Source organism: Chromohalobacter canadensis, assembly GCF_029544075.1.
Taxonomy (GTDB): Bacteria; Pseudomonadota; Gammaproteobacteria; order Pseudomonadales; family Halomonadaceae; genus Chromohalobacter; species Chromohalobacter canadensis_A.
On sequence record NZ_JAJQJH010000001.1, the window covers coordinates 56472 to 282513 of the forward strand.

At 62.1% G+C, this 226042-nt stretch carries 227 protein-coding genes and 1 tRNA gene (2 of these 228 only partly in view); 100 read left to right on the forward strand and 128 right to left on the reverse strand.

The window, feature by feature from the left end:
* Positions 1 to 455 carry the 3' portion of an RNA polymerase sigma factor RpoH gene (rpoH, locus tag LUN51_RS00290; protein WP_097022199.1) on the forward strand. 412 nt of this gene lie to the left of the window's left edge, so only the last 455 of its 867 coding nucleotides appear in the window; its start codon lies beyond the left edge, outside the window; it ends in the stop codon at positions 453 to 455.
* A gap of 92 nt (positions 456 to 547) precedes the next feature.
* Here the strand turns inward: rpoH and slmA are convergent, their stop codons facing one another.
* The 13 genes from slmA to LUN51_RS00355 form a co-directional block, all read right to left on the reverse strand.
* On the reverse strand, positions 548 to 1165 hold the full coding sequence (gene slmA, locus LUN51_RS00295; RefSeq protein ID WP_246919171.1) for a nucleoid occlusion factor SlmA: 618 nt from the start codon (positions 1163 to 1165) through the stop codon (positions 548 to 550).
* A 104-nt stretch (positions 1166 to 1269) separates the two neighbouring features.
* Entirely contained in the window at positions 1270 to 2187 is a 918-nt protein-coding gene (gene argB, locus LUN51_RS00300; RefSeq protein WP_277809645.1) for an acetylglutamate kinase, read from the reverse strand.
* 51 nt (positions 2188 to 2238) lie between these two features.
* The gene (locus tag LUN51_RS00305; protein ID WP_277809646.1) at positions 2239 to 3651 is read right to left on the reverse strand and encodes a phosphomannomutase/phosphoglucomutase; all 1413 of its coding nucleotides are present in this window, start codon (positions 3649 to 3651) and stop codon (positions 2239 to 2241) included.
* A gap of 72 nt (positions 3652 to 3723) precedes the next feature.
* A complete protein-coding gene (gene dut, locus LUN51_RS00310) occupies positions 3724 to 4200 on the reverse strand; it encodes a dUTP diphosphatase (RefSeq protein ID WP_075367744.1) in 477 nt (158 codons plus the stop codon).
* Between the two features lie 13 nt (positions 4201 to 4213).
* Complete coding sequence (gene coaBC / locus LUN51_RS00315) at positions 4214 to 5488, reverse strand: bifunctional phosphopantothenoylcysteine decarboxylase/phosphopantothenate--cysteine ligase CoaBC (RefSeq protein WP_277809647.1); 1275 nt, start codon at positions 5486 to 5488, stop codon at positions 4214 to 4216.
* Positions 5489 to 5561: 73 nt separating this feature from the next.
* Entirely contained in the window at positions 5562 to 6737 is a 1176-nt protein-coding gene (uxuA, locus tag LUN51_RS00320; RefSeq protein ID WP_277809648.1) for a mannonate dehydratase, read from the reverse strand.
* A gap of 9 nt (positions 6738 to 6746) precedes the next feature.
* A complete protein-coding gene (locus tag LUN51_RS00325) occupies positions 6747 to 8204 on the reverse strand; it encodes a mannitol dehydrogenase family protein (protein WP_277809649.1) in 1458 nt (485 codons plus the stop codon).
* Positions 8205 to 8210: 6 nt separating this feature from the next.
* Positions 8211 to 9491, reverse strand: a complete 1281-nt coding sequence (locus tag LUN51_RS00330) for a TRAP transporter large permease (protein WP_040243079.1) — start codon at positions 9489 to 9491, stop codon at positions 8211 to 8213.
* Positions 9491 to 10063 carry a TRAP transporter small permease gene (locus LUN51_RS00335; RefSeq protein ID WP_277809650.1) on the reverse strand — a complete coding sequence of 191 codons (573 nt, stop codon included), beginning with the start codon at positions 10061 to 10063 and terminating at the stop codon, positions 9491 to 9493. The genes LUN51_RS00330 and LUN51_RS00335 overlap by 1 nt, the downstream gene beginning before the upstream one ends.
* Positions 10064 to 10137: 74 nt before the next feature.
* A complete protein-coding gene (locus LUN51_RS00340; protein ID WP_277809651.1) occupies positions 10138 to 11106 on the reverse strand; it encodes a TRAP transporter substrate-binding protein in 969 nt (322 codons plus the stop codon).
* A gap of 102 nt (positions 11107 to 11208) precedes the next feature.
* Positions 11209 to 12231, reverse strand: coding sequence for a Zn-dependent oxidoreductase (locus LUN51_RS00345; protein ID WP_277809652.1), 1023 nt, complete (start codon positions 12229 to 12231; stop codon positions 11209 to 11211).
* A gap of 32 nt (positions 12232 to 12263) precedes the next feature.
* Positions 12264 to 13475 (reverse strand): D-mannonate dehydratase ManD, encoded by a 1212-nt coding sequence (gene manD, locus LUN51_RS00350; protein WP_040243073.1) that lies wholly within the window; start codon positions 13473 to 13475, stop codon positions 12264 to 12266.
* Complete coding sequence (locus LUN51_RS00355; RefSeq protein WP_040243072.1) at positions 13472 to 14218, reverse strand: GntR family transcriptional regulator; 747 nt, start codon at positions 14216 to 14218, stop codon at positions 13472 to 13474. The genes manD and LUN51_RS00355 overlap by 4 nt, the downstream gene beginning before the upstream one ends.
* A gap of 171 nt (positions 14219 to 14389) precedes the next feature.
* Between LUN51_RS00355 and radC the strand changes: the two genes are divergently transcribed.
* The 10 genes from radC (at position 14390) to LUN51_RS00405 (ending at position 23794) form a co-directional block, all read left to right on the forward strand.
* The gene (gene radC / locus LUN51_RS00360) at positions 14390 to 15064 is read left to right on the forward strand and encodes a RadC family protein (protein ID WP_277809653.1); all 675 of its coding nucleotides are present in this window, start codon (positions 14390 to 14392) and stop codon (positions 15062 to 15064) included.
* Between the two features lie 170 nt (positions 15065 to 15234).
* Positions 15235 to 15471, forward strand: coding sequence for a 50S ribosomal protein L28 (gene rpmB / locus LUN51_RS00365; protein ID WP_040243069.1), 237 nt, complete (start codon positions 15235 to 15237; stop codon positions 15469 to 15471).
* 30 nt (positions 15472 to 15501) lie between these two features.
* On the forward strand, positions 15502 to 15657 hold the full coding sequence (rpmG, locus tag LUN51_RS00370) for a 50S ribosomal protein L33 (RefSeq protein ID WP_011508261.1): 156 nt from the start codon (positions 15502 to 15504) through the stop codon (positions 15655 to 15657).
* A gap of 99 nt (positions 15658 to 15756) precedes the next feature.
* Positions 15757 to 16572: a bifunctional DNA-formamidopyrimidine glycosylase/DNA-(apurinic or apyrimidinic site) lyase gene (gene mutM, locus LUN51_RS00375; RefSeq protein WP_277809654.1), complete on the forward strand. Its 816-nt coding sequence runs from the start codon at positions 15757 to 15759 to the stop codon at positions 16570 to 16572.
* A gap of 40 nt (positions 16573 to 16612) precedes the next feature.
* Positions 16613 to 17803, forward strand: coding sequence for a class I SAM-dependent rRNA methyltransferase (locus LUN51_RS00380; RefSeq protein WP_277809655.1), 1191 nt, complete (start codon positions 16613 to 16615; stop codon positions 17801 to 17803).
* Positions 17804 to 17805: 2 nt separating this feature from the next.
* A complete protein-coding gene (locus LUN51_RS00385) occupies positions 17806 to 18129 on the forward strand; it encodes a DUF2007 domain-containing protein (protein WP_277809656.1) in 324 nt (107 codons plus the stop codon).
* A 197-nt stretch (positions 18130 to 18326) separates the two neighbouring features.
* Complete coding sequence (ald, locus tag LUN51_RS00390) at positions 18327 to 19442, forward strand: alanine dehydrogenase (protein ID WP_277809657.1); 1116 nt, start codon at positions 18327 to 18329, stop codon at positions 19440 to 19442.
* Positions 19443 to 19541: 99 nt separating this feature from the next.
* Positions 19542 to 20555 (forward strand): tryptophan--tRNA ligase, encoded by a 1014-nt coding sequence (locus tag LUN51_RS00395; RefSeq protein ID WP_277809658.1) that lies wholly within the window; start codon positions 19542 to 19544, stop codon positions 20553 to 20555.
* Positions 20556 to 20730: 175 nt separating this feature from the next.
* Positions 20731 to 21954 (forward strand): YeeE/YedE family protein, encoded by a 1224-nt coding sequence (locus tag LUN51_RS00400; RefSeq protein WP_277809659.1) that lies wholly within the window; start codon positions 20731 to 20733, stop codon positions 21952 to 21954.
* 154 nt (positions 21955 to 22108) lie between these two features.
* On the forward strand, positions 22109 to 23794 hold the full coding sequence (locus tag LUN51_RS00405; RefSeq protein ID WP_277809660.1) for an NAD-dependent malic enzyme: 1686 nt from the start codon (positions 22109 to 22111) through the stop codon (positions 23792 to 23794).
* Between the two features lie 89 nt (positions 23795 to 23883).
* Here the strand turns inward: LUN51_RS00405 and acnA are convergent, their stop codons facing one another.
* On the reverse strand, positions 23884 to 26616 hold the full coding sequence (acnA, locus tag LUN51_RS00410) for an aconitate hydratase AcnA (protein ID WP_277809661.1): 2733 nt from the start codon (positions 26614 to 26616) through the stop codon (positions 23884 to 23886).
* Between the two features lie 339 nt (positions 26617 to 26955).
* Between acnA and LUN51_RS00415 the strand changes: the two genes are divergently transcribed.
* The 5 genes from LUN51_RS00415 to LUN51_RS00435 all read left to right on the forward strand — a co-directional run bounded on the left by LUN51_RS00415 (position 26956) and on the right by LUN51_RS00435 (position 33002).
* Positions 26956 to 27165, forward strand: coding sequence for a CPXCG motif-containing cysteine-rich protein (locus LUN51_RS00415; protein ID WP_246941262.1), 210 nt, complete (start codon positions 26956 to 26958; stop codon positions 27163 to 27165).
* Between the two features lie 165 nt (positions 27166 to 27330).
* Positions 27331 to 27933: a peroxiredoxin gene (locus LUN51_RS00420; protein ID WP_246941260.1), complete on the forward strand. Its 603-nt coding sequence runs from the start codon at positions 27331 to 27333 to the stop codon at positions 27931 to 27933.
* A gap of 162 nt (positions 27934 to 28095) precedes the next feature.
* Positions 28096 to 29049 carry a thioredoxin-disulfide reductase gene (gene trxB / locus LUN51_RS00425; RefSeq protein WP_277809662.1) on the forward strand — a complete coding sequence of 318 codons (954 nt, stop codon included), beginning with the start codon at positions 28096 to 28098 and terminating at the stop codon, positions 29047 to 29049.
* A gap of 117 nt (positions 29050 to 29166) precedes the next feature.
* Positions 29167 to 31389, forward strand: coding sequence for a tRNA(Met) cytidine acetyltransferase TmcA (locus LUN51_RS00430; RefSeq protein WP_277809663.1), 2223 nt, complete (start codon positions 29167 to 29169; stop codon positions 31387 to 31389).
* A gap of 149 nt (positions 31390 to 31538) precedes the next feature.
* Positions 31539 to 33002 (forward strand): aminoacyl-histidine dipeptidase, encoded by a 1464-nt coding sequence (locus tag LUN51_RS00435; RefSeq protein WP_277809664.1) that lies wholly within the window; start codon positions 31539 to 31541, stop codon positions 33000 to 33002.
* Position 33003: 1 nt separating this feature from the next.
* On the opposite strand, the gene LUN51_RS00440 is transcribed toward LUN51_RS00435, so the two are convergent.
* Positions 33004 to 34098 (reverse strand): App1 family protein, encoded by a 1095-nt coding sequence (locus LUN51_RS00440; protein WP_277809665.1) that lies wholly within the window; start codon positions 34096 to 34098, stop codon positions 33004 to 33006.
* 92 nt (positions 34099 to 34190) lie between these two features.
* Positions 34191 to 34754: a type 1 glutamine amidotransferase domain-containing protein gene (locus tag LUN51_RS00445; RefSeq protein ID WP_277809666.1), complete on the reverse strand. Its 564-nt coding sequence runs from the start codon at positions 34752 to 34754 to the stop codon at positions 34191 to 34193.
* A 251-nt stretch (positions 34755 to 35005) separates the two neighbouring features.
* On the opposite strand from LUN51_RS00445, the gene rmuC reads away from it, so the two are divergent.
* On the forward strand, positions 35006 to 36484 hold the full coding sequence (gene rmuC, locus LUN51_RS00450; RefSeq protein ID WP_277809667.1) for a DNA recombination protein RmuC: 1479 nt from the start codon (positions 35006 to 35008) through the stop codon (positions 36482 to 36484).
* 57 nt (positions 36485 to 36541) lie between these two features.
* Here rmuC and LUN51_RS00455 read toward each other — a convergent pair whose 3' ends face one another.
* Together LUN51_RS00455 and LUN51_RS00460 are read right to left on the reverse strand one after the other, a co-directional pair.
* Positions 36542 to 37015, reverse strand: coding sequence for a Dps family protein (locus LUN51_RS00455; RefSeq protein WP_178999181.1), 474 nt, complete (start codon positions 37013 to 37015; stop codon positions 36542 to 36544).
* Positions 37016 to 37232: 217 nt separating this feature from the next.
* The gene (locus LUN51_RS00460) at positions 37233 to 38381 is read right to left on the reverse strand and encodes a glycerate kinase (protein ID WP_277809668.1); all 1149 of its coding nucleotides are present in this window, start codon (positions 38379 to 38381) and stop codon (positions 37233 to 37235) included.
* 178 nt (positions 38382 to 38559) lie between these two features.
* Between LUN51_RS00460 and LUN51_RS00465 the strand changes: the two genes are divergently transcribed.
* Both LUN51_RS00465 and LUN51_RS00470 read left to right on the forward strand, forming a co-directional pair.
* Positions 38560 to 39105, forward strand: a complete 546-nt coding sequence (locus LUN51_RS00465; RefSeq protein WP_277809669.1) for a hypothetical protein — start codon at positions 38560 to 38562, stop codon at positions 39103 to 39105.
* On the forward strand, positions 39102 to 39473 hold the full coding sequence (locus tag LUN51_RS00470) for a hypothetical protein (protein ID WP_277809670.1): 372 nt from the start codon (positions 39102 to 39104) through the stop codon (positions 39471 to 39473). The genes LUN51_RS00465 and LUN51_RS00470 overlap by 4 nt, the downstream gene beginning before the upstream one ends.
* Before the next feature lie 8 nt (positions 39474 to 39481).
* On the opposite strand, the gene LUN51_RS00475 is transcribed toward LUN51_RS00470, so the two are convergent.
* A complete protein-coding gene (locus LUN51_RS00475; RefSeq protein ID WP_277809671.1) occupies positions 39482 to 39892 on the reverse strand; it encodes an HIT domain-containing protein in 411 nt (136 codons plus the stop codon).
* Positions 39893 to 40002: 110 nt separating this feature from the next.
* On the opposite strand from LUN51_RS00475, the gene LUN51_RS00480 reads away from it, so the two are divergent.
* Both LUN51_RS00480 and LUN51_RS00485 read left to right on the forward strand, forming a co-directional pair.
* Positions 40003 to 40134, forward strand: a complete 132-nt coding sequence (locus tag LUN51_RS00480; protein ID WP_247639881.1) for an entericidin A/B family lipoprotein — start codon at positions 40003 to 40005, stop codon at positions 40132 to 40134.
* Between the two features lie 137 nt (positions 40135 to 40271).
* Positions 40272 to 40403 carry an entericidin A/B family lipoprotein gene (locus tag LUN51_RS00485; RefSeq protein WP_040243041.1) on the forward strand — a complete coding sequence of 44 codons (132 nt, stop codon included), beginning with the start codon at positions 40272 to 40274 and terminating at the stop codon, positions 40401 to 40403.
* 138 nt (positions 40404 to 40541) lie between these two features.
* Here the strand turns inward: LUN51_RS00485 and LUN51_RS00490 are convergent, their stop codons facing one another.
* The 4 genes from LUN51_RS00490 to osmF are packed head-to-tail and all read right to left on the reverse strand — an operon-like array spanning position 40542 to position 44518.
* Positions 40542 to 41309 (reverse strand): ABC transporter permease, encoded by a 768-nt coding sequence (locus LUN51_RS00490; protein ID WP_347276503.1) that lies wholly within the window; start codon positions 41307 to 41309, stop codon positions 40542 to 40544.
* Positions 41306 to 42355, reverse strand: coding sequence for an ABC transporter ATP-binding protein (locus LUN51_RS00495; RefSeq protein ID WP_075367715.1), 1050 nt, complete (start codon positions 42353 to 42355; stop codon positions 41306 to 41308). Before LUN51_RS00495 ends, LUN51_RS00490 begins: the two co-directional genes overlap by 4 nt.
* 9 nt (positions 42356 to 42364) lie before the next feature.
* On the reverse strand, positions 42365 to 43576 hold the full coding sequence (locus LUN51_RS00500) for an ABC transporter permease (RefSeq protein ID WP_277809672.1): 1212 nt from the start codon (positions 43574 to 43576) through the stop codon (positions 42365 to 42367).
* A gap of 9 nt (positions 43577 to 43585) precedes the next feature.
* The gene (gene osmF / locus LUN51_RS00505; protein ID WP_277809673.1) at positions 43586 to 44518 is read right to left on the reverse strand and encodes a glycine betaine ABC transporter substrate-binding protein OsmF; all 933 of its coding nucleotides are present in this window, start codon (positions 44516 to 44518) and stop codon (positions 43586 to 43588) included.
* A 152-nt stretch (positions 44519 to 44670) separates the two neighbouring features.
* Between osmF and LUN51_RS00510 the strand changes: the two genes are divergently transcribed.
* The gene (locus tag LUN51_RS00510; RefSeq protein WP_277809674.1) at positions 44671 to 44982 is read left to right on the forward strand and encodes an I78 family peptidase inhibitor; all 312 of its coding nucleotides are present in this window, start codon (positions 44671 to 44673) and stop codon (positions 44980 to 44982) included.
* A 13-nt stretch (positions 44983 to 44995) separates the two neighbouring features.
* Here LUN51_RS00510 and LUN51_RS00515 read toward each other — a convergent pair whose 3' ends face one another.
* Positions 44996 to 45601, reverse strand: coding sequence for a LysE family translocator (locus LUN51_RS00515; protein ID WP_277809675.1), 606 nt, complete (start codon positions 45599 to 45601; stop codon positions 44996 to 44998).
* Between the two features lie 164 nt (positions 45602 to 45765).
* On the opposite strand from LUN51_RS00515, the gene LUN51_RS00520 reads away from it, so the two are divergent.
* Positions 45766 to 46803: a hypothetical protein gene (locus LUN51_RS00520; RefSeq protein WP_277809676.1), complete on the forward strand. Its 1038-nt coding sequence runs from the start codon at positions 45766 to 45768 to the stop codon at positions 46801 to 46803.
* On the opposite strand, the gene LUN51_RS00525 is transcribed toward LUN51_RS00520, so the two are convergent.
* The 7 genes from LUN51_RS00525 to LUN51_RS00555 form a co-directional block, all read right to left on the reverse strand.
* Positions 46796 to 47800 (reverse strand): ion transporter, encoded by a 1005-nt coding sequence (locus LUN51_RS00525; RefSeq protein WP_277809677.1) that lies wholly within the window; start codon positions 47798 to 47800, stop codon positions 46796 to 46798. The two genes, LUN51_RS00520 and LUN51_RS00525, sit on opposite strands and share 8 nt — an antisense overlap.
* 82 nt (positions 47801 to 47882) lie before the next feature.
* Positions 47883 to 48398, reverse strand: coding sequence for an acyl-CoA thioesterase (locus tag LUN51_RS00530; RefSeq protein WP_277809678.1), 516 nt, complete (start codon positions 48396 to 48398; stop codon positions 47883 to 47885).
* A 109-nt stretch (positions 48399 to 48507) separates the two neighbouring features.
* Positions 48508 to 49818, reverse strand: coding sequence for a short-chain fatty acid transporter (locus LUN51_RS00535; protein WP_277809679.1), 1311 nt, complete (start codon positions 49816 to 49818; stop codon positions 48508 to 48510).
* A gap of 66 nt (positions 49819 to 49884) precedes the next feature.
* Complete coding sequence (locus LUN51_RS00540; RefSeq protein ID WP_277809680.1) at positions 49885 to 51240, reverse strand: MATE family efflux transporter; 1356 nt, start codon at positions 51238 to 51240, stop codon at positions 49885 to 49887.
* Positions 51241 to 51364: 124 nt separating this feature from the next.
* A complete protein-coding gene (locus LUN51_RS00545) occupies positions 51365 to 51613 on the reverse strand; it encodes a YfhL family 4Fe-4S dicluster ferredoxin (protein ID WP_011508227.1) in 249 nt (82 codons plus the stop codon).
* Positions 51614 to 51624: 11 nt separating this feature from the next.
* Positions 51625 to 52128, reverse strand: a complete 504-nt coding sequence (gene coaD, locus LUN51_RS00550) for a pantetheine-phosphate adenylyltransferase (protein ID WP_277809681.1) — start codon at positions 52126 to 52128, stop codon at positions 51625 to 51627.
* Between the two features lie 79 nt (positions 52129 to 52207).
* Positions 52208 to 54151: a beta-ketoacyl synthase gene (locus LUN51_RS00555; protein ID WP_277809682.1), complete on the reverse strand. Its 1944-nt coding sequence runs from the start codon at positions 54149 to 54151 to the stop codon at positions 52208 to 52210.
* Positions 54152 to 54411: 260 nt separating this feature from the next.
* Between LUN51_RS00555 and trmB the strand changes: the two genes are divergently transcribed.
* From trmB to dacB, 3 genes are all read left to right on the forward strand, one after another.
* Complete coding sequence (gene trmB / locus LUN51_RS00560) at positions 54412 to 55095, forward strand: tRNA (guanine(46)-N(7))-methyltransferase TrmB (protein WP_277809683.1); 684 nt, start codon at positions 54412 to 54414, stop codon at positions 55093 to 55095.
* A 31-nt stretch (positions 55096 to 55126) separates the two neighbouring features.
* On the forward strand, positions 55127 to 55459 hold the full coding sequence (locus LUN51_RS00565; protein WP_431355558.1) for a DMT family transporter: 333 nt from the start codon (positions 55127 to 55129) through the stop codon (positions 55457 to 55459).
* Between the two features lie 109 nt (positions 55460 to 55568).
* Positions 55569 to 57047 carry a D-alanyl-D-alanine carboxypeptidase/D-alanyl-D-alanine endopeptidase gene (gene dacB, locus LUN51_RS00570; protein WP_277809685.1) on the forward strand — a complete coding sequence of 493 codons (1479 nt, stop codon included), beginning with the start codon at positions 55569 to 55571 and terminating at the stop codon, positions 57045 to 57047.
* A 25-nt stretch (positions 57048 to 57072) separates the two neighbouring features.
* On the opposite strand, the gene LUN51_RS00575 is transcribed toward dacB, so the two are convergent.
* On the reverse strand, positions 57073 to 58050 hold the full coding sequence (locus tag LUN51_RS00575) for an MDR family oxidoreductase (RefSeq protein ID WP_277809686.1): 978 nt from the start codon (positions 58048 to 58050) through the stop codon (positions 57073 to 57075).
* A 223-nt stretch (positions 58051 to 58273) separates the two neighbouring features.
* Here LUN51_RS00575 and LUN51_RS00580 point away from each other — a divergent pair, with 223 nt between their 5' ends.
* From LUN51_RS00580 to LUN51_RS00610, 7 genes are all read left to right on the forward strand, one after another.
* Positions 58274 to 58645 carry a diacylglycerol kinase gene (locus tag LUN51_RS00580; RefSeq protein ID WP_246919257.1) on the forward strand — a complete coding sequence of 124 codons (372 nt, stop codon included), beginning with the start codon at positions 58274 to 58276 and terminating at the stop codon, positions 58643 to 58645.
* A gap of 56 nt (positions 58646 to 58701) precedes the next feature.
* Positions 58702 to 58881, forward strand: a complete 180-nt coding sequence (locus LUN51_RS00585) for a hypothetical protein (protein ID WP_075367702.1) — start codon at positions 58702 to 58704, stop codon at positions 58879 to 58881.
* A 2-nt stretch (positions 58882 to 58883) separates the two neighbouring features.
* Positions 58884 to 60362, forward strand: coding sequence for a sodium:solute symporter family protein (locus LUN51_RS00590; RefSeq protein WP_277809687.1), 1479 nt, complete (start codon positions 58884 to 58886; stop codon positions 60360 to 60362).
* Positions 60363 to 60459: 97 nt separating this feature from the next.
* Positions 60460 to 63492 carry a bifunctional [glutamate--ammonia ligase]-adenylyl-L-tyrosine phosphorylase/[glutamate--ammonia-ligase] adenylyltransferase gene (gene glnE, locus LUN51_RS00595; protein WP_277809688.1) on the forward strand — a complete coding sequence of 1011 codons (3033 nt, stop codon included), beginning with the start codon at positions 60460 to 60462 and terminating at the stop codon, positions 63490 to 63492.
* 214 nt (positions 63493 to 63706) lie between these two features.
* Positions 63707 to 65290, forward strand: a complete 1584-nt coding sequence (locus LUN51_RS00600) for a peptide MFS transporter (protein ID WP_277809689.1) — start codon at positions 63707 to 63709, stop codon at positions 65288 to 65290.
* A 3-nt stretch (positions 65291 to 65293) separates the two neighbouring features.
* Complete coding sequence (locus LUN51_RS00605; RefSeq protein ID WP_277809690.1) at positions 65294 to 67111, forward strand: aminopeptidase P family protein; 1818 nt, start codon at positions 65294 to 65296, stop codon at positions 67109 to 67111.
* Between the two features lie 142 nt (positions 67112 to 67253).
* Entirely contained in the window at positions 67254 to 68060 is an 807-nt protein-coding gene (locus LUN51_RS00610) for a potassium channel family protein (RefSeq protein WP_277809691.1), read from the forward strand.
* A 266-nt stretch (positions 68061 to 68326) separates the two neighbouring features.
* Here the strand turns inward: LUN51_RS00610 and LUN51_RS00615 are convergent, their stop codons facing one another.
* From LUN51_RS00615 to LUN51_RS00630, 4 genes are all read right to left on the reverse strand, one after another.
* Complete coding sequence (locus tag LUN51_RS00615; RefSeq protein ID WP_277809692.1) at positions 68327 to 71170, reverse strand: valine--tRNA ligase; 2844 nt, start codon at positions 71168 to 71170, stop codon at positions 68327 to 68329.
* A 102-nt stretch (positions 71171 to 71272) separates the two neighbouring features.
* On the reverse strand, positions 71273 to 71725 hold the full coding sequence (locus LUN51_RS00620; protein ID WP_277809693.1) for a DNA polymerase III subunit chi: 453 nt from the start codon (positions 71723 to 71725) through the stop codon (positions 71273 to 71275).
* Positions 71726 to 72167: 442 nt separating this feature from the next.
* Positions 72168 to 73268, reverse strand: coding sequence for a branched-chain amino acid aminotransferase (locus LUN51_RS00625; RefSeq protein WP_277809694.1), 1101 nt, complete (start codon positions 73266 to 73268; stop codon positions 72168 to 72170).
* A gap of 121 nt (positions 73269 to 73389) precedes the next feature.
* Positions 73390 to 74913, reverse strand: a complete 1524-nt coding sequence (locus tag LUN51_RS00630; RefSeq protein ID WP_277809695.1) for a leucyl aminopeptidase — start codon at positions 74911 to 74913, stop codon at positions 73390 to 73392.
* Between the two features lie 209 nt (positions 74914 to 75122).
* Here LUN51_RS00630 and lptF point away from each other — a divergent pair, with 209 nt between their 5' ends.
* Together lptF and lptG are read left to right on the forward strand one after the other, a co-directional pair.
* The gene (gene lptF / locus LUN51_RS00635; RefSeq protein ID WP_277809696.1) at positions 75123 to 76205 is read left to right on the forward strand and encodes an LPS export ABC transporter permease LptF; all 1083 of its coding nucleotides are present in this window, start codon (positions 75123 to 75125) and stop codon (positions 76203 to 76205) included.
* Entirely contained in the window at positions 76202 to 77266 is a 1065-nt protein-coding gene (lptG, locus tag LUN51_RS00640; RefSeq protein ID WP_277809697.1) for an LPS export ABC transporter permease LptG, read from the forward strand. Before lptF ends, lptG begins: the two co-directional genes overlap by 4 nt.
* A gap of 112 nt (positions 77267 to 77378) precedes the next feature.
* On the opposite strand, the gene LUN51_RS00645 is transcribed toward lptG, so the two are convergent.
* Complete coding sequence (locus LUN51_RS00645; protein ID WP_277809698.1) at positions 77379 to 78185, reverse strand: hypothetical protein; 807 nt, start codon at positions 78183 to 78185, stop codon at positions 77379 to 77381.
* A gap of 261 nt (positions 78186 to 78446) precedes the next feature.
* Positions 78447 to 79409, reverse strand: a complete 963-nt coding sequence (locus LUN51_RS00650) for an AraC family transcriptional regulator (protein WP_178999208.1) — start codon at positions 79407 to 79409, stop codon at positions 78447 to 78449.
* A 225-nt stretch (positions 79410 to 79634) separates the two neighbouring features.
* On the opposite strand from LUN51_RS00650, the gene exaC reads away from it, so the two are divergent.
* The 3 genes from exaC to LUN51_RS00665 all read left to right on the forward strand — a co-directional run bounded on the left by exaC (position 79635) and on the right by LUN51_RS00665 (position 83108).
* Positions 79635 to 81155, forward strand: a complete 1521-nt coding sequence (gene exaC / locus LUN51_RS00655) for an acetaldehyde dehydrogenase ExaC (RefSeq protein WP_040242999.1) — start codon at positions 79635 to 79637, stop codon at positions 81153 to 81155.
* Positions 81156 to 81288: 133 nt separating this feature from the next.
* Positions 81289 to 82317 carry an alcohol dehydrogenase AdhP gene (gene adhP / locus LUN51_RS00660; RefSeq protein WP_277809699.1) on the forward strand — a complete coding sequence of 343 codons (1029 nt, stop codon included), beginning with the start codon at positions 81289 to 81291 and terminating at the stop codon, positions 82315 to 82317.
* Positions 82318 to 82496: 179 nt separating this feature from the next.
* On the forward strand, positions 82497 to 83108 hold the full coding sequence (locus LUN51_RS00665) for a LysE family translocator (RefSeq protein WP_277809700.1): 612 nt from the start codon (positions 82497 to 82499) through the stop codon (positions 83106 to 83108).
* A gap of 154 nt (positions 83109 to 83262) precedes the next feature.
* On the opposite strand, the gene fabF is transcribed toward LUN51_RS00665, so the two are convergent.
* The gene (gene fabF, locus LUN51_RS00670; protein ID WP_277809701.1) at positions 83263 to 84528 is read right to left on the reverse strand and encodes a beta-ketoacyl-ACP synthase II; all 1266 of its coding nucleotides are present in this window, start codon (positions 84526 to 84528) and stop codon (positions 83263 to 83265) included.
* A gap of 147 nt (positions 84529 to 84675) precedes the next feature.
* On the opposite strand from fabF, the gene LUN51_RS00675 reads away from it, so the two are divergent.
* Positions 84676 to 85833, forward strand: a complete 1158-nt coding sequence (locus tag LUN51_RS00675) for an RNA-guided endonuclease TnpB family protein (RefSeq protein WP_277809702.1) — start codon at positions 84676 to 84678, stop codon at positions 85831 to 85833.
* Between the two features lie 174 nt (positions 85834 to 86007).
* A complete protein-coding gene (locus LUN51_RS00680) occupies positions 86008 to 86655 on the forward strand; it encodes a TetR/AcrR family transcriptional regulator (protein ID WP_277809703.1) in 648 nt (215 codons plus the stop codon).
* Between the two features lie 205 nt (positions 86656 to 86860).
* Here LUN51_RS00680 and LUN51_RS00685 read toward each other — a convergent pair whose 3' ends face one another.
* Both LUN51_RS00685 and LUN51_RS00690 read right to left on the reverse strand, forming a co-directional pair.
* Positions 86861 to 87055 (reverse strand): tyrosine-type recombinase/integrase, encoded by a 195-nt coding sequence (locus tag LUN51_RS00685; protein ID WP_277809704.1) that lies wholly within the window; start codon positions 87053 to 87055, stop codon positions 86861 to 86863.
* A complete protein-coding gene (locus tag LUN51_RS00690) occupies positions 87052 to 87825 on the reverse strand; it encodes a phage integrase N-terminal SAM-like domain-containing protein (RefSeq protein ID WP_277809705.1) in 774 nt (257 codons plus the stop codon). Before LUN51_RS00690 ends, LUN51_RS00685 begins: the two co-directional genes overlap by 4 nt.
* Before the next feature lie 226 nt (positions 87826 to 88051).
* Between LUN51_RS00690 and LUN51_RS00695 the strand changes: the two genes are divergently transcribed.
* The 14 genes from LUN51_RS00695 (at position 88052) to bfr (ending at position 97512) form a co-directional block, all read left to right on the forward strand.
* Positions 88052 to 88828, forward strand: a complete 777-nt coding sequence (locus LUN51_RS00695; RefSeq protein WP_277809706.1) for a hypothetical protein — start codon at positions 88052 to 88054, stop codon at positions 88826 to 88828.
* Between the two features lie 55 nt (positions 88829 to 88883).
* Complete coding sequence (locus LUN51_RS00700; protein ID WP_277809707.1) at positions 88884 to 89216, forward strand: hypothetical protein; 333 nt, start codon at positions 88884 to 88886, stop codon at positions 89214 to 89216.
* A gap of 102 nt (positions 89217 to 89318) precedes the next feature.
* Positions 89319 to 89915: a glutathione S-transferase family protein gene (locus LUN51_RS00705; RefSeq protein ID WP_277809708.1), complete on the forward strand. Its 597-nt coding sequence runs from the start codon at positions 89319 to 89321 to the stop codon at positions 89913 to 89915.
* Positions 89916 to 90598: 683 nt separating this feature from the next.
* On the forward strand, positions 90599 to 91366 hold the full coding sequence (locus LUN51_RS00710) for a DUF1883 domain-containing protein (protein WP_277809709.1): 768 nt from the start codon (positions 90599 to 90601) through the stop codon (positions 91364 to 91366).
* Positions 91367 to 91456: 90 nt separating this feature from the next.
* Positions 91457 to 91915 (forward strand): hypothetical protein, encoded by a 459-nt coding sequence (locus tag LUN51_RS00715; RefSeq protein ID WP_277809710.1) that lies wholly within the window; start codon positions 91457 to 91459, stop codon positions 91913 to 91915.
* A 545-nt stretch (positions 91916 to 92460) separates the two neighbouring features.
* Positions 92461 to 92691 (forward strand): hypothetical protein, encoded by a 231-nt coding sequence (locus tag LUN51_RS00720; protein WP_277809711.1) that lies wholly within the window; start codon positions 92461 to 92463, stop codon positions 92689 to 92691.
* Between the two features lie 412 nt (positions 92692 to 93103).
* Positions 93104 to 93544, forward strand: coding sequence for a transposase (locus LUN51_RS00725; RefSeq protein ID WP_277809712.1), 441 nt, complete (start codon positions 93104 to 93106; stop codon positions 93542 to 93544).
* 4 nt (positions 93545 to 93548) lie between these two features.
* Positions 93549 to 93752, forward strand: a complete 204-nt coding sequence (locus LUN51_RS00730; protein ID WP_277809713.1) for an IS3 family transposase — start codon at positions 93549 to 93551, stop codon at positions 93750 to 93752.
* Between the two features lie 106 nt (positions 93753 to 93858).
* A complete protein-coding gene (locus LUN51_RS00735) occupies positions 93859 to 94311 on the forward strand; it encodes a GNAT family N-acetyltransferase (protein ID WP_277809714.1) in 453 nt (150 codons plus the stop codon).
* A 143-nt stretch (positions 94312 to 94454) separates the two neighbouring features.
* On the forward strand, positions 94455 to 95075 hold the full coding sequence (locus tag LUN51_RS00740) for a LysE family translocator (RefSeq protein WP_277809715.1): 621 nt from the start codon (positions 94455 to 94457) through the stop codon (positions 95073 to 95075).
* An 84-nt stretch (positions 95076 to 95159) separates the two neighbouring features.
* Positions 95160 to 95603, forward strand: a complete 444-nt coding sequence (locus tag LUN51_RS00745) for a hypothetical protein (RefSeq protein WP_277809716.1) — start codon at positions 95160 to 95162, stop codon at positions 95601 to 95603.
* A gap of 82 nt (positions 95604 to 95685) precedes the next feature.
* Entirely contained in the window at positions 95686 to 96264 is a 579-nt protein-coding gene (locus tag LUN51_RS00750; RefSeq protein WP_277809717.1) for a GNAT family N-acetyltransferase, read from the forward strand.
* A 250-nt stretch (positions 96265 to 96514) separates the two neighbouring features.
* Positions 96515 to 96718 (forward strand): (2Fe-2S)-binding protein, encoded by a 204-nt coding sequence (locus LUN51_RS00755; protein ID WP_040243348.1) that lies wholly within the window; start codon positions 96515 to 96517, stop codon positions 96716 to 96718.
* A gap of 314 nt (positions 96719 to 97032) precedes the next feature.
* Positions 97033 to 97512, forward strand: a complete 480-nt coding sequence (gene bfr / locus LUN51_RS00760) for a bacterioferritin (protein ID WP_040242989.1) — start codon at positions 97033 to 97035, stop codon at positions 97510 to 97512.
* A gap of 81 nt (positions 97513 to 97593) precedes the next feature.
* On the opposite strand, the gene LUN51_RS00765 is transcribed toward bfr, so the two are convergent.
* From LUN51_RS00765 to LUN51_RS00785, 5 genes are all read right to left on the reverse strand, one after another.
* Positions 97594 to 98688 carry a 5-(carboxyamino)imidazole ribonucleotide synthase gene (locus LUN51_RS00765; protein ID WP_277809718.1) on the reverse strand — a complete coding sequence of 365 codons (1095 nt, stop codon included), beginning with the start codon at positions 98686 to 98688 and terminating at the stop codon, positions 97594 to 97596.
* Positions 98689 to 99198, reverse strand: coding sequence for a 5-(carboxyamino)imidazole ribonucleotide mutase (purE, locus tag LUN51_RS00770; protein WP_246939954.1), 510 nt, complete (start codon positions 99196 to 99198; stop codon positions 98689 to 98691).
* A gap of 102 nt (positions 99199 to 99300) precedes the next feature.
* A complete protein-coding gene (locus tag LUN51_RS00775) occupies positions 99301 to 99531 on the reverse strand; it encodes a DUF1653 domain-containing protein (protein ID WP_247620281.1) in 231 nt (76 codons plus the stop codon).
* Positions 99528 to 100352: a tRNA cyclic N6-threonylcarbamoyladenosine(37) synthase TcdA gene (gene tcdA / locus LUN51_RS00780; RefSeq protein ID WP_246939959.1), complete on the reverse strand. Its 825-nt coding sequence runs from the start codon at positions 100350 to 100352 to the stop codon at positions 99528 to 99530. Before tcdA ends, LUN51_RS00775 begins: the two co-directional genes overlap by 4 nt.
* A gap of 14 nt (positions 100353 to 100366) precedes the next feature.
* Positions 100367 to 101152: a pseudouridine synthase gene (locus LUN51_RS00785; protein ID WP_040242982.1), complete on the reverse strand. Its 786-nt coding sequence runs from the start codon at positions 101150 to 101152 to the stop codon at positions 100367 to 100369.
* A gap of 65 nt (positions 101153 to 101217) precedes the next feature.
* Between LUN51_RS00785 and LUN51_RS00790 the strand changes: the two genes are divergently transcribed.
* The 7 genes from LUN51_RS00790 to LUN51_RS00820 all read left to right on the forward strand — a co-directional run bounded on the left by LUN51_RS00790 (position 101218) and on the right by LUN51_RS00820 (position 109228).
* Positions 101218 to 102105 carry an EamA family transporter gene (locus LUN51_RS00790; protein WP_277809719.1) on the forward strand — a complete coding sequence of 296 codons (888 nt, stop codon included), beginning with the start codon at positions 101218 to 101220 and terminating at the stop codon, positions 102103 to 102105.
* A 58-nt stretch (positions 102106 to 102163) separates the two neighbouring features.
* A complete protein-coding gene (locus LUN51_RS00795; RefSeq protein ID WP_040242979.1) occupies positions 102164 to 102892 on the forward strand; it encodes an SIR2 family NAD-dependent protein deacylase in 729 nt (242 codons plus the stop codon).
* A 100-nt stretch (positions 102893 to 102992) separates the two neighbouring features.
* Positions 102993 to 103943, forward strand: coding sequence for a bile acid:sodium symporter family protein (locus LUN51_RS00800; RefSeq protein WP_277809720.1), 951 nt, complete (start codon positions 102993 to 102995; stop codon positions 103941 to 103943).
* Between the two features lie 55 nt (positions 103944 to 103998).
* On the forward strand, positions 103999 to 104745 hold the full coding sequence (locus LUN51_RS00805; protein WP_277809721.1) for a tRNA-uridine aminocarboxypropyltransferase: 747 nt from the start codon (positions 103999 to 104001) through the stop codon (positions 104743 to 104745).
* An 84-nt stretch (positions 104746 to 104829) separates the two neighbouring features.
* The gene (locus LUN51_RS00810) at positions 104830 to 105726 is read left to right on the forward strand and encodes a CHAD domain-containing protein (protein ID WP_277809722.1); all 897 of its coding nucleotides are present in this window, start codon (positions 104830 to 104832) and stop codon (positions 105724 to 105726) included.
* 123 nt (positions 105727 to 105849) lie between these two features.
* Positions 105850 to 107403, forward strand: coding sequence for a BCCT family transporter (locus LUN51_RS00815; protein WP_277809723.1), 1554 nt, complete (start codon positions 105850 to 105852; stop codon positions 107401 to 107403).
* Between the two features lie 271 nt (positions 107404 to 107674).
* Positions 107675 to 109228, forward strand: a complete 1554-nt coding sequence (locus LUN51_RS00820; RefSeq protein ID WP_277809724.1) for a BCCT family transporter — start codon at positions 107675 to 107677, stop codon at positions 109226 to 109228.
* A gap of 119 nt (positions 109229 to 109347) precedes the next feature.
* Here LUN51_RS00820 and LUN51_RS00825 read toward each other — a convergent pair whose 3' ends face one another.
* From LUN51_RS00825 to LUN51_RS00840, 4 genes are all read right to left on the reverse strand, one after another.
* On the reverse strand, positions 109348 to 110208 hold the full coding sequence (locus LUN51_RS00825; protein ID WP_277809725.1) for a glycine betaine ABC transporter substrate-binding protein: 861 nt from the start codon (positions 110206 to 110208) through the stop codon (positions 109348 to 109350).
* A gap of 122 nt (positions 110209 to 110330) precedes the next feature.
* A complete protein-coding gene (locus tag LUN51_RS00830) occupies positions 110331 to 111332 on the reverse strand; it encodes a 2OG-Fe(II) oxygenase family protein (RefSeq protein ID WP_277809726.1) in 1002 nt (333 codons plus the stop codon).
* A gap of 57 nt (positions 111333 to 111389) precedes the next feature.
* Entirely contained in the window at positions 111390 to 112667 is a 1278-nt protein-coding gene (locus LUN51_RS00835) for a M24 family metallopeptidase (protein WP_277809727.1), read from the reverse strand.
* A 42-nt stretch (positions 112668 to 112709) separates the two neighbouring features.
* Positions 112710 to 113642, reverse strand: a complete 933-nt coding sequence (locus LUN51_RS00840) for a HalD/BesD family halogenase (RefSeq protein WP_277809728.1) — start codon at positions 113640 to 113642, stop codon at positions 112710 to 112712.
* A gap of 124 nt (positions 113643 to 113766) precedes the next feature.
* Here LUN51_RS00840 and LUN51_RS00845 point away from each other — a divergent pair, with 124 nt between their 5' ends.
* Positions 113767 to 114654, forward strand: a complete 888-nt coding sequence (locus tag LUN51_RS00845; protein WP_277809729.1) for a LysR substrate-binding domain-containing protein — start codon at positions 113767 to 113769, stop codon at positions 114652 to 114654.
* A 13-nt stretch (positions 114655 to 114667) separates the two neighbouring features.
* Here the strand turns inward: LUN51_RS00845 and LUN51_RS00850 are convergent, their stop codons facing one another.
* The 14 genes from LUN51_RS00850 to LUN51_RS00915 form a co-directional block, all read right to left on the reverse strand.
* Positions 114668 to 115195 (reverse strand): DUF2795 domain-containing protein, encoded by a 528-nt coding sequence (locus LUN51_RS00850; protein ID WP_277809730.1) that lies wholly within the window; start codon positions 115193 to 115195, stop codon positions 114668 to 114670.
* Positions 115195 to 116190, reverse strand: a complete 996-nt coding sequence (locus LUN51_RS00855; protein ID WP_277809731.1) for a DUF2795 domain-containing protein — start codon at positions 116188 to 116190, stop codon at positions 115195 to 115197. Before LUN51_RS00855 ends, LUN51_RS00850 begins: the two co-directional genes overlap by 1 nt.
* A 117-nt stretch (positions 116191 to 116307) precedes the next feature.
* Entirely contained in the window at positions 116308 to 116598 is a 291-nt protein-coding gene (locus LUN51_RS00860; protein WP_110061146.1) for a HigA family addiction module antitoxin, read from the reverse strand.
* Positions 116599 to 116756: 158 nt separating this feature from the next.
* Positions 116757 to 117449 (reverse strand): DJ-1/PfpI family protein, encoded by a 693-nt coding sequence (locus tag LUN51_RS00865; RefSeq protein WP_277809732.1) that lies wholly within the window; start codon positions 117447 to 117449, stop codon positions 116757 to 116759.
* A 95-nt stretch (positions 117450 to 117544) separates the two neighbouring features.
* Positions 117545 to 117793 (reverse strand): hypothetical protein, encoded by a 249-nt coding sequence (locus LUN51_RS00870; protein WP_277809733.1) that lies wholly within the window; start codon positions 117791 to 117793, stop codon positions 117545 to 117547.
* A gap of 50 nt (positions 117794 to 117843) precedes the next feature.
* Entirely contained in the window at positions 117844 to 118434 is a 591-nt protein-coding gene (locus LUN51_RS00875) for a SagB/ThcOx family dehydrogenase (protein ID WP_277809734.1), read from the reverse strand.
* A gap of 91 nt (positions 118435 to 118525) precedes the next feature.
* Positions 118526 to 119668 (reverse strand): N-methyl-L-tryptophan oxidase, encoded by a 1143-nt coding sequence (gene solA / locus LUN51_RS00880; protein ID WP_277809735.1) that lies wholly within the window; start codon positions 119666 to 119668, stop codon positions 118526 to 118528.
* A gap of 58 nt (positions 119669 to 119726) precedes the next feature.
* On the reverse strand, positions 119727 to 120941 hold the full coding sequence (locus tag LUN51_RS00885; protein WP_277809736.1) for a TraB/GumN family protein: 1215 nt from the start codon (positions 120939 to 120941) through the stop codon (positions 119727 to 119729).
* Between the two features lie 109 nt (positions 120942 to 121050).
* Positions 121051 to 122262 carry a serine/threonine transporter SstT gene (sstT, locus tag LUN51_RS00890; RefSeq protein WP_277809737.1) on the reverse strand — a complete coding sequence of 404 codons (1212 nt, stop codon included), beginning with the start codon at positions 122260 to 122262 and terminating at the stop codon, positions 121051 to 121053.
* A 203-nt stretch (positions 122263 to 122465) separates the two neighbouring features.
* Positions 122466 to 123908 (reverse strand): TrkH family potassium uptake protein, encoded by a 1443-nt coding sequence (locus tag LUN51_RS00895; RefSeq protein ID WP_277809738.1) that lies wholly within the window; start codon positions 123906 to 123908, stop codon positions 122466 to 122468.
* Between the two features lie 46 nt (positions 123909 to 123954).
* Positions 123955 to 125328, reverse strand: a complete 1374-nt coding sequence (gene trkA / locus LUN51_RS00900) for a Trk system potassium transporter TrkA (RefSeq protein WP_035413403.1) — start codon at positions 125326 to 125328, stop codon at positions 123955 to 123957.
* 99 nt (positions 125329 to 125427) lie between these two features.
* The gene (locus LUN51_RS00905; protein WP_277809739.1) at positions 125428 to 125634 is read right to left on the reverse strand and encodes a dodecin; all 207 of its coding nucleotides are present in this window, start codon (positions 125632 to 125634) and stop codon (positions 125428 to 125430) included.
* A gap of 35 nt (positions 125635 to 125669) precedes the next feature.
* Positions 125670 to 126317, reverse strand: a complete 648-nt coding sequence (gene pncA, locus LUN51_RS00910) for a bifunctional nicotinamidase/pyrazinamidase (RefSeq protein ID WP_277809740.1) — start codon at positions 126315 to 126317, stop codon at positions 125670 to 125672.
* 78 nt (positions 126318 to 126395) lie between these two features.
* Positions 126396 to 127298, reverse strand: a complete 903-nt coding sequence (locus LUN51_RS00915; RefSeq protein WP_277809741.1) for a LysR family transcriptional regulator — start codon at positions 127296 to 127298, stop codon at positions 126396 to 126398.
* Between the two features lie 101 nt (positions 127299 to 127399).
* Between LUN51_RS00915 and LUN51_RS00920 the strand changes: the two genes are divergently transcribed.
* Positions 127400 to 128647, forward strand: coding sequence for an MFS transporter (locus LUN51_RS00920; RefSeq protein ID WP_277809742.1), 1248 nt, complete (start codon positions 127400 to 127402; stop codon positions 128645 to 128647).
* A gap of 90 nt (positions 128648 to 128737) precedes the next feature.
* Here LUN51_RS00920 and rsmB read toward each other — a convergent pair whose 3' ends face one another.
* The 3 genes from rsmB to def form a co-directional block, all read right to left on the reverse strand.
* Positions 128738 to 130054, reverse strand: coding sequence for a 16S rRNA (cytosine(967)-C(5))-methyltransferase RsmB (rsmB, locus tag LUN51_RS00925; RefSeq protein WP_277809743.1), 1317 nt, complete (start codon positions 130052 to 130054; stop codon positions 128738 to 128740).
* Positions 130051 to 131025, reverse strand: a complete 975-nt coding sequence (fmt, locus tag LUN51_RS00930; RefSeq protein WP_277809744.1) for a methionyl-tRNA formyltransferase — start codon at positions 131023 to 131025, stop codon at positions 130051 to 130053. The genes rsmB and fmt overlap by 4 nt, the downstream gene beginning before the upstream one ends.
* A 98-nt stretch (positions 131026 to 131123) precedes the next feature.
* On the reverse strand, positions 131124 to 131636 hold the full coding sequence (gene def / locus LUN51_RS00935) for a peptide deformylase (protein WP_040242959.1): 513 nt from the start codon (positions 131634 to 131636) through the stop codon (positions 131124 to 131126).
* A 250-nt stretch (positions 131637 to 131886) separates the two neighbouring features.
* Here def and LUN51_RS00940 point away from each other — a divergent pair, with 250 nt between their 5' ends.
* From LUN51_RS00940 to aroE, 5 genes are all read left to right on the forward strand, one after another.
* On the forward strand, positions 131887 to 132798 hold the full coding sequence (locus LUN51_RS00940) for a peptidoglycan-binding protein (protein WP_277809745.1): 912 nt from the start codon (positions 131887 to 131889) through the stop codon (positions 132796 to 132798).
* A gap of 11 nt (positions 132799 to 132809) precedes the next feature.
* A complete protein-coding gene (gene dprA, locus LUN51_RS00945; protein ID WP_277809746.1) occupies positions 132810 to 133949 on the forward strand; it encodes a DNA-processing protein DprA in 1140 nt (379 codons plus the stop codon).
* Between the two features lie 113 nt (positions 133950 to 134062).
* On the forward strand, positions 134063 to 134620 hold the full coding sequence (locus LUN51_RS00950) for a Sua5/YciO/YrdC/YwlC family protein (RefSeq protein WP_277809747.1): 558 nt from the start codon (positions 134063 to 134065) through the stop codon (positions 134618 to 134620).
* A gap of 82 nt (positions 134621 to 134702) precedes the next feature.
* A complete protein-coding gene (gene hemF / locus LUN51_RS00955; RefSeq protein WP_277809748.1) occupies positions 134703 to 135623 on the forward strand; it encodes an oxygen-dependent coproporphyrinogen oxidase in 921 nt (306 codons plus the stop codon).
* Positions 135620 to 136450 (forward strand): shikimate dehydrogenase, encoded by an 831-nt coding sequence (gene aroE / locus LUN51_RS00960; protein WP_277809749.1) that lies wholly within the window; start codon positions 135620 to 135622, stop codon positions 136448 to 136450. Before hemF ends, aroE begins: the two co-directional genes overlap by 4 nt.
* 56 nt (positions 136451 to 136506) lie before the next feature.
* Here aroE and LUN51_RS00965 read toward each other — a convergent pair whose 3' ends face one another.
* On the reverse strand, positions 136507 to 137322 hold the full coding sequence (locus tag LUN51_RS00965) for a M48 family metallopeptidase (RefSeq protein ID WP_277809750.1): 816 nt from the start codon (positions 137320 to 137322) through the stop codon (positions 136507 to 136509).
* A 123-nt stretch (positions 137323 to 137445) separates the two neighbouring features.
* Here LUN51_RS00965 and LUN51_RS00970 point away from each other — a divergent pair, with 123 nt between their 5' ends.
* Positions 137446 to 138306 (forward strand): ATP-binding protein, encoded by an 861-nt coding sequence (locus LUN51_RS00970; RefSeq protein ID WP_277809751.1) that lies wholly within the window; start codon positions 137446 to 137448, stop codon positions 138304 to 138306.
* A gap of 44 nt (positions 138307 to 138350) precedes the next feature.
* The gene (locus LUN51_RS00975) at positions 138351 to 139961 is read left to right on the forward strand and encodes a diguanylate cyclase (protein WP_277809752.1); all 1611 of its coding nucleotides are present in this window, start codon (positions 138351 to 138353) and stop codon (positions 139959 to 139961) included.
* 6 nt (positions 139962 to 139967) lie between these two features.
* Here the strand turns inward: LUN51_RS00975 and der are convergent, their stop codons facing one another.
* The 13 genes from der to LUN51_RS01040 form a co-directional block, all read right to left on the reverse strand.
* Positions 139968 to 141371, reverse strand: a complete 1404-nt coding sequence (gene der, locus LUN51_RS00980) for a ribosome biogenesis GTPase Der (RefSeq protein WP_246895086.1) — start codon at positions 141369 to 141371, stop codon at positions 139968 to 139970.
* 190 nt (positions 141372 to 141561) lie between these two features.
* Complete coding sequence (bamB, locus tag LUN51_RS00985; RefSeq protein WP_277809753.1) at positions 141562 to 142725, reverse strand: outer membrane protein assembly factor BamB; 1164 nt, start codon at positions 142723 to 142725, stop codon at positions 141562 to 141564.
* Positions 142725 to 143381 (reverse strand): YfgM family protein, encoded by a 657-nt coding sequence (locus LUN51_RS00990; RefSeq protein WP_277809754.1) that lies wholly within the window; start codon positions 143379 to 143381, stop codon positions 142725 to 142727. Before LUN51_RS00990 ends, bamB begins: the two co-directional genes overlap by 1 nt.
* Positions 143382 to 143455: 74 nt before the next feature.
* Complete coding sequence (gene hisS / locus LUN51_RS00995; protein WP_040242946.1) at positions 143456 to 144742, reverse strand: histidine--tRNA ligase; 1287 nt, start codon at positions 144740 to 144742, stop codon at positions 143456 to 143458.
* 40 nt (positions 144743 to 144782) lie between these two features.
* Positions 144783 to 145898, reverse strand: a complete 1116-nt coding sequence (gene ispG, locus LUN51_RS01000; protein WP_040242945.1) for a flavodoxin-dependent (E)-4-hydroxy-3-methylbut-2-enyl-diphosphate synthase — start codon at positions 145896 to 145898, stop codon at positions 144783 to 144785.
* 7 nt (positions 145899 to 145905) lie between these two features.
* Positions 145906 to 147009, reverse strand: a complete 1104-nt coding sequence (locus LUN51_RS01005; protein ID WP_040242944.1) for a RodZ domain-containing protein — start codon at positions 147007 to 147009, stop codon at positions 145906 to 145908.
* Positions 147010 to 147050: 41 nt separating this feature from the next.
* A complete protein-coding gene (pilW, locus tag LUN51_RS01010; protein WP_277809755.1) occupies positions 147051 to 147791 on the reverse strand; it encodes a type IV pilus biogenesis/stability protein PilW in 741 nt (246 codons plus the stop codon).
* Positions 147792 to 147895: 104 nt separating this feature from the next.
* A complete protein-coding gene (rlmN, locus tag LUN51_RS01015) occupies positions 147896 to 149020 on the reverse strand; it encodes a 23S rRNA (adenine(2503)-C(2))-methyltransferase RlmN (RefSeq protein WP_277809756.1) in 1125 nt (374 codons plus the stop codon).
* A gap of 60 nt (positions 149021 to 149080) precedes the next feature.
* Positions 149081 to 149506, reverse strand: coding sequence for a nucleoside-diphosphate kinase (gene ndk / locus LUN51_RS01020; RefSeq protein ID WP_277809757.1), 426 nt, complete (start codon positions 149504 to 149506; stop codon positions 149081 to 149083).
* 155 nt (positions 149507 to 149661) lie between these two features.
* Positions 149662 to 149988: a HesB/IscA family protein gene (locus LUN51_RS01025; RefSeq protein ID WP_277809758.1), complete on the reverse strand. Its 327-nt coding sequence runs from the start codon at positions 149986 to 149988 to the stop codon at positions 149662 to 149664.
* A gap of 47 nt (positions 149989 to 150035) precedes the next feature.
* A complete protein-coding gene (locus LUN51_RS01030) occupies positions 150036 to 151184 on the reverse strand; it encodes an aminotransferase class V-fold PLP-dependent enzyme (protein ID WP_277809759.1) in 1149 nt (382 codons plus the stop codon).
* Between the two features lie 46 nt (positions 151185 to 151230).
* Entirely contained in the window at positions 151231 to 151713 is a 483-nt protein-coding gene (gene iscR, locus LUN51_RS01035; RefSeq protein WP_277809760.1) for a Fe-S cluster assembly transcriptional regulator IscR, read from the reverse strand.
* A 113-nt stretch (positions 151714 to 151826) separates the two neighbouring features.
* The gene (locus LUN51_RS01040; RefSeq protein WP_277809761.1) at positions 151827 to 152603 is read right to left on the reverse strand and encodes an RNA methyltransferase; all 777 of its coding nucleotides are present in this window, start codon (positions 152601 to 152603) and stop codon (positions 151827 to 151829) included.
* Positions 152604 to 152736: 133 nt separating this feature from the next.
* On the opposite strand from LUN51_RS01040, the gene LUN51_RS01045 reads away from it, so the two are divergent.
* A complete protein-coding gene (locus LUN51_RS01045) occupies positions 152737 to 153531 on the forward strand; it encodes an inositol monophosphatase family protein (protein ID WP_040242933.1) in 795 nt (264 codons plus the stop codon).
* An 80-nt stretch (positions 153532 to 153611) separates the two neighbouring features.
* On the opposite strand, the gene LUN51_RS01050 is transcribed toward LUN51_RS01045, so the two are convergent.
* The 7 genes from LUN51_RS01050 to speB form a co-directional block, all read right to left on the reverse strand.
* Positions 153612 to 155060 carry an aldehyde dehydrogenase family protein gene (locus LUN51_RS01050; RefSeq protein WP_277809762.1) on the reverse strand — a complete coding sequence of 483 codons (1449 nt, stop codon included), beginning with the start codon at positions 155058 to 155060 and terminating at the stop codon, positions 153612 to 153614.
* 10 nt (positions 155061 to 155070) lie between these two features.
* Positions 155071 to 155814, reverse strand: coding sequence for an MBL fold metallo-hydrolase (locus LUN51_RS01055; RefSeq protein WP_277809763.1), 744 nt, complete (start codon positions 155812 to 155814; stop codon positions 155071 to 155073).
* Positions 155811 to 156593, reverse strand: coding sequence for a carbon-nitrogen hydrolase family protein (locus LUN51_RS01060; RefSeq protein ID WP_277810175.1), 783 nt, complete (start codon positions 156591 to 156593; stop codon positions 155811 to 155813). The genes LUN51_RS01055 and LUN51_RS01060 overlap by 4 nt, the downstream gene beginning before the upstream one ends.
* Positions 156594 to 156598: 5 nt before the next feature.
* The gene (locus LUN51_RS01065; protein ID WP_178999606.1) at positions 156599 to 157933 is read right to left on the reverse strand and encodes a purine-cytosine permease family protein; all 1335 of its coding nucleotides are present in this window, start codon (positions 157931 to 157933) and stop codon (positions 156599 to 156601) included.
* Between the two features lie 68 nt (positions 157934 to 158001).
* Complete coding sequence (locus LUN51_RS01070; RefSeq protein WP_277809764.1) at positions 158002 to 159639, reverse strand: 5-guanidino-2-oxopentanoate decarboxylase; 1638 nt, start codon at positions 159637 to 159639, stop codon at positions 158002 to 158004.
* 10 nt (positions 159640 to 159649) lie between these two features.
* Positions 159650 to 161041: a YjiH family protein gene (locus tag LUN51_RS01075; RefSeq protein ID WP_277809765.1), complete on the reverse strand. Its 1392-nt coding sequence runs from the start codon at positions 161039 to 161041 to the stop codon at positions 159650 to 159652.
* Positions 161042 to 161090: 49 nt separating this feature from the next.
* Positions 161091 to 162053 (reverse strand): agmatinase, encoded by a 963-nt coding sequence (speB, locus tag LUN51_RS01080; protein WP_277809766.1) that lies wholly within the window; start codon positions 162051 to 162053, stop codon positions 161091 to 161093.
* A 187-nt stretch (positions 162054 to 162240) separates the two neighbouring features.
* On the opposite strand from speB, the gene LUN51_RS01085 reads away from it, so the two are divergent.
* Positions 162241 to 163656 carry a sigma-54 interaction domain-containing protein gene (locus tag LUN51_RS01085; RefSeq protein WP_277809767.1) on the forward strand — a complete coding sequence of 472 codons (1416 nt, stop codon included), beginning with the start codon at positions 162241 to 162243 and terminating at the stop codon, positions 163654 to 163656.
* Positions 163657 to 163716: 60 nt separating this feature from the next.
* On the opposite strand, the gene secF is transcribed toward LUN51_RS01085, so the two are convergent.
* The 5 genes from secF to queA all read right to left on the reverse strand — a co-directional run bounded on the left by secF (position 163717) and on the right by queA (position 169206).
* Positions 163717 to 164625, reverse strand: a complete 909-nt coding sequence (gene secF / locus LUN51_RS01090; RefSeq protein ID WP_277809768.1) for a protein translocase subunit SecF — start codon at positions 164623 to 164625, stop codon at positions 163717 to 163719.
* A gap of 12 nt (positions 164626 to 164637) precedes the next feature.
* Positions 164638 to 166488 carry a protein translocase subunit SecD gene (secD, locus tag LUN51_RS01095; RefSeq protein WP_277809769.1) on the reverse strand — a complete coding sequence of 617 codons (1851 nt, stop codon included), beginning with the start codon at positions 166486 to 166488 and terminating at the stop codon, positions 164638 to 164640.
* 100 nt (positions 166489 to 166588) lie between these two features.
* The gene (gene yajC, locus LUN51_RS01100) at positions 166589 to 166918 is read right to left on the reverse strand and encodes a preprotein translocase subunit YajC (RefSeq protein WP_040242920.1); all 330 of its coding nucleotides are present in this window, start codon (positions 166916 to 166918) and stop codon (positions 166589 to 166591) included.
* 69 nt (positions 166919 to 166987) lie between these two features.
* The gene (gene tgt / locus LUN51_RS01105) at positions 166988 to 168106 is read right to left on the reverse strand and encodes a tRNA guanosine(34) transglycosylase Tgt (RefSeq protein ID WP_277810176.1); all 1119 of its coding nucleotides are present in this window, start codon (positions 168104 to 168106) and stop codon (positions 166988 to 166990) included.
* 29 nt (positions 168107 to 168135) lie between these two features.
* Positions 168136 to 169206: a tRNA preQ1(34) S-adenosylmethionine ribosyltransferase-isomerase QueA gene (queA, locus tag LUN51_RS01110; RefSeq protein ID WP_277809770.1), complete on the reverse strand. Its 1071-nt coding sequence runs from the start codon at positions 169204 to 169206 to the stop codon at positions 168136 to 168138.
* A 158-nt stretch (positions 169207 to 169364) separates the two neighbouring features.
* Here queA and LUN51_RS01115 point away from each other — a divergent pair.
* Both LUN51_RS01115 and LUN51_RS01120 read left to right on the forward strand, forming a co-directional pair.
* A tRNA-Leu gene (locus LUN51_RS01115) sits at positions 169365 to 169451 on the forward strand.
* 289 nt (positions 169452 to 169740) lie between these two features.
* Positions 169741 to 172188 (forward strand): membrane-bound PQQ-dependent dehydrogenase, glucose/quinate/shikimate family, encoded by a 2448-nt coding sequence (locus LUN51_RS01120; protein WP_347276504.1) that lies wholly within the window; start codon positions 169741 to 169743, stop codon positions 172186 to 172188.
* 58 nt (positions 172189 to 172246) lie between these two features.
* Here LUN51_RS01120 and LUN51_RS01125 read toward each other — a convergent pair whose 3' ends face one another.
* Positions 172247 to 173008, reverse strand: coding sequence for an EAL domain-containing protein (locus tag LUN51_RS01125; RefSeq protein WP_277809772.1), 762 nt, complete (start codon positions 173006 to 173008; stop codon positions 172247 to 172249).
* 207 nt (positions 173009 to 173215) lie between these two features.
* Here LUN51_RS01125 and LUN51_RS01130 point away from each other — a divergent pair, with 207 nt between their 5' ends.
* Positions 173216 to 173590: an MliC family protein gene (locus LUN51_RS01130; RefSeq protein ID WP_277809773.1), complete on the forward strand. Its 375-nt coding sequence runs from the start codon at positions 173216 to 173218 to the stop codon at positions 173588 to 173590.
* Positions 173591 to 173641: 51 nt separating this feature from the next.
* On the forward strand, positions 173642 to 174250 hold the full coding sequence (locus tag LUN51_RS01135; RefSeq protein ID WP_277809774.1) for a LysE family translocator: 609 nt from the start codon (positions 173642 to 173644) through the stop codon (positions 174248 to 174250).
* Between the two features lie 20 nt (positions 174251 to 174270).
* Here the strand turns inward: LUN51_RS01135 and LUN51_RS01140 are convergent, their stop codons facing one another.
* Positions 174271 to 175923 (reverse strand): acyl-CoA dehydrogenase family protein, encoded by a 1653-nt coding sequence (locus tag LUN51_RS01140; RefSeq protein WP_277809775.1) that lies wholly within the window; start codon positions 175921 to 175923, stop codon positions 174271 to 174273.
* An 88-nt stretch (positions 175924 to 176011) separates the two neighbouring features.
* Positions 176012 to 176581 carry a TetR/AcrR family transcriptional regulator gene (locus LUN51_RS01145; protein ID WP_277809776.1) on the reverse strand — a complete coding sequence of 190 codons (570 nt, stop codon included), beginning with the start codon at positions 176579 to 176581 and terminating at the stop codon, positions 176012 to 176014.
* An 87-nt stretch (positions 176582 to 176668) separates the two neighbouring features.
* On the opposite strand from LUN51_RS01145, the gene LUN51_RS01150 reads away from it, so the two are divergent.
* The 3 genes from LUN51_RS01150 (at position 176669) to LUN51_RS01160 (ending at position 179140) form a co-directional block, all read left to right on the forward strand.
* Positions 176669 to 177901, forward strand: coding sequence for an MFS transporter (locus LUN51_RS01150; RefSeq protein ID WP_277809777.1), 1233 nt, complete (start codon positions 176669 to 176671; stop codon positions 177899 to 177901).
* 121 nt (positions 177902 to 178022) lie between these two features.
* The gene (locus tag LUN51_RS01155; protein ID WP_277809778.1) at positions 178023 to 178580 is read left to right on the forward strand and encodes an NUDIX hydrolase; all 558 of its coding nucleotides are present in this window, start codon (positions 178023 to 178025) and stop codon (positions 178578 to 178580) included.
* Positions 178581 to 178645: 65 nt separating this feature from the next.
* A complete protein-coding gene (locus tag LUN51_RS01160) occupies positions 178646 to 179140 on the forward strand; it encodes a glutathione peroxidase (RefSeq protein WP_075368303.1) in 495 nt (164 codons plus the stop codon).
* A 12-nt stretch (positions 179141 to 179152) separates the two neighbouring features.
* On the opposite strand, the gene LUN51_RS01165 is transcribed toward LUN51_RS01160, so the two are convergent.
* On the reverse strand, positions 179153 to 179542 hold the full coding sequence (locus tag LUN51_RS01165; RefSeq protein ID WP_246940108.1) for a DUF7079 family protein: 390 nt from the start codon (positions 179540 to 179542) through the stop codon (positions 179153 to 179155).
* Between the two features lie 185 nt (positions 179543 to 179727).
* Between LUN51_RS01165 and fabV the strand changes: the two genes are divergently transcribed.
* The 3 genes from fabV to LUN51_RS01180 are packed head-to-tail and all read left to right on the forward strand — an operon-like array spanning position 179728 to position 182571.
* The gene (gene fabV, locus LUN51_RS01170) at positions 179728 to 180933 is read left to right on the forward strand and encodes an enoyl-ACP reductase FabV (protein WP_277809779.1); all 1206 of its coding nucleotides are present in this window, start codon (positions 179728 to 179730) and stop codon (positions 180931 to 180933) included.
* A complete protein-coding gene (locus LUN51_RS01175) occupies positions 180930 to 181610 on the forward strand; it encodes a DUF2959 family protein (protein ID WP_277809780.1) in 681 nt (226 codons plus the stop codon). The genes fabV and LUN51_RS01175 overlap by 4 nt, the downstream gene beginning before the upstream one ends.
* On the forward strand, positions 181597 to 182571 hold the full coding sequence (locus LUN51_RS01180) for a GlxA family transcriptional regulator (RefSeq protein ID WP_246919550.1): 975 nt from the start codon (positions 181597 to 181599) through the stop codon (positions 182569 to 182571). The genes LUN51_RS01175 and LUN51_RS01180 overlap by 14 nt, the downstream gene beginning before the upstream one ends.
* Before the next feature lie 159 nt (positions 182572 to 182730).
* Here the strand turns inward: LUN51_RS01180 and LUN51_RS01185 are convergent, their stop codons facing one another.
* Positions 182731 to 184176, reverse strand: coding sequence for a M48 family metalloprotease (locus tag LUN51_RS01185; protein WP_246919553.1), 1446 nt, complete (start codon positions 184174 to 184176; stop codon positions 182731 to 182733).
* A gap of 143 nt (positions 184177 to 184319) precedes the next feature.
* Between LUN51_RS01185 and LUN51_RS01190 the strand changes: the two genes are divergently transcribed.
* Both LUN51_RS01190 and LUN51_RS01195 read left to right on the forward strand, forming a co-directional pair.
* Positions 184320 to 184571: a sulfurtransferase TusA family protein gene (locus LUN51_RS01190; RefSeq protein WP_246919556.1), complete on the forward strand. Its 252-nt coding sequence runs from the start codon at positions 184320 to 184322 to the stop codon at positions 184569 to 184571.
* Positions 184568 to 185659 (forward strand): AI-2E family transporter, encoded by a 1092-nt coding sequence (locus LUN51_RS01195; RefSeq protein WP_246919558.1) that lies wholly within the window; start codon positions 184568 to 184570, stop codon positions 185657 to 185659. Before LUN51_RS01190 ends, LUN51_RS01195 begins: the two co-directional genes overlap by 4 nt.
* Here LUN51_RS01195 and LUN51_RS01200 read toward each other — a convergent pair whose 3' ends face one another.
* Entirely contained in the window at positions 185660 to 186136 is a 477-nt protein-coding gene (locus tag LUN51_RS01200) for a peroxiredoxin (protein WP_277809781.1), read from the reverse strand.
* A gap of 259 nt (positions 186137 to 186395) precedes the next feature.
* Between LUN51_RS01200 and dapA the strand changes: the two genes are divergently transcribed.
* From dapA to purC, 4 genes are all read left to right on the forward strand, one after another.
* The gene (gene dapA / locus LUN51_RS01205; protein WP_277809782.1) at positions 186396 to 187280 is read left to right on the forward strand and encodes a 4-hydroxy-tetrahydrodipicolinate synthase; all 885 of its coding nucleotides are present in this window, start codon (positions 186396 to 186398) and stop codon (positions 187278 to 187280) included.
* A gap of 89 nt (positions 187281 to 187369) precedes the next feature.
* Positions 187370 to 188329, forward strand: a complete 960-nt coding sequence (locus LUN51_RS01210; protein ID WP_277809783.1) for an outer membrane protein assembly factor BamC — start codon at positions 187370 to 187372, stop codon at positions 188327 to 188329.
* Positions 188330 to 188342: 13 nt separating this feature from the next.
* Positions 188343 to 189134 (forward strand): MBL fold metallo-hydrolase, encoded by a 792-nt coding sequence (locus LUN51_RS01215; RefSeq protein WP_277809784.1) that lies wholly within the window; start codon positions 188343 to 188345, stop codon positions 189132 to 189134.
* Between the two features lie 124 nt (positions 189135 to 189258).
* Positions 189259 to 189969 carry a phosphoribosylaminoimidazolesuccinocarboxamide synthase gene (purC, locus tag LUN51_RS01220; RefSeq protein ID WP_277809785.1) on the forward strand — a complete coding sequence of 237 codons (711 nt, stop codon included), beginning with the start codon at positions 189259 to 189261 and terminating at the stop codon, positions 189967 to 189969.
* A 56-nt stretch (positions 189970 to 190025) separates the two neighbouring features.
* On the opposite strand, the gene tsaA is transcribed toward purC, so the two are convergent.
* Positions 190026 to 190784, reverse strand: coding sequence for a tRNA (N6-threonylcarbamoyladenosine(37)-N6)-methyltransferase TrmO (gene tsaA / locus LUN51_RS01225; protein ID WP_277809786.1), 759 nt, complete (start codon positions 190782 to 190784; stop codon positions 190026 to 190028).
* A 146-nt stretch (positions 190785 to 190930) separates the two neighbouring features.
* On the opposite strand from tsaA, the gene LUN51_RS01230 reads away from it, so the two are divergent.
* Positions 190931 to 191410 carry an N-acetyltransferase family protein gene (locus tag LUN51_RS01230; protein ID WP_431355555.1) on the forward strand — a complete coding sequence of 160 codons (480 nt, stop codon included), beginning with the start codon at positions 190931 to 190933 and terminating at the stop codon, positions 191408 to 191410.
* Positions 191411 to 191446: 36 nt separating this feature from the next.
* Here the strand turns inward: LUN51_RS01230 and LUN51_RS01235 are convergent, their stop codons facing one another.
* Positions 191447 to 192064 (reverse strand): class I SAM-dependent methyltransferase, encoded by a 618-nt coding sequence (locus LUN51_RS01235; RefSeq protein ID WP_277809787.1) that lies wholly within the window; start codon positions 192062 to 192064, stop codon positions 191447 to 191449.
* 123 nt (positions 192065 to 192187) lie between these two features.
* On the reverse strand, positions 192188 to 192982 hold the full coding sequence (locus LUN51_RS01240) for an SDR family NAD(P)-dependent oxidoreductase (RefSeq protein WP_277809788.1): 795 nt from the start codon (positions 192980 to 192982) through the stop codon (positions 192188 to 192190).
* Between the two features lie 219 nt (positions 192983 to 193201).
* Here LUN51_RS01240 and LUN51_RS01245 point away from each other — a divergent pair, with 219 nt between their 5' ends.
* The 6 genes from LUN51_RS01245 to LUN51_RS01270 all read left to right on the forward strand — a co-directional run bounded on the left by LUN51_RS01245 (position 193202) and on the right by LUN51_RS01270 (position 200048).
* Positions 193202 to 194416, forward strand: coding sequence for an aspartate aminotransferase family protein (locus LUN51_RS01245; RefSeq protein ID WP_277809789.1), 1215 nt, complete (start codon positions 193202 to 193204; stop codon positions 194414 to 194416).
* Positions 194417 to 194439: 23 nt separating this feature from the next.
* Complete coding sequence (locus LUN51_RS01250) at positions 194440 to 195504, forward strand: arginine N-succinyltransferase (protein WP_277809790.1); 1065 nt, start codon at positions 194440 to 194442, stop codon at positions 195502 to 195504.
* Positions 195504 to 196520 carry an arginine N-succinyltransferase gene (astA, locus tag LUN51_RS01255; RefSeq protein ID WP_277809791.1) on the forward strand — a complete coding sequence of 339 codons (1017 nt, stop codon included), beginning with the start codon at positions 195504 to 195506 and terminating at the stop codon, positions 196518 to 196520. The genes LUN51_RS01250 and astA overlap by 1 nt, the downstream gene beginning before the upstream one ends.
* A gap of 172 nt (positions 196521 to 196692) precedes the next feature.
* On the forward strand, positions 196693 to 198162 hold the full coding sequence (gene astD / locus LUN51_RS01260; RefSeq protein ID WP_277809792.1) for a succinylglutamate-semialdehyde dehydrogenase: 1470 nt from the start codon (positions 196693 to 196695) through the stop codon (positions 198160 to 198162).
* On the forward strand, positions 198159 to 199502 hold the full coding sequence (astB, locus tag LUN51_RS01265) for an N-succinylarginine dihydrolase (RefSeq protein WP_277809793.1): 1344 nt from the start codon (positions 198159 to 198161) through the stop codon (positions 199500 to 199502). The genes astD and astB overlap by 4 nt, the downstream gene beginning before the upstream one ends.
* A 60-nt stretch (positions 199503 to 199562) precedes the next feature.
* Positions 199563 to 200048: a GNAT family N-acetyltransferase gene (locus LUN51_RS01270; RefSeq protein ID WP_277809794.1), complete on the forward strand. Its 486-nt coding sequence runs from the start codon at positions 199563 to 199565 to the stop codon at positions 200046 to 200048.
* Positions 200049 to 200103: 55 nt separating this feature from the next.
* Here the strand turns inward: LUN51_RS01270 and LUN51_RS01275 are convergent, their stop codons facing one another.
* From LUN51_RS01275 to LUN51_RS01300, 6 genes are all read right to left on the reverse strand, one after another.
* Positions 200104 to 200445, reverse strand: a complete 342-nt coding sequence (locus tag LUN51_RS01275; protein WP_277809795.1) for a HepT-like ribonuclease domain-containing protein — start codon at positions 200443 to 200445, stop codon at positions 200104 to 200106.
* A complete protein-coding gene (locus LUN51_RS01280) occupies positions 200442 to 200732 on the reverse strand; it encodes a nucleotidyltransferase family protein (protein WP_277809796.1) in 291 nt (96 codons plus the stop codon). The genes LUN51_RS01275 and LUN51_RS01280 overlap by 4 nt, the downstream gene beginning before the upstream one ends.
* Positions 200733 to 200838: 106 nt before the next feature.
* Entirely contained in the window at positions 200839 to 202038 is a 1200-nt protein-coding gene (locus LUN51_RS01285; protein ID WP_277809797.1) for a CynX/NimT family MFS transporter, read from the reverse strand.
* 158 nt (positions 202039 to 202196) lie between these two features.
* Entirely contained in the window at positions 202197 to 202781 is a 585-nt protein-coding gene (locus LUN51_RS01290) for an NAD(P)H-dependent oxidoreductase (RefSeq protein WP_075368258.1), read from the reverse strand.
* A gap of 145 nt (positions 202782 to 202926) precedes the next feature.
* A complete protein-coding gene (locus tag LUN51_RS01295) occupies positions 202927 to 203802 on the reverse strand; it encodes a LysR family transcriptional regulator (RefSeq protein ID WP_277809798.1) in 876 nt (291 codons plus the stop codon).
* A gap of 57 nt (positions 203803 to 203859) precedes the next feature.
* Positions 203860 to 204207, reverse strand: coding sequence for a putative quinol monooxygenase (locus LUN51_RS01300; protein ID WP_075368256.1), 348 nt, complete (start codon positions 204205 to 204207; stop codon positions 203860 to 203862).
* Between the two features lie 356 nt (positions 204208 to 204563).
* On the opposite strand from LUN51_RS01300, the gene LUN51_RS01305 reads away from it, so the two are divergent.
* Positions 204564 to 205415: a hypothetical protein gene (locus LUN51_RS01305; protein ID WP_277809799.1), complete on the forward strand. Its 852-nt coding sequence runs from the start codon at positions 204564 to 204566 to the stop codon at positions 205413 to 205415.
* A 23-nt stretch (positions 205416 to 205438) separates the two neighbouring features.
* On the opposite strand, the gene LUN51_RS01310 is transcribed toward LUN51_RS01305, so the two are convergent.
* Genes LUN51_RS01310 through LUN51_RS01320 form a run of 3 tightly spaced genes read right to left on the reverse strand, consistent with a single transcriptional unit; the run spans position 205439 to position 207882 of the window.
* A complete protein-coding gene (locus tag LUN51_RS01310) occupies positions 205439 to 205993 on the reverse strand; it encodes a DUF924 family protein (protein ID WP_277809800.1) in 555 nt (184 codons plus the stop codon).
* Positions 205994 to 206018: 25 nt separating this feature from the next.
* On the reverse strand, positions 206019 to 206519 hold the full coding sequence (locus tag LUN51_RS01315; RefSeq protein WP_277809801.1) for a methylated-DNA--[protein]-cysteine S-methyltransferase: 501 nt from the start codon (positions 206517 to 206519) through the stop codon (positions 206019 to 206021).
* A gap of 1 nt (position 206520) precedes the next feature.
* Positions 206521 to 207882, reverse strand: a complete 1362-nt coding sequence (locus LUN51_RS01320; RefSeq protein WP_277809802.1) for a DNA-3-methyladenine glycosylase 2 family protein — start codon at positions 207880 to 207882, stop codon at positions 206521 to 206523.
* Between the two features lie 169 nt (positions 207883 to 208051).
* Between LUN51_RS01320 and LUN51_RS01325 the strand changes: the two genes are divergently transcribed.
* Positions 208052 to 209158: an AbrB family transcriptional regulator gene (locus LUN51_RS01325; protein ID WP_277809803.1), complete on the forward strand. Its 1107-nt coding sequence runs from the start codon at positions 208052 to 208054 to the stop codon at positions 209156 to 209158.
* Between the two features lie 72 nt (positions 209159 to 209230).
* On the opposite strand, the gene LUN51_RS01330 is transcribed toward LUN51_RS01325, so the two are convergent.
* From LUN51_RS01330 to LUN51_RS01360, 7 genes are all read right to left on the reverse strand, one after another.
* The gene (locus tag LUN51_RS01330; protein ID WP_277809804.1) at positions 209231 to 209998 is read right to left on the reverse strand and encodes an ABC transporter substrate-binding protein; all 768 of its coding nucleotides are present in this window, start codon (positions 209996 to 209998) and stop codon (positions 209231 to 209233) included.
* Between the two features lie 202 nt (positions 209999 to 210200).
* Positions 210201 to 210503, reverse strand: a complete 303-nt coding sequence (locus tag LUN51_RS01335; RefSeq protein ID WP_277809805.1) for a type II toxin-antitoxin system RelE/ParE family toxin — start codon at positions 210501 to 210503, stop codon at positions 210201 to 210203.
* Complete coding sequence (locus LUN51_RS01340; RefSeq protein WP_277809806.1) at positions 210503 to 210781, reverse strand: type II toxin-antitoxin system Phd/YefM family antitoxin; 279 nt, start codon at positions 210779 to 210781, stop codon at positions 210503 to 210505. Before LUN51_RS01340 ends, LUN51_RS01335 begins: the two co-directional genes overlap by 1 nt.
* Before the next feature lie 129 nt (positions 210782 to 210910).
* Complete coding sequence (locus LUN51_RS01345) at positions 210911 to 211288, reverse strand: hypothetical protein (RefSeq protein WP_277809807.1); 378 nt, start codon at positions 211286 to 211288, stop codon at positions 210911 to 210913.
* 14 nt (positions 211289 to 211302) lie between these two features.
* The gene (locus tag LUN51_RS01350) at positions 211303 to 211719 is read right to left on the reverse strand and encodes a hypothetical protein (RefSeq protein ID WP_277809808.1); all 417 of its coding nucleotides are present in this window, start codon (positions 211717 to 211719) and stop codon (positions 211303 to 211305) included.
* A 67-nt stretch (positions 211720 to 211786) separates the two neighbouring features.
* Entirely contained in the window at positions 211787 to 212284 is a 498-nt protein-coding gene (locus LUN51_RS01355; protein WP_277809809.1) for a hypothetical protein, read from the reverse strand.
* A gap of 741 nt (positions 212285 to 213025) precedes the next feature.
* Complete coding sequence (locus LUN51_RS01360; protein WP_277809810.1) at positions 213026 to 213601, reverse strand: bactofilin family protein; 576 nt, start codon at positions 213599 to 213601, stop codon at positions 213026 to 213028.
* Between the two features lie 196 nt (positions 213602 to 213797).
* Here LUN51_RS01360 and LUN51_RS01365 point away from each other — a divergent pair, with 196 nt between their 5' ends.
* Positions 213798 to 214319: a bactofilin family protein gene (locus tag LUN51_RS01365; protein WP_277809811.1), complete on the forward strand. Its 522-nt coding sequence runs from the start codon at positions 213798 to 213800 to the stop codon at positions 214317 to 214319.
* Positions 214320 to 214396: 77 nt separating this feature from the next.
* On the opposite strand, the gene LUN51_RS01370 is transcribed toward LUN51_RS01365, so the two are convergent.
* The 7 genes from LUN51_RS01370 to LUN51_RS01400 all read right to left on the reverse strand — a co-directional run bounded on the left by LUN51_RS01370 (position 214397) and on the right by LUN51_RS01400 (position 220069).
* Positions 214397 to 215515 carry a succinylglutamate desuccinylase/aspartoacylase family protein gene (locus LUN51_RS01370; protein ID WP_277809812.1) on the reverse strand — a complete coding sequence of 373 codons (1119 nt, stop codon included), beginning with the start codon at positions 215513 to 215515 and terminating at the stop codon, positions 214397 to 214399.
* A 46-nt stretch (positions 215516 to 215561) separates the two neighbouring features.
* Positions 215562 to 216356: a transporter substrate-binding domain-containing protein gene (locus LUN51_RS01375; RefSeq protein WP_277809813.1), complete on the reverse strand. Its 795-nt coding sequence runs from the start codon at positions 216354 to 216356 to the stop codon at positions 215562 to 215564.
* Between the two features lie 76 nt (positions 216357 to 216432).
* Positions 216433 to 217164, reverse strand: coding sequence for an ABC transporter permease (locus tag LUN51_RS01380; protein WP_277809814.1), 732 nt, complete (start codon positions 217162 to 217164; stop codon positions 216433 to 216435).
* The gene (locus tag LUN51_RS01385; protein WP_277809815.1) at positions 217152 to 217868 is read right to left on the reverse strand and encodes an ABC transporter permease; all 717 of its coding nucleotides are present in this window, start codon (positions 217866 to 217868) and stop codon (positions 217152 to 217154) included. Before LUN51_RS01385 ends, LUN51_RS01380 begins: the two co-directional genes overlap by 13 nt.
* 21 nt (positions 217869 to 217889) lie before the next feature.
* Complete coding sequence (locus tag LUN51_RS01390) at positions 217890 to 218660, reverse strand: ABC transporter ATP-binding protein (RefSeq protein WP_246895451.1); 771 nt, start codon at positions 218658 to 218660, stop codon at positions 217890 to 217892.
* A gap of 291 nt (positions 218661 to 218951) precedes the next feature.
* A complete protein-coding gene (locus tag LUN51_RS01395) occupies positions 218952 to 219935 on the reverse strand; it encodes a succinylglutamate desuccinylase (protein WP_277809816.1) in 984 nt (327 codons plus the stop codon).
* A gap of 2 nt (positions 219936 to 219937) precedes the next feature.
* A complete protein-coding gene (locus LUN51_RS01400) occupies positions 219938 to 220069 on the reverse strand; it encodes a hypothetical protein (protein WP_257467369.1) in 132 nt (43 codons plus the stop codon).
* Between the two features lie 316 nt (positions 220070 to 220385).
* Between LUN51_RS01400 and LUN51_RS01405 the strand changes: the two genes are divergently transcribed.
* On the forward strand, positions 220386 to 221696 hold the full coding sequence (locus tag LUN51_RS01405; RefSeq protein WP_277809817.1) for a carbohydrate porin: 1311 nt from the start codon (positions 220386 to 220388) through the stop codon (positions 221694 to 221696).
* A 97-nt stretch (positions 221697 to 221793) separates the two neighbouring features.
* On the opposite strand, the gene LUN51_RS01410 is transcribed toward LUN51_RS01405, so the two are convergent.
* Positions 221794 to 222825 (reverse strand): SMP-30/gluconolactonase/LRE family protein, encoded by a 1032-nt coding sequence (locus LUN51_RS01410; RefSeq protein WP_277809818.1) that lies wholly within the window; start codon positions 222823 to 222825, stop codon positions 221794 to 221796.
* Between the two features lie 250 nt (positions 222826 to 223075).
* On the opposite strand from LUN51_RS01410, the gene LUN51_RS01415 reads away from it, so the two are divergent.
* A complete protein-coding gene (locus LUN51_RS01415) occupies positions 223076 to 224710 on the forward strand; it encodes a methyl-accepting chemotaxis protein (protein WP_277809819.1) in 1635 nt (544 codons plus the stop codon).
* Positions 224711 to 224820: 110 nt separating this feature from the next.
* On the opposite strand, the gene LUN51_RS01420 is transcribed toward LUN51_RS01415, so the two are convergent.
* Entirely contained in the window at positions 224821 to 225258 is a 438-nt protein-coding gene (locus tag LUN51_RS01420) for a hemerythrin domain-containing protein (RefSeq protein WP_246895446.1), read from the reverse strand.
* 100 nt (positions 225259 to 225358) lie between these two features.
* A protein-coding gene (locus tag LUN51_RS01425) for a tartrate dehydrogenase (protein ID WP_277809820.1) crosses the window boundary here: on the reverse strand, positions 225359 to 226042 show its 3' portion. Its footprint extends 387 nt past the window's final position; the window shows 684 of its 1071 coding nt (coding positions 388-1071); the start codon falls outside the window, past its right edge; its stop codon occupies positions 225359 to 225361.

Below are 226042 nucleotides of genomic sequence, written 5' to 3' on the forward strand. Positions count from 1 at the left end.
TCAATCTGCGTGGTGCCAAGAAGCGCTTGGCCTGGCTCAATAACGATGAAGTCGATGCCATCGCCAAGGATCTCGACGTCAAGCCGCAGGTAGTGCGCGAGATGGAAGGCCGTCTCTCGGCGTTTGATGCTGGCTACGATGCCTCGCCCTCCGAAGATGAAGATCAGGGCTATCAGGCGCCGGTCCATTACCTCGACGACGAGCGCTACGACCCGGCGGCACAGCTTGAAGCCGCGGATTGGGAAGAGGACTCTTCGCATCGCCTGCAGTCTGCGCTGGGTGAGCTCGATGAGCGCTCGCAGGATATCCTGAAGCGTCGCTGGCTTTCCGAGTCCAAGTCCACGCTGCATGAGCTGGCCGATGTGTACGGCGTCTCTGCCGAGCGTATTCGTCAGCTCGAGAAGAACGCCATGAAGAAGATCAAGCAGCAGCTCGGCGACGCCTTCGCCGCCTGAGTTGGCGCGCTAACGCGAAGATTGGCGCGAGACAATCCGCAAGCGAAATCAACAATGCCCGGCCATGCGCCGGGCATTGTTGTATGCAGCGTCTACACGTGGGCGGGGTGTGGCGTGGCGACCAGCAGGCGGGCGGAGAGCATCTGCCACTGATCTTCCCAGTGCTCGGTGGGCAGGCGACGGAAGTCACTGCGCACGTATTGCGTAATGCGCCCATCGGCGGTGGCCAGCAGCAGGTTAGCGGCGGCCGAGACCTGTAGCGTGGTGCGCAATCCTTCGTGAATCTCGGCTTCGCGCAGTATCTGTTTGAGCTGGGTTTCCAGGCGGTCGAAGAGCTGCGTCATGCGCACGCGCAAGCGCGCTGTCTCGCCGGTCAAGGCATCGCCACCGAGCAGTCGACACAGGCCGGGGTTCTTTTCGGCGAAGCCCAGCAGCAGTGTCAGGATATGATGGCAGCGCGCCTGTGCCTGCGGCTCCTCATCGAGAATGCGACGGATGCGTTCGAACAATGTCTCCTCTATGAATTCGATCAGCCCTTCGAACATCCGCGCTTTGCTGGGGAAATGCCGGTAGAGGGCGGCTTCGCTGACGCCGACCTGGCGGGCTAGCGCGGCGGTCGTGATCCGTTTGCCGCTGTCCTCCTGCAACATCAGCGCCAGCGCCTGGAGGATCTGCTCCCGACGAGTTTGCTTAGGTGTTTCCTGCGTCATCGATATTCTTCTATTGGAATCGTGTTAGCCCATCCTAATGGGCTGCCGGGGTGCCGACAAATCGTCGCGCATCACGGCGCACCGTCCCGGGTGCGAGGAGAGTGTCAGTCTGTGCTGCCTTCGCTTTCGGTGTCGGTGATCAGTGTGCCGACACCGGCGTTGGTGAAAATCTCCAGTAGCGTGGCATGCGGTACGCGGCCGTCGATGATATGCGAACTGGCCACGCCGCCTTTGACGGCATCCAGCGCGCAGCGGATCTTGGGAAGCATGCCGCCATGGATGGTGCCATCGCCGATCATGGCGTCCACCTGGGCGGTGGAGAGGCCGGTCATGACCTCGCCCTCGGCATTCATTAGTCCGGCGACGTTGGTCAGCAGCATTAGCTTCTCGGCACTCAGCGCTTCGGCGACCTTGCCGGCGACCAGGTCGGCGTTGATGTTGTAGCTATGGCCTTCCGCGTCGACGCCGATCGGGGCGATCACGGGGATGAAGTCACGCGCGGTGAGCATCTCGATGAGGTCGGTGGCGATGTGCTCAACCTCACCGACATGGCCGATATCGATGATTTCCGGCGCGGTCATCTCCGGGCTCTGATGCTCGACGCGCAACTGGCGTGCGGTGATTTGTGCGCCGTCCTTGCCGGTCAAGCCGATGGCCTTGCCGCCGCTGCGGTTGATTAGGTTGACGATGCTCTTGTTGACCAGCCCACCGAGCACCATCTCGACTACGTCCATGGTCTCGGCATCGGTGACACGCATCCCGCCGACGAAGCGCGACTCTATGTTCAGACGCTTGAGAAGATCGCCGATCTGCGGGCCGCCGCCATGCACTACCACCGGATTGATGCCGACTTCCTTCATCAGCACCATGTCACGGGCGAAGGAGTCGATCAGGGTGTCCTCGGTCATGGCGTTGCCGCCGTACTTCACTACCACTGTCTTGCCGGAGAAGCGCTGAATATAAGGCAGTGCTTCCGACAGGATTTCGACCACTAGACGCGGGTCGCGTGCGTGTTCATTCATGAAGGTTGTCTCCTTGGAAGCGGCCGGTGCTCGGACACCGGCCGCCGAGCATCAGAAGGGTAGATCGGCCTCGGGAGCGACCTGCTTGAGAGCGTCGCGGAACTGGCCCTGAATGCGTGTCAGGGCTTCCTCGCTCTTGCCCTCGAAGCGCAGCACCAGCATTGGCGTGGTATTGGACGCGCGGCACAGGCCCCAGCCGTCGGCATAGTCGACCCGGATGCCGTCGAGAGTGGTCTTTACACCATCCTCGCCGAAGTCGCCTTCCCGGGCGAGCTTGTCGACGATGGCAAACTTGTTCTCATCGCTGACCTTGGCATTGAGCTCCGGCGTGCTGAGGTCCTGCGGGAAGCGCTCAAAGAAGGCGTCGGCGTCCAGACCCTGCGTGGCGCGTTGTTTGGCAAGGATTTCCAGCAGCCGCGCGGCGCCGTACAAGCCGTCGTCGAAGCCGTACCAGCGTTCCTTGAAGAAGATATGGCCGCTCATTTCACCGGCCAGCGCCGCGCCGGTTTCCTTCATGCGCGCCTTGATCAGCGAGTGCCCGGTGCGCCACATCTCCGGTGTGCCGCCGGCATTCTCGACCACCTGGGCCAGGTTGCCGGTGCACTTGACGTCGAAGATGATACGCGCACCGGGACTGCGTTGGAGCAGGTCCTCGGCGAATGCCATCATTAGGCGGTCGGGATAGATCACTTCGCCCTTGGGCGTGACCACGCCGAGACGGTCGCCGTCACCGTCGAAGGCCAGGCCGACGTCCGCGCCGGTTTCCTTGACGGTGCGGATCAAGTCCTCGAGGTTTTCCAGCTTACCGGGATCGGGGTGGTGATTGGGGAAATCGCCGTCGATTTCGGCGAACAGCGGTATCATTTCCGCTCCCAGGCGCTCGATCAGTTGCGGGCCGAGTTCGCCAGCCACGCCGTTGCCGCAGTCGACCACGGCCTTGATTTTCCCGCTCAAACTGACATCGCCGAGAATGCGTTCGAGATATGCTTCGCGCACATCCATTTCACGCAGGCTACCTTCGCCCTCGCCGATCGCATCGTCCTGGATGCGCTGATAAAGCGCGGTAATGGCGTCGCCGGAGAGCGTTTCGCCGCCCAGCACGATCTTGAAGCCGTTGTAGTCGGGCGGGTTGTGGCTGCCCGTGACCATGACGCCGGAGCTGGTGCCCTCCAGCGTGTGTGTGGCGAAGTAGAGTACCGGCGTGGGTACCATGCCGATGTCTACCACGTCGCGCCCTGCGCCGCGTAGACCGCGAATCAGGGCTGCCTGCAGGCGCTTACCCGAGTGGCGGCCGTCGCGGGCGACGACTACGGTGGTTTCGTCGCGGCTGGCGGCTTCGGCCCCGATGGCACGACCGATCAGTTCGACGCCGTCCTCGGTCAGGCTGTCGTCGACGATGCCGCGAATGTCATAGGCGCGGAAAATGGACGCACTGATGGATGTATTGGGAGCTTGTTGGCTCATGGTGAATCCCTTCGAGTCGATGGCCATGTGGCCGTGAACGTCGGGGCGACCGTCAGCGTCGCCCGCCCGAACTCAATGGCGTCCGGAGTGACCGAAGCCACCTCCGGCGCGCTCGCTGGCGGCGAAGTCCTCGACGATGTCGAGCTTGGCCTGTACCACGGGCACAAGCACATATTGTGCCAGGCGCTCGCCCGGTTCCAGAACGAACGTCTGGTTGCCGCGGTTCCAGACCGAGATCATCAGCTCGCCTTGATAGTCGGAGTCGATCAGGCCGACGAGATTGCCCAGCACGATGCCATGCTTATGCCCCAGGCCGGAGCGCGGCAGGATCATACCGGCAAGTCCCGGGTCGCCGATGTGAACGGCCAAGCCGGTGCGCACCAGCTCGCAGTCACCCGGTGCCAGCGTCAGCGGGCCATCGAGCAAGGCGCGCAGGTCCATGCCGGCGCTGCCTGTGGTGGCGTAACCGGGAAGCGGGAAGTCGTGTACGCGTTCGTCCAGAATCTTCACCGACAAGGTGGTGTCGGAAGACAACGAGGCATCTGACATGAGAATGGGTCCGTCAGTCGTGCGCCGTGGGGGCGCGGTGGGCGTAAAGCGTCAATACCCGGTCGACGATAGCATCGGCCAGGGTGGTCTTGGGCTGCGGCGGCAGTGCTTGGCTGTCAGTGTCATCGCTGACACGCCACAGCAGCAGGGCGGCGTTGTCGTCGGCGCCGAAGCCGAGCCCGGCCTGGGAAACATCGTTGGCGACGATCATATCCATGCCCTTGCGGGTCAGCTTATCGCGTGCATAGCGTTCCACGTCACGGGTCTCGGCGGCAAAGCCTACTACCAGCGGGCGCGGTGAATGCGCGGCGATCTCGGCCACGATATCGGGGTTCTTGACCAGGGTGAGCGTCAGCGTCTCGCTAGCGTCGGTCTTCTTGAGCTTGTGCTCGGCCACTGTTTCGGCGCGGTAGTCGGCGACCGCCGCGCAGCCGATGAAAATATCGCTCTCGGTGACGGCGTGCTCGGCGGCGGCAAGCATTTCGCTTGCCGATGTCACATCGACGCGCTCGACATCCGTAGGCGTCGCCAGAGCGACCGGCCCGCTGATCAAGCGCACCTGGGCGCCACGCCGGGCCCAGGCACCCGCCAGGGCGTAGCCCATCTTGCCGGAACTGTGATTGGAGAGATAACGCACCGGATCGAGCGCCTCATGGGTCGGCCCGGCGGTGATCGTCACCCGCAACGCCTCGGCATCGCGCACAGCCGGCGCGACGTCGGGCGCCGTGGAGCTAGGCGCATCCTCGGGCGCCATCGAAAGCTCGGCGACCAGCGCTTCCGGCTCGCGCATGCGGCCGGGGCCGACATCGCCACATGCCTGCTCGCCTCCATCCGGGCCCAGCAGGCGCCAACCCTGGGTGCGCAACGTCGCGGCATTGGCTTGGGTCGCGGGATGGCGCCACATGGCCTGATTCATCGCCGGTGCCATGACGCATTGCGCCTCACTGGCCAGGCACAGCGTGGTGAGCAGGTCGTCGGCATGGCCATGCGCCAGGCGCGCCATGAGATCGGCGGTAGCCGGCGCGACGAGGATCACGTCCGCCCAGCGCGCCAGCTCGATATGCCCCATGCCAGCTTCCGCCTCGGGGTCGAGCAGTGACGTGCGCACCGCTTCGCCGGTGAGTGCCTGAAGCGTCAGCGGGGTAATGAACGTCTGCGCGCCTTCGGTCATGACCACGCGCACATCGCAGCCCGCCTTCTTCAATAGACGGGCGAGCTGGGCGCTTTTGTAAGCGGCGATACCGGCACTGATGCCGAGTAACACGCGCTTGCCGAAGAGTGTTGGCATGGCGGGAATCCTGACCGTTTTGCAGGCCTTCCACCTTACCATCGTGCCCCGGCTTTGCGTAGCGGACGCCGCTTCAAGCGCATAGCTGTTTGATGGCGGTCTCTATTCCTCGCAATTCTGCCAGCCCCTTGAGACGCCCGATCAGCGGATAACCCGGGCGTGTTTCGCGCGAGAGATCATCCAGCAGGTGATGGCCATGATCGGGGCGTAGCGGCAGTCGTGGACCGCCGTCACACTCGCGGCGACGTTCCTCGTCGAGCAGGGTCTTGATCACGCCGACCATGTCGACATCACCATCGAGATGAGCCGCCTCATGGAAAGTTCGCGGGTCGGCCTCGCGCTTTGTGGCGCGCAGGTGGGTGAAGTAGATGCGCGAGGCGAAACGCTCGCCCATTGCCACCAGATCGATGGCTTCGCTGACACCATAGGAACCCGTGCAGAAGGTCAGACCGTTGGCTGGGCTGGGGGCGACATCGAGGATCCACTCAACGTCGTCGGGCGTCGAGACCACGCGTGGTAGGCCGAACAGTGAACGGGGCGGGTCGTCGGGATGAATCGCCAGGCGAATGCCGACCTCCTCGGCCACCGGCACGATGGCGCTCAGGAAATGGCCGAGATTGGCGCGCAAGCGGGCGGCGTCGATCTCGGCATACTCGGCGATCACCTGGCGAAAGCGTGCCAGGGTGTAGTGCTCCTCGGCGCCGGGCAACCCGGCGATGATGGTATCGATCAGTCGCTGGCGCGCCGTTTCGTCGAGCGCTTCGAGATGGCGACGCGCGGCCTCGCGCTCGGCGTCGCTGTAGTCGCGTTCGGCGCCGGGGCGCTCGAGCAGGTACAGGTCGAAGGCGGCGAAGGCGGTCTGCTCGAAGCGCAGCGCGGTGCCGCCGCTGGGCAGCGGCCAGGCCAAGTCGGTGCGTGTCCAGTCGAGCACCGGCATGAAGTTGTAGCAGACCACATCGATGCCGCAGGCCGCCAGATTGCGCAGCGTCTGCTGGTAGTTGGCGATGTAGGTATCGCAGTCGCCGCGTCCCTTCTTGATGTCCTCGTGGACCGGCACGCTTTCGACCACCGACCAGGTGAGCCCCGAGGCTTCGATCAATGCCTTGCGCTCGGCGATTGCCTCGCGAGGCCAGGTTTCGCCGTTGGGGATCTCGTGCAGGGCGGTGACGATGCCGGTAGCTCCGGTCTGGCGGATGTCGTCGAGGGTGATCGGGTCGTCGGGCCCGAACCAGCGCCAGGTGTGTTCCATGGTCGTATCCTATCGTATCGGTACGTCGAGAATGGTCAGGGCCTCCTCGACGCCACATTCGTTCAGCGTGTGGTAGGCGTCGAGCACCGCGCGAGAGAAGCGCGCGTCGTCGGCCAGCTCGCTTGGAAAAACGCTGTCGAGGGCGAGAAAGGCGGCGATCAGTGGCTCGGGCTTGTCGTGGTTGGCATGCAACGCGGCGAAGATTTCGGCCATTGGGTCGTCGACCGGGTGGCTCTCGCCTGCCAGATTGTTGCCAGCGGTATAGCGGATCCAGGCCGCTACGCCGAGCGCCGTGCAAGCGATCTCGCCCCCGACCTCGAGCCGTACCTGCGCTCCGGCGTGCCAGCGTTGGGGGAGCTTCTGAGATCCATCCATGGCGATCTGTTGCAGGCGATGATGCAGGCTATCGTTGGCAAAGCGAGCGATCAGACGATCGGCGTAGGCCTCGAGGTCGATGTCTGCCGGCATGGCCAACGTCGGTGCGGCTTCGCGGCGCATGTAGCCGCGCAGCAGGGCGGCGAATTCCGGACGATCGACGGCTTCTGCCACTGTCTCGATGCCCGCCAGCACGCCGAGATAGGCGAGCAGCGAATGGCTGCCGTTGAGCATACGTAGCTTCATGGCCTCGAAGGGCGCGACATCGGCGACCATCTGCACGCCGTCGTGCTGCCAGTCGGGGCGACCCTGCGGGAAGTCGTCTTCGATCACCCATTGGCTGAAAGACTCGCAGGCCACTGCGGCGGGGTCGTCGATACCGAGTGTGCGTAGGCGCTCGAACTCGGCCTCGCTCATCGCCGGGACGATGCGGTCGACCATGCTCGAGGGAAAGGCCACGGCATCGGCGATCCATTCGGCGAGCTTCTCGTCGCGCCGACGGGCCAGCTCGACCACTACGCGGCGAGTGCGCTTGCCATTATCGGGCATGTTGTCGCAGCACAGCACCGTGAACGCTGGGGTGCCGGCCGTGAATCGCCGAGCTAGCGCTTCGACCAGCATGCCTGGTGCGGTCCGCGGTTGCGTGGGATTGGTGATGTCGTGGCGAATCGGCTCGGCGTCGAGCAGCAGCCGTCCGTCCGCCGGGTCGAGGTGGTAGCCTTTCTCGGTCACGGTTAGCGTGACGATACGCACGCCTGGTTCGCTCATGCGGGCCAGCAGGGCCTCGAGATCTTCGCCGCCGGGGCCGGCATAGAGCGTCTCACGGATCGCCGCGATCTCGCGCAGGGTCAGGGTGTCGCTGTCGGTGTATTCGGCGACGTGATAGCGCTGATCGCGTTCGCGCATCAGTTCGACGAGCTGGCGGTTGGAACGCAGGTTGGCGCTGGCGATACCCCACGGGCCGCCATCATGGCGGGCCAGGTTACGCTCCAGATAGACCGCCTGGTGGGCGCGGTGAAAGGCGCCCAGGCCGAGATGGACGATGCCCACCGGGGCCGGCGCGTGCGTGCTGGGTATCGATGTCGGGGTCATGGTCGATCAGTCTCCCATCAGCAGGTTGGGCAGCCACAGCGAAAGGGCCGGCACATAGGACACCAGTAGCAGCACCACCAGGTTGCAGATAAGAAACGGCACGATGGCTCGAGCCACACGCAGCATCGGCAGCTTGCCGATACCCGAGACAACGAAAAGGCAGACCCCGAGGGGTGGTGTGGTCAGTCCGATCATCAGGTTAAGCACCGCCATCAGGCCGAAATGCACGGGGTCCATGCCCACGCCGGTGGCTACTCCCAGTAGCGCGGGGAACAGAATGATCAGTGCGGCGATGGTCTCCATGAAGGTGCCGACCACCAGCAGGATCAGGTTGAGTATCAGGATGACTACGATGGGATTCGCGCTAAAGCCTAGGATCTGGTCGGCGATCATCTGTGGGATCTGCTGGCTGGTGAGAATCCAGCCGAACAGGTTGGCCAAGCCCACCAGCAGCATCAGCGAGCCGGAGGTCAGTACCGTATCGACGACGATCTGCGGCAGGTTGCGCCAGGTGATGCCCTTATAGACGAACATGCCGATCACCAAGGCGTACAGGCTGGCGACGATGGACGCCTCGGTGGGCGTAAAGAAGCCGCCGATGATGCCGTAGAGAATGATGAAGGTCATCATCAGTGCCCAGAATGCACTGCGTCCTTCCTTGATCAGTTCCTTGAAGGTCGAACGCTTCTCGCGCGGGTAGCCGCGCTTCACGGCCAGGATGTACACGGTGATCATCATCGCCAGACCCAGCAACAAGCCCGGAATGGCGCCGGCCAGAAACATCCGGCCGACCGAAACGCCGGATAGCGAGCCGGCGATGATCATCGGCACGCTGGGGGGAATGATCGGCCCCACTGTCGACGAGGCGGCGGTCACTGCGGCGGCGAAGGGCTTGTCGTAGCCGGCGCGGGACATGCCGGGGATCATCACTGAACCGATGCTTGCCGCATCGGCCACGGCGGTACCGGAGATGCCGCCGAAGATCATCGAACCACCCACGTTGGCGAGCCCCAGTCCACCGCGGATATGCCCCATCAGGGCGTTCGCGAAACGCACGATGTGATCGGTGATGTTGCCGACATTCATCAGGTTGCCGGCAAGCACGAAACCGGGAATGCATAGCAGCACGAAGGTGTCGATCCCCCCGTACATGCGCTGCGGGACGATGGTCAGTGAGATGTCCGATAGCAGTAGGTAAGAAAGCGAAGCGATGCCCAGCGAGAAGGCAATAGGGATACCCACTAGCAGCAGGACCAGAAATACGCAGAACAGGACAGCGACTTCCATTACGGCGTCTCCCCGGTATGGGTCGATCCGCTGCGAGCAATGGCCACGCTGGCCTCGATCAGGCCGATCGCCGCATACAGGGCGGATAAGCCGAACAGGGCGACGGTCGAGAAGAAGATATAGTGCATGTGAACCTCGAGAGTCGGCGAGGTCTGGAAGGCCCCCACCTGCGCGAATTGCATGGCGTAGGGGATCATCCACGCGGAGAAGACACCCACGACCAAACAACATAGTGCTCGGTAGACCAACTGGCTGCGCCGGCCCAGCAGATGCTGGAAAAGTTCGACGTTGACGTGGCGGTTGCGGCGAAGGACGAGGCCGGACGACAGCGCCACCATGTAGATGAATAGGTAGCGCGACAGCTCCTCGGTCCAGGCCGGGGAGCTAGGCAGCGCCACTCGGGAGACGATTTGCAGGATCACCACGGCGGCGATGGCTAGCAGTGCCAGCGATGCGAGTAGGGCAAACAGGCGGTCGAACCCGCTGACCAACCGCCCCCAGATACCGCCGAGGGGTGGGATCACGGCGATGTCGTGCAGCGGATCGCTCGATATGGAATCGGAATCGCTCATCAGGAATGTTCCTCGGCGAGTCGGCAGAGTGCCGGGGCCGTCATGCCCAGCCCCGGCGTGGGGGATGTGCCCGATCAGAGATCCTGGATCGCCTCATAGAGCTTTTGTTGTTCGTCGTTGAGCGACGCTTTGACAGCCGGTTCGGCCTCGTCGGCGAAGGCTTTTTGATCGACTTCGACGAACTCCATGCCGGCTTCTTCGAGCGCATTACGCAGACGCTTCTGGTCCTCGCTGAAGAGCTTCGCCTCATAGGACTGCATCTGCTGAGCCGCATCGAGGACTACCTCTTGCAGGTCCTCCGGCATTGACTCGAGTTTGTTCTTGCCAATCACCACGTAGATCCAGCTACGCACGTGATCGGTCATGTTTACGTAGTCCTGAACCTCGTTGAAGCTGGCGCTCTCGATCAGCGAAAGCGGGTTCTCCTGGGCATCGATGGTGCCCTGCTGCAGCGATGTGAACACCTCGCTGAAGGCCATTGGCGTGGGTTTGGCGCCGAGTGCCTGCCAGGTGTCGACGAACAGCGGCACGTTGGGAACGCGCAGGCGCAGACCGTTGAGGTCGGAAGGCTTCTTGATTGGCCGGTTCGAGGTCAGTTCCCTCGGCCCACGTTCGAACCAAGCGATCGGTACCAGGCCGGCTTTCTCCTCGATCTGTTGTTCGATCTGCTTGCCGATATCGCCCTCGACCGCCTTGCGTAGATGTTCGGAATCGCGGAAGGCGTAGGGCACGGCCATCATCGCCGCCTTGGGGGCCCAGTTCTGCAAGCTTTCCCCGGTGATGGTCATATCAGCGGTGCCGAGTTGAATGCTGTTGATGACTTCCATCTCGGTGCCCAACTGCTCGTTGGGAAATATCTGTACGTCGATGCGGCCGTCGGATTCCTCTTCGACGACTTTCTTGAAGCGCTCGGCGGCTTTGTTCCAGATGTTTTCTTCGTTGGCCAGGTGGCCGAACTTGAGGGTGTAATCCGCGGCTGTGGCGAACGGGGCGGCGAGTATGCTTGAGCCGATGACGGCGCTGGCGAGTAGCTGTTTGAGCATGACGTTCACTCCTGACTCTGTTGATGGCTGTTGTTGTTGAGCGTTGAGTAGTGGTTTGCAGTCGATCGTTGGCGCGTGCGAGGGATCGAATCGCTTAACGCTTCAGGCATCGAGTTCGATGAGTACCTTGCACACGCGTTCCGGGTGATGGTCGATCATGTGGATCGCTTCACCCATCTCGGCGAAGGGCAGCCGGTGGCTGACCAGCGCCGTGGCATCGAGCCGCCCGCTGGCGAGCATCTCGATTACTTCGGGGAACTTGCGATTGTTGAGTCGTGAGCCGACGATCGTCAGCTCCTTCTTGATCACCTCGAGCTGGACCAGGTCGCTGGGCGTCGTGTTGAAACCCAGTAAGCCAATACGTCCGGCCGGCGAGGCGATCCGTGCGAGCTGAGGGAACAGCGCCGGTACGCAGGCGGCATCGGCGATCAACGGCACGCCCTCGCCGCTAGTGCGCTCGGCCATCACGGCTTCGAGATCTTCCCGCTGACCGTTCACCGTGTGGCTGGCGCCCAGTGAGCGGGCGACGTCCAACCGGTCGTCGATGACGTCGCAAACGGTGATGTCAGTGAGCCCTTGGGCTCGAGCGACCTGGAGGATCGTCAGGCCGATGACGCCGGCGCCGAGGATCAACAGGGCATCGCCGTCGTGAGGCTGCATGCGCTCCAGCACGTTGGCCGCGATGGTGTAGGGCTCGACCAGCGCGGCCTGATCGAGAGCGATGTTCTCGGGCAGCCGATGAGCGTTAGCGGCGGGAACGCTGACTTGGTTGGCGAAGCCGCCGTTGCGGTGCACGCCGATCACCTGCATGGCGCTGCAGACGTTGGGCCGACCGATACGGCACGGGTAGCATTCGCCACAGTTGATGACCGGGTCGATGCATACTCGGTCACCCACCGAAACGTTTTCGACGCCTTTGCCTACTGCTTCGACGACGCCGGCGAACTCATGGCCGGTGATCCGCGGGAAGCGCACGAAGGCGTTGTCGCCGTGAATGATGTGCATATCCGAGCCGCAGATACCGGCGAAGGCGACGCCGACGCTCACTTCGCCAGCGGCGGCTTGAGGGGCATCGATGTCAACGATGCTGAAATCGTGAGGGGCGCGAACCTCAAAGGCTTTCATGACGGACTCCGCTCTATGAAAGGGAAACGGGATTACCAGTGCCAGAGCGTGCCGTCTTCAAGACGGTTGACCGGCAGGCTGGCGCGTTTGTAGGGGTACTTGGCCGCGAGCTCCTCGTCGATATCGACACCGTGTCCCGGAGATTCGCCCACCAGGAAATGGCCATCCTCGAAGCGATAGTCGTGGGGAAAGACCTCATCGGTGAGTGGGTCGTGGGGCATGTGTTCCTGAATGCCGAAATTGGGTACCCAGGTGTCGAAGTGAATCGCCGCACCCAGACATACCGGCGACAGGTCGGTAGGGCCGTGGAAACCGGTGCGCACATGATAAAGCGCAGCCAGATCGGCGACGCGGCGCATCGCGGTGATGCCGCCGCCGTGGGTCAGCGGCATGCGGATGTAGTCGATCCACTGGTTCTGGATCATCTCGCGGCAGTCGTGGATCGAGTTGAACACCTCACCGATCGCCAGCGGCGTGGTGGTGTGTTCGCGGATCAGGCGCAGGCTCTCCTGGTTCTCGGCCGGCACGCAGTCTTCCAACCAGAACAGGTGGTAAGGCTCTACCGCCTTGCCCAGCCGTGCGGCTTCGATCGGCGTCAGCCGGTGGTGGACGTCGTGCAAGACGTGCAGCTCGTCGCCGAAGCGCTCGCGTACTGCGGCGAACAGCTTGGGCGCATGGTTAAGGTACTTTTCGGTGCTCCAGACGTGTTCGGCAGGCAGTGAGGAGTCGGCCGGCTCGTAGCGCTCGCCGGGGTTCTTGGCCACGCCGTAGGTGGTCTCGATCCCTGGCACGCCGGCCTGGACGCGCACTGCGCGATAACCCATCTCGACATGACGGGCGACTTCCTCGAGGCAGTCATCGATTTCCTGGCCGGTGCAGTGGGCGTAGGTCATTACGCGCTCACGGCTTTTGCCGCCGAGTAACTGATAAAGCGGCATGCCCGCGGCCTTGGCCTTGATGTCCCATAGTGCCATGTCGACGGCGGCAATGGCGGTCATGGTCACTGGGCCACGCCGCCAGTAGGCACCGCGATATAGATACTGCCAGGTATCTTCGATGCGGCTGGCGTCGCGGCCGATCAATGTCGGCACGACGTGTTCGTCGAGATAGGCCGCCACCGCCATCTCGCGGCCGTTCAGGGTGGCATCGCCGATGCCGTAGGTGCCGGACTCGGTGACGATCTTGAGCGTCACGAAGTTGCGCCCGGGGCAGGTGACGATGGTATAGGCGTCTTGAATCTTCATGCACTGGCTCCAGAAAGCAGCGAGGTTCGACGACCCCCCGTCGAGGTGGACGTGAAGAGTTCGGGAAAGCGTTCGACCAGGTCCGGTAGCGAGCTGAGTATTTCGCGTAGGTGTTCCCTCACGGCCTTTTCAGCAGCCTCGGGGTCGCGCGCAATGATGCTTTCGAGAATGTGGGTGTGCTGATCGATCAGTTTCTTGATCGGCGTGGCGTCCGGCACGCTCAGGTAGCGCACGCGGTCGAGTTGTGCCTTGACCTCTTGTGTCACGCGCCAAGCGGCGTCGTGTCCGGTCTCTAGCGCGAGGGTACGGTGGAATGCTTCGTCGAGACGGTAGAAACGGTCATGGTCCTGTGTCTCGATGCAGCGTTGCTGGCGGTCGATGAGTTCATGAAGTTCATCGCGTACCACTGGAGCGAGCCCTTGTTCGGCGGCGTCTCGTGCGACCGCGATCTCGATGGCTTCGCGCACGAAACGTGCCTCCATGACATCGGCTTGAGAAATGTGCACGACGTAAGTACCGCGCTGGGGACGTACCTCGATCAGACCCGACTCCGAGAGTCGAATAAAAGCTTCACGTACGGGTTGCCGGCTGACCGCGAAGGTCTCGGCGATTTCTTTCTCCGACAGTGCCTGGCCGGGCGCCAACGTCATGCGAATGATCGATTGGCGCAGGACCGCATAGAGGCGTTGACGGACATTACCGTCGGGTTGTTCGTCCCAGAGCGCGAGCAGCGATGGCGTCATGTGAAGATCCTGCCTCGTTTCGTTGTCTGACTAGTATGGTAGTAAGGTTAGATAATCATGCGATGCAACTTTGGTTGGGGGTGATCGGTGTGCGATATTGCTCTTTAATGAGATATTACTGATATTGTGTCTGGGTATGCCGTGACATCCGCAATCTGAGGGGAACTGGCGATGGGAATACGCGATTGGCCGGAAGGCGAACGCCCGCGTGAAAAGTTGCTCACTCTGGGGGCGCCGGTGCTGTCGGATGCCGAGTTGCTGGCGATTTTTCTACGTGTGGGCGTGAAGGGGCGTTCGGCGGTGGACCTTGCACGTGACCTGCTGGTCGCTTTCGGAGGGCTGCGGCCGTTGTTGGAGGCCGATCAGGCGCACTTTTGCGCGGAGCATGGTTTGGGCGAGGCCAAGTATGTGCAGCTTCAGGCCTCGCTGGAACTTTCTCGGCGGCACTTGGGGAGCTTGCTGGAACGTGGCGGTGCCCTGACCTCGCCGGCCTTGGTGCGTCAGTTCTTGACCTCGCAGTTGCGTCACTTGCCCCATGAGGCGTTCGCGGCATTGTTTCTGGATACGCAGCACCGCGTGATTCGCTTCGAGACGCTCTCGGAAGGCACGCTCGACAGTGCATCTGTCTACCCGCGTGAGGTGTCGCGCCGGGCGCTGGCGCTCAATGCCGGGGCGTTGATCTTTGCTCATAACCACCCCTCGGGCGTGGCCGAGCCGAGCGACGCCGATCGTCGAATCACCCAGCGGCTCAAGGAGGCGTTGGGGCTGTTCGATATCCGTGTGCTGGATCATTTCGTCGTCGGCGATGGTGAGGTAATATCGTTTGCCGAACGCGGATGGCTTTGAGGCCGTGTCCGCGATGCCAGGCTGGCCGTCCGTCGAGCCTCCGCGAGCTTGCGGCAAGGCTTGACGTCTGGTATAAAGTACGCCCTTTGAATCAGGGCAGAAGGCGGTAGCCTGCCATTCCCGGTTTGCCCGACAGGTTTTGAACAACTCGCCAGTGGTTGGAGGCTTCCATGTCCCAAGTATGTCAGGTTACCGGCAAGCGCCCGGTGACTGGTAACAATGTTTCTCACTCCCAGCGGAGAACACGTCGTCGCTTCTTGCCGAACTTGCACACCCATCGTTTCTGGGTGGAAGCCGAAAAGCGCTTCGTCAAGCTGCGCGTTTCCTCCAAGGGCATGCGCATCATCGACAAGAAGGGCATTGAAGAAGTGCTCAGCGATATCCGCAAGCGTGGTGATCGCGTCTAAACAGCGCGTCCAAACAGGGAGTAACGAGTCATGCGTGACAAGATCAAGATGGTGTCCAGCGCCGGAACCGGCCATTTCTACACCACCGACAAGAACAAGCGGAACACACCGGACAAGCTCGAAATGAAAAAATTCGACCCGGTCGTCCGCAAGCACGTGATGTACAAGGAAGCCAAGATCAAGTGATTTTGGCCCTCCTTCGCCTCAGGTGACGTTCACCTGTCAGAAAAACCCGGGTCGCTCCGGGTTTTTTTATGCCAGCAAGAAAGGTGGCGGGAGGCCAGTATGCCCGAACTCCCCGAAGTCGAAACGACGCGTCGTGGTATTGCGCCCTATATAGAGGGGCGCGAGATTCGCGAGGTCATCGTGCGTCAGCCGCGCCTGCGCACCCCGGTGCCGGACGATCTGGCGGATATGCTCGTCGGTCAACGAGTTGGTACGTTAGGACGGCGAGCCAAGTATCTGCTCATGCCCGTCGGCACGCGTACCTTGTTATGGCATCTGGGAATGTCCGGTAGCCTGCGCGTGGCGCGTCTCGGCGATATGCCCAGAAAACACGATCATGTCGATCTGGTCGTGGAGGATGGCGCGATCTTGCGTTATCACGACCCTCGGCGTTTCGGCTTCGTCGATTGGCTGCAGGGCTCGCCTCTCGATGACTCGCGTTTGGCGCGTCTGGGCCCCGAGCCGTTGTCGCCGGATTTCGACGGCGATCGCCTCTATCGGCTTTCACGCAAGCGGCGCATTGCCGTCAAGCCGTTTCTGATGGATAACACCGTGGTGGTGGGGGTTGGCAATATCTACGCCAGCGAAGCGTTGTTCCTGGCTGGGATCGACCCTCGGCGTGCGGCGGGACGGATCTCTCGCGAGCGCTATGAGCGCCTGGCCGAGGCGGCACGCGAGGTGCTGGCGGCAGCGATCACGCAGGGCGGCACGACGCTTCGCGACTTCGTCAGCGGCACCGGCGAGCCCGGTTATTTCGCTCAGCGCCTCAACGTTTATGGGCGGCAAGAAGCGCCCTGCCGGCGTTGCGGCGAGCTTCTACGCTTGGCTACGCTGGGGCAGCGGGCCAGCGTTTTTTGTCCCCACTGTCAGCGCTGAGCGCTTCGCGCCGCGCGATATCTTTGCCAAGAGGTTTTCCGTGACCGAACGTCTACGCCTCAAGAAAAACGCCGATCGTCGTCTCAAGGCGGGCCATTTATGGCTCTATTCCAATGAGATCGACATCGCGACCACGCCGCTGAAGGATTTCGAGCAGGGCGCCCAGGCGGTCATCGAGGCCGCCAATGGCAAGCCGATGGGCATCGCTTACGTCAATCCGCACTCACTGATCTGCGCGCGTATCGTCTCGCGGGACGTCGATGTGCGTCTTGATCGTTCACTATTTGTCCACCGCTTCAAACAGGCGTTGAGCCTGCGCGAACGGATGTTCGCCAAGCCGTTCTATCGCCTGGTGTATGGCGAGGGCGATCTATTACCGGGACTCATCGTTGATCGTTTCGATGACGTGTTGGTCGTGCAACTCAATACCGTGGGCATGGACCGGTTGCGTGACGAGATTGTCGCCGCGCTCGAGAAGGTGCTAGCGCCGCGCGCCATCGTGTTCAAGAACGATTCCTCCGGGCGCCGCCAGGAAAAGCTCGGTGACGAGGTCGAGGTGGCCTACGGGGAGTTGCCTGACCAAGTGCTGCTCGAGGAAAACGGCGTGCGCTTCGTGGTGCCGGTGCTGGATGGCCAGAAAACCGGTTGGTTCTTTGATCACCGCGCCAACCGGGCATGGCTCAATGGCCTGGTCGCCGGCAAGCGCGTGCTGGACGTGTTCAGCTATGTCGGTGGCTGGGGTGTTCAGGCGGCCGCGCATGGCGCTAGCGAGGTGCTGTGCGTGGACAGCTCCGCCCAGGCCTTGGAGCGTGTGGCCGAGAACGCCGCACTCAACGGCCTGGCCGAACAAGTGGCCGTCGGGGAGGGCGAGGCCTTTGAGGCATTGGCAGCCCTCAAGGCGGAAGGCGAGCAGTTCGATGTGATCGTGCTCGACCCGCCGGCTTTCATCAAGAAGCGCAAGGACATCCCCAACGGTGAGCGCGCCTATTCGCGGCTCAATCGTGAGGCGATTCGGCTACTGGGGCGCGACGGTATGCTGCTCTCGGCGTCGTGCTCGATGCACTTGGCGCCAGAGCGATTGATGGAGTGCGTGCGAGGTGCGGTGCGCCATCAGGACCGTCACGGGCAGGTCATCTATCAAGGCCACCAGGGGCCGGATCATCCCGTGCATCCCGCGATTCCCGAAACCGCTTACCTCAAGGCAATGGGGGTGCGGGTTTTCCGCAACTGAGCATGACGTTGGATAGCGTTCTCGTCTTTCGCCATCCCAACGCGTTGCTGGTCAATCACGTGCACAACGTGCTGGCCAGCGCCGGGTTGGTGCCCGTGCTGCGCAACATGACGCTTGGTGGTGGCGCCGGTGAACTGCCGCCCGGTGAATGCGAACCGGAGGTTTGGGTACCGGTGGGGCATCGTCAACGCGCCGAGGCATTGGTTGATGAGGCCCTCAATGGCCCCGTCGAAGATTGCCCGAACTGGCGTTGCCCTGCTTGTGGTGAATGGCTGGAAGGCGTCTTCGATACCTGCTGGCAGTGTGGCCAGGCACGCCCCGTCTGAGGCGATCAGGGTATGTATGGTATGGCCGGCGTAAATCGTCCGGTCATAGGTGCTGAAAGCGTAAAGTTTTCTATAAAAGCGTTGCTTTATAGCACGTCATCCCGTTTTGTCTTCTCCCTCCCTCCGATTCCTGTGCGTGTGCTGTAATGAATAGTTGTTGAGCCTATTTTGTAGACATTCGCGGAAGTGGAGGCGCCATGAAGATCGCCATACCCAAGGAAATCAAGAATCATGAGTATCGTGTCGCCTTGACGCCAAGTGTGGTGCGCGAGCTTGTGGTACGCGGGCATCGCGTGGCAGTACAGGCATCGGCAGGCGAAGGGGCCGGCTTCCCTGATGCGGAGTATGAGGCGTCAGGGGCGCGTATCGAGCAAGATCTTGACGCGCTCTGGGACAACGCCGAGTTGATCGTCAAGGTGAAGGAGCCACAGCCGGAGGAGGTCAAGCGCCTCAAGCCGAGCCATACGCTTTTTACCTACCTGCATTTGGCCGCCGAGGAGTCGCTGACACGGGGGCTGATGGACAGCGAAGCTACCTGCATCGCTTACGAGACGATCACCGACGAAGAAGGCGGTTTGCCGCTTTTGGCACCGATGAGTCGCGTCGCCGGCCGCATGGCCATCCAGGCCGGTGCGCATAGCCTGGAAAAGGCGCAAGGCGGTGCTGGTATTCTGATTCCCGGGGTGCCCGGTGTGCCGCCGGCCAAGGTCACCGTGATTGGCGGTGGCGTGGTCGGGGAGAACGCCGCGCGCATGGCGCTGGGGCTGGGTGCGGATGTCACCGTGCTCGACAAGTCGCTGGAGCGGCTGGAAGTGCTCGACCATCGCTATCAAGGGCGTTTGAATACCGTGTACTCGACGGCGGATGCCTTGGAAACGGCGGCCCGCGAGTCGGATATCGTCGTCGGAGCGGTGCTAGTGCCAGGTGCGCAGGCGCCCAAATTGATCACCCGCAAGATGCTTGGTGATATGCGTCCGGGTAGTGTGCTGGTGGACGTGGCCATCGATCAGGGCGGCTGCTTCGAGACGAGTCGCGCGACGACCCATGCCGATCCTACCTATGTCGTGGATGGTGTGGTGCACTACTGCGTCGCCAACATGCCGGGCGCCGTGGCGCGCACCTCCACCCAAGCGTTGACCAATGCCACCTTGCCGTTCGTGCTGGCATTGGCCGACAAAGGGTGGCAAGGCGCCCTGGCGGAGGATCCTCACTTCCTCGAGGGGCTCAACGTGCATGCCGGTCACATCACGCATTCGGCGGTAGCCCGGGCATTTGGCCTGGATGCGGTCGACCCCAAGAGCCTGATGGCATAGCGATGGACCACGACGTTCCGGCTGGGCCCGGTCGCCTTGGCCGGGACGTCGTTGTACACTGGGCGGATTCTCATATTTCGTTGCGATCAGCCCAATTTCATGACCAAGACACGCGTTCTGACCGGCATTACCACCACCGGTACCCCGCATCTCGGCAACTATGTCGGGGCCATCAAACCGGCCATCGAGGCCAGCCAGCGTCCCGATGTGGACTCCTTCTATTTCCTCGCTGACCTGCATGCGTTGATCAAGTGTCAGGATCCTAAGCGCGTGCAGCAATCGCGCCTGGAAATCGCCGCCACTTGGCTTGCGCTGGGTCTGGATACCGACAACGCCGTTTTCTACCGCCAGTCGGACATTCCCGAGATCCCCGAGCTGACCTGGATGCTGTCCTGCATCTGTGCCAAGGGGCTGATGAACCGTGCCCATGCCTACAAGGCGGCGGTGGCCGAGAACGAAGAGCTCGGTCATCAGGATATGGATAAGGGCGTGAGCATGGGGCTGTTCGGCTATCCGGTGCTGATGGCGGCGGACATCCTGATGTTCAATGCCAATAAAGTGCCAGTGGGGCGCGACCAGATCCAGCATATCGAGATGGCGCGCGACATGGGCGGGCGTTTCAACCATCTCTACAAGGGCCAGTATTTCACGCTGCCCGAGGCGGTAGTCGACGACAAGGTCGAAGTACTCAATGGGCTCGACGGCCGTAAGATGTCCAAGAGCTACAACAACACCATCCCGCTGTTCGTCTCGGAAAAAAAGCTCCAGAAGCTGGTGCGCAAGATCAAGACCAACTCCCTGGAGCCCGGCGAGCCTAAGGATCCCGATAGCTGCACGCTGTTCCAGATCTTCTCGGCGTTTGCCTCTGCAGAAGAGACCGCCACCATGCGGATTGACTACGAGAACGGCATCGGCTGGGGCGAGGCCAAGGACCGGGTCTTCGAATACCTCAACGCACACCTGCGTGAACCCCGCGAGCGGTATAACGCCCTGCTTGAAGATCCCGGGCATATCGAGAGCGTGCTCAAGCAGGGCGCCGAAAAGGCACGCGCCGAGGCGCAACCCCTCATGGAGCGCGTGCGCGAGGTCGTTGGCTTGGGGCGTTTCGTATAACACCTGATTTGCTCTTCTTCTCGGCGCATTCTGCCAAGGCCCGTGTCTCACGACACGGGCCTTGTTTTATATTGCTAAACGCTATAGCGGGAATGTGTTTTATGAATTTTTAAAAGGGTTGGGCAGGCACTAAGATAGGCAACAGTTTCCATTCGAACGATGACAGGAGGTTGCGATGCCTGACGCATCCAGTGTTTCGTCCGCTTCGCCGATGCCTCGTCGCGGCGTACCGCCGTTGGCATTGGCGGCGGCGATAGTCTTGCTCCTGGGCGCCCTGGCCGTGGGCACGGCCTTCGGGGCCGCCACGGGATTGCTCATGATTGTCGGGGGTGCCTTTGGTATGGTGCTTTATCACGCCGCCTTTGGTTTCACCTCGGCATGGCGTGTGTTCATTACCGAGCGTCGCGGACGTGGCCTGCGTGCACAGATGGTTATGTTGGCCTTGGCGGTGGTGCTGTTCTTCCCTGCGTTGGGGGCGGGCACCTTGTTTGGCACGCCGGTGTCCGGCTATATCGCACCCATTGGGGTATCGGTCCTGGTCGGTGCGTTCCTGTTCGGGTTGGGCATGCAACTCGGCGGTGGCTGCGCCTCGGGAACCCTATTCACGGTGGGCGGCGGTAACGCGCGCATGGTGATTACCCTGGTGTTCTTCATCGTCGGCTCTTTGGTCGGCACGGCGCATTTTGCCTGGTGGCAGACATGGCCGGCGTTCCAGCCGACATCACTGCATGGCGTGTTCGGCGTGGGCGGCGGTATCGTCATGAGCCTAGCGTTGTTCGCCGGGATCGCGGCGTTGACGGTGGCCATGGAGAAGCGCCGGCACGGTCAGCTCGAGCGTGCGCCGCAGGTCGAGGCCGGTCGCTCGCGTTGGCTGCAAGGTCCCTGGCCGTTATTAGCCGGTGCGGTGGGGTTGGCGGTGCTCAATTTCATCACGCTGGCGCTCGCCGGACGCCCATGGGGCATTACCTCGGCATTCGCGCTGTGGGGCGCCAAGGGCTTCGAAGCCTTGGGCGGCGATGTCAGCGGTTGGGGGTATTGGCAGGCGGCCGGCAATGAGGCGTCCTTGAACGCCAATGTCTGGAGCGATATCACCACGGTCATGAACGTGGGGATTATCTTGGGGGCGATGGCCGCCGCGGCGCTGGCAGGCCGTTTCGCGCCGAAGTTTCGCATTCCGCTACGTTCCGTGGTGGCGGCGGCCATCGGTGGGTTCCTGCTGGGTTATGGGGCGCGCCTCGCGTTTGGCTGCAACATCGGCGCCTATTTCGGCGGTATTGCCTCGGGTAGTTTGCATGGCTGGCTATGGCTGATCGCGGCCTTCGCCGGGAATATGCTGGGCGTGCGGCTACGCCCGTGGTTCTTCTCGGGACCGGCCCGCCCCGTGTCCCGCAGTGGCTGAGCCATATAAACGACACACGCAAAGATGCACGGCGTCCCTCGGGGCGCCGTACGTCGTTGTGGCGTGCGCGGGTGGCAAGGTGGCGTGATATAGTGAAGCTCGAGCCGTGCGGAGTCTCTGGGCTCCGAGTTCCGTCACCTGCGTGAGGCAAACGATGAGCGAAACATCCAAGCGTCCCCTTTATATTCCTTATGCCGGCCCCTCACTGCTGGAGATGCCGCTACTCAATAAGGGCAGCGCCTTTACCAGCGAAGAGCGTGTCGAGTTCAATTTGGTGGGCTTGTTGCCGCAGAATGTCGAGAGCATCGAAGAGCAACTCGAGCGCGCTTATCACCAGTACACTCTGTGTCAGAACAACCTCGACAAACACATTTATCTGCGGGCGATTCAGGACGACAACGAGACGCTGTTCTTCCGTCTACTGGAAGAGCATCTCGAGGAAATGCTGCCGATCATTTATACCCCCACGGTGGGGGAGGCATGCGAAGAGTTCTCCAATATCTACCGCAACCACCGCGGACTCTTCATTTCGTATCCGGATCGTCACCGCATGGACGATATCCTGCGTAGTGCCACCAAGGACAAGGTGCGCGTGATCGTGGCCACCGACGGTGAGCGTATCCTGGGGCTGGGCGATCAGGGTATTGGCGGCATGGGTATTCCCATCGGCAAGCTGTCGCTTTATACCGCTTGTGGCGGCATCAGCCCGGCTTACACATTGCCTATAGTGCTCGATGTGGGCACCAACAATCAGAAACTGCTCGACGACCCCATGTACATGGGCTGGCGCCACCCGCGGGTCAGTCAGGAAGAGTACGACGAGTTCATCGGCATGTTCATGGAGGCGCTGCAACGTCGCTGGCCTAACGTGCTGTTGCAATTTGAGGATTTCGCCCAGACCAACGCCATGCCGTTGCTCGAGCGTTATCGCGATCAGCTGTGTTGCTTCAACGACGATATCCAGGGCACGGCGGCGGTGTGTGTGGGCACGCTGCTGGCGGCCTGCAAGACCAAGGGCGAGGCGCTCAAGGATCAGACCATCGCGTTTCTCGGGGCCGGCTCGGCGGGCTGCGGTATCGCCGAGCAGATCGTCGTGGCGATGACCATGGAAGGGCTGAGCGAGGCCGAAGCGCGCCGCCGTGTCTATATGGTCGACCGTTTCGGATTGCTGACGAGTGACATGGAAGGGCTCTACGATTTCCAGCAGCGCCTGGCGCATGAGACCGCCACCTTGAGCGATTGGGATACCCAGGCACGCGACCTGCTCGACGTGGTGCGCAATGCCAAGCCAAGCGTGTTGATCGGGGTCTCCGGTCAGAGCGGCTTGTTCACCGAGGAGGTGATCAAGACGCTGCACGCTGGCTGTGCCCAGCCGCTGGTAATGCCGCTTTCCAACCCGACATCCAAGGTTGAGGCTGTCCCCCAAGATCTTCTCGACTGGACCCAAGGCGAAGCGCTGGTGGCGACGGGCAGCCCCTTCCCGCCGGTACGCGTCGGCGAGCGTGACGTGGCGATCGCCCAGTGCAACAACGCCTATATCTTCCCAGGCATTGGCCTTGGGGTCGTGGCAACCAACGCCTCCCGTGTTACCGACAAGATGCTGATGGCGGCTTCCAATGCGTTGGCCCAGGGCGCGCCTATCGTCAAGACCGGCAAGGGCGCTCTTTTGCCGTCATTGGGTGACATCCGCGAGATCAGCAAGGATATCGCCTTCGCCGTCGCCAAGCAGGCGCAGGAGGAGAACGTCGCGCTGTCTTCCAGTGATGAAGCGCTGTGGGACGCCATCGAGCGTCACTTCTGGTATCCGCGCTATCGCACCTATCGGCGCCGCGCCTTCTAAAGGCACGCCTCTCGACCCATCGACAAAAAAACACCCCGCCGGCCATGCCGACGGGGTGTTTCTCATAGCGCTAGTTCAGCGTGGAACGATTACAGCATGCTACGCAGCACATAGTGCAGGATGCCGCCGTGGCGGTAGTAAGCCATCTCGTTAGCGGTATCGATGCGGCATAGCGCCTCGATCTTCTTCTCGCCTTTGCTTGATGCGATGGTCACCTTGACCTTGGCGCCGGGCTCGATGTTGGCGATGCCTTCGATGGAAATCGTTTCGTCGCCGGTCATGCCCAGTGACTTGCGATCCTCGCCCTCGGGGAACTGCAGCGGCAACACGCCCATACCGATCAGGTTGGAGCGGTGGATGCGCTCGTAAGATTCGGCGAGTACGGCGCGCACGCCCAGCAGGCGCGTGCCCTTGGCTGCCCAGTCACGGCTCGAGCCAGTGCCGTATTCCTTACCGGCGACCACCACCAGAGGTGTGTCCTTCTCGACATATTTCATCGCCGCATCGTAGATCGCCATCTGCTCGCCGCTGGGCACGTGGCGGGTATAGCCGCCGACGACGTCATCGAGCATCTCGTTTTTGATGCGTACGTTAGCGAAGGTGCCGCGCATCATCACTTCGTGATTGCCGCGCCGCGAGCCGTAGGAGTTGAAGTCCATAGGCTTGACGCCGTTTTCTTGCAGATAACGGCCGGCAGGGCTGTCCGGCTTGATCGCGCCGGCGGGCGAGATATGGTCGGTGGTCACCGAGTCGCCGAACATGGCCAATACGTTGGCATCCTTGACGTCTTCCAGCGGCGCGGGCTCCTTGCCCATGCCTTCGAAGAACGGCGGATGCTGGATGTAGGTGGACTTGTTGTTCCACGCATAGACATCGCTTTCCGGTACCTCGAGCGATTTCCAGATCTCGTCACCCTCGAAGACCTCGCTGTACTCCTTGCGATACATCTCGGTCCGGACCTGTTCGACGGCTTCGGCGATCTCCGCCTGGCTGGGCCAGACATCCTTGAGGTACACCGGGTTACCATCCTGGTCCTTGCCCAGCGGATCCTTGGAAAGGTCGATGCGCATGTTGCCAGCCAGGGCATAAGCCACGACCAGGGGTGGTGACGCCAGCCAGTTGGTGGGCACCAGCGGATGGATGCGGCCTTCGAAGTTGCGGTTGCCGGAGAGCACTGAGGCCACCGTCAGGTCGCCTTCATCGATGGCTTTCTCGATCGGCTCGTGCAAGGGGCCGGAGTTGCCAATGCAGGTGGTGCAGCCATAGCCGACCAGATTGAAGCCCAGTTCGTTGAGGTCACTCTGGGTACCGCTGGCGTCGAGGTAGTCAGTGACCACCTTGGAGCCCGGTGCCAGTGACGTCTTGACCCAAGGCTTGGTGGTGAGGCCCTTCTCGACGGCCTTGCGCGCCAGCAAACCGGCGGCCAGCATCACGCTGGGGTTGGAAGTGTTGGTGCACGAGGTAATGGCAGCGATGACCACGGCGCCGTGGTTAAGCTTGAAGTTTTCGCCATCGACCTCGCAGTCTTGGCTATCTTCATTCTCCACGCTTTCGTCGGTACCCACGGCGGTCTGGCCGCCTTCGGAGAGCCACTTGCCTTGTTCGGTAGGCGCGGCGTCCGGCTTGCGGTCGCTGAGAATCTTCTCGAAGGTAGACTTCATGTCGGTCAGAGCGACACGGTCCTGCGGACGCTTGGGCCCGGCCAAGCTGGACTCGACTTCGTTCATGTCGAGGTGCAGGACGTCAGTGAAGATCGGCTCGGCACCGGGTTCGCGCCACAGCCCCTGCGCCTTGGTATACGCCTCGACGAGCTCGATCTGATGTTCGTCACGGCCGGTGAGACGCATGTAGTTGAGGGTTTCCGCGTCGACCGGGAAGAAACCGCAGGTGGCACCGTATTCGGGGGCCATGTTGGCGATGGTGGCGCGATCCGCCAGCGGCAGGTCTTTGAGGCCATCGCCATAGAATTCGACGAATTTACCTACCACCCCTTTTTGGCGCAGCATCTGAGTGACCGTCAGCACCAGGTCGGTGGCGGTGATGCCTTCGCGCAGCTTGCCGGTAAGCTTGAAGCCGATGACCTCGGGAATCAGCATCGAGACCGGCTGGCCAAGCATGGCGGCCTCGGCCTCGATGCCGCCCACGCCCCAGCCGAGCACGCCCAGGCCGTTGATCATGGTGGTGTGGGAGTCGGTGCCCACGAGTGTGTCCGGATAGGCGAACGTCTTGCCGTTTTCTTCCTTCGTCCACACCGTTTTGCCCAAATACTCCAGGTTGACCTGGTGGCAGATGCCGGTACCCGGCGGCACGACGCGGAAATTATCGAACGCCTGCTGGCCCCAGCGCAGGAATTCGTAACGTTCGCGGTTGCGCTCCATCTCGATGGCGACGTTGTCCTTGAACGATGACGGATCGCCGTAGTGATCGACCATGACTGAGTGATCGATGACCAGATCCACAGGGGAAAGCGGATTGATGCGGTCGGCCGATTCGCCAAGACGCTTGACGGCGTCGCGCATGGCGGCCAAGTCCACGACCCCGGGAACACCGGTGAAGTCTTGCATCAACACGCGTGCCGGACGGTAGCCGATTTCGCGAGTGGAGCGCCCCTCCTTTTGCCAGTCGACGAGTGCCTGCATGTCGTCGGAGGAGACGCTTTCATCGTCGCCATAGCGTAGTTGGTTCTCGAGCAATACCTTGAGTGTCATGGGCAGGCGCGAAGCGTCGCCAAACGCTTGGGCAGCCTTGTCCAGACTATAGTAGTGATAGGTATGATCGCCGACATCGAGTGTCGATAACGTATTCTGTGGAGCTTCGGACATGGGGCCCCCTCCTCATCAATGCTGGACGATTTTTCATGGCGAACGCCGAACCACGTTGCCCTTGGCATGCTGGAAAGGTCTGAAGACCATTCGATGGTTCGGTTCGCCGCGAGTCAGGTTCCTTCGACAATGTCTACAATATCATCGATACCGGAGACATTGTCATGATAAGCCTTTATTTCAAGCGCGCCCATGTCACCAAGGTGGCAAGTTGGATAATGCCTGAAGCTTGGCATGCCAGTCTTGTGCGAGAATTTCGACGCCTTGGCTTGAAAGAGGGCAAGGGCGACCCGACATTCAGTCGGTAATGCGCCGTACTCAAGGACGGCAGGAGTCGGTATGAACGAAGAGATGTTGTTGTCATGGCCGGCGAAGTGCCCTTATTGCGACGCATCTTTCGAGATGTTGATCGATAGCAGTGTGGGTAGCCACGCTACTTGGGAGGATTGCCCTCAGTGCTGTGCGCCGATTCAAGTGCGTGTGACGGTTTCGCCGTTCAGCGGCGAACTTGAAGACGTCATGCTAGGGCAAGACGACGACGTATTCTGAGCGCTTCTTGGGCTGGATATGCGGCTATGTTGGACGTGGCATATCGACCCGATAGGGAGCGCCTATATTGCCCATTGGGGCAATCAAATTGGCATAAAAGAAGCCCGCCGGTAACCTTGGCAGGGTTTCAGTATAGTCATCCACCCGACTTTTCAGGAGAAATGAATGAGCGTATTGGTTGGACGTCAGGTACCCGATTTCGAAGCGGCAGCTGTTCTGGGCGATGGCACCATCGTCGAAGACTTCAAGCTGTCCGAAACCAACGGCAAGCTGCGTGTCGTCTTCTTCTGGCCGCTGGATTTCACCTTCGTTTGCCCGTCCGAGATCATCGCGCATGACAATCGTCTGGCGCAGTTCCGTGATCTTGGCGTCGAAGTGATTGGGGTATCCATCGACTCACAGTTCACTCACCACGCATGGCGCAAGACCTCTCCCGAGAAGGGCGGCATTGGTGAAGTCGGCTTCCCGATGGTGGCTGACGTCAAGCACGAGATCACGCAAGCTTTCGGCATTGAGCATCCGGAAGCCGGCGTCGCTCTGCGCGCGTCCTTCCTGATCGACGAAGACGGCGTCGTTCAGCACCAGACCATCAACAACCTGCCGCTGGGCCGCAACGTCGATGAGATGCTGCGCATGGTCAAGGCCCTCAAATTCCACCAGAAGAACGGCGAAGTCTGCCCGGCTGGCTGGGACGAAGGCCAGGAAGGCATGAAAGACACCGCCGAAGGCGTCGCCAAGTATCTGGGCACGCACTCCGACGAACTGTAAGCGTTGACACGTTTACAACGAAGGGCGGCCAATCGGCCGCCCTTTGCCGTGTCGACAAGCATTTACAGCGAATGGTGTGTGGCCTGCGCGTGACGCGTGCATGCCACACAGCATTTTTTGGTCCAGCTGCCGGCCAGCGTATCCCGTAAGCGAGGTTTCCCCATGAGCGACGTGCGTCACGAACGACTGATTATTCTCGGCTCCGGCCCTGCCGGTTACACGGCGGCTGTCTATGCGGCACGCGCCAATCTCAAGCCGCTGCTGATTACCGGTATGCAGGCCGGCGGTCAGTTGACGACCACCACTGACGTGGACAACTGGCCGGGCGACGCCGAAGGCGTTCAAGGACCGGAACTGATGGAGCGCATGCGTAGCCATGCCGAGCGTTTCGATACCGAGGTGCTGTTCGACCATATCAACGAAGTCGAGCTACGTGAGCGTCCGTTCGTGCTCAAGGGCGAAAATGGCACCTACACCTGCGATTCCTTGATCATCTCCACCGGTGCCAGCGCCCGTTACCTGGGGCTGCCGTCGGAAGAGAGATTCATGGGGCAGGGCGTGTCCGCCTGCGCGACCTGCGATGGTTTCTTCTATCGCGGTCAGGAAGTCGTGGTCATCGGCGGGGGTAACACCGCTGTCGAGGAAGCGCTGTATCTTTCCAATATCGCCACCAAGGTCACGCTGGTGCATCGTCGCGATAGCCTGCGTGCCGAGAAGATCCTGCAGGACAAGCTGTTCGACAAGGTCGCAAACGGCAACATGGAGATCGTCTGGAACCACACACTCGAGGAAGTGCTGGGTGACAATACTGGCGTCACCGGGGTGCGTTTGATCTCTACCGTCGATGGCGCTTCGCGTGAGATTCAGGCGCCGGGGCTGTTCGTCGCCATCGGCCATTCGCCGAACACGGGTATCTTCGAAGGCCAACTGGACATGAATAGCGGCTATATTCGGGTCAAGTCCGGCCTCGACGGCAATGCCACCATGACCAGCGTGCCGGGCGTCTTTGCCGCCGGCGACGTGATGGATCACGTCTACCGTCAGGCGGTGACCTCTGCGGGTACCGGGTGCATGGCGGCGCTCGATGCCGAGCGCTACCTCGACGGCCTGGAGTAAGACCGCTTCGCCGTGCCGTGCGGTGACAGTCTGATGCCGATCACGCCCGCGCCACCATGCGCGGGCGTGAGTGTTTGTGAGAAGCTGTCGAAGGCGATACCACAAGGGAGATGACGCATGAGTGCCCCCTCGGAGGACATGACGTCCTCTAGCGCATGGTTGGATGCCCTGGTCGACGCCTGCCGTGAACGTCGGCATCGCGGCGTGATCTGGATACCCGCGTCGTCCGAATTGGCCCGGGCGCGTGCGCTTTCCCTCTGGCAGGCTCGGGCGTGGCATGCTCCCTTGTGGGTCGGCGAGGCCGCCCCCGAGGCCGATATCGATGCGCTGTCCCCGCGCCAGGCGCGCACTCGCTTGGGGCGCGAGCATGATCTGATCATCTTCGATGCCAATGCCGCGTTGGGTTTCGATCCGGATGCTTTCGGGGCGCTGAGCGGTACGTTGCGTGCCGGAGGACTGCTGGTCGTGTTGACGCCTGCCGAATGGGCCCACGGCCAGGTTAGCCCGGATGCCGACTATGCGCGTCTGGCGCATTGGCCTCACGCACCGGCGACGCTGACCGCCCATTACCTGGCGCGTCTGGCGCGGCGCTTGCTCCGTGAGCCCAGCGTCTGTCGTTGGTCTGATGAGCACGCCACGCCGTGCCCCGGTCGCCTGCCCGAGGCGAACGCGCCTGCAGAGTCTTCTCCTGACGACGCCTGTATTACTCATGATCAGCAAGAGGCCGTGCATCGACTGACGCGCTTGCGCCGTCGGCGCCCTGTGGTCCTGAGTGCCGATCGAGGGCGAGGCAAGTCGGCTGCGTTGGGCATCGCCGCCGCACGACGGCTGGCGGCGGGGGAGACAACGTTGTGGGTCACCGCACCGCGTCGAGCGGCGGTGGAGCCGCTTTTCGAGCGCTTGGCGGCGCTGTATCCCCAAGGGCATCGTGCCGAGATGCGTTTTCACGTCACGCTTGAGGCAGGGAGATGCGAGGTTCGTTTTCTCGCCCCGGATGCCGTAATGGCAGCTCTGAGCGAGCCGGGTGTGGATCGTCACGCGCCGCCGACGCTGTTCGTCGACGAAGCAGCGGCCATTCCTACGCCACTGTTGGCACGTTGGCTGGACGCCTTCCCGCGTCTCGCTTTTGCCACCACCGTGCATGGTTACGAAGGCACCGGACGTGGCTTCCAGGTTCGTTTTTACGCCCGCCTGTCCCGTCGCACGCCCGACTGGCGCGAGATCCATCTACGCGAGCCGGTGCGCTGGGCCGACGGTGATCCCCTCGAACGTCTTACCCGCGATATGCTGCTGCTCGATGCCATGCCGGCTGGCGATGGCGAGGTCGAATCGGCGCTGGCCGCCGGGCCACTGCGCATTCGCTGGCTCGACCGCGAGGCACTGGCTCATGACGAGCACGCCCTCAAGACGTTGTTCGGCCTGCTGGTGCAGGCTCATTACCGCACCACGCCTGGCGATTTGCGCCAACTGCTCGACGGCCCCGATGTGCGACTCGCGGTGGCCTATGCTGGCGATACCTGCCTCGGGGTATGCCAGGTGCAGGCGGAGGGCGGTTTTCCTGTCGACCTTGCCGAGCGTGTCGTGCTCGGCGAGCGCCGCCCGCGTGGTCATCTGCTGGCGCAGTCGTTAGCTGCGCACGGTGGCTGGCAGACGGCGCTGACATCGCACTGGTGGCGCATCATGCGCATCGCCGTGCATCCCGCCGTGCGGCGGCATGGTATAGGGCGGGCACTGGTCGAAGCCGTAGCCACGGCGGCCCGCACGCACGACGTCGCGCATCTGGGCGTGAGCTTCGGCGCCGAGGCGATGCTGATCGCCTTCTGGCGGCGTTTGGGGTTCATCTCGTTGCGCCTGGGGCTGACCCGCGAAGCGGCGAGCGGTGAGCACGCCTTGATGATGGGGCAGTCGCTGACGTCCCCGGCGGGAGTGTCGTTGGCGACCTGGTCGGATGACTTCCAGCATCTGCTGCCGAGCCTGTTGGCCTTCGAGTTGGCGCATTTGGAAACCGATGTCGTCACGGCGTTGCTGCACGAGGGAACGACGCCCGAGGTGAATGCCGATGTATGTGCACGCCTGGAGCGCTTCGCGCAGGGCGGCGGTGAGCTGGCGCTCGTGCGGCCTTGGCTGTGTCGGGCCTGGCTGGCCTGGTGGCGCCGTCAGCCGCAGGAAGCCGCCGACGAGGCACCGGGCGAGGACACAAGAGCATTGCACGATTGGGCCGCGACATTGTTCCAGGGGCGTGATGACGAGGCGACGCGCGCGATGGGGCGCCAAGCCCGAATCGCCCACTGGCGCCGCCTAGCGGGTCTCTTGCGTTGTCGCCTGAGGCCGACGCCATGACTGTCGCCGTCGGTGGACTTGCGTTGCGCGATGCAGCGCGTAAGGTGTCATGATGCCCGACACGTGCTGCGTCGCCATTCCTTGATCGTTTGTCGTTACCGGGAGACGTAGCGCGCGATGTCGGCGGCTCCCAATAGGAACGATTTCCCATGAACGATCACCTTCTGCAACTCTCTCCCGAACCGCTGTGGCGCCATTTCCGCACGTTGTGCAATACGCCGCGCCCCTCCGGTCATGAACAGCGCCTAGTCGAGACGCTCACCGCCTGGGCCGACGAACGCGGGTTGGCACATGAGCGCGACGCCGCCGGTAACCTCAAGATTCGTAAGCCGGCCTCGCCGGGGTGCGAGGAGCTTCCCGGTGTCATCCTGCAGGGGCACCTGGATATGGTCGCCCAGGCCAATGCCGATCACCCGCATGATTTTACCCGTGATGCGCTCGACACTTATGTCGAAGACGGCTGGCTGCATGCTCGCGAGACCACTCTGGGCGCCGATAACGGTATGGGTGTGGCCGCCGCGTTGGCGATTCTCGAGGACGACACTCTGCGCCACGGTCCGCTCGAGGCGTTGTTTACGCTGGAGGAAGAAGCCTCCATGCGTGGCGCGCTGGAACTCGACGAGGGCTGGTTGCAGGGGCGCTATTTGCTCAACCTCGACTCCGAGGATCGCGGCCAGGTCTATATCGGCTGCGCTGGCGGAGCCGATGTGGTTGTCGGCGCGCGGCTGCCCACGCGGGATCTCGGCGAGGACGAAATCGTGCGTCGCGTCGCCCTGACCGGGCTGGTGGGCGGCCACTCGGGCATCGATATCCACAAGGGGCGAGGTAACGCCAATCGCTTGTTGGTGCGGGTGCTGCGTGCCTTGGAACCGTTCGGCGCCTGCCTCGTCGCCTATCATGGCGGCACGCTGCGCAATGCGCTGCCGCGCGAGGCCTTCGCCAGCATCGCGCTGCCCGCCGAAGAAGAGGACGCGGTTACGCAGCGGCTGGCCGAACTGGAGGCTGAACTTGCCAGCGAACTGGCGGGGATCGACGAAGACGTGGAGCTCGCCCTCGAGTCTGCCGAGACCGATGCGCCACTCACCGAGGCCGCCAGTCGCCTGCTGATCGCAGCCTTGCATGTGGCGCCGTGCGGCGTCGAGCGTATGAGCGTTGAAGTACCGGGCGTGGTGGAAACCTCCAACAACCTGGGCGTGGTCAAGCTCGAGGCCGGGCGCTTTCATCTATGCGCCCTGGTACGCTCGTTGCGCGATAGCGCCACACGGGATCTCGCCGACCGCTTCCGGGCATTGTTCTCACTGATCGGCGCCGAGACACGGGTCGAGAATGCCTACCCCGGCTGGACGCCAGATCCCGAAAGCACGCTGCTGGCGCGTTTTCGTCGTCTACACCTCGAGCAGACAGGGGTCGACCCGGACGTGAAAGTTATCCACGCCGGGCTGGAATGCGGCATTCTCGGGGGCAAGTATCCGCACCTGGAGATGATTTCCTTCGGCCCCTTGATCCGCGGTGCCCACTCGCCCGCAGAGCGCGTCGAACTCGACTCTGTGGGCGAGTTCTGGCAAGTGCTGCGAGCCGTGATCGAAGACTTGGCCACGGCACGAGCGGCGTGAATCAGCGCGACGCCTGACGCACTGCTTCCAGCCCCGTCTCGGAGATATAGCCTCGGTCGCGCGCATGCGCGGCCATGGCGGCGCTGTCATCGCTCAGCAGAAGCTCGCAGTCGGTATGCTCGATCTCCTCGCGCAGCCGGGCGATGGCCGCTTCGCGGTCGGGCTTGCGGTCGACGCGACGAATGTAGATCGTCTTCACGCGGTCCGGGTTTTCCTTGACGATACGCGTGTAGATTTCGGGATCGTGTTGGCCGCTGTCCCCGATCAGCACGCAGGGCAGCGTGTCGAACAGCGTGATCATCTGCGTGATCAAGTCGTACTTGTGATCCTCGGCACGGCGCGGCCAGGGATGACGCCAGGAAATACCCCATTCGCGCAGGAACAGGATCGGCCCGACGGGGATGTGATTGAGCTGGAAGAACGCCTCGAGCACCTCGTAGATGCTCCACGGGCCGCGTGAGACGTAGAGAATTGGCCGCCGTGAGTCGCCCGCTGTGCCCGCGTGCAGGGCCTGATAGAGCTCGGCAACGCCGGGAAAGGCGGTGCGTCGATGGGCCTTCTCAACGAATAGGCGATACAGCATGCGAAGCTTGTCGGCGACGCCGGTGTACATCACCGTGTCGTCGATGTCGCTGATCACCATCAGGTCGGTATGCGGTGGTGGAATATAGACATCGGCGCGCGAGAGAACATTGTCGCGGTCGGCCGTAATGACCTCGAGTTCGGCGCGGTGCCAGGAAACGTGTTCGTCGAGCGGCAGGTCGAGCGGCAGGCGGACATCGAAATAGCCGTCGTGGTCCGTGGTGACGGTGGCGCTGTTGTCGCCTAGGCGAATGCGCACCTCGGCGTCGGCAAAGCCGCGCCGTGCGAGCCGGCGGGTCACGTCTGCGGCGTCGCGTAGCGCCCCGCGTCTGGGGATGACGCGTGCCAACCCCACCTGACGGAAGACCCGCCCCATCAGGAACGCCTCGCGATGCGTGCCGTAACCACGGTAGGGATGGACGACCGGGCCGCCTTGGCCGCTATCCGACTTCATCGGCCGCGCGAAGATCCGCAGCAGGCTCTTGACGGCGAAATGCAGACGTCGTGAAAGCATTCGAATGCCGCGTCGCGGGCCCACGCTCTCGGCGGTACGCAAAACGTCCGCCTCAGGAGAGGCGGACGTCGATTGTGGTCGGTGGGGCGTCATCAGGCGTGTTGTCCGCTGTGGCGACCTTCGGCCAGTTCCTCGATCAGTTTGGCGTTGAAGGCGTCCATGTCCTTGGGTGTGCGGCTGGTGACCAGGCCGTTATCGACGACGACCGGCTCATCGACCCATTGAGCGCCAGCGTTCTTGAGATCTTGCCCCACAGAGGCGACCGAGGTCATCTTGCGTCCGTCGACGACACCGGCGTTAATCAGTATCCACGGCGCATGGCAGATCGCGGCGACCGGCTTGCCTGCCTCGAAGAAGCCGCGCACGAAGGCGAGCGCTTTTTCGTTTAGGCGTAGTTCGTCGGGATTGAAGAGCCCGCCGGGCAGCACGAGCGCGTGATAATCGCTGACGTCGACATCGCTCAAGGCTTTGTCGGCCTCGTAGGTGTCGCCCCAGTCGGTTTCGGCCCAAGCACGGATGCCTTTGCCTTCGGGAGTAACCACCTGCACTTCGACGCCCTGACTTTTCAAGGCGGCACGCGGCGCGGAAAGCTCGGATTCCTCGAACCCATCGGTGGCGAGGATGGCGACACGTTTACCTGACTGTGCTTGACTCATCGTGACCTCCTGGTCGTGATGCTTCATGGATGACAGCAGCCGCCACCGGGCGATCCTAGTCCGGTATCAGGCGGCTTCACTAACTGATTTTGGGCCATGGGCGCAGGACTTCAAGCCCCGGGGCGCTTGCGTCGTGACGCACAGTGGGGGAAGGTGACGCGCGCGGAGTGTTTAATCGAGATCGAGACGTTTAATCGAGACGCTTCACCGAAAGTTTTAATCGCAAGTCTTCAATCGCCGGTATCACGCCCATGTCCAGCATGCCCCCCGCCGCTTATCTGCTCGCCCTTGCGGCCGTCCTGGTGCTCGCCACGTTGATGCTTGGCATGGCGTGGCGACGTGAACGCACGCGTCGCGAGGCAGCCGAGCACGATGTCGAGCGCATACAGCGGCACCGTGTCGAGGCCGAGGAGACACGTGCTCGGCTGGAGCGCGAGCTGGCCCAGAGCGATGCCCAACTGGACGCCGTGCGCGAGCAGAGCCTCGAGACCCAGCGCCTACTGGGGCAACGCGAACGCGAGCTCGACGATCGCCAGGAACGACTCGCAACGCTACGCGAACGCCACGGTCGCCTGGAAACCCAACTCGAACAGGAGCGCTCCCATCATGCCGAGAAGCTCGCCCTGCTCGAGGAGGCGCGGACACGCCTTACCCAGGATTTCGAGGCGTTGGCGGGGCGGATCTTCGAGGAGCGACAGCAAACGTTCAATACCCAAAGCCGGGAGAATCTCGAGGCCATGCTGGCGCCGTTTCGCGAGCAGGTCGGCGACTTCCGGGCGCGCCTGGAGGAAATTCACGGGCAATCGTTGCGCGAGCGCTCGACCCTCAAGACGCAGATCGAGCATCTGGCCACACTGAACCGCCAGATCACCGAGGAAGCCGCCAACCTGACGCGGGCGCTCAAGGGCGACAAGAAGATGCAGGGCGATTGGGGCGAGGTAATACTCGAATCGGTGCTCGAGCGCTCGGGACTGCGCCGCGATATCGAGTACAAGCGCGAGGTTTCGGTGGAAGGCGAGTTTGGACGTCAGCGTCCCGACGCGGTCATCTATCTGCCCGATAATCGCCACCTGATCGTCGACGCCAAGGTCTCGCTCAATGCCTATGTGCGCTACGTCAACGCCGAGGACGACGCGACGCGCGCTCAGGCATTGAAGGCGCATGTTCAGGCGGTGCGCGCGCATATCGACGCGCTCTCCGGGCGTGACTATCCGCGCTTGCCGGGGCTCAACTCACCGGATTTCGTGTTCCTGTTCATGCCCGTCGAGCCGGCGTTCGCAGTGGCTTTCCAGCATGACGAAACGCTCTTTCAGGACGCCTTTTCGCGGGACATCGTGGTGGTCACACCGACCACGCTGCTGGCGAGCCTGAGAACCGTGGCCAGCCTCTGGACACTGGAGCGCCAGAACGATAACGCCCGCGTCATCGCCGCACGGGCGGGCAAGTTGCTCGACAAGTTTCGTGGCTTCGTGGATAGCCTCGAGGACGTCGGCCGCCATCTGGAACGCGCCGACGGAAGCTATCGCCAGGCGATGGGGCGGCTTTCAACGGGGCAGGGGAGCTTGGTCAGCCAGGCGCTGATGCTCAAGCGTCTGGGTGTGCGCATGAAGCGCGACCTGCCGACGCATCTGACCGATCAGGTGGACGCTGAAGAGTTGGACGACATGGCGGACGATGAGCCCGATGCCGCAGAGACTGCCCCCGGCGACGAGGCGCGCGGGGAACCCTAACGAGGCCGCCCGGCACAAGGCCGGGCGGTATTATCTTGCGAGACGACTGGGCGGGAATTAGCCCAGGTAGGCGCTGAGCATCCACACGGTCTTTTCCTGCTCGCGGATGTAGTCGCTCATCTGCGAGGCGGTGCCTTCGTCGTCGGCATCGGCAGCCATGGAGTTGAGTTCACGCTGCAACTCGAGGAGTGCCTGATAACCCTGCACCAGGCCACGCACGCATTGGGTGCCCTCGTGCACGTGGGTATCTTCCTGAATACGCGAGATCTTGGCGTAGTCGCTGTAGGCATGCAGCGGCTCATGCCCCAGAGTGAGGATGCGCTCGGCGACTTCATCGACCTTGGCGAGCAGGTCGGTATAGATTTCTTCGAACTTGGTATGCAGTTCGAAGAAATGCGGGCCTTTCACGTTCCAGTGGTAGCCGCGCGCGTTCATGTAGAAGATCTGGTAGTTGGCCAGCAGTTCGTTGAGCTTCTCGGCCAGTTGGTTGGCGCTGCTGGTATGTAAACCGATGGCATTGATGTCGGACATGAAAGCACTCCCTCATAAAACAATGGACGAACGTTGTCGGGTAATCAAAATCGTCAATGAACCCAGTCTAGAGTGTCGTCTGGGGATTGGGTAACGAATCTTTCCCATCGACGATATAGCGTCTACATATGAAATGCCCACGACGCAGTGGTTTTTCAAGGGCGGAGGGTGCGGCATTGTGCCGGCGCCCTGCGATTAGGCACTTTTTAGACGAGGACTAGCGTGGTGTCTGCCGGCCGGCAAGCTGCCACACACGCAGGAGGCTCTCGGCACGGTCCGCAAGCAGCTCGGCGGTGCGTTCTAGGGCTTCCGGCAAGGCCAGGGGGCCATTGGCCAGCGCGAAGGCAGCCTCGATGCCCTCGTCGTGCACGGCCTGCCAACCATCGCCGAGGCGCCCGGCGAGTGCGAGCGTGGGCACGCCGTGTCGTCGCGCGCGTCGGGCGATGCCCACTGGCGTCTTGCCGGCAAGGCTCTGGCCATCGAGCTGGCCTTCGCCGGTAATCACCAGATCGGTGTCTTCCAGCAGACGGTCGAAGTCGACCTGATCCATGACCAAATCGATGCCAGGCTGCAGTCGCGCCCCCAGAAAAGCGGCCGCAGCGAAGCCCATGCCTCCAGCTGCACCGGCGCCCGGTAGCGCGCGGTGATCCTTGCCGAGCGCACTGGCGACGTGGTCGGCGAAATGTGCCAAGGCCGCGTCGAGCTGTGTGACATCCGCCGGCGTGGCGCCTTTCTGTGGTCCGAAGATGGCGCTGGCCCCGCGCTCGCCGAGCAAGGGGTTGTCGACGTCCACGGCGGTGTCCACTGCGAGCGTCGCCAGGCGCGAGTCCAGGTCGCTCAGGTCGAGCTCGGTTAGCCGGGCCAGTGCCGCGCCGCCGGGCGGTAGTGGTTGGCCCTCGGCATCGAGCAGTCGCGCGCCCAGCGCCGCGAGCATCCCCGCGCCGGCATCGTTGGTGGCGCTGCCGCCCAGGGTGAGGATCAAACGCTTGGCCCCAGCATCGAGCGCATCGCGAATCAACTCGCCGACGCCCAGGGTGGTGCTATGCAATGCAGTGCGCTCGGCATCGGCGAGCCCTTGCAAACCGCTGGCCTCGGCGAGTTCGACATAGGCCGTGGCACTAGCGGCGTGCCATCCCCAACTGGCGTTGATGGGTCGCCCCAGTGCGTCGTGGACCTCGGCGACACGGCGTTCGGCTCCCGTGGCGGCCAGCAAGGCATCCAGGGTACCTTCGCCACCGTCGCCCATGGGGCATTGGACTAGTTGCGCTTGGGGAAGGACGCGGGCGCAGCCCGCGGCGATGGCGACAGCGGCCTCGCGGGCCGAAAGCGCATCCTTGTAGCTATCCGGGGCGATGACGATCTTCATGAGCGAACCTCTATGCATGATCCAAACCCGAGGACGGGGCTTCGTGGTCGAATTGCCAGCCTAACGCATGTAGGCGTCAGGCGGGAGTCGCTGGGCATGCCACGCTGACGGAACCGTGGTGCTCAACTACGCTCTCAACAAGGTGCCCGTGCGGCGGTAACGGTTAGGCGAGAACGCGATGATGAAACCTCTTTTGCTGGTGGCGGCAATGTTGGGTCTCGGCGGCTGCCAAAGCCTAGCCTCCTATGATCCGTTGGGTCGCGATGTGGCCTCGCCGTTGCCCGAGGCATGCCACTGGTCGGCCGAGGGCGACGCCAAGGCACGGGTAAAGGCAACGGCCGATGCCTTGGAGGCACAGGGCTATCGTGTCGAACAGACCGAGGTCGCGTTGGGGTTGGTGAGTGCCGAACGGGCCAAGGCGCAGCCGGGGCTAGGCGCCGTTGATCGACCACTCTGGGGGCGCAGCGGTTTCTGGGGGTACTATGGCATGGGCAGTCGCCATGGCTATTCGCTAGGGTACTCTCAACGCTTTGGCGGCGATCCGGTGCGCCTGCAACGGGTCTCGGTGGTTGCCGCCGAGGGTGTCGTGCGGGTGACACGCGATTCGCGCGTAGTCGATGCCGATGGGTATCTGATCGATGCGCGTCCAGACAACAGCGCGGCCTTCTGCGCCGCTTTACACGATGACATCGACGCACGCATGCGCGAGGGGAGCACATCATGAAGCGGCTGCTGGGCGTATTGCTGGTGGCATCGTTCATGGTATTGAGCGTGGCTGGATGCGCGACCACGTCGACCCCGCCGCAGACCCGCACATTGGTCGTGGAGGCCGAGCCGTCGACCGCGTTGGAAGCAGGGGTGGCGATGCTTATGGCACGCGGTTTCGTGATTCGTCGCGCCGATGTCGACCTGGGCGATGTCGAGGCCGTGCTGGCTGCGCGCCCCACGCTTGAGGTGCGCTATCGGATCGAGGCGGCCGAGCAGGGCACGCGCATTACGCTATCGGGGCGACGTGGCGGCCAGCCGGTGCCACCTTATGTGTTCGATACGCTTTTGATCGATGTGCAGGAGCGGCTCGGCGAGCTGCCTTGAACCTTGGCCTATGGCGCCAATAGGTCGCGCAGTGTCGTCAGGTGTGTGTTAAGCGTCGCGTCGTCATACGGCTGCGGCGTGCCTTGGCCCCACACCGGTCCCGGCCATGCCGCATCGCCTTGGTGGCGGACGATGACATGCAGGTGCAACTGCGCGACCTGATTGCCTAGCGTCGCCAGATTGAGCTTGTCGCCGTCATGGTGAGCCATCAAGCGGCGCCCCACCTCGGTGGCTTCCTGCCACATCGTGGCCTGATCGTCGGCGGAGAGTTCGTAGACTTCGCGGATATCGTCGCGGCGGGGGATTAGCACTAGCCAGGAATAGCGCGCGTCGTCGTTCAAGCGTACCTGACAAAGGGACAGGTCGGCGACGTAATGGGAGTCGGCCGCCAAGCGTGGATGCGGGGTGAAGTCAGTCATGCGCGGAGCTCCTGAAAATCGTCGTAAAGTGTCTGGCTATGCTAACGTTAGGTTACACGGTATAGGGCCGTGCCTTCCGCTAAGTGAGCGGTGTTTGCCGGAGAAAACGCATGAAGCGTACATCGATTGCGATCTTGGGTCTTCTGCTGTTGGCGGTGCTGAGTGGTTGTAACACCATCCACGGCGCGGGCGAGGATATCGAGCGTGGCGGTGAAGCGATGCAGGATGCCGCAACCAACTGAATCATGGAAAGGATGCACAGCACCGCTAGCTTTGCTACGTTGTGGGCGTGCCGCCGATATGGCGGATAAGATTACCCAAGAAATGGGTTTGGACCCGCGGGAATGTTCCCGCTTGATACCGTGAAGGAGACACGACTATGAAAAGAATACTGGCCTTTTCCCTGCTGCTGATGTTTTCTGCTGGTGCAATCAGTGGCTGCAACACGTTTGAAGGTGCAGGTGAAGATATCGAGCAAGGCGGTGAAGAGGTTCAAGAAGCGGCCGATTGACACTTGCTGCCGCCGTCCCGCAGGGGGCGGCGGTTCATCTATGCTGTTATCAGGCTTGCCCTCCCTTCCCTGATAACACTTGCCGCGCAGTTTTTCCTATCGTTAATAAGCATACCTGATGAGGCGTGACTTTCGTTACTACGCCTTGCCACTCTCACCGAATGAAAAGCGTTGTTCCAAGCGTTCGAACGCCAAGTCGGTGACGATAGCCAGAAGGCCTACCAGTACCGCACCTTGAATCACGTACGGCAGATTGTTGCCGACCAGGCCGGCGATGATAGGTGTGCCCAGTGTCTTGGCACCGACCGTGGAGCCGATCGTCGCTGTGCCGATGTTGATGATCACCGAGACGCGTACGCCGGCGATGATGACACGCATCGCCAGAGGGAGTTCGATACGCCATAGGATCTGCCAAGCGTTCATGCCGTTACCGCGTGCGGCCTCGAGCGTTTGCGATGGCACTGTGCCCAGCCCGGCGACGGTGTTTTGCACCACAGGCAAGAGGCCATAGAGCACCAGCGCCACCAAGGTGGGGACGAAGCCGAAACCGGCGATCGGCACGACGATGGCCAGCACTGCTGCCGGAGGGAAGGTTTGGCCGATAGCGGCCAGCGTCGACACCAAGGGCTCGAACTCGCGCCCTGCTGGCCGCGTGACAAAAAGCCCCGCTGCAACGCCGACACTCACCGAAATGAGCGACGACACCAGCACCAGAGCGAGATGAGCGAGCGTCAGGTTGAGAAAGCTCTCGCGCTGGTACATCGCCGGATCTTGATCGGGAAATAACGCCCGAAACAGTGGCGCCAACTGTTCCATGCCTAGCATCAGCGCGATCAGCAAAACGCTGAGAGAGATCAGCAGGACCCGGCGCGAGGAGGGAGGGCGGGGCAGTGCGCTGACGTTCATGGCCGATGCCCCATGACGCCCGACATCGTCACTTCGCCCAGCAGGCGCCCCTCGACATCGAGCACTGGCAAGGCCGTCACGCGAAACCACACCATGCGTGACAATGCCTCCTTCATCGACATCTCCGGCGTGGCGGTCCACTCGGGATTGACCACCGTGCGTGCTGTCTCGGGCTCACCCAGACGACCGCCCAGTAGTGCCATGGGGCGATCGTCGGCGTCTACCTGCCAGGTGATGGGCGCACTGGCGATGGCGTTGTTGCGCGTGCGCTGGGCGGGCCGACAATACTCCTCGACCCGGCGCCGCGAGAGCAGCTTGAGGCCTAAGTCGGCGCGCCCGATGAAGTCCCGCACGAAATCGTTGGCGGGTGCGACCAGCAGTTCTGCCGGGCGATCGTACTGCACCAACTGACCGGCATTGAGCAACGCCACACGGGAGGCCAGGCGCAAGGCCTCGTCCATGTCATGGGTGACGAAGACTATGGTCTTCCCGGTTTGGCGGTGCACACGTGCCAACTCGGCCTGCAAGGTATCGCGTGTCAGAGGGTCGACGGCGCCGAAGGGCTCGTCCATCAGCAGCACATCGGGGTCGGCGGCCAGGGCACGGGCCACACCAACACGCTGCGCCTGACCGCCCGAGAGCTGATGCGGATACTTGTCTTGTAATCCATCATCATCGAGCTGAAAAAGTGCCAGCAATTCTTCGACGCGCTCGGCAATGCGTGATGATGGCCACTTGAGTAGCTTGGGCACGGTGGCGATATTGTCCGCGACGCGCCAGTGCGGGAACAGCCCGATCGACTGGATGGCATAGCCGATGCGACGACGTAGGCGTTCCGGCGGCAGGCTAGTGATATCTTCGCCGCCCACCAGGATTTTCCCCTCGCTGTGCGCGATCAGGCGATTGATCATCTTCAACGTAGTCGATTTGCCGCATCCCGATGGGCCGATGAGAACACAGAATTCGCCCTGTTCCACGGTCAGCGAGATGTCGTCGACAACGCGTGTTTCGCCATACCGCTTGGTCAATCCCTGAAGTTCGATCATCGGTGTTACCTATCGGCGGGTGCCGGCCGGCTTGCTCAGCACGACCAGCATTTGCAGCGTGAAATCGGCGATCACTGCCAGCACGATGGTCGGGATCGCGCCGAGCAGGACCAGGTCGATGGCATATTGGCCGAGGCCTTGGAAGATAAAGGCGCCCAGCCCCCCGGCACCGATCAGCGCCGCCACCACGGTCAGGCCGATGGCCTGCACGGTGACGATGCGCAGTCCCGAGAGCATGACCGGCAGCGCCAAAGGGATCTCCACGCGCCACAGCACCTGACGCGCGGTCATGCCCATACCGCGTGCGGCTTCCACGGTGGCGGGCGGCACGCCCTTGAGGCCGGCATAGGTATTGCGCACTACAGGCAGCAGTGCATACATCACCAACGCGATGATGGCCGGGGCGGCGCCGATGCCTTTGACGCCCCATTCGCCGAGCAATGGGAAGGCGTTGCCGAGTGCCGAAAGCGGCGCGACAAGCAGGGCGAACAGGGCAATCGAGGGAATCGTCTGGAAGAAATTGAGCACGCTGAAGAGCGTTCCCTGCAGGCGTACGCGGCGATGAGCCAGCAGGCCCAGTGGAACGCCGAGGAGCAACGCCGGCCCCAGCGCGGAGCCTACCAGCACCAAGTGCGTGATGAGCTGATCACTGAAGTTATCGCGGATGTTGGCGTATTCGCGCATGATCGACAGATCGTCGAAATGGCCGCTGGCGAACAACATCGCCACGCTGCCTCCCGCGATCAGCATGTAACCCAGACGCAGTAGCCAGCCGCTGGAGGCGCGCTGAAAGGCATCGATGGCCGCCAGGGCGCAGCAGAAGACCATTACCCAGAAAGCCGCCCCTTGTGAGACCCGCGCCGACGGCGATTTTTCGACCAGCGTGCGCTGCGCGAAGTCGCCCAGGCTATACAGCGTGATCAGCAACAGCCCCAGGCTGGCTAGCAAGACCGCTCTATGGGCGAGTTCGCGCGGTAGCGGGCGTCTCAGCGCTGCTACGGCCAGCACCGCGCTCAGGGCTAGAAGAGCGATCACCTGCCAGGCTGATAACGCCTCGCTCAGGCCGACGGTTTGCCCAGAGGCCAGGCGGTTGGGCGACATCGTGGCAAAGGGCAATAGCCAAGCCGCCAGGAGCCCCGCGCCTAGCAGCGTGACCAGAACGCGATTGGCCACCAGGCGAGCACTGGCCGTGCCGCTCGTGGGAACGTGAGGAACAGACACCGGCAGCCGTCAGTCGAGCAAGTCTTGTGATTCCAGGTAATCCTCGGCGACATCGCCAGCCGGTTCACCATCGACCTGGATTCGGCGATTGAGCGACTGCAAGGTTTCCCGGTCGAGCCCTTCGAAAACGGGGGTGAGCAGTTCAGGAATCTGCGGATAGGTATCGAGCGTGGCTTGGCGGATAACCGGTGCCGGCTCGTAGACCATCTGCACGCCTTGGGTGTCGTCCATGACCTTGAGATTGGCGGCGGGGATAGCGCCATCGGTGGCGTAGACCATGGCGGCGTTGGTACCGCTGGTGTTCTCGGCGGCGGCGCGAATGGTCGCTGCAGTATTGCCCCCAGAGAGTACCAGCAACTGGTCTTGGTCGAGCTTGAAATCGTAGGCACGCTGGAAACTGGGCAAAGCGGCATCGCTTTCCACGAATTCGGCGGAGCCAGCTAGCTTGATCTCACCGCCATCACGTACCCATGCGGCGAAATCCTCCATAGTGGAGAGATCGTGCTCGTCGGCGACGTCACGGCGCAACGCGATGGCCCAGGTATTATTGGCCGGTGCCGGGGTGAGCCATATCAGGTCGTTGTGTTCTTTATCGTAGGCGCGGATCTTCTCGTAACCCTCGCCTGCGCGTTTCCATGCGGCATCATCGGTGGTTTGCGTGAAAAACGCCCCGTTGCCGGTATATTCGGGATACAGGTCGATCTCATCTTCGAGCAAGGCACTGCGCACGATGTTGGTCGGACCTAGCTGCAGTTTGTCCTCGACGGGAATGTCGGCGTGCTCCAGGCGCTTGACGATCATATTGCCGAGCAAGGCCCCTTCTGTGTCGATCTTCGAGGAGACGCGCACGGGCTCGTCGGCGAACGCCGGCGTCAACGACAATGCCGCTCCGGCAGCCAGGCCGAGCACGGCGGTGGAGAAATACTTGAAGGTTCCTTGCATGGTTCCTGGCTCCTTGGAAGTGACAGGCGTTGCGACTGCTCCAGCCTTGAGTCTAGCATTCTCGGCTTGCGCAGCGAGAGGGAATGCGCCTGGTCTTCAGTACACTGCTTGGATACGCTGATGAGTGACTCCAGCGACGAAGAGGAAACGATATGAGCAAACGTGCTCTTGGCAGCGCAGTGATGACGCTCATGCTGGCGGGGTGTGCCGGCGGCCCGGCACCGGACGAGGCACCACAACCACCGTCGATGACACAACGCGACGCTTGCGGTGCCGAAGCGCTGCAGGGTTATCTGGGCCAACGTGCCACCGATAAAACACTGGCGGAGTTGGAAACGGACAGCGATGCCGAGCGAGTTCGTGTCATTGGCCCCAACCAGGCAGTGACGATGGACTACCGGGCCGATCGTCTTAATGTCAAATTCGACGACCAGAACAACATCGTCGAGCTGATCTGCGGCTAAGCAGGCGCCCCCCCTAGCTGAGGATGAAAAACACACAGGCGGCGGTGAGCACGCCCATGACGACATTGAAACGCCGCCAGGCCTGGGGCGTGGTCAGCCAGTGGCGGATGGCCATGCCGAACCCGGCCCATAGCGAGATGCATGGGAAGGCCACGACTTCGGCGAGCCCGGCCAGGAGTAAGGCATTCAGCCATACGGGGCCGCTCTCGGGAAGGAAGCCGGCCATCAGCGCCAAGCCCATGACCCAGGCCTTGGGGTTGGCGAACTGAAAGGCCGCCGCTTGCCATAAGCTTAGTGGGCGCGCGTCGCTGTCGTCGCGAAATTCGGGCGGTGGTGCGGTGGCGATTTTCCAGGCCAGGTACAGCAAGTAAGCGCTGCCGATCAGGCGTAGCGCGTTCTGCACCACGGGGTAGCGTTCGAAGATCACCCCCAGCCCCAGGGCGATGGCCGTGAACAACACGAAACAGCCCACAGCGATCCCCAGCAGGTGCGGCAGGGTGCGCCGGTAGCCGTAATTGGCACCTGAGGCGGTGAGCATGACGTTATTGGGCCCCGGCGTGATACTCATCGAGACCATGTACAGCGCGGCGGGGCCGAGCGAGATCCATCCTTCCAGCATGTCGTTCTCATGTGTTTTATCGCCGGGAGCGTCATGCTCCACACAGATGACCAGCTTGCCTGCCGACCCTCGGCGTCGCAAGCAACCGGCATGCGTCGCCACGCGAGCGAATTTCGGGTTACGCTGAACGCATTCATGAATTACGCGATCAAGGAGGTCGCCCCATGCCGCATGCCGAGATTTTGCAAGAAGGGACCCTGCATTGCTTCCCCACCGGGCTACGCGATGATGCGGGCAAACTGGTCAACGTCGAAGTGTCGGCCGTCGTCTATGATGGCCAGCGTCTGATCCTGGCCAGCGACAAGCCGATTCCTGGTGACACACGTTCGGCTGTCTTCTCTGTCCCGATCACTGCTGCTGGCCCCGATGATCGCGGCCTGGAGTACTTCACGGCGGACGCCATCAAGCGGGCAGTCAAGTACGAGGACTTCGCGTTGACCGCCGACGGTCGCTACGTATTGGCGACCACTGGATTCGATCGCATCGACATGGAAAGCCATGCACTCAATGCCTACAACCATTTACTGATCTGGCCGCTGGGCGAGCCCGAACAGGTCCAAGTGGTCGATCCGGACCCGCGTGACGGCGTCGAAGGCTCACTGGAATTGCGCAACAAACTCGACGGCGCCATTGGCTACCCGTATTACAAGATAGAAGGTCTGGCGGCGATTCCGGGAGAGCGCGGTGATGGGCTACTGCTTTTCGGCGTGCGCGAACAAGGCTATTCGCACGAAGACTTCGACTACGTGTGTCGTGTCGTGGGGGCGCATTACAGCATCAATGCCCATGGCAATCTGGTGTTCGTCGACAGGCTACGTGAGTTCTACCGCTTCTCGCCCTGGGAGCAGCCCGAGGTGCGCTATGACTGCGGCCTGTCCAGCCTGGAGTACGACCCACATCACCAGCGCCTGTTTCTATTGACGAGCTTCGAAGTCGAAGAGGAGGAAGAAGAGCGCATCGGTGGCTACCTTTGGGTCGTGTCGCTAGAGGAATTCGCGGCAGGGCAAGCGCCGACGCTGGTTCGCACGATGGCCGGAGAGGCCCTGGAGTTCGAGCACAAGGCGGAAGGCCTGGCGATTCTGGATAGCGAGCGCTTGTTCGTAGCTTACGACAACGATCGCGACATGTCGTTGGGTAGCATCGATGAGCGTGACGAACGCCACGCCTGCGAGGCGCCGTATACCACCTTGCGGCTCACCTGAGGTCGAGTTCATCTCTCCAGCGCTGTACAGCGATCTCGTCCTTGAGCATTTCCAGCGTTTCGATCAACACTTGCTCGGTGACGCGGTCGGTGCGCTGGTCGACGTATAGCCAGGCATCAATGCCGCTTCCAGCCAAGTCGCCGATGAGGCTCCTGAAACGCGGCGAACGGAGTCCATCGATGGCCTCGTGGACCACGCGGCTGGCAACGTCGCTCAGGCTTCGTTCCATGGCCTGGGCCACGTGTTCGCCCATGGGGAGGCGTCTCAGCCGGGCGAGTTCCTGGTTTTCCTCGAGCGTACGGGTAACTAAGGTCGCCACGTAGCGGTGCACCTCCTGATGATTCTCGGCATAGCTCTTGTCGACGGTGGTTTCTAGGCGCCTGGCGATCTCGTCGACAAGCGCCGACTTGCGCGGCTGGATCACCTTTTCAGAGAGACGTTTGGTGAAGTCGTCGCTGCGCTGGACTTCCTCTTGCAGGCTACTCAACAGGCGTGTCGCTACGCGGTCGGAAAGCTCCTCCATGAGTACGCGGTAGTAGCGCTCGAAGAAGGCATATAGACGCCAGCGGCGTATGTCGATCGCCCCCAGGCGCTGCAATCGAATCAGCAGCGAGATGAGGCGCAGTACACGGAGGAGGCGGAAGCCGCTGACCGGAATGCACCCCAGCACGTCGTACCAGTGCACGAACGGGTAGAAGAACCAGCGCGCGTAGCGGCGCTCGGCGATGGCCACCGCCCAACCGGCCAGGACATCGAGCAGGAAGATGCTGACGAAGACCAGGTCGATGGTCATGAAACGCTGGTGAATGGCACTGTCGTAAGCTTGGTGGAGATTCGGCGCCAGCGCTTCGAGCCCGTCATTCAACGGTGGCACGAGGAACAGGCTGTCGACGAGCAGCAACAACAGGTTTGCCGAGACCAACACCACGATGGCCATGTCCCAGACGAGATAAAGGCGCTCGCGTCGGCGCGAGCCAGCGGTGGAGGGTGCGCTCATCAAATTCTCCGTCGGCGGCGCCGCGCCAAGGCGGCGGCAGGCGTCATGCACGTTGTTACGCTACCAGTTACGCGGTGTCGCGTCAGGGCGCCTCGCGGGTCTCATTGAGATGAGCTTGGGCGCGCTGTTCTTCCTGCTCCTCTTGCTTGCGCATTTGCTTGCGTAATTTGGCCTTCTCGAAGCGCAGCTTCTGTAATGGCGTATCGAGTTGCAATTGTGGCACGGGGTTGGGATTACCATCGCTATCTACCGCGACCATGGTCAGGTAGCAGCTGTTGGTGTGGCGAATCACGCGATCCTGGATCGACTCGGCGATGATCTTGATGCCGATCTCCATCGAGGAGCGCCCGACATAGTTGACCGAGGCCAGAAAGGTGACCAGTTCACCAACGAGAATTGGTTGCTTGAACCGTACCTGATCCACCGACAGCGTAACGACATAGGAGCCGGAGTAACGGCTAGCGCAGGCATAGGCGACTTCATCGAGCTTCTTGAGAATCGCCCCGCCATGTACCTTGCCGCTGAAGTTGGCCATGTCGGGAGTCATCAGCACCGTCATGGTAAGTTCGTGCTGGCGGGGGAGGTCGTCAGGCGCCATGGGTCACAGTCCTACTGAGGTCGAGGAATGAATAGAGGCGCAAGATGTACCATGTTTTGCCCCGCCTTGTCGCTTCCGTCTGCCGTTCGATGCGCGGACGGGGGCCGGTTTACAGAAAGGTCAGCCCAAGCGCGATGATGATGCCCGTCACCACCAACTGAATCAGGCAGAAGCCCATGATGTCCTTGGCCTTGAGACCCGCGATGGCCAGCATGGGGAGCGCCCAGAACGGCTGCAGTAGGTTGGTCCAGGCATCGCCCCAGGCGACCGCCATGGCGATGCGGGGGATGTCCGCGCCTAGCGAGGCGGCAGCGGGCAGCATGACCGGGGCCTGGACGGCCCATTGCCCGCCACCCGAAGGGACGAATAGGTTGACGATGCCGGCACTGATGAACGACCAGAAAGGTAGCGTCTGGGCGGTGGAAAGCGCCACGAACCCCTCGGAAAGCGTCTGCGCCAGTCCCGACTGCATGATGATCGCCATGATACCGGCGTAGAAGGGAAACTGGATGACGATGCCGGTGCCGCCCTTGATGGCCTCGTGCAGGCTGTCCAGCAGGCTGCGGGGCGTGCGATGCAGCACGATGGCCAGGGACAGGAACAGGAAGTTGACCACGTTGAGGTTCAGGCCGCCGTCGCGGAATACGAAATGGTCGAGCAGGAACAGCAATCCGGGAATGCCGACCAGCCAGGACAGCCAGGGGCTCTTTTCCAGGCGTTCCGCCGGACGCGTGGCGGGACCGAGATCACGTGGGGCGTCGTCGAGTTGTGCGGGGTCGATGTAGACGCTGTCACGCTCGTCGGGAAGCATGAACCGGTTGACCAGCGGCACGGCGACGAACATCGCCAGCACGATGGCCAGGTTGAAGAACGCGAAGATGGTCTCGGAGGTGGGAATGACACCGATCTGGTCCGCCGTGAAATGCCCTTCGGTGGCGATGGTCAAGGGAATCGAGCCGGCCAAGCCGCCGTGCCATACCACGAAGCCCGAATAGGCGCTGGCGATCAACAGGCGGTAGTCGACACGCACCTGCCGTGCGAGGGCCTTGGCGAACAGGGCACCGATGACCAGGCCGAAGCCCCAGTTGATCCAGCTGGCGGCCAGCGAGACCAGCGACACCAGCACGATGGCGCCGGCCGGGCCCTTGGCGAGCCGGGCGATCCTGTCGAGCAGGCGCTTGACGGGCGGGCTGCTGGCCAGCATGAAGCCGGTGACCAGCACCAGCAGCATCTGCATCGAGAAGGACAGCAGTCCCCAGAAGCCGTCTCCCCAGTAGCGCATGATCGCCAGCGGCGACTGCCGCTCGACCAGCATGGCCGCGATGGCCGCCACCAGGGTCAGGATCAGCACGAAGATGTAAGGATCGGGCAGGTAGCGCTCGACCAGGCGCACCGCGGGGCGGGACAGCAGCTTCAGCATGAGAGCCTCTCCAGGAGGTCGTTGTCATGATGATAACGATAGCCGCTCGGGAGACGTGCCGATCACTCAACCTTGGTCCTGTATCCCTTGGTCGCAGGCGGGCATCGCGGCGCTTGTCCAGCGCGTGCGTCGGTAGTGCAGGTAGACGGCGGCGAGACTTGCCGAGCGCACCAGGGTGAAAGCCGTGAAGGCGAGCCACAGGCCATGATTGCCCAGCGGTTGCGTGAACCACCACGCCGGCAGGTAGACGGCGAGCGCCAGCAGGATGGTATCGCGCATTTCGCGGGTCGCGGTGGCGCCGATGAAGACGCCATCGAGCAGATAGCTCCATACCGCGATGGCCGGCATGACGATCATCCAGGGCAGATACTCGCCCGCCGTGGAGCGAACGTCTGGGAGATCGGTGAGCAGGGCGATTAGGTGGTCGCCACCAAAGAAGAACGCCGCCATGGCGACGCCCGCGGTTATCAATGAGAAGCGCGCCGCGGCGCGTACCGAGGCTCCGAACAGCGGCCAGTCACGGCGTCCCACGGCGCGGCCGGTCAAGGCCTCGGCGGCATGGGCGAAGCCGTCCAGCGCGTAGGACGTGATCATGATGAACTGCATCAGCACGGCGTTGGCGGCGAGTATCGTATCGCCTTGACTGGCGCCTTGGGCGGTGAAGAAGGCCATGGCGAACAGCAGCCCCAGCGTGCGCACGAACAAGTGCCGGTTGACCTGAAAAAGCTCCGAGTAGGCAGCAAGGCGCAGCAGTCGCTGGCGCAGGAAGCGCCCCTTAAGCAGCTTCAATTGACGCGCCACCAGCCATAGTCCAACGGCCAACGCCGTGTAATCGGCGATCACCGTGGCCCAGGCTACACCGTCGCTGGTCATGCCCAGGCCGACCACGAACACCAGGTCGAGCACGATGTTGACGCTATTGGTCAGTACCATGATCGCCAGCGTGACCCGCGAATTCTGCTGGCCGAGGAACCAGCCAAGAATCGCGTAATTGGCCATCACCGCCGGAGCCGAGAGGATGCGAATATGGGCATAACTCGCCGCCAGTGACATGGCGGCCTCGCTGCCATCGAGCAGGTAAAGGCCGAAGCTGATGAGCGGTTCGGCGAGCAGGATCAAGATCGCGCCGATACCCAATGCCAGCAATAACGCTTGTCCCAGCAGGTTGCGGATGTCGCTGTCGTCCTCGCGCCCCATGGCCTGAGAGGTCAGGCCGGTGGTGCCCATGCGCAGGAAGCCGAATCCCCAGTAGAGGAAACTGAACAGCATCGCGCCGAGGGTCACGGCGGCCATGTAGCGTGAATCCGGCAGGTGGCCGACCACAGCGGTATCCACCAACCCCAGCAATGGCACGGTGATGTTGGAAAGAATGATCGGCCAGGCGAGTGGCCAGATGCGTGTCGGGGAGCGTGAAGTGGACACGGGATTCCGTTGTTTGCGTTGGACGTTTACGCCTGGCGAGTCGCCCGCGAGACATGAAAAGAACGGAGGGGTGCGGAGACTGCCCTCGCGGGCCGTCGACGCTGCGTATCGTGCCTGGCCGCGCTCAGGCGGCGGTAATCAGTCGATACTTGTGCATGAGCTGGTCGTGGGTTTCGCTGCGTTCGGGATCGAGGGGAATACAGTCGACCGGGCACACCTGCTGGCACTGGGGCTCGTCGAAATGACCGACGCACTCGGTGCACAAGTTGGGGTCGATGACGTAAATCTCCTCACCCGGGGAAATGGCGCCATTGGGGCACTCGGGTTCGCAGACATCGCAGTTGATGCACTCATCGGTGATCATCAGGGCCATAAAAGTGTCCTCTACTGCGTATCGGGCGACGCTGGGTCTGGGGCGAAATGCCGGCTCAATGCGTCGACTACGCAAGGATGCACGAGCTTGGAGACATCTCCCCCGAGACGCGCGATCTCGCGCACGATGGTGGAAGAAATATACGAGTTTTCTATCGCGGGCGTCAGGAACAAGCTCTCGATATGGGGTGCCTGGGCCCGATTCATATTGGCCAATTGTAACTCATATTCGAAATCGGATACCGCTCTCAATCCCCGCAGGATGATGCGTGCCCCTTGCTGATCCAGCAACTGCGTCAGCAACCCACTGAAACCTACGACCGTGACGTTGTCGAGATCGGCGGTGATCTCTTCGATCAGTGCGACGCGGGTCTCCAGCGACAATGCGGGTTGCTTGCGCGGGCTCGCGGCTACCGCCACCACGACCTTGTCGAACATGCGTGCGGCACGTTCGATCAGGTCGTAATGACCATGGGTGATGGGGTCGAAGGTGCCGGGGTAGACCACGATATTCATGGATACATCCTGTGCCGAGGTACCAACAGGGTAGTGGTTGCCCAAGGCCGGCGGCAATCGTGTCGCCGACCGGACGTGTCTATGACAGTCGGCCGTAGGGGTTGTCGACCGCCAGCGAGACCGGCTGATCGAAGCCAGGAATATGCAGCGTGTCGCGCGTCATCGAGAGTTCCGGTCCTTCGAGAACACCTTCGCCGAAACGGTAGGTGACCTCGAATTGGCCGCTGTCGGATGTCGCCAGATATGCCTCGGAAGCGGCTAGGGTCGTCTCGCGACGCTGCTTCCAGTCGTCGATCGCGCGCTGGCCGTGGCGCTGAGTCAGTAGGCGCTCGGTGGCGGCCGGCGAAATGACCAGGCCGGTAGCGTTATTGCCGCCGAAGCCCTTGGCATTGATGAAAGCCGCATCGGCCTCGAAGGGAATCGGGTCGCGGAAGAAGCGCAGGCGCTCGGCGAAGACGTCATCAGCCACCGCATCGAGGGTGAAGATGCCGGGAATAATGCCGTGGGCGAAGGTCCCCAGGGCGCTGGCCATTTGATCGCCCGCTGCGCCGCCTTGTGAATGGCCGACGAATGCCTTGACGGCGGTCACTGGCCACGACTCGATGCCATGCGCACGCGCCACCATGTCGAACACATGCGACTCGGTGGTGCGGTTCTTGGGCGTGCTGGTGCCGTGCGCGTGTAGATAGCTGCGCTTGCGTACCGCCTCCTCGCCGAGCATGTCGCTGGCAAGACTTACCGCCTTGGCCAAGGTGATGTAATTGCCGATGCCTGGCGCGGAGATCGAGCGCTTCCAGCCGTCGGCGTTGACGAAAACACCCGGCACGGCGCCCAGAATCTGCGCGCCGGTTTCCAGCGCCAAAGCGTCGTCCATCAGCAGCAGGAACTGGGTCGACTCGGCGATGGTGAAACCGCAGTTGCGCGCGAAGGGGCGGCACGCACGCTGATAGTCACTGTCGGTGAGCAGCGTCAGGGCATCGAGCGTCTTGAGGCTTTCGTCATCGGCCAGCGCCCCCATGGTGCGGAAACCCTCGACGATTTCCGGGGTGATCGGTGCATCGCTGGTGCCTACCATGACCACGCGCCGCCGTCCGCTGCGAATGTCCTCTAGCCCCAGGCGCAGGTTATAGAGGAAGCTGGCGCAGGCGCCGAGCACGGCGCCGGTGGCACCGACGCTGCCTAGCACGTAGGCGTTGAGAAAGTCGGCGGGCATCTGCCCGTAGCCTAGCGGCATCTGCTTGGAGGTGGCGCGCGCGCCGCTGACGAAGCTTTGCAGCAGACCGCCCCAGCCTTCATCGTCGAGCTGGCCGATGGAGTTACCGGCATACACGGCGATAGCGTCTGGGTCGAGACGGTTGCGCAGCGCTGCCCAGTCGAGACCGCTCTGGCCGAGGCAGTCGGAGGCACCGAAAATAGTCATCGCCAAGCCGCGCGGATGGTGCACGCTGCGATACAGCGTGTCCGGCGAAAAGCCGCTGGGCAGTTGCCCAGCCGAACGCACCAGGGCGTTGCGACGTTCGGGGAGCAGCACGTCCAGTGCTCCCGGTGGGACCACGACTTCGACCATGCGTTTGTCGATCTCGCGCACTTGCCAAGTAGCTGGCACGTCGTTGGGAAGCTGGCGGCGGCGCACACGAAAGGTCAGCTCGGCATTGAGATCGAGTTGTGCGGCGCGATTGGCGGGGATGCCCTCGCTGCCGAAACGCTCGTCCTCGATACGGCGGATCAGGGTATGGTCGAGCACATGTTGGCGATAACGCGCGACGACCTCGGTGTCGTCGAGAATTTCGCCCTGGGGATCCTGCCAGCCGCCGCTTTCCATGCGCGAAACGAGCTGCATCATGGCGGCCAGGGCGAGAATGGTTTGTGCCTGAAGGGTATCGGGCAAAGCGTCGAGAATCGTTCGGCGATAAGCTTGGTGGCCCGAGGTTCTGCCGGCGGCGTTAACACCGCCCATGCCGACGATCACCGGTAACTGTGACAAGCCGCGTTCCTCGTAATGCTGTGGATGACGATGCGTCATGATTCGTGACCGGCACGCGTCGGCCGGATATGTCGCGCCCACCCGCGCGATCGCGCTAGTAGGGTATAGATAAGGCGCGTGGCGTCTTAATGAGTCTGGGAATGATAGCACCCGGGTGCGAGCGGCGTCATGCGAACACTGTCCGATAAAGTAGGAATGACGCCAACTGCGATCTCCCTACGGGGCGATGTCGTGACGCACGGTCACGCCCAGCAGTCTGCTAGAATGGCATTTTCGTTTAGTCGTTTACAGAGTCGCCCATGCATGCCAATTCCCGCGCCATCGTCACCCAGCAGATCGCGCCGCACGAGGACCTCTCACGGCGTGTGTCGCGGGCGCTGACGCACCCTTGGCGAAAGCCGTTGGCATCGCACACGCGGATCGCGTTCGGCGCGGCGCGGACATGGTTGCAAGAACAGGACAAACCGTTGATTCTCGACGCGGGCTGTGGCGTGGGGCTGTCCACTCGGCGTCTGGCCGCGCGTTTTCCCGGTCATGCGGTGATCGGCATCGACCGCAGCGCCGACCGCCTGTCCCGCGAACACGGCGAACTGCCCGACAACGCCTTGCTGATACGTGCCGATCTGGTGGATTTCTGGCGTTTGGCGCTACAAGAAGGGTGGCAGCCAGCTCGTCATTATCTCCTCTATCCCAATCCGTATCCCAAGCCAGCGCATCTCAAGATGCGCTGGCATGGCCATCCGGTATTTCCGGCCCTGGCGGGGCTCGGCGGTAAACTGGAAGCGCGCTCCAACTGGCGACTCTATCTCGAGGAATTGGCTCTGGCACTGGCGCAAGCCACGGGGTGCGAGCCGCATCTCGAGCCCTGCGAGCCGTCGGGCGAGTACCTCACGCCTTTCGAACACAAATATCACGCCAGCGGCCAACCACTATGGCGATTGACGGTGACGCTGGCGCACCGCCCTGCGTTGTTGCCCACGTAGCGAGTAGACAACACGGGCTTTCAGGAGACCGATTATGGTGTATGTATTCTTGGCCATCGCGATCATCGCCGAGGTCGTGGCCACTAGTGCGCTCAAGGCGTCCCAGGAATTTACTCGCCTATGGCCGAGCGTGACCGTGGTCGTGGGCTATGCATTGGCGTTTTATATGCTCACGCTGGCGCTTCGCGATTTGCCGGTGGGCATCGCCTATGCGTTCTGGGCCGGGCTTGGCATCGTGCTGGTCACGCTGATCGGGGTGGTGGTGTATGGCGAGAAACCCGATTTGCCCGCAATTCTCGGTTTGGGAATGATCATCGCCGGGGTCGCCATCATCCAGGTGTTTTCACGCATGTCTTCACATTAGGCGCTATCCGAAAAATGCCTACGCTCGATCATGCGTCGCCATCGCACTCGACGAGGAGCCCTGCTAGCCTGGCGGATGATGTATGTTCGTCCAGGGAAGGAAAAAACTCATGCTGAGTAGGCTGCTCCAATGCCGACGCCTGCGTTCCGCGCAGCGTGTCGGGCGTCGTGTGCTCTCGCTTCTGATCTTGATGGGCTTGCCGCTAGCCGCGCAGGCCGAGGGTTTCGACAATCTATCCTCGTTGGCCGATAAGGGCTTCGTGATCGGCGCTCAGGCGCAGTTGTTGGGTAGTGGCGAAAATCTGGGTGCGATCCACCCCACGCGGCGGCTTTCACCAGCCTCGGTCACCAAGCTCTATACCGCCGCCGCGAGTCTAGACCGCTGGGGGCCGCAGCATCGTTTCACCACGCAGTTGATGGCCACCGGCAATGTCGATGCCCAGGGCGTGCTGCATGGCGATCTGGTTCTCGATGGCGGCGGCGACCCGGCCTTGACCAGCGAAAATCTATGGCGTCTGGTGCAACGCTTGCGCGAACGCGGCGTGCGCGCCGTCGATGGCCAATTGGTGGTCAGCCAGTGGCGCTTCGGTCCGGTAACCTGTGTGACCACCGACCGCTGCAAGGCGCGCACGCGCTCCGATAATGCCTATAGCGCCTTGTTGTCCTCGGCGGCAGTGAATTACGGCAGTTGGTGCAATCGGGTCAAGCCTGGCGCGGCTATGGGCGGCGCGGCCTCCATCAGCGATTGCGCGACGGTGGCCCCTCTCACGCGCCTCGATAATCAGGTCAAGACCGTGGCGCATGGCGGGGACACGCGCCTGAGTGCTGAGCGCATCAGTAGCGAGCGTGGCGACACGTTGCGTGTCAGTGGGCAAATCGCGCGCGACAGCTTCTCGCGTGAAATCTATCGCGCCAGCTCCGACCCCGCCGAGCAGACCGCCAAGACCTTGATGGCGTTGCTCGGGCAAGCAGGGGTCGAGGTCGAGGGCTACGCAACCAGCACGACACCGCCGCCGACCACCGCCAAACGCTTGGCGGCGGTGGATGGCAAGCCGTTGCAGGAATTGCTGCTGCGCATGCTCAATTATTCCAATAACTTCATGGCCGATACCCTGGCACTGGATCTCGTCGCCAAGCCGCGCGCCGAGCTAAAGGACGCCGGTGATGCCCTGATGCGATTCGCCCAAGAGCTGCCGGGCCACGGCGTGCCGACGCTTGCCAGCGGTAGTGGTCTGACTCCCGAGAACCGTGTCTCGGCCCGCGATCTCAATGCCTTGCTGGCAGCGATGTATCAGCGCTCGGCGCTGTTTCCGACCTTCGTGGCCGGCCTGCAACTGCCGACCAACGGCCCCATGCATTTCATTCGCCGGGGCAGCGACACCTTCCAGCAGCACGTCATGCTCAAAACCGGCACGCTCAACGAGCCAGTCACGGTGCGCGCGGTGGCCGGCTATTTCCGCACCCAAACCGGGCGTTGGGGCAGCTTCGCGGTGCTAGTCAACGGCACCTCGCAAACGCCGTATCTCGCCTGGCGGCAGGTGTTGCCCCTGGTGGCGGCGGATCTGACGGAAATGATCAATTCACACTGACATCGCGCAGCATTGATCCATGTGTCTAGCGACGCGGATCAATGAGCACCCGCCCGTGGGTGCGGCCTTCGAGCATGGCGTGGGCCCGGTCGGTCACGTCGTCGAGGCCAATCTCCTCGACATGCATGTGCGAAAGCAATGCATTGGGTAGTGCGGCTATGCGTTGCCATGCCGCGCGGCGCCGGTCGAACGGGATATACACGCTGTCCACGCCGAGCAGCGACACGCCGCGCAGGATGAATGGCATCACCGTCGTCGGCAGTGCGGCATCGCCGGCCAGTCCCACGGCAGCGACCTTGCCCGCGTAGTTCATTTGCGCCAGGAGGTTGGCCAGGATCTGGCCACCGACAGTGTCCACGGCGCCCGCCCACTGCGTCGATTCTAGCGGCCGGCCGCGGGCTTCGAAGTCGGCGCGGGGCAGAATGGCGTGGGCGCCGAGGGCCTCGAGCCAAGCATTCTGCTCCGGCTTGCCGGTGATGGCGTGAACCTCGAAACCTTCATGGGCAAGAATCGACACTGCCCAGCTACCCACGCCGCCGCTAGCGCCGGTCACTACGACCGGTCCATCGCCGGGCCTGAGCCCGGCTTCTTTCAGTCGCATGACACTGAGCATGGCGGTGAGTCCAGCGGTGCCGAAGAGCATTGCCTGGCGCGTGCTCAGGGGTTGCGGGCAGGGCACCAGCCAGTCGGCATCGACACGCATGGCCTCGGCGAAGCCGCCCCAGTGACGCTCGCCGACGCCCCAGCCGGTGAGGATCACACGGTCGTCGGCGGCGAACCGCGCATCCGTAGAGCTTGTCACCGTGCCGGCGAAATCGATCCCCGGCACCAATGGATAGTTGCGCACTATCTTGCCCTGGCCGGTAACCGCCATGGCGTCCTTGTAGTTGAGGTCCGAATAGTCGATCGCGACGCGTACCGCGTGTTCCGGCAGCTGACTTTCATCGAGCGTTTCGAGGCGGGCGCGGGGAGCGTCATCATGGAGCATGAGTGCACGGGGCATGGAAGACTCCTGCGGTTATGAGAAGGGCGCTTCAGCGAGCGTGAATCATTAGCCTAGCGTTAAGCCAAGAGTGTCGACAACGAGACCTTGGCGGGATACCGTCCCATGTGCGTGGCGTTGCCCTGGGTGGCGCCTTTGTTACCATCTCACTTTGCCGCGTACGTCGCCGTCCGGGTCGTTGCGTGATCGGCCATCGAGAACCCTGAGTTGAGGATCGAGCGCGATGAAATCCCACCAGACCGGCTTGCGCCACTTAACCAGTTCCACGTGCTATTCGCTCAAGGGACTGCGTGCCGCGTTTCGCAACGAAGCAGCGTTTCGCCAGGAGGTGGGCATCTGCGTGATACTCCTGCCCCTGGCGTGGTGGATCGGTGCCACGCCGGTGGAATGGTTGCTGCTGGTGGGCAGTTGTGCGCTGGTGCTGATCGTGGAATTGCTCAACAGCGCAGTGGAAACCGTGGTCGATCGCATCGGCCCCGAGCATCACGAGCTGTCCGGTCGGGCCAAGGATATCGGATCGGCGGCGGTGATGATCTCACTGATCATGGCGGGCCTGACCTGGATCTTGCTGGCCTGGCAGAAATTCCTCGGCTGACCCGTACTGTCGACGGGATCGGTTTTTCCACATTCGACCCTCATGCGAGGTGCCCCATGTTCCGACGCGTCGGTTTTGGATTGCTCGGCGTGCTGGTGGTGGCTGCCGTGATTGTCCCCTATACGTTGCTGCGTGATGTTCAGGCCTGGTACGGCAGTATGCTCTTCTGGGGGCTGATCGGTCTTGCCGTGATCGGTCTCAACCTGCTCGTCACCGCCGATTTCAAGGAGAAGTGAGCATGTCGTCGACGCTCGTGTGGACGTCGGTGCTGGTGTATGTCGTCGTCGCGTTAGGGGTGGCATGGCGCTCGCGCGAGCGTGTTCCCGGTGGGGCGACCGACATGGCGCACTATTTCCTTGGCGGGCGGCGCATGGGCGGATTGGTGTCGGCGCTCAGCTACAGCGCGACGACCTACAGTGCCTTCATGATGGTGGGGCTGGCGGGGCTGACGTACGCCGGTGGCGTCGGTGCGTTGGGCTTTGAAATCGTCTACTTCGCCGGGGTCTCGTTGGTAGCCATCTTCGGGCCGCGCTTCTGGGCGGTGGGCAAGGCATTCGGTTTCGTCACACCCAGCGAGATGCTGGGACACCGCTACGCGAATCGCGGCGTGGCCGTCGCCACGGCGCTGGTCAGCAGCCTGTTTTTGATCCCTTATGCGGCGGTGCAATTGGCGGGCGTGGGGTATCTGCTGAGCGGTATGACCGACGGTGCGATCGGCTTCACCACCGGCGTGGCGGTCGCCACCGTGCTGGCGTTGGTATTCACCTTCATCGCCGGGATTCGCTCGGTGATGTGGACCGATGCGCTGCAGGCGCTATTGATGATCGTCGCCTCGACGGCCGTGGCGCTACTGGTGGTAGCCTCGCTGGGCGGTTTCGAGACGCTGTTCGCGACGCTTGCCGATGAGCATCCCGAGGCGCTTACCGTGCCGGGCTCGGGCCTGTTCACGCCGGTGACCTTCCTCGGCCTGACGATTCCGTGGTTCTTCTTCAGCCTTTCCAACCCTCAAGTCAGCCAGCGCCTCTTCATGCCGGCTTCGCTCCAGGCCATGCGCCGCATGTTGTTGGGCTTTCTGTGCTTCGGCTTGGTCTATACCGCCGTCTCGGTGCTATGGGGCTTTTCGGCGCTGATTGCCTTCCCCGAGCTGGAAAATTCGGACCTTGCCACGCCGACCTTGTTGGCCTCCACGCATGTGCCGCCGTTACTCGGCGTGCTGGTGATGGTCGGCATCTTGGCGGCGGCGGTCTCGACCATCGACTCGATCATGCTGACGCTCTCGTCGATGCTGTCGCGGGATGTCTACGCGGTGGCCCGCCAAGGAAGCGACGAACGCCGCCAACTGTGGGTCGGCAAGGCCGTGTTGCCGCTGATAGCGCTGTTGGCGCTGGCCTTCGCCGAATTGCGCCTCGACCTGATCGCCGTGCTCTCGGTCGCCGCTTCGACTGGCCTGGTCGTCACCGTACCGGCGCTTATCGGCGCCTTCTTCTGGCGGGGCGGCAGTGCGGCGGGCGCCCTGGCGAGCATCCTCGGCGGTGGCGCCTGGGTCGTGGCGCTGTATATCACCGGCGCCAAGCCACTAGGCTGGCCACCGGGCATCTGGGCGTTGCCGGTGGCGTGCGTGCTGTTCGTCGGTATTAGCCTGATCACGTCATCGCCGCGCCGCAACGCCGAGGCGTTCATCGCCGCCGCCGAGCGTGGTTTGCCGTGGCGGCGATGAGGGGCGCTTGCCTGTAGCTTCCAAGCGAGCGGCTCCGCTAAGCTGGGGCCATCATGCTTGCCCGGCGTCGAGTGCCGGGACGTTCCAGGAGAGTGTCATGGCCCTGCCCGAAGGATTCCTACCCGACGCCGATATTCCCGCACCGTTGCACGAGGCGCTGGGTGAAGCCACCGAGCGGCTCGACGATGCGCTGTGCCTGGTCGATCGTGTCGCTCAGGCGAAGCGGTCGTCGAGCGAAGCGGATGTTGATGCCGACGAGATGCCGAGTGCTACCTGGCTGGCGCTCTCAAACGTGCGCCGCGCCGAACTGGCGCGGGTCGTAGCGCTTTCCGATTTCGCCACCGAGACGCTGGCGCGCGACCCAGGCTGGTTACCGGTGCTGGATGCCGAGGGCGAACTGGATGAGTCGCCGCCGCGCGAGGCCTGGGAGGCGGAACTCGCCGAGCGCCTCGAAGCCGCCGAAGATGAGGCGGCCATGCAGGCCGCGATACGCCGTTTCCGGCGGCTGCGCATGCTGGGCATCGTGTGGCGTGATCTATGCCGCGCGCCGCGCGGTCAGGGCGGTGAGGCTGGCATGTGGGGCACCGCACGTGATGTCAGCAGCCTGGCGGAGATCTGCCTCGACGGGGCGCTGAGTTGGCTCGAGCACCACTATGCGCCGCGTTGGGGACAACCGGCTCTCCGTGCCGACGGGTCGCCGCAACGTCTGGTGGTACTGGGTATGGGCAAGCTGGGCGCCGGCGAGCTCAATCTGTCCTCGGACATCGATCTGATCTTCGCCTTCTCCGAAGAGGGCGAGACCGAAGGCGGTCGGCGGACTCTCTCGCATCAAGAATATTTCACCAAGCTGGGCCAGAAACTCATCGGTGCGTTGGACGCGGTGACCGACGAAGGCATGGCGTTCCGTGTCGACATGCGTTTGCGTCCACTCGGCGATGGTGGGCCGCTGGTCGGCAACTTTGCCACGCTGGCCAGCTACTATCAGGACCAGGGGCGCGAGTGGGAACGCTACGCCATGCTCAAGGCGCGTCCGGTGGCTGGCGATCTCGAAGCGGGCGCCGAGCTGCTCGCCTCGCTGCGGCCGTTCGTGTATCGCAAGTACTTGGATTTTGGCGCCATCGAATCGCTGCGCGAGATGAAGCGACTCATCAATCGCGAGGTCAAGCGCAAGGGCATGGCCGACAACATCAAGCTTGGCCGCGGCGGTATCCGCGAGGTGGAGTTCGTGGTCCAGGCATTTCAGTTGATTCGTGGTGGGCGTGATACCGAACTCCAACTGACCTCGTTGGCGTCGGCCTTGCGTTGTCTGACGGACCTGGAGCTTCTGCCGGGAGAGGTGACCGATGCCCTGCGGAGCGACTACGCCTTTCTGCGTGATCTTGAGCATGCCTTGCAGGCCCAAAAGGATCGCCAGACCCAGACCCTGCCGGAGGATAGTTTGGGACGCGAGCGCTTGGCGCTGGCGCTCGATATGGCCAACTGGCCGGCGCTCGTGGCGCGCCTCGACGAGGCGCGAGGACGGGTGCGCGAGCATTTCGACGCCGTTATCGCGCCGCCTGAGGAGGAGGACGATGAGCAGAATGTCCCCGAGGATACCTCACACGAGGAACTGGGCGCACTCTGGCGCGAGGAGCTGACCCCGGCGGAGGCCCGCGAGACGCTGACGACGCTGGGGTTCGAGATGCCCGAGGCCATTTTCAAGCGGCTTACCGGTTTGCATCGTTCGCGCGCCGTGGCGTCCATGCAACGCATCGGTTTCGAGCGTCTCGATGCCTTGATGCCGTTGCTGCTCGAGGCTGTCGGCGAGAGTCACGCGCCGGATGTCGCACTCGAGCGCGTATTGCCGCTGATCGAGGCGGTGCTACGGCGCACCGCCTACTTGGCGCTGCTGCGCGAGAATCCCGATGCATTGCGTCAGTTGATTCGGCTGTGCGCTGCGAGCCCCTGGATCGCCGAGCAGTTGGCGCTTCATCCCGTGCTGCTCGATGAATTGCTGCACCCCGCCACGCTGTACTCGCCCGCCGACAAGGACGAGCTCGCCGATGAACTGCGCCAGGCGCTGGCGCGCATCCCCGAGGACGACGAAGAAGGCCAGCTCGATGCGCTGCGTATCTTCAAGCATGCCCAGGTGCTGCACGTTGCGGCCTCCGACATCGTCGGCGCCCGACCGCTGATGAAGGTCAGCGATTATCTCACCTTCATCGCCGAGGTGATTCTCGAGCAGATACTGGCGATGGCCTGGAAGCAGGTAACACGTAAGTACGGTCGCCCCTCGCACCGTCCCGGCGAGCGCGAGAGCGACGATGCTAACTTCGCGATCATCGGTTACGGCAAGCTGGGCGGCATCGAATTGGGCTATGGCTCGGATCTGGACTTGGTGTTTTTGCATGATGCCGACCCCAAGGGTGCCACCGACGGCGCCAAGGCCCTCGACAATACGGTCTTCTTCACGCGCCTCGGTCAGCGCGTCATCCATTTGCTGACGGCCATGACGCCCAGCGGTGCGCTGTACGAGGTGGACATGCGCTTGCGGCCGTCCGGCAACGCAGGGCTGCTGGTGACGACGCTTGACGCCTTCGCCGACTATCAGCACCAACAAGCCTGGACCTGGGAGCATCAGGCGTTGGTGCGTTCACGCGCCATTGCTGGCAATGCGGCGTTATGCGAGCGATTCGAGGTGGTGCGCCGGGAGGTACTGGGGCAACCACGCGAGCCTGAAAAACTGCGCGAGTCAGTCGTCGCCATGCGGCGCAAGATGCGTACGCATCTGGGCAGCAGTGATCGAGCTAGCCGCGAGGGAACGTTCCACCTCAAGCAGGACCCCGGTGGCATGGTGGATATCGAATTCCTCTGTCAGTACGCGGTGCTGCGACTGGGAGACGAGGCGCCGGAGATGCTCGCCTTTAGCGATAACATGCGCATTCTCGAAACGCTGGAGGAAAGCGGTCGTCTTCCCGCCGAGCAGGCGCGCGAGCTGCGCGAGGCGTATCTCACCTATCGCGGCATCAGCCATCGTGCCTCGTTGGCCAAGGCCGGGAGCCAGGTCGAGGTCGCTGATATCGACGACCATCGTCGCCGAGTCCGCGCCATCTGGGCGCAATGGATGCAAGACGACGATGCCTCGCGATGAGCTGTACTGGAAACAAATCGTTACTTTTCGTGCTCACGATAACTCGGTGAATGGTTAGTACGACAAAAGTTGGGTATTGATCATTCGCGTGGAAACTTTATAGTCCGCCTCCGGCGATGGCATACGTGCCATCGCTGTTTTGTTTCGCCGCTCGCCCACAAGGCATGGCGAACGTCAGGCACAACCTGAAAGTTATCAACGAGGCAGATAGTCAATGCGCTCTACCACGGATGTAGCATCGCCCCGCTCCGAAGAGGATCGGGGTTTCGCCGGCCACCCTCGTGCGCTGGGGCCGTTATTCTTCACCGAAATGTGGGAGCGTTTTTCCTACTACGGTATTCGCCCGCTGCTCGTGCTGTTCATGGCCGCCACGGTGTTCGAGGGGGGACTGGGCTTCTCGCGTGAAACAGCCTCGGCCATCGTCGGTATCTATGCTGGCGCCGTCTATCTGTCGGCCTTGCCCGGCGGTTGGCTGGCGGACAACTGGCTGGGCCAGCGACGCGCCGTCTGGTACGGCTCGGTCCTCATTGCCTTGGGGCACCTTTCTATCGCGTTCTCTGCCGTCTGGGGCGCGACCTGGTTCTTCATCGGGCTGGTGCTGATCGTGCTCGGCTCGGGACTTTTCAAGTCCTGCATCTCGGTGATGGTGGGTAGCCTGTATGATCAGGGCGATGTGCGCCGCGACGGCGGCTTCGCGATCTTCTACATGGGGATCAACATCGGCGCCTTGCTGGCCCCGTTGTTCACCGGCTTGCTGATGCGCGAGTACGGTTGGCATTGGGGCTTCGGCATCGGTGGGCTGGGCATGTTGGTGGCCTTGCTGATCTTTCGCCTATCGGCCATTCCCTCCATGCGCCGTGGCGACAGTCTGCGGGGCCGCGCCGCCAGTTGGGATACGCCGTCGGTACAGCGTCGCGGCGTAGGCTATTACGTCGCTGGCTTGGCGATTGCGATGGCGGGTTTTATCGCCCTGGTGGCGAACGGCGTGATCACCTTGAACGCCGTTGCGATCGCTGAGGCCATGACCACGGTCATCATCGTCTGTGCGTTGGGGTATTTCGTCTTTCTATTTGGTTTTAGCGGGCTCGATAAGCAGGAGCGGGCGCGTATCGTCGTGTGTTTCATCCTGATCATGGCGGCGGCGTTTTTCTGGGCGTCCTTCGAACAGCAGCCGACGTCTTATAACCTGTTCGCCCACGACTACACCGACCGCATGTTGTTCGGCTGGGAAGTGCCGGCGGTGTGGTTTCAGTCGTTCAACCCGGTTTTTATCATCTTGCTGGGGCCGCTCTTCGGCTGGCTTTGGCCGGCACTCGGCCGCCGCCGCCTGGAGCCCGGCAGCCCGGTGAAGTTCGTGCTCGGGCTGCTGTTTGCGGCCGGCGGCTTTGCCTTGATGATGTTCGCGGCGATGCGCGTGGCCGGTGGGATAGATCAGGTCTCGCCGTTGTGGATCACCGCCAGCCTGTTGCTGTTGACGATCGGCGAGCTGTGCCTGAGCCCGGTCGGGCTCTCGACCATGAGCGCGCTGGCGCCGACCAAGCTGCGCGGCCAACTGATGGGGTTGTGGTTCACCGCATCGGCGCTGGGGAATCTGGTCGCCGGGTTGATCGGCGGACACGTCAATGCCGAAGAGCTGGAACAGTTGCCGGCGTTGTTCGGTCGCTGCGCGGTGGCGCTGGTGCTGTGTGCCATCGTGTTGGCGCTGCTGACGCCGTTCATCAAGCGTATGCTGAAGGGCAATCCCACCGTCGATCCCGCCGGTGCTTCGTCTCCATCCAACGCCACCACCGGAGCCTGAGTCATGCCGCTGAGTGAATCTTCCCAAATGTCCGCCGCCCGTCTGGCCACGCTGCGCGATGCCATGCGCGAGCAAGGCATCGACGCCTGGTGGTTGCCATCGTCCGACCCGCACAGTTCCGAATACCTGCCGCATCACTGGCAGGGTCGCGCTTGGCTTTCGGGCTTCGATGGTTCTGTAGGCACGCTGGTGATCACCCAGCAGGCGGCCGGGCTATGGGTGGACAGCCGCTACTGGGTACAGGCCGAGCAGCAACTGGCCGGGAGCGGCATCGAATTGATGAAACTCCAGCCCGGCCAGGCGCAGCGGCCCATGCAGTGGCTCGCCGAGCAACTTCCCGCAGGCGCCACGGTAGGCTTCGACGGCGCCGTGGTGTCGGCGGCCAACGTGCGTCAGATGGAGGCGCATCTGGCGCCGAAAGGGATCCGCTGGGAAGGCCACCGGGATTTGCTTGATGCCATCTGGCCGGACCGCCCCGCGTTGCCCGAGGCGCCGGTGCGTGCCCACCCGAGCGATTACGTAGATACCGCGCGGCGCGAAAAGCTGGCGACGTTGCGCGAGGAAATGGAGGCCCAAGGCGCCGATACGCACTTAGTCTCGACCCTCGACGACATTGCCTGGCTGACTAACCTGCGCGGCTCGGATGTCGACTTCAATCCGGTGTTCTTATCGCACCTGCTCGTCGAGGTGACGCGTGCCACCTTGTTCGTCGCCCCGGGCAAATTGGATGACGCCTTGGTCGGCAAGCTCGCCGACGACGGCATTGATGTCGCCGATTACGCGTGGGTGGCGGAGCGTCTCGCTGGGCTGTCTGCCGACGCGCGCCTGTTGATCGATCCGGCACGGGTCAGCCTGGCGCTGACGGAGGCCGTGCCGGAGGGCGTGACCGTGGTCGAGGCCTTTCAGCCGAGCACGCTTGCCAAGAGCCGCAAGAGCGATCGCGACATCGAGCATGTGCGCCACGCCATGGAGGAGGACGGCGCTGCGCTGTGCGCCTTCTTCGCCTGGCTGGAAGACGCATTGGCCAGCGACGAGACGGTAACCGAGCTGAACGTCGACGAGCGTATCACCGCCGCACGCGCTGAGCGCGACGGCTTCGTCTCGCGGAGTTTCGCGACCATCGCCGCCTTCAACGCCAATGGGGCGCTGCCGCATTATCACGCCACGCCGGCGGCGCATTCCGTGATCGAAGGCGATGGTTTGCTGTTGATCGACTCGGGCGCCCAATACCTGGGCGGCACCACCGACATCACCCGTGTGGTGCCGGTGGGCGAGATCGACGCGGCGCACCGGCGCGATTTCACCCAGGTGCTCAAAGGCACCATCGCGCTGTCGCGTGCCCAGTTCCCGCGTGGCATCCCATCGCCGCAGTTGGATGCCATTGCCCGCGCGCCGCTGTGGGCCGCAGGGATCGACTATGGGCATGGCACCGGGCACGGTGTGGGCTATTTCCTTAATGTCCACGAAGGGCCACAGGTGATCGCGTGGTACGCGTCGCCGACGCCGCAATCGGCCATGCAACCCGGCATGATCACCTCGATCGAGCCGGGCGTCTATCGGCCGGGGCAGTGGGGCGTGCGCATCGAGAACCTGGTGTTCAATCGTTCGGCTCAGCCCAGTGACTTCGGCGAGTTCCTGCATTTTGAGACGCTCACGCTGTGCCCCATCGATACCCGAGCCATCGATATTGCACTGCTCGATGATGCGGAAATCGCCTGGCTCAACGCCTACCATGACGAGGTTCGTCAACGCTTGATGCCCAAGGTCGAGGGGCCGGCTCGTGATTGGCTCGAGCGGCGTACGACGCCCATCGCCCGCTAAACACTCGCCACACGTTAAGAAATGCCGGGCCCATGGCTCGGCATTTTTCTGACAATAGCCACCTGGCGGCCGATGTTCGAGAATGGGAAGGGGCGTGTCGCGTCCATCGTCATGAGCTATCTGGGCCACCAAGGAGACTCGTATGCCGGTCAGTCAGGAGCGTATCACGCCCTTCCAGCTTGTCGTTCTGGTGCTGTCCTTCTACGTGATTGGCGCCTTGTTGGCGGATCTTTTCCTGACGCTGCCGACCGAAGTCTCGCGGCTGCTGGGCTACATGGACTGGGTGGTGTGCGTGTTCTTCTTCGTGGATTTCTGCCTGCGCTTTCGCGCCGCTCCCGACAAGTGGCGCTACATGCGCTGGGGGTGGCTCGACCTTCTGGCTTGTATCCCGCCGGGGCCTTTCCAGGGGGCGCGATTGTTCCGTGTCGTGCAGATGCTGCGGGTGATCCGTGCGCTGAAATCCCTGCACATGATCTGGCGGGTACTGTTTCGCAATCGTGCCGAGGGGGTATTTGCTTCGGCGGCGACCGCCACGTTGCTGCTGGTGGCGTTCGGGGCGATCACCATGTTGCTGGTCGAGTCACCGCATCCACAAAGTCCCATCGACACCGCAGAGGAAGCGCTGTGGTGGGCCTTCGTGACGGTGACCACGGTGGGCTATGGCGATTATTACCCGGTCACCACCCTGGGTCGGGTCGTGGCGATCTTTCTCATGGTCGGCGGTGTGGGGCTATTCGGGAGTTTCGCGGCGTACATCGGCTCGTTGGTGGTGTCCGATGACAGCGAGCATGAATCGCGACAGCACAAGGCGGACCGCGAGATGATGCGGCATCTTTCCCGACAGATCGAAAGCCTGAACGCCGAGGTTACGTCCCTGAGGACGCTGCTGGAAGCGCGGGACTCGGAAGGCGCCACGCCTCGGGCGCCGGCGACGCGCGACAAGGATTGAAGAGAACTATCGCTATCATGCTAACAATTTATTGGTGGCACGAGCCGCGTAGGGATAAAGTAAGCGGCATCTGGTGCTCATCAGATGTTCCATCCCTGCATCGTTTCGCGATGCACCCCTAGTAGTACCCTGCCTCGACCCGCGCAGCCCCCTGGCGCGGGTTTTTTTATGTGCCGTGCCCCTGACATGAAAACGCCCATGCGGCGTGAACCGCATGGGCGTTTTCGGTTTGCGCCGGCGTTGTCCCGACGTTGTGACAGCGGCGCTTACAGCGCGGCGATCTTGTCGCGTTGCTCGCTGAGGTGCTGACGGCTGGCCTGGGCGTCGGCGAGCTTGGCGCGTTCTTTCTCGACGACCTCGGCGGGGGCCTTGCTGATGAAGCCCTCGTTGCCGAGTTTCTTCTGGATGCCGCCGATGAACTTGTCCTGCTTGTCGATTTCCTTGGCCAGGCGAGCCAGTTCGGCGTCCTTGTCGATCAGCCCCGCCATGGGCACCAGCACTTCCATGTCACCGACCAATTGGGTGGCGGCGAGCGGAGCCTGGTCGGGATCGTCGAGCCAAGTAATGCTCTCGAGCTTGGCCAACTTGGAGAGGAACAGCCGATAGGCTTCCAGGCGTTCGCGGTCGGCTTCTGCGCCCTTGGTGAGCAGTGCCTTGAGCGGCTTGCCGGGGGCGATGTTCATCTCGGCGCGGATATTGCGCACGGCGATGATCACGCCCTTGAGCCATTCGATATCGCGCGTGGCGTTCTCGTCGATGCGGCTCTGGTCGGCCTGCGGCCAGGGTTGGGCCATGATCGAGTCATCGCCGCCTTTATGGGTGCCGGCCAGCGGCGCGACGCGTTGCCAGATCTCTTCGCTGATGAACGGCATCATCGGATGCGCGAGGCGCAGGACGGTTTCCAGCACCCGCACCAGCGTGCGGCGCGTGCCACGCTTGGCGGCGGCAGTGGCGTTGTCGTCCCACAGCACCGGCTTGGAGAGTTCCAGGTACCAGTCGCAATACTCGTTCCAGACGAAGTCGTAGAGCGCCTGCGAGGCGTGGTCGAAGCGGAACTCTTCCATCGCGCGGGTCACCTGGGCCTCGGTCTGCTGCAGACGCGAGACGATCCAGCGGTCGGCCAGCGACAGCTCCACTTCACCCTCGTGGCCGCAGTCCTCGCCCTCGGCGTTCATCAGCACGTAGCGCGAGGCGTTCCACAGCTTGTTGCAGAAGTTGCGATAGCCGTCCAGGCGGCCCATGTCGAACTTGATGTCGCGCCCGGTGGTGGCCTGCGAGAGGAAGGTAAAGCGCAGCGCATCGGTGCCGTGGGGCTCGATGCCTTGCGGAAACTCGTCACGCGTGGCCTTGGCGATGGCCTTGGCCTTTTGCGGTTGCATCATGTTGCCGGTGCGCTTGTCGATCAGCGCGTCCAGGTCGATGCCGTCGATCAGGTCGATGGGGTCGAGCACGTTGCCCTTGGACTTGGACATCTTCTGACCCTGGCCGTCGCGCACCAGGCCATGCACGTAGACCTTCTTGAAAGGCACCTCGTCGGTGAACTTCAGCGTCATCATGATCATCCGCGCGACCCAGAAGAAGATGATGTCGAAGCCGGTGACCAGCACGCTGGACGGGTGGAAGGTCTCGAGTTCCGGGGTCTGCTCCGGCCAGCCCAGGGTGCCGAAAGTCCACAGGCCTGAGCTGAACCAGGTATCGAGGACGTCTTCGTCTTGGGTGAGGGCCACGTCGGCGGCGAGGCCGTACTTGTCGCGGGCTTCCTCGGCGCTGCGCGCCACGAAGACATTGCCATCCGCGTCGTACCAGGCCGGAATGCGATGCCCCCACCACAGTTGGCGCGAGATGCACCAGTCCTGGAGGTCGCGCATCCAGGCGAAGTACATGTTCTCGTAGTTCTTGGGCACGAACTCGATGTCGCCGTTCTCCACCGCGGCGATGGCCGGCTTGGCCAGTTCCTCGACGGCCACGAACCATTGATCGGTCAAGAGTGGCTCGATGACGTCGCCGGAGCGGTCGCCATAGGGCAGGGTGTTGTTGACGGTTTCGATCTGCGCCAGCAGTCCGGCGGCCTGCATATCGTCGACGATGGCCTGGCGCGCCGCGAAGCGGTCGAGCCCGACGTAGGCGGACGGCAAGGCGGTGTCGATCTCGCCGAGCGGGCGGCCCTGGATATCGAAGGCTTCGGCGCGCGGCAGGATGCTGGCGTCCGGGGTGAAGACGTTGATCAGCGGCAGTTGCTGGCGGCGACCGACCTCGTAGTCGTTGAAGTCGTGGGCGGGGGTGATCTTCACGCAGCCCGAGCCCTTGTCCATGTCGGCATGCTCGTCGGCGACGATGGGAATGCGACGCCCAACCAGCGGCAGTTCGACGAACTTGCCGATCAGCGAGGCGTAGCGCGGGTCCTCGGGATTGACGGCGACACCGGTGTCGCCGAGCAGCGTCTCGGGGCGCGTGGTGGCGACGATGAGGTGACCCTGACCGTCATCGGTGGTCACGCCGTCGGCCAGCGGATACCGGAAATGCCAGAATTGGCCTTGCTGATCCTTGTTCTCGACTTCCAGGTCGGAGATCGCGGTATGCAGTGTCGGGTCCCAGTTGACCAGGCGCTTGCCGCGATAGATGAGCCCCTCGTCGAACAACCGCACGAAGACTTCCTGCACCGCCTTGTAGAAGCCGTCGTCCATGGTGAAGCGCTCACGCGACCAGTCGACGCTGGCGCCCATGCGGCGCAGCTGCCGGGTGATATGGCCGCCGGATTCGTGCTTCCACTCCCAAATCTTGTCGGTGAAGGCGTCGCGCCCCAGGTCGTGACGACTCTTGCCGTCTTCCGCCGCGACCTTGCGTTCCACCAGCATCTGCGTGGCGATGCCGGCGTGGTCGGTGCCCACCTGCCACAGCGTGTTGTATTGCTGCATGCGGCGCCAGCGAATCAGGGTATCCATGATGGTGTCCTGAAAGGCGTGGCCCATGTGCAGGCTGCCGGTCACGTTAGGCGGCGGAATCATGATCGAGTAGGGCTCGCCCTGGCCCGAGGGGGCGAAACGGTTGGCGTCTTCCCAGCGCTGATACCAGCGGGTTTCGATCTGATCGGGTTGGTAGGTCTTGTCCATGGGCGTCGGTCGGCTCTTGAAATACGGTCATCACGGCGCATGGCCGTGGCGAAAAATGCCGACAAGTATAACCCCGTAAGCGGGGTGACGTCATGGCGGCGCTCAGCCCGCGGCGTTGCGTGAGGTGCCGGTGAGGTCGTTGGCTTTGACGGGGTAGCCGCGCTTTTTATAGGTCTGCCAGCAGGCGCGCTTGGCGGTCAACACATCCTGATGCTGGTTGATGATCTCGGCGACGCGCTCGAAGCGTGAGAACCACTCGGGAATCTCAGGGTGCAGGTTGAGCATCGCCTCCACACCGGGCTCCGGCGGCGTTTCCCAGCCCAGGGTCACCGGCGGCAGGGGATCGACTTCGTCGGCCAGCACCGCGTGAGGCAGGTAGCTTTCGGGCTTGAAGGTCCACAGCCGATCATCGAGATCGCGCGCCATGGCTTCGTCCTCGGTGTGGATATGCAACCGATAACCCTTGCGGTGGATGGTCTCCGCCAGCCGGCAAGCGAAGTCCAACCGCGCGTCGAGCGTGGTATCGGGCAAGATGTAGAAATCGACTTGGGTCATGGGCCCCTTCGGGGAGTCGTAAGTTGTAAGAGCGGCGCTACGCGCCTGGAAGCTGGAAGAAAGACAATCCCGGCTACGAGCTACGAGCTACGAGCTACGAGCTACGAAAGGTAGACTATCTGATTCTTTGGCTTACAGCCCAACACCCGAGCGATTGAGCGAGCTAGCCTCAGGCAAGGCGAATCCAGCTAAGCGAGCGCAGTTGAGGGTTCTTCAATGAGCATCGCGAAGCTGGATTCAACGCCGCCTGGGCGACGCGCAGCCAATCGATGTTGACTAAACGCCGCCGTCGGTATCGATCAACGCGCCGGTAATCAGCATCACTTTCGTCATCGTGACCTCCTTGCCGTAAAAAGCGGACGACACGGCCGGGCCGTGCCATCGTATGAGGGACTCTTTATCAGGCTGATTCAGCCGAACCGATTCAGTCAGCCTAGGCGTCTCAGGCCAGGCGTGTCAGCCAGTTGCGGGTGTCTTCGCTGCGGCCGTATTGCAGGTCGAGCAGTTCCTTGCGCAGGCGCTTGCCGACCTCACCGCCGCTATCCGCCGTGAGGCGAATGCTCTCGTCTTCGCTGCGCAGCTCGCCGACCGGGGTGATGACGGCGGCGGTGCCGCAGGCGAAGACCTCGGTAATCTCGCCGGACGCCGCACCGGCGCGCCACTCGTCGATACTGATGTGACGCTCCTCGGGCGTCAGGCCCTGATCCCGGGCGAGTTCCAGGATGGAGTCACGGGTGACGCCTTCGAGGATGGTGCCGGTCAACTTGGGCGTGACGATGCGCCCGTCCTTGTAGACGAAGAACAGGTTCATGCCGCCGAGTTCCTCGATCCACTTGTTCTCGGCGGCGTCGAGGAAGGCGACCTGGGCGCAGTCGTGCGCTTCGGCTTCTTTCTGGGCTGCCAACGAGGCGGCGTAGTTGCCTCCGCACTTGGCATAACCCGTACCGCCGGATGCGGCCCGCTTGTAATGCGAGGACAGCCAGATGGAGACCGGATTCACCCCACCCTTGAAGTACGCCGCCGCCGGCGAGGCGATGACGTAGTAATCGACCTCTTTGGAGGGCCGCACGCCGAGGAAGGTCTCGCTGGCGATCATGAACGGACGCAGGTAAAGGCTCGACTCCTCGGCGGCGCTGGCTGGCGTCGGTACCCAGACATTGTCCTGAGAGAGCAGTGCCTTGAGCGAGCCGATGAAGTCCTCGTCGGAGAGCTCGGGCAGTGCCAGGCGCCGCGCGGAAGCGCGGAAACGCTCGGCGTTCTTCTCGGGGCGGAAGGTCCATACCGAGCCGTCGGCATGACGGTAAGCCTTGATGCCCTCGAAGATTTCCTGGGCGTAATGCAATACCGCCGCTGCCGGGTCCAGCGTCAACGGCCCGTAGGGGCGGACTTCGTGGCCATGCCAGCCGACATCGCTCGTCCAGCGGATATGAGCCATGTGGTCGCTGAAATGACGACCGAAGCCGGGGTTCTCGAGAATCGTCTCGCGCAGGGCGACATCCTTGGGATGTGCATTAGGCCGTATATCGAAGCCTGAAGGGGTCACTGAAGTTCTCCGTCAAATCTGGCGCTCGGTCGGATGCCGAGAATGGCACAGGCGCGTCGGATGAGGAAAGGCCGGCGCGCCTGCTGCTTACGTTAGCATGCAAATTGTTTACTGCGAAGGGTCACTCGACGCTGGGACGCGTCTCGTTGGCCTCGGTTTCGCGGTCGAGCAAGTACTGGGTCAACAGGCCTACGGGGCGGCCGCTGGCGCCTTTCTTTTCACCCGAACTCCAGGCGGTACCGGCGATATCCAGGTGCGCCCAGGGATAGGCATCGGCGAAACGCGACAGGAAGCAAGCTGCCGTGATGGTGCCGGCGGGGCGACCGCCGATGTGGGCCAGGTCGGCGAAGTTGGAATCGAGCTGGCTCTGGTACTCGTCCCACAAGGGCAGGTGCCAGGCGCGGTCCCAGGCGTTCTCGCCGGCGTCGAGCAGGTCCAGCGCGAGATCGTCGTCGTTGGACAGTAGCCCCGAGGCGTGATGGCCCAGGGCGATGATCGCAGCGCCGGTCAGGGTGGCGATATCCACCACGCTGGCGGGCTTGAAACGCTCGATGTAGCTGAGCGCGTCGCACAGCGCCATACGCCCCTCGGCGTCGGTGTTGAGGATCTCGACGTTGAGTCCCTTGAGGGTCTTGACGATGTCGCCGGGCTTGATGGCGCGGCCATCGGGCATGTTCTCGGCACTTGCCACCACGCCGATGATATTGATCTTGGGCTTGAGCGCGAGCACCGTCTTCATGGTGCCGAAGACGCTCGCGGCGCCGCACATGTCGAACTTCATCTCATCCATGCCGGCTCCCGGCTTGAGCGAGATACCACCGGAATCGAAGGTGATACCCTTGCCGACGAGGACGTGGGGGGCTTCGTCCGGGTCCTCGGCGCCGCGATACTGCATGATGATCAGGCGCGAGGGTTCTTCGCTGCCCTGGCCCACGGAGAGCAGGGCGTTGGCGCCCAGCGCTTTCAGCGCGTCCTCGTCAAGGATCTCGACATCCAATGTGCCATCGGTATCCGCTGCCAGTTTTTGTGCCTGCTCGGCGAGGTAGCGCGGCGTGCAGACATTGCCGGGCAGGTTGCCCAGGGTGCGCGTCAGCGAGACCCCTTCGCCGACGGCGGAACCGATGCGCGCGCCTAGCTCGGCCTGAGGCGTTTCGTCCTGGTCGCTGACCAGTAGCGTCAGGCTCTTGAGACGCGGCGCGGGAGCAGGCTGCGACTTGAAGTCATCGAAGCGGTAGCAGGCACGATGCGCGGCTTCCAGTGTGACGCGAGCCTTCCAGGCGGTGTCGCGTTCGCCGACCGGCACGTCGGTGAACGTAGCGGCTACGTCGTCGAGCGGTAGCTTGACGATGGTAGCGAAGGCGGCGTCGAGGGCCTTGATGAGCTGGCCCTCGCCGCACTTGGCGCGCTCGCCGAGGCCGACGAGCAGCAAGCGCTCGGCGCCAAGGCCGGGCGCGAACGGGATCAGTTGTACGTTGCCGAGGCTGGGCTCGAAGTCGCCCCGGTCGAGAAGCTGGCCGATCAGGCGTTCACTGGCGTCGTCGAGCTTGTCCGCCGCCGGCAGCAGGTCCCCATCCTTGAAGACGGGCACGATCATGCATGCCGTTTCGACCTTGGCCGGGTTGACGTTGATTACGGGGGATTCCATGAAGTCTCCACACGACTGAGCTGACATGACTTGTCTCGTGGCGAGACAAGTGTCCGGGTATTCTGGATAATGCCGACAAGGATGCCGGCGCTGAACGTATTCCAGTGTACGCAAAGCCGGAACGCAATGCATGGGGAGGGTGGTCGAAGGCTGCATTGGGCCCTGCAAGGGGTCGTCGTGGACCAGGGAGCCGACCCGGGAGAAGACGCTTGATCGTATTCCGCTATTTAACGCGCGAGATCCTCGCCACCATGGCTGCCGTGGCCGGCGTGCTATTGCTGGTGATCATGGGCAGCCGCTTCATTCGCTATTTCGGCGATGCCGCGCAAGGGGATATTCCCGCCAACATTCTCGGCACCCTGATGCTTTTCCATCTGCCCGGGTTCATGGAGCTGGTGCTACCGCTGTCGTTCTTTCTCGGCATTTTGCTGGCGTTCGGGCAGCTTTACCTCAATAGCGAAATCACGGTGCTGGTGGCCTGCGGCATCAGCCCCAACCGGCTGTTGCGAGTGACGCTGTGGCCGGCAGTGCTGGTGGCAATTCTGGTGGCCGTGTGCAGCCTGTGGCTAACCCCGAGTGGAGCCCGCCACAACGAGATGGTGCTCGAGGAACAGAAAAGCCGGCTCGATTTCTCGGTGCTGCAACCGGGGCGTTTCCAGGAGTTCGGCAGCGGGCGTACGGCCTATACCGAGAGTCTCAACGATGACCGCTCGCGGATGGAAAACGTCTTCATCAGCGAACGCCAGCCACGCAACGATGGCACACCGGAGACGGTGGTCACCCGTGCCGAAGGCGGCTATCAGACGGTCGACGAGGATACCGGCAGCCGCTTTCTGGTGCTGACCGATGGCGAGCGCTATAGCGTCGAACCAGGAAAGAACGTCGCCGAGCGGTTGCAGTTCGACACCTATGCAGTGCGTCTTTCACAGTCCAGCGAACGCATCAATCTCGACGCGGCCGAGCTGACCTCGACGCCTGAGCTCATCGAGCGGGGTGGCAATGAAGCCTGGGCGAACCTGCAGTGGCGGCTTTCCATGCCACTGATGGTGCCAATCCTCACCCTGCTGGCGCTGCCGCTGTCGCGCGTCAATCCGCGCCAGGGACGTTTCGCCAAGTTGATGCCGGCGATCTTCTTGCACATCAGTTATTTGAGTTTATTGCTGGCGGCACAGGACGCCATCTCGCGTGGCTCGCTGGCGCCCTCCATCGGCATGTGGCCGATCCACTTGGGATATCTGCTGTTGGGGATCTGGATGACACGCCGTGATCAGCGCCGAGGGGGCCGCACATGATTTTCGACCGTTTCGATCGCTACATTGCGCGCAATGTGCTGTCGGCCATGCTGGTCGTGCAGGTCATGATCCTGGGGCTGGACCTGGTCATTTCCTATATCAACGATCTCGGTGACGTCGAGGGTAACTACAGCGCTCTGGACGTCTTTGCGTATCTGCTGATGCGCCTGCCGTGGCGGTTTTATCAGTATGCACCGGTAGGCGTGCTGATCGGCGCCTTGATCGGCCTGGGCAGCATGGCATCGAGCAACGAGTTGACGGTGATGCGCGCCTCCGGGCGTTCGCTGGCCCGTATTCTGTGGGGTGCCATGAAGCCGTTAGGCTTGGTGATCATCCTGACCATGGCGGTCAGCGAATGGGTCAGCCCGGTGACCGAGCAATACGCGGAAGCCTGGCGTCTGGAACAACTCGAGGGCGAGGGTGCGATCCTCTCCGAACGCGGCGGCTGGCAGCGCGAGGGCGATGACTTCTATCGCTTCGGCACCATCCGCGCAGACGACGTGGTCATCGATGTCACGCGATACCACTTCGATGGCACACAACTGGTCAGCGCCACGCATGCCGATCGTGCGGTCTGGGAAAACGGCAGCTGGCAATGGCAAAACATCGAGGAAACGCGTTTCGAAGATGGGCGGACCGTCGTCGAGACTACTGACAAGCGTACCTGGGAAACCTCGTTCACCCCCGCCCAGCTCAATCGTCTGTTGCGCCCATTGGAGAGCCAGTCGCCCAGCGACTTGTGGCGTTACGCCAGTTACCTGGGTAACCAGGGCCTCGAGGCGACGCAGCCGCTTCTGTATTTCTGGCAGAAAATGCTGCTGCCCTTCACCCTAGCGGGCTTGATGCTAGTAGCCGCGTCGTTCGTGTTCGGTCCGCTGCGCACCGTGGCTGCCGGCACGCGAGTATTCTACGGCATCATCGTCGGCGTCTCGTTCAAATACCTGCAGGATCTGCTGGCGCCGGCATCGATGCTGTTCGGCTTCTCGCCGGTATTCGCGGTGTTGGTGCCCACCGTGGCCTGCTATGCGTTGGGCATCGTGCTGCTCAGGCGTACCGGCTGACGGAAACGACACGCAAACCACAACGCAACGCCCCCGGCGCCGTGATTTCGACACCGGGGGCATTTTTCGTTGATTGCCGCGCTTGTCGCACAGGCCGCTTTCGCAATAAAGCCTAGCTCGCGAGGGCGTGATCGAGGCGTTCGAGGATGGCATCGACCTGGCGTGCGGGAACCACCAGAGCGTCGTCCAACGACGCCAGTGTATCGATGCGGTGCGGCAGTTGCGTGATCGCCAGCCCCATGCCCTCGTGACATTCCCCATGTTGATAACGCACGAAGGAGAGCTCTCCCAGGGCGTCGCGGCCACCGAGGTCGAGGCGCGCCAGCTTGCTGAAAGCATCGACGCTATCGAACACCGGTGCGCGTGTCAGCGGTAGATGGGTCAAGTGCCAGGCCAGCCAGCCGTCGCCGAGGCGCTCGGCATCGTCGCGCAGGGCGCGAAACCAGAGCTGAACCTGTTCGAGGCGATAGCGTGCCCATGCGGGCTTATCCATCCACAGCACGTCGGTGCTCTGGGTCGTGGCGGCATCGAGCTGGCCGGGCATGTACACCCATGACTCGGTGAGCTGTGCCAAGCCGGTGGGCAGTGGTTCCTCGAGCATGCGCTCGCCGAGCGAGTCCAGCGCCGAGTCGAGCTGGCTGGGCGCTTCCGAGTAGCCAACGTTATAGCGCCACACGCGTCCGGAAATCTCTTGAGTGACGATATGGTCTTCGTCGAGTGCCATATGGCTCATCAGGTCGCGAGCCTCGAGCGATGCATCCGCGAGGCCGGCGCGGCGCGCTTCTATGCACAGGCGCTTGAGCATCGGGTTGAGTGGCAAGCGGTGGTAGTCGCCGTAGCACTGACCGTCTTCCTGAAAGGGAGTGAGGTCGAGGTGCAGTCGCGGTGCGTCGCCGCTTTCGGCGTGACGTAGCGTCATGATATCTCTCTTGTAAACACTATATGCATCGCGGCGCGATGCAGGAAATGCCTACCCCGGTCACGAATTCCGCGTGACACTCATATTGCCTAGTACTTATGGCTTAGTACGGCGAACGTGCATCACGAGGAATTCTTGCCTTGCGCGGGTAGAATAAAATTTCGTTATCCACTTTATCGGATTGACGCAGAATTGCAAGCACGCTCCTTGAGGAGACGCTGATAGAAGATGCATTTTGGGCGTCTTTGGGGCGCCGCGCGCTCAGGCGATGAGTAGACGGCGATAGTCGCCCGGTGTGAGCCCATAGGCTGCCTTGAAGCGCCGCGTGAAGTGGCTGAGGCTGCGATAGCCCAGCGAGTAGCAGATTTCGGTGATGGGGGCGTCGGCCTCGCGCAGCCACTGCCGGGCGCGTGCCAGGCGCAGGCGCTGCTGGTACTCGCCGGGGGTATAGCCGACCTCGCGCTGAAACAGCCGGTACAGGCGCGCTTTGCTCATGCAGGCCTCGCGGGCCAATTGCGCCCCATCCAGAGGCAGCTCGGGGTGGCGTTCCAGCCAGGAAAGCGCCGCCGCGAGCCCGTGACGCGGCGGCGCCTGGCGGGCGTCGGCGAGCAGCAACTCACGCGATTGGGTCCGCAGCAAACGTACGATCAACTCGTCGATGCCCAGCCCGATCAGCGCGTCGCGGTCGGGGTGATTCTCGCGGAAGAGCCCCATCAAGCGTTCGATAAGCGCCTGGGTGGTTGGACTGTGCGGTACGTGCAGTGCCTGGGGATGATAGTGCCACTCGCCGAGCTCCCGCTCGCGTGGCTGGGTCTGGTTGAGGCGTTCGCTAAGGGCGTGAATGCGCGCGGGATCGAGATCGATGGTCAGGCAGGTAGTGGGCGCATCGGGGTGCGCATCGGGGAAGTCGATGCGCACTTCCTGGTGCGGCGCCAGTACGAAGCTCTCGCCTGGCAAGAAAGTTTCCGGTCCTTCGGTGGCGCCATTCATGACCTTGCGCCCTTGCAGCATGCCGCAGTAGAGCACCCGCTCGGCGCTCAGGGCGACATCCTGCGCGGGCCACCAGGTGTCGTAGATCGAAAGCTCCGCATGCGGGCCGGCATAACAGATGCGATTCTCGATCAAGCGCCGTGTGCGGGGCGTGTCCGCCAGTTGCTCGAGCGCGCTGGCGTTGTCCACTTGGGATGCCCGGGAGCGCGAATCGGGAGGCGTGACAGCGTGCATGGCGAACTCCTCAGCGGTACCGACGGTATGGGCGTGGATGACGCCCGTTACCTTGCAGTGTAGGCAAATTCAGTATCTGAGACTGGCAGACAAACGTCGGAGACTGGCAGGCAAACCGACGCCTGGCTGACAGGCCATGCTGAGGGCGATGCGTACTCATTTTCCAAGGGGCAGGGTCGCACACCAGACGATTCGCCCCGGCGCATTCACCCAAGGAGACACGCCATGATTCATGCACGTCCCGGCACCCCGGGTGCCGTCGTCGACTTCAAGTCGCGTTACGAGAATTTCATCGGCGGCGAGTGGGTGGCGCCCGCTGATGGTCGCTATCTGGACAACATCACCCCGGTCACCGGTGAAGTCTTCTGTCAGGTGCCGCGTTCATCGGCAGCGGATATCGACCGTGCGGTGAAGGCGGCACAGAAAGCCGCTCCGGCCTGGGGCAAGATGCCACCCGCCGAGCGCGCCAAGGTGCTGCTCCAGATCGCTGACCGTGTCGAGCAGAACATCGACAAGCTCGCCGTGGCCGAAACCTGGGACAACGGCAAGCCGATCCGCGAAACCAGCGGTGCCGACATCCCGTTGGTGGCGGATCACTTCCGCTATTTCGCCGGTTGCTTGCGTGCCCAGGAAGGCACCATCAGCGAAGTCGATGAGAACACCGTCGCTTATCACTACCACGAGCCCTACGGCGTGGTGGGCCAGATCATTCCCTGGAACTTCCCCATCCTCATGGCGACCTGGAAGCTGGCGCCCGCGCTTGCTGCCGGCAACTGCTCGGTGCTCAAGCCGGCCGAGCAGACCCCGGCCTCGATCAACATCTTCCTCGAACTCATCGCCGACCTGGTGCCGCCGGGCGTGATCAACGTCGTGCATGGCCTCGGTGAAGAAGCCGGCGAGGCGCTGACCACGCATGAAGGTGTCGCCAAGATCGCCTTCACCGGTTCCACGCCGGTAGGCAGCCATATCATGGCCAATGCCGCCAAGCGCATCGTCCCGGCCACGCTGGAACTGGGCGGCAAGTCGCCCAACGTCTACTTCGAGGACGTGCTCTCGCATGGCGACGCCTTCGCCGAGAAGTGCATCGAAGGCCTGCTGATGACCTTCTTCAACCAGGGCGAAGTGTGTACTTGCCCCTCCCGCGCGCTGGTCCACGAGTCGATCTACGACGAGTTCATGGCCCGCGCCATCGAACGCGCCAAGACCATCCGCCAGGGCGATCCGCTGGACACCGAAACGCAGATCGGCGCGCAAGTCTCCAAGGAGCAGTACGACAAGATCCTCTCGTACATGGACATCGGCCGCGAGGAGGGCGCCGAATGCCTGCTGGGCGGCGGCAAGACCACGCTCGAGGGCGAGCTGGCCGGTGGTTTCTACGTGCAGCCCACCATTCTCAAGGGCCGCAACGACATGCGCGTCTTCCAGGAGGAAATCTTCGGCCCCACGCTTGCCATCACCACCTTCCGTGACGAAGAAGAAGCGCTGGCCATCGCCAACGATACCGAGTTTGGCCTGGGCGCCGGGGTCTGGACCCGCGACATGAACCGCGCCTACCGCATGGGCCGGGGCATTCAAGCCGGACGCGTGTGGACCAACTGCTACCACCAATACCCCGCGCACGCCGCCTTCGGTGGCTACAAGAAATCAGGCATCGGCCGTGAGACCCACAAACTTATGCTCGACCACTACCAGCAAGTGAAGTGTGTGCTGGTCTCCTACAGCGACGACCCGATGGGGCTTTATTGAGCCTGGGCCGTTCGGGGCACTGCCCCGAACGGCATTCCCGTTTCATCAATAGTGGAGTCACCGCTCCATCACGGCTTCGGCGCACTCAAAGGCGCGCAGCGTTCGGCTGCCCGCCAACCGAGGAGAAATGACAATGGACAAGACGATGAAAGCTGCCGTGGTACGCCAGTTCGGCGAACCGCTGGCGCTCGAGGAGGTCGCGACCCCGCGACCGCAGCAGGGTGAGATCCTGGTCAAGATAGCCGCCTCGGGCGTGTGCCACACTGATCTGCATGCCGCCCACGGCGACTGGCCAGTCAAGCCCAGCCCACCCTTCATACCCGGTCACGAGGGCGTCGGCCATATCGTGGCGGTGGGCGAGGGGGTCAAGCACGTCAAGGAGGGTGACCGTGTCGGCGTGCCGTGGCTCTATTCTACCTGCGGCCATTGCGAACACTGTCTAGGGGGCTGGGAGACCCTGTGCGAGTCACAGCAGAACACCGGCTACTCGGTGAACGGCGGTTTCGCCGACTACACCCTGGCCGATGCCGGCTACGTGGGGCGGCTGCCCGACAACGTCGACTTCCTGGAGATCGCGCCGGTGCTGTGTGCCGGCGTGACGGTCTACAAGGGACTCAAGATGACCGATGCCCGTCCTGGCCAGTGGGTGGTGATCTCGGGTATCGGCGGTCTCGGTCACATGGCGGTGCAATATGCCAAGGCCATGGGCTTTAACGTGGCCGCGGTGGATATCGACGACGGCAAGCTGGCGCTGGCCGAGCGCCTGGGGGCCACCGTTGTCGTCAATGCCTTGAAGGCCGATCCGGCCGAGACCCTCAAACGCGAGGTCGGCGGTGCTCATGGCGCGCTGGTCACCGCGGTGTCACCCAAGGCCTTCGATCAGGCCCAACGCATGCTGCGTCGCGGAGGCACCCTGGTGCTCAATGGCCTGCCGCCGGGCGACTTCCCGCTGCCGATCTTCGATACGGTGCTCAACGGCATCACCGTGCGTGGCTCCATCGTCGGCACTCGACAAGACCTTCAGGAAGCGCTCGATTTCGCCGGTCAAGGCAAGGTCGAGGCCACCATCGCCACCGAGAAGCTGGAAAACATCAACGACGTCTTCCAACGCATGCTCGACGGCAAGATCGAAGGGCGGATCGTGTTGGACATGACGGGCTGAGCCGCCATGCCTTGAGACCGCTTCCACGTACTGAGTCGCTTCCGACTCAATCTTTGCCGCTTCCCCGGAAGCGGCATTTTTGTGGAGGGTGTTAGGTTTGGCGTGCAAGGCCATGCTTCTATGGCAGCTTTATACCCATTCCTTAACCCTGTTGTTGGCGTTGTCTGGAGGTATCTGCGATGGACCTGTATTGGCTGTTCCTGATCATGGCAACGCTCACAGTTCTCAGCCCAGGGCCGGGCGTCGTAATGACCCTGAGCAATTCGTTGCGGTTTGGCTTCATGGGGAGTCTTGGCGGAATAGTCGGTATTGCCTTTGGCACACTGCTCGTAGCGGGCATTTCCGCCTCGAGTGTCGGTGTGATATTGGCGACCTCGGCGGTTGCCTTTACGGCGATGAAGTTCCTCGGCGCCGCCTATCTGTTCTATCTGGGGGTTCGTCTTTGGCGCTCGCCGTCGCTTACGTTCGCTGAACGGCCCACGCAATCGCTAGGCTTTCGCCGCCGCTTTCTCGAAGGGCTGACGATACAACTGACGAATCCCAAGGCCGTGTTTTTCTTTCTCTCGGTCTTTCCTCAGTTCATCAGCCCACAAGGTAACTTCACCGCACAGTTCACGCTGTTGGTGCTGACCTACAGTACGCTGGTCATGGTGATTCACTGCCTGTATGCGTTCTTTGGGCAACAGGCGAAGGGATGGTTCGGCTCGCCAACGGGAGCACGCGTCGTCAACCGCATCGGTGGCGCGACCTTCATGTGCTTCGGGGCCGCCCTGGCCAGCGCGAAACGGTAAGGCAGGAGACACAGCCTGGCCGCACGAGGTCGGGCCGTCGCGGCAACGTGTCCTGCCGCTCGCCTCACCGTCTCAGCGAGCGTTGCTTAGCCACCATTGCTGCGCCGAAGCGATGGTGGCGGCTTGTCGGAGCACAGTACTTTTCAGACAGCGCCTACACCTTGCTGACGATCAGCGCGGCATTCACCCCACCGAAGCCGAACCCATTGCACAGCACGTGCTGGCAGCGGTGCTCGCGTGCCTCGCCCGAGACGAAGTTCAAATCGCTCAGGTCCGCGTCGGGGTGTTCCAGGTTGAGGGTTGGGGGCAGGCGATCCTGGATGGCCGCCAGGGCCGAGAAGATGCTCTCCACGCCGCCGGCGGCACCGAGCAGATGGCCGGTGGCCGACTTGGTGGCGGAGATCGGAATGCCGGGCAACGCGTCACCGAACGCGTTGCGCAAGGAGGCGATCTCCGCCCGGTCGCCGACCGGCGTCGAGGTGGCGTGGGCGTTGATGTGATCGATGGCCTCGGGTGCGAGCCCCGCCATCCTCAGCGCGGCCCGAATGGCCGCCGCGGCACCGGCGCCATCTTCCGGCCCGGCCGTGATGTGGTGAGCGTCCGCGCTGGTGCCATAGCCGCTGAGAAAAGCCAGTGGCGTCGCCCCGCGCGCCTCGGCGTGGGCCAGGGTCTCGATCACCAATAACCCCGCGCCTTCGCCCATGACGAAGCCGTTGCGGGCCTGATCGAAAGGACGCGATGCCTTGGCGGGCGCCTCCTGCTCGGTGGAGAGCGCCTTCATGGCATGGAAGCTGGCCAGCGAGAGCGGGTCGATACAGGCCTCGGCGCCACCCACCAGGGCCACCTCAGCCTCGCCGCTGCGGATCAGGCGCATGCCGTCGCCGATAGCCTGCACGCCCGCCGCGCAGGCCGTGACCGGGCAACCCAACGGCCCGCGCAAGCCATAGCGAATCGACACATTGCCCGCCGCCAGGTTGGCCAGGAAGGCCGGCACGGTGAACGGCGAGAGTCGTCGATGGCCGCGCGTCGTTAGCGTATCCTGCGCCTGGGTGATGGTCGGGAAGCCGCCGATGCCGGAGCCCACGATGGTGGCGGTGGCCAACCGGTCCTCATCGCTTGATGGGAACCAGTTCGCCTGGGTCAGCGCCTCCTCGGCGGCGGCCATGGCATAAAGACTGAACAACTCCATCTTGCGGCGTTCCTTGGCATCGGCCACGCGGTCGGGGTCGAAGCCCGCCTCCGGGTCGCTCTCCATGCCGGGAACCGAGCCGGCAACTTTGATCGGCAGATCGCCGGTCTCGAAGCGCGTGATCGAGGAAACGCCGGAACGGCCTGCCAGAAGGCGCTCCCAACTGGCGTTGACGCCGCAACCGAGGGGGCTGACCATACCCATGCCGGTGATGACGAGCGGTGATGACATGCGAGTGTCCTGAACTGTTGGAATTTACGCCACGCTAGCACCGGGCTTGATATGATCAAAATGCGCGTCAAACCTCGTACTTCTAGTGCAAAGCGCGTCACAGCGCCTCTATTTGACTGTCTAAATATAGCACTTTAATTTAAATGCATGGTTACCGTCTTGCGCGCATACCGCTATCGTTTTTACCCAACGCCCAAGCAGGTCGAGCAACTTGCCCGGACTTTTGGCTGCGTGCGCTACGTTTATAATCACTTTCTGCGCGAACGTACGGATTCTTGGTACGAGCGTCAGGAGCGCATGGGCTACAACGCCACCGCCAAGGCGCTCACAAGCCTCAAGAAGCAACCGGAGACGGCGTTTCTGGCTGAGGTATCCAATGTCTGCCTGCAACAGTCCCTACGACACTTGGATCGGGCCTTTGCCAATTTTTTCAAAGGCCAGGCGCGGTATCCTGCTTTCAAGAAGAAGCGTCGCAAGCAGTCGGCCACCTACATGGCCAACGGCTTTCGCTGGCGCGATGGTCAGCTCTGGCTAGCTAAGCAGCAAGATCCACTTAACATCCGCTGGAGCCGGCGCTTCTCGGGAGAGCCCACCAGCATCACCGTCAGCCTGGATACTGCCGGGCGTTACCACGTCAGCTTCCTGGTGGAGGAAGAACAGCTGGCGCTGCCGGTGACGCCGAAGATGGCCGGGATCGACCTGGGGCTGACGCACCGCGTCATCACCAGCGACGGTACCAAGTTCCCCAATCCGCGCTTCATCCGACAGACCGAGCGCAAGCTGGCCCACGCTCAGCGGGCGCTGTCGCGCAAGCGGCGCGGCTCGAACAACCGGGCCAAGGCTCGGCTGAAGGTGGCACGGCTACATGCCAAGCGGGCCGACCAGCGCCGCGATGCCACCCACAAGCTCACCACGCAGCTCATTCACGAGAACCAAGTCATTGCTGCTGAGAGCTTGCAGGTCAAGAACCTGCTCCAGAACCGGTCACTGGCCAAGGCGATCAGCGATGTGGGGTGGCACCTACTCACCCTCCAGCTTACGTATAAGGCTGAATGGTACGGTCGCGATTTCGTTCAGATCGACAAGTGGTACCCCAGCTCAAAGCGCTGTTTTCATTGTGGCCATATTGCCGACAAGATGCCGCTGAACGTCCGTAACTGGGACTGCCCGGCTTGTGGCACCCAAGGTATCGACCGCGACGTCAACGCCGCCCGCAACATCTTGCAAGCTGGCAAGGCGATCCTGGCGAGGGCCGACAAGCTCCGCCATCACGAGAACACTACCGTGGGGCACACGGGAGGCTAGGCCTGTGGAGCCTGTGTAAGACCGGCGGTGCCATCACCGAAGGCAACGGGCAGTGAAGCAGGAACCGGGAAGGCGACAACCTGGGAATCCTCCGACTTCAGGCGGAGGGGATGCCAACAAGATAATATTCAGCGTGTATTCAGCACCTATTCTGAGTAGCAGCGTGAGGTCGCCATGTCCGACTCGACGAATCGCAAGGCCAGATCGCGCGAGCGAATCCTTAAATCGGCTGTCGAACTGTTCAGCCGCCAAGGCTTCGAGAAGGTCTCCATCGGCCAGATCATGAAACTGGCCAAGATGACCCACGGCGCTTTCTATGCCCACTTCGCCTCCAAGGAAGCGCTGTACCACGCCTCGGTGCGAGACACCCTGGAAAGCAGCCGCGCGGCCAGGTTGGTCAAGGGGCCGCTTTCGGTGAAGCACCTCACGGAGCTGGTCTCCACCTGCTGGAATCTCCAGGAGCTGGAACGCAAGCACCAACCCGGGCCGGAGACGGTGCTGTTCAACGAGATCGGCAACGAGAACGCCGAGATCCGCACGCTCTTCGAAGCCTCCTACCTGCGCATGAAGAAGATGCTGGAAACCCGCCTCATCGCCCTCAGCCGCCTCAAGAAACTCCCCTTCGAACCTGACCGCGACGTCATCGCCGACAAGTCTCGCGTCATTCTCGCCTCCTTGGTGGGCGCCGTGGCCCTCGCCAAGAGCCTGCCCGGCGAGCAAGAGCGCCAGCACATCCTCGAAGCCGCCCAGCGCAACATCCTGCAGATGCTCGGCGTCGACCAGGACGGACTGGACAGCATGCTGGGCGACGCCAGCCAGTAGCTCCACCACCTCCAGCGTGAAATGCCTTGCGCTTTATCCTTTCGTGGGCATTGCTCTCCCTGTAACGGCTGGTTACGGTACAGAAAAGGCTACTTAAGAAGACTTATGACCAAGCAGTACGCAGGGACTACCGCATGGATGACAGCCGCTCATCGCCACATGCACAGGTAGGGGCGGTAGCGTTCCTGAAGGTTTTGTCCAGCCATTAGCCCAGCGGGCTATGTACGCTGGCAAAGCCTTTGCCCAGCACATGTGTATAAATCTGGGTGGTTTCCACACTCTTGTGCCTCAGCAGCTCCTGGACGGTGCGGATATCCGTGCCTTGGCTTAGTAGCTGGGTGGCAAAACTGTGTCGCAACGTGTGACAGGAACCGGGGCGCGGCAACGATGCCCCTTTCATTGCCTGCTTGACGGCTTTCTGCACCGCCGAGGGGGGATGTGATGAAGCACGACTTTGCCAGCATCATCGAAGCAGGGGCGGCTGGCCGGGAATAGCCATTGCCAGGCCAGGGAGATTCCGGCATTGGGATACTTGCGATCCAGCGCATGGGGAAGCGTCACGGGGACGTTGCCATGAAGCAGGCGGTAGTCAAGTTGCTGGTTGGCAATGGAGATTTGATACTGCAAAGAAGGGATGCAGGTTGCGGGTAGTAGGGTGGTTCTGTCCTTGTCCCCTTTGCCAGCTCTCACCGTGATGATTTGACGCTCGAAATCGATGTCACGAACACGTAGACGGCAGGTTTCGAGTACTCGTAACCCCGAGCCAGACATCAAGGTTGCCATCAGATGCATGGAACCGGATAGCTGATTCAGCACGCACATCACTTGCTCGTGACTCAGCACTACCGGCAGTCGGCGCGGTTGCTTGGCATGCGAGAACTCCCCGATATCTCCTAGAGGCTGATCGAGCACATGGCGATAGAGGAAAACGAGTGCATTCAGGGCCTGGTTCTGCGTGGCCGCCGCTACATGACGCTGTACTGCAAGATGCTCAAGAAAAGCCTGCACTCCGGAACCACCCATAATGGCGGGATGACGCAAGCCATTGAAACGAATGAAATAACGTACCCAGTAGCAATAAGTTTTGACGGTGTGAGGGCTGTAGCGTTTCACTCTCATGATGGCTTTCACGCGATCCATCAGCTTTGGCGGTTGGTTGTGAGTATCCATGAGTCCTCGTATTAGTGTATTTTTATACAGTATTATCAGATTAAGCACAACGCGCAAGCATGCGAATACTGCATAACGCGCCGAATTATGCTTAGCACAATGTGAAATCAATGGGTTAGGTGTGAAAAGGCGGGCTTGATAAGATTTCTTGAACGCGCGCGCTCGTTCAAGTGACAAGACGAGCGCGCTATCTAATACCTGTTAAGCAATGAAAGGAGAACCAAATTTGATTGACGAAAGTAATCCTGCTGGAAGGCTGCACAAAATTTTATCGGAAGCAAAACGACGTAAAGATCAAGAAAAAGTCCGAGTGGTTTGGGCGTCTGTGCTGGATATCGAGCAGGATGAAGTGACTGTTACTAAAGCAGTGGTAGAGCTGTATTCGCTTTCAAACGAGATTCAATCTCTAATCAAGATGAATAATCAACTTAATCACACGCTGTATTTGAAATCGTTCAATCAGATTAATAGAGCATTTTTTCCGCTAAACTTGGGTTCTAGCTGGAATTCGGTCAAAACACACCTGACCGATGAAGCACTTACAAGGTTACAGTTTTGTGCCGAAGAGTTGTCCACGTTCTATACAGAAGATACGTTGTCGGACGAGGATTTAACGGAAATAGTTTCAAAAATAGAGGCTTTATTCGAAGCGGTTTTTAATTCCTCGCTACCTGATGTGTTGCGACTCTCGTTCCTTGAAGAAGTGGAGCGCTTAAGAAGCTCGATTAGTATGTATAGAATTAAGGGTGCAAAAGGGCTCAAGGAAGCGCTTCAAGGAACCATCGGGGCTGTAGTGGCCAATCAAGAAGAGTTAAAAGAAGCTGCAGGCCAAAACCCTGATGTTCTACAGCGTTTAGGCGAACTTATTGATAAATTGGATTCTTTTACTGCTAGAGCGCTAAAGTTGAAGAAAATGGTAACAAAGCCCATTCGCTACTTGCTTGAGAAAGTAACGGATGCTGAGCTATCGGATGGTGCTCATGAACCGGACTTTGATGCTTAACAAAGCATTCCAGCGGACGAGCCGCTGAATGCGACGTTATGCATAAGGAGAATCAATGGAATCGTTTCATGCCATCCATGACTTCAAGGACGCACACGACCTTGAGACAGATCAAGTTGGTAACTTAGATTTCAGGGCATTCGTTGAGTACCGTAGCCCTAGCCGGAATGCATCAGAGATCACAAACGTAAAAATCATACGTAATGGGTACCAAGACGGTCAGATAAGCATAGAAGAATCAGGCGAGTTAGTCGCAGAGAATTATCACTTAGACTTTACCACCCAGTATCAAAAATATCGGTATTGTGAGGAAGGGAAAAAGTTGTCGGTGGCGGGTGGTTCTCCGAAAATGGGCGGTAAATATAGCGTCGCTATATCTCCAGTGTAATTGCATAACCATTGCAGGTACGGCGACGCCCTTTACATTGCGCCTTCGGCTCCACTCCAAGGGCGCGCATGCTGCAGGCGTTACATCGCAAAGGAGATGTGCGTGAAAATTTACGGAGATAGAAAATCAGGTAACTGCTATAAAGTTCAGTTGGTCTGTGATCTTTTAGGCATTAATCATGAATGGGTAGATGTCGATATCCTGGCTGGCGACACTAAATCTGACGAGTTCTTGGAAAAGAACCCCAATGGCAAAATACCTATGCTTGAGCTCGATGAGGGCGAGACCCTTTCTGAGTCAAATGCCATCATCAACTACTTGGCAGGAGGGTCAGATTTCTATCCAGAGAGTGGGCTGGCTCAAGCACGCATTCTGCAATGGCAGTTTTTCGAACAATACAGCCATGAGCCGTTTATCGCGGTAGCCAGATTTATCAATAAGTATCTTGGGCTTCCTGAGGAAAAGGCTGAGGAATATGCTTCAAAGCAAGCTGGCGGGCATAAGGCGCTGCAGGTTATGAATCAGCAGCTTGAGAGAACCCCATATATAGCAGGAAGAAACTTCACCACTGCGGACATTTCTCTATATGCCTACACGCATGTGGCTCATGAGGGTGGCTTTGAGTTGGAAGCCTATCCGGCTGTGCAAGCATGGTTAGATAGAGTGGCTTCATTGCCGAATTTCAAAGGCATGGCGTAAATCCGATGTAACAATAAGCAGCAGGCCGACCTTCGGCGGCTGTGCTAGGCGTTAGAGGTCGCTAGATGGAGCCAATGAAATTTCATTCTACGTCTCCAAAGAAAGTAAATTTGGCGGTGAGAAACATCGCTCGGCACCTCGAGCTAAACGTAGACGAGGCGAGACTTTTAAAATTTCACCGCCCAAAGGAATTCGACCCGGAACCACAGAACTGTTTTTTTAATGTGTGGGTACAGATGAACTATAGGGGTGGTGACAAGCAACACGGCTGGCTTATAACCCAAGACTCCACCAAGGATTTTATTGAGGCACAATTTCACGCCGTCTGGATAAATCCAGAAGGTGAGTTGGTTGATGTCACACCCCGGCCCGATGGTGAAAAGAGAACTATGTTCATACCCGACTATGCAAGAGAAATACGACTATCGGATTCTAACGGGCGGCCAGCAATACTGAGCTACGATAACTTCCGCGTGCTTCAAGGCCGAGCATTGGCTCAACTGGAACGAATCAAAGTCGTAATGCAGGATACAAGCTTTATTGAGGAACACGGGCTTTTACGGTCTTAGTCAAATGCTCTAACAATCGGCTGCACGGCGACCGATTTTCCGCCGCTTCGCGGCTCCAAACCGGCGCATGAGCCGGGCGTTATGCCCCTCAGGCCGACAAAGGAGTAGCTCTCCATGCAATTTATTCACACTGATCTTGGCCAAAGGAAAGGAGGGGAAATCGTTGAAGTGACTCTTACCAGCGGCGCGAATGTTCGACTCATGGACAGCAGTAACTTCAGTAGTTACAAGAGAGGACGTCGTCACAGATATACAGGCGGTTTGGCTAAAAAATCCCCCGTCAGACTGCAGATCCCATCATCAGGACACTGGCACGTGGCCGTTGATATGCAAGGGCTAAGAGGTAGCACCAAAGCATCAGTTCGTGTTTTGCCTGGAATGTTGCCTGCAATTCAAGAGCGTCCGTTGAGCGACGTTCCAAGCCTCGTTAGAGACGATGTGCCCCCGCCGACGGAAAAAGATGGGGAAACGCATGACGTTTTCATTTCTCATGCATCCGAAGATAAAGATGATTTCGTGCGTCCCCTGGCTAACGCTCTAATGGACGAGGATTTAAATGTTTGGTTCGACGAGATGACCCTTCGAATCGGTGATAGTCTAAGGCAAAAAATTGATAGGGGGTTAGCAAACAGTCGCGTGGGATTAGTGGTCTTATCTCCAGAATTTATCAACAAAGGCTGGACGAATTATGAGCTGGATGGGATCGTTACACGCACGGTATCAGGCGAGCAGATACTTCTGCCTATCTGGCACAATATAACTAAACAGCAGGTTATGGATTTCAGCCCATCCTTGGCTGACAAAGTGGCTCGAAGTACTGCTACCCATACGATCGAAGAAATCGCCTCTGAAATAGCGGAGCTAATCAGATCAAAAGCATAACAAGGCCAGTCACGGTGACGTCTACTACATTGCGGCTTCGCCTCCATTCCGTAGCCGCGCATGCTGGCTGGCGTTATGCAGGGAGAGCGAATGAGATATTTGACTGCTGACGATAGCGATGTGATGTTTCATCACAACCTTAAGTTCTGTAAGGGAATTCTTCAGTCACCGTCCATGATGCGTGAATTAGACCCTAACTTGAGTGGTGTCGTGTCTAGATACGAAGCTGTCCATACGGACCGCGAGAAGGAGGCGGTATTCGAGGAGGTCAGAAAGGCCCACTATCCGCATATCCCCAGTCGAATGGGCGCTCTTTATCTATTCCCAGATCTCGACACTGCGATCAAAGCTAACCAGAGATGGTGGGGTGGAAAACGTTCACTCTATGGAGCAATCATCCAAAAAGGCTCTTCCTCGTTCACCGCTGACTCCAAATGGCTAGATTGTACCGCTGCCGAATTTGAGGAAAGCGCCCATAGCTATTTTTCAGGGGAGCGCACAAATGATCCATGTCTCGAGGTCATCGTTATGGGGACTATAGAGGTTTAGGAAGCTCCGGTTAATGCATAACCAGTCATTCCAGTTCGTTCCGGCCTTCGGCCTCCACCGGACGCCCTTGTCAGGGCGCCGCTGAATATTGGCGTTATGCATAAGGAGAATCAATGGAATCGTTTCATGCCATCCATGACTTCATGGACGCACACGACCTTGAGACAGATCAAGTTGGTAACTTAGATTTCAGGGCATTCGTTGAGTACCGTAGCCCTAGCCGGAATGCATCAGAGATCACAAACGTAAAAATCATACGTAATGGGTACCAAGACGGTCAGATAAGCATAGAAGAATCAGGCGAGTTAGTCGCAGAGAATTATCACTTAGACTTTACCACCCAGTATCAAAAATATCGGTGTTGTGAGGAAGGGAAAAGTTGTCGGTGGCGGGTGGTTCTCCGAAAATAGGCGGTAAATATAGCGTCGCTATATCTCCAGTGTAATTGCATAACCATTGCAGGCACGGCGACGCCCTTTACATTGCGCCTTCGGCTCCACTCCAAGGGCACGCATGCTGCAGGCGTTATACCTTAGGGTGTGTTTATGAGTGATACTGACGGCAAGGAAATTCCAAAATGGCCAGACAGTTTGCCGCCACCTTCAGAAATGACAATGCTACCACCAGAGCATGTTATTTATAGGGAGTCCTTGATTGGAGAGGAAGATATCTACAACCTAGTTCATGACTTGTTCTACTTCCCAGAAGATAAGTATTTTCTGTACTTCGAATATGCAAGCCCTGTCATACCAGAAGCTTTGATATTGAAAAATTAGAGCATTTCGGTTTGGCTTTGAGGAAGTACGAGAACTTCTTTTATCGTCGTCCATTTGGTGACGATGAGCCAGATAGATATTCTTATATAAGGCTCACGGCTGCCGACATTAAGTATCCCTGGCATCAAAAGCTTGTTGACTCCGGAGCTTTGTATGGCCGAGTGCAAATAGAGCTAATGGAATGGGCTAAAAAAGATATTGAGCTTCAACGGCTAAAATCGATGAGTTCTAAAAATGAAGACCCCTTGCTCTTACAGCCAAACTTCATGGAGGTTGGTGTCGACTTAAAGAAAGTCCCATCGTGGCTTAAACGTGTTTTCTCTAAAAAGGTATAACAATCGGCTGTTGTCGCCCCTGGACTTCCCCCGGTTTAGTAGACACGCATCGATAACTCCCACGGAGGAGAAAACCGATGCCCGCAATCATCACGGGGAAGAAAACGCAACGTTACAGCACTAAGTTCAAGGTGAAGGCGGTCGAGTGGAGCCATCAGGCTCACCGAAGCGTCCAAGTGGTCGCGGAAGCGCTGGATATTCACCCGTTCATGCTGTCACGCTGGCGAAAGGAGTACCGAGAGGGAAAATTTGCCATGAAACGGGTCAAGAAAGCGCCTGCCGAGGCCAAGGAAAAGGTCAGGGAGCAGGATGAAGTCACCCGCCTCAAACACCGAATTGCGGAGCTTGAGGAGGAAAACGACGTTCTAAAAAGTTTTAACGTTTTCAGGCCGAGGAACGACGGAAGCGTTCCGGTTCGTCTGGAAACACCGGCAGCGATACAGCGTAAAATCGCTTTGCCAGCACCTGAGCATTTCACGCTCCGGCTACTACGCCTGGGTCAACCGCAAGCCAGGTAAACGAATGTCCGAGCGGGCTGTGCTGCTGTCCCAGATCCGCAAGATCTACGAGGACAGCGAGGGACGATACGGCAGGCCACGGTTTTATCAGGCGTTGCGCCGCGAGGGCGTCACGATGGGTGAAAACCAGGTCGCGAAGGTGATGCAGCAATGGGGGCTCGCGTTACCCGTATCTACCGGCGCTTGGCGAGGCGCCGTCATGAGCTGAAAGCGCCGCTTTTCAATTGATCCATCCAGCTACCGCTGAGTTCAGCCGCTAGGCGGCAAGCACGACCATACGTGTCGGGCGTCAGCAGACATGGAGCTATCCGGACATGCCTTTTATCGATATCCGTCCAGCGCTCGAAACCGATTTGGCAGACATCCAGTCCTGCGCACGAAGGGCCTATGCAAAGTACATCGGGCGCATGGAAAGGGAGCCCGCGCCAATGCAAGCCGACTTCTCGAGCCAGATCGCCGAAGGCTGCGTGGACGTAGCAACCTGCGAGTCGCAGTTCGTAGGGTACGTGGTGTTCTACCCCGAGGGTGACCACCTCCATCTTGAGAACATTGCAGTTCTGCCCGAGTACAGCGGCCGTGGCGTTGGGAAGCGCCTGATCGAGTACGTTGAACACGCCGCCAAGGAGGCTGGCTACGAGGCCGTTGAACTCTATACGAATGAAGCGATGACGGAGAATCTAGCAATGTATCCAAAGATCGGCTACATCGAGGTCGGCCGTAGGCGCGAATCGGGGTTCAACCGGGTGTTTTTCCGAAAGCAGGTATAGTTGGATGGGTAGCAAAGGGAGAAGCCGCCTAACAAATCGTTGCAGCGGACGTTTGACCTGCCGCCCATTTTTGCTGGCGCAAAAACGGCCGTTGCCTCAAACGCAGCTGAGCTCAGGTGTTAGTTCTTAAAGGAGACGTAGCCGTGACCTTATCGACGATCCTTTTATTCATACCAGCGAGCTTCGCTTTAAACATGGCTCCTGGACCCAATAACCTTCTTTCAATGGCGAATGCCAAACGTTATGGCGTAAAGGCAGCCTGTTGTGCTGGCATTGGTCGGCTTGTCGCTTTTGTGGGTATGATTACGCTCTCAGCTACAGGCTTGGCAACAGTGCTGCATACGTCTGAGAAGTTATTCCTGTTTATAAAGATTGTCGGCGGATTGTACCTGCTTTGGCTGGCTTTCCAGCTTTGGACTGCAGACCCAACTGACGGCGGTGAAGGCTCATCGGCGGGTAAAGGGCTGCTTCAACTGGCGAGACAGGAGTTTCTTTTAGCGGCTGGTAACCCAAAGGCTATTTTGATTTTTACGGCCTTTCTGCCTCAGTTTGTCGATCCTTCAGGTTCAATAGGGCTTCAGTTCTTGATTTTGGGTGCTCTATTTCTGATGCTTGAATGGATCGCGATAGGTACCTACGCCGTTTTCGGAAAGGTGTTGCGCCACTGGTTTTCTCGTCCGGCTATGCGTCAATTGTTCAATAGGATCTGTGCTGGGTTTCTTGGAAGCGCGGGGATTGGGCTGCTACTGGCTCGTCGTGAGTAAACACTAGCCAGCCGCGTAAGGCGGACGTCTTTGACCGGTCGTTGCTTAGCTCAGCGTTGGAATCATATTTGAAAGGGGAGTTGTATGTCTATTGATCCCATGTCTGTATGGGCGAACATGCAGTTTAAAATCTGGCCTGAACGGTACTGGATGTTGGAATTAGGTGATGCATCCGCTTCTGATGCTGCTAGTGTGTTTGTCGAATGTGATGACCGCTACTGTTGTTTGATCCGCGACCAAGCGGGTGTGTCAGCCATTGTCGAGGAAAAAGCATTTGAAAGATTAAAATCCGTAGTCAAAGTCAGGGAGTGCTTCGGTCCGTTCCGAGTCGTATCAACGGACGGAGATCTTCCATTCGACGTCATCGGATTCCTTCGTCCTGTTTTAGAATTGCTAAATAATGAAGGGATCAAGGCTGGCCCCCAGTGTGGTGCTGTGTTCGATCACCTGTTCATCTATGAAAGTGATGTTGAGCGTGCAAATGCTCTGCTAGAAGATTTCATTAGTAAGGCTCGGGAAGGTCAATAACTCTATCCATTAATTAACGTTGCTCGGGTGCTCCTTACGTCGCTTCACTTTATAAGGCCAACGGTGCGCTTCGCGATGCCATATGGAGAACGAATTGTTTATTAGCGAAGCCATTGAGCTGCAACTTCTCGACAAGAAGCACGTGGATGAGCTGTTTCGGCTCGTGGATACGAACCGAGAGCACCTGCGGGAGTGGTTGCCCTGGATCGATGCGAATACGTCTCCAACGGATACCGAGTCCTTCGTTAATTCGGCTATCAGCCAGCGTAAAGCCGGCAAGGGGCCGCAGTATGCGGTTTTCCATGAGGCGACCATGTGTGGCGTGTGCGGGTTTCATCCCTTTGACGTTACGAACAAGATCGGTGGCATCGGGTATTGGTTAAGCCAAGCCTATACGGGCAAAGGGATCATGACCTCGTCAGTGAAGGCGCTGATCGCCACTGGCTTCCAGGAGTACGGCTGGAATCGAATCGAGGTGGCATGCGCCACGGGTAACGGAAGCAGCCGTGCCATCCCAGGGCGCTTGGGCTTTACGCTTGAAGGGGTGCTCCGCGAGCGCGAGTACCTATACGGCAGGTATGTCGATCATGCCATCTACTCGATGCTGGCATCGGAATTCTCGCTTAACGAAGCGCAGCACCTGACAAGCCGCCGTGCATAGCGTTATCGCCCCACACCTTCCCCTCTTTAAGCCAAGGGGGCGCCACGTGCTGTTGAGGTGACAAAAAAACTCCCAATCCCTTCCATCCCAACCCACCCAGCAACTCTCTTTTTAGCCCACCTTTCAGTCACTTACCGGCACGTTAGCCGAAAGTCGAGCCTCCGCCGAGCGAAAAGATAGTGATTGGGGGTTGAAAGTCTTTATGCGAATCATTTACATTCCCTATCAGAGCGATCAGCGAGGTGATGGAATGTACGTATGCATATGCCGAGGCGTGACCGACAATGCCATTCGCGAGGCCGTTGAAGACGGTGCGCGTAGTTGGAGAGAAGTGCGCGAGCGCACCGAGTGTGCGACTCAGTGTGGCCGCTGTGCCTGCACGGCCAAGGCCATCACACGTGATGCCATCACCCAGGAAATGATGCCCAGCGCGGATCTCGCCTACGCCGTCTAGCCGTTGCATCGCTTATAAACGCTTCGCTGCGTACCGATCATCGCCAAACGCCGCTATCCCATTGGGTAGCGGCGTTTTCGTGTCTGGACTGAGTCATGCTTGTCTCCGCGAGGCGTGAGCGGAGTGGCAATCGTTCTCGCCTGTTATTTCCAATCCTTCACAAATGCGGCGTTTTCGCGGCAAGATCTTGTCTTAATTCGACTTTTTCGGCGAAATAGTCGATACTCCCTGTATCCCATGGCGGTGGCGGCTGGGCCGTGTCTGGCTGGCCATCTCGCCTTAAAACCAAATGAATCTGCAAGGGAGACGTGACGATGAAAGGTGATGCCAAGGTCATTCAGTACCTCAACACCGCACTGGGCAATGAGCTGGTCGCCATCAACCAGTACTTCTTACACGCCAAGATGTACAAGGACTGGGGGCTGGCCAAGCTGGCCAAGTGGGAATACGACGAATCCATCGAAGAGATGCGCCATGCCGACGAGCTGATCGAGCGCATCCTATTCCTCGAGGGCATTCCCAACCTGCAGGATCTGGGCAAGCTGCACATCGGCGAGAACACCAAGGAAATGCTCGAGTGCGACCTCGCCATCGAGAAGACCGGATGGCAGGATCTGGTCGACGCCATCGCTTATTCCGAGGAAGTGCGCGATTACGTCAGCCGTGACCTGTTCCGCCGCATCCTCAACGACGAAGAAGAGCACATCGATACGATCGAGACTGAACTCGGCCTGATCGACAAGGTGGGTATCCAGAACTACCTGCAGCAGCAGATGAGCGCCGACGACGAGTGATCGCGTCGCTGCCATGCTGATACGAGATGCCCGCCAATCGGCGGGCATCTTGCGTTACGGCGGATGGAACGAGGCGAGGCCTTAGCCCAGGTCGTTGACCAGTAGCGCTTCGATATCGGCGGTACGTTCGGCCAGCGTGGCCTCGTCGGGGGCGAGCACCGTGATATGGCCGATCTTGCGGCCGGGGCGGGGCGCCTTGTGGTAGTCGTGCAGGTGCGCGCCGGCAACGCTGAGCACGGCGTCACGCTCGGGAAAGGCGCCGATGATGTTGAGCATGGCGCAGGGCACGAGCCGCGTGGTCTCGCCAAGCGGCAAGCCGGCGATGGCGCGCAGGTGGTTCTCGAACTGGCTGGTCGTCGCGCCTTCGATGCTCCAGTGCCCGGAATTATGTACGCGGGGGGCGATTTCGTTGGCGAGCAGCTCGCCGTCGCGGGTGACGAAGAATTCGAAAGCCATGACGCCGACGTAATCCAGCGCCTCGAGCACGCGTGTGGCGTAATCGGTGGCTTTGGCTTGCAGCGGGTGATCGGGCTGCGGCTCGGCGCGATGCAGGATGCCCTGGCGATGCTCGTTGCGCGACAGCGGCCACACCCGCACCTCGCCGTCGCGGCCACGAACGGCGATGGCCGAGACTTCGTGGTCGAAGTCGACGAAGCCTTCCATGATCAGCGGCACATCGCCTAGCTCGGCGACGCTACCGGGAACGTCCTCGGCGTTGCGCAGTACCTTCTGACCCTTGCCGTCGTACCCCAGGGTGCGCGTCTTGAGCACCGCCGGCAGGCCGATCTCGGTTACCGCGTGGTCCAGGTCGTCCTGGCTCTCGATCAGCGCGATGGGGGCAATGGCGATGTCCAGCGACTGGAACAGCGATTTCTCGGCGCCACGGTCGCGTGCCGTTTCCAGCGCCTTGGCCGGGGGAAAGGCCGGGCGCTGCTCGGCGAGCTGGGCCAGGGCCATCGTCGAGACGTTCTCGAATTCGAAGGTGAGGACGTCACTAGCCTCGATCAGCGCCTGGTGCGCTTCCTCGTCGTCCCACTCGGCGCAGAGATGGACGCCATGGATGGCGGCGCAGGCTTGGGTCGACGGATCGAGAAAGGTGAAGCGCATGTCCAGCGGTGCGCCCGCTTGCGCCAGCATCCGACCCAGTTGGCCGCCGCCCACGATACCGATATTCATTCATTCCTCCTGCGTGTCGTCGGTGGGACGCGGGTCAGGCGCGTCGAGCACCTTTTGTGTCTGTGCGTCGCGATAGGTTTCCAGCGCCTGACGAATATCCGGATACTTGTTGCCCAGCATGGCGGCGGCGAGCAGGGCGGCGTTGATGGCGCCGGCCCGGCCGATGGCCAAGGTGCCGGTGGGAATTCCCGCCGGCATCTGGACGATGGAGAGTAGCGAGTCGACGCCGCTGAGCATGCTCGATTGCACGGGCACGCCGAGCACCGGCAAGGGCGTCTTGGCAGCGGCCATGCCGGGTAGATGCGCGGCACCGCCGGCCCCGGCGATGATGACTTCCAGGCCGCGGTCGGCGGCGCCGGCAGCGTAGTCGAACAGCAAATCCGGCGTACGGTGGGCCGAGACGACCTTGACCTCGTGCTCGATACCCAGTGCCTCGAGCGTGTCGACGGTGTGACACAGGGTCGCCCAGTCGGACTTCGAGCCCATGATGACACCAACCAGTGCGCTCATGCGTTCTCTCCTTCGGATGTGTGGCAACGTCATGGCGTCGCGCGAAACGAGAAGCGCGGCATTATAGCATTGCAGGCTGCGTGGAGCAGCGGCATACGTCGCTCAGCGGAAGGCGGCTTCGAGTTCGAAGCGCGGCACCGGTTCGCCGGCGACTTCGACGGTCTCGCAGAACATCGTCAGGGGGCGCACCCAGAGGCCGTAGTCGCCGTATAGCGCGCGATAGACCACCAGCGGCTCTTCGGTTTCGCTGTGATGTGCGACGCCCAGCACTTCATAGCTGGCGCCCTTGTAATGACGATAGATGCCGGGGATCGGGCGTGTCTCATGGCTCATGAGGGTATCTCCGTAACGTGGGAATCGGCCGGTTCGCGCTCGGCTTTGGCGGCGAGCCGTGCGAGCGTGCGCGAGGCGGCCACGAAGCCGAAGCTCCCGGTGACGAAGGTGGCCGCACCGACGCCGGAAGCGCAGTCGAGACGCGTGGACTCGCCATTGCCGGGTTTTTGCTGACAGACCTCGCCATCGGCGTTGGGGTAGACGAGCTGCTCGTCAGAGTAGACGCATTCGACGCTGAAGCGTCGCTTGGGATTGCGCGAGAAGCCGAAATCCCGCCGCAGACGCGCGCGCACCTTGGCCAGCAGCGGGTCGTGCTCGGTGCGCGTCAGGTCGGCGACGCGGATCCGCGTGGGGTCGGTCTGGCCGCCCGCCGCGCCGGTGACGGTCAGGCCGATCTTGCGGCGCTTGCACCAGGCGATCAACGCGCTCTTGGCGACAACGCTGTCGATGGCGTCGATGACGTGATCGGCGTCCTCGGGCAGGCGCTCGGCGAGGTTGGTCGGCGTCACGAAGGCGGTGTCCGCATGCACGGTGATCCCGGGCTGAATGGCACGGCAACGCTCGGCCAGCACCTCGACCTTGGGCCGGCCGATGGTGCCGTCCAGCGCGTGCAACTGGCGGTTGACGTTGGATACGCAGACATCGTCGAGATCGATCAATGTCAGGGTGCCGATGCCGGCGCGGGCCAGGGCCTCCACGGCCCAACTGCCGACGCCACCCACGCCGATGACCACCACGTGCGCACGGCGGAAGAACGCGGCGGCTTTAGCGCCGTACAGTCGGCGGATGCCGCCGAAGCGGAAATCATAATCGTCGTGCATGTGATCTTTCCTCGTTACCGGTCGTGGCCGGTGGGCCATAGCGAAACAGGGCGCGTCGCGTGCCAGTCGACGCGTGTCGCCGGGGCGTGGCCCTGCCAACCGAAGCGCGCGAATAGTGTGTGCATGTCGTCGGCCAGGGGTGCATCGAGCTGCAACGTGCGCGCTTGCTCGGGGTGCCAGATCGTCATGCCCACGGCCGCCAGCAACAGGCGCGGGCTTTCCAGATGATCGCGGAAGAAGCGGTTGTGGGCGCCCTTGCCGTGTTTGGCGTCACCGATGATCGGGTAGCCACGCCGCGAAAGGTGGCGGCGAATCTGATGCCGTCGGCCGGTCCAGGGCTGTGCTTCCATCAAGGAATAGCGCACCTGGGGGTAACGGTCGATGCGTACCGGCAGTTCGACGCTGTCCAGGCGACGCACGGCGGTCCAGGCGGCAAGCTCGGGCATTTCCGACTTGGGGCGTTTGCCGTCTTCCTCGCGCAGGCCGTAATCGAGCACGTCTTGCTCCGGGCCGACGCCACGGACCACCGCCAAGTAACGCTTATGGACGCGATGCGCGGTGAATTCCTCGCCCAGCGCCTTGGCCATCTCCGGGTCGAGGGCGAAGAGCAAAAGCCCCGAGGTTGGCCGGTCGAGCCGGTGCACCGGATAGACGTGGCGCCCTAGCTGATTGCGCAGGGTTTGCAGGGCGAATACCTGCGCATCGGCGGCGATCGCACTGCGGTGGACGAGCATGCCCGAGGGCTTATGCACGGCAACCATGCGCTCGTCCTGATAAAGTATGGGCAATTCCGACGTCATGAAGGGGCCTTCGGCTCGCTCGAAGGGCGCCTATTGTCGATCTTGCCACCAAGGATGTACAGCCGATGATGCTAGGGGTCGTCACGGGCCTATTGGGTGCTCTGTGTCAGGCGATTTATTATTTCGTAGCCGCCTATGTGGGCAGCCGTTACACGCTATCCACGCGCGCCATGCTGGTGTTTTCCCATCTATTGATGGGCGGCGTCTCGTTGCTGGGAGTGGCGCTGCTGCTGCCGGGCAGCGGTGCGCGCCTGGAGGCGGTATGGTTGCCGCTGTTGGCGATGAACGTGTGCTACCTCGGAGGCCAGGCGGCGCTGTTTCGTGCGCTGCGGCGCGACGTGGCATCGCGCGTCTCGCCGCTGCTGGGCCTCAAGGTCGTGCTGCTGGCCGGCGTGACGGCGCTGGCGGCAGAGCAGGCGTTGAGCGTTCTGCAGTGGGCGGCGGTGATCCTATGTGGCGGCGCGGCGCTGGCCATGAGCCTGGCGGGCGGACGGCTCAAGCCCTCGGCGGCGGGCTGGATTCTGGTCGCGGTGGCCGGTTATTCGGGCTGCGATCTGGGCGTGGTCGCGCTGACCCGCGGCATCGAGGTGCCGGGCTTGCACGGGGCGTTGCTGTCGGTGTTCCTGGCTTATAGCGTGGCCGGCCTGCTGGTGGCCCCGGTGGGCATCGGGCTCTCCAAACGCCAGTGGCGTAAAGCCTTCAAGACATGGCCGGTGGCGTCTGCGTGGCTGGTATCGATGCTGCTGATGTTCATCGCCTTCAGTATTCTGGGCGCGGTCCACGGCAATATCATCCAGTCGTCGCGGGGCATCCTGTCGATCGCCCTGGCGTTGCTGGCCACGCGGTTGGGCGTGGGCCTGGCCGATCCGCTCAAGCGCGGGCGCGTGTTCTATCAGCGTCTGGCGTGCGCGGTGGTGATGGCGGGCGCCATCGTGTTATTTCAGTTGGGTTGAATCACATTCATTTCCTTGAACAACATTCACTTCTTGAACCACATATCGCGAGGTAGGCATGAGCGAGCATCAGGCACCGCATCTCGTCGTCCTCACCGGGGCGGGTATCAGCGCCGAGAGCGGCCTGAAGACGTTCCGCGACGGCGACGGTCTGTGGGAGAACCATCGCGTGGAGGATGTCGCCACGCCCGAGGCCTTCGACCGCGATCCTGAAAGCGTGCTGCGCTTCTACGACGAGCGCCGCGAGCAGACGCGTCAGGCATCGCCCAACGCCGCGCATCACGCGTTGGCCGAACTCGAACGAGCGGGGTTCCGCGTCAGCGTCATCACCCAGAACATCGACGACTTGCACGAGCGGGCTGGATCGCGCGATGTACTGCATCTGCATGGCGAGATTCTCATGGCGCGCTCGAGTGCCGACCCTAGCTTGCGCTACCCGGTGGGGCGGCAGGGCATTCGGATGGGTGAGTTATGCGACAAGGGCAGCCAACTACGTCCGGACGTGGTGTGGTTCGGCGAGCCGGTGCCGCGTTACGCCCAGGCCTGCGACGTTGTCGCCGAAGCGGATTTCGTGCTGGTGGTGGGCACATCGCTGGCGGTGATGCCGGCGGCGATGCTGCTCGATCAAGCGCCGATGGAGGCACCATGCTTGCTCGTCGACCCTCAGGCAGAGGCTCTAGCGCCGCGTGGCGTGCGCGCCATTTCGCAACCTGCGAGCCAGGGCGTGCCGCCGCTGATCGAGCATTGGCGTCACGCGGGCGCGCTGTGGATGCCGGACTGGGCCTGACGCCGAGGCGCTTCGCCTGCGCCACGTTTTACGGCACACTATTGCCTCTCTTCGATACAACAAGGTGCATAAAGCACCGACGAAACACGCTAGGACACTCATGCCAATCTTCGAACGTATCAATCGTCTGTTTCCCGTCTGGGCCATCTTGTTGGCGGTCATCGCCGCCCTGGTGCCGGAGCTTTTTACCGGCTTGGCCGGCTATATCAAGGCGCTATTGGTGATCATCATGTTCGCCATGGGGCTGACGCTCACCAAGGGCGATTTCGCACGCGTGGTGAAGTCGCCCAAGCCCATCGCCGTGGGCGTCATCCTGCAGTTTCTGGTCATGCCGCTGGCGGCACTGCTGGTCTCTCGGGTGCTGGGCCTTTCGCCCGAATTGACCATCGGCATGGTGCTGGTGGGTGCCACGGCGGGCGGAACCTCTTCCAATGTGATGACCTGGTTGGCTGGCGGCCATGTGGCGCTGTCGGTGTCGATGACCATGGTCTCGACGCTGATCTCGGTGGTCGCCACGCCGCTGATCACCTTGCTGCTGCTGGGCCAGAGCATCGACGTGCCGGTACTCGGCATGCTGCTGAGCATTGCTCAGTTGGTGGTCGCGCCCATCGTGCTGGGCGTGGTGATTCATCACCTGCTGGGGACGCATATTCAACGTGTGGAACCGGCCCTGGCCACACTAGCCATGGCGTCCATCGTCTTGATCATCGCCATCGTGGTGGCGCTCAATGCCGGACGCTTGAGCACGCTGGGGCCCATCGTGGCGCTGGCGGTCATCGCGCATAACGGCATCGGCCTCGCGGCGGGGTACGGTCTGGCGCGGGCGCTGCGTTTCGACACACGCACCGCGCGGACCATTGCCTTCGAGGTCGGCCTGCAAAATTCCGGGCTGGCGGTGACCCTGGCGAATCAATTCTTTACTGCGACCTCGGCCTTGCCCGGCGCCTTGTTCTCGGTGTGGCACAACGTGTCCGGTTCGCTGTTGGCGGGATACTGGAAGCGTCGGCATGTGTCGAACGCGCCGCCTGCGGCTTCGACGTCGCGTGGATGAAAGCCCGGCCGGGCATGCTAGAATGCCCGGCCTTTTCGACCCAGCCTGATGTCTCATGCATGAATCCCACGATGCGCCGGCCGATTCAGCCACGGCGGTCTCCGGTTATGACCCCGATGCGCCGCGCAAGCCGTTCAATGCGCGCGGTAGCTTCGTCTCGCGTTGCCCGGAGTGCCGGCTGCCCAAGCTAAACTGCTTGTGCCCGTACCGCGTGGCAGCCGAGAGCCGTGTACGCTTCTGGCTTTTGACGCATCCCATCGAGCACTACAAACCGACCAATACCGGTCGTTTGATTAGCCATATCCTGCCCGAGACCGAGGTGTTCACCTGGTACCGCACCGAGCCCGACCCGCGGCTTCTGGCGCTGCTCGAGGACGACCGCTTTGCGCCGTTCGTCGTCTTTCCCGACGACCAGGCGGATTACGCCGAGCGCGTGGTGGGCCCCGAGGCCGTCGATTCAGCACTGGCCGACTCGCGCACACCGGTGTTCATCCTGCTCGACGGCACATGGCGCCAGGCGCGACGGATCTTCCGGCGTAGCGAGTACCTGGCCTCGCTCCCGGTGCTACCGCTCAAGACATCACGCCTGACGCGCTACCGGCTGCGCAAGGCCGCCTCCAGCGAGCATCTATGCACCGCCGAAGTCGCCGCCGAACTGTTGCGCATCAGCGGCGACATTGAGGCCTCGGCGATCCTCGACGACTACTTCGAGGTGTTCAACGAAAACTACGCCTCCAGTCGGCGTGACCGTCCCGTCGAGGCGCCTTCCGGCGCGATGCGGCGTTTGCTCGAGCGGCGTTAGTCGGCACCATTGAATGACGTCACGTGGTCGGTTTCGCTTGGCGGCGTCTAGACTGGGGATATCGTCCCGATTCAGGAGAGCGACGTGTCCTATCGCGTGTCCATGCAGGAGCCGACCGAGGCGAGCGTTCAGCGTATCGCCATCGAACAGATCGAACACGCCCAGGCGGCGCTACGCGACCGCGAGGCGGACCCGGTCACCGCCATTCATGCGCTGCGCCAGCGCTGCAAGAAGCTGCGGGCGCTGTTGCGTCTGGTACGTCCGGCGTTGGGCGAAAAGCGCTATCGCCGGGAGAATTGTCGCTTTCGGGACCTGGCGCGTCGCGTGGCCGGCAATCGCGACGATCAGGTGCTCGTCGAGACGTTCGAGCGCTTGATGAGCCTGCACGAGATGAAACTCGACCGTCGTCGTTACACGGCGATTCGCCGCAAGCTGGTGGTGCGCCGTGACGCTACGCTTGCGGGTGACGATACCCCGGACTGGGAGGGGTTGGCTTCGGCGTTGTCCGAGGCGCGCGAGGCAGTCGCCGACTGGACGCTTGCGTCGCAGGGCTACGCCGCCGTGTCGGGCGGCTGGGCGGCCAGCTATGTCCAGGCCCGCGATGCGTTGGGCGAGGCACGGCGCCTGCCATCCACCGCCACGCTGCACGAATGGCGCAAGCGCGTGAAGTATCACCGTCATCAATGCGAGTTGCTGCGACCGCTGTGGCCGGCTGCGTTCAAGATGCGCGCGCAACAGGCACACCAGCTTTCCGACCTGCTAGGGGAGGACCACGACCTCGCGATGCTCGCCATCGCTCTCGACGCCGAGGACATGCAGCGCGTCGACTCCGCGCGACGCGAGGCCCTGCATGAGCTCGTCGAACGCCGGCGGGAGGCCCTGCAGGGGAAGGCCGAGGCGCTCGGGCGTCGGCTGTTCGCGGAATCGCCTAAGGCATTGAACAAGCGCGTCGCACGCTACTGGAAGATTGCGCGCGCTTGAGTGGCGCGGCATGGCGAGGCCTCGAAGGGTGGTCGATGCCCAGACATTGAGTATCGCGATTTGCCGTCCACGACCAAGGTCGGTAGGGTGCGCCCCTCACTCGATGACCGGAACCAAGACCAGATGACTCAAGACAACACGAGTGCCACGCGCTCGGGAATTCGCTACGGCGACCCGACGGTGCTGGGGCTGACAATTGGCTTTATCGTGTTATTCGTGGCGCTTTCGCTGACTGATCCCGAGGGCATGACAGCGGTGATCGGCGCCGGGTTTGCCTGGACGGCGAAGACGTTGGGCGCCTATTTCCAGCTCTTGCTGCTGTTGACCTTCCTGATCGCCGTGGGCGTCGCCGCCTCGCCTGCGGGCCGCGCACGCATCGGCAATCGAGAACGTCCGGACATGGGCACCTTCAAGTGGGTGTCGATCATCCTGTGTACGCTGTTGGCTGGCGGTGGCGTCTTCTTTGCCGCCGGTGAGCCGGTCTATCATTTCGTGGTCACGCCGCCGGCGTTTTCCAGCGAGCCGGGTACGGCGGCGGCGGTGCCCAATGCGTTGGCGCAGTCCTTCATGCATTGGGGCTTTCTGGCCTGGGCGGTGCTCGGCACCCTGGCGGCCATCGTGCTGTCGCATCATCACTATGATCGTGGCCTGCCGCTGCAGCCGCGCACCCTGCTGGCGCCGCTGTTGGGCGAGGAGCGCATGCGCGGCGTATTCGGCGGCGTGGTGGATGCGGTCTGCGTCATCGCTGTGGTCGCCGGCACCGTGGGCCCCATCGGCTTTTTGGCCACGCAGATGAGCTTCGGCCTGCATACGCTGTTCGGCGTGGTTGAAGGCTATGGCACCCAGTTGATGATCCTCATCGTGCTGGGCGGGGTCTACGTGACGTCGGCAATCACCGGCATCGATCGTGGCATCCAGATCCTGAGCCGTTTCAACGTCATGCTGGCATTGGGTATCGGCGCCGCGATCCTGCTCTTCGGGCCGACGCAGTTCCTGTTCGATAGCTGGTTCCAGGGTTTCGGCACCTATGTGGGGTCGTTCTTCGAGATGGCCACCATGACCCCGCAGACCGCGCCGGATTGGTGGATGAAGTGGTGGACGGTGTTCTTCTTCGCCTGGTTCATCGGCTATGCGCCGCTGATGGCGATCTTCGTGGCGCGTATCTCGCGGGGGCGTACCATCCGTCAAATGGTCGTCGCCGTGGCCGTGCTCGCCCCCGTGGCCACCTCGGTGTGGTTCACGCTGTTGGGCGGTTCGGGGATCTTCTACCAGATGAGCGGCGCCATCGATCTGAGCGAAGCGCTCAACAACTTCCAGTTCGATGTCGCTACGTTGACGGTGGCCCAGGCGCTACCGGGCGGTAAGTTGATGGCGCTGGCGGTGCTGGTGCTGACCACGATCTTCGTGGCGACCACCGGCGACTCCATGAGCTACGCGATTTCCGTGGTCAATGCCGGTCATGACGATCCCCAGCCGGCACTGCGTGCGTTCTGGGGCGTGGCGATGGCGCTGATGGCGGCGATTCTGCTGTACATGGGCGCGGGCCAGATCAGCGTGCTGCAGCAGTTCATCGTGATCACCGCGATCCCCGTGTCGCTGGTGCTGCTGCCCTCGCTGTGGCTAGGGCCGCGCGCCGCGCAAGCGATGGCCAAGCGTCAGGGGATCGTCGCCTCGTAATCGACGGTCGATACCTTGCATGTCTTGCGTGTAAAGCGCCCCGGCATATCGCATGCCGGGGCGCTTTTCGTTGGGCGCGAGGGGCACTCGCTGGCCCCGGCCATTCGTTGATCACCTGAGTGGGCGGCGAGAACGATGTGAATGATACATGATCGGCGACTTTGTCTTCTTTTGCGGCGCCAGACGCGCCCGATGTTGAAATTTCGATTTGCCGTGTTCGACGAAGGTCGGTAGTGTGCGCGCCTCACGCGACTATCGGAACTGGACATTGATGACTCAACACGATGCGAGCGCCACGCGCTCGGGCACGCATTTTGGCGACCCGACGGTGATGGGGCTGACGATCGGCTTCATCATCCTGTTTGTGGTGTTTTCGTTGATCGACGCCAACGCGATGACCGCGGCGATCGGCGTGGGCTTCGCCTGGACGGCGAAGAATCTGGGGGCCTATTTCCAACTGCTGCTGTTGCTGACCTTCTTTATCGCCGTGGGCGTGGCGGTATCGCCTGCGGGCCGCGCGCGCATCGGCAATCGGCAACGCCCGGACATGGGCACCTTCAAGTGGGTGTCGATCATCCTGTGCACGCTGCTGGGCGGAGGCGGTGTATTCTTTGCCGCTGGCGAACCTATCTACCATTTCGTGGTCACGCCGCCGGCATTTTCCAGTGAACCGGGGACAGCGGCAGCGGTGCCCAATGCGCTGGCACAGTCCTTCATGCACTGGGGGTTTCATGCCTGGGCGGTATTAGGCACGTTGGCGGCTATCGTGTTGTCGCATCATCACTATGATCGCGGTTTGCCGCTACAGCCGCGCACGCTGTTGGCACCGTTATTGGGTGAGGCGCGTATGCGCGGCGTCTTAGGTGGCGTGGTGGATGCCGTCTGCGTCATCGCCGTGGTCGCCGGCACGGTGGGTCCCATCGGCTTTTTGGCGACGCAGATGAACTTCGGCCTGCATGCGCTGTTCGGCGTGGCTGAGGGCTATGGCACCCAGTTGATGATCCTCGTCGTGCTGGGTGGGGTCTACGTAAGTTCGGCGATCACCGGCATCGATCGTGGCATCCAGTTTTTGAGCCGCTGCAATGTCATGCTGGCATTGGGTATCGGCGCCGCGATCCTGCTCTTCGGGCCGACGCAGTTCCTGTTCGATAGCTGGTTTCAGGGCTTCGGCACCTATCTGGGGTCGTTCTTTGAGATGGCCACCATGACCTCGCAGACCGCGCCGGATTGGTGGATGAAGTGGTGGACGGTGTTCTTCTTTGCCTGGTTCATCGGCTACGCGCCACTGATGGCGATCTTCATAGCGCGTATCTCGCGGGGGCGTACCATTCGTCAGCTGGTCGTCGCCGTGGCCGTGCTCGCCCCCGTGGCCACCTCGGTGTGGTTCACGCTGTTGGGCGGCTCGGGGATTTTCTACCAGATGAGCGGTGCCATCGATCTGAGCGAAGCGCTCAAAAACTTCCAGTTCGATGTTGCCACGCTGGCGGTGGCCCAAGCGCTGCCGGGCGGCAGCCTAATGGCACTGGCGATTCTGATGCTGACCACGATCTTCGTGGCGACTACCGGCGACTCCATGAGTTATGCGGTTTCCGTGGTCAACGCCGGCCATGATGACCCCCAGCCGGCGCTGCGCGCGTTCTGGGGCGTGGCGATGGCGTTGATGGCGGCGATTCTGCTGTACATGGGCGAGGGGCAGATCAGCGTATTGCAGCAATTCATCGTGATTACTGCGTTCCCCGTGTCGCTGGTGCTGCTGCCCACGCTGTGGCTAGGGCCGCGCGCCGCGCAAGCGATGGCCAAGCGTCAGGGGATCGTCGCCTCGTAACCGACGTTCGATGCCTGCATGTAAAAGCGCCCCGGCATATCGCATGCCGGGGCGCTTGTCGTTGCGGGCGAGGCCCTGTGTGGACCAGGCCTCGTGTGGATCACGCTGTGACTAGCAGATCATTCGCCGGCGGTGAGCCACTTGTCGACGAGGTCCTGGTTGTCTTCGATCCAGGTCTCGGCCCCTTCCACCGGGTCGCCGGCCTCTTCGATCTCGGCCATCAGGCCGCCCAGGCTGTCATCGTCCATGTGCCAGGCGTTGAGCACCTCGGTGAGCCAGGGATCGTCCTCGGTGAAGCCCGGGCGCGAGAACCAGTAGATGGTTTCGTTGTCGCCGTAGACGTTCTTGGGGTCCTCGAGGTACTTGAGGTCGTACTCGGCAAAGGCCCAGTGCGGGCTCCACAGCGTCACGACGATCGGCTCTTCCTGCTGGTAGGCCGCATCCAGCGCGGCCATCATCGCCGGCCCGGAGCTGTTGACTTGCTTGAGGGGAAGTTCGTACTCGTCGATGGCCTCGTCGGTCAGACCGGCGATCGCCGAGCCGGAGTCGATGCCCAGAATGCTGGGGCTGCCCTGGTATCCGTAGTCCTCGGCTTGCGCCTTGAGTTCTGGAATGGTGTCGATGTCGGCATAGCTCGGCACCACCAAGCCTAGTCCGGTGCCTTCGTACCAGGCGCCGTTGATTTCGAGCTGGTCCTTGTACGGCTCGAGATAGCGCGCATCGGTGTTGGGGAGCCAGATTTCGAGCGAGATGTCGAAGTCGCTGTTGGCAAGGCCGCTATAGAGGGCGTTCTTGCTGACATCGGAGAGTTCGACATCGTAGTCATACCGGTTCTCGAGGATGAGCTTCCACATGTTGGCGACCGCGACGTTCTCGGCCCAGTTGTTAGTACCGATTACCAGCGTCTTGTCCTCGGCTTGTGCGGTCGTGGCGGCCGTGAAGATTGCCGCGGCTGCCAGGGGGTACAAAACCTTTTTCATAACGTTATCCCTCGGTTTTTTGTGTAAATCGAAAATTCCATATTATATCTATTCGGCGCATCGCGCCTATCGATAGCTGCGGGTGCTTACCCAGAGCCATCCGGGGAGCGGGCAAGGCCAGTTCAGGTGTCAGCGGCGGGCGCGCGTTCCAGACCCTGAAATTCGACGAAGGCCTGCATGCGCTGCCATAGCCGGTCGCCGTAGACATAGCCGCCGTCGCCGGCCGTGTCGGGCGCCTCGATATGGGCATCCACTGCGGGTTCGAAGAAGAACGGGATCGAGTGCCGCGAGCGGGTGCCGCCGACGATGCGGTGTTCCGTGGCCTGGATCCGCCCGCCGGACCAGTCCGACAGCAGGCGGCCGAAGTTGACCACTAGGGCATGCTCACGGGGCGGTACTTCTTCCCAGTCGCCGCTTGGCGTGCACACTTGCAGGCCGCCGACCTGGTCCTGCCAAAGCAGCGTGATGAAGCCGTTGTCGCAATGCGGCACGCCGACCAGCCAGCGCCGCGCATTGCCGCTGCCGTCGACGGCCGGCATCGCGGCCAGCGTCTCGGCTGGACGCTCGGGATAATGGATCAGGCGCAGCGTCGAGTTGCCGCGGGCGAAGGGCCGCGTGAGTGTCTCGCGCGACATACCCAGCCCCTCGGCCAGCGCCCCGGCGATCACGCCGCCGAGCGATTCCATGGCTTCATAGTAGGTGGCGACGTCCGCCGACCAACCCGATAGTTCGGATTCCGCCGGCTGTGGCGTGGGTTCGCGCAGCGGGTCGCCGCTCTGGGTATCCGCTCGCTCGGGGTGAGCAACGTCCGGGCCGAGGTCGATGCCTTCCTTCCAGGTCGGGTCCTGATTCTGGGGCGGAAAATAGCCGCGATAGACATTGCGGTTGGCCGGTTCGAACTTGTGCCGCGCCAGGCGTCGTTTGGCGGCCGTGTCGAGCTCGAAAAAGCGCAGCAGCCGCGCATGGATATCGTCGGGCAGATCCAGTTGTCCCGGCGCGATGCCCACGGTCATGAAGCCGGAGCCGCACGCGGCATCGACGATGGCTTGGCGCGTCTCGTCGCGCGCTGGGTCGTCGGCGAGTAGCGGCGTCAGGTCGATATGCGGAATCAGCGTCTGGCTCATGGGGCTCCTCGGGTGGCGGATGGACGCAACAGTTGTCAGATGGCGTCGGCTGACGTGTCACTCGGCCAGCAATCGCTCATCGAGATGATAGTCGGAAAGCAATTCGACCTGACCGTCGTCGCGAATGTAAAGCTGCTCCTCGAGCTTGACGCCTTCGCCACCGTCTTCGTGGCCGATGTAGCTCTCTACGCAGAGCGTCATACCCGGCTGCATGATGCCGTCGTAGCCTTTGTCGTCGATGTCCTCGCGGTGAACGATATACGGATATTCGCCGGTCATGCCGACGCCGTGGGCCAGCGCAAAATAGCGACGCGCCTTGTAGGGCTGGGGAATCTGCCAGGCCTTCTCGGCGTACTCCTTGAATGACATGCCCGGTGCGATCAGGGCCATGTTATGGCGCACCTGGTCGAAGGCCATGCGATAGAGCTCGCGCTGGGTAGGCGTCGCCTTGCCATCGCCGCACAGGAAGGTTCGCGAGAAATCGGCGTAGTAGCCATACCGGCCGACCACGTCGGTATCCAGTGCCACCAACTCGCCGTCCTGGATGACGCGGTTGGAGCATTCCTGGAACCAGGGGTTGGTGCGCGGCCCGGAGTTCATCAGCCGGGTTTCAACATAGTCGGCGTCGGTGGCGATGATGTGCTGGTGCAGCTGTGACCAGACTTCGTTCTCCGTGGCGCCGGGACGAATCGCCGCTTCCAGCTTGCGTACGCCATTCTCTACCGCGCGCAGTGAGCTGCGCACCATCTTTATTTCGTTGGGCACCTTGATTGCGCGTGCCCGTTCCAGCGGAATCTGGGCATCGCAGATTTGCCAGCCGTGTTCGACCAGCGCGAAGGCTGCGTGCGAGGTGGCGCTTTCGATGGCCACCTTGTCGCCTTTTTGGCCGCCGCATTGGCGTACCAGTTCGTCGATCTCGTCCGCCCAGGCTTGGGTGGTTTGCTGCAGATTATCTTCACAGAAGTAATAGGAGATCGCCGTCGCCGGGCGTGTTTCGTCGATGCCGGGCAGCCCTTCGGTCAAGTGACTGCAGCCGGAGAATTCGAACATCACCACCGGGCCCTCGGCCGGCACGAAGGCGTAACGCGCCGGGTTGCGCGCCGAGTAGACCTGCATGTTGCGGGCGCCGGTCGCGTAGCGCACATGGGTCGGGTCGAACAGCACGGCGGCGACGATATCGCGTTTCTTCAACTCTGCCCGGGTACGTGCCAATCGATCCAGAAGAATCTGCTGGATTTCTGGCTGCGTCGGTTCGCACTCGGCGGGGTCGTGCGTCGGCGCCAGGATATCGGTGCCTTCCAGCAAGGAAGGCAGTGTGGATGACAAGCGGGTCATGGTCGTTGGTCCAGTCATGGAAGTTGAGTCAGGGCGTTTCGATCAGTCGAGCAGGCCGTCGGCGCGAACTTCACGGCGTTTCTCCGCCTCGATATGCGCTTCCGAGACCCGGCCGTAGAGCTGGCGCGTGCGCTCAAGGCGCCCCACCACGCCCGGCTGTTGCGAGTAGGCGAAGATCGCGGTGTGACGATCGCGCTGACCGCTGACACGCGTCACCCTGTGCAGCGAGTAACGGCCCTTGAAGAGCTGCAGGTCGCCGGGGCGAAGCAGCAGCGTGCGGGGTGTGGTCGTGTCCTCGCCGCGTATCACCGCGCCGACGCCGTCGTAGTTCTCGCCCGCTGGCGTACGGATGTTGGGGCAGTACTGGAACTCGCCGCCGCTGTCCGGTATGTCGGTCATCATCGTGACGATGTATTCGTTGGTATCGTAGTGCCAGGGCTGTTCGGTGCCCGGGGGGAGGACGTTCTGCACCAGGCCGGCGAACGGGTCGGCGTACTCAAACACTTCTTCCTCATCCAGGCATGCGGCGACCAGGTGCTTCATCGCCGGTGAGACGTAAAGCTGCTGGATCACCGTATCCGCCGGAATCATGTCACGTGTCACGAAGCCGCTGGTGCGCTCCATGAAATGCCGCCGGGGGTCATTCTCCGGAAGGCTTTCGTCGTCGCTGGTGAACCAAGCGTTGACGCGGCGGCTGGCATAATAGCTCTTGGCCGATAATTCACGCCCTTCCTGGCGAGCCTGCTCCAATGCCTCGGAGCGCAGGAAGCCACGCAGCACGGCGCAGCCCTCGCGGTCCAGGTCCTCGCGTACCCGGGCGATCTCGGCCTGAAGGCGCGGGTCGTCGACGTCATGCAGCGGATAGCGGTCGGTGTCGACCAGTTCGCTCAGGTCGGTGCGCTCGGCATCGGCGAGCCGGCGCTGGGTCGGCTTGGCGTCGATGTCGGGGTCAGTCGCGGCAGCGGTCGTCGGCATGGGAAGTGTCCTCTCGATCAGCAAGGTGTCAGGTGACAGGACGTTGCCGCCGTGAAGGTTGGGCGGCCCGTCGATGTCCTCTATGCTGGACAGAACCCTCCCATCAGTAAAACGAGTCATTTCAATGTCAGCCATCGGAAATGCCGATAGCGCGGCGCTGACCGCGTTGGACAGCGACCTGCTGCTGGCCTTCGTCACCGTGGCCGATAGCGGTGGATTCACCGCTGCGGCGCGCTATCTGCACAAGACCCAATCGACCATTAGTCTGCGTATCAGCACCCTTGAATCGCGCCTCGATACGTTGCTGATCGAGCGTGGCAGCCGCCGGCTCAAGTTGACCGGCGATGGTGAGACCTTTCTCGTCTATGCGCGGCGCCTGTTGCAGATGCAACGCGAGGCGATCGCGGCGCTGGGGCGTTCGCAGCCGGTGACGCTGCGCTTCGGGCTCCCGGAGGATTACGCCGATACTTGGCTGCCGGCACTACTCGAACGTTTCGGCACTCAGCATCCCGACGTGCACGTGCATATCCACTGCCGCATGTCGACGGAATTGCTGGAGCAGCTTGAGAAAGGGTCGTTGGATATCGTGCTGGCAGTGCAGCATGAACCGAGTAGCGGTGGACGCCCCGTGACCACGGAGGAGGTGGTCTGGGCGGCGCATCGACGTTTCGAACTCGACGCCGAGCGACCGATTCCACTGGCGCTGTTTCCGGAGCAGTGCGTCTACCGGCGACGGGCGTTGGCCGCGCTCGCCGACATCGGTCGCGACTGGCAGCTCGTCTCCACCAGTCAGAGCCCCAGCGGGTTGAAAGTCATCGTGGGGCAGGGTCAAACCTTGACGGTTGGGGAGCGACGCCTGCTACCCGAGAGATGGAAAGTGATGGGGGCCGCTGAAGGCTTGCCGCCATTACCACCGGCCGTGCTCGAGGTGCATCGTTCCCCCAGCCCGATGCACCCGGCCTTCGATGACTTCGTCGCCTTGATCGCCGAGGTATTGGAGGAAGGCGGTTAATGTGGACGCTGGCTCAGCTCACCCTTTCCAGCTCCCGGGTGACGTCGGCCATGCTGTGGTAGGTATGCCCGCCGAACTTCTCCAGTATCTGTTTTTCCTGCTCGCTGGCATTTGGGCTGGCGTAGCGCTTGAGCTCGTCGCCGTCGACGGGAAAGTCGATGCCGGAAAACAGGCTGGCGAAGCGTGCGGCCGAGGGCTCCGACGAGGAGGTCTGCATGGCATGTTGGCCACCGGTCTTGCTCGGTTGGTTGCTGGGCGCTTTTTCGTGAGTCCGCAATTCGCCGAAGGCACGTGCGACCTCGGCGGCATCTCGATACTCCTTGTCAGGCAATCGCCCAAGGATCTCGCGTACTTGCTGCGCATCCTCATCCACGGCGTCGATTAGCTTGTCACGTGTCTTGGGGAAGTCGACCCCTTTCAGCGCCTTCTCGATATCGGCGGCAGACACCGCCTGCTTGGGGTGGGACGTCTGCATGTGCTGCTCGTAGCGGGATTTCTGTTCGAATTCCTCGCCACAGATTTCACACCGGAACTGTGCCATCAGCGCACCTCTCCAACCGCCTTCTGAATGTCGGCCATGGTCTCGTATTGCCGTTGGGGAAACTCGTCGAGAACCTTGAGGACGTCGTCATCGGCATGGTTGGCCTTGGCCTGTTTGATCAGATCAGCCTTGTTGCACGGGAAATCCACGCCCTTGAGCGCATGGGCGACGCCAGCCGCCGACGACGTATTGCGCGCCGCCTTGCCGCCTCGCTCGCCTCCCTTGCTGGGATCGCTCTCAGGTTCGCGAGTCTCGGGCTCCATTTGCGACTGCGTGAATTTGCCTGCCTCGAGCGCTGCCGTTGGCCACTCGCGCGTCTTGAGTCCCAAGGTCTTGAACAGGCTCGCTTTGCCGCTGATCGTGACATCTTCCTCCTCTAACGAATCATGCGCACCGATCAGCAGGAATTGGGCGCTCTCGTAATCGAGAAGCTTGCTGTCATCGATATCGATCCAGCGCTTTTCGGCGAACTTCTCCTGCAAGCGCTTGGGATAGTTTGGTTTGGAGTCGGGGAAGCCGGGCACATCAACGGAAGGATTGCGCACCGAGATGATATAGCTCGCCTCGGCGAGTATCTCGAGTTCCTGCTGGGCCTTGCCGGGTTTATCCGGACTGGAAAGGCGGTAGGCGAGGCGAGTGCTGTTGTTGCGCTCGAAGATCGCATAACGGCCCTCACCAACAGGAATTGCCTCGCCTTGTTCTTGCTCACCGCGGGTCTTGGTGTCGTACTCGAGCGGCGCCAGCGCCTCGCCAATCTTCTTTGGCTTACCTGTCATATCGTTCATCATCCACTCGCGTGCAGTGGATTTCGGCTGGCCTTTGGTGATTTTCGGCATGCGCTTCTTGCCCACTACAAACAGTCGAGCGGCATCGCCGTCATCTGGCGCCAGGACCATGTACAGGCGCTGCACGTCATCTAGTCCCTGAACTTTCTCTACGTTGACCTTGGGTCGATAGAAAAAATAGATATCGCCTTTTTCCACGTTAGTCGCCATCTGTCACCTCCTGTGTACGAGAAAGCGTTTTGAACGGGTGCTGCTCCTTCTGGTTAGCAGAGAGCGCCTGGCCACGCAAAGACCGCTTATCGACGCCTGCTTTTTGTCTCGACTCGCTCAGGCCACCCGAGGATGAATGCCCTCAAAATGGCCGTGGCGTCTGGCTTCCTCCAGGTCATGGGCGTTCTGCAATCTCAGCCAATAGCCCGGGCTGGTGCCGAAGTAGATCGACAGTCGCAGATCCGTGTCCGCCGTGATCGATCTTGCCCCGCGCGTGATTTCACCGATACGCGTGGCAGGCACACCGATAGCCGTCGCTAGGGCATTCTTGGTCAAGCCCAACGGGCCGATAAAATCCTCCAGCAGAATCTCACCGGGATGAATGTTGGGGAGCCGTTCTTCAGTCATGGTTTTACCTCCCTCAGTGATAATCGATGATTTCGGCATCATGAGCGTTGCCGCTCTCGAACCGAAAACAAATTCGCCACTGATCATTGATACGAATTAAATAACGCGTAACAGCATATGACGCAATGCGTTATATATGGTCGGAGGGATCATCAAGGCTAGCGACGTGTGGCGTAACGCTCGGCCAGGTATTGCGCCTGGCGGTAACGTGAGGCCTGCAGCTCGGCCATGTCGGCGACGACGTGGTCGTGGATGGCGGCTGGGGCTGTTTCGGGGCGTCCGGCATCAAACGGCGGTGCGGGAGCATATTCGAGAATCAGTTGAGCACGCTGAGCGGTCTCGTCATCGGTTAACTCTGCGATGACGGTCAGCGCGAAATCGATTCCGGCGGTGACACCGCCGCCTGTGATGATCTCGTCATCGCGCACTACACGTGCCGGGTCCGGGATAGCACCGAACAATGGCAGCATGTCGCGCCACGCCCAGTGACAGGCGGCTCGTCTTCCGTGGAGCAGGCCCGCCGCTCCCAGAATCAATGAGCCGGTGCATACCGAGGTCACGAACTTTGCGGTGCCGGCCAAGTGTCGAATGGCGTGGATAAAACGGATGTCCTTGGCCGCATCGAGGCAGCCCAGGCCACCGGGAACGCAGAGAACGTCGCAAGCCGCGATGTCTGTCAGGTCGTCCAGGTTGGAAAACGTCAATCCTTGAGCGTCGACGGGTTCTCCGCCAATGGATGCGACCACCACGTCGATTTGCGGCACACGCGAGAAGAATTGATGAGGCCCGGTGAAATCCAGGTGCGTTACGCCGGGGTAGATCGGTATGAAGATACGTAGCTTTGAGTCCACGATAGCTTCCTCTGTAGAACGGATTCGAGGTATAGATTAGCGTGAACCGTAATAGCCTAGAATGACTTGTTGCATCGAATCCTCTATCTTCCGGCTTAAGCTTGGCGTTTTGCCAATGCCAACCACCCGGCCAGACCAACCATTAGCGAACCGCTGATACCATCCAGCCAGCGTTGCCGGCTCAGACTGATGCGGCCACGCCCGAGTAGATGTCCCGCGCCGGCATAGAGCAGCGCGCAAACGAACTCGATCAAGATATAAGCCAGCCCCGCCAGCATGATGGCCGGTGCGAACGACACGCTATCGGCATGCAAAAACTGCGGCAGGAAGAGCGCAAACAGCACATATGAAACCGTCAGTGGCTCTCGGACATCGTTTATTCCGTCGGGGCCCGTTACTGCTTAGCAGCCGGCCAACCGAAGCACAAATGGATTAGCGGCGTTATAGGCGCTTCGAGGGCCAGCGCTTCTGCCGTGGCCTCGTCGCGGAAGCCGGCGACGAGCACGCTACCCAGCTCCTCGGCAGTTGCTTGCAACTGAATGTTCTGAGCTGCGGCGCCTGCCTCGATCCAAGCATAGCGTTGGCCGCGTGATCCATAGGGTGGTTGATCGGCGAATGTTTGGGTTGCGGCTCCCATGTCGGCACAGATCGTGATAATGCCGGCCGCCTGGCCGATCCAAGGTTGCTCCTCGAGTGCCGCGTGCTGGAGTGCATCTCGTATGTCGTGGTCGAGGTGCGTTTCCAACCTGCAGCTTTCGGGGTCGAAGGTGTAAGCCGCCGCATCCAGGTCGCGAATGCGCCCGGCTATCGCTAATAGCTTGAGAGAGTAGAGAGAACTCGCCGAAGGCACGCTGCGTTTGCCATCGGCATGGGTGATCCCCTGGGCGGCCCCCAGCAGTCTGTCGAGGAGTGCGCGAGGAACCGTTTGCGGGCTGAAATCACGACAGCTATAACGCGACCGGATGGTGTGCTCGAACGAGGCCACATTTCGCTCCTTATCTTGGTGGATCGGAAATAACGGATGGCTCCCCAAGCACTGACAGCGGCATTGGCTCCATGCGAGCTGAGCCCGCGGTTTACCGGAAACGTTCGAGCGTGAAGGGCGCGAGTTCTTCTGGACGTTTATCCGTTGTCAGCCAATGGCCGAGTGCCTCGCCGATCGCTGGCGCGAACTTGAAACCGTGGCCGGAGAAACCGCAGGCCACGAAGAGCCCGGGCATTGCTTCATCGATCAGAAAGTCTTCGTCAGGTGTTCGAATGTACTCGCATACGGCACCTTCGCGTAGTGCGCCGACGCCAGGCAAATGACGGCTGGTCAGAGCGAGGAGGTCGTTGAGGTCTTCGGGATAGGTACCGAACTCGGCCAGTGGCTCGTCTGCATCCACCGGTTGTCCGCCATCATGACGCCCCACCTTGAAGCCCTGATCATCGAGGTCGGGAAACCCGTAGTAGTCGCCGATGCTGCCCGTGAAGCTGAAACCGGGAAAGCATAGCGGCGTATAACGTGAATCCGCATCAAACCAGGCGAAGACTTTACGTACGCGCTGCAAGGGCAGCTGTATACCGAGCTTTGTGCCTAACCCAGTGACGGCCCGCCCGGCACTGAGTATCAGACGCTCGGCGCTCCAATGGCGTCCATCTTGGGCGATGGCGGTGTACCCTTTGGCATTTCGTTCGAGCCGCACGATGTCGGCGTCGTCATGCCACGTGACGTTACGGCTGGTTTCTAGGGAGCGACGCCAAGCGTTGATGATCGGCTCGGTCAAGAGTACGCCCGCGTCGGGTTCGAAGTAAGCTCGTTGGCTTGTATCGAGCCGCCATCCTGGGAAACGGTGCGTGGCGGCATCGGCTGAAAGGCATGTCAGTGGTAGGTCGTGAAGGCGGGCGCTGTTTGCTACCTCGCGGAGAAACGGTTGTTCCGGATCGCCGATATTGGCAACCCCCACACGATGAAAAACGCCGCCGTCGACATGCTGGTCCAGGGTTTGCCAGAGGGTGTGAGCGCGGCGTGCCAAGCGCACGTATTGGTCGCCCTCACCATAGGCCACGCGGATTAGGCGTGTATGGCCATGATGCGCACCTTCACGATGAGGCGGTGCACATCTGTCCAATACGCCGATACGGTGCTGTCCCTCCACGGCAAGCGCATTGGCGATGGCCAGACCCATGGTGCCGGCGCCGACGATCAGGATGTCCAAGTTGGATTCGTGAGAACTCATAAGCCCTCACGTTACACTTTTACATGGAATTTCGGTAGCGCCTGGCGTTTGGTGGCCCTTACCCAAACAATTGCCCGGCGATACGCAGCCCGGCGATCCAGGTGCCGGCGGCGGAACCCAGCGTGGCGAGCAGGAAGACCAGCAGCGTGCGGGCGACGCGGTTTTTCCACCAGCCGCGCGGTGAGCTGACGTCGCGGCGCAGGCGCGAGAAGTCACCCACGGTGGGGCGACGCAGGGCCAGTTCGACGCCGGCGGCGACGAAACCGGCACCGATGGTCGGGTTGAGCGACGTCAAGGGCGCGGCGAAGAAGGTCGCGATGATAGTCAGTGGATGGGCCAGCGCAATGGCGGTGCCCAGCGCCGAGAGCGCGCCGTTGATCAGAAACCATTCACCGACCAGCGACCAGCCTAGGCCGGTATCGCGCGAAAAGCCGATGGCGAAGCCGGTCAATACCAGCGCGACGATGACCCACGGCAGGGCTTTCCAAAGCTTGGAGCGGGCCGGGGTGACTTCCAGTGAGCGCCGCTCCTCGTCGATGGCCTCGGCGCTGGGCGGTTGTTGCCCTAGCGCTTGGAGATGTTCTCCCAGCCCCTTCATGTGACCGGCGCCGACGACCACGAGGATATGCCGTGGCGCTTTTCCGGCGACTTCCTCGCGTAGACGCAGCGCCATGTAACGATCGCGCTCGCGGATCAGCGGTGTGTACAGAGACTCCGATTGTTCGGCGAACTCGGCGAAGGTTGATTCGAGCACATCGCCTTCCTTGAGGCGCTCGATCTCCTCGCTGGAGACTTTTTTGCGCGAGACCACGCTGCCCAGCAGCCCTGAAATCAGGCTCATGCGTTGCCACCAGGGCACGCTGTGATAGATGCGCTTGAGGGTCACGCCGATTTCGCGATCGACGAGATACAGCGGCAAGTCCGCACGCTGGGTCTCCTTGATCGCCATCTGCATCTCGGCACCCGGCGTGACGCCGGATTGCTCGGCGACGCGTTGCTGAAAGGCGCCCAGCGCGAGGCTGGCGGCGACCATGCCCGCCTTGCCCTGACGCAGGACCTGGAAGAGATCCATCTTGGCCATGGCATCGGGCTGGGTAACGCTCTGGTGGCGCGTGGGGCACAGCTCGATGGCGACGGCGTCGAAGTCGCCGGAGCGGATCAGCTCGCGGACCTCGTCAGCGCTGGCGCGCGAGACGTGGGCGGTACCCAAAAGGGTATAACGGGTCTCACCCTGATCGATGACCTGGCGAGGGCCGGCGTGAGTATCGGGCATGCGGCGTTTCGCTTCGGTGGCGGAAAAGCTCGATTATCCACGATGGCAGGGGGCGGGCCAAACCCGGCCCCGCTCGATGATGCGGCGAGCGGGGCGTCGAACGTACGAATCAGCGCTTGGCGCGGCATGCCGCGGCGGTAAACAACACGTCGGTGGACGAGTTCAGCGCGGTTTCCGTGGCGTCCTGCACGACGCTGATGACGAAGCCGATGGCGACGACCTGCATGGCCACGTCATTGGAGATGCCGAAGAGGCTGGCGGCCATCGGGATGAGCAGCAGGGACCCACCGGCGACGCCGGAAACGCCGCAGGCAGCGAGCGAGGCGACGATGCACAACAATAGCGCCGAGGCGAAGTCTACGCCGATTCCTAGAGTATGGGCGGCTGCCAGGGTGATTACCGAGATGGTGATGGCGGCACCAGCCATGTTGATGGTCGCGCCTAGCGGGATCGAGATCGAATAGGTATCGGCGTCCAGGTCGAGGCGCTCGCAAAGCTCCATGTTGACGGGGATGTTAGCGGCGCTACTGCGTGTGAAGAATGCGGTGATGGCACTGCCACGCAGGCAGGCGAACACCAGTGGATACGGGTTGCGCCGGGTGGCCAGGAACACGATCAAGGGGTTAGTGACCAGCGCCACGAACAGCATGCAGCCGACGATGACGGCGAGCAGGTGCGCGTAGTCGAGTAGGGCATTCATGCCGGTATCCGCGAGCGTGCCAGCGACCAGACCGAAGATGCCCAGCGGCGCAAAGCGGATCACCAAACGCACGATGTTTGAGACGGCATCGGAGAAGGCGTTGAGTACCCCGAGGGTCGTCTCCGAGGAGCCGCGCAGCATCATGCCCAACCCGATCGCCCACGCCAGAATACCCACGAAATTGGCGTTCATCAGCGCGTGAATGGGATTGTCCACGACGTTGAGCAACAGGTTGCGCAGGATCTCGGCGATACCGCCCGGCGGTTCGCCGCTTGCCTGGGGCGCGTCGATGATCAGCGTGGTGGGAAGCGCGAAACTGGCGACGACGGCCACCAAGGCGGCGCACAGGGTGCCGACCACGTACAGCAGCAGCACGCCGCGAATATGCGTGGGCTGGCCGCGCCGGTGATTGGCAATGGCCGCCATGACCAGCAGGAAGACCAGTACCGGTGCCACCGCTTTCAAGGCGGAGATGAACACATCACCCAGAAGCGATATCGAGGCGGCGGCGTCGGGCCAGGCGGTGGCCACGACGATGCCGAGCACGATACCGATGATGATTTGCGGGATGAGCCCTAGGCGGGCTACCGCACGTATAGGGCTTGCGAGGCTGGTGGACATGACGCTTTCTCGAGGCTGAATAACGGATAAAGGCCCGTCGCGGTGGGCCGGGAAGCGCGCATGGTAGCATTGCCGCCATCGCGATACCCGGCGAATCGGCCTCGCTGGACTTAACCTTTAGTGAGAAGAGAGTGTGAAATCCCGCTTACCTAGCATGGATAAGAGGGATTTCTCAAAATTATAGTGAATGGTGCCATATTGGTTCAGCGTCGCCAGAACGCGGGCGTGAACAGCACCAGGATGGTGAAAATTTCCAGGCGCCCGAACATCATGGCCATCACCAGGGTCCACTTGGCGAGATCGGGCATGTCACCGTAATGCTCGGCCACGCCACCCAGCCCCGGCCCCAGGTTATTGAGGGCCGAGCCCACCGCCGACCAAGCCGTCACCTGATCCAGCCCGGTGGCGAGCAGGATCATCAACATCAGCACGAAAAGCAGCATATAAGCGGAGAAGAAGCCCCACACGGCTTCGGCCACGCCGCCGGAAATACGCATCTTGCCGACCTTGACCGAAAACACCGCATTGGGGTGAATCAGGCGGTGGATCTCGCGCAAGCCTTGCTTGAGGATCAACAGGATGCGAATCACCTTTATGCCCCCGCCGGCGGAGCCCGAGCAGGCGCCGACGAAAGCGGCGATGAACAGCATGAACGGCAAAACCCCCGGCCAAGCGGTGAAGTCGGCGACACCGAAACCGGTGGTGGTGGCCACTGACACCACCTCGAACAGGCCATGGCGCAGCCCTAGAGAGTCGTCGTAGTCGTAGGTGCCGCTCAATATGAGCGTAGCGATGGTGATGGTGACCAGTAGCGCCAGAAAGATGATGAAGAAACGGAACTCCGGGTCGACCAGATAATGGCGCAAGCGCTTCTCGCGCCACACCGCGAAGTGCAGCCCGAAGCTCAACGATGAGACGATCATGAAAAACACGCAGATCAGCTCGATGGTTGCGCTGTCGAAATAGCCGATGCTGGCGTCGTGGGTCGAAAAGCCACCGATGGCGACGGTCGAGAAACTATGCCCGATGGCGTCGAACCAGCTCATGCCCGCCAGCCAATACGCCAGGGTCAGGGCGGCATAGATGTACCACAGGGCCTTGGCGGTTTCGGTGATACGCGGCGTCAGCTTGGAGTCCTTGAGCGGGCCAGGAATCTCGGTGCGGTAGAGCTGCATGCCCCCGATGCCCAGTGTCGGCAGGATCGCCACCGCCAGTACCACGATCCCCATGCCGCCTAGCCACTGAAGTTGCTGGCGATAGAAGCGGATCGACTCGGGCAGCAAGTCGATGCCGGTGAGAATGGTGGCACCGGTGGTGGTGAGGCCGGAAAACGATTCGAACACGGCGTCGGTGAATGTCAGTGACGGGTCCGCGGCGAGCATCAGCGGCAGCGAACCGAACAGCCCCAAGACGCTCCAGAACATTACGGTGATCAAAAAGCCATCGCGGGTACGCAGTTCACGACGCGCATTGCGCGCGGGCCAGTACAGCAGCGCCCCGGTGACGAAGGTGATACCCAGCCCGATGACAAAGGCATCCCAAGTAGCGTCGTCGAAAATCAACGAAATCACCACCGGTGGCACCATGGTCAGGCTGAACAGCATGAGCAATAGCCCGACGATCCTCAGGATCACCAGAAAGCTCATGGTAGTCGCCTTGCCGAAACGGAAGTCGTAGGTAACCGATTACTCATCAGAAGAACGTCAGCCCTACCTGGAAAAGGCGTTCGACGTCGCGGATGCGGCGCTTGTCGATGACGAAGAGAATCACATGGTCGCCGCTTTCCACCACGACATCGTCGTGGGCGATGATGACTTCCTTGCCGCGCACGATGGCACCGATGGTGGTGCCGCTCGGCAGGTCGATCTCGTCGATGGTGCGCCCGACGACCTTGGAGGAGCGCGAATCCCCGTGAGCGATGGCCTCGATGGCCTCCGCCGCGCCACGCCGCAGCGAGTGCACGTTGACGATATCGCCGCGCCGCACATGGGTGAGCAGGCCGCCGATGGTGGCCTGTTGCGGCGAGATGGCGATATCGATCTCGCCGCCCTGGACCAGGTCCACGTAGGCGGCATTGTTGATCAGGGTCAGCACCTTCTTGGCGCCCAGGCGCTTGGCCAGCATCGACGACATGATGTTGACCTCGTCGTCGTTGGTCAGCGCGCAGAAGATGTCGCAATCTTCGATGTTCTCTTCCAGCAGCAGGCGCTTGCTGGTCGCGCTGCCGTGCAGCACCACGGTGCGATCGAGGCGTTCGGACAGCACCGTGCAACGCTCGAGCTCATGCTCGATGATCTTGACCTGGTGGCTGTGCTCAAGCGTCTCGGCGAGGCGCTCGCCGATGTTGCCGCCACCGGCGATGATCACCCGGCGGAAATCGCGATCGACCTTGCGCAGCTCGCTCATCACCGCGCGAATGTCCTTGCGCGCGGCGATGAAGAATACCTCGTCATCGGCCTCGATGACCGTGTCGCCACGCGGGATGAGCGCGCGATTGCGGCGATAAATCGCCGCCACGCGGGTGTCGACGTTGGGCATGTGGCGGCGCAGGAAGCCCAGCTCTTGGCCCACTAGGGGCCCGCCGTAGTAAGCCTTGACCGCCACCAGCTGGGCCAGGCTGCCGGCGAAGTCGAGCACCTGCAGGGCGCCGGGATATTCGATCAGGCGACGGATATGGTCGGTGACCACCTGCTCGGGACTGATCAGCACATCGACGGGAATCGCATCGTGGGAAAACAGCCCCTTGCGCGTCAGATAGGCGGTGGCGCGGACGCGGGCGATCTTGGTCGGCGTGCGAAACAGCGTATGCGCGACCTGACAGGCGACCATGTTGACTTCGTCGGAGTTGGTCACCGCGATCAGCATGTCGGCATCCTCGCCGCCCGCCTGACGTAGCACCATGGGATAGGACGCAGTGCCCACCACGGTACGGATGTCCAGACGGTTATGCAGTTCGCGAAGGCGTTTGGTGTCGACATCGACGACGGTGATGTCGTTTTCTTCGCTGGCCAGGTGTTCGGCCAGTGTGCCGCCGACTTGGCCGGCGCCGAGGATGATGATCTTCATGCGAGGGAATCCGCGCTCAGTGACTGGCGCGTAGCATAAACCAGGCGGCGCCCCCAATGACAGGGGCGCCACGGAGGCGTGTCATGGCGCCCGCTGGTATCAATCGAGCGCTAGGCCGACCTTGAGCGTGACCTGCCAGTGGCCCACACGTCCATCCTCGAGATGGCCGCGAGTATCGGTGACCTCGAACCAGCGCATGCCATGCAATGTCTCGCGGGCCTTTTCCAGGGCATTGTTCACGGCTTGCTCGATACCGTCCGGGGAGGAGCCGGTCAGCTCGATGTGCTTATAGACGTGATCGCTCATGGCGTTCTCCTTGCGCTTCAAGTGCGATGGGTGGCTCAAGCGCCGATGATCTCGACGCCGAGCCGAGTGAGACGCTGCCGCGTGGCGGCGTCCGTGTCATGGGTGACCGGGCGCGTCAGCGGCCACAGAAAGCGTGTTTTGAAACCCGCGGCGATGGCATCTTCGGTGCTCCACAGCACGCATACATCACGCGCCAGGCCGCAGAGATAGACGCTGTCGACGCCGCGTTCGCGTAGCCAGCCGGCCAACCCCGTGGTGGGACGTGTGCCATCGGGCCCCAGGTTGTTGCGAAAGGCGCTGTAGGAATCGACGCGGGGGTCGCATCCCTTGCGCACGATGAGATCCACCGGTGCCCAGTCGAGCTCGGGATGTAGCCGGGCGCCGGGCGTGTTCTGCACGCAGTGATCGGGCCACAGGGTCTGCGGCTCGCCGTATAGATCGAGAGTGTCGAAGGGTTGATAGCCCGCATGTTCGCTGGCGAAGGAGATGTGTCGGGCGGGATGCCAGTCTTGGGTCGCCACGACGTGCGCGAAACGTCGCTCGTTGAGCAACTGGCTCAACCCCGGCAGGATGGCATCGCCATCGGCGCAGGCCAGCGCCCCGCCAGGCATGAAGTCGCCTTGCACGTCGACGACGAGCAGGGCACAACGCGTATCGATGATCTCGAGGGCATCCTGCAACACGAGGGCTCCACACATGAGTGAGATACCCTCAGTATCGAAGTCTCCGGCGCCCCTGGCAAGGGACGCGAATGCCGCTTGCTACAGTCGTTCGATCAGGAAGTCGACGAAGACGCGTACCCTCAAAGGCATATGGGTGCCGCCCATGAAAACTGCATGGATCTCCTCTACGTCGCCCGGATTGTAAGCCTCCAGCAGCGGTATCAGCGTGCCGGTGGCGATTTCCGCCGCCACGCTGAAGGCTCCCACTCGGGCGATGCCGACCCCGGCGCTGGCGAGCTGGCCCAGGGTTTCACCGTTGTTGGCCTCGATTGTGCCGCGCACGCTCAGGGCATGATCGCCCTCTGCGTTACGGAAGGGCCAGGTCGGCTCGGCGCGGCGAAAATTGAAGTTGAGACAATTGTGGGCGTGCAGGTCCTCCGGCACTCGCGGTGTGCCGTGCCGCGCTAGATACGTCGGCGATGCGACGATTACGCGGCGGTTGTCGCCCAGGCGGCGGGCATTGAGCGAGCTGTCTGGTAGCAGCCCGAAGCGAATTCCGACGTCGGCCTCGCCGGCGGCGATGTCGACCACGGTATCGGTCAGGTTGATGTCCACCAGAATCTCCGGGTAACGCGCGTTGAACTCGCCCAGCAGCGGAACCACGCAGAGGCGCCCGTGGGAGAGCGAGGCGCTGACCCGCAGTCGTCCCCGCGGTGCGCCTAGATCGGCGATCGCCTGCTCGGCCTCGTCGAGGTCGGCGAGGATGCGTCGCGCTGCCTGCCAATAGGCGTGCCCCTCGGTGGTGATGGTCAGCGCCCGGGTGCTGCGCAGCACCAAGCGTACGCCGAGCCGGGCCTCGATCCGGTCGACGGTGCGGCTCACCGCCGAAGGCGTCAGCCCGAGTCGCCGGCCCGCCGCCGAGAAACTGCCCGCCGAGGCCACCGCCACGAACACCTCCAGTGCCCGGGTGCGATCGCTCGGCGAGAGCATCTTTGCATCCATATCAAAACTCCCTGGACTGGAAAGTGGCTACCCCCGCTAGGGCGCGGCTTTTATCTTTGCGTCAAACATCAAGCAAGGAAGACAGACATGCAAGATTCTCGTTGGCAAGTTTCGCTGATCAAGGTCGACGCCGGGCGCTCTTGGCTCGGCACGTCATTTCGCCCGAGCGTGAGGGCCACGGCATGACACCGAATCCGCCGCTGCTGGCGCTGGCCACCGGCGCCTTTGCGATTGGCGTCTCCGAGTTCTCGCCCATGGGGCTGCTGCCGCTGATCGCCACCGACCTCGGTGTCTCGATTCCCGCCGCGGGGTTATTGATCAGCGCCTATGCCATCGGCGTGATGCTGGGGGCGCCGTTGATGACGCTGACCACCGGCCGGCTGCGGCGGCGTACGCTGCTGGTCAGCCTGGCCGCCATCTTCACCCTGGGTAATCTGCTCGCGGCGTTGGCGCCCAATTACGCCATGTTGCTCGTCGCGCGGCTCGTCACCTCGCTCAATCACGGCGCCTTCTTCGGTGTCGGCGCGGTGGTCGCCGCGGGGCTGGTGCCGCCCGGGCGCGGGGCGAGTGCGGTGGCGGCGATGTTCACCGGGCTGACCGTGGCCACCGTGGTGGGCGTGCCGCTGGCCACCTGGGCGGGCGAGCAGTGGGGCTGGCGCGAGCCTTTCTGGGCCATCGCCGTGTTGGGGGTGCTCACCATGACGGCACTGCGACTGACGCTGCCCGACCGTCCGGCACCGGCCGGGGGCGGGGCGCTGGCGGAGCTCAGGGTGCTGGGCCGGGCCCCGGTACTGGTGGCGCTGGCGCTCACCGTGCTCGGGGCGAGCGCGATGTTCACGGTCTACACCTACATCGTGCCGATCCTGCAGGTCGAAACCGGGGCCTCGATCGGTCTGGTGACGACCCTGCTGGTGGTCTATGGCCTGGGGCTGACGGTCGGCAACTGGGTGGGCGGACGCGCGGCGGACCGTTCCGTGGATCGCACGCTGATCGTGATGCTGGCGAGCCTGAGTCTGGTACTGGCCGCCCTGGCGCTGCTGATGCCGTTTCGCGTGCCGACGAGCGTCCTGGTGTTCCTGTGGGGCGTGGCCAGCTTCGCCATCGTGCCGCCGCTGCAGGTGCGGGTGATCGCCGCGGCCGGCGAGGCCCCCAACTTGGCGTCGGCGGTCAATATCGGTGCCTTCAATCTCGGCAACGCCGTGGGCGCGGCGCTGGGTGGCGCGGTCATCGCGGCCGGGCTGGGCTATCCGGCGGTGCCGGCGGCGGGCGCAGTGATGTCCGCGCTAGCACTGGTGGCCGTGCTGCTCGCCGCCCGTGAGCGTGGTCGTGAAGCCGCGGCATGCGGGTAAGCGTATAACGGCGAAATCCATTGCAGCGGGGCGGTGTGGAAGAACACCGCCCCGCTGCGCCTGGGGACGCGGAGTGCTGACTATGGGGACTCAGACGGTTACTTTGCGCAGACGCGCGTAGAAGAAGCCATCGTGACCTTCGATGCGCGGCAGGAGCTGGCGTCCGGCGCCCGCGGGGCGACCCCAGTCGACGTCGAGTTCGTCGGCACTGGCGTCCGGGGTGCGGGTAAGGAAAGCAGCGACCTGATCCACATTCTCTTCGGGCATCACCGAGCAGGTGGCGTATAGCAGCGTGCCGCCGGGGGCGAGGGTCGTCCATAGCGTGTCGAGCAGGCGGGCCTGCAGCGCAGCGAGCTCGCGGATATCGCTGGGACGACGCAGGCGCTTGATGTCCGGGTGACGGCGAATGACACCGGTGCCCGAGCAGGGCGCGTCGAGCAGCACGGCATCGAATGTTTGGCCATCCCACCACTCGAGGCGGCTGGCGTCGGCGGTCAAGGTGGTGGCTTCGAGCCCTAGGCGAGCCAAGGTAGCGTCGACGCGGCCGAGCCGCTCGGCGTCGCTGTCCAGGGCGGTGAGTTCGAGATCGAAGGCTTCGAGCAGATGTGCGGTCTTGCCGCCGGGGGCGCTGCATGCATCCAGCACGCGAGCGCCGGGCGTCGTGGCCAGGGTTGGTTCGAGTAGTGGTGCGGTCAGCTGGGCGGCCTCGTCCTGCACGCTCACCGCGCCCTCACTGAAGCCGGGTAGGGCGCGCACGTCGCAGGCTTCGTGCAAGGTCACGCCATCCGGCGCGTACGGCGTAGGGTCGGCGGCCAGGCCGGCGTCCCGCAAGCGGGCCAAGTACGTTTCGCGATCTACGTGGCGACGATTGACGCGCAGGGTCATGGGGCCGGGCTGATTGTTGGCCTCGGCCAGTTCGCGCCAGTCGTCGGGCCAGGCCTCGCGCCAACGCGTGAGCATCCACTCGGGATGCAGCAGCGCGATGCTCGGGTCGCGGTCGACCTGCGCTTGAAGCGCCTGAGTATCGCGCTGAAAGCGGCGCAGGCAGCCATTGAGCACGCGCGTGGCCCAGCCCTTGCCCAGCGCACGAGCGGCCCCGGCAGTTTCGCCCACGGCGGCGTGAGGGGGCACGCGCATGTACAAGAGCTGATAGAGGCCGAGCAGCAGTAGCGCCTGGACATCCTGATCGCGGCGCTTGAAGGACTGGCGCAGCAGAATCTTGGACAGCGCCTCGAGGCGCGGCAGCGTGCGGCATACACCGAAGCACAGCGCTTTGGCCAGGCCGCGATCGCGGCCCTCGACGCCCGCGGATTCCAAGGCGCTATCGAGGGCGTTCAGCGATCCCTTGCCGTCGAGCACGGGGGCCAGGGCGGAGGCGCAGACGGCGCGAATGTCCGGTGTACTCATGAGGTGGTCTCCTGACCCAGTAGCTGTCCCGGAGCAAAGCGCTCGCCACGGGCATTGAGCAGATCGCGCACCGCGAGCGGCTTGCCGCCAGGCAGCTGAGCGCGGGTAATATGCAGCACCTGAGTGCCGTCGGGGCCGCAGGCGATGCGCAGGGCATCCGGGGTGTTCTCCAGCAGCGTGCCGGGGGCCGCGGCGGTGCCGTTGTCGGGGGCAGGCTCGGCCAACCACAGGCGTAGCGGCTCGCCTGCGAGGCGCGTCCAGGCCACCGGCCAGGGATTGAAGGCACGCACGCGGGCGGCGAGTTCGGCGGCAGGGCGTGTGAAGTCGAGCTCGGCCTCGGCCTTGCTGAGCTTGGTGGCGTAGGTAACGCCCTCCGCCGGCTGTGGCGTCGCGGCCAGGCCCGTTTCCGACAGGGCGTCGAGCGCCTCGACGATGGACTTTCCACCCAATGCGGCAAGACGGTCGTGCAGCTCGCCGCTGGTGGTGGTCGCGGTGATCGGCGTGTCGCGTACCAGCAGCATGTCGCCGGTGTCGAGGCCGGCATCCATCTGCATGATGGTCACCCCGCTACGCGTGTCGCCGGCTTCGATGGCGCGCTGAATGGGCGCCGCGCCGCGCCAACGAGGCAGCAGCGAGGCATGCACGTTGAGGCAGCCCAGGCGCGGGATATCGAGCACCGCTTGCGGCAGGAGCAATCCATAGGCGACCACGACCAGTACGTCGGCGTTGCAGTCGGCGAGCGCCTGCCGAGCAGCAGCGTCCTTGAGCGTGGTGGGCTGATGAACGGGCAGCTCGTGTTCGAGCGCCAGTGCCTTGACCGGGCTGGGCTTGAGCTTGCGCCCGCGTCCCGCGCCACGGTCGGGCTGGGTATGCACCGAGACCACTTCGTGACGGCTTTCGAGCAGTGCCGCGAGGCTGGCGGCGGCGAAATCGGGCGTGCCGGCGAATGCGACGCGCAGGGATTGGGACATCGGGCGGACTTCCGTAACGGCTTGCGGGACCTGGATGAATGCCACGGGCCGGCAAATGCCGGCCCGTTTGGCGAGTGCGAGGCGAGGATGGCGTGGCCTCAGGCGTCCTGCATGGCCTTGTGGCGTTTCTGCATCTTTTTCATGATTCGGTCGCGCTTGAGCGGCGAGAGATAGTCGACGAACAGCGTGCCTTCGAGATGATCGCACTCATGCTGGATGCAGTGGGCGAGCAGGCCATCGGCCTCCAGCTCGTAAGGCGTGCCATCGCGATCCAGCGCCTTGAGCGATACCCGCAACGCACGCGGCACCTCGGCGTAATGGTCAGGAATCGATAAGCAACCTTCCTGCATGGGCTCGCGCTCGTCACCCAAGGGAGTGTATTCGGGGTTGATCAGTACGCGGGGTTGCGAGCGATCGTCACTGACATCCATGACGATGACGCGGCGGTGCACGTCGACCTGGGTCGCGGCCAGGCCGATGCCCTGGGCGTCGTACATGGTGTCGAGCATGTCGTCGACCAGCGTACGGATCTCGTCGTCGACGGTCTCGACGGGCGCCGCCTTGTTGCGCAGGCGTCCATCGGGAAATTCGAGAATGGTCAGCTTGGCCATGGCGTTAAGAAAACCGTTATGCTGTCACGTGAAATTTGTCCGCTAGTGTAATGCGCCGCCGGCGGGAACGGAACCGAAAGGGCGCCGATGCCCCCGATAGCGAATCACTAGGCGGTGCGCCGCCAGCAGCGGTGAAGCAGGGCGACGGAACATGTGAATAGTATAGCAGTGCGTCCTGACGCATGCCGAGGGCCCAGGGCATCGGCGCGGTGGCACGTTGACGTGCGAGCAATCAGAAGAAGAGACGATCATGAGGGCAGGATACGGTGGGAGCGCTGCCGGGTGGTGGCGCGGCGGTATGCGAGTGGGCCTCGGGTTGGCACTGGTCGCTATGGTCGGCTCGGTCTATGCCGCCGAGGAGCGAGATGAACCGCGTGAGGTCGTGCATCTGTCCCCACGTGTGCGTGAACTGCCGCCGAGCGAGGCGGTCCCCACCATCGAGCGCCAGACGGTGGCGCCCTTCCTGAACGAATATCGCCTCATCGACTCGCGGGCCACGCTGGACGATACGCCCTACGTCGTCGCGGGCGAGGAGGGGCATCAACTGATTGGCAGTGGCGATCGGTTTTATGTCCGTGCAGGCGAGGACGCCGCGCGCTCGCGTGACGTGCGGCGTGTCATCTATCGCCCCGGTACGATCTATCATGATCCGGACAGCGACGCGCTGCTGGGCTTTGAACTGCGGGCAGTGGGCGAGGCCCGCTGGGTGAAGCGCGAAGGCGACCTGGATGTCTTCGAAGTACGCGAGGCGCGTCAGGAAATACGCCCCGGCGATCGCCTGTTGCCGTATCGCGAAGAGCCCCTTTCCCTGACGTTTTCCCCTCATGTTCCAGACCGTGCGGTCGATGGCGAGATTCTGGGCGTGCCCGAAGGCGTGAACTATGTCGGCCGGCACACCATTGTGACGCTCGATCTGGGGCGCAGGAATGGCATTACGCCAGGGGCTGTGCTGGCCTTGGATGCCTCGCCGGCGCAGGTGAGCGATCCACTCGAAGGTGACACCTTGCATTTGGCGGGCGAGCCCGGCGGCATGGCGATGGTGTTCGAGAGCTTCGAGCGGGTCAGCTATGCGCTGGTCATGGAGGCCTCGCGGCCACTGGAAGTGGGCGATGGCGTGAGCACGCCCGAGCGGGGTGTGTTGACGTCATTCGAAGCCCGGTGAGGAAGTTGTACATGATGACAGCAAGAGAGTGGTGTGCCCTGGCGCATCTCCCCAAACTCGGCGCACGGCGTCTGGCGGTCATTCGCCGTGAACTGGCCGCGCAAGGCTTGGCCGATGACTGGCCCGAGGCTTGGCTGGCGGCAATGCCTGCCGGGCCGCGTGACACGTTGCGGCACTGGCTCGATCATCCCGCGAAGAGCCCTTTGGAGGCACCGGTCGCGGCGGCCCTGACGTGGGAGGCGAGCCAGCCATCGCATCATCTCTTGCATCCCGGTCATCCGGCCTGGCCCGCCTTGCTCGATGAAATCGTTGATCCACCGGCGCTGTTATGGGCCAAGGGGGACTTGGCCGCGCTCGATCTGCCGGGCTTGGCCATGGTTGGTACGCGGCGCCCGACCCGCGAAGGCAGCGACAACGCGGCCTTTTTCGCCCGCGAGCTCGTGGAGGCCGGATTCGGTATCGTCAGCGGCATGGCGCTGGGTGTCGATGGCGTAGCCCAACGCACGGCGTTGGATGCCGGCGGTCGCAGCGTCGCGGTACTCGGCTGCGGCGTGGATGTGATTTATCCACCTCGCCATGCAGGCCTGTATCGTCGTCTTCTCGACGAAGGCGGCCTGCTGCTCTCCGAGCATCCTGCCGAGACGCGCGCCCATGCGCGCTATTTCCCGCGCCGCAATCGCATCATTACCGGGCTGTCGCTGGGCGTTCTGGTCGTCGAGGCGGCCGAGAAGAGCGGCTCTCTGGTCAGTGCGCGGCTGGCGATGGAGCAGAACCGCGAGGTCTTCGCGATACCCGGCTCGCTGCACAACGTGCAGGCACGTGGCAACCTGGGACTGATCCGCGACGGTGCTTCTCTGGTGTGCGGGCGCGACGATATTCTCGAGCAGCTCGGCCATTGGCAGGCGTTGAACGCGGCACCGCCCGAAGCCGCCACGGCGGTGCCACCGTCGCGTGCAGAGGCGCCGGCACCCTCCGATGTACCCCAGGATCCATTACTCGGCCTGTTGGATACGGCCCCTACGCCGCTGGACGTGCTCGTCGAGCGCAGCGAGCTGGATGTCGGCGGATGCCAGATGCGCCTGCTGGAACTGGAGCTCGCCGGCCAGGCCGCGCAGGTTAGCGGGGGGTGGGTGCGCCGCGCCACACGCTAGGCGTTTTCAGATGAGCGTCTATCATAGCCTGCGACAGCGTGGCGCGGCGTCTTCCCCTGCGTGCATGATAAGATGGCTGCATCTTGTATTGCCGTGAAGTGAAATCCTTCGCCATGTCAGAAACCTCCGACACTCTCAGTCACGCCGTGGCGGCATTGCGCCGTGGCGCCATCGTGGCTTACCCCACCGAAGCGGTGTGGGGGCTGGGCTGCGACCCCGATGACGATGCCGCGCTGGCACGGCTGATCGAACTCAAGCAACGCGATCCTGCGAAGGGTCTGATCCTGATCGCCGGGTCTGTGTCGCAATTGGCTCCCTGGCTGGAAGGGCTCGACGAGACGCAGCGTACGCGCCTGGCGGCCAGCCAAATGGTGCCCACAACCTGGCTGATACCTGACAACGGGCGGGCACGCCCGTTGTTGCGCGGTGAGCACGCCACCCTGGCGGTACGTGTCAGCGATCATCCCCTGGTACAAGCATTGTGCAACGCCTTCGGCGGTCCGCTGGTCTCGACCTCGGCCAATCATGCCGGAGAGCCGCCTGCGATGAGCGCCGACGATATACGTGCGGCCTTCGGCGAGGCGGTGACGCTCGTCGATGGGGCGCTTGGCGGGTACGCGCGGCCGAGCACGATCCGTGATCTGGCAAGCGGCGAGGTACTGCGCGATTGAGGCGTGCCGGAGTGTGGCGCGCTCTTGCGCCATGGCCGAGCGCTACATGAGTCAAACCAACCGATAACCCGAGGAGCGTGACGTGGCACATCCCCATCTCGACAAGGTGAAGGAGTATCTACTCGACTTGCAGGAACGTCTCTGTGAAGGCTTGGCTGCCGAGGATGGCGCGGCCTTTCGAGAAGACAGCTGGACACGCGAGTCGGGCGGTGGCGGTCGCTCGCGGGTGATCGAGAACGGTCACGTGTTCGAGAAGGGTGGGGTCAATTTCTCGCATGTCTTCGGTGAACGCCTGCCGGCTTCGGCCTCGGCCGCGCGGCCCGAATTGGCCGGTCGTAGCTTCCATGCCGTGGGCGTGTCCTGGGTGCTGCATCCGCATAACCCGCACGTACCCACAGCGCATGGCAATGTGCGCTTCTTCATCGCCGAAAAGGACGATGCCGATCCCGTCTGGTGGTTCGGCGGCGGTTTCGACCTGACGCCGTTCTATCCGGTGTTCGAGGATGTGGTCCACTGGCACCGCGTGGCCCGCGATACCTGCCAGCCGTTCGGCGATGATGTCTATCCGCGCTTCAAGCAGTGGTGCGACGACTATTTCACCCTTCATCACCGCGGCGAAACGCGCGGCGTCGGCGGGCTATTCTTCGACGATCTCAACGAGTGGGATTTCGAGCACTGCTTCGCGTTCCAGCAGGCGGTCGGCGATGCCTTCCTCGACGCCTATCTACCCATCGTGCGGCGGCGGCGCGAGACACCCTACGGCGAGCGCGAACGCGATTTCCAGGCGTTCCGGCGCGGGCGTTACGTCGAGTTCAACCTGGTCTGGGACCGCGGCACCCTGTTCGGGCTGCAAAGCGGTGGGCGCACCGAGTCGATCCTGATGTCGATGCCGCCGCTGGCGCAATGGCAGTATTGCTGGACGCCCGAACCGGGCAGCGACGAGGCGCGCCTGGGCGATGAATTCCTGCACTCACGCGAGTGGCTGGAGGAGGCCGAGGCATGAGCGAGCGTTACTGTGTCTTCGGGCATCCCATCGGGCATTCGCGCTCACCGCGCATTCATGCGCTATTCGCCGAGCAGTGTGGCCAGGCCATGACCTACGAGGCCATCGAGGCGCCGCGCGAGGACTTCGCCGGCGCCTGGCACACCTTCGTGGCCGCCGGCGGTCTTGGTGCCAATGTCACCGTGCCGTTCAAGGAAGAGGCGTATCGCGTGGCGGACGTGCTCAGCCAGCGCGCGCGTAGAGCGGGAGCCGTCAATACGCTGGTACACGGCCGTGACGGGCGCACCTATGCTGATACCACCGATGGCGTGGGGCTGGTGCGCGATCTCGAGGCGCACGGCGTGACGCTCGACGATGCGCGCATTCTCGTGCTCGGCGCGGGCGGGGCCGTGCGCGGCGTGCTCGATCCGTTGCTGGCGGCGGGGCCGCGGTCCCTGCATATTGCCAACCGTACGGCCGAGAAGGCCGTCAGCCTGGCCGCTGACTTTCACTTGCAAGAACGTGGGCAGCAACAGGCATGCGTGAAGGGTAGTGGCTATGATGCCTTGGAAGACGCTTATGATGTAGTCATCAATGGCACCAGCGCCTCATTGAGCGGCGAGTTGCCACCCTTACCGGAGACGCTATTGGCTGCTGATGGCGTGGCCTACGATATGATGTATGCCGCAGACCCGACCGTCTTCCTGCAATGGGCGAGCGCACGTGGCGTGCGCACGATCGATGGTTTGGGCATGTTGGTTGAGCAGGCCGCTGAGTCGTTTTTCCTGTGGCGGCACGTGCGCCCTGACACTGAGCCGGTACGCAATATGCTACGCCGCGAGCTTTGACGGCTGTGCCGCAGACGCCGCCTTCTAGAGGCGGCGTCTCGCTTTTCAGAAGGCGATCAGCGTTGGCAGTTGGGGCGCTTGCCGTTGGCTCGGGCCTGCTCATAGAGCGGCGTGGCTTCGTCCAGGCGATCTTGCAAGCCTTGAATGCGTGACTGGTTGCTGGGGTGGGTAGAGAGCCATTCCGGGGGCGCACCCTGGCTTTGCGCGGCCATGTTTTGCCACAGCTCGATACTGGCGCTGGGATTGAAGCCGGCCTCGGCCATCAAGTCCAGGCCGAGCTTGTCGGCTTCTGACTCATGCTTGCGCGAGAAAGGCAGGATCACGCCGTATTGGGCGCCTGCGCCGAGGAGCCCCATGAGCTGCTCGCCGGTGGCACCTTCCAGTCCTGCGGCCGATTGCAGGATCGAGAGCCCGGTCTGCGTGGCGGCTTGCGTCGACACTCGCTCGTTGGCGTGATTCGCAAGGACGTGTGCTACCTCGTGACCGATGACGGCGGCCAATTGGTCCTGGTTCTTGGTAATGTCAAGCAACCCACTGTTGACCCCGATGTAACCGCCCGGCAGCGCGAAGGCGTTGGCCGAGTCGTCCTCGAAGACCTTGACCTCCCACTCATCGACCTGCGCACCGGCGGGTACCTCGGCGGTGATGGCATCGGCTACGCACTGCACGTAGTCGTGCGTGGCGCCACCGACCTCGGGCAATTTTTCCTGATACTGGGCGAAGCTTTGCTGTCCCATCTGCTCGAGCTCATCGTTGGAAAACAGCGCCAACTGGCTTCGACCCAAGGGCGACGTGCTGCAGGCGGCGAGCGTGAGGCCGACCATGGCGATGGCGAGCGGTGTGCGTAGGCGAGACGACAACGTCCTTTTCATGAGGATCTCCTGATGGGCTCTGGACCCGGCAACCAAACGGCTCCAAGATACCCTGATGCCCTGCTGGGTCAACCAGCGAACTGTAGGCGGAATTCTAGAATGAACAGTGACAGGAGGAGAAGGATGGACGCCGATCTAGCGCAACGTCTGCACAAGGTGCTGGACCGGGTCGAGGCATGGTTGCCGCCAGAACCCGAGACTGTCGATTGGTCGCGAGATGTGGCGGCAATCTGGCAGCGTAACGCGCTGGGCGGCCAATTGATCCCGGTAGCTGCGCGCGATAGCGTCGGCATGGACGACTTGGTCGGCATCGAGCGTCAAAAAACGGCGCTTTTGAGTAACACGCGTGCTTTTTTGCACGGGCGTCCGGCGAATCATGCACTACTCTGGGGTGCACGCGGCAGCGGTAAATCATCGATGGTCAGAGCCTTGCTCAATACGCTGGCGCCGGAAGGGCTGCGATTGATCCAGGTCGACCGCCACGACCTGGTCGGTTTGCCGGGACTAGTGCAGCGGCTGCGAGGCTCGACGCATCGCTTCATCGTGTACTGTGATGATCTCTCCTTTGAAGGCCACGACGACGCCTATAAAGCGCTCAAGAGCGTGCTCGACGGCACCTTGACCGGCCCACCCGAAAACGTGCTGTTATATGCGACATCCAACCGGCGCCACTTGTTGCCCGAGTCGCTCGCCGACAATCAGGATACCCGACTGGTCGATGGCGAGCTCCATCATGGTGACGCGGTGGAGGAGCGCATCTCGCTCTCCGACCGTTTCGGACTGTGGCTGGCCTTCCATCCCTTCAACCAGGACACCTACCTCGATGCGTGTCGGCATTGGGTACACTACCTGGGTGGTGATGACGCCTGGAGTGATGCGGCCCGCGAGGACGCGGTGCGCTTTGCCACCTTGCGCGGGGTAAGAAGCGGGCGCGCCGCCTGGCAGTTTGCCTGCCAGTGGGTGGGCGCGAGGCAAGAGTCGTAATATTCAGTGCTGCGAGGCGGACTTACGGTCAGGGAGAGGACGGTATGCAAGAGAGCGAACGCAGTCGGCGCCTCGAGGCATTGCGTGTGCAATACGTCGAGAGATTGCATGACGACTTGCAAGCGGTAATGGCGCAAGTCGAGGAGATGAGTACCCGCGATAATGCTGCATCGGCGGTGGAGTTGGAGGCGGTCTGCGAGGCCCTGCAACGTATTGCGGATTCTGCCGGTAGCTTCGGCTATGACGCCTTGAGCGAGACATGCGGTGAAGTGGCATGTCAGGTTCGTCAGTGGCTCGAGGGGGGAGTGTTGCCCGCGCCCTATACACTGGCGGCGTTGCAATCGCGTCTGCAATACGGGGCGGAGCAGCTGCCCCATCTCGACGACCTGCTTCCTGCATACGCCACGATGGCTCAACGAGATACCGCATCGGTGCGTGTCGCCGTGCTTGGTGACGAGCCACTACGGCGACGTGAGCTGGATGAGGTCTTGAGCGGGTTGGGATACGTATGTCACGCATATGCTATGCATGACGTCGACGCGCTGACGGCGTGGCAACCCGACGCCGTGCTGATCGACGAGCGTAGCGTGCCGCGTTCTCGTTGGAGTGCCTGGTGGAGTGCCTGGCAGTCTCCGCCACACCTTCTGATATTCGGCGACGAGGACGATTTTGCGGCGAGGCTCTCGGCGATCCGTCATGGCGCGGCGGGCTATTTCGTGCCACCGCTGGATGCCTCGCTGATCGCTAGATGCCTGGAGCGCCTGGTGCCAGGCCCCACGCCGGAGCCGCTGCGTGTATTGATCGTCGAGGACGATGTCGAGCTGGCCGAACACTACCACCTGGTGCTGGATGGCGCGGGGGTCGATTCATGGGTGGTTAACGTCCCGGCCGAGACTCTGTTCGCACTACGCGATTATCGTCCTGACCTGGCCTTGGTGGACACGCGCTTGCCCACGTGCACAGGACGCGAGATGGCCCGCGTGATGCGCCTCGACGATGCCTGGCGGGACTTGCCCGTGGTGTATCTGGCGGCCGGCGATGACGTGCATGAGCAGGCCCTGACGCGTAGCGGCGACGCTTTTCTTGGCAAGCCGGTCGATGACGATGCCTTGGTGGCCACGGTCTTGTCACACGCCTTCAGTGCGCGTGGTTCGCGGCGCTGGGTGGCGCGCGATGGCTTGACTGGTGTGCTCACCCACGCCGCCTTGCAGGAACTGTTGGAAGTCGAGTTCGCCCGTGCGCAGCGTAGTGGTACGCCCACTAGTCTGGCACTGATCGATATCGACCATGTGGGGGCGTTGAATGCCCATTATGGGCATGCCAGCGGCGATTACGTGATCCGTCTCCTCGCGGAGCACTTGACGCAGCAGTTGCGTTTCATCGACCACGTGGGACGTTATGCCGGTGGGGCGTTTTGTGTCGTGTTGCCGCATTGCAGTCCCGAGGACGCGCAACGCGCGATCGAACGCATACGCTTGCAATTCCAATCGCAGACGATCAACGAACGCGGCGAGTTCGAAATGACGTTTTCCGCCGGGGTGGCTGGCCTGCATGATGCGTCCAGCGTCGAGGCGGGGCTCGACGCCATCGATCAAAGGCTCTACCGCGCCAAGCTGGCGGGGCGCAATCGGGTGCTCGGCAATGGCGACGAGTGACGCACCTTAGCGGCGCTTCTTGCGTGCCTCGCGCGTGCGGTTCAGCTCGCGTTTCTTGGCCTTCTCGCGGTCGCTGGCGCCGGCATTCTCATCGTAAGGGTTGTCGCCCGAGCGGAATTCGAAGCGCATCGGCGTGCCGCGTACCTTGAGCACCTTACGGAAGGTGTTAATCAGATACCGCTTGTACGCCTCAGGCAGTGAGCCGGTCTGATTGCCGTGGACTACGATGATGGGCGGGTTGCTGCCGCCCTGGTGGGCCATGCGTAACTTGATACGGCGACCGTGGACCAGCGGTGGCTGATGTTCGCTCACCGCATCCTGCAAGAGTGTGGTCAGGCGATTGGTCGACCAGTGACTGTTGGCCGAGTCGAAGGCACGCGTGACGGAGGGGTAAAGGTCGCCTACCGCGGTGCCGTGCAGCGCGGAAATGAAGTGCATTTCGGCGTAATCGGCGAAGCCCAGGCGGCGCTTGACCTCCGTGCGCATCTTGTCCTTTGCTTCTTGCTCGAGACCATCCCATTTGTTGACCGCCAGCACCAGCGCCCGCCCGCTACTCAGGACATAGTCGAGTAGGTGCAGGTCCTGATCGACCAGGCCGCTGCGCGCGTCGAGCACCATGACCGCCACATGACAGTCCTTGATGGCTTCGAGTGTCTTGATGATCGAGAACTTCTCGGCGGTTTCCTTGACGTTCTTGCGTCGCCGCACGCCGGCGGTGTCGACCAGCACATAGGGCTTTCCGCGTCGTTCGAAGGGGATCTCGATGGCATCGCGTGTGGTGCCGGCCTCATCGAAGACGATGACACGTTCTTCACCCAGCAGGCGGTTGACCAGCGTCGACTTGCCGACATTGGGACGACCGATGACCCCGATGCGAATGCCGTTGCTGAGATCCGGCGGCGCGGCGTTGACCTCGCGTGGGGGGAAAGGCGCCAACACCTCGTCGATCAAGCTGGTGACGTTGCGCCCATGCGCGGCGGCGATTGGGCGCGGGTCGCCCAGGCCGAGCTGCCAGAAATCGGCCGACGCCGAGTGTTCTTCGAGACCATCGGTCTTGTTGACCACCAGCCAGGTCTTTTTCTGATTGACGCGCAGGTGGTTGGCGATGGCCTCGTCGGCGGCGGTGAGACCACTACGCCCGTCGACCATGAACAGCACGATGTCGGCTTCGTCGATGGCCAGCAGCGACTGCTCGGCCATGGCGGCGTCGATGCCTTCTTCATTACCGCTGATGCCGCCGGTGTCGATGACGGTATAGGTTTTGTCGCCGAGCGCGCCGTTGCCGTACTTGCGGTCACGGGTCAGGCCGGCGAAGTCGGCGACCAGCGCGTCACGCGTGCGGGTCAGGCGATTGAAGAGGGTCGATTTGCCGACATTGGGTCGGCCTACCAGGGCGATGACAGGATTCATGGTGTCTCGTAAACCGGCGCACAAAAGCGTTGAGTGAGGCTGGACATGCGACGTGGTCGCTTCAAAGAGGACATGACGCAAGCGTCACGTTGTCGTGGCGTGATTCTAGCATTGCTGATCGGTACGGGCCCACAAATGACACGGGCACCTCATCGCGAGGTGCCCGCTCATAAGCTCAAGTGCGGCCCTCTCAATCGTCGCTTGCGTCGATATCGTAGGCCACCAGTTCGCCGTCGTTGGTGAGGGTATAGATCCGTTGGCCGTCGGCCAGCAACGGCAGACTGATGCCATCGCCGCCGAGTTCAGTACGACCCATGATTTCCCCATCGCTGGCATTGAGCAGGTGGACATAACCCTGATAGTCGCCTAGCGCCAGCTTGCCATCGACAAAGGTAGGCGCGGTCAGGTTGCGACCTTCGAGGGCGTCGGATTCCCACAGCACGCTGCCACTATCGACGTCGAGCGCCAGGACATGGCTGGCTTCGTTGACAGTGAAGAGGTAATTACCGACGCGCAGCGGGGTCAGATAACTGGATTCGTCGCGTGACCAGATGACTTCGCCGCTAGTGGCTTCCAGTGCCATGATGCGACCGTTGTAGCTGGTCACGAACAGGCGTCCGTCCTGAGACAGTACCGGCTGGCCGTCGAGATCGACGAGCTGTTCCACTTCGGTACGTCCTTGCGGCACGGCGACGCGCATATCCCACAGTGGTTGGCCACTACGGTTGTCGAGCGTTACCAGGCGGCCATTGGCAAAGCCGACGAACGATACCGGCTCGATGACGCGCGGCGTGCCTGTACCGCGGAGGGTCAGGGATGGCTGGCTACTGCTGTAGGTCCATTCTTCCTGCCCGGAGGTGCGATCCAGGGCAGTCACCGTGCCGTCGACACTTTGTACCACGACCAGCTTGCTGTTGACCTGAGGTGTGGCCAACACTTCGCTTGAGACCTTGGAACGCCAAGCTTCGCTGCCGTCCTCGCTATCGATGGCGACGACGGAACCGTTGCGCGTACCGGCATACAGTCGGGTGCTATCGCTGGATATGCCGCTGGAGAGCGGCGTGTCGAAACGTACTTCCCACTTGGTCTCGCCGCTGTCGGCATCGAGTGCGCGCAACAGACCGTTTTCATCGGCGGCATAGAGGGTGCCGTCGGCGAGTAGGGGCATCAAGGGATAACGCGCCCGACCCAGGCCATCGCCGACCGAGGTGGACCAACGCTCGTCGAGGGTCGCCGAGGCCGAAAAGTCCTTGAGTTCCTTGGGTGGATACTGCGGCTCGACGTCGCCAGCGCAGCCCACCAGCAAGGTAGATAAGGTGAGCGCGGCCGGTAACAGTAGGTGGTTCAATTTCATCAGCTGGCGTCCTCTACACCGAGATTGTCGAGCTTGAGCCGTACGCCGGAAAGCGGTTGATCCTGCTCTTCGGCGCGGGCGAGCGCGTCCTGATAGGCTTGACGCGCCTCATCGGGTTGGTCTAAAGCGGCGTGGGCATCGCCGCTGATCTCGGCGGCTTGCGCCGCGAGCGCGGTGGGGATATCGCCCTCGAGTGTGGTCAGGGCGCCCTCGGCGTTGTCCAGGGCGATCTGCACGCGTGCCAGGTTGAGGCGTGCGAGGCCACTGAGATAAGCATGTTCGCTGCTATCGATGAAGGACGACAGTGTCTCTCGTGCGCCCTCCAAGTCATCGGCGTCGACGGCCAAACGGGCACGCATCAGCTCGGCAAGTTCGGCGTATAAGGTGCCACCGTGCTCGCTTTCCAGGCCATCGATCATGGTCGTGGCCTGTTCGCGTTGCTCGGCGCTCATCTGCGGTTGCTGCATCAGCATCGTGAGCTGCTGGTAGCGTTGCGATGCTGCTTCCGCTTGAGAGGCTTGGTAATCCTGCCAGGCGTTCCAGGCGAAGACGCCCGCTCCGGCGAGTACCACCCCGGCGATGATCGCCTTGCCGTATTCCTTCCACCAGCGCTTGAGCGTCTCAAGCTGTTCGTCTTCGGTGCTAAGCTCCGCCACGGGCGGTCTCCTTCAATGGCTGTTCGTACGAAACGGCGCGGTCGTTCTTCAAGTCCGTTCTTCAAGTCCGCTCTTCAAGCCTCCGCGAGAAGCGTCTTGAGACGCGCCGCGAGCGCATCGAGGGCAACGCTTTCTTGATCGCGGTCTTCACGTAGGAATTTGATCCCTACCTGACCGCTGGCCAGTTCATCCTCACCGAGTAACAACGCCATGCGGGCCCCGCTCTTGTCGGCTTTCTTTATCTGGCTCTTGAAGCTGCCGCCGCCGCAATGGAGCTGCAGATGCATGCCAGGCACAGCATCACGCAGGCGTTCGCCCAGCAGCATCGCTTCGCGGCTAGCGGCATCGCCCATGGCCGTCAGATAGACGTCGGTGCGCGGTCGCGCAGCCTCAGGGATCAGGTCGAGCGTTTCGAGTAGCAGGATCAGTCGCTCAACGCCCATGGCAAAGCCCACGCCAGGCGTGGGTTTGCCGCCGAGCTGTTCGACCAGGCCATCATAGCGACCGCCGGCACATACCGTGCCCTGGCTGCCCAGCGCTTGGGTGGTCCACTCGAACACGGTTCGACTGTAATAGTCCAGCCCCCGCACCAGGCGTGGATTGATGACATAGTCGATGCCAGCTGCCTCGAGCATGGCGGTGAGCTCGGCGAAGTGAACACGCGATTCTTCGTCGAGGTGGTCCATCAAGCGCGGCGCGTCGGCGAGCATCGCCGCCATGTCGGGATTTTTGGAGTCCAGAATACGCAGCGGATTGGTGCTCAGACGGCGCCGAGAATCCTCGTCAAGGACATCGGAATGCGCCTCGAAGTGGGCGACTAGCGCATCGCGGTAGGCGGCACGGGCCTCGTTGGAGCCCAACGAGTTGAGCTCCAATTGGACGTGGGGCATCAGGCCGAGCGCTTCCCATAGGCGGGCGCTGAGCAGGATCATCTCGACGTCGATGTCCGGTCCATACATGCCATAAGCTTCCACGCCGACCTGGTGGAACTGGCGATAGCGCCCCTTTTGAGGGCGCTCATGGCGGAACATCGGCCCCTGATACCACAGGCGCTGCGTCTGGTTGTAAAGCAGACCGTTCTCCAGTGCCGCACGCACGCAGCTAGCGGTACCTTCGGGCCGCAGCGTGAGGCTGTCGCCGTTGCGGTCATCGAAGGTATACATCTCCTTCTCGACGATATCGGTTACTTCGCCGATCGAGCGCTTGAACAGCGCCGTCTGCTCGATGATAGGCATGCGGATTTCGCTATACCCATAGCGCTGCATGAGATGCTGGATCTGACGCTCGAAGTATTGCCAAACAGGCGACTGCTCCGGTAGCAGATCGTTCATGCCACGGATGGCCTGGATCTTGTTGCTCAATGCTGACTCCTGAACCGGTACGGGGCGCGCGAGCGGCGCTTTATGCCTCGCGGGCGATGGTATCGCGTTCGCGGGCCTCTTTTTCGCGGACCTTATCGCGGATCAGCGCTTCCAGATCGTCGACCAAGTGGTCGTTGCGAAGCTTGCTGGCCGGCTTGCCGTCGATATAAACGAGGTTGGCCGGGTCGCCGCCGGTGAGGCCGATATCGCTTTCCTTGGCCTCGCCGGGGCCATTGACCACGCAGCCGATGACCGAGACATCGAGCGGCGTCATGATGTCGTCGAGGCGTTCCTCGAGGGCATTCATGGTGCCGATGACGTCGAAATTCTGGCGCGAGCAACTCGGGCAGGCGACGAAGTTGATGCCCTTGGAGCGCAGGCGCAGGCTCTTGAGCATGTCATAGCCGACCTTGATCTCTTCGACAGGATCGGCCGCCAGCGAGACGCGAATGGTGTCGCCGATGCCTTCCATCAACAGCATGCCGAGTCCAATCGAGGACTTCACGGTCCCCGAACGCAAACCGCCGGCTTCGGTGATGCCTAGATGCAGAGGCTGGTCGATACGCTGCGCGAGTTGGCGGTAAGCGGCCACTGCCATGAACACGTCGGAGGCCTTGACGCTGACCTTGAAATCCTGGAAATCGAGGCGGTCGAGGTGCTCGATATGCCGCATGGCGGATTCGACCAGCGCCTCCGGCGTCGGTTCGCCGTATTTCTTCTGCAGATCCTTTTCCAGCGATCCGGCGTTGACGCCGATGCGGATCGGAATGCCGTGTTCGCGGGCGGCATCGACCACCGCGCGCACGCGGTCTTCGCGGCCGATATTGCCGGGGTTGATGCGCAGGCAGTCGACGCCTAGTTCTGCCACGCGCAGGGCGATCTTGTAGTCGAAGTGAATATCGGCAACCAGAGGGACCGAGACCTGGCGCTTGATTTGGCCGAAAGTCTCGGCGGCCTCCATGGTGGGCACCGAAACGCGCACGATGTCCGCTCCTGCGGCCTCGAGCTGGCGGATCTGCGCCACAGTGGCGGCGACATCCAGGGTATCGGTGTTGGTCATGCTTTGAACGGCGATGGGCGCGCCACCACCGACGGGGACATTCCCGACATGAATCTGGCGAGATTGGCGCCGTTGAATCGGAGATTGCATATGCATGTGCGTATCACTCTCCCAAGGTGAAGCGGGCGACATTATTGCCGCCGGTATGCTGGCTCAGATCGACGTTCTCGCCCCGATAGCGGAGCTCGACGCCGGAGGCGTTACCAATGGTCAGGCGAAACGGGGGCGTGCCTTGCAGTTCGGTATCGGTACCGGGGTCTTGCAGGCCCGCCATCAGGCGCTGATCGTCGGCATCATAGATCTCGGTCCATGACTGCTCGTTGAAAGTCAGCGTCAGGCCATTGGCGATGTCAGCGCTTGCAACGCTGCTGGTGTCATCGCTGTCGCCGTCCTGCGTGGTGGATTCGGCGTTCGCCGAGGTGTCGTTGACGGCGACGTTCGTGCCCTGCGTGTCGGCATCGTCGCGGCTGGCCTCGTCCGCGTCATCGCTGGTGCCAGTGCCATCGCTCGCTTCGTCATTGTTGACGAGGCCTAGATTGTCGTTTTCGTCGGGTAGCGGCGGCAAGTTGTCCTGTTCGCTCGCGTCGCCTTGTTCGCCCGTGGCAGCCTGCGACGCGATGCCGTCGCGTTGTGCCTCGTCGTTTGGGGAAGCGTCATCGTTGAGGGCGTCGCTTGCCATGGCCTCGCTCCCCACGTTCTCCGCACTGCCCTCGGTGGCGCCACCGTCATCCGCACTTTCCATGGTGGCGGGTTCATCGCCAAGGCCGAAGAACTCGTTGCCCTCGCGGCTCTGCCACCACATCAGCGTCAAGCCGATCAGGCCCACGATGATAAGTAGCGTGACCAACTTGAAGATCCAAGCGCCAATCCGTGAGGGCGGTTGCGAGCGATATGATGGCGGTGTGACTTTGCGGTCAAGATCGTCACGGCCATGCAGGGCATCGTAGTCTTGCGCCACACGCGTGTCGTCGAGCCCCAACAACTTGGCGTAGGCACGCAGATAACCCCGCCGATAGGTGGCGATGGGGACCTGATCGTAGCGGTCTTCTTCCAGACCGGTGACCACGGCGGGCCGGAGGTTGAGCTGCTCGGCGACTTCTTCTAATGACAGCCCCTGCCGCTCGCGCTCGCGTCTCAGCCGAGTGCCAGGAGGTTCGTGACCCTCGGTGGGAGCGGGGGAGGTGTGTTGTTCGTGAGTGTCGCTCATACCAGAGCATCCTTCTCGAATTCGTGTGGTCGGATCATGCCTCAGGAATCGTCATGCTGCTGATGATAAAAGGCTGCGGCTTCCTCGTCGCCTCGTGCGCGAGCGATGTCGCTCGCCAATTCGAGACTTGTCGGAGTCGCCTCGGCCAAGGTGAAGAAACGCTGCAAGCGCTCCCAGGCACGTTCATCATGACCCTGCGTATGGTCGAGTCTCGCCAGCAAGAGCAGGCTTTGCGTATCGTGTGAGTCGGACGCAATGGCCTGTTCCAACGGACGTCGCGCGGCATCGAGGTCGCCTTGCTCGAACCGGCATCGGCCCAGATTGGCAAGCAATTGGGCGCGATTATTATACGTGGTGTCTCGTGCTGCTTGCTGTAGTTGCGTACAGGCGGCGTCGAGCCTGCCCTCATCGTACAGAAAAGCAGCGTAGTTGTTGCGCGCGCGAGTATAATCGCCGTCGGCATCCAGCGCACGTTTGAAATATTCCTCGGCGAGTGCCGGCTCGTCCTGACGTTGGTAGAGAAGTGCCATGCTTTCCAGCGCCCGAGGGTCGTCGGGACCCAGTTCCAAGGCGTGTTCCAGCGCATCGCGGGCGCGCGTTAAGTTATCGCGTTTGAGATAGGCCAGCCCCAGCTCGGTATACGCCGACACCGCTTGACCGTTGTCCGGCGATGCGTAGGGGGAGTTACTTTCGACTTGGACGGCGCAACCGCTCAAGAGCCAGACGAGCGACATCGCGGCACTCAACGAGCGGATCGAAGGTGGACGATGGCGGCGCGTCATGGAGCCCTCTCGAAACAATGGCGTCAATCGATGCAATGAGACGGTATTCGTCGTCTGAAAGTGTCCCATCAAAGCGCCGCACCTCAGTGAAGTCAAGGCGAGGCTCAATCGGCATCGATCTGAATGGACTGAATGTAACGTTCGTGACGCTTGGTGCGGTCCTTGACGCGTCCCACCAGTTGGCCACAGGCAGCATCGATATCATCGCCGCGCGTCATGCGGACGGGGGCGGTATGGCCTAACTCTTCGAGCCAGTGCTGAAAGCGCATGACCTGATTGCGTGAAGGCTTCTCGTAGCCCGAGTGCGGGAACGGGTTGAAGGGAATCAGGTTGATCTTGCACGGCAAGTCCCCGAGCAGCGTTGCCAGCTCTTGGGCATGGAGCTGCTGATCGTTGACATCCTTCATCAGCGTGTACTCGATGGTCAGCATGCGCGTGTCATCGCATTTATCGAGATAGCGACGGCAGGAATCTAGCAGCGTGGCGATGTTGTACTTGCGATTCAGCGGGACCAGCTCGTTGCGCAGCTCGTCGTTGGCGGCATGCAGCGAAATCGCCAGACTCACGTCGAGCTCGTCGCCGAGCTTGTCGATCATCGGTACGACGCCGGAGGTGGAGAGCGTGACGCGGCGCTTGGAAAGGCCGTAACCGTTGTCGTCGAGCATCAACTTCATGGCCGGCACGACGGCATTGTAGTTCATCAGCGGCTCGCCCATGCCCATCATCACCACGTTGGTGACCGGGCGGTTGGTATCACGTCGCGCGCCGAAGCTGTTGCTGGCCACCCACACCTGGCCGATAACCTCGGCGCTGGTGAGGTTGCGCTGAAAACCTTGCTTGCCGGTGGAGCAGAAACTGCAATCCAACGAGCAACCGACCTGAGACGACACACAAAGCGTGCGGCGTTTGCCGCCCTCGGCGGGAATCAGCACGGTTTCCACGTAGCTGCCGTCTTCCACTTCGAGGACCCACTTGCGCGTGCCATCCTGCGAGGCGCCTTCGTAGACCACGCGTGGGCCACGTACTTCGGCGAGTTCCTCAAGGCGCGTGCGCAGTGCCTTCGAGAGATTGGTCATCGACTCGAAGTCGTCGCAGCCTTCGTGGTGAATCCACTTCATCACCTGGGCGGCGCGAAATTTCTTCTCGCCCAATGAGACGAAGAAGGTTTCCATCTCCTCGCGCGTAAGGCCGAGAAGGTTGGTACGGGGCGTGACGGTATCGAGGGTCATGGTGGGTCGTACGCTCGGTGGATGGCGGTGCGAGGGCCATGCGGCCCCCGCGGGAAGCGATCAGCGTGCGCAGATCTCTTCGCTGCCGAAGAAGTAAGCGATCTCGCGCTCGGCGGATTCCGGCGAGTCGGAGCCGTGCACGGCGTTGGCGTCGATGGACTGTGCGAAGTCGGCGCGGATGGTGCCGGCCTCGGCTTCCTTGGGATTGGTCGCGCCCATCAGGTCACGGTTGGCGGCGATGGCATTGTCGCCTTCCAGTACCTGCACGACCACCGGGCCGGAGGTCATGAAGCCCACTAGGTCGCCGAAAAAGGAACGTTCCTTGTGCTCAGCGTAGAAGCCTTCGGCCTGCGCCTGGGAAAGCTGCAGCATCTTGGCGGCGACGATCTTGAGACCGGCCTTTTCGAAGCGGCTTTCGATCTCGCCGATGGCGTTCTTGGCGACGGCGTCGGGCTTGATAATGGACAGGGTGCGTTCGTTGGCCATGAGGTCAATGTCTCCGTGACTGAAATCGGGGTCTTGGTCGATACGCCAACGCGCCGCTCGAGGCGACGCGTTGCATGAAACTCGACGGATGTCGAAAAAAGCGCGCCATTGTAGCGTGTCGTCGGACGTGGCGCACGCCCGGCGGCTGGGCGCCTTTAGACGCTGAAGCTTTCCCCGCAGCCACATTGATCGGTGGCATTGGGGTTATTGAAGCGAAAATAACGGTTAAGTCCTTCGCTGACGTAGTCCACCTCGGTGCCGTCGAGCATGGTCAAGGCCTCCTTGTCGACGAGCACCTTGACGCCGTGGTCCTCGAAGGGCACATCGTTGGCGCCCACCTCGTCGGCGATGTCGAGCACGTAGCTGTAGCCGGAGCAGCCGCTGGGTTTGATCGCCACGCGTAGGCCGAGGCCATTGCCGCGCTCGGCGAGCACATGCTGGATCTGTTCGGCGGCGGCGGAACTGATGTTGATGTTAGCCATGTTGACCTCCTTGCTTGGGTCGCGACGCGTGATGCGGCGACCTCGATTCATTGGCGTAGGGCGCCGAGCGCATGGCGGAGCTCGGCGCTTGCGGTGTCGATGTCCGCCTCGGTAGTGAAGCGGCCGAAGCTGAAACGAATGGACGCCAAGGCGCGAATGCGATCGGTGCCGATGGCCTTCAATACATAGGATGGCTCGACACTGGCTGAGTTGCACGCCGAACCGGTCGATACCGCCAGCGCACGCAGCGCCATCAGTAGCGATTCACCGTCGACGTCGTCGAACGCCAGGTTAACGATCATGGGGACCGAGACGTCGAGTGCTGTGTTGCAGTGTACGCCTTCGCACGCAGCGAGGCCGTCGAGAAAACGCTGACGCATGGCCAGGCCATGGGTATGATCGGCTTCCTGTGCGTCGGCCGCCAGGGAGAACGCTTCGCCCATGCCCGCGATCTGATGCGTGGGCAGCGTGCCCGAGCGCATGCCGCGTTCGTGACCGCCGCCATGGATCAGCGCCTCAATACGAATGTCGGGGCTGCGGCGTACATAGAGCGCGCCGACGCCCTTGGGGCCGTAGGTCTTGTGCGCCGACATCGACATCAGGTCGATGCCCATGGCGTTGACATCGAGCGCGATCTTGCCGGTGGCCTGGGCGGCATCGACATGGAAGACCGCGCCAGCGGCGTGGACGACCTCGGCCAGCGCCGCCAACTCGTGGATGCTGCCCAGCTCGTTGTTGACGGCCATCAGCGAGACCAGAATGGTATCCTCGCGCATGGCGTCGTTGAGCTGCGTGGGCGTTACGCGGCCATCCGCACCGGGCGTCAGCCAGGTCACGTCGAAACCTTCGGCCTCTAGTGCGAGGGCGGTATCGACGACGGCCTTATGTTCGATACGCGAGGTGACCAGATGCCGACCGCGCGCTCGGTTGGCACGCATGAAGCCGGTCAACGCCAGGTTATCGGCCTCGGTAGCACCACTGGTCCAAACGATCTCTCGCGGATCGGCGGCGATCAAATCGGCGACTTGGCGGCGTGCGCTTTCTACTGCCTGTTCGGCTAGCCATCCCGGCATGTGGCTACGCGAAGCAGGATTGGCGTAGACGCCATCGAGTGTCAGGTGACGCGCCATCACCTCCGCGACGCGTGGGTCGACGGGGGTGGTGGCGGCATAGTCAAGATACACGGGTGAGGTCATGACGGCTCGTATCGATGATGGCGCTGGCGCCTACTGCTCCGCAAGGTCATTGCGGCGCAATGCTGATGGTATCGGTGCTGATCGTCTCTGGTGCGACGCGCTGCTGACGAGCGGCGATATCGCGGACTTCCTGGCGTTCTACCAGCTCGGCGAGCGTAATGGCGTCGAGGAAGCCATGAATCTTGTCTGACAGATCGCACCACAAATGATGCGTCAGGCAGGTATCGCCCTGCTGGCAATCCGAGAGACCCTGGCAGCGCGTCGCATCCACGGATTCATCCACCGCACCGATGACCGAGGCCACTGAAATGGCGCTGGACGCATGCGCGAGCAAGTAACCGCCGCCCGGGCCACGTACGCTATTGACCAGTTTGGCACGCTTGAGCCGCGCGAACAGCTGTTCCAGATAGGACAGCGAGATCGCTTGGCGTTTGGAAATGTCAGCGAGGCTGATAGGGCCGGCATCGGCATGCAGCGCCAAATCCAGCATCGCGGTGACGGCATAGCGTCCCTTGGTCGTCAAGCGCATAAGTCGAAGTGATCGGGCGTCGGTGATGAAGCGATTGACCAGGCAGGACATGCAATCCGTATGGAATGTTTGCCTGAAACGTAGCCGTATTATGGGAAAACCCAGTAACGCGGTCAACCATTCCCGTCGTGGTTCTCCTGGCGGGCCAACGCCCGGCTTTGCTTGTTCACGGCCCCGAGAATGCCGCGCAAGATGTTCATTTCCATGCTGTCGATGTGGCTGCGCATGAAGAGTCGGCGCAGACGCGCCATCAACTGACGCGGGTTGTCGGGGTCGTGAAAGTCGATCTCGATCAGCGTCCGCTCGAGATGATCGAAGAAGCGCTCCAGATCGTCATGGCTGGCCGGTGGATTGTCCCATTCGACTCCGAACGGCGTGTCCGGGGAATCTTCCGCACCCAGCGCCGCTATTCGACATTCATAGGCCAGCACCTGGACCGCGGCGGCCAGGTTGAGCGAGCTGAAGTCGGGATTAGTGGGGATATGCACATGGGCATGGCAGCGCTGCAGTTCGCCGTTGGTCATGCCACTGTCCTCGCGTCCAAAAACCAACGCGGCCTGGGCGGCCTCGGGCGCGCACTCGCTGGGGAGGCGTTCGCCCAGTGCGCGTGGGGTGAGCATGGGCCAGGGCAGGTGGCGTACGCGGGCGCTGGCGCCGACCACGAAGGTGCAGTCGCCGACAGCCTCTTCGAGCGTGGCATACACCTTGGCATTACTCACCAGGACATCGGCACCGGAAGCACGAGCGTGAGATTCGGAGCCGTAAACCTCGCAGCGTGGCGCGACGAGGACAAGATCGGCAAGGCCCATGTTATGCATGGCGCGGGCGGTGCCACCGATGTTGCCGGGATGGCTGGTGCCGATGAGAACGATACGCAGTTTGTCGAGCATGATGATAGGGCGCGCGGCTGAGAAACGAATGGCGAGTCTATCATGGCTTGAGGCCGCGAAACTTCCCGTCCTGGGCGCCTTCTGCTAGGATGCGCGACGTTCTTTAACAGTTTCCGAGATTCAGGCCCGTATCATGCATCCCATGGTTCAATTCGCACTGCGCGCCGCGCGTAGTGCCGCCGAGCAGTTCGTGCGTGCTCGCGACCGCATCGAAGTCGCGCGTGGCGACCAGCAGCTCGATCAGCTGCTGGCAGACACCGCGCGTAATGCCGAAACGCTCATCGACTCGCAGTTTCGTCGCAGTTATCCCCAGCATGGCCTTTCCGGTCGCTATACGGCGCACCGTGACGGCGAAGGTGAAGGCGCCGATTTCCATTGGCGTATCGAGCCGTTCCACGGCTATTCCAACCTGGCCGTGGCATCGCCCAATTTTGCCATTTCCATTATCTGTCTGGTCAAAGGCAAGCCCGAACATGCGGTGATTGTCTGTCCTTTCAGCGACGATGAATATCTCGTCAGCCGTGGGCGTGGCGCGCAGCTCAATGGGCGCCGCATTCGTGTGCCCAATCACATCTCGGTCGAGGGCGCACGCATTGCCGCCGGTTTGCCGGAGCCCTGGCTGCGTTCGCGCCATCTCCCGACATATTTGGCCTTGGTCCAAGCTCTCGGGCCGCAGGTCGAAAACTTCCTCAGCAGCGGTAGTGGCCTCCTGGATCTCGCGCAACTCGCTGCCGGCCGTGTCGATGCCGCCTTCGTGCTGGGGCTCGAAGAACAGGATCAACTGGTCGGTAGCCTCCTCCTCAAGGAGGCCGGAGCGCTGCTGGGCGGCCCGGACGGTAGCCCTACGGTCAGTATCGAACAGAATCTCATGGCCGCTACGCCGCGCCTTTACAAGACACTGGTACAGCAGCTCAAGCCGCGGATGTAAGTCCTTTGGACTGATTCGCACGAAATACCCCGCCGACATCGCGTTCGGCGGGGTATTTTTCGTTGTGCGGCTTGTATGGGTCAGCCCGACGGGCCGATCAGGTGCTTGACCTCGAGATAGGCGGAGAGCCCCCAGGGACCGAGCTCGCGGCCGATGCCGCTGCGCCCGAAGCCGCCCCAACTGGCCTCGGGCATGACGATCTGCTCGCTGTTGTACCAGATGTTGCCGGCGCGCAATGCACGGCCGGCCCGCTGGGCGCGTTGCGGATCGCCACTGATGACCGTGGCGGCGAGGCCGAACTCGTTGTCGTTGGCCAGGGCGATGGCATCGTCATCGGAGGCGACGCTGCGTGCGCACAGCACCGGACCGAAGATCTCCTCGCACCACAGGCGGCTGTCGGTGGGCACATCGCGAAACAGCGTCGGGGCGATGAAATAGCCCTGCGAAGGCAACTGGCGATGGCGGGCGTCGCGTACCGCATCCAGACCCTCGCGCTCGGCGACGGCCAGGTAGTCGCGGACTCGATCGCGCTGACGCTGGCTGGTCATCGGTCCCATGTCGGTGTCCTCGCCCAGCGGATCGCCCAGGCGTATGGCGTCGATGCGCGTGGCCAGCGCCTCGTACAGCGCCTCGGCCAGGGTCTCGTGCACGATCAGCCGCGAGGTCGCCGAGCAAATCTGCCCGCTGTTGAAATAGATGCCGGCCATGACCCAGTCGGCGGCCTGTTCGACCTCGGCATCCTCGAGTACCAGGATCGGCGACTTGCCGCCGAGTTCCAGCGACACGCCGCGGCTCCCTTCGGCGGCGGCCTGCATGACACGCTCGCCCACGGCGTTACTGCCGGTGAACGACAGCTTGTCGATACCGCGATGGTGCGTCAGCGGTATGCCGATGCCGTCGCCATCGCCATGCAACAGGTTGAGCACGCCCGGCGGCAACGCGATCTCCAGGGCGATCTCGGCGAGGGCCTGTTCCGGCAGCGGCGTGACCTCGGAGGGCTTGAAGACCACCGTGCAGCCCGCCGCCAGGGCCGGCGCGATCTTCCAGGCGCTGGTCACCAGCGGGAAGTTCCACGGCGTGATCAGGCCGATCACCCCGGCGGGATCTTCGTAGCAGTAGGCGTCGACGCCCTCGATGTCGTGGGTGATGCGGCGTCCCTGGCGTGCTTCCAGGTCGCCGGCCTGGCGTGCGTAGTAGCGATAGCAGGCGATGGCGTCGTCGAGATCGATGCCGGCCTCGGCGAGCGCCTTGCCGTTGTTGGTCGCGGACAGCTCCATCAAGGCTTCGCGGCGTGCCGTCAGGGCGTCGGCCAGCGCATTCAGATAGGCGCCGCGACGTTCGCCGCCCAGGGCATGCCACCCGGGCAGCGCACGGCGTGCCGCCTCGACGGCCGCCTCGACGTCGCGGGCATCGCCGGCCGTGACCTCGGCGATCTGGCGCTCATGATACGGGTCCATCACCGCCAGGCGTCGAGTACCGTGACTCGCGACCCAGCGGTTATCGATGAATTGGTGGTCGAGTGCTTGCATGGTGGCTCCTTCAGAGGGCGTGGTCGCGCAGCCAGTCATCGATCATGGCGTGCAGGCGTGCCCCGGAAAAACTGGGAAAATGACCGCCGTGAACGACGCGCGCGGGCAATTCGCGCAGACGGCGCATGCTGGCGGCGTAATCGCGGGCGCTACTGTGATAGACATCCTCGATCAGTGGCCCGTCGTAGATGAGATCGCCAGAGATCAGGATACCGCTGGCGGCCTCCCAGAGTGCGATGCCGCCGGGGGAGTGCCCCGGCGTATGGATGACCTCGAAACGGCGGTCGCCGAGGTCAATGATCTCGCCGTCCTCGAGCGTGGCGATACGCGTCGGCGGGGCGATACGGTAGCGGTGATGCTCGAAGGGGGCCGGCGGCAGGGCATCGAACATCGCATCGTCGAGAAAGGCGTCGGCCAGGGTGCGCGCGTTGTCCGGATCGGCCAGGATATCGGCCTCGGCGGCGTGTACATGGCAGCAGTCGAACTCGTGCGCGCTACCGATATGATCGAAGTGGGTGTGGCTCGCCACCGCGATCAGGTCGCGTTCGCTGAGCAGCGGGACCTGCCGGCGCAGCGGCACGGCACCCAGGCCGAAGTCCACCAGCAAGTCTCTCTCGCGGCCCCGCACGTGCCAGATATTGCAGCGGTAGAACGGCTTGATGGCGGGCTCGTCGATCCGCGTGATCCCGTCATCGAGCGAGGTGGTGCGATACCAGCTCGCGGCATCGCCTCGAGGAAGCGAGAAACGGCTCATGCGATTGTCTCCGTCATCGGCCTGAGGTCCTGGAGGTAGTCCTGATGGGCGCGGCTTGCGTCGATGCGGCTCAGGTCGATGTCGACCACCAGGCTGCCCGCCGCGTCACCGAGGCGCCCAAGAACCTCGCCATCCGGTCCCGCTATCAGGCTGTTGCCACAATAATGCAGTTCGGCTTCCTCGCCGGCCCGGTTGATGCAGGCGACGAAGCACTGGTTGTCGAGGGCCCGGGCCCGGATCTGCAGCGCCTGGCGTTCGGCATTGGGCACCATGTTGGCGGTGGGCGAGAGGATGACCTGAGCCCCCTGAGTGGCGAGCGCCCTGGCCACCTCGGGAAACTCGTTGTCATAGCAGATCATCAGCCCGAGGCGGCCGAGGCGCGTATCTACCACGCAGCAGTCCTCGCCGGCGGTGAAGAAGGCATGTTCGCGATCCCACAGCTGGCGCTTGTGGTAGGTGGCGACACGCTCGCCCCGGTCGTCGATCAGCACGGCGGAATTGGTCAGGCGTCCGTCGGCTTGCCGCTCGGCCAGGCCGAAGAGCAGGAACAGATGGTGCTCGGCGGCGAGCTCGGCGGCCCGCTGGGCGATCGGGCCGCCCACCGGCTCGGCGAGTTCCTCCAGTCGCTCGAAGATATTGTAGCCGCTCAGGGCGAGCTCGGGGAGGACCAGCAGGTCCGCACCGGCCGCCGCTGCCTGCTGGCACTGGCGCGCAAGAGACGCCAGGTTGGCGGCCACGTCGCCGCACACGGGGGCGGTTTGCGCCAGCATCAGTCTCATCGGTGTCACTCTCCTGCGGTCTGTGAAGCGTTCGCGCGGGACTTGGTCAACAGCATGGCGCCGAGCCAGTAGAGGCCGCCGGTGATGACGAAGACTGGCAGCGAGGCGCCGAAGGCCAGCGGTGCGACCAGCGACCAGTAGGCGGCCAGCCCGGCGCCGATCACGTAGGCGCCGATGGCCACCGGCGCGGTGGGGCGTCCCAGCTGGTGACGCGCCTTGAGCAGTTCGGGGCTGTAACCCTCGCGACCGACCAGGTAGTAATCGACGATGATCACCGAGAAGGCCGGGATGAACAGCGCGCCTATCAATAGCAGAAAGTTCTGGAACTGGTCCAGGATGCCGGGAATCAGGGCGCCGAAGACGGTCACGATCCCGATGATAAGCGCCGGCTTCCAGAAGGCCATGCCGGGCGACACGTTCATGCAGGACAGGGTGGCGCTGTAGACGGCCATGACATTGGTGGTCATCACGGAGAAGAAGATGACCAGGGCCGCGGGCAGGCCGAAGCCGAAACCGGAGAGCAGCCGGGTCGGGTCGTAGGTCTGCTCCATGCCGTTCATGACCGACAGCCCGGAAACGGCGGCACCCAGGCCCATGGCGATCATGGCGGCCATCACGTAGCCAAGGTAGGTGCCCCAGACGGCGATGGCGCCGCTCTTGCAGTTACGATTGTAATCCGCCGAGGACGAGATCCAGGAGAAGGCGGTGGCGATGACGATGTCGAAGGCGATGCCCAGGGTGATGCCGTTACGGGCCTCGACCGGCATGTCCAGCAGGGTCGAGACATCGTAGTGGAGGTTCAACTGGTAGAGCACCACGGCGGCCAGCGCCACCATGGCCATCGCCGCCCAGCGTTCGACCCGCTCGATGCCCAGGTGGCCACGCAGCACGATGAGTACCACCACGGTCTCGCAGAGGATGGTCATCAAGGGCAGGTTGGAGTAGCCGGTGGTCGCCTGGATGGCGTAGTCGAGACTCATGCCGGCGAGCAGGGCCTGGATCCAGCTCCAGGCGATCAATACCCCCATGTTGACCAGCGAGATCAACCGGCTGCCGAGCGGGCCGTACGCGCGCCGGGTCAACGCCATGGAAGGCAGGCCGGTGCGCTGGCCCATCAGTCCGACCAGCAGGAGCGGAATAGCGCCGATCAACGAGCCGATCAGCACGCTGCCCATGGCGGTCGTGAAGGGCAGGTCGGGTACCAGGAGCATGCCGGTGAGGATGGTGGTGACCACGACGTTGGCGCCGAGCCATAGGGCGACAGTGCCGAACGCCCCGAGGCTCTTGTGCTGGTGGTCGTCGAGGGTGTCCTGGCCGAGCAGACGATGGAAGAAAGCCATGGTGTTGTCCTTGTAGTGTTATGGAAAACCGTTGTTCCCGAGACGGCTCTCGGGCCGCGGTTGGCGCCTCAGTCGAGTGCCGCCTGCCAGCGTTCGGCGTCGATCTCGATCAATGTCGGCGAGGTGCGCGAGACCTTGCTGAGCGCAAGATCGAGCGCGAAAGGGGATTCGACCCGGTGCGAGACGAGGCCGAACCCGTCGGCCAGGCGCTGGAAGTCGGGCGGCGTGGGGTCGACGCCGACGCGAGCGACGCCATGCGCATCCATGTAGCGGCGGATTTCCTCATAGCCGCTGTTGTTCCAGAGCACCACGACGACCGGCAGGCCTTCGTCGACGGCCGTGGCCAGCTCGCTCAGGGTGAACATCGCGCCGCCGTCGCCGACCAAGGCCACGACCGGCGTGCCGGGGGCGGCGAGCTGGGCGCCCAGCGCCGCCGGCAAGCCGTACCCCAGGGTTCCGTAACCGGTCGAGGCGTTGAAGTAACGCCGCGGCGCCGCGCGCTCGACGAGGTGATTGCCGGCATAGACCGGCGCCGTGGAGTCGCCGACGAGAATGGCCTCCGGCAGTGCCTTGTCGAGGGCCGTGTAAAGTGGCACGAAAGGCGCCATGTCCGGGCGTTGCGGCAAGGCCAGGGCCTCGTGCACGGCGCGCACGCGGGCCGCCCCCTGGCGCGCGAGCGGCGCGGGGAAATGCGCCGCCAGTGCCTCCAGCGCGGCCTGGGCGTCGCTGACCAGCCCCAGGGCCGTCGTCTGGTTGCGCACCAGTTGCTCGGCCTCCAGGTCGATGCGGATGACGCGACCGATCAAGGTGAAGCCGTCGTCGAACACCACGTCGTAATCGGTTTCGCCGAGCTCCGTGCCCACGGCGAGGATGACGTCGGCATCGCGTGCCAGGGCGCGTACCTCGGGCCAGGTGGCGTTGGCGCCGAGGTCGAGGGGATGCCCGCGCCCGAGCACGCCCTTGGCATTGATCGTGGTCACGGTCGGCGCATCGAGATGCTCGACCAGGGTTCGCGCCGCTTTTGATGCCTCCGCGCAGCCCCCGCCCAGCAGCACCAGCGGCGCCTGCGCTTGGTGTAGCCATTCGGCCGCCAGGGCAATGCCTTCGGGGTGCGCGCCGGCACGGTACAGTCGTGTCGGCGAGGCGGTGTCGGGAAGGTCGATGGGGGCCTCGAAGAGATCGATGGGGATCTCGATGTGCACCGGCCCGGGTCGCGCCGACTGGAACACCGCGAAGGCGCGGGCGAGCACCTCCGGCAAGGCGCTCGGGTCGAGCAGGGTGTGGCTGAAACGGCTGACGCCCGCCAGCACGTTCTGCTGGCTGGGCAGCTCGTGCAGGCGACCCTGGCCGCGTCCCAGGGTGTCGCGCCGATTGACGCTGGAAATCACCAGCATGGGCACCGAGTCGGCGAGTGCCTGGCCCATGGCGGTGGCGATGTTGGTCATGCCCGGGCCGGTGATGATGAAACACACCCCGGGCTTGCCGCTGGTGCGGGCGTAGCCGTCCGCCATGAAGCCCGCGCCCTGCTCGTGGCGCGGGGTGACATGACGCAGGCCGCCCGCCTCCAGGCCGCGATAGAGCGGCACGGTATGCACGCCGGGGATCCCGAAGACGGTGTCCACGGCGTAGCGGTCACGCAGCAGCCGGACCAGGGCCTCGGCGCAGCTTATCTGGGGAGAGGACGAGGCGGATGTCTCGTGTGTCATGGAGCACTCCTTAAGCGACCAGCCAGTGGCCCATCACGACGATGATCGGCAGGGTGATGGCGGTGCGCAGCAAGAAGATGACCACCAGCTCCCAGAGCTTGAGCGGGATCTTGGACTTGAGCAGCAAGGCGCCGATTTCCGACATGTAGATCAACTGCGTCAGCGACAGGCAGGCGATCACGAAGCGGGTTAGTTCGCTCTCGATGTCGCTGGCCAGCACGGCGGGCAGGAACATGTCGGCGAAGCCCACCAGGGTCGCGGGGGCGGCCGCAGCAGCTTCGGGGACACGCATCCACTCGAGCACCGGCACCATGGGATAGGACAGCCAGGTGAACAGCGGCGTGAACTCGGCCAGGATCAGGGCCACGGTACCGATGGCGATGACCAATGGCAGCAGGCCGAAGAAGATATCACCCACGTTCAGCAGGGCATGCCGCACCAGCTGGCGCGGGCCGGGGGCCTGGTCGGCACGTGCGACGGCCATGCCCAGGCTGTAGCGGAACAGGCCCTGCGAGCCGCTGTGTTCCTCGACGAGGCGGCAACCCACCGGTTCGTAGTAGGTGTCCGGCTTGCGCGAGAGCGGCGGAAGACGCGGCACGATCACGGCAGCCACCAGGCCCGCGACCACGACGGTGAGATAGAACGGAATGAAGAGGTGGTTGATGCCGATGAAGCTGGTCACCAGCAGCGCGAAGGCAATCGAGACGATGGAGAAGTTCGTCGCGATCACCGAGGCTTCGCGGCGATTGTAGAAGCCGCGTTCGTATTGCTGGGTGGTGATCAGTACGCCCACCGTGCCGGAGCCCATCCACGAGGCGGTGGCGTCGATGGCACTGCGGCCAGGGAGTCCGAATATCTTGCGAAACGGCACCCGTACCAGGCTGCCGATGAACTCCATGAAGCCGAAGTCGACCAGAAACGGCAGCAGGATGGCGGCGAAGAAGAAGAACGTCAGCAGCACGGGGGCCAAGTCGTTGAGCATGACGCCGCCGGTGAAGGAGGCGGTCACGAACTCGGGGCCGATCTGGAAGTAGGTCATCAGCGCGAACAGTGCCCCCAGCGCGCGCATCACAGCCCATAACGGCGCCACGTCGAACAGCTCGTTGAGAGCGCCCTCGCGGGACCAACTCGGCTTGGCGGCCTTGACGTAGAGCGTCAGCAGTACCGACGCGCAGAGCACCAGTGTGGCGATGGCGGGCAAGGCGTCGCCGAGCCAGGCCTGAAGGCCGTCGGCAAGCATGCCCATGCCGATATTGATGGTGTCCCCCGTCGAGAAGGGCACCAGGAACATGCCGACACCGATCAGCGAGGGAATCAGGAACTTGAGAAGACCGCGCGGGGTTAGTCGCGCGTTATCGGGGTCACCGCCGCCAGTGGCGGTGGAATCGAGGGATGCGGACATAGATGTCACCACTTGTTGTTGTATGGCCCCCGGTATCGGGGGCATGGGCTCAGCGGCGCTTGACGCCGGGCAGCACGCAGAGCATTTCGTAGAGCAGGGTGGCGCCCATCAGCGCAGTATTGCCGCTGGTGTCATAGGGCGGGGCTACCTCGACCAGGTCACCGCCGACCACGTTGAGGCCCTGGGCACCGCGCACGATCTCGAGCCCTTGTGGCATGGTCAGGCCCGCGGCCTCGACGGTGCCGGTGCCGGGCGCCACCGAGGGATCGAGTCCATCGATGTCGAACGAGATATACACCGGGCCATCGCCCATCTGTTCGCGCACCTCGGCCATCAACGGCTCCAGCGACTTGTGCCAGCACTGCTCGGCGGTCACGACACGGAAGCCTTGCTCGCGGCACCAGTCGAAGTCATCGGCGGCGTAGCCAGTACCCCGCAGGCCGATCTGGACCACGCGCTGGCTGTCCAGCAAGCCTTCTTCCTGGGCGCGGCGGAACGGGCAACCGTGCGCGACTTCCTCGCCGAACATATGCTCGTTGACGTCGGCATGGGCGTCGATATGGATCAAGCCGACGGGGCCATGCTTGCGGGCCATGGCGCGTAGGATCGGCCAGGTCAGGGTATGGTCGCCACCCAGGGTCAAGGGCACGGCGTCATGCGAGAGCAGTTCGTGATAGTAGCTCTCGATGATGCCGACGCTTTTCTTGAGGTCGAAGGTGTTGATCGGCACATCGCCGATATCGGCGACTTGCAGGCTATCGAATGGGGCGGCGCGGGTGGCCATGTTGTAGGGGCGCAGCATGCGCGATTCATCGCGAATCTGGCGAGGCCCCAGGCGCGTGCCGGGCCGATTCGAAGTGCCGATGTCCATGGGGATGCCCACGAAGGCGGCGTCGAGCCCTTTGGCGTTTTCCTGCATCGGCAGGCGCATCATGCTGGCAGGGCCGCCGAAGCGTGGCATGTCGTTGCCACCTAGCGGTTGGTTGAAACGCGGGGTGTCGTGCTCGCTCATGCATCTCTCCTGGCAGTCACGCGGATTGTTATAGCGTTTTCCTTACCCTTTAATCAGCACGAACCGTGCCAACTTCGCTGACGATAAATCAATGAGTTAGCGTTGCCTGTGATTCAAGATTGCATTGTTTTTACCGCATGAGTGATCCACTATTGAATTGCAATGCAAAAATGAATCGAAAGACGGCATGTCTGACAATGATATCGAGGCCCAAACCCTCAAGGCGCTGGTGCATACCGGACATGACCATGTGTTCATCGTCGACGTCGACGGTCATGTGCTCGATGTCAGCCCCGGTAGTGCCGCGGTATACGGCATGAGTCGCGAGGCGCTGTGCGCGACCACGGTGCACGAGCTGGAGGCGCGAGGTGTGTTGTCCCCGTCGGTATCGCTGGAGGTGATACGCACCGGCCAACCGGCCCAGGTCATGCAACGTACCGGCACGGGGCGTCAGGTAATTGCCGAGGCGCATCCGGTCTATTCGGCGGGCACGTTGGTACGTGTCATCAGTCGCTCCATGGACATGACCGATCTGCGCCTGCTGCAGGACGAATATGCGTTGCTCCAGCGCCGCTTCAATGAGCACCTCAAGCGTGGTGGCAGTCCGGCATCAGGCGATACGTTGGAGTTGGAGTCGCTGGAGGTGCGCAGCCAGGTCATGCACGAGGTGGCGCAGCTCATCAAGCGCGTGGCCCCGACCGATGCCACGGTGCTGATGCTCGGCGAGTCGGGAGTCGGCAAGACCGCCTTCGCGCGCCAGCTGCATCGCTGGAGCCAGCGTTGCGATGGTGCCTTCGTGGACGTCAACTGCGCGGCGATTCCCGAGTCGCTGTTCGAATCCGAAATGTTCGGCTATCAACCCGGTGCGTTCAGCGGCGCCGCGCGCATGGGCAAGGCGGGGCTGCTCGAACAGGCCCACAAAGGCACGTTGTTTCTCGACGAGATCGGTGAGCTGCCTCTGGCCATGCAGAGCAAGCTGTTAAAGGTGATTCAGGACGGTTACCTGACACGGCTGGGCGATACGCGCGCTCGACGGGTCGATTTTCGCCTGGTGGTCGCCACCAACCAAGATCTCGCGCGCTGCGTGGAGGAAGGGCGTTTTCGCCTCGATCTTTACTATCGGCTCAACGTGATCCCTGTCACGTTGCCACCCCTGCGCGAGCGTCGCGAGGACATCCCCGGCCTCGCCGAGCGCCAGCTTGTTCGACTTAACGAGCGTTACGGCATGGATAAGGTTTTGCATCCGCGGGTCTGGCCGGAGCTGATGGGCGGCGATTGGCAGGGGAACGTCCGCGAGCTGGAGAACTGGCTCGAACGCGCCTGGTTGTCCGCCGAAGGCGGTGTCATCGGCGCGCCGATGGAGGAACATGACGTGACGCCGGCGCGCGTGAGCATAGCGGCAAGCGGTGATAGCCCGTTGATGACGCTGGAAGAAGGGCGCTCCCTGCGCGAGACGCTGGAGGCCGTCGAGGCTGAGATCCTTGGCGAGTTGGCGATGCGGGTGTCGAGCACCTATGCCATGGCCGAACGCCTGGGCATCAGTCAGCCTAGTGTCGTGCGCAAGCTACGCCGCCATGGGTTGAAGATCGCATCGCGCGACTAGTTTCGCAACGCAATACGCCTCCCCGGAGGGAGGCGTATCGAGCAGCAAGGCCGACGGGTCCTAAGGCAGTTCTTCTTCCTCGTCGTTTTCCTTCTTCGATGGAATCAGGTCTTGGCGCTGCAGTTTGATGGCCAGCAACAACGCGGCAGCCACATATACTGACGAGAAAGTCCCCGCGACGACGCCCAGAATCAAGGCGATCGAGAAGTTGTGGATCATGTCCCCGCCGAGGAAGAACAAGGCCAGTAAGACCAGCAATGTGGTCCCCGACGTCGCCATGGTGCGCGCCAGGGTCTGGTTGATCGACTCGTTGAATATCTGCGCCATATCGTCGATTTGCGACTTGCGAATATTCTCGCGTATTCGGTCGTAGACGATGATGGTGTCATTGAGCGAATAACCGATCACCGCCAAGATGGCGGCCAGCACCGTCAAATCGAAGTCCAGCCCGAACAGCGCGAAGATGCCGAGTATGATCACCACGTCATGCCCGAGGGAGATCAGGGCGCCGAGCGCGAACTTGTACTGGAAGCGGAACGCCACGTACACCATCACCACCGCCAGGGCCAGTAGCATGCCCATGCCGCTCTGATCGCGCAGTTGATCGCCGACCTGCGCGCCGACGAACTCGGCGCGGACCAGGTCTACTGAATTCGCCTCGCTGTCCAGAATATCCACGACGCGTTGTCCGACATCGTTGTCGAACGTCTGCTGCAGGCGCACGAGGATGTCATTGGAGGTGCCGAAGGTTTGCACCTGGGCATCCTCGAAACCCTCGTCGCCTAATTTACTGCGTAGGTCGTCGAGGGCTGGAGCTTGCTCATAACGGACTTCCACCAGCGTACCGCCGGTGAAGTCCAGGCCCAGATTGAGGCCTTTGAACGCCAGGGCACCGATCGCAATGACCGCGAGCAGCACGGAAACGGCGAAGGCTATGCGGCGTTTGCCCATGAAGTCTAACTGTCGCATCGCTCGCTCTCCTCAGATCCAGATTTTCTTCAGCGGGCGCCCGCCGATGGTGAGGTTGATAAGGGCACGTGAGACCAGGATGGCGGTAAACATCGAGGTCAGAATGCCCAGCGACAGCGTGACGGCGAAGCCTTTGACCGGCCCGGTGCCGATCGAGAACAGGATGACCGCCACCAGCAGGGTCGTGATGTTGGCGTCGACGATCGAGGTGAAGGCGCGCTCGAAGCCGGCATGTATGGCTTGCTGGGCCGGCATCTTGGCTTTGATCTCTTCACGTATTCGTTCGAATATCAAGACGTTGGCGTCCACCGCCATGCCCAGCGTCAACACGATGCCGGCGATCCCAGGGAGCGTCAGAGTGGCGCCGAGCATCGACATTGCGGCGACCAGCAGCACCAGGTTTAGCCCCAGCGAGATGTTGGCGACCACGCCGAAGGCCTTGTAGCGCACCAGCATGAACAGCACCACGAGCAACAGGCCGAGTTCTACCGAGAGAATGCCCTGGTTGATGTTCTGAGCGCCCAGGCTGGGCCCGATGGTGCGCTCTTGGGCGAAGTAGATGGGGGCTGCCAGTGAGCCGGAGCGCAGCAGCAAGGCCAGGTCTGCCGCCTCGCTCGAGGAGTCGAGACCGGTGATGCGGAAGCGATTGCTCAAGGCGCTTTGTATGGTCGCCAAGCTGATGATGCCACGCTCGGTATAGGCCTCGCGCTTTTCGACCTCTTCACCGTCTTCCATCACCGTGTGTGTACGGGTCTTGTGCTCGATGAAGACGACCGCCATGTTGCGCCCGATATTGGAACGCGTGGCGCGGCTCATCATCGAGCCACCGGTGCCATCGAGGTTGATGTTGACCTGCGGACGGTTGTTTTGATCGAAGCTGCGGCTGGCGCTGGAGACATGATCGCCGGTGACAATGACGTCACGCATCAACTCTGCGCTGCGATTTTCGTCGTTGCGAAAGTTGAGCGTTTCGATCTCGCGCTCGGGCGTATCCGGGCGGGCTTCCAGGCGAAACTCCAGATTCGCTGTGGCCCCCACGATACGCTTGGCCGCGGCGGTGTCCTGCACGCCGGGCAGCTCGACGACGATGCGGCTGGGGCCCTGGCGCTGCACCAGTGGCTCCGAGACGCCCAGCTCGTTGACGCGGTTGCGGATCGTCGTCAGGTTTTGATTGACGGCATAGTCCTGCAATTCCTGTACGGCCTGTTCGGTGAAGGTCATTGTCAGGGCCGCGCCGCTACTGCTGTCTTCGTTCTCGTAGTCGAAGTCAGGGAACTGGTCGGCGATCAAGCCGCGCGCAGCGTTGCGATCGTCCTCACTGGCGAACTGGAACGTAATCGTACGGTCGCCGATCTCGGTGTCACGATAACGGATCCGCTCGTCACGCAGGATGTCGCGGACGGCGCTGGCATTCGCTTCCAAGCGTTGCTGGACGGCAGCGTCCATGTCGACCTGCAGTAGAAAGTGCACCCCGCCCTGGAGGTCGAGGCCGAGCTTCATGGGGGTGGCGGAAAGGCTGGCCAACCAGTCGGGTGTCGAATCGGCAAGGTTGAGCGCCACGGTGTAGGCGTCGCCCAAGCGGTCATCGAGTATGTCACGAGCAGCGATTTGCTGATCGGCCTCGTCGAGGCGAATCAGTGCACTGTTGCCATCCAACTCGCTTTGCTTGATGTCGATGCCTTCGTCCTCGAGCGCTTGGGTCAAGCGATCGAGACGCTCTTGATCGAGTGCGGTGCCGCTGGCGGTACTGCTGATCTGAACGGCGGGGTCGGCGGGGTAAAGATTGGGTAACGCGTAGATGATGCCGACGAGAAGTACGATGAGTATCAGCAGATACTTCCACAGGGGATAACGGTTGAGCATGGAAGCCCTGTCCTTGTTGCTGACGCAGAAGACAACCACCGACCATAGAGCATGGCCGGTGGCGTTGAGGAGGGGCGGTTTCGCGCCTCCTGATAGGAGATCAGATGGACTTCAGGGTGCCCTTGGGCAATACCGCGGCGACGGAGTTCTTCTGAACGTTCACCTCGGTGCCTTCGGCGATTTCCAAGCTGATGAAATCGTCGCCGACATTAGTGACACGTCCCATCAGGCCGCCGCCGATGACGATCTCATCGCCCTTGGCCAGATTGCTGATCAGTTGTTTGTGCTGCTTCGCACGCTTGGACTGCGGGCGCCATAGCAGAAAGTAGAAGATCAGCACGAAGCCGACTAGCATGACGATCTGGGCAATGCCGCCGCCCGCGGGGGAAGCATCCTGCGCGTGAGCTGCGGGAATGAAAAACTCCAGCATGGATTGTTATCTCCGGATGGTAGTTGGGGGTGAACCTGGACCCGAGAGCGTATCCCGGATGGCCTTGGATTACGCTGCCAGCGGCGGCACCGGCATGCCTCGCCGTGCGTAGAAGTCCTCGACAAAGGCAGTCAATGTACCCGCTTCAATGGCAGTGCGCAAACCAGCCATGACGCGCTGGTAATAGCGTAGATTGTGCACGGTATTGAGCATCGCGCCGAGCATTTCGCCACAACGATCCAGGTGGTGCAGATAGCTGCGCGTGAAGTGCCGGCATGTATGACAATCGCAATCCGCTTCGAGTGCCTGCGTGGAGTGGCGATGCTGGGCATTCCGGATCTTGACGGTGCCATCCGCAGTGAAAAGATGGCCATTGCGCGCGTTGCGCGTGGGCATCACGCAGTCGAACATGTCCACCCCGCGCCGTACGCCTTCGACCAGGTCTTCTGGCTTGCCGACACCCATCAGGTAGCGTGGTTTGTCATCCGGCATCCAGCCTGGCAAATAGTCGAGTACCTTGAGCATCTCTTCCTTGGGTTCACCCACTGATAAACCGCCGATGGCGAGCCCGTCGAAGCCGATGTCCATAAGCCCCTTCAGGGAGCGCTCGCGAAGCTCGGGGTACATGCCGCCCTGAATGATGCCGAACAGTGCCGAGGGCGAGTCGCCGTGCGCGATGCGCGAGCGCTCGGCCCAGCGCAGCGACATCTCCATGGAGCGCTTGGCCTCTGCCTCGGTGGCCGGGTAGGGCGTGCACTCGTCGAAGATCATCACGATGTCCGAGCCCAGCGAGCGCTGCACGGCCATCGATTCCTCGGGACCCATGAACACCTTGGCGCCGTCCACGGGGGAGCGGAAGTGCACGCCTTCCTCGGTGATCTTGCGCATGTCGCCCAGCGAAAAGACCTGGAAGCCGCCGGAGTCGGTGAGGATCGGCTTGTCCCACTGGGCGAAGTCATGCAGGTCGCCGTGCGTCTCGATGACCTCGGTGCCGGGGCGCAGCCATAGATGAAAGGTGTTGCCGAGAATGATCTCGGCGCCGATGTCCTTCACCGACTGGGGCGTCATGCCCTTGACCGTGCCGTAGGTGCCGACGGGCATGAACGCGGGGGTTTCCACGGTGCCACGTGGGAAGCTCAAACGGCCACGTCGCGCCATGCCGTCTTCGGCGATGCGCTCGAAACGCATGAAGCTCTCGTTACGCATGGGAAGTCTCGTTACGCATGGGAAGTCTCGGGAAAGGGGTGTGACGTCTCAGCCCGGCTGAGCAACATGGCATCGCCATAACTGAAGAAGGCATAGCGTTCGGCGACGGCTTCGCGGTAGGCATGCATCACCTGGTGATAGCCGGCGAATGCCGAGACCAGCATCAATAGGGTCGACTCGGGCAAGTGGAAGTTGGTGATCAGCGCATCGACGCAGCGCCATGCGTAACCGGGATAGATGAAGATATCGGTATCGCCACGGTAAGGCGCGATGCGGCCGTCGTCGCAGCCTTGGCTGGCGGTTTCCAGGCAGCGCACGCTGGTCGTGCCTACGGCGATTACGCGCTTGCCACGTGCCCGCGTGGCCTCGACCTGGCGACAGAGTGTCTCGTCGACTTCCAGCCATTCGCTGTGCATATGGTGCTCGCGAATATCGTCCACACGGACTGGCTGGAAGGTGCCCGCGCCCACATGCAGGGTGACATAGCCCATCTCCACACCACGCTCGCGCAGCGCTGCCATCAGCGCCTCGTCGAAATGCAGGCCGGCGGTGGGTGCCGCCACCGCGCCCTCACGTCGGGCGTAGACGGTCTGATAGCGCTCGCGATCGCCGAGCTCGTCCTCGCGGTCGATATAAGGCGGTAACGGCATGTGGCCGTGATTCTCGAGCAATTCGATCATCGGCGTCTCGCCCAGGAAACGCAGCTCGAACAAGGCCTCATGGCGCTCCTCGACCACCGCGTGGATGTCGCCTTCGAAAATCAGCTCGGTGCCGGGCTTGGGCGCCTTGCTGGCGCGCAGATGCGCCAAGCCCCGATGCGCATCCAGCGGGCGCTCGAGGAGCATCTCCACGCGCCCGCCGCTGGCTTTTTGCCCGAATAGTCGCGCGGGGATCACGCGGGTGTCGTTGAACACCAGCAGATCGCCGGGCTCGAGGTGCGTCAGCAGGTCGGTGAAACGGCGGTGCTGGACCTCGCCGCTCTCATCGTCCAGGCACAGTAGACGGCAATCGCTGCGCGTCTCGGACGGGTAACGAGCGATCAGCTCATCGGGGAGATCGAAATGGAAATCGGCGCGCTGCATGGCGTTGGAGAGGACGACCTAGAATCGAAAAACTGAATCGGAGATGAGGCACGCACGGCGTGCGCTCGACGAAGGCGGCCTATGATAATCGAGACAGGCGACGAAGTCAGGCCCAATGATTGACGTCGCCAATCTGCTCCGTATAATACGTCTCCGCTGCCCGGGTGGCGAAATTGGTAGACGCAGGGGATTCAAAATCCCCCGGTGGCGACACCGTGTCGGTTCGAGTCCGACCCCGGGCACCAGCCTTCCTTCATGACCTCTGGTCATTCCAGCAAGACAAGCTTCTAGCTATCTCCTTTCCCTGATGATGTCGATGAGACATGCGTTGGTTTTCGTGCGCGTGTGTCAAGCGTTCTGCTCGCCTGCCGTTCCTTATATTATTTATTAATCAATTATGTAAAACGCTTTGATTGCTCTATCCTGAGGGCGAGCCATCAAGGTGGCAGGACGCGTCGGTGGCGTGCCTCAAGCCGCATGGCGTGTCGCTTTCACCGGCGATACAAGGGATACGGTCATTCAAGGAGAAACGTTTTGGCTACTAATACATCTTCCCACAGGGCTGGCGGCTTGTTCGCCAAGCTGGTGGGTATTATCGTTGCGCTCGCCGGCCTCGCGCTGGGCGGCGGCGGGCTTTATCTAGCGTCACTGGGCGGTTCCTGGTATTACGCGGTCGCGGGCATTCTGATGCTCGTCTCCGGCGTTCAATTGGTGCGTGGTCGTGTTTCCGGTGCCTGGATTTATGGAGTGGTGTTCATTGGCACGCTGATCTGGGCCGCTTGGGAATCCGGGTTGAATTACTGGCGCTGGATTCCGCGTCTCGACGTCGCGTTGATCCTGGCCATTCTGGTCGCGCTGGTCATGCCGAGTCTTCGGGGCGGGCCCTCGCGCAAGGCGGGGTTCTCGGTGGCGGGCGTGTTGTGCCTGGGCCTGATCGTCGCCGGTGCCTTGGCATTCGTACCGCGCGGTTATCAACATCTCGAGGACGTGCCGGACGTCGCCGAGAATTCATTGGCGACCGATGTCGGCGGCGCCCAGCCTGCGGATACGCCCGACGATGAGGATTGGGTCGCCTACGGACGCGACAGTGCCGCGACGCGCTATTCGCCGCTCGACCAGGTTACCCCGGACAACGTCGGTGATCTCGAGGTGGCGTGGCAATACCGCACCGGCGATTTGCTCGATCATCGCTGGGGCGCAGAAACCACGCCGCTCAAGGTCGGTGATGATGTGTTCTTGTGTACGTCGCGCAACATCCTGATCTCGCTCGATGCCGATAGTGGCGAAGAGAACTGGCGCTACGATCCACATGTATCCGAAGACGCGATTCCTTATACCGCCGCCTGCCGTGGCGTCACGTATTATGAAGTGCCGGATGACCGTCTCGACGATCTGGCCAATGGCGGTGATAGCGATTCGCAGAGCTGCCGCGCCCGCATCATTTCCGGCACGCTCGATGGCCGCATGCTCGAAGTCGATGCTGCGACTGGCGAACCGTGTACCGGTTTCGGGAATAACGGCCAAGTCGACATCAAGAAGAACATGGGTGAGACGCCGGACGGTTACGTGTCCATCAACTCCGCGCCGGTGGTGGTGCGCGATGTGGTCGTCACCGGCCACCAGGTGCTCGATGGCCAGCGGCGTTATCCGCCCTCCGGTGTCATCAAAGGGTTTGACGCCGTGACCGGCGAGCTCGAGTGGGCCTGGGACGCGGCACGTCCCGAGCAGAGCGAACCACTCAGCGGTGAGGAAACATATGTGCGCGGCTCTCCCAATATGTGGACGACTGCCGCCGGCGATAGCCAGCTCGGTCTGGTGTATCTGCCGATGGCCAATAGCGCCGCCGATTACTGGAGCAGTTCGCGCACGCCGGAAGAAAACGAGTGGGCTAGCTCGATGGTGGCGCTCAACGTTGAGACCGGGCTGCCTGAGTGGCACTTCCAGACCGCCCACAAGGATGTCTGGGACTATGACCCCGGTTCGCAGCCGACGCTGATCGACTTCCCCACCGACGAGGGCGAGGTGCCGGCATTGGTGATGCCCACCAAGCAGGGCGAGATCTACGTCTTCAACCGCGAGACCGGCGAACTGCTAGGCGGCGGCGCCGAGGAGCGTCCGGTTCCCCAGGGCGGCGCCGAGCCAGAGGAGCGTAGCAAAACCCAACCCTTCTCGAACTATGCCACGCTGCGTCAGCCCGACATCAACGAGAAGGACATGTGGGGCATGTCGCCTTTCGATCAACTTTTCTGCCGTATCCAGTACCAGCAAGCCAGCTGGAAGGGCATGTACACGCCGCCCACCGCCGATCAGCCGTGGATTCAGTACACTGGCTATAATGGGGGCTCCGACTGGGGCAGTGTCTCCATCGATCCTCGGCGTGGCGTGATGATCGCCAACTACAATGATATGCCCAACTACAATGAGCTAGTGCCCCGTGATGTGGCCAATGAACTGGGCTGGAAGCCTCGCGAGGAGCTCGATAGCGACAGCGGCGGCGCCGAAGGCGCGGGCGATCCGCAGGCCAACACGCCTTACGCTATCAACGTCAACGCCGGCTGGCGCGTGCCCTATACCGGTATGCTGTGCAAGCAGCCGCCGTATGGCCATATCCGCGCCATCGAGTTGGCCAGCGGCGATACGCTGTGGGATCGCCCGTTGGGCACGGCGCGCGCCAACGGCCCGTGGGGAATTCGTTCCGGCTTGCCCATCGATATCGGCACACCCAATAACGGCGGTTCGGTGGTCACGGCCGGAGGCCTGATCTTCATCGCTGCGGCGACCGATGATCTGATCCGCGCGATCGACATCGAGAGCGGCGAGACCGTGTGGCAAGCGCCATTACCGGCGGGTGGCCAAGCCAATCCGATGGTCTATGAGGCGAATGGTCGTCAGTATCTGGTGATCGTCGCCACGGGGCACCACTTCATGGAAACCCCTAGTGGTGACTACGTGATCGCCTATGCGTTGCCCGACGATGCCTGACGGCCCGATAGGGTAAGAGAAGCACAGCGACCCCGGCAAAGCGCCGGGGTCGTTTTGTTTAGGCGTCAGTAAAGACCGAGACCGGGGGCAGTGCTTCGAACGCGGGACGCGCGTAATAAAAGCCTTGGTGCTGCACGATGCCGGCCTCTTCATGGAGCCAGCGGGCTTCGTCCCGGCATTCGATGCCTTCGGCGACCAGCTCGATGTCGAGCTGGGTGGCAATGTCGACGACCGCCTTGAGCAAAATCTGGCGACGTGTGTCGCGGTGGCAGTCCATCACCAGGGCACGGTCGATCTTGAGCTTGTCCGGGCGCAACTCGGCCAACAGGTCTAGGTTGGCGTGGCCTTTGCCGAAATCGTCCAGGGCGGTGGTAAAGCCCATCTGGCGATACGTGTCGATGATGGCGCGCAGGTGGCCGCGATCATGCACGCTCTCGACTTCAGTGATCTCGAATGTTAGCCGTTCGACGGGCCATCCGACCTGCTCTGAGATCGCTAGCGTCGCCTGTATGCAGGCTTCGGGTTCATAGACGGCGTTGGGCAGGAAGTTGATCGAGAGCGCGCTGGACATGCCCAATTGGCTGGCCAGTTCAATGGCCTTGACGCGGCAGGCCTGATCGAAGCGATATAGTAGCGTGTTCGAGACCTGGGACAGTACCTCATAGGCCGAGTCGCCATTGACGCCGCGTACCAAGGCTTCGTGAGCAACGATGCGTTGCGTGGCGACATCGACGATGGGCTGGAACGCCATGCTGAACGCGAACGGTAACGGGCCTTCGCAACGCTGACAATGATGGTCGGTTCGCGCGCAATTCGTCATGCCTGATCTCCGTGTGGTGGGCTGAGAGCACCGTCATGATGCCCTATATCCCGATGCGTGCTGAGCGCGGCACGCGTCGTTTAAGTTAGGATGTCTGCGGTATTATTGTACGATCATAAATTAGGTGCGATACGCCTTTGAGAGCGTCGCGTGTATTGCGCTTCCATCATGATGTTTCTGGATAAAGATCCTGGATAAGGAGTTCCGATGAAATCTGTCAGTCTTACCCTGTTGGCGCTAGCGACCTTGATGACGGGGTGCGCCATGCAAGGCGGCGATGCTGATCGTGTCGAGCAGCATACCCAGATTTACCAGTGTGCGGGAGAGACGTCGCTGTCGGTGACCTATTTCCAATATGGCGCCGACACCGATCGTGCCATGTTGAGCTATGGTCACGATTCCATTCCCATGCACCAAATTGCCTCGGGCTCCGGCACGCGCTATGCAAGCGACGACGAACAGCTCGCCTATATCTGGCACACCAAAGGCGATAGCGGAATGTTGTATCGCGAGAATGACGAGGGTGAACGTAACGTCATCGAGCGCGACTGCCAGGGCCGCATGAAGGACGCCGACCTCTAAGTTGAGCGCTTATTTTAAGTTGCAAGCTCACTTCAGGACGGGGTCTGTGTGATGTCATTGAGTCTGTGGCTGTCGCTGGCGGCTGTCTGCGCCATGGGGGCGATGTCGCCGGGGCCGAGCCTGGCGATGGTGCTGCGCCACACACTAGGCGGCGGGCGCATGCCGGGCGTCGTCGCGAGCGTTTGCCACGCGGCGGGTGTGGGCTTCTATGCGGCGTTGACCGTGTGGGGACTGGGCGCTGTCATCGTGCATCAGCCGATGTTGTTCAAGGCCATCACCTGGGGCGGGGCGGCGTATCTGGCCTGGCTTGGCGTGAAGGCGTTGCGCGCTGGCCGGGGCGGTGCCCTGGAGACAGGCGGTGTGGCGAGCCGGCCTGGGGTGGCTGCGCGGGATGGCGTACTGGTAGCGTTGGCCAATCCCAAGCTGATTCTGTTCTTCGTGGCCTTGTTGAGCCAGTTCGTCAGCGCCGACATGGGCGCGGGGGCCAAGACGATGATCGTGGCGACCGCGTCACTGATCGATGCCGGCTGGTACGTGCTGGTGGCGTTGGCGCTCTCGCATTCAGCGATTTTGCCCTGGCTTCAGGCACGTGCGCACTGGATCAACCGAATGACGGGCGTCTTGCTGCTGGGCTTGGCGCTGCGCATCGTCATCGGTTGATGGGCCGTTGGAAACCGCTTTCAGGTCTCGATTCGCTCAAGAATGGCGTCCAGTGGCGCGTGTGATGGCAAGACGCCGAATAGCGGTGAAGTCTCCTCGCCGAGGCGCGTTGCGCAGAAGGTCTCGCTGATGGCGGCGGGGGCATGACGCAACAGTAGCGCGGCTTGCAGACATTGCGCGAGGCGCTGGGTTAGCCAGCGTGCCTGCGCTTCCAGCACGTCCGGCGTGGCCTTGAGGCGTCGTTCTAGCGCCTCGAGCGCCCGGTCAAAATCGGGGTGCGCGCCGCGTGCCAGGGCGAGCTCCTGACGCAGGGCTGCGATGCTTTCCGGATGGCGGGCAAGTACACGCATCACGTCCAGGCACATGACATTGCCTGAGCCTTCCCAGATAGAATTCACCGGCGCCTCGCGGTAAAGCCGCGCGAGCGGCGCCTCCTCGACGTAGCCGATACCGCCGAGACATTCCATGGCTTCAGCCATGAACGCTGGGCCACGCTTGTTGTGCCAGAACTTGGCCAGCGCGGGGAGCAGGCGCGCCAGGGCGTGCTCATGCGGGTCTCGGGAGGCGCCATCGAAGGCACGCGCCGTGCGTAGGCAGAGTGCCAGGCTGGCCTCGGTTTCCAGCGCCAGGTCGGCGATCACGCGCTGCATCAGCGGCTGGTCGGCGAGGCGTTTACCGAACGCTTCGCGGCCCTGAACGTGGCGCCAGGCTTCGAGCGTCGCCTGGCGCATCATGCCGGCGGGTGCGGTGGCGGCATCGAGCCGGGTCTGCTGGACCATCTCGAGAATGGTGGCGACGCCGCGCCCTGGCTCGCCGATAGGGTGCGCCCAGGCATCGGCATACTCGAGTTCCGCCGAGGCGTTGGCGCGGTTGCCGCACTTGTCCTTGAGGCGCTGCAGTTGAATGCCATTGCGTTCGCCATCGGGGCGAAAGCGTGGCACCAGGAAGCAACCGATGCCGGCGTCGTCTTGTGCGAGTGTCAGAAAAGCATCCGACATCGGCGCGCTACAGAACCACTTGTGGCCGGTGAGGCGCACGCTGCCATCCGGCTGATGTGTCGCCTGGGTAGTGTTGCGGCGCACGTCGCTGCCGCCTTGTTTCTCGGTCATCGCCATGCCGAAGGTTGCCGCACGCTTGTCGCTGGCGGGCAGGGCGCGAGGATCGTAGTCGTTTGTCAGCAGGCGCGGCCCCCATGCCTCGAGTATGGCGCTGTCGTGGCGTAGCACGGGATAGGCGGCGTGGGTCATGGTGATCGGGCAGCAGAATCCCGGTTCGACTTGGGTCAAGAGATACAGCGCGGCGACATGCGCTTGATGACCGCCGTTGCCTTCATGCTCCCAGGCCACCGCCTGCCAGCCGCCATCGCAGGCGAGATGCATCAAGCGATGATAGGCCTCGGTGTAGTGCACTTCGTCGAGCCTGCGCCCGTGCCGGTCGAACAAACATAGCTCGGGAGGATGGCGATTGGCCTCGTCGGCGATGGCTTGCCAGGTATCACGCCCGGCCTCGCGGGCGAGCGGGGCAAGGCGCGTCGCGACCCAAGCCGGGGCTTCGCGGGCCAGAGTCTCACGCAGGGCGATGTCCTCTGCCAGGAGGTCATGGTCACCACCGAGCAACGGCTGGTTGGTGACCTCGTGCGTGGCGAGATGAGTGCGAGCGGCATGATCGGCCATGGAAGCGACTCCTGAAGACGGCAAGGGGATGCGTCGTGCTTCGAGCATGGCCAGACGTGATACCGGGGTCAATGCGACCCTGGTGGGGTTAGTCGGGCGCGTCGGCGCTTGGCAGCGTCTGCGCGATCCAGCGACTGAGGCGCGCGGGCGTCGCCGTATCGAGGTCGTAGAGTAGCCGGTACGTCATCGGCGCGATCACGCCGTCCATCAAGTCCTCGACCGATGGCGTGGCTTCGCCGCGCTTCACGGCACGTTCACGCAAGCACGCCATGATCGTTTCACTGTAAAGGTAGCAGCGTTCACGTCGTTCGCGTTCGGCGCTGGCCATGATATCGCTGAGCATGCACTGGCCGGGTAGCGAGGTCATCTCATCGAGATATTGCTCGCCCCAAGCCTGTAGGTCGCCTGCCAAGGAACCGGTCTGCGGCGGTTCGTCGTCGGGGCGCAGGCGCTCGAGGGACACGTCTGCCAGCAGCTCGGCAAGATTCCCCCAGCGACGATAGATCGTCGACGGCGTTACGCCGGCCTTGTTCGCGATCTGGGGCACGCTGAGTTCTTCGCGGGATTTGGTGGTCTGCAGCTCGCGGACCGCGTGATGCACGGCTTCTTGCACCCGCGCGCTGCGTCCCCCGGGACGAACGGCTTCTTTGATGGCCATGGTCACCTAACGCAAAATATTTGCTTTATTAGCCTGCTAAGTTCAGACTGCGACTAAAGCACAATCTTAGCATTAATGGATTTCATCATGACACCGCCTTCATCCACGGGTACGACGGATGCCTACCCGGCGCCGCGCCTCGGGCAGCTGACGTATTACGCCATCCTGATGATCACCTTCCTGGCGGCATCCAGCGCTCCGACGCCGCTGTATCGCCTCTATCAAACGACATGGCACTTCTCGGCAACGATGCTCACACTGGTGTTTGCCAGCTATGTGTTCGCTTTATTGGTAGCGCTACTGGTGTCCGGATCGTTGTCGGACCATATCGGCCGGCGGCCAGTGGTGGCCGGTGCGATCGTGGGCGAAATCTTATCATTAGGGGTGTTCTTCTGGGCCGATAGCCTAGCGTGGCTCATGGTGGCGCGTATTCTGCAGGGCATTGCCACCGGTGTCGTGACTAGCGCGCTGGCGGCAGCCATGCTCGATAGCGATCACCGACGTGGGCCCGTCATGGCGAGTATCGCGCCGCTCTTCGGTATGGGCATCGGCGCCCTGATTGCGGGCATCTTGGTAACGTATGCGCCCGCGCCGCTGCATCTGGTGTACGCGCTCTTGGCCGTGGCGCTGGTGGTTCAAGGCCTGCTGCTAGGGCGCATCCGCGAGAGCGTGACGCCGCGCCCGGGCGCATGGGCCTCGTTGAGGCCACGCGCCTATATACCACCGCCTGTCCGGGGGCCGCTGATGCGCGTAGTGTCGGCAGTGATCTCGTCCTGGGCACTAGGCGGCTTCTCGCTGTCGCTGGGCCCTACGCTAGTGGAGACCGTCAGCGGTATCCATAACCCGCTGATCGGTTGTCTGATTACGTTCCTGCTGCCCTGCGTGGGCGCGATCAGTGTGTTGACGCTGCGGGCCAAGCCGCCTCGTGTGGCAGTGCTTATCGGTACGGGCTGCTTGATCGTCGGCATGAGTGTGCTGTTGTTAGGTGTGTATTGGCGCAGCGTGGCGGTACTGTTGAGCGGCACAGCCTTTGCTGGGATCGGCTTCGGCGCGGCGTTCATGGGCGCCATGCGTACCGTGATGCCATTGGCACCGCCCACCGAGCGCTCGGCGTTGATGGCGGCGTTCTACGTCATCTGCTACTTGTCCGCCAGCCTTTTGGCCATGGTCGGCGGCATGGCGACACAGCACATGGGGCTGCTGCCGACGACGTACGTGTATGGCGGTGTCGTGGCGGTGTTGTCGCTCGCCGCCTTCATCGGTGCGCTGACGCAGCGCACGACGCCACGACGTTGCCAAGCCTGCGATAGCCCCGCTTGAGGTGCGCCTTCACGCGTCTGGGGTAGGCCTTTTACATGTTCATTAGTGTATTCGACATGACGCGATGCCCGGCCTCTGGCATGCTGAGTTCTTTCCGCATCGACACGTCACAGGACACATCATGGTCACGCTGTCGTCTTCCGCAACACCAGGGGCGCTACCCGAGCCGGTCATCAAGGATGAACGCATCCAACTAGTCGATGCTCACAATCGCCCCTGCGGCAGCGCCTCGCGTCGGCTGATGCGGCGCTTTCGCTTCTGGCACCGCGCGACGTACGTGTTCGTGCGCAATGGTCGAGGCGAGCTATGCGTGCAGCGCCGCACACTGACCAAAGAAGTTTTTCCCGGCTATCATGATTTGGCCACCGGTGGCGTGGTCGGTGCGGGAGAAGCGGAGCATGTTGCCGCGCGTCGCGAGTTGGCCGAAGAACTCGGCATCGAGGGCGTGTCGTTGACGCCGTGTTTCTCGTTTCGTTATACCGATGGCGGTAACTTCATTCATGGCAGTGCCTTCTTGGTCGATTACGATGGGCCGCTGGTCCTGCAGGCGGATGAAGTCGCCGACGCCACCTGGTTGACGGTGGAGGCCGCGCTGGCGCTGGAAGATGCCACGCCGGATAGTCGCGTCGCGCTGGAGCGCATGCTCGCCCAAGGCTGGCTGATGGCACGGGACGATTGAAGCCCTGCCGCAGGCGGACGACAATGAAGAGGTATCCCCGACGATGAACGCAATGCGCGACCGCCATGACGCTATATAGCCAGGATTGCCATACCAACCGGATGGAGCCCTTCAATCTGCGCGCACTGCGCGGCCAAGTGCTGTTGATCGTCAATGTTGCCAGCCGCTGCGGTTATACACCGCAACTCAAGGAACTCGAGTGGCTGTATCGTCGTTATCACGACCAAGGTTTCACCGTGCTGGCGTTTCCCTGCAATCAATTCGGTCGCCAGACGCCGGAGTCGGCCGAGGGGTTCGGCGCCTTCTGCATGCGTGAATATCGGGTCAGTTTTCCGGTGATGGAAAAGGTTCACGTCAACGGGCGCGATGCCCATCCGCTATTCGTGTTGCTGCGCCGCCAGGCGCCGGGCGTGCTGGGCAGCACCCCCATCAAGTGGAACTTCACCAAGTTCCTGGTGGGGCGCGATGGTCATGTGATTCGGCGTTTCGCACCGCGCGTCTCGCCGCGCAGCATGGCGGCGGATATCGAGCGGGCACTGGACATTCCGTTCTCGGCATGACGCTTGTACGGCTCATGGCGAGGTTGCATGCAGACGTTCGATCAAGATGTCGAAACGCGGCCGGCTCATCATCGTGGTCAACCCGGAAAACAGCAGCCAAAAGCCCTTGCGCCAGCCATGCAAGCGACGCGTGTGGCGTGCCAGGTCGAGCAGCAGGCGGTCCTCGTCGAAGGCGCGCCATTCGCCGGCCACCGACATTTGGCGACGCGACATGACCGGCGCCATTTCTAGCCGATAGATCATTTCCAGCTCCTGAGGGGTATGGCCTTGTGTCTCGACCACCTCGAGCATGCGGAGATATTCGCGTTCCCGGGGCTCGCGCTCGAGCCAAAGGGGCGAGAGCGCTAGCCACAGGGCGCCACGGCGTTCCAATAGGGTTTCAAGCTCGTTGGGGTCGTGCATGTTTTTGGGCCTTCGCTGTGAGGGGGCATCTTCGGCCACTCGTCCATGACGAGCAAGGGGGTGCGGACATGGACGCCATCACCCGCTAGAATGCCCCACAATAAAGAAACCGTGCATTGGCGCGTGTTTCCCCGTGGCGGTTCCAACCGCGATCAACGAATGACGTCAGCAAAGAGGTCCCCTCTGTGATCATAAAACCCAAGGTTCGTGGCTTCATCTGCACTACGACGCACCCCAAGGGCTGCGAGCGCAATGTCGCCGAGCAGATTGCCACCACGCGTGCGAATATTGTGCAAAGCGAACAGGAAAAAGGCCCGAAGAAGGTGTTGGTGATTGGCGCCTCCAGCGGCTATGGCCTGGCGGCGCGTGTCACCGCGGCCTTCGGTTACGGGGCGTCGACCCTCGGGGTTTTCTTCGAGAAGCCAGGAACCGAGAAGAAGCCGGGCACGGCCGGGTGGTATAACTCGGCGGCGTTCGACAAGTTCGCCAAGGAAGAAGGTCTTTACAGCAAGGCGATCAATGGCGATGCCTTCTCGCACGAAGCGCGCACCAAGGCCATCGAGTTGATCAAGCAGGACCTGGGCCAGGTCGACCTGGTGGTGTACTCGCTGGCTTCGCCGGTACGCAAGATGCCCGATAGCGGCGAACTCAAGCGTTCCGCCCTCAAGCCCATCGGCGAGACCTATACCGCGACGGCCATCGATACCAACAAGGATGCCATCACCGAGGCCTCCGTGGAGCCGGCCAGCGAGCAGGAAATCGCCGATACCGTCACCGTCATGGGCGGCGAGGACTGGGAGCTTTGGATCGACGCGCTGGACGAGGCGGGCGTGTTGGCGCCGGGCGCGCGCAGCGTCGCGTTCAGCTACATCGGCACCGAGATTACCTGGCCGATCTACTGGCATGGCGCGCTGGGCAAGGCCAAGGAAGACCTGGACCGCGCCGCCGGCGAAATCGACACGCGTCTCTCCCAAGAGGGTGGCAGTGCCAATGTGGCGGTGCTCAAGTCGGTAGTGACCCAGGCCAGCGCGGCGATCCCGGTGATGCCGCTGTATATCTCGATGGTCTACAAGGTCATGAAAGAGAAGGGCCTGCACGAGGGCACCATCGATCAGCTCAATCGTCTGTATTCCGAGCGTCTCTATTCATCTCAAGAGCAGGATACCGACGAAGCGGGCCGCCTGCGTCTCGACGACTGGGAGCTACGCGACGACGTGCAACAGCCGTGCAAGGAGCTATGGTCGCAGGTCACCACCGACAATCTCTTCACGCTGACCGATTACGCCGGTTACAAGCACGACTTTCTCAAGCTGTTCGGCTTTGAGCGTGAGGATGTCGATTACGAGGCGGACGTCGACCCCGTGGCGGAGTTCGACGTCGTACAGCTGTGATCGTCGCGTCCGAGCGCTTGTCCCGCACGTTGCGCTGGGGAATGTGTGTCGTGTTGCTGGGTCTGCTCGTCGGGTGTCAGAGCTCGCCGTATTACGCGTCCATGGAGCGTCTTGGCGTGTCGCGCGGCGAGGTTCTGGCAGAGCGCGTCGACGCTGCCCGGCAGGCTCAGCAGCGCGCCCGGGAGGCACTGGACGGTGCCTTGTCGCGTCTGGATTTGGCGCTTTCCGCCTCGCCGAGTACCTTCTCGCGTGAGCGCGAGGCATTGACGCACGCGCTTGAGGAAAGCGACGACGCGCAGCGCGATCTGGCCTGGCGGCTCGATGACGCCGACGAGGCGGCCGAGGCGGTATTCACCGAATGGCGCGAGGAGCTCGACGACTACCACGATGATCGCTATCGCGAACTCAGCGAGCGGCAATTGGCCGAGTCTCGAGGACGCTATGAAGACATTCGCCAGGCGCTTGCCACCTCGCGCGAGCAGATGCGGCCGCTGACGGAGACGCTCAACGATACCGCGCTGCTGCTCGAACACGAGGAAAAGGCGCGCGATCTGGCCTCGCTGGGTGATCGGATGCCTGATATGCGCGACGCGCTGGACGAGCTCGCCACGCGTGCCGCGCATATCGACCGCGAGACGGACGCGCTGGTGGAGGCGTTGCTCGATGTCAGGGAGTGAAGAGCGCCGCGAGGCACCCCGCCAGGTGGGGTTTTTGCTGTTGCCGGGGTTTTCGCTGCTGGCGCAGGCCTGCGCCATGGAGCCGTTGCACGTCGCTAACTTGCTGGCCGAGCGTCGACTCTATGTGCCACGGACCTTTGGGCTCGATGGGCGTGCGGTGAAAAGCGCCGCAGAGTTGGCGTTGACGCCGGAAAGCGTGGCGGGCAGCGATGTCCAACATCTGGACATGCTCATGGTGTGCGGCGTGAGCCCGTCGCCAGCGAGCGAATCCCCGGACTTGCATGGCTGGCTGCAACGGCTGGCTTCACGCGGGGTCATGCTGGGCGGCATCGCCGGCGGCACTCAGGTGCTGGCTCGCGCTGGCGTACTGGAGGGCTATCGAGTCACGCTGCACGTCGCCGGGGCCGATGCATTCACGCGGGACTTTCCCGGCGTGCATGTCTCGCATCAATTGTTCGAGATCGACCGTGATCGCTTGACCTGCGGGGGCGGCACGGCGGCGATGGACATGATGATGACGCTGATTGCGCAGCAGCATGGCGCGCGGCTGGCTGAGCGTGTCTCCGAGCATTTCGTCTGCGAGCGTATCCGCATGGCGGATGAGCCTCAGCATGTACCGTTGCGCGCGCGTCTCTCGCACGCCCCGCAGAGCCTGGTCGACGCGGTGACGCTGATGGAGTCGAACATCGAGGAGCCGTTGACTACCCACGAGCTGGCGGAACACCTGGGGATTTCCCGGCGGCAGCTGGAGCGGTTGTTCAAGAAGTATCTGCAGGCGGTGCCCAGTCGTTACTACCTGGAGCTGCGGCTTCAGAAGGCCCGCCAGTTGTTGCGCGACAGTGAACAGGCGGTCGGCGACATTGCCTTGTCCACGGGGTTTTCCTCCGGGGCGCATTTCTCCACGGCGTACCGTAACCATTTCGGCATCAGCCCGCGCGATGAACGCATACCGCGTCATTGACGGCAGTTTTCAGAGCTTAGGCTTTGTACGAAAAGTCGGCGAGCGATGGCCAGACAAGGCAAAAATCAGCGAAAAGGCGGAGTTTACGGGGTGTAAATGAGTACTTTGAGCTGATTTTTAACGCCGTATGGCCGAGCACAGGCAGTTTTCGTACAAAGCCTAGAAGTTCTGGAGCGTTTGCCGATACCCCAAATACGCCTTGCGGCGCTCAACTAAGCGGCTGGCCATGGCGAAGTCGCCCTGATTGCGTGCCGTCTCTTCGGCGATGTCGAGCTGTTTGATGGCGCGGTCGATATGACCGGTCAGCTGCAATTGCTCGGCGCGGGCGAGCATACCCCACAGGTTGCGGTCGCTGCGCCCGGCGGCCTCGGCGAGCAGAGAGAAGACTTGCGGATCCTCGGGATATTGATCGCTCATGCGGCGCAAGATGTCGTATGCCTGGCGTGGGTCTTGCTGCAGCAGGACCTCTGCCTCGATGAGCTGCGCCGGGCGGTAGTCCGGTTGCAAACGCAGGATCCGCCGGGCGCGGCTCAATGCCACATCGCGCTGGCCGGCGTCGAACGCCACCTGAGCTGCGCTGGCCGGCAGCATCGAGAGATCCGGCTGCGCCGCGCTTAACTGGTCGATCGTGTCGAGTGCCTGTGCAGTATGACCGTTGTGGGCATCGATCAGCGCTTGCAGGTAGCGTATCGCGGCGTCAGGAGGGTCGTCCTGACGTAGCTGGGTCATGGCCTGGCCGGGATTGTCGCGGTTGAGTGAGAGCAGGGCGCGGGCGCGAATCAGGCCGAAGGCCGTGCTGTCGTGCGGTTCGGACGCGGGCATTTGGTCGGCGCGGGCCTGGGTGTCGGCGATGCGGGCTTCGGTGACCGGGTGTGTGAGCAGGAATTCCGGCGGATTGCCGCCCTGTAGGCTGGCCAGGCGTTGCATGGCGCGGAAGAGTTCGGGCATGGCCTGCGGGTCGAAGCCGGCATCGGCCAGCGCCTCCAGCCCGATACGGTCGGCTTCCTGCTCGAAACGCCGGGAGTAGGCGAGCTGATCCTGAATGAAGGCCGCTTGCGAGCCGACCATGGTAGCCAGCCCCGCATCGCCTGCGCCGCCCGCCGCGAGAACCATGCCGACCAGCATGGCACCCATGGTGGGGAGCTGTGTCTCTTCCACGCGCTGCATGCGGCGTGCGAAATGATGCTGTGACAGATGGCCGAGCTCGTGGGCGATCACCGAGGCCAGGGCATCCTCGCTCTCGGTGAAGGTGAACAGGCCGCTGTTGACCCCGATCACGCCTCCGGGCACGGCGAAGGCATTGAGAAGTCGGCTGTCGACCAGGGTGATGACAGTGTCGTCGTGGACCCCGGCATACGGTAATAGGCGCGCCACCAGGCCATGGATGTAATCTTGCGCGATGGGGTCTTGCCACTCGTCGGTCTGGGCGCGGAACTGACGTAGCCAGGCGCGCCCCAGGCGATGTTCCTCACCGCTCGAGACGGTAGCACTCGAGCCACCCAGCTCGGGAAGCCCGTAATCGTTTTGTGCCAGGGCATTCGGCGCGAAGGCGCAAAATGTCAGGGCGAGACATAGGGCAGGAAGCAGCGTCCAGCGACGTGGCATGGGCATCCTCTTGAATGGCGCGACGGGGCGGAGAGGCCGACGGCATGGTGCACGCCATGCTACCGTTGTCTTCGACATTGAACTGACTGGCAAAGTGCCTTTAAATCGTTGCGTTTTCAACTACCGAACCGCTGGGGGCGCAGATGGCGTTGCAACCCGATCAAATGCTCGACGCACGTGGCCTGCATTGTCCGTTGCCGCTACTCAAGGCCAAGCAGGCCCTGTCGACGCTCGAGGTGGGCGCGTTGCTCGAGGTTCAGGCGACTGATGTGGGCTCGTGGCAGGACTTCGAGACCTTTGCCGCGCAAGGGACGCACCGGCTCGAGGCGCGTGAAGAAAGGGACGGCGTCTACTTTTATTGGCTGCGCAAGGGCGAACGAGGAAGCACAGCATGACGATGAAAGGCCTCTTCAAGGGGTGGGTTGAACGCTATTTCTCGGATGAGGAAGCGGTCGTCTTGCTCATCGTGCTGGTGCTGGGCTTTGCCGCTGTCATCTGGCTGGGCCGGATGCTGGCGCCGTTCTTCACCGCCCTGGTGCTGGCCTTTCTCCTGGAAGGCGTGGTCGCGTGGCTAGAACGGCGCGGCTTGCCACGCTTGCTGTCGGTACTGGTCGTGTTCCTGATCTTTCTGGGTGCATTATTGGCGCTGGCCCTGGTGATCATGCCGTTGGTCTGGAACCAGATGGTGGAGCTGGTGCATGAGGCGCCGCGCATGTTCGCCAGTGGCCAGGCATGGCTGGATACCTTGCAGTCGCATTATCCGACCTTGATCACCCCTGATCAGATCGAACGGTGGATCGCCACCGCCGGGCGCGAGGCGACTCAGCTCGGTCAGCGGGCGTTGACGCTGTCGCTGGCGTCGTTGGGCAATCTCTTGGGGGTGATCGTCTATCTGGTATTGGTGCCGATCCTGGTGTTCTTCCTGCTCAAGGACCGCGAGCGCCTGACGCTGTTTCTGCTGTCCCTGCTACCCAAGAAGCGTGTCCTGATGACGCGCATCTGGCATGAGATGGACGATCAGATCGCCAACTACATTCGCGGCAAGGCGATCGAGATCCTGATCGTGGGCGTGGTGGCCTTCGTTACCTTCTGGATGTTCGGGTTGCCTTACTCTACCTTGCTGGCACTGATCGTCGGCTTGTCGGTGCTGGTGCCGTACATCGGTGCGGCGGTGGCGACCTTGCCAGTGGCGGCCGTCGCGGGTTTCCACTTCGGCATCGGCGATCAGCTCGCCTACGTCCTGCTGGCCTATGCCGTTATTCAGGCGCTGGATGGCAACGTGCTGGTGCCGATCCTGTTTTCCGAGGCGGTCAACCTGCATCCGGTGTCGATCATCCTGGCGGTGCTGTTCTTCGGCGGTATCTGGGGCTTTTGGGGCGTGTTTTTTGCGATTCCGCTGGCGACCTTGATCAAAGCGCTGGTGTATGCCTGGCCGCGCGGTGTGCGCGACCCAGGCCTGCGGTCTCCCCCGGCGGAACAGTGATCAGGCGGTCGTGTTGAGTTCGCGGGCGGCGTCGAGCACTTCCTCGACGTGGCCCTTGACCTTCACCTTGCGCCATTCGCGCGCCAGCTTGCCGTCAGTGTCGATCAGGAAGGTGCTGCGCTCTATCCCCAGGTGCTCTTTGCCGTAGAGTTTCTTGAGTTTGATGACATCGAAGAGTTGGCATAATGCCTCGTCCTTGTCGGAAATCAGCTCGAAATTGAACCCTTGCTTGGCCTTGAAGTTCTCATGGGCACGCAGCCCGTCTCGCGAGACACCGAGAATGACGGTATTGGCGGCCTCGAAGTCGGCCTTATGGTCGCGGAAGTCGCCTCCTTCGGTGGTGCAGCCCGGAGTACTATCCTTGGGATAGAAATAGATCACGACCTGCTGGCCACGGTATTCGGATAGTGTGATTTGGGTATCGCCCGTTGCCGGGGCGCTGAAATCGGGTACATGCTGGCCGATGCTGACGCTCATGAAGGTTCCTCGAATGCTGACGTGAAAGGTGTCGTTGCCTGAACGTGGGCGGTTAAGATTACATTGCAGCCAGGCGCGCGTGTCAAAGCACGCCGCTTCTGTACAGGATGAAGCTGGCTGAGTACCATTTGACGTTGATTGACATCATGACAGGAAAGGCCGGTCCGGCGCTTGGAACGCCCGGTTGGCGATACGCGCATTTTTATCGCCCGCGCATGCCGGTGGCACGCTGGCCCGATTCACAGGAGAGCACTGCAGGATGATCACAGGCAGCATCGTCGCTTTGGCGACACCGATGAAGGTCAGTGGCGATATCGACTGGGAGGCGCTGCGTCGCCTGGTGGGATTCCATCTCGACAACGGCACCGACGCCATCGTCGCGGCGGGCACCACCGGTGAGCCGACCACCATGTCGTTCGCCGAACATTTCGACGTCATTCGCTGCGTCGTCGAGGAAGTCGACGGCCGCGTTCCGGTGATCGCTGGCACCGGCGCCAATGCGACGTCGGAAGCGGTCGAGCTGGCACGTTATGCGCGCGAAGTAGGCGCGGACCTCTGCTTGTCGGTGGCCCCTTACTACAACAAGCCTACGCAAGAAGGGCTCTACCAGCATTTCAAGGCTGTCGCCGAGGGTGGAGGGTTGCCAGTCATTCTCTACAACGTGCCCGGTCGTACCTGCTCGGATATCTACAACGAGACCGTGTTCCGTCTTGCCGAGATCGAGAACATCGTCGGACTCAAGGATGCCACCGGCAATCTCGAGCGTGCCGAGGAGCTGGTCGATCGTCTCAAGAATACCGATTTCGCGCTTTATTCCGGTGACGACCCCACGGCGTGTGACTTCATGTTGATGGGTGGCCACGGCGATATTTCGGTATGCGCCAATGTCGCGCCGCGGGCCATGCATGAGTTGTGCGAGGCCGCCGTTGCCGGCGATACCGAAAGAGCGCATCAGATCAATTCACGCCTCATGTCGCTGCACACCGCGCTGGGTGTCGAAGCCAATCCGATTCCGGTGAAGTGGGCGCTCAACCGCATGGGGCTGGCGGAGCAGGGTATCCGCTTGCCGATGACGTGGCTCTCTGACAAGTACCACTCCACGGTGAGTGAAGCCCTGCAGCTCGCTGGCGTGACCGAAGGCTGACCAACCGTCGAGAGGCGTCGAGGACCCGGACGTTTATCGGCGTTAGCGGCACTCCTCGAGGCTGATCAACGCATAAAGAAGGTGTATGCATGAAACCCGTCCTTAAATGGATGCCGCTGATCATCGGCGCCACTCTGATCGTAAGTGGCTGTAGCCGTTCCGGTTTTTATTACGACCGAAACACTGAATACGCCGATGCCGAGATGGTTGAGCCAGTGACGCTGCCGGATTCGCGCGACTCGTCACGGTACCAGAACGCCATGCCGGTGCCCGATGCCGAGAGCGATTTCGCGGCCATGGACGAAGACTTCAACGTGCCGCGCCCACGCCCGCTGGCCTCTAGCCAGGAAGCCGAGGCGGCATTCGTCGAATCCCGCGAGGCTGGCGATGAACGTTGGTTAGTCGTCAATGCCGCGCCGGGCGGTGTCTGGCCGATGTTGCAGGGATTCGCGTCCGCGCAGGGCGCCAGTGTCGAAGATGCCGATGTCGATGCGGGGCGTCTCGAGACTGGCCTGGGAACGTTGAGTGTTCGTCAGGGGCTGCGTGACGGCTCTAGCGAAGTGCGTTGCGAAGGCAGCGGCAACGAAGCGCAGTGCCTGGACGCGCTGCAGCGCTACCTGAACGACAACGTCGGTGACCAGGAAGGCGTTTCTCTGGCGGCACAACCGCTGGCGAGCGATGAGCGCGTACGCTTGTCGAACCACGATGGTGAGTGGCAGCTCGAGCTGGCGCTGAATCTTGAACGTGCCTGGCCGGAACTGCGCTATCAGTTGGAGAACAACTTCGAGGACGAGCAGGGCGCTTTGGTCGACCAGAATCGTAGCGCCGGTCAGTTCGTGATCGACTACACCGCCCGCGATGACGATTCCGGCTGGTTCGACTGGTTCGACTGGTTCGGCGGCGACGAAGCGACCCAGCGCTACCGCCTCGATGTCAGCGCCAATACTCGCGATACCACGCAGGTGAACGTCAGCGGTGAAGATGGCGGCCCGGTGGATTCGGGCGCTGCCCGTGAAGTGCTCAACGCCGTGGCGGCGACCTTGCGCTGAGATGCCGGACGGCATGACAGATCAGTTTCAGGCGTCGTCGGCCCTACGTTTCGCCTCGTTGGGTAGTGGCAGCAAAGGCAACGCCACGCTGGTCAGCGACGGTGAAACGTATGTGCTGGTAGATTGCGGTTTCGGCATGCGCGAGGCGGAACGCCGTCTCGCGCAGTTCGGTCTGCATCCACGCCAGCTCGACGCCGTGCTTCTGACGCATGAGCACGGCGATCACATCCGTGGCGTGGGGCCCCTGGCGCGGCGTTACGCGATACCGGTCTACTTGACCGCGGGCACCTGGCTATCAGGACGCCTGGGCGAGGTACCGCACCATGAGTGGGTGGTGCCTCAGTCACGCTTCGCGATCAAGGGGCTGGAGGTCGAGCCGGTGACGGTTCCGCACGATGCACGCGAGCCAGTGCAGTTCCGGTTTCGCGCGCATGGTCGCCATCTGGGCGTACTCACCGACCTCGGCCATCCCAGTGAACACGTCATCGATGCGTTCCGGGGGTGCGATGCGTTGATTCTCGAGTGCAATCACGACCGCCACATGCTCGATGTGGGTCCCTACCCACGCAACCTCAAGCGGCGAGTCGGCGGCCACTGGGGGCATCTAGCCAATGTCCAGGCCGCCGAGCTTTTGACGCGGCTGGGGCTGGATCGCCTGCAGCGTATCGTGTGTTCGCATATCTCGGAGGAGAACAATCGCCCCGAACTGGCGCTGGAGGCGCTGACGCCGTTGTTGTCCGGCGATGAGTCGCGGCTGCTGGTATCGGCGCAGGAACACGGCTTCGCCTGGCAGAGCATCGCTTGAGTCGCGGCCGCGCATCGTTGGCAGTGTAGCGACGCCTTGAATAGCCTTTGAAAACGTCGCGGGTCCTGCGATCCGCGCTCAGACAAGAGCCAGACGGCCCCGCGCGGGCCATTGTGGAGACCCCATGGAAAAACGTGACGAGCTGTACGCGGGCAAGGCCAAGTCCGTCTACCGCACCGACGATCCGCAGCGTTTGATCCTGCACTTCCGCGACGATACCAGCGCCTTCGACGGCAAGAAGAAGGAGTCGCTGGCGCGCAAGGGCATGGTCAACAATAAGTTCAACGCCTTCATCATGGAAAAGCTCCAGGCTGCGGGCATTCCGACGCATTTCGAGACGCTGCTCTCCGACGACGAGTGCGTGGTCAAAAACCTCGAGATGCTGCCCGTCGAGTGCGTGGTACGTAATGTTGCCGCGGGTGGGCTGGTACGCCGTCTCGGCGTCGAGGAAGGCCAGGCGCTGACGCCGCCGACCTTTGAGTTGTTCCTCAAGGACGACGCCAATGGCGACCCGATGATCAACGAGTCGCTGGCCGAGACGTTCGGTTGGGCGACGCCTGAGCAACTGGCGACCATGAAAGCGCTGACCTTTCAGGTCAACGACGTCCTCAAGCAGTTGTTTCTCGACGGTGACATGCTGCTGGTCGATTACAAGCTCGAGTTCGGCCTGTTCGACGGCCAGGTGACCCTGGGCGACGAGTTTTCGCCGGACGGCTGCCGACTGTGGGACGCCAACACCCGCGAGAAGATGGACAAGGACCGGTTCCGTCAGGGACTGGGCGGCGTCATCGAAGCCTATGAAGAAGTCGGGCGGCGCATCGGCATAACCTTCTGATTGCCGCGCGTTTTCGACCTATTCCAGCGGGGCGCCTACAGGCGCCCCGCTGTCGTTCATGGGGGAGAAGACGCCACGACGATGTCTTCCACATGCATTGCGTCGATGCCGTCGTGCGTACTCGGGTGAAAGCGTACGTCCACGTCGCGCAAGCGCACGCCATAGCGGCGCTCGGACGTGTTCCGTGCGTTCTTGTGGTACGCGGGGCGCGGGTCCTGGGCCAACACCTGGCGTATCAGGTCGCGTAGCGAATCGCTGTCGTCGTGCGCTAACAGCGCCGTCTCGGCGGCGGCCGAGAACGTCACCGGCAGCGACGGCGGTCGCGCGGGGGCGAAGCCACTGCGTGCCTCAGGGAGCGCTTCGGCCCAGGCCAGATACGGCTTGATGTCGAGCACGGGCGTGCCGTCGACGAGGTCGTGCCCGCGTAGGTGCAGTGTCACGCCGTGATGCGTGTCGACCTTTATCAGCTCGACCAGCGACAGCCCCAGACGATTGGGGCGATGCGTGCTGCGTGTGGCGAAGACGCCGTGTTTGGCATTGCCACCCAGGCGTGGTGGACGCACCAGCGGTGTCCAGCGCGTGGGGCTTTGGTGGAAGACGAAGGTCAGCCAGAGATGGCTGAAGGACTCCAGGCCGCGCACGGTGAGCGGATCGTCGAACGGCGGCGAGAGCGTTAGTGTCGCCCGCGAAGCGCTGGCCAGCCCCGGTTGGCGCGGAATGCCGAACTTGTCCGGGTAGTCGCTGGCGATATGTCCGATGGGCGTGAGCGTGAAAGCTGCCGACACCTCGGAAGGGGGAAAGTCGCAATCGGTCATCTTGGTATTATGCCCAATGCCGGCCTATGCGGCGAGACATGCTAGCGTGGCATGCAGGCCTTGTGTAGGCTGCGCGGTGCCCATCACCATGGTGGCCTGGGCGCTCGCGGAGCGTCCGCCAGGCATGCCATTTCCAGGAGGCAACGGTGATCGAACGAATCGTTTATCGCGAGGCAATGCCGCGTGATGCCGCCGACCAGGCGGAAGTGTTTCACCATGCCGTGATGCAGGGCGCCGCCGGTTATTACACGCTGGCGCAACGCGAGGCATGGGTCATGGCCCTACCGCGCGATGCCGAGGCCTGGGCGGCGCGCCAGGTGCTCTATCCCACACTGGTGGCGGTCTGCGACGGGCGCTGCGTGGGGTTCTGCGAGCTCGACCCCGATGCCGGGCGTATCGAGACACTTTATGTGTGGCCCTCGCTGGCCAAGCGGGGCGTGGGGAGTCGCTTGCTGGAGCATGCCGAGGGCGAGATGCGTCAGCGCGGTGTGACGTGCATGCGAATCGAGGCCAGCCTGGTGCTGGCGGATGCATTGATGCGTCGCGATTGGGCGCATCAGGGAGAGGATTGGGTGGAGCGATGCGGCGAGCGTTTGCCGCGCGTCAGGCTCAACAAGTCGCTCTAAGCTCTGTATGAAATGAAAAGTCGGCGTGTGCTCTGGTCACGCCTTGCGTGCCAGTAACGCACGAAACAGCGAGCCCATCATCACCGGCGTGTCGTGTTCGACGATGAAGCCGGCCCCTTCCAAAAGTGGCCGCGCCTGACGCGTGATGTCGGTGGCCAGAAAAGAAGTCACCACATTGACCAGTCGCCTGCCCCAGCCGGCGGGGTGGGCATCGCTCTGGAACTTGTCCATCACGCATAGTTGGCCGTCTTCCCCCAACACGCGGTGTGCCTCGCGTAGTCCGGCCTCGGGGTCGGGCATGACGGCGACGACCAAGTGCATCACGACTACATCGAAATGCGCATCGGGATAGGCCAGTCGTGCGGCGTCCATCGTTGCGGCGATGACGTCCAACCCGTAGCGCTCGGCACGCGCCTCGAGACGCGCAATCATCACCGGCGAGATATCGATGGCATGCACTTCGATGTCGCGTGGCAGGCATGGCAGATCGAGCCCCGTGCCGGCGCCCACCAACAGAACGCGCTGCCCCTGGTGCCAATGCACTGCCTCCAGCGCGAGGCGGCGCGCGCGTCGGAACGCCCGTGCGGCCACCAGATCGTAGACCGGCGCGTAAAGCGAATAGCGCAGACGGTTCCAGGCGGTCGTGTTGAGCATGACATGGTGCTCCGGCAAGGGCATAACGCCGTCTTAGCACGTTGCCGGCGGGGCGTCCATGTAGGGATGGGTTTATGACACGATGCCGACATGGCCCGGGGATGCCGGGCCGTGCGAGTGCGATTACGCCATGCTGTCGACGATGCCGCCTTCTACGCGCAGTGGCGCGCCGGTGGTGGCGCTGGCTTGCGGTGATGCCGCGTAGACGCACATGTGGGCGACTTCCTCGGGAGTGGCGAGACGGCCGATGATCGAGCTGGGGCGGTTCTCCTTGACGAAGCGCGCTTCCATCTCCTCCTGGGACACGCCTTCCTGCTCGGCCATCTTGGCGATCATATCTACCACGCCCTCGGAGCGTGTCGGCCCCGGCAGCACCGCGTTGACGGTCACGCCGGTGCCGGCCATTACCTTGGCCAGGCCGCGCGAGATCGACTGCACGGCGGACTTGGTCATCCCGTAATGAACCATCTCGGAGGGGATGTTCAGTGCCGATTCGCTGGACAGGAACTGGATACGGCCCCAACCGCGTGACTTCATGCCCTGGGCGTAATGGCGCGATAGCCGCACGCCGCTCATCACATTGACCTGGAAGAACTGCTCCCAAGTGTCATCGTCGATCTCGAAGAAATCCTGCGGTCCGAAGATTCCCACGTTGTTGATCAGAATATCGGTATCCGCGCGTGCGTCGATCAGCGCCTGGCAGCCTTCGGCGCTTCCCAGGTCGGCGGCGACGCCGGACACCCGAGCGCCCGAGACCGCAGCTTTCAGGTCGCTCACCGCTGCGTCCACGCGTGTTTGAGTGCGGCCGGTGACCGTGACCTCGGCGCCTGCCTCGGCCAGCCCTTGGGCAATGGCGAAGCCGATGCCGGCGGTGGAGCCGGTGACGATGGCGGATTTGCCGCTGAGATCGATCTGCATGGTGCGTCTCCTTGTAGCGCCTCATATGTCCGGTGTGGCTCTTCGCGTCGTGGTGACGCGACCATGAGCCTGCAAATAAATGAGTCGGGGCGCAGACGACAAAACTCAACCTCTTTTCATAATTCGTCGTCACATCGCTGAAAGACCCGATACCTCCCATCCTCGTATACTCAATGCCAACCTACCGTATTCGTTGACCCACCCAGGAGGACCGACACGATGTCCCAGTCACCGACCCGCGACGATTTCGACCGCTACATGGTACCCAACTATTCCCCGCAGCGGACCATCCCCGTGCGCGGCGAGGGCAGCCGTCTGTGGGACCAGGACGGGCGCGAATACATCGATTTCGCCGGCGGGATCGCGGTCAACGCGCTGGGGCATTGTCATCCCGCGCTGGTCTCGGCGCTCAAGTCGCAGGCCGACAAGCTCTGGCATCTGTCCAACGTCTACACCAACGAGCCGGCGTTGGCCCTGGCCAAGTCGCTGGTCGAGCGCACCTTCGCCGACAAGGCGTATTTCTGTTCGTCCGGCGGTGAAGCCAACGAGGCCGCCTTCAAGCTGGCCCGGCGCTGGGCGTACGACAATTTCGGTGCGCACAAGGACAAGATCGTCTCCTTCCGCCAGTCGTTCCATGGTCGGACCCTGTTTACCGTCAGCGTCGGCGGCCAGCCCAAGTATTCCGAAGGCTTCGGGCCGATCCCTGGGCGTATCGAGCATGCCGTGTACAACGACCTCGACAGCGTCCGCGCGCTGATCGACGACGAGACCTGTGCGGTGGTGGTCGAGCCGATGCAGGGCGAGGGCGGCGTGGTGCCGGCCGATCCCGACTTCCTGAGCGGCTTGCGCACGCTATGCGATGAGCATCAGGCGCTACTGGTGTTCGACGAAGTGCAATGCGGTGTGGGCCGCAGTGGGCATCTCTATGCGTACATGCATTACGGTGTGACCCCCGACATCCTGACCAGCGCCAAGGCACTGGGCGGCGGTTTCCCGGTCGGCGCCATGCTGACCACCGATCGCGTGGCACCGTCGTTGGCGGTGGGCACGCATGGGTCCACTTACGGTGGCAACCCATTGGCTTGCTCGGTGGCGCTGGCGGCGGTGGAAACCATCGATACTCCCGAGGTGCTGGAGGGCGTCATGCATCGCCATGCGCTGTTCAAGGAGCACCTCGAGGCGATCAATCGCGAATACGGCATCTTCAAGGAAGTACGTGGCCTGGGCCTGTTGCTCGGGGCCGAAATGGCACCGGCCTACGAAGGGCGTGCCAAGGAGATCCTGCCGCTGGCCATGGAAGAAGGGCTGATGGCGTTGGTCGCCGGCCCCAATGTGCTGCGCATGGCCCCATCGCTGGTGATCTCCGACGCAGAAGTGCGTGAAGGGATGGCCTGCTTGGAACGCGCCGTGGCGCGATTCGTGCAGGACGCATGAACCCGCAACCGAGAGACATTGCCATGCTTGTCGTTCGCCCCGTTCAACCCCGCGACTTGCCGGCACTGGAGCGCCTGGCGGGCAGTGCCACGCCGCGTCTGACCAATCTGCCGGCGCATCGTGACCGCCTTGAGGAACGTATCGCGCGCTCGACGCGGGCCCTGGCGCGCGAGGTCGATTTTCCCGACGACGAGGCCTATACCTTCGTGCTCGAGGATCTCGATCTTGGCGAGGTGGTGGGGACCGCCAGCATTCGCGCCCAGGCGGGCGCCATGGATGCCTACTACACCTATCGTCAGGAAACGCTGATTCACGCCTCGCAGCAGCTCAATGTGCGCCGCGAGGTGCAGACTCTTTCGTTGTCCCACGAGACCTCCGAAACCACGCTGCTGTGCGCGCTGTCGCTGGATGCCCGTTACAAGGGCACCAGCGCCGAGAGCCTGTTGCGTCGCGCACGGTTGATGTTCATCGCGCAATATCCCGAACGCTTTGCATCGATTTTGGCCGTGGCCTTTCCGGGGTATCTCGACGCCCAGGGCGAGTCGCCGTTCTGGAACAGCGTCGGGCGGCATTTCTTCGCCCGCGGCTTTCAGGAGATCAACCTGCTGGCCGGGGTGCGCTCGAAGAGCTTCATCGCCGAGGTGATGCCGCAGTTCCCGCTCTATCTGCCCTTGCTCACACCCCAGGCGCGTGCCGCCATCGGCCGCGAGCATCCCGATCACGAGGGCGCGCTCGAGGAGATGCTGGGTGAAGGCTTCGTGCGCTCGCGGCATGTGGATATCTTCGATGGCGGACCGGTAGTGCGCGGCGAGCGCGACCGCCTGCAGAGCGTACGCCAGGCCAGCTGGCATCCGGTGCGTTTGCGCCCCGGCAACGTGCTGCCGGATGCCGAACCGGCGTTGATCGCCAATCAGCAACTGGGCGACTTTCGCTGTCTGGTGGCGCGCTATGCGCTGTCGCCCACAGGGCAGTTGATGCTCACGCCCGAACATGCCGAGTTGCTGGGAGTCGAGGAAGGTCGCGCGGTCTTGGCTGCGCCATTGGCGTTGCCCACCGTCCTGGATGAGTTCGACGAGGGAGAAACCTGATGCGCATTCGACCCATCGAACGCCGCGATATCGACGAGCTGCAAGCTCTGGCTTGGCAGACCGGCGTAGGGTTTACCTCGCTGCCCGACAACCGCGACTTCCTGGCCGCCAAGATCGAACATGCGGTCAGTGCCTTCGAGGAGCGCAGCGCCATCGACGATCGGCTGTATTTCTTCGTTCTCGAAGACGACGTCAATGGCGAGCTGGCCGGATGTTGCGCCATCGAGGCGCAGGTCGGCCGCGAAGTGCCGTTTTACAATTACCGTCTGGGCACCCTGGCGCATTCGTCGGTGCAACTCGACTTGCATCGCACCATCGATACGCTGTTTCTCAGCTCCGATCATACCGGCGATGCCGAAGTCTGCTCATTGTATCTGCGTCCCGAATACCGGCGTGATCGCAATGGCGCCTTGCTGTCCAAGGCGCGCTGGCTGTTCATCGCCGAGTTTCGCGATCGCTTCCCCGACAAGGTACTCGCCGAGATGCGCGGACGCTTCGACGAGAACGGCACCAGTGCGTTCTGGGAGTGCCTGGGCAGCCACTTCTTTCCCATGAACTTCAACGAGGCCGACCGCCTGACTGGCCTCGGGCAGAAGAGCTTCATCGGCGAGTTGATGCCCAAGTTCCCGATCTACACACCGTTTCTTTCCGAAGAGGCGCGGGCCTGCATCGGCGCGGTGCACGAACACACCCGTCCGGCGCTGGAAATGCTCAAGCAAGAAGGGCTGCGTTGGGAAGGCTACATCGACATCTTCGACGGCGGTCCCACGGTGGAGGCCTATATCGACGATGTACGCGCGGTCCGCGACTCGGCGTCCTATCCCGTGGAAATCGTTGACGAGGCCAGCAGTGTCGAACGCCCGACCTGGTTGGTGGCGACGGCTAACATTAGCGACTTCCGGTCCGCTTGGATCGGGCGCGGGCCCAGCGCAGACGGCGTGCTCACATTGACCGTGGATGAAGCCCGGCGTCTCGGCGTCGCTGCGGGTGACCGCTTGCGCCTGCTCGAGACGTAACTCGGCTGCGCCGGGAGTGAGAAGTCATAAGCTGTAAGCGACGGGCATCGGGCTTCGGGAAAAGGATGGCGAACTTTCAGCGTAGCCGAATACTGCTTTTCGTAGCTCGTAGCTCGTAGCTCGTAGCTCGTAGCTCGTAGCTCGTAGCTTACAAATGAATCAGGAGCGAACTATGCACGCCAAGCAGCAATTGCTGATCGACGGCGCCTGGGTCGAGGGTGACGCAGCGCGTTTCGATAAGACTGACCCCGTTTCGGGCGAGACCCTGTGGACGGCGGCTGCCGCCAGTGCCGCTCAAGTCGAGCTTGCGGTGGCCGCCGCACGGCGGGCGTTCCCCGTCTGGGCGCGTCACAGCTTCGAGGAACGTCAGGCCGTAGTCGAGCGTTTCCGCGAGCGTCTGGAAGCCAATCGTGAGGCGCTGGCGACGAGCATTGCGCATGAAACCGGCAAGCCACTTTGGGAAGCGCGTACCGAGATCGGCGCGATGATCGGCAAGGTCGCCATCTCGATTACCGCTTATCACGAGCGCACCGGCGAACGTTCGCGGGATGTCGGTGGCAGTCGCGCGGTGCTGCGCCATCGCCCGCACGGCGTGCTGGCGGTGTACGGCCCGTACAACTTCCCCGGGCATCTGCCCAACGGGCATATCGTCCCGGCACTGCTGGCCGGCAACGCGGTGGTCTTCAAGCCCAGCGAGCAGACGCCAATGACCGCCGATCTGACGTTGCAATGCTGGCTCGAGGCGGGCCTGCCCGCCGGCGTGATCAATCTGGTGCAGGGCGCGGCCGAAGTTGGCCAGGCGCTGGCCGGTAGCGCCGACATTGACGGTCTGCTGTTTACCGGCAGCGCCAAGATCGGCGGGCTGCTGCATCGCCAGTTCGGCGGTCAGGTCGACAAGATCCTGGCGCTGGAACTGGGCGGCAACAATCCGCTGGTGGTCAAGGATGTGCCGGATGAAGAAGCGGCGGTATTGTCGATCCTGCAGTCGGCGTTCGCCTCCGGCGGGCAGCGTTGCACCTGTGCGCGCCGCCTGATCGTGCCTCACGGCGCAGCGGGGGATGCGCTGCTCGAAGCGTTGGTGCGTGCCATTGGCGCGCTGCGTGTGGCGGGGCCATTCAGCGAGCCCGCGCCGTTCTATGCCGGGTTGGCCAGTGTCGAGGGAGCGGATGGCTTGCTGGCCGCCCAGGACGATTTCGTTGCACGCGGCGGCCGGATATTGAGCCGTATGCGCCGCCTTGAAGAGGGCACCAGCCTGCTGTCCCCGGGGCTGATCGACGTTACCGGCTGCGAGGTGCCCGACGAAGAGCATTTCGGACCGCTGCTCAAGGTGCATCGTTATCATGATTGGGATGAGGCCATCGCCCTGGCTAACGATACCCGTTATGGCCTATCGGCAGGCCTGATCGGTGGTGAGCAAGCCGACTGGGACGACTTCCTGCTGCGCATCCGCGCTGGCATCGTCAACTGGAACCGCCAGACCACCGGCGCCTCCAGCGACGCGCCCTTCGGTGGTATCGGCGACAGCGGTAACCATCGCCCCAGCGCCTATTACGCCGCCGATTACTGCGCCTATCCGGTGGCCTCGATGGAAACCGAGACGCTCAGCCTTCCCGATACTCTGCCGCCGGGGGTGGTGCTATGAGCGAAGCGGTACGCGAGGTCAACTTCGACGGCCTGGTGGGGCCGACCCACAACTATGCTGGGCTGGCGCATGGCAATGTGGCCTCGATGCGCCACGGTGGGCTGACCGCCAATCCGCGTGAGGCGGCGTTGCAAGGGCTCGACAAGATGAAGTCGTTGATGGAGGTCGGCTACGCGCAGGGCGTGTTGCCGCCTCAGCAACGTCCAGATTTGGGCGCGCTGCGAGATCTCGGCTTCACCGGTGACGATGCCAGCGTGTTGGCGCGGGCGGCCGAGGAGGCACCGCAGCTCTTGCGTGCGGTGTGTTCGGCCTCATCGATGTGGACAGCAAACGCGGCGACCGTGACGCCGAGTGCGGATGCCTCGGATGGTCGCGTGCATTTCACCGCCGCGAACCTGCAATCGAGCTTTCATCGCTATCTCGAGCCGCGCACTACCGCGCGCGTGCTGGCGGCGATGTTCCATGATCCAGCGCGCTTCGCGCACCATCCGGTGTTACCGGCGACGCCCGCCTTCTCCGACGAGGGGGCGGCCAATCACACCCGGCTGTGCGCTACGCATGGTGAGCCTGGCGTGCATCTGTTCGTCTACGGGCGCCAGGCGTTCGGCGGTCAACACGGCCCCACGCGCTACCCCGCGCGCCAGACGCTGGAGGCCAGTCAGGCGATCGCCCGCCAGCATGGCTTGAGCGACGCACAGACGGTGTTCGCCCAGCAAAACCCCGACGCCATCGACGCCGGTGTCTTTCATAACGACGTCATCGCCGTCGGCAACGGCCCGGTGCTGCTCTATCACGACATGGCGTTTCGGGATGAAGACGCCACGCTGGACGCGCTGCGCGCCCGGATGGCGACGCCACTGATCCCGGTGCGCGTGCCGAGCGAGGCGGTCAGCCTCGAGGATGCGGTATCGACGTATCTGTTCAACTCGCAGTTGCTCTCCAACCCCGACGGCAGCATGACGCTGGTCGTGCCTGGCGAGTGTCAGGAGAACGAGACCGTGTGGCGCACGATTCAGGACCTGCTGCTGGCAGGGTACAACCCGATCAGCGAAGTGCTGGTCAAAGACGTCAAGCAGAGCATGCGTAACGGCGGTGGCCCGGCGTGTCTGCGCCTGCGGGTCGCGCTCTCGTCAGCCGAACGTCAGGCGCTGGGTGGCCGCGTGCTGCTCGACGAGGCGCTGCATGGCGACCTGACGGCCTGGGTCGAGCGGCATTACCGTGATCGCCTGGCACCTGAGGATCTCGCCGATCCGCAACTCGCCCAGGACTCGCTGACCGCCCTGGACGAGCTGACGCAGCTACTGGGCATCGGCGCGGTATATCCGTTTCAGTTGGTATGAGGCTAGGCGGGCGACGCCAACACGGGCCGAGCCTCGCTGCCAGCGATCAGGAGCATGCGCGTGATCGAAAGTATCGTTATCGTCAGGCTGCAGGCCGACTCGCCCCATGCCAGAACTGTGGCGGGCTGGACCCATGACGCCTGGGGGCATCTGCACCCCGATATCTCGGCGGCGGAATATCGTCGGGCGTTCTATGCGCAGTGCGGCGAAGGCGGCGTGCCTTCGGTATTCGTGGCAATGCACGGGGCGTCGCCGGTGGGCACGGCGAGCCTGGTCGCCGACGACATGAGCATTCGCCGCGAGCTGACGCCTTGGCTTGCCTCGGTATTCGTGCTGCCCGAATGGCGCGGCCATGGTATCGCTTCGCGCCTGGTGCAGCGGGTCGAGGCGGAAGCGCTGGCCCACGGCATCCGCCAATTCCATCTTTACACGCCTGATCAACAGGCGCTGTATCGCCGGCTGGGATGGGAGGATAGCGAGGTGCTGACCTATCGTGGCGAGTCTGTGACCGTCATGAATCGGCGGTTGGATGCCTCTACGATCTGAGTCAGCTACTGTTAGCAGCGCCGCCGACCATGCCGCAAGGTCTCGACCCGGTAGCTCAAGACTCTGACCTTTTTTCGAGCATGTCCTTGAGGCAGTCCTCAAGAGGGTACAAGTGCTGGTCCATAACCTTGATGATCGTTAGCGGATCGATATTACCCAGATAATTATGCACCAGAATATTGCGGAAGCCGCTAATTTCTCGCCAAGGTATCTGCGGATATTCCTGCTTTAAATCATCGGGCAGCATTTGGGTGGCTTCGGATAATGTCTGCAGGTTTCGCAGTGCTGCATCGTACAGGATTTCGTCGTGCGCCAGGTTGCCGCGTGATTGGATACGCCTTAGCTTGGCAATGTTATCGAGGATATGCTGGGCATAGGACTGCCAAGGCTTGTTCATAGCTCTACCGCCTCGTTCAGTATCTGCTGGCGGAAATGACGGTTCAGTTCATGCTCGGGCACAAGATCGACCCGGCGCCCGATCAGGGCCGCCAAGCGTTCCGCCAAAGGCAGACGCTGGGTGAATAGATCGTATCCCGGCGGAAAGTCGACGAGAAAGTCGACATCACTTTCCGGCTTTTCCTGCTTGCGGGCGACCGACCCGAACACCCGGATTCGGCGAGCCCCGTACTGACGGGCCATGTTATCGATGGCTGCCTTCTGATGATGTAGGTCCTCAAGTAACATGGCGCCTCCCAAGGGCTAACTACCGTGTCCCGTATAATCGGTGCCTTTCTTCTTGCAGAGCAAGTATAGGCTGCTATAGACGCAAATTAGTCACAAGCGTAGCGAGTCAACCCTCGCGCACCGTGACCAGTTTGGGCCGACCGATCATTACCCCGGCGACGGTCTGCACACTGAGCAGTCCCATCAGCAGCCACAACGACAGCCGCCAGTCGCCAGTGACGCCGTGCAGGGCGCCGAATACCAGCGGGCCGCCGGCGGCCATGAGGTAACCCAGGCTCTGAGCCATGCCGGAGAGCATGGCGGCGTGGTTGGCCCGCCGGGTGCGCATCACGATCATGGTCAACGCGAAGCTGAAGCAGCCGCCCTGGCCGGCGCCGAGCAGGATCGCCCATAGCGTCGGCGACGCCGTGGGAGCTAGCCATAAGCCTACCAATCCCAGCGCGATCAACGTGCAAAGCCCCAGTACCAGCAGGCTGTGGTGATGCAGCCGCGCGGCGAGGCGCGCGATCACGTAGCTGGCGGGAATGGTGGTCAAATTGATGATCGATAGCATGCCACCCGCGGCGGCGCTGGGGACGCCCGCGGCCGATGCCACGGCGGGCACCCAGGTCTGCAGGGTGTAGAAGCCCAGTGACTGCATGCCCATGAAAAGCGTCAGGGTCCAGGCGGTGCGGCTCTTGAAAAGCCGCGTGATGCGTGTCGATTGACCGTCGTCGCTTGCCTTGGGCCGCCGCCAGGCCATCCACATCCAGAGTGCCGTCGTCGCTACGCCAATGCCCGCCCACATCAGGATGGGCACCGACCAGGAGCCGCTGAGATTCATCAACGGCACGGCGGTTCCCGCACCGAGGGTGGCGCCGATCCCCATCACCACCGTGTAAAGCCCCATGGTTTGACCGATGCGCTCGGGGCGGTCGCGCTTTACCAGGCTGGGCATGAAGACGTTGCCGAAGGCGATGCCCAGGCCGGCGAAGAATGTCCCGATGAGCATGACTGGCAGGCTTTCGATGCCACGCAGCAGGCCGCCGAGCGCGATGGCCCCGAGCGCCAGGGCGAGCGCGCGATCCAGTCCCAGGCGTGCGGCAACGCTAGGCGCCAGCGGCGAGAGTACGCCGAAGCACAGGATCATGCCGGTGGTGAACAGGCTGGCGACGCCGGCACCGATGGCCAGTGTCTGCATGATCGATTCCAGTACCGGCCCCACCACCACGATGGGCGCGCGCAAATTGATCGCCGCCAGCGCGAAGGCGACGAGCCATAGCGCAGCGGGCAGGGGAGCGGTTGGGGAAGCGGAACGCGCGGACATGGACAAAAGCCTTCCTCTCGAACGGGCGCGCTATCTTAGCATCTCGTTGAAAAGCTTGCTGTGCATCGAAAGGTGCAACGTCAGAGGGTGAGGCAGGTCACGCGCGGGCCGCCGCCGTGATGCGGCGGCCCGGAGGCTGGTTCAGGCGTTGGCTTCGTTCAGCTGATGGAAAAATGTTCGCGCAGATGTGCGCGATAGGCGTCGATATGGCCTTCGATGTCGGGCGCCTTGATGACATCGTTGGCGATGTAGGTCGGCATGGCGTCCAGGCCAATGAATGCCTGCGATTTATGGAACGGGAAGTAGACGCCGTCGACGCCCTGGCCCTCGAAGAAGTTGCCGGGCTCGTCGAAGGCTTCGACGGGGGCGTTCCAGGTCAGCGAGAGCATGTAGCGCCGTCCCTGCAGCAAGCCGCCGCTGCCGTACTGAAGGCTGGGGTCCTTGCGTGAGCGTCCGTCGCTGGCATAGAGCGATCCGTGGCCGGCGGTGAAGACTTCGTCGATATAGCGCTTGACCGTCCACGGTGTGCCCATCCACCAGCCGGGCATCTGGTAGACGATGACGTCGGCCCACAGGAATTTCTCGACTTCGGCATCGGTATCGTAGCCGTCGTCGACGCGGGTCTCGCGGATCTCGTGGCCCATTTCGGCGAGTTCGCCGCGTGCCACGTCGTGCAGGGTGTCGTTATAACGGCCGCCGGAATGCGCGAAGGCCTTGGCGCCGTTGATCAGCAGAATCTTCATGATGTCGTTACCACTTTCGTAGGCATGTGAATGCAAAAGGTGGGGCAGTCTGCCGAGTCGCGGCCTTGCGATAAAGGCGCCTAATTGCAAAACATTCTTGCGATAAACGCAAAAGATGTCGCGCACATGTGACGGCGTGGTGGAATCAGAGCGTCAGGCGGCCAGCGAAGAAATCCAGGAAGGCATTGATGCGGCCATGGAGCGCCGTATTGCGATAGTAGACCGCTTGAATGGGCTCGTGGCGCTCGTGGGTGGCGTCGTCGAGCACTACCGTCAGGCGTCCAGCTTGGCGGGCGCCGCGTGTCAGGAAATCCGCCAGGCAGGCGATGCCCACGTCAGCCTCGGCCATTTGCAGCAACGCTTCACCGCTGCTCGAGGCGAGGGTGGGCTGGATGGTGCGGCCGTCGCCGATGGGCCAGCGGTTGAGTTGGGTCAGACGCGTGAAGCCCAGCAGCACGTGATGCGCCAGTTCCTCGACATGGCGCGGCGTGCCGTAGCGCGCCAGGTAGGCGGGGCTGGCCACCAGGCGACGCCGGCTATGACCGAGCGGTCGTGCATGCAGGGTGGAATCCTCCAGGCGCCCAATACGAATGGCGACATCGGTGCGTTGCTCGATCAGGTCGATGTTGGTCTCGTGGGTGGTCAGTTCCAGGCGCACCTTGGGATAGGCGGCGTGAAATTCGGCGAGGTGGGGCACGATCTGGTGCAGCAGAAACGGGGTAGCGGCGTCCACGCGCAGGCGTCCGGCCGGCTCGCGCCGGCGTACCGTGAGCGCTTCCTCGGCGGTTTCCAAGGTGCCCAGCGCTTGGCGAGCCTGGGCGATGAACGCCTCGCCTTCCTCGGTGATGTCCAGGCGTCGCGTGGTGCGGTGCACGAGGGTCGTCTCGAGCCGCTTCTCCAGGCGCGAGACGGCCCGCGAGAGCCGCGCGGTGCTGGTGCCCAGGCGTTCGGCGGCAGCGGTGAAGCCACCGGCGTCGACCACGGCGAGCAGTGCTTCGAGATCGTCCCAGCGGCTTTTCATGATGCCTCGCGAGGTGCGGAGGTAATGGCGGGGACGATCATCCGTCGGTGCGGCGCGTTATAGCTTGGGCGCGTCGAAATCGGCCGGCTCATCGGTATACACGCAGACGTTGGCGTCTTCGACATCGCCGTCCTCGGCTTCGACGTATTCGGCGAAGAAGGCCTGCACTTCGCGGCGCTGGCAATGGGCTTCGAAGGAGGCGCGGTCGGCCCAGATCTCGTGGAAAACGATGGGGTAGCTGGTGCCATCGGCGAACGGGTTGTCGATCTTACGGGTCACGGTGTACTGGATGCAGGCGTCTTCGCGATGGGCGTTGGGTTCGAGTGCCTGCAGAGCCTGGAAGACGCTTTCTTCCTTGCCGGGCTTGGGCTTGAACTGGGCAGTGCAATAGACCTTGCTGGACATGGGTGACCTCTTGAATGCATGCGAATGAACGCGAAGACGATACCATCTCGGTACCTGGTATCGGTAGCATCGGCTCATGTCTCGGGACGCCGGGCCGCTTGGCTTGCCGTCTAATCCAAAGGTGTATTGAGCGCGGCGACGGAATCGCTTATCAAGGAGACTCAAGCCACCATCATGCGAGGTCGTCCCATGCGCGTCATGAAACCCGATACCCTGCGCCACGCGCTCATCGTCGCCTTGATGGGTTCCGCCACCTTGTTGGTCTCGGCGTTGAGCTACCAACTGCTGATCTGATGACGATGGCGCTCCGGCCGCCGAGCGGTTAGGGTCTTGGCATCGTTCCGGGAGCTTTCGTCATGTCGCTGTCTTCTCGCATGCCGCCTTCTCGCATGCCCCATTGCCGCTGGGCGGTGGCGGCGTTATTGATCTTGGCGCTGGTGTCGTGGCTTGGCGTCACGCATGACGTAGCGCTGTCCACGCTGGATGACGCTCTCACCACGGCGTTCAAGAGCTTTGCCTTGGCCAAGGCGCTCAATGCGGCCATTTCGGTGATGCAGAGCGTCACTGCCGATGCCATGGTTTTCCAGGTACAGTTCGGCCAGGCGCTGGACCCCGCCAATGACCTCGTCGAGCGTTTTTCGTGGATCATGTTCGCCTCCACGGCCTCGCTGGCCATGCAGAAAGTCTTGATCCAGATGGCCAGTCACGCGGTCATCAAGGCGCTTTTCTCGTTGAGCTGCCTGTTGCTGGCGGTGTCGCTCGTTTGGGGGCGTGGTGTTTGGCGCGAATGGGCCCGTCGGGCGTTCTTGCTGATGGCATTTCTACGTTTCGCGGTGCTCATCGCGGCGCTGGCCAGCACCTGGATGGGCGATGCGCTGATTGGCGATCAGCGTGAGGGGCTTTACACGGCACTGGATCAAGATCGCGCGGTGTTCCAGGACGTCGCCGAGACGCAGGCCGGCATTCGTGAAGAAGACGACGGCGTGTGGCAACAGCTCAAGGATAAATGGGAAAGTGCCGTGGGCCATCCGGTGCGCGACCTGCTGACACGTCTGGATAGCATGACCGAGAACGTGGTGGCCTTGTCGGCGGTGTTCATCGTCCAGACGATTCTTTTCCCCCTCGGTTTTCTCTATTTGAGCTGGCGCCTGCTCGGCACGCTGACCGCCCCGTTGGCGGGGCGTTTTCCCGTTGCTCGCGGCGCCTGATCGCACGTACAGCGTCATCAGTCTTAAAAGGATGATCCCGGCTGGCGTAAGAAGTCGCGTTCTTCCGGCGTCGATTCTCGGCCCAGAATCGCATTACGGTGCGGATAACGGCCGAATCGCTCGATAATCGCCCAATGGCGCTGCTCGAAATCCAGGTTGCGCTCCAGCCCCGGCTGATCGAAAAGCCGCAGGGCTTCCTGGTGGATCACGGGCGATTCGCTGTGCATATACGGCATATACACGAACGCGCGCTGTTCCGGCGGCAGTTCCTTGTCGCCCCCTTGCGCGACCAGATGCTGGGCGAGGCTCAGTGCTAGCGGGTCCTGAGCGAAGGCCAGGGCCTGATCGCGGTAGATATTGCGCGAGAACTGATCCAGCAGCAGTATTTCCGCCAGGGCGCCGCGGCTACTTTGCCGCCAGGCGTAAAGCTCGCAGCGACATGCCGCGTCGTACAATGCCCTGAAGCGCTCGGCGAGCGCCTGGTCGAAAGCCGTGCTCTTGCTGAACCACTGCTTGGGACCTGCCTCCACGAACCAAAAATCCAGCACTTGCCGTGCCTGTTCAACATCTTGCGCCATGGAGCACCTCCGTTGATTGATGCGATTAACGTGTTGAATGGTGCCTGATGTGCGTGCGCTCGAGCTCAAGTAGCCAGGCCTTGCGCTCGAGCCCGCCAGCATAGCCGGTGAGCGTACCATCACGCCCAATCACGCGATGACAAGGCACCACGATGGGCAGCGGGTTGCGGCCGTTGGCGGCGCCCACCGCGCGCACCGCCTTTAGGTTGTCGATGTCTCGGGCGATCTCCGCGTAGCTGCGCGTCTCCCCGAACGGAATGCGTGCTAGTGCCTGCCATACGCACTGCTGAAAGGGCGTGCCTTGCGGGTCGAGCGGCACGTCGAAATCGCGTAATTCTCCCTTGAGATAGGCGCTTAACTGCTCGCGGCAGGTCTCGGTGAGCGGCGAGGGCGCTGCCGGTGTCTCGGCACTGTCGACGAAGGCGATCTCGCGAATCCCGTGCTCGCTGGCGAGGATGCGTAGCGTGCCCAGCGGTGAGATCGGTTCGGGCGTGACGTAATCGATGGCGTAGGCGGGGGATGCCATATCAGCGACTCCAGAGTTGTAGGGTGAGATAACTGCGCCACGGCGCGGCAAGATCCGGCTCGATCGTGTCCAACGACGCCAGGGACCGCTTGACGCCGAGGTCGCCGCCCAGCCAGATATCAGGATGGCTGGTGCCGCGCAAGGCGGCGTAATCGGCACTCCAGGGGCCGATGCCTTTCAATGTGGTCCAGCAGCGAGGGTCGTCGTCGAGCCGCTGCTCGCATGCGGCCCGTGCCAGGCCACGCAGACAGTCGCGGCGCGCCTGGGGCATGCGCAGAAATGTCAGATCGCTGGCGGCGACCTGCGCAGCCGTGGGGAAGTAGCGCCCGCCCTCGGCGGTCGGCTCGCCGAGCGTCTCGACCAGATTGGTCGTATGCCCGCGCGCCGCCGAGATCGAGACTTGCTGGCCGAGAACCGCGCGAATGCCGGCCTCAAAAGGACTCCACAGCCCGGGTAAGCGCAGGCCCTCGACGAGGGGGAACGTCTCCGGGAGCGTCTTTTGCAGCTGGGCCTCGATCAGGGCCGTGTCGGCGTCCAGGTCGAGCACACGGCGGATGTTGCGTACCACCGGCGAGAGTGCCCCGAGGTCATCGAGATTCAGCGTGACACGAAAACAATGCTGGTCGGGCATGTGCTCGGCCGTGAAATGGCCACGCGCCGTTTCCCACTGAATGTAGCGCCCGTAGCGCTGCGCGTCTCCCCATTCCAATTTGTCGATACGCCGCGCGGCGAGGAAGTCGCGCAGCCATCCCCAAGCGTAAGGCGGGCGATAGGCCAGCGTCAGTGTGAGGTCCTCGCTGGGTGGCCGAGGCGTACGTCGCAACTCGCGCGGTGCGTGTCCCACTTGGCGACGGAACGCATCGTTGAAACGCCTCAGGCTGGTGAAGCCGCTGGCGTAGGCGATATCGGCCACCGGCAGCGCGCTCTGGTGCAGCAACTGCTTGGCGAACAGGCACTGGCGATGCAGGGCGTAGGCCTTGGGTGAGACGCCCAGGTGCTGCTTGAAAAGCATGCGCAGGTAGCGCTCGCCGATGCCGAGGCGGTCGCAGAGCGAGCCCAGGGAAGCTTGACTCAGGGCGCCTTCATCGATCAGCCGCAAGGCGCGGCGTAGCGTGGTGTGATTGCCATGCCAGGCGGGGGATTCCGGGGCGCTGTCCGGGCGACAGCGCAGGCAAGGGCGAAATCCCGCCTGGGCGGCGCTTACAGCGCTGGAGAAATAGCGCACATTGTCATCACGCGGCGGCCGGGCGGGACAGATCGGCCGGCAGTAGATACCGGTCGTGGTCACGCCAACGAAGAAGCGCCCATCGAAGCGGGCATCCCGCGACAGACGGGCCACGCGGCAGCGGTCGGGGTCGAGCATGATGGGGATTCCTCGAAGCGGCAACGCTACCAGTGTAACGCGCTGGTGGTGTCAGACTCGCCGGATTCGGCAGTGATATACGCGGCGATGCGCTCGTGGTAGCTGCAGCGAGAAGTACTGCGGAAAGTCCTTAGCCTGCTATAATGCGTCCCTTTTGTGGAGTACTTCCTTGGCCCCTTCTCCGACCCCTGCGCGTTCTCGACCGTCGTCTCCCCGCATGCACCGTGCCGGGCTGTGGCTGGCGCTATTCGTGGCGTGCTGCGTGGCGAGTGGCGTGCTCAATCATTGGCACATGCCGGCGGGTGGCTTCATCGGCCCGATGCTGGTGGGCATCGCGTTCGGCATCGGCGGCAGCGGTCTGCGCCTGCCGAGACGCTGCTTCAAGCTCGGCCAAGGCACGGTCGGCGTCTTGATCGCGCATACCATGACGATGAGCGTGCTGATGACGATCCTCGATGGCTGGCTGGTGATGCTGCTGGCCACGGCCATTACGCTGCTGCTCAGTCTGCTGGTGGGGATCGTTCTAGTGCGTTACGGCGGGCTTCCGGGCAGCACGGCGGCCTGGGGCACCACGCCGGGCGCGGCGGCGGCGATGGTGGCGATGGCTGAAGAGCGCGAGGATACCGACCCGCGTATCGTGGCGGCGATGCAATACGTGCGTGTGGTGTGCGTGGTGCTCGTGGGGGCCCTGGTGAGCCATTGGCTGGGGGTGAGCGATACGCCATCGCGTGGCGGGGGCGGCTTTCCCGACGATTTGGCCGGAGCGGCCGATCTGGCGCTCACCTTGGCGGTCATCGTCGGCGGGGTCTGGCTGTGCGATCGCCGCTTGCCCGCGGGGGCCTTGCTGGGGCCGATGCTCATCGGCACAGTACTGCATCTCGCCGGCTGGGCGACGCTGTCGATGCCGGCACCCTTGCTGATGCTGGCTTACGGCTTCATCGGTGTCTATGTGGGGCTGCGCTTCGACCGCGACGCGCTGGCGACCGTGGCTCGCTCGCTGGGCAAGATGGTCATGGCGTCGATAGTGCTTATCGGGCTATGTGCGCTTTCCGCGCTGTTGATGGTAGGGCTCATGGACACGAGCTTCATCACCGCCTACCTGGCGACCAGCCCTGGCGGGCTCGACTCGATGACCATCATCGCCATCGACACGCATGCCGATTTGGGTCTCGTGGTGGCGCTACAGACATTGCGGCTCTTCACGGTGGTGCTACTAGGGCCGGCCATGGCGCGCTTCATCGCGCGTTTCGCCCCGTCCGTGAAAGGTACGTCCTGAGCGTTTGCCATAACGCAAAGGGGCGACCCGTAGGCCGCCCCATGGCGTGGCGTTGGTTGTCCCGACGCCGACTTACTTGGCTTCTTCAGCGAAGTACTTGTTGTAGATCTCCTGATAGGTGCCGTTGTCCTTCAGGGTCGCCAGCGCTTCGTTGAATTGATCCGCCAGTTCTTGATCGCGTTTGCGGAATGCAATGCCGAAGCCTTCGCCGAAGTACTTCTTGGGCTCGGTGATCATCTCGCCAACGACTTTATAATTGCCTTCCTCGCTATCCAGCAGGGTGGACTTGCCTACCGGGAAGTCCAGGAACGCAATGTCGACACGACCGGCGTCCATGTCGAGGACGAGATCGTCGGCGGTGGAGTAACGGCTGATGTCGGCCGCGTCGCCGAACATATCGGTGACGTAGTTATCCTGCAACGTGCCGCGCTGAACCCCGATGGTCTTGCCTTCGAGCGTCTGCTTGGCCGGGAAGTCGATGCTGCTGTCTTGCGGTGCGAACCACGCGGAGGGCGGCTGGAAGTACGGGTCGGAGAAGAGCACGGTCCCCTTGCGTTCTTCGTTGATGGTCATCGAGGACATGATCGCGTCGTACTTACGCGCCATCAGGCCCGGAATGATGCCGTCCCACGCCTGCACGACCCACTCGCACTTCCTGTCGATCTCTTCGCAGATGGCGTTGCCGAGCTCGATGTCAAAGCCGGTGAGTTCACCGTCAGCCGTACGGTATTCCATCGGCTCGTAAGGCACATCGACACCGATACGCAAGGTGTCCTGAGCGAAGGCGCTGCCAGCCAGCAAGGCGCTACCGAGAAGGGTGATGGTCAGCAATTTTTTCATGGAAAGCTCTCTACGGAATTTGCAGTGTGTTGTTATGGAGCCGCCTCGTGAGCAGCCCTGAGTTTCACGTCTTGCAGCATATCGAAGCACCGCCGCGATGCCTAGCATGGTGTGGCATGCGGATGATGTGAACGGCAGCCGTTAGGGCTGAGGTGTGAACGCCTGCTATAAGCGGCCGCAGGGAGCATATTTAACGGCTTGGCTATGTTTCTTCATCACCGATCTCAGACATCCGAAGTAATTGACTGCTATGCCGTACAGTCAGAATATCAATCTGATCTCTGACGCTGTAAATAATCCGATAGGTTCCAAATATAACCTCCCGAATGCGACGCCCCCCAACCTCTGGAACGATGCGTCCACTTTCAGGGAAGTCAGCCAGCCGCTCCACGGTGTCGAAGATGCTTTCAACCCACTCAACCGCAACGCTAGGCTTATCTTCCGCTATATACTGGGCGATATCCTCAACACGTTCCAAGGCCAGCGGAGACCAAACAATTCTCATTACGCCAGCCTGCTCATCACCTGTGATTTAGCGTCTTCATGAGAAATGCCTTCCCCATTAGCGATCTGCTCTTCGGCCTTGTAGACCTCTTCCAGCAGCTCTAGACGCTCTTGCATCCTCTCGTATTCCTGAACGTCCACCAGTACGGCAACGCCACGTCCCCTCTGCGTTAACACCATAGGGCGGCGGGTTTCATGGATCTGTTTTACAAATGAGGCAACGCCCGCCCGGAACTCAGATAGCGGTCGGATATCTTCATCGACGCGAACTCTTGCCATGAGAATCACCTGTGTACAAATGGTTGTACTCTTAAGCGTACATCTATGCTGCAGGATAGGCAAGGAAGGGCCTCTATGAAACATGACTCAGAGCGCACCAGTGATCTTGGCGAAGCGCAGGCGAGGGCATCATATTACCCCTTGTTCGATAGCCCACCTCCACGCTTGAGATAAGATCCCTGCGATACCGACAATAACAATTGCCCAGGTTAGGCGATTACCTACTTTTGCCGTTTTGATCTGATCCTGATGGCGCTGAACGTTCAGCTCAAACTCCGAAAGGGTGACCAAAGCTTTGCCTGTCACGACGTAGTTCGTACCCTTTTTAGTCAACTCTCCGGAATCCACAAACGAATCAAGGATAAGCTCAAGGTGCGCTTTGTGCTTGTTTTTATCTGGATGATAGAGCCTCTTACGCGAATATTTTTGTACTGCCAGCATAAGAGGATATATCTCATCCGATGGGTTCTCGATTTTACGTTCCACGAGATGCCGAAGCAGTTCCATTCTTTCTTCACGAACTAGGCGTTTTTGTTGTATAAGGACTGATTTATCCGATCTCGATACTTCACGATTTTGTGCCAGCGGACAAAGTCCATCAGCAGAAATTTACCGGGCGCGGTATAGTCGAACTTGTATCCCTGGTAGTAGTGCTCAATTTTTAGATTAAATGTTGCTGGGTCGATATCCCTTTCTGTCAGGGTTTCCTCATTCCCGGACTGCTCGCCTTTCCAAACCAACGCTTTGTATCCGGCTTTTTTACGCTTCCGGATCAATATGCGTGTATTCGATTCAAAATCTTCCAGCTTTACTGAGTAAAAGTCGTTTTCCAGTGCTCCCGGCAAGCTGGTAGTAATACGCTGAGGAGCTGGCTTCTTTAAGGCCTTGTTCAGAGCACGAAAGAACAACTTGCTCTCCTTGCCTAGCGCTTGCGGCATGCACGTTCAGGGATGGGGCCGAAGGTGCAATGTAATGGGTGTCGCCGTTCCTGCACTGATTAGCGCTTCATTCAGGAAGTCGGCCTTGGCCTAGAGACTCGATGCGAATGTTGAATATCTGTTCGATTACTAACTCGGGAGAAGCTGAGAGAGACCAAACAGCGAAATACAAGAAGCCAGTGAGGATGATAAACAAAAGTGCACCCAAGGCACTTTTAAAGACATCCAGAAAATGACGGGGCTTTATATTAATAAGTTCTGAATGTACCCGGGCTGAAAAATATTCTTCACGCTCTTTCAAGTCAGCTTCGAGCACATTTGAAAGAAACTTCTCAGTCAGGGCTGTTGCTTCGCTGCGATAGAATTCTAACTGAGAGGGAGACATTGATAGCTCGTTGAAAGGCTGAAGGTCTCCATCATTAGGGTCTTTACCACCATTCTTTTCTTTAAAGTCAGTTATAAACTGAATTTTTTGTCGCTTATAAACAGAGTAGGAGATGATCCCATGTATATCATCTTCCGAATCGACTAACTGGTCATGAATGTAATTAAAATCTTTAGCCAAGCGAACTTAACCTCTTTGGTTGTTAACTGAAGAAGAGGCAGTTCTCCACGCAGCTTTTAGCTCTGCACTAGACATTTGCAGCGCACGGTTTTTAAAGCCGTAAACAGAATTCGCTCGATTCGATGGCTCTTGGTGATCCAACATGCCTCGTGCAGCTTTCTTCACCGCTGACGTCATGTGTTTGTTAGCTACCTTCATAAATTCCTCCTCCACTACCCACATCAGAACCGCATAACGCAGATCATGGCGCACCTGTCTTACTCGCTAACAGGTATTAGATAGCGCGCTCGTTTTGCCACTGAACGAGCCCGCGCGTTCAATAAATCTTATCTAGCTTGCTCTTCCGCGTCTAGCTCGTTGGCCTGAATAATGCTCAGAAGAATGTCAGGAGGTTATGCAGAATCCGCGTGCCTGCTGCCTTTGCCGGTTTTCGTCACGCCTTCGGCGTTGGGAGCGGTCGCCAGGCACGCTACCGCCAAGGCCACTGCATATCGTGTTGACGCGGTAGTCCCATGCGTGTCGGTTATTTTTCGAGTCGTCTAAGCGACCTTAGAGTTTCATACTAGGTGGGATGAGGTCTGTCAGCAAAGCGGATAAAGCACCGCTTATCGATGCCGTTGGTGGCTTGGCGAGGGTGTGGGGGTATCGGGGGCGTGGGTGGTAAGTGTTGGCTTACTTGGAACGCAACGGGCAGCATGGGCTACCCGTTGTCGGTGGCTATTGCTGCGCGGAGGCAAAGGTTCAAGGTTTATCCTCGTGATATATGTCTTCCTCAGTGGGCGGCGTTGTCGCGTCGGCTTCATCAAAATCATCCACCGCGTCTTCCCGGTCCTGGGCGTGATGAGGCGTCGTCTTGCCAATCTCTCCTTCAAATGCTGAGAGCAGGGCTTCGTTTTCGGCGTCCATATCGATGCTGCCTTGAAAGACGGCGCCGTCTTCCAGCACCAGGCAGGGGGTGATGATGGTGCCAACGATATATGCCGTATGATGAATGGAAATTTTGTGAGAGGCGATCAGTCGCCCTTCGACATGCCCTGCTACATCTAGCGTTTGGGCATAGATATCCCCCTCCACGCGGCCGGCCTTGCCAATGCTGACCGAGTTGTTCTTGAATTCTACGGTGCCTACTATCTGGCCATCGATAACCAGTTCTTCCTCACCGATGACGCTACCTTTAATGCTGGTTTGAGCGCCGATGATAGCGGATCGTCCGGCCTTGTCTCGTGGGACGTCCGCTTGGGTGGTGCTTTTGGGTGAGGTGGGAGGCGGCACCGTATGGTCGGCAGGAACACTGTCAGGTTTGTGCTTGCTGAACATAGGGGAAGGTCCGAGTCGCGTGAGAAAAAACAACGGCACCAGGAAATCTTGCCTTGTCGGCTTGAGATCAAAAGGATGAGTAGCTGACGAAAAGACCTGTTAGTCGTGTTTTCTCAGTGTGTAGAAACCTGCCTATACTTGCGCATTCTATGCTGGCCAAGGGGCAATTATGGGGGGCGGGGATGTATTTTTCGTCTTGAGCTTGATAGCGCTCATCATCATTGTGTTGGACGGCAAGAGGCGTATCAAAAATCGTGCCTCCGCAGCCCAGCCGTCTTCCTGGCGCCTGCAACAGCGACAATCCCCTCCCTCCACAGAAGCCTCCAACCTGCCGAATCAGCCGCAAAATCCAGCCAAGGTTGATTTACCGACATCCCCACCGACAGAGACTACCCAAGGTTTGTCCGCGTCCGGCGGAAGCCTGATTGGTTCGACGCTGCGTATCGACGGTGATGTGATTGCTCATGAAGCGCTGGTCATCAGTGGCGCCATCGTAGGCCATGTCACGGCCTGGGAGCACTCTGTCATGGTCAACGAAGCGGGCAGCGTATCTCCGCGTATCGAGGCGCGTACGATTTGCGTTGCCGGCAGTGTCACCGGCCAGCTCGTGGCCACGGATCAAGCCATCGTGCTCTCCAGTGCACGCGTAAGCGGCAGCATTGACGCAAAGCGCCTGAAATGTGAAAGCGGGGCCTGGCTACAATCGAGTGTTAAATGATGCTCTATCTGTAACCGCACATTTCTGCCGTCGCTTAACTTTGCTGTCTTGCTAATACATTCGAGGATTAGCCCATTTCAAGGCGCGAGCAGGTAGCCGCTGCGGTGTGCGTGGTGGCCGGCGACGTCGGCGACGATCATGCCGGCGGTGGCCATTCTGCGCTGGGTGCGGGCGTAGAACATGCCGTCTTGCTCGGCACGCACGGCGTGTACGGCGTCGCTGATGGGGTCGATGATCTCGGCGATCAGGTCGCCGCTTTTGACTTCTTCCCCCGGCGTGCGGTGGAAGACCACGACGCCGCCCGCGGGGGCGCGGAGAAAGTCCATGGCGGCGAGTTCGGTGGCAGGATACGCCAGTGCCGGCAGGGGTGGTGCTTCGCCGTCGATCAGGGCGTGGTAGCGCATCCAGTCGAGAATCGCCTCGGCATCGCGTTCGGCGATGTCGCGGGCGACGTCCTGCTGGCCGCGTAGCTCGAGGGTGATCGATTGGCTGCCGTAGGGGATCGGATATCGGTCACCGAAGCGCTCGCGCAATTGCTCCCAGACTAGGGTAAAGCACTCGTCGAACGAGCCGCCGCCGGAATCGGTGGCGAGCATGCTGGCCTTGGCGCCGAAATAACGCGCCAAGGGCTCGAAGTCGGGCCATGCCGCCGGGGTGGTGTAGAGGTGTTCGACGGCGTTGAAATCGCAGTGCAAATCGAGAATGAAATCCGCGTCGCAGGCCAGGCGTTGCTGCGTCAGGTGCAGGGACTCGTAGGTCGAAGTCGCCGGCTGTTCATCGAGGGCGGCGATGAAGCGCCGACGTATTTCGGCCCGGTTGTGTTCGGCATCCTGCGTCAGCGCGCTTTCCAGCCCTTCGGCGATGCGCTCGGTGACGTCGCGATAGCCCCGGTTGAAGTTGCTGACGCTCTCGAAATCGTAGCGCCCCAGAGGGATGTCCATCAGTTGCTGGTCGAGCCCGATGGGGTTGGCGACCGGCACCACGATGACGTGCGCCTTGAGCTGTCCGGCCTCTTCCAGCGCTTTCAGGCGCTGCTTGAGGGTCCAGGCGACCAGCATGCCGGGGAGTTCGTCGGCATGCAGCGAGCCTTGGATGTAGACACGCTTTTCCGCCTCGGCGGGGCCGAAGTGAAAACTCTCCAGGCTGCGCTGAGTCCCGGGGACGGGGCTCAGCAGAGGATGGGCATGGTGTTGCATGGGGTGTCCTCGTGAATGCCGGCGGCGTTTTGCCGCCGGCAAACGGTCATTTTTCGCCGACGGGCAGCGACAGGTCGTAGTCGAAGTATTGCTTCATCAGCTTTTCGTAGGTGCCGTCGGCATAGACGTCGCGAATGGCCTGATTGAATTTCTCCGCGAGTTCCTTGTCGCGCTTGCGAAATGCCATGGCCGCGCCTTTGCCGAAGATCGAGACGGGCTTCTTGATGCTCTCGCCGATCTTCTTGAATTCGCTGTCGTCATCCTTGAAGTGGAAGGTATCCACGGCGAGGGGATAGTCCTCGAAGGACAAGTCCAGGCGCCCCGACATCAGGTCGTTGGCGACGTCCTGGGAGGATGAGTAGCGGTGGATATCGAGGGTGTCGCCGTACATCTGCGTGACATAGCTATCGCGGATGGTGCCGCGCTGCACGCCGACGCTGAGCCCTTCGAGTGCGTCCTTGTCGCTGATGTCGATACCGCGATCGCGACGTGTGATCCAGACGCTGGGGGTGTTGTAGTAGGGGATCGAAAACAGTACCTGGTTTTCACGCTCGGGCGTGATGGCCATCGAGGAGAGAATGGCGTCGTATTTGCGCGAGAGCAGGCCGGGGATGATGCCGTCCCAGGATTGCTCGACCCAGGTGCAGTCGAGGTTGGCGCGTTTGCACAGTTCGTTGCCGAGATCGATCTCGAAACCTTCCAGCTCGCCTGCCGGTGTGCGATACACAAAAGGCTCGTAAGGCACGTCGATGGCCAGGCGTACTTCGTCGGTATCGCGGGCCTGAGCGGTAGTGGCCGTCATGACCACGCCGAGAAGAGTCAGCGCCAGGAGCTTTTTCATGGTAAGCCTCATTGGGATGTCGTTCGGAGGGTGTGGCCTGCCGCGTGCCATGACGCGGGCCGCGGCAGGCTGGGTGTCACCCGTTCAGCGGTTTGAGATGCGCCAGGAGTTTCTTTTCCAGATAGCGGAAGAGATACAGGATAGCGAAGGTCAGGCACAGGTAGATCGCCGCCACGAAGAGGAAGGCATCGAAGGGGGCGTAGAAACGTGCATAGACAAATCGTGCGGCCCCGGTGAGGTCCATGATCGTGACCACGCTGGCGATGGCGCTGGCGTGGAGCATGAAGATCACCTCGTTGCCGTAAGCCGGCAAGGCGCGCCGGAAGGCGCTGGGCATGATGATGCGCCGCATCATCAGCGCACGTGACATGCCGTAGGCGCGCGCCGCTTCGATCTCACCGCGCGGCGTGGCCTTGATCGCGCCGTGGAAGATCTCGGTGGTATAGGCGGCGGTGTTGAGCGTGAAGGCGATCAGCGCCGGGTAGAAAGCGTCCTTGAGGATCGCCCACAAGAAGGTGTCCTGAATGCCTTCGATGAACACCACGCCGTAGTAGATCAGGTACAGCTGGATCAATAGTGGCGTGCCACGAAACACATAGGTGTAGAAGAAGATGGGCCACTTGATCCACTTGCGCCGTGAGCCCCGTGCGATGGCGAGCGGTACCGCCAGCACCAACCCGATGACCAGAGACAGAAACACCAGACGCACGGTGCTGCCCAGCCCGTCGAGGTAGTAGCCAAGCGTATTGGCTGTGAAGATGGCATTGTCCGAGAGTAGTTCGGTGAACCAGGCGTTTAGTTGTTCCATTCGTCCGCCTCCCCGAAACCGACGTTATAGTGTTTTTGCAGCCGCGCGACGATCCACTCCGAAACGCTGGCGATCAAGAGATACACCACGGCGACCGGGATCATGAACAAAAACGGCTCGTGCGTGGCTTTGGTCGCCTCGGCGGCGATACGCACCATGTCGGAAAGCCCGATCACCGAGACCAGTGCGGTAGTCTTGAGCAGCACCATCCAGTTGTTGCCCAGCCCGGGAAGGGCGTGACGCATCATCTGCGGAAATTGAATGCGCCGGAAAATGAGCCGGTTGGACATCCCGTAGGCACGTCCGGCCTCGAGCTGGCCGCTGTCGACGGCGAGGAAAGCGCCGCGAAACGTCTCGCCCATATAGGCGCCGAAGATGAAACCGATGGTCACCACGCCGGCGATAAACTCGTTGATGTTGATGAAGATATCTACATCGAACTCGTAGTAGAGCCAGTCGGTGATCATGTTGACGCCTATCTGGCCGCCGAAGAACAGCAGCATCATCAAGACGAGATCGGGCACCCCGCGAATGAGCGTGGTATAGAGCGTGGCGATGCGGTGGAACAACCAGTGGCGAGACAGCTTGGCGCTGGCGGTGAGCAGGCCGAGGGTCAAGGCCAGCAACAACGACAGCACAGCTACTTCCAAGGTGACCAGGGCGCCTTCGAGAAGCCGGGGGCCGTAGCCCTGCAGGTCGATCATGCGATTTTCTCCCGTCGGGCGTCAGTGCTTCGGAGCCAGGAACTGCTTGAGGCGGTCCGACTGCGGGTTGTCGAGGACCTCTTTCGGCGGACCGATTTCCTCGACCATGCCCTGATGCAGGTAGATCACTTGCGAGGAGACGTCGCGGGCGAAGCTCATCTCGTGGGTCACCACGATCATGGTGCGTCCCTCTTCGGCGAGGTCGCGCATGACCTTGAGCACATCGCCGACGAGTTCAGGGTCGAGCGCCGAGGTCGGCTCATCGAATAGCATTACTTCCGGGTCCATGGCCAGCGCCCGGGCGATGGCACCACGCTGTTGCTGGCCGCCGGACATTTGCGCCGGGTAGTAGTCGGCGTGGTCGAGCAGCCCCACACGGTCGAGGAGTTGGCGTGCGTGTTCGGTCGCTTCGCGCTTTGACTTGCCGAGCACGTGAATCGGCGCTTCAGTGACGTTCTCCAGCAGTGTCATATGGGCCCAGAGATTGAAGCTCTGGAAGACCATCGAAAGCTTGGCGCGAATGCGCTCGACCTGTTTCCAGTCGACCGGCTCGCGGCCACGACGCGTGGTTTTGAAGGCGATGTTCTCACCATGCACGATCAACTCGCCTTCATTGGGTTGTTCGAGCAGATTCATGCAGCGCAGGAAAGTGCTCTTGCCGGAGCCGGAGGCACCGATCAGCGTGATCACGTCGCCTTTGTGGGCGGTGAGAGAGAGTCCCTTGAGGACTTCGGTGTCACCGAAGCGCTTGGTGATGTCTCGCACTTCGAGGGGAATGGGCGTATCAGCCATGAAAAGCTCCAAACGTGGCGGTAAGTCACGGTTGGCACACCGGGCGGCGATGAAAAAGCCAGTGAGCGCGGTGCGACAACCTTGGGGAGGCTAGCGCAAAAAGGGAGCGATTCTAGCAGGCCGCGGGCGACCGAGCAGGCTCGATTTGGCGGCCGATGATACGACGTTTGTCGTATGAGTGCGTCATCTTGTGCATGAAAGTAGTCCTGTATTGTTGTCATTGAGTGTTGTGCTAGGTACTGCCTGAAAGTACCTGTGCCCTCGTGGTGCACGAGGGGGAGCGGGAAATCGTCATGTCGGCGGTGGGCACGCGCGTACCAGTAGCGCCGCGCGCGCGCCGAGTTCCACCTGGGCGTTGGGGAACACCACCGCCACCGGTGCCTCTTCAACGACGGTGTCGCCGGCTTGGCCATCATGCGCGAGTCGCGTGCCCACGGCGAATTCGGTGAAATTTGGCGTTTCCTCGGAGAAGCACAGCAAGAAGTCCTGCGACTGGCGCATCAGCTCGCTGACGACCCTGAAGAAACGCACATCCTCGAGATTCCCCGACGGTGCCGGTCGACCCTCAAGCAACGCTTCGAGCAGTGCGAGCATTCCTGCCAGCGCGTCGAGGTCGTTGTCGCCGAAGGGGCGCACCTTGCCGAGTTCCAGCGTGAATGCCTGCGCGGCGTGATAATGCTTGGAATAATGCGAGAAGGTCCAGCTATGGCGATGCTGATGCAGGGCTGCCTGCATGCCGGCGGCGGCCAGTCCATGCCATTGAACGGGATCGGTCTCGGATTCGGCGAAGGGCTCGACGGCGAAGCGTGGGTAGCGGCTGTCGCGAATCGCGGTGTGCATATCGTAATGCAGGCGCGGCAAGCGATGGCGGGCAAAGAAGGCGTCCACCGCGCTCATCAACTCGCGGGCGCGGTCGGGCTCGTCGCCTTCCAGATCCAGGCCTCGCTGGAACAGGCGATTGAGGTTGGTGGTGCAAAAGCGCACGCCCTGTCGAATCGCCTCGAGGTTGCCGAGGATCACCAGCACCGGCGCGCCGAGTCTGAGTTGACCGACCTCAAGGCGCGCCAGCCATGCGCCGACGAGTTCGATGGGCGCGGTCTCGTTGCCGTGGATGCCTGCCGAGATGACGCAGGCATGGGCATTGGGCGCGGGAGTGTCGGGAATCAACTCCAGCAGCCCCGGCGCCAGCAGGCGGTAGCGACCGCCCGGCACCGTGCCCCGATCGACGGCCGGCGGCGTACCGTCGAGGCTGAAGGCGAGCCAGTCGTCGAGCATGCTCAGCGCTCCTCGCGGTGCGCACCGCATGCATCGGTGACGGCACCGAGGATATGCATGCCGGTAACTAAGGAGTCTTGCTCAAGAGCCCCGTCGTGATTCGATGACGGCGTGAGGAACGCTTGGTCGATCATGTCGTGCGCCTGTTGTGTTATGGCGACGTCCGCGTGGTCGCGATCCGCGAGCGGGCGTGCTGTTGGCTGCAAGCATCGCTAATACGGCATTAGCAATGTCGATGTCTCTACAGTACGAGTCGGGCGCGCGACCACAAGAGGGGAAGTCGGAGTAATGAAAATGCCCGGTCTCAAGATGAAAACCGTATCGCTGAGGATAATCGACGACGAGAGCAAGAGGGGCTGTTGGGGCAAGAGAGGCTTCCATGATGCCGTATTCGAGAATATTATTAACGTGCTATTGATAACACGCTAACTAAAAGAGGATGAAAACATCATGACCTCGCGCACGTTCGGCAGGCTTCGCGCAGGTGGCGCGCCGCTCATCATCATCGGCAGCTTCCTTATCGCCGGTATAGCCAATGCCTACTCGGCCTTCTCCCCGGATTCCCCTTATATGCTCGGTGATTGGGGAGGAGAGCGCACCGCGCTGGAAGACGCCGGCGTTGCTTTCAGCTTTGATTACGTCGGCGAGGCCGCCACCATTCTCGACGGAGGCTATCGCGACAGTCACGTGACCAAGTACGCCGATCAGCTCGCCGTCGGGGCCAACTTCGATCTCGACAAGCTGGCCGGTATTCCCGACGCGGAGTTCCAGATAACGATGGTCAATCGCAATGGCCATACTGCCAACGACCGGCTCAGCGACCCGGATGCGACGGTCGGTGGCTCCAACGTGCAGGAAGTGCAGGGGCGCGGGCCGGTCACGCGACTGACGCAATTCTGGTATCGCCAGCGGTTCTTCGACGACGCCTTGGCTATCAAGCTGGGGCGGATTCCCTTCGGCGATGACTTTGCCACCATCGACAGCAAGTTCCAGAATCTGGCGTTCGGCGGGGCGCAGCCGGGCAACTGGGGCAACAATATCTATAACTGGCCGATCTCGCAGTGGGCGGCGGTTATCCGCACGAACTTCGCATCCGGTTGGTATGCCCAGTTGGGAGCTTTCAATATCAATGACAGCAACTTGGAAAACGACAACGGCTTCGATCTTCGCACCAGTGGCACTGAAGGCACGCTTTTCCCGGTGGAGCTCGGGTATACCCCGACGTTGAATGGCATGGAAGGCGCCTACAAGCTCGGCTTCTACACACAGAATGTCGAGAATCGTGCGTATGGCGATGGCCCGGCAACGGAGACCAGCGATACCAATACCGGGCTCTACTACGTGGTTCAGCAGCAGGTGACGACGCGCGGCGGCAATCCCGATCGCGGGCTGACGCTATTCAGCATGGGCAATGCCAACCACGGCGATACGGCGGGTATCGATCGCTACGTTTCGGTTGGTGCGACCTACGAGGGGCCATTCGACGCCCGCCCGCAGGATGACGCCGGCATCGGGTTGGCGTATCTCCACGTCAATGACGACGTCAACGACTACGTTGACTACTACAACGCCACACCGGCGGGTTTATCCTCGCCATTGCCACGCCAGGGTCACGAGTATGATGCCGAGGTTTACTACAGCTTCAACCTGACCAACTACTTGGCGTTGCGTCCCAACCTGCAGTACGTAGTCAATCCGTCGGCGGTGGATTCGGTCGACAACGCCTGGATCGCCGGCACCACAATCCAGGCGAGCTTCTGAGTCACGCTTTGAGCTCATCGCGCGTTGCCGGACAACACGAAACGCCCGGTTTTCATCATGAAAACCGGGCGTTTGCTGGAAGCGTGGGTGGCGGTGATCAGGCGCCCCTGGCACCGGTATAGAGCGTGTAGATCGACTGGCTGGCCGTCATCAGCAAGCGGTTGCGGTCTTCGCCCACGAAGCAGAGATTAGCGCAGACTTCGGGTAGCAGAATCCGCGCTAGGCGCTCGCCGTCGGGGGTGAAGACCGAGACTCCGTCCTTGCCTTCCCCGCCTGACACGCCGGCCCAGATATTGCCGTCCTGATCCAGCGTGATGCCGTCGTAGCCTTCATCCTTGCTCGAGATCACCGTCTCACGCTCGCCTTGCGCGGTACCATCCTCCGCCAGGCGCCAGCGCGAGATGGTGGCCGGTTGGTCGGGATAGTGGGACGGTGCGGTGTCGCTGGCGTAGAGCGTGCGTTTGTCGGCGGAGAGCGCAATGCCGTTGGGCTTGTAGAGCGCATCAGAAAATAAGCGTGGCTCGTCGAGATCGTCGTCGATGTAGTAGATCGCCGGGTCAAGCTCGAGTTCGCGTTTGTGGCCTTCATAATCCACGTGCGCGCCGTAGCCGGGGTCGGTGAACAGGATGCCGCCATTGTCGAGGGCAACCAAATCGTTGGGCGCATTGAGGCGCTTGCCCTGGAACTGATCGGCCAGGGTAGTGACGCTGCCGTCCCACTCGTAGCGCACCACGCGCGCGGGTGAGTGCTCACACGCTACCAGCCGCCCCCAACGGTCGAAGGTATTACCGTTGGAGTGGCCGACGCCTTCGCGCAACACGCTAACCTCACCGGTGGCTTCATCCCAGCGCATCTGACGGGCGCGGGGAATGTCGCTGAATACGGCATAGCGGCCCACGGCATTCCAGGCCGGGCCCTCGAGCCAAAGGCCTCCGGTCCATTGCCGTTCCAGTGGCGTGTTGAAGACGTAATAGGGCTTGAAACGGTCATCGAGCACTTCCCAGGCATCATCTGGATAACGCTGTGGTGTGCCGGCACCGTTCGTGTGCGCCAATAGCGTCGGCGCGAAGGTAGCCGTGGCGGCAAGGGCGCTGGAAGTGGCGAGAAACTGGCGACGTCCCATCTGCATGGCGTGAAGATCCTTTGCATTCGTTGAGTGTGATGTATGAGGGGTCCCTGTCTTTTTGAATGTAGAACTAATATGTACGTATGTTGAACCTATTCGACCAATGGGCGAGGGACGACGGTGACGCACGTCATAAGAGTGCTGGTCGAAGTGGGCACTCACATTACGGCAATACCCTAAAGAACAGGCCACGACGGTCGATAACTCTCTTGCATCAATCATGATGAATGTACGCAAAGGGCAAGGGGGGTCAATGGCTAATTCGAACGTGGTCGCTCACGCGGGCGAACCGACGGCGCCGGTGGTATCGGACGGTTCTCATGCGGAGACGACACGTAAGCAGTGGACGCTCAAGGGAAAGTTATGGCTGACGCTGGCACTGATGTGGTTGGTGATGATTGCTATCGTGGTCAGCATGGCGTGGCAGAGCCGGAATACGATGTTCGATGAGCGCCAGGCGGCGCTTTCCAACACTATTGGTATGGTGCATACCCTGCTGAACGGCTATGCCGAGCGAGTCGAAGCAGGTGAGCTGAGTGAAGAAGAGGCCAAGGCGCGGGCCACCGAGGATCTCGACGCGATGCGCTTCGGTGCCGACCGTGACAATTATGTCTTCGTCTTCGATGCTGACGCGAAACTCGTCTATCACCCTCGCCGTGACGCGGGCTCGGATATGTCGGACTACGAGGACCCCAACGGCGTCGCGGTGTATCGTGATCTGGCGTCGCTCGGCGAGGAGGGCGGCGGTTATCTGCCGTATTCCTCGCGTGATGCCAGCAGCGATGCGCTCTTTCCCAAGCTCAGCTATGTCGAGCGCTTTGAGCCTTGGGGCTGGAACATGGCGGCGGGTGTCTACACCAACGACATTCAGTCGGCCTTCATCGACAAGTTGTGGCAGTACGCGTTGGTCTTACTGGTGGCGGGTGGTCTCCTGACCGCGGCTTTCCTGCTGGTGATCCGCAATGTATATCGCAGCCTGGGCGGTGAGCCGGATGAAGCCGCCCGCGTCGTGGGACGTATCGCCGAAGGCGATCTGACCACGCCCACCGCGTTGCGCGAGGGCGATACGCAAAGTTTGATGTATGCCATCGAGCGTATGCGTCTCGAGCTGAGCAAGACGATCGCGCGTATCCGTGAGTCCGGGGAAGCTATCGATCAAGGCTCGCGAGAGATCGCTACGGGCAACAACGATCTGTCCGCACGGACCGAGGAGCAGGCGGCGTCGCTTGCACAAACTGCGTCGAGCATGGAAGAGCTGACGGCGACCGTGCGTCAGAATGCGGAGAATGCCGATCAGGCCAATAAAGTGTCGGATGCCACGACGGCGTCAGTAGCGCATGGCCAGGAGGTGATTTCCCAGGTGGTGAGTACCATGGGTGAGATCCGCAGCAGTTCCAGCAAGGTGGCCGATATTATCTCGATGATCGATGACATCGCCTTCCAGACCAACCTGCTGGCGCTCAATGCCTCGGTGGAAGCGGCGCGTGCCGGCGAGCAGGGCCGTGGTTTCGCGGTGGTCGCCAGTGAAGTGCGCAATCTGGCCAGTCGCAGCGCGGATGCCGCGCGTGATATCAAGTCACTGATCGAAGGTTCGGTGAGCCACGTCAACGCTGGTGCCGAACTCGTTGATCAGGCCGATAGCGCGATGGGCGAGATCCGCGAGGGCGCCCAGCGTGTCAGCGACTTGATGGCTGAAATCTCCGCTGCTTCACAAGAGCAGTCCTCGGGGATCGAGCAGGTCAATCAGGCCGTGACGCAGATGGATCAGGTCACGCAGCAAAACGCGGCGCTGGTACAGCAGGCCGCGGGTGCTGCCGGTTCGCTCGAAACGCAAGCGGGTGATCTTTATCAGGCCGTGGTGCGCTTCCGCGTAGCATCGGACCACTGATACCGGTCCTGTAACGTTCGCCTCGCAACTTGCGACGGCGGAAGACACGAACGCCCGGCGAGAATATCTCGCCGGGCGTTTGCGTTATGACGTGGCTATCAGTCCTCCTCTCAAGATGCCAGGCGCCGCATTTCTTCCTGGTAGGTGTCGGCCAGCGACTGCTTGGTTGCATCGTCGAAGACGCGACCGGCCAGTTGGAAGACTTCCTGTTCTTCTTCGTCGAGATGATGAGTGACCATCTCCTGCAGTTGGCGCGCCGTTGCCAGCCAGGACGGTGAGCTGTAATCGGTCTGTTGCAGGGTTTCGATCAGTTCGTCGATCTCATGATGCTCGGCGACGCTGTGGCGGGCTTTTTCCTGCGTCATATCGTGTTCCATCATGGGGATGTAGAGCGCGCGCTCTTCCGCCCCCGCATGATGTTCCAGCTCGGCGCGCACGCGTTTGAACAACTCGTCGCGACCATCACTATCGCCGTGCGTCTTGACCAGCAGGTCGAGCAAGGTGCGCTGCCTGTCGTGACTCTCACGCAGTGCTTCGAATATCGTCATGGTCCTCTCCCTGGAGCGATTACGGTCTGGGCCGTGGCTTGTCGTGCCACGTGCCCACCTACCTTAGGCGACTCGCGGGACTCGTGCGACCCAAGCGCCCTCAGATCGCCTCGATGATGGCCTGCGCCAGATCTCGTGTCGTGCCCTGGCCCTTGAGGTCGGGCGTCAGCACGTTGGGATCGGCCTTGGCGAGCACCGACTCGATGGCGTCGAGCATGGCCTTGCCGGCATCTTCGTGACCCAGATGATCGAGCATCATGGCGCCGCACCAGATCTGGCCGATGGGATTGGCGATGCCCTGGCCTGCGATATCCGGCGCGCTGCCGTGAACGGGTTCGAAGAGACTGGGAAACTTGCCTTCCGGGTTGATGTTGGCCGAGGGCGCGACGCCGATGGTGCCGGTACACGCAGGACCCAGGTCGGAGAGGATGTCGCCGAACAGGTTGCTGGCGACGACCACGTCGAACCAGTCGGGGTGGAGCACGAAATTGGCGGTGAGGATGTCGATGTGGAACTGATCCACATCGACCTCGGGATAAGCCGTGTGCATGGCTTTCACGCGTTCGTCCCAGTAGGGCATGGTGATCGAGATGCCGTTGGACTTGGTGGCCGAGGTGAGCTTGCCGCGCGGGCGCTTTTTGGCCAGTTCGAAGGCGTATTTGAGAACGCGGTCGACGCCGGTGCGGGTCATCACAGTCTCTTGCATCACCGTTTCGCGCTCGGTGCCTTCGAAGATCTTGCCGCCGATGCTCGAATACTCGCCTTCGGTATTCTCGCGTACCAC

Coding starts and splice junctions, on each gene's coding strand:
- def (WP_040242959.1), bottom strand. CDS start 131,636: ATGGCCAAGCTGACCATTCTCGAATTTCCCGATGGACGCCTGCGCAAC.
- LUN51_RS00715 (WP_277809710.1), top strand. CDS start 91,457: ATGAGATATTTGACTGCTGACGATAGCGATGTGATGTTTCATCACAAC.
- LUN51_RS01330 (WP_277809804.1), bottom strand. CDS start 209,998: ATGAAAAAATTGCTGACCATCACCCTTCTCGGTAGCGCCTTGCTGGCT.
- tsaA (WP_277809786.1), bottom strand. CDS start 190,784: ATGACCGATTGCGACTTTCCCCCTTCCGAGGTGTCGGCAGCTTTCACG.
- LUN51_RS01005 (WP_040242944.1), bottom strand. CDS start 147,009: ATGAGCGACACTCACGAACAACACACCTCCCCCGCTCCCACCGAGGGT.
- radC (WP_277809653.1), top strand. CDS start 14,390: ATGGGAATACGCGATTGGCCGGAAGGCGAACGCCCGCGTGAAAAGTTG.
- LUN51_RS00620 (WP_277809693.1), bottom strand. CDS start 71,725: ATGACCCAAGTCGATTTCTACATCTTGCCCGATACCACGCTCGACGCG.
- LUN51_RS01345 (WP_277809807.1), bottom strand. CDS start 211,288: ATGGAACTGCTTCGGCATCTCGTGGAACGTAAAATCGAGAACCCATCG.
- LUN51_RS00775 (WP_247620281.1), bottom strand. CDS start 99,531: ATGAGCCATGAGACACGCCCGATCCCCGGCATCTATCGTCATTACAAG.
- LUN51_RS00555 (WP_277809682.1), bottom strand. CDS start 54,151: ATGACGCATCGTCATCCACAGCATTACGAGGAACGCGGCTTGTCACAG.
- sstT (WP_277809737.1), bottom strand. CDS start 122,262: ATGTCCACCAGCCTCGCAAGCCCTATACGTGCGGTAGCCCGCCTAGGG.
- bamB (WP_277809753.1), bottom strand. CDS start 142,725: ATGAAATTGAACCACCTACTGTTACCGGCCGCGCTCACCTTATCTACC.
- rmuC (WP_277809667.1), top strand. CDS start 35,006: ATGTCCAGCATGCCCCCCGCCGCTTATCTGCTCGCCCTTGCGGCCGTC.
- LUN51_RS00815 (WP_277809723.1), top strand. CDS start 105,850: ATGACTCAAGACAACACGAGTGCCACGCGCTCGGGAATTCGCTACGGC.
- LUN51_RS00440 (WP_277809665.1), bottom strand. CDS start 34,098: ATGCTTTCACGACGTCTGCATTTCGCCGTCAAGAGCCTGCTGCGGATC.
- secF (WP_277809768.1), bottom strand. CDS start 164,625: ATGCGACAGTTAGACTTCATGGGCAAACGCCGCATAGCCTTCGCCGTT.
- LUN51_RS00355 (WP_040243072.1), bottom strand. CDS start 14,218: ATGACGCCATCGCTGCTCGCGCTCTGGGACGAACAACCCGACGGTAAT.
- LUN51_RS00305 (WP_277809646.1), bottom strand. CDS start 3,651: ATGAGCCAACAAGCTCCCAATACATCCATCAGTGCGTCCATTTTCCGC.
- purE (WP_246939954.1), bottom strand. CDS start 99,198: ATGAGCGCACTGGTTGGTGTCATCATGGGCTCGAAGTCCGACTGGGCG.
- LUN51_RS00415 (WP_246941262.1), top strand. CDS start 26,956: ATGAACGAAGAGATGTTGTTGTCATGGCCGGCGAAGTGCCCTTATTGC.
- LUN51_RS00685 (WP_277809704.1), bottom strand. CDS start 87,055: ATGAAAGGGGCATCGTTGCCGCGCCCCGGTTCCTGTCACACGTTGCGA.
- LUN51_RS01055 (WP_277809763.1), bottom strand. CDS start 155,814: ATGAGCCGTTTCTCGCTTCCTCGAGGCGATGCCGCGAGCTGGTATCGC.
- LUN51_RS00765 (WP_277809718.1), bottom strand. CDS start 98,688: ATGAATATCGGTATCGTGGGCGGCGGCCAACTGGGTCGGATGCTGGCG.
- fabF (WP_277809701.1), bottom strand. CDS start 84,528: ATGTCATCACCGCTCGTCATCACCGGCATGGGTATGGTCAGCCCCCTC.
- LUN51_RS00885 (WP_277809736.1), bottom strand. CDS start 120,941: ATGCCCGATACTCACGCCGGCCCTCGCCAGGTCATCGATCAGGGTGAG.
- LUN51_RS01150 (WP_277809777.1), top strand. CDS start 176,669: ATGACACCGCCTTCATCCACGGGTACGACGGATGCCTACCCGGCGCCG.
- queA (WP_277809770.1), bottom strand. CDS start 169,206: ATGCAGCGCGCCGATTTCCATTTCGATCTCCCCGATGAGCTGATCGCT.
- LUN51_RS01040 (WP_277809761.1), bottom strand. CDS start 152,603: ATGCTCGACAAACTGCGTATCGTTCTCATCGGCACCAGCCATCCCGGC.
- osmF (WP_277809673.1), bottom strand. CDS start 44,518: ATGCAAGGAACCTTCAAGTATTTCTCCACCGCCGTGCTCGGCCTGGCT.
- LUN51_RS01280 (WP_277809796.1), bottom strand. CDS start 200,732: ATGTTACTTGAGGACCTACATCATCAGAAGGCAGCCATCGATAACATG.
- LUN51_RS00480 (WP_247639881.1), top strand. CDS start 40,003: ATGAAGCGTACATCGATTGCGATCTTGGGTCTTCTGCTGTTGGCGGTG.
- LUN51_RS00895 (WP_277809738.1), bottom strand. CDS start 123,908: ATGAGCTTTCTGGTGATCCTGAGGATCGTCGGGCTATTGCTCATGCTG.
- astB (WP_277809793.1), top strand. CDS start 198,159: ATGAGCGAAGCGGTACGCGAGGTCAACTTCGACGGCCTGGTGGGGCCG.
- LUN51_RS00535 (WP_277809679.1), bottom strand. CDS start 49,818: ATGCTGAAGCTGCTGTCCCGCCCCGCGGTGCGCCTGGTCGAGCGCTAC.
- LUN51_RS00545 (WP_011508227.1), bottom strand. CDS start 51,613: ATGGCCCTGATGATCACCGATGAGTGCATCAACTGCGATGTCTGCGAA.
- LUN51_RS01185 (WP_246919553.1), bottom strand. CDS start 184,176: ATGCCACGTCGCTGGACGCTGCTTCCTGCCCTATGTCTCGCCCTGACA.
- LUN51_RS00525 (WP_277809677.1), bottom strand. CDS start 47,800: ATGAGCGCACCCTCCACCGCTGGCTCGCGCCGACGCGAGCGCCTTTAT.
- LUN51_RS00690 (WP_277809705.1), bottom strand. CDS start 87,825: ATGGATACTCACAACCAACCGCCAAAGCTGATGGATCGCGTGAAAGCC.
- mutM (WP_277809654.1), top strand. CDS start 15,757: ATGCCCGAACTCCCCGAAGTCGAAACGACGCGTCGTGGTATTGCGCCC.
- LUN51_RS01380 (WP_277809814.1), bottom strand. CDS start 217,164: ATGGAACAACTAAACGCCTGGTTCACCGAACTACTCTCGGACAATGCC.
- LUN51_RS00515 (WP_277809675.1), bottom strand. CDS start 45,601: ATGCTGGAAGGATGGATCTCGCTCGGCCCCGCCGCGCTGTACATGGTC.
- aroE (WP_277809749.1), top strand. CDS start 135,620: ATGAGCGAGCGTTACTGTGTCTTCGGGCATCCCATCGGGCATTCGCGC.
- LUN51_RS01305 (WP_277809799.1), top strand. CDS start 204,564: ATGTCGCTGTCTTCTCGCATGCCGCCTTCTCGCATGCCCCATTGCCGC.
- iscR (WP_277809760.1), bottom strand. CDS start 151,713: ATGCGCTTGACGACCAAGGGACGCTATGCCGTCACCGCGATGCTGGAT.
- LUN51_RS00820 (WP_277809724.1), top strand. CDS start 107,675: ATGACTCAACACGATGCGAGCGCCACGCGCTCGGGCACGCATTTTGGC.
- LUN51_RS01165 (WP_246940108.1), bottom strand. CDS start 179,542: ATGCACGACCCCAACGAGCTTGAAACCCTATTGGAACGCCGTGGCGCC.
- LUN51_RS00520 (WP_277809676.1), top strand. CDS start 45,766: ATGCCGCATGCCGAGATTTTGCAAGAAGGGACCCTGCATTGCTTCCCC.
- LUN51_RS00330 (WP_040243079.1), bottom strand. CDS start 9,491: ATGGAAGTCGCTGTCCTGTTCTGCGTATTTCTGGTCCTGCTGCTAGTG.
- LUN51_RS01145 (WP_277809776.1), bottom strand. CDS start 176,581: ATGGCCATCAAAGAAGCCGTTCGTCCCGGGGGACGCAGCGCGCGGGTG.
- speB (WP_277809766.1), bottom strand. CDS start 162,053: ATGAGCGAGCACGACACCCCGCGTTTCAACCAACCGCTAGGTGGCAAC.
- LUN51_RS00510 (WP_277809674.1), top strand. CDS start 44,671: ATGAGCAAACGTGCTCTTGGCAGCGCAGTGATGACGCTCATGCTGGCG.
- LUN51_RS00335 (WP_277809650.1), bottom strand. CDS start 10,063: ATGAGCGATTCCGATTCCATATCGAGCGATCCGCTGCACGACATCGCC.
- secD (WP_277809769.1), bottom strand. CDS start 166,488: ATGCTCAACCGTTATCCCCTGTGGAAGTATCTGCTGATACTCATCGTA.
- LUN51_RS00470 (WP_277809670.1), top strand. CDS start 39,102: ATGAAGCGGCTGCTGGGCGTATTGCTGGTGGCATCGTTCATGGTATTG.
- dacB (WP_277809685.1), top strand. CDS start 55,569: ATGCTGAGTAGGCTGCTCCAATGCCGACGCCTGCGTTCCGCGCAGCGT.
- LUN51_RS00345 (WP_277809652.1), bottom strand. CDS start 12,231: ATGAAAGCCTTTGAGGTTCGCGCCCCTCACGATTTCAGCATCGTTGAC.
- LUN51_RS00790 (WP_277809719.1), top strand. CDS start 101,218: ATGATGCTAGGGGTCGTCACGGGCCTATTGGGTGCTCTGTGTCAGGCG.
- LUN51_RS00975 (WP_277809752.1), top strand. CDS start 138,351: ATGCAAGAGAGCGAACGCAGTCGGCGCCTCGAGGCATTGCGTGTGCAA.
- LUN51_RS01155 (WP_277809778.1), top strand. CDS start 178,023: ATGGTCACGCTGTCGTCTTCCGCAACACCAGGGGCGCTACCCGAGCCG.
- LUN51_RS00325 (WP_277809649.1), bottom strand. CDS start 8,204: ATGACCCCGACATCGATACCCAGCACGCACGCGCCGGCCCCGGTGGGC.
- tgt (WP_277810176.1), bottom strand. CDS start 168,106: ATGCGTTTCGAGCGCATCGCCGAAGACGGCATGGCGCGACGTGGCCGT.
- ald (WP_277809657.1), top strand. CDS start 18,327: ATGAAGATCGCCATACCCAAGGAAATCAAGAATCATGAGTATCGTGTC.
- LUN51_RS00915 (WP_277809741.1), bottom strand. CDS start 127,298: ATGGATGCAAAGATGCTCTCGCCGAGCGATCGCACCCGGGCACTGGAG.
- LUN51_RS01210 (WP_277809783.1), top strand. CDS start 187,370: ATGAAACCCGTCCTTAAATGGATGCCGCTGATCATCGGCGCCACTCTG.
- LUN51_RS01415 (WP_277809819.1), top strand. CDS start 223,076: ATGGCTAATTCGAACGTGGTCGCTCACGCGGGCGAACCGACGGCGCCG.
- LUN51_RS00475 (WP_277809671.1), bottom strand. CDS start 39,892: ATGACTGACTTCACCCCGCATCCACGCTTGGCGGCCGACTCCCATTAC.
- LUN51_RS01215 (WP_277809784.1), top strand. CDS start 188,343: ATGACAGATCAGTTTCAGGCGTCGTCGGCCCTACGTTTCGCCTCGTTG.
- LUN51_RS00755 (WP_040243348.1), top strand. CDS start 96,515: ATGTACGTATGCATATGCCGAGGCGTGACCGACAATGCCATTCGCGAG.
- LUN51_RS01160 (WP_075368303.1), top strand. CDS start 178,646: ATGACGCTATATAGCCAGGATTGCCATACCAACCGGATGGAGCCCTTC.
- LUN51_RS00530 (WP_277809678.1), bottom strand. CDS start 48,398: ATGGCGCCTGACGACCTCCCCCGCCAGCACGAACTTACCATGACGGTG.
- LUN51_RS00495 (WP_075367715.1), bottom strand. CDS start 42,355: ATGATCGAACTTCAGGGATTGACCAAGCGGTATGGCGAAACACGCGTT.
- LUN51_RS00610 (WP_277809691.1), top strand. CDS start 67,254: ATGCCGGTCAGTCAGGAGCGTATCACGCCCTTCCAGCTTGTCGTTCTG.
- LUN51_RS01400 (WP_257467369.1), bottom strand. CDS start 220,069: ATGATCGACCAAGCGTTCCTCACGCCGTCATCGAATCACGACGGGGCT.
- LUN51_RS00720 (WP_277809711.1), top strand. CDS start 92,461: ATGAGTGATACTGACGGCAAGGAAATTCCAAAATGGCCAGACAGTTTG.
- argB (WP_277809645.1), bottom strand. CDS start 2,187: ATGAATGAACACGCACGCGACCCGCGTCTAGTGGTCGAAATCCTGTCG.
- dprA (WP_277809746.1), top strand. CDS start 132,810: ATGATGACAGCAAGAGAGTGGTGTGCCCTGGCGCATCTCCCCAAACTC.
- LUN51_RS01250 (WP_277809790.1), top strand. CDS start 194,440: ATGCTTGTCGTTCGCCCCGTTCAACCCCGCGACTTGCCGGCACTGGAG.
- LUN51_RS00490 (WP_347276503.1), bottom strand. CDS start 41,309: ATGAACGTCAGCGCACTGCCCCGCCCTCCCTCCTCGCGCCGGGTCCTG.
- LUN51_RS00860 (WP_110061146.1), bottom strand. CDS start 116,598: ATGACTGAAGAACGGCTCCCCAACATTCATCCCGGTGAGATTCTGCTG.
- LUN51_RS00970 (WP_277809751.1), top strand. CDS start 137,446: ATGGACGCCGATCTAGCGCAACGTCTGCACAAGGTGCTGGACCGGGTC.
- LUN51_RS00590 (WP_277809687.1), top strand. CDS start 58,884: ATGTCGTCGACGCTCGTGTGGACGTCGGTGCTGGTGTATGTCGTCGTC.
- LUN51_RS01385 (WP_277809815.1), bottom strand. CDS start 217,868: ATGATCGACCTGCAGGGCTACGGCCCCCGGCTTCTCGAAGGCGCCCTG.
- ndk (WP_277809757.1), bottom strand. CDS start 149,506: ATGGCCAACGAACGCACCCTGTCCATTATCAAGCCCGACGCCGTCGCC.
- LUN51_RS01300 (WP_075368256.1), bottom strand. CDS start 204,207: ATGTCCAGCAAGGTCTATTGCACTGCCCAGTTCAAGCCCAAGCCCGGC.
- LUN51_RS00420 (WP_246941260.1), top strand. CDS start 27,331: ATGAGCGTATTGGTTGGACGTCAGGTACCCGATTTCGAAGCGGCAGCT.
- dut (WP_075367744.1), bottom strand. CDS start 4,200: ATGTCAGATGCCTCGTTGTCTTCCGACACCACCTTGTCGGTGAAGATT.
- trmB (WP_277809683.1), top strand. CDS start 54,412: ATGCATGCCAATTCCCGCGCCATCGTCACCCAGCAGATCGCGCCGCAC.
- LUN51_RS00600 (WP_277809689.1), top strand. CDS start 63,707: ATGCGCTCTACCACGGATGTAGCATCGCCCCGCTCCGAAGAGGATCGG.
- glnE (WP_277809688.1), top strand. CDS start 60,460: ATGGCCCTGCCCGAAGGATTCCTACCCGACGCCGATATTCCCGCACCG.
- LUN51_RS01285 (WP_277809797.1), bottom strand. CDS start 202,038: ATGTCCGCGCGTTCCGCTTCCCCAACCGCTCCCCTGCCCGCTGCGCTA.
- coaBC (WP_277809647.1), bottom strand. CDS start 5,488: ATGCCAACACTCTTCGGCAAGCGCGTGTTACTCGGCATCAGTGCCGGT.
- LUN51_RS00465 (WP_277809669.1), top strand. CDS start 38,560: ATGATGAAACCTCTTTTGCTGGTGGCGGCAATGTTGGGTCTCGGCGGC.
- LUN51_RS00400 (WP_277809659.1), top strand. CDS start 20,731: ATGCCTGACGCATCCAGTGTTTCGTCCGCTTCGCCGATGCCTCGTCGC.
- LUN51_RS01315 (WP_277809801.1), bottom strand. CDS start 206,519: ATGGCATCCCCCGCCTACGCCATCGATTACGTCACGCCCGAACCGATC.
- LUN51_RS00850 (WP_277809730.1), bottom strand. CDS start 115,195: ATGGCACAGTTCCGGTGTGAAATCTGTGGCGAGGAATTCGAACAGAAA.
- LUN51_RS01375 (WP_277809813.1), bottom strand. CDS start 216,356: ATGAAAAAGCTCCTGGCGCTGACTCTTCTCGGCGTGGTCATGACGGCC.
- LUN51_RS00605 (WP_277809690.1), top strand. CDS start 65,294: ATGCCGCTGAGTGAATCTTCCCAAATGTCCGCCGCCCGTCTGGCCACG.
- LUN51_RS01290 (WP_075368258.1), bottom strand. CDS start 202,781: ATGAAGATTCTGCTGATCAACGGCGCCAAGGCCTTCGCGCATTCCGGC.
- LUN51_RS01030 (WP_277809759.1), bottom strand. CDS start 151,184: ATGACCTCACCCGTGTATCTTGACTATGCCGCCACCACCCCCGTCGAC.
- LUN51_RS00455 (WP_178999181.1), bottom strand. CDS start 37,015: ATGTCCGACATCAATGCCATCGGTTTACATACCAGCAGCGCCAACCAA.
- uxuA (WP_277809648.1), bottom strand. CDS start 6,737: ATGGAACACACCTGGCGCTGGTTCGGGCCCGACGACCCGATCACCCTC.
- LUN51_RS00835 (WP_277809727.1), bottom strand. CDS start 112,667: ATGACCCGCTTGTCATCCACACTGCCTTCCTTGCTGGAAGGCACCGAT.
- LUN51_RS01335 (WP_277809805.1), bottom strand. CDS start 210,503: ATGAGAATTGTTTGGTCTCCGCTGGCCTTGGAACGTGTTGAGGATATC.
- LUN51_RS00710 (WP_277809709.1), top strand. CDS start 90,599: ATGCAATTTATTCACACTGATCTTGGCCAAAGGAAAGGAGGGGAAATC.
- slmA (WP_246919171.1), bottom strand. CDS start 1,165: ATGACGCAGGAAACACCTAAGCAAACTCGTCGGGAGCAGATCCTCCAG.
- LUN51_RS01340 (WP_277809806.1), bottom strand. CDS start 210,781: ATGGCAAGAGTTCGCGTCGATGAAGATATCCGACCGCTATCTGAGTTC.
- LUN51_RS01050 (WP_277809762.1), bottom strand. CDS start 155,060: ATGCAAGCACTCGACCACCAATTCATCGATAACCGCTGGGTCGCGAGT.
- exaC (WP_040242999.1), top strand. CDS start 79,635: ATGATTCATGCACGTCCCGGCACCCCGGGTGCCGTCGTCGACTTCAAG.
- trxB (WP_277809662.1), top strand. CDS start 28,096: ATGAGCGACGTGCGTCACGAACGACTGATTATTCTCGGCTCCGGCCCT.
- LUN51_RS00385 (WP_277809656.1), top strand. CDS start 17,806: ATGACGTTGGATAGCGTTCTCGTCTTTCGCCATCCCAACGCGTTGCTG.
- LUN51_RS00630 (WP_277809695.1), bottom strand. CDS start 74,913: ATGGAATCCCCCGTAATCAACGTCAACCCGGCCAAGGTCGAAACGGCA.
- LUN51_RS00805 (WP_277809721.1), top strand. CDS start 103,999: ATGCATGAATCCCACGATGCGCCGGCCGATTCAGCCACGGCGGTCTCC.
- bfr (WP_040242989.1), top strand. CDS start 97,033: ATGAAAGGTGATGCCAAGGTCATTCAGTACCTCAACACCGCACTGGGC.
- LUN51_RS01370 (WP_277809812.1), bottom strand. CDS start 215,515: ATGCAACACCATGCCCATCCTCTGCTGAGCCCCGTCCCCGGGACTCAG.
- rsmB (WP_277809743.1), bottom strand. CDS start 130,054: ATGAGTACACCGGACATTCGCGCCGTCTGCGCCTCCGCCCTGGCCCCC.
- LUN51_RS00395 (WP_277809658.1), top strand. CDS start 19,542: ATGACCAAGACACGCGTTCTGACCGGCATTACCACCACCGGTACCCCG.
- LUN51_RS00965 (WP_277809750.1), bottom strand. CDS start 137,322: ATGAAAAGGACGTTGTCGTCTCGCCTACGCACACCGCTCGCCATCGCC.
- LUN51_RS00905 (WP_277809739.1), bottom strand. CDS start 125,634: ATGAGCGATCACGTCTATAAGCACATCGAGCTGACCGGCTCCTCCCCG.
- LUN51_RS01240 (WP_277809788.1), bottom strand. CDS start 192,982: ATGCAGATCGATCTCAGCGGCAAATCCGCCATCGTCACCGGCTCCACC.
- LUN51_RS00950 (WP_277809747.1), top strand. CDS start 134,063: ATGTCAGAAACCTCCGACACTCTCAGTCACGCCGTGGCGGCATTGCGC.
- solA (WP_277809735.1), bottom strand. CDS start 119,668: ATGAGTTCTCACGAATCCAACTTGGACATCCTGATCGTCGGCGCCGGC.
- coaD (WP_277809681.1), bottom strand. CDS start 52,128: ATGAATATCGTGGTCTACCCCGGCACCTTCGACCCCATCACCCATGGT.
- manD (WP_040243073.1), bottom strand. CDS start 13,475: ATGAAGATTCAAGACGCCTATACCATCGTCACCTGCCCCGGGCGCAAC.
- rpmB (WP_040243069.1), top strand. CDS start 15,235: ATGTCCCAAGTATGTCAGGTTACCGGCAAGCGCCCGGTGACTGGTAAC.
- LUN51_RS00700 (WP_277809707.1), top strand. CDS start 88,884: ATGGAATCGTTTCATGCCATCCATGACTTCAAGGACGCACACGACCTT.
- pilW (WP_277809755.1), bottom strand. CDS start 147,791: ATGACGCGCCGCCATCGTCCACCTTCGATCCGCTCGTTGAGTGCCGCG.
- LUN51_RS00435 (WP_277809664.1), top strand. CDS start 31,539: ATGAACGATCACCTTCTGCAACTCTCTCCCGAACCGCTGTGGCGCCAT.
- LUN51_RS01180 (WP_246919550.1), top strand. CDS start 181,597: ATGTCAGGGAGTGAAGAGCGCCGCGAGGCACCCCGCCAGGTGGGGTTT.
- astA (WP_277809791.1), top strand. CDS start 195,504: ATGCGCATTCGACCCATCGAACGCCGCGATATCGACGAGCTGCAAGCT.
- LUN51_RS00485 (WP_040243041.1), top strand. CDS start 40,272: ATGAAAAGAATACTGGCCTTTTCCCTGCTGCTGATGTTTTCTGCTGGT.
- dapA (WP_277809782.1), top strand. CDS start 186,396: ATGATCACAGGCAGCATCGTCGCTTTGGCGACACCGATGAAGGTCAGT.
- LUN51_RS01420 (WP_246895446.1), bottom strand. CDS start 225,258: ATGACGATATTCGAAGCACTGCGTGAGAGTCACGACAGGCAGCGCACC.
- trkA (WP_035413403.1), bottom strand. CDS start 125,328: ATGAAGATCATCATCCTCGGCGCCGGCCAAGTCGGCGGCACACTGGCC.
- LUN51_RS01360 (WP_277809810.1), bottom strand. CDS start 213,601: ATGTTCAGCAAGCACAAACCTGACAGTGTTCCTGCCGACCATACGGTG.
- LUN51_RS01275 (WP_277809795.1), bottom strand. CDS start 200,445: ATGAACAAGCCTTGGCAGTCCTATGCCCAGCATATCCTCGATAACATT.
- LUN51_RS00580 (WP_246919257.1), top strand. CDS start 58,274: ATGAAATCCCACCAGACCGGCTTGCGCCACTTAACCAGTTCCACGTGC.
- LUN51_RS00855 (WP_277809731.1), bottom strand. CDS start 116,190: ATGGCGACTAACGTGGAAAAAGGCGATATCTATTTTTTCTATCGACCC.
- LUN51_RS00785 (WP_040242982.1), bottom strand. CDS start 101,152: ATGACGTCGGAATTGCCCATACTTTATCAGGACGAGCGCATGGTTGCC.
- LUN51_RS01320 (WP_277809802.1), bottom strand. CDS start 207,882: ATGCTCGACCCCGACCGCTGCCGCGTGGCCCGTCTGTCGCGGGATGCC.
- ispG (WP_040242945.1), bottom strand. CDS start 145,898: ATGCATATGCAATCTCCGATTCAACGGCGCCAATCTCGCCAGATTCAT.
- acnA (WP_277809661.1), bottom strand. CDS start 26,616: ATGTCCGAAGCTCCACAGAATACGTTATCGACACTCGATGTCGGCGAT.
- LUN51_RS01295 (WP_277809798.1), bottom strand. CDS start 203,802: ATGAAAAGCCGCTGGGACGATCTCGAAGCACTGCTCGCCGTGGTCGAC.
- LUN51_RS01195 (WP_246919558.1), top strand. CDS start 184,568: ATGACGATGAAAGGCCTCTTCAAGGGGTGGGTTGAACGCTATTTCTCG.
- LUN51_RS01200 (WP_277809781.1), bottom strand. CDS start 186,136: ATGAGCGTCAGCATCGGCCAGCATGTACCCGATTTCAGCGCCCCGGCA.
- adhP (WP_277809699.1), top strand. CDS start 81,289: ATGGACAAGACGATGAAAGCTGCCGTGGTACGCCAGTTCGGCGAACCG.
- purC (WP_277809785.1), top strand. CDS start 189,259: ATGGAAAAACGTGACGAGCTGTACGCGGGCAAGGCCAAGTCCGTCTAC.
- LUN51_RS00460 (WP_277809668.1), bottom strand. CDS start 38,381: ATGAAGATCGTCATCGCCCCGGATAGCTACAAGGATGCGCTTTCGGCC.
- LUN51_RS00650 (WP_178999208.1), bottom strand. CDS start 79,409: ATGCACGCTGTCACGCCTCCCGATTCGCGCTCCCGGGCATCCCAAGTG.
- LUN51_RS00575 (WP_277809686.1), bottom strand. CDS start 58,050: ATGCCCCGTGCACTCATGCTCCATGATGACGCTCCCCGCGCCCGCCTC.
- yajC (WP_040242920.1), bottom strand. CDS start 166,918: ATGCTGGAGTTTTTCATTCCCGCAGCTCACGCGCAGGATGCTTCCCCC.
- lptG (WP_277809697.1), top strand. CDS start 76,202: ATGATTTTCGACCGTTTCGATCGCTACATTGCGCGCAATGTGCTGTCG.
- LUN51_RS01350 (WP_277809808.1), bottom strand. CDS start 211,719: ATGCCGCAAGCGCTAGGCAAGGAGAGCAAGTTGTTCTTTCGTGCTCTG.
- LUN51_RS00840 (WP_277809728.1), bottom strand. CDS start 113,642: ATGCCGACGACCGCTGCCGCGACTGACCCCGACATCGACGCCAAGCCG.
- LUN51_RS00445 (WP_277809666.1), bottom strand. CDS start 34,754: ATGAGTCAAGCACAGTCAGGTAAACGTGTCGCCATCCTCGCCACCGAT.
- LUN51_RS00745 (WP_277809716.1), top strand. CDS start 95,160: ATGTCTATTGATCCCATGTCTGTATGGGCGAACATGCAGTTTAAAATC.
- LUN51_RS00615 (WP_277809692.1), bottom strand. CDS start 71,170: ATGGACAAGACCTACCAACCCGATCAGATCGAAACCCGCTGGTATCAG.
- LUN51_RS01045 (WP_040242933.1), top strand. CDS start 152,737: ATGCATCCCATGGTTCAATTCGCACTGCGCGCCGCGCGTAGTGCCGCC.
- tcdA (WP_246939959.1), bottom strand. CDS start 100,352: ATGCACGACGATTATGATTTCCGCTTCGGCGGCATCCGCCGACTGTAC.
- LUN51_RS00795 (WP_040242979.1), top strand. CDS start 102,164: ATGAGCGAGCATCAGGCACCGCATCTCGTCGTCCTCACCGGGGCGGGT.
- LUN51_RS01310 (WP_277809800.1), bottom strand. CDS start 205,993: ATGGCGCAAGATGTTGAACAGGCACGGCAAGTGCTGGATTTTTGGTTC.
- der (WP_246895086.1), bottom strand. CDS start 141,371: ATGAATCCTGTCATCGCCCTGGTAGGCCGACCCAATGTCGGCAAATCG.
- LUN51_RS01085 (WP_277809767.1), top strand. CDS start 162,241: ATGTCTGACAATGATATCGAGGCCCAAACCCTCAAGGCGCTGGTGCAT.
- LUN51_RS01130 (WP_277809773.1), top strand. CDS start 173,216: ATGAAATCTGTCAGTCTTACCCTGTTGGCGCTAGCGACCTTGATGACG.
- LUN51_RS00725 (WP_277809712.1), top strand. CDS start 93,104: ATGCCCGCAATCATCACGGGGAAGAAAACGCAACGTTACAGCACTAAG.
- LUN51_RS01405 (WP_277809817.1), top strand. CDS start 220,386: ATGACCTCGCGCACGTTCGGCAGGCTTCGCGCAGGTGGCGCGCCGCTC.
- LUN51_RS01025 (WP_277809758.1), bottom strand. CDS start 149,988: ATGGCTAACATCAACATCAGTTCCGCCGCCGCCGAACAGATCCAGCAT.
- astD (WP_277809792.1), top strand. CDS start 196,693: ATGCACGCCAAGCAGCAATTGCTGATCGACGGCGCCTGGGTCGAGGGT.
- LUN51_RS00430 (WP_277809663.1), top strand. CDS start 29,167: ATGAGTGCCCCCTCGGAGGACATGACGTCCTCTAGCGCATGGTTGGAT.
- LUN51_RS00405 (WP_277809660.1), top strand. CDS start 22,109: ATGAGCGAAACATCCAAGCGTCCCCTTTATATTCCTTATGCCGGCCCC.
- LUN51_RS00675 (WP_277809702.1), top strand. CDS start 84,676: ATGGTTACCGTCTTGCGCGCATACCGCTATCGTTTTTACCCAACGCCC.
- LUN51_RS01125 (WP_277809772.1), bottom strand. CDS start 173,008: ATGACGAATTGCGCGCGAACCGACCATCATTGTCAGCGTTGCGAAGGC.
- LUN51_RS01410 (WP_277809818.1), bottom strand. CDS start 222,825: ATGCAGATGGGACGTCGCCAGTTTCTCGCCACTTCCAGCGCCCTTGCC.
- LUN51_RS00845 (WP_277809729.1), top strand. CDS start 113,767: ATGTCAGCCATCGGAAATGCCGATAGCGCGGCGCTGACCGCGTTGGAC.
- LUN51_RS00800 (WP_277809720.1), top strand. CDS start 102,993: ATGCCAATCTTCGAACGTATCAATCGTCTGTTTCCCGTCTGGGCCATC.
- LUN51_RS01190 (WP_246919556.1), top strand. CDS start 184,320: ATGGCGTTGCAACCCGATCAAATGCTCGACGCACGTGGCCTGCATTGT.
- LUN51_RS01395 (WP_277809816.1), bottom strand. CDS start 219,935: ATGCTCGACGACTGGCTCGCCTTCAGCCTCGACGGTACGCCGCCGGCC.
- LUN51_RS01235 (WP_277809787.1), bottom strand. CDS start 192,064: ATGCTCAACACGACCGCCTGGAACCGTCTGCGCTATTCGCTTTACGCG.
- LUN51_RS00665 (WP_277809700.1), top strand. CDS start 82,497: ATGGACCTGTATTGGCTGTTCCTGATCATGGCAACGCTCACAGTTCTC.
- LUN51_RS00825 (WP_277809725.1), bottom strand. CDS start 110,208: ATGAAAAAGGTTTTGTACCCCCTGGCAGCCGCGGCAATCTTCACGGCC.
- LUN51_RS01060 (WP_277810175.1), bottom strand. CDS start 156,593: ATGAGACTGATGCTGGCGCAAACCGCCCCCGTGTGCGGCGACGTGGCC.
- LUN51_RS00830 (WP_277809726.1), bottom strand. CDS start 111,332: ATGAGCCAGACGCTGATTCCGCATATCGACCTGACGCCGCTACTCGCC.
- LUN51_RS00940 (WP_277809745.1), top strand. CDS start 131,887: ATGAGGGCAGGATACGGTGGGAGCGCTGCCGGGTGGTGGCGCGGCGGT.
- LUN51_RS00340 (WP_277809651.1), bottom strand. CDS start 11,106: ATGCTCAAACAGCTACTCGCCAGCGCCGTCATCGGCTCAAGCATACTC.
- LUN51_RS00645 (WP_277809698.1), bottom strand. CDS start 78,185: ATGACGCTACGTCACGCCGAAAGCGGCGACGCACCGCGACTGCACCTC.
- LUN51_RS01065 (WP_178999606.1), bottom strand. CDS start 157,933: ATGGCTTTCTTCCATCGTCTGCTCGGCCAGGACACCCTCGACGACCAC.
- fmt (WP_277809744.1), bottom strand. CDS start 131,025: ATGTCCCAATCCCTGCGCGTCGCATTCGCCGGCACGCCCGATTTCGCC.
- LUN51_RS01390 (WP_246895451.1), bottom strand. CDS start 218,660: ATGGCTGATACGCCCATTCCCCTCGAAGTGCGAGACATCACCAAGCGC.
- LUN51_RS00735 (WP_277809714.1), top strand. CDS start 93,859: ATGCCTTTTATCGATATCCGTCCAGCGCTCGAAACCGATTTGGCAGAC.
- LUN51_RS00680 (WP_277809703.1), top strand. CDS start 86,008: ATGTCCGACTCGACGAATCGCAAGGCCAGATCGCGCGAGCGAATCCTT.
- LUN51_RS01070 (WP_277809764.1), bottom strand. CDS start 159,639: ATGACACACGAGACATCCGCCTCGTCCTCTCCCCAGATAAGCTGCGCC.
- LUN51_RS00750 (WP_277809717.1), top strand. CDS start 95,686: ATGGAGAACGAATTGTTTATTAGCGAAGCCATTGAGCTGCAACTTCTC.
- LUN51_RS01245 (WP_277809789.1), top strand. CDS start 193,202: ATGTCCCAGTCACCGACCCGCGACGATTTCGACCGCTACATGGTACCC.
- LUN51_RS01140 (WP_277809775.1), bottom strand. CDS start 175,923: ATGGCCGATCATGCCGCTCGCACTCATCTCGCCACGCACGAGGTCACC.
- rlmN (WP_277809756.1), bottom strand. CDS start 149,020: ATGACCCTCGATACCGTCACGCCCCGTACCAACCTTCTCGGCCTTACG.
- rpmG (WP_011508261.1), top strand. CDS start 15,502: ATGCGTGACAAGATCAAGATGGTGTCCAGCGCCGGAACCGGCCATTTC.
- LUN51_RS01075 (WP_277809765.1), bottom strand. CDS start 161,041: ATGTCCGCATCCCTCGATTCCACCGCCACTGGCGGCGGTGACCCCGAT.
- LUN51_RS00730 (WP_277809713.1), top strand. CDS start 93,549: ATGTCCGAGCGGGCTGTGCTGCTGTCCCAGATCCGCAAGATCTACGAG.
- LUN51_RS01135 (WP_277809774.1), top strand. CDS start 173,642: ATGTCATTGAGTCTGTGGCTGTCGCTGGCGGCTGTCTGCGCCATGGGG.
- LUN51_RS00585 (WP_075367702.1), top strand. CDS start 58,702: ATGTTCCGACGCGTCGGTTTTGGATTGCTCGGCGTGCTGGTGGTGGCT.